At 70.7% G+C, this 227,848-nt stretch carries 202 protein-coding genes, 2 tRNA genes, 2 pseudogenes and 2 riboswitches (2 of these 208 cut by a window edge); of the genes and pseudogenes, 88 read left to right on the top strand and 118 right to left on the bottom strand.

Features of this window, described 5'->3' with window-relative positions; all coding sequences use genetic code 11:
• Window positions 1-1,431: the 5' end (the start) of a nitrate- and nitrite sensing domain-containing protein gene (locus ACFYP5_RS00960; protein WP_389030672.1), read on the bottom strand. Its footprint begins 1,506 nt before the window's first position; only the first 1,431 of its 2,937 coding nucleotides appear in the window; the start codon lies at window positions 1,429-1,431; the stop codon falls past the left edge of the window.
• Between the two features lie 364 nt (window positions 1,432-1,795).
• Here ACFYP5_RS00960 and ACFYP5_RS00965 point away from each other — a divergent pair, with 364 nt between their 5' ends.
• Window positions 1,796-2,581 (top strand): hypothetical protein, encoded by a 786-nt coding sequence (locus ACFYP5_RS00965; protein ID WP_389028817.1) that lies wholly within the window; start codon window positions 1,796-1,798, stop codon window positions 2,579-2,581.
• A gap of 129 nt (window positions 2,582-2,710) precedes the next feature.
• Here the strand turns inward: ACFYP5_RS00965 and ACFYP5_RS00970 are convergent, their stop codons facing one another.
• On the bottom strand, window positions 2,711-3,208 hold the full coding sequence (locus tag ACFYP5_RS00970) for a MarR family winged helix-turn-helix transcriptional regulator (protein WP_389028820.1): 498 nt from the start codon (window positions 3,206-3,208) through the stop codon (window positions 2,711-2,713).
• Window positions 3,209-3,433: 225 nt separating this feature from the next.
• On the opposite strand from ACFYP5_RS00970, the gene ACFYP5_RS00975 reads away from it, so the two are divergent.
• Entirely contained in the window at window positions 3,434-4,282 is an 849-nt protein-coding gene (locus ACFYP5_RS00975) for a lysozyme (RefSeq protein WP_389028823.1), read from the top strand.
• 352 nt (window positions 4,283-4,634) lie between these two features.
• On the opposite strand, the gene lon is transcribed toward ACFYP5_RS00975, so the two are convergent.
• On the bottom strand, window positions 4,635-7,055 hold the full coding sequence (lon, locus tag ACFYP5_RS00980) for an endopeptidase La (protein WP_389028826.1): 2,421 nt from the start codon (window positions 7,053-7,055) through the stop codon (window positions 4,635-4,637).
• 653 nt (window positions 7,056-7,708) lie between these two features.
• Here lon and ACFYP5_RS00985 point away from each other — a divergent pair.
• The 4 genes from ACFYP5_RS00985 to ACFYP5_RS01000 all read left to right on the top strand — a co-directional run bounded on the left by ACFYP5_RS00985 (window position 7,709) and on the right by ACFYP5_RS01000 (window position 14,538).
• Window positions 7,709-8,401 (top strand): spermidine synthase, encoded by a 693-nt coding sequence (locus tag ACFYP5_RS00985; protein WP_389028829.1) that lies wholly within the window; start codon window positions 7,709-7,711, stop codon window positions 8,399-8,401.
• A gap of 236 nt (window positions 8,402-8,637) precedes the next feature.
• Entirely contained in the window at window positions 8,638-9,375 is a 738-nt protein-coding gene (locus tag ACFYP5_RS00990; protein ID WP_389028831.1) for a response regulator transcription factor, read from the top strand.
• Complete coding sequence (locus ACFYP5_RS00995) at window positions 9,372-10,448, top strand: ATP-binding protein (RefSeq protein WP_389028834.1); 1,077 nt, start codon at window positions 9,372-9,374, stop codon at window positions 10,446-10,448. Before ACFYP5_RS00990 ends, ACFYP5_RS00995 begins: the two co-directional genes overlap by 4 nt.
• A 259-nt stretch (window positions 10,449-10,707) precedes the next feature.
• Window positions 10,708-14,538, top strand: coding sequence for a multifunctional oxoglutarate decarboxylase/oxoglutarate dehydrogenase thiamine pyrophosphate-binding subunit/dihydrolipoyllysine-residue succinyltransferase subunit (locus ACFYP5_RS01000; protein ID WP_389028837.1), 3,831 nt, complete (start codon window positions 10,708-10,710; stop codon window positions 14,536-14,538).
• Window positions 14,539-14,621: 83 nt separating this feature from the next.
• On the opposite strand, the gene fxsT (ACFYP5_RS01005) is transcribed toward ACFYP5_RS01000, so the two are convergent.
• From fxsT (ACFYP5_RS01005) to ACFYP5_RS01065, 13 genes are all read right to left on the bottom strand, one after another.
• Window positions 14,622-18,128 carry an FxSxx-COOH system tetratricopeptide repeat protein gene (gene fxsT, locus ACFYP5_RS01005; protein ID WP_389028840.1) on the bottom strand — a complete coding sequence of 1,169 codons (3,507 nt, stop codon included), beginning with the start codon at window positions 18,126-18,128 and terminating at the stop codon, window positions 14,622-14,624.
• Complete coding sequence (locus ACFYP5_RS01010; protein WP_389028842.1) at window positions 18,118-19,419, bottom strand: CHAT domain-containing protein; 1,302 nt, start codon at window positions 19,417-19,419, stop codon at window positions 18,118-18,120. Before ACFYP5_RS01010 ends, fxsT (ACFYP5_RS01005) begins: the two co-directional genes overlap by 11 nt.
• Window positions 19,409-21,313, bottom strand: coding sequence for a hypothetical protein (locus tag ACFYP5_RS01015; RefSeq protein ID WP_389028845.1), 1,905 nt, complete (start codon window positions 21,311-21,313; stop codon window positions 19,409-19,411). Before ACFYP5_RS01015 ends, ACFYP5_RS01010 begins: the two co-directional genes overlap by 11 nt.
• Before the next feature lie 7 nt (window positions 21,314-21,320).
• Window positions 21,321-22,283, bottom strand: a complete 963-nt coding sequence (locus ACFYP5_RS01020; protein ID WP_389028848.1) for an AAA family ATPase — start codon at window positions 22,281-22,283, stop codon at window positions 21,321-21,323.
• On the bottom strand, window positions 22,280-22,681 hold the full coding sequence (locus ACFYP5_RS01025) for a CU044_2847 family protein (RefSeq protein WP_389028850.1): 402 nt from the start codon (window positions 22,679-22,681) through the stop codon (window positions 22,280-22,282). Before ACFYP5_RS01025 ends, ACFYP5_RS01020 begins: the two co-directional genes overlap by 4 nt.
• A gap of 97 nt (window positions 22,682-22,778) precedes the next feature.
• The gene (fxsT, locus tag ACFYP5_RS01030; RefSeq protein WP_389028853.1) at window positions 22,779-25,772 is read right to left on the bottom strand and encodes an FxSxx-COOH system tetratricopeptide repeat protein; all 2,994 of its coding nucleotides are present in this window, start codon (window positions 25,770-25,772) and stop codon (window positions 22,779-22,781) included.
• Window positions 25,773-25,864: 92 nt separating this feature from the next.
• On the bottom strand, window positions 25,865-27,253 hold the full coding sequence (locus ACFYP5_RS01035; protein ID WP_389028856.1) for an aKG-HExxH-type peptide beta-hydroxylase: 1,389 nt from the start codon (window positions 27,251-27,253) through the stop codon (window positions 25,865-25,867).
• The gene (locus ACFYP5_RS01040; protein ID WP_389028860.1) at window positions 27,250-28,467 is read right to left on the bottom strand and encodes an FxsB family cyclophane-forming radical SAM/SPASM peptide maturase; all 1,218 of its coding nucleotides are present in this window, start codon (window positions 28,465-28,467) and stop codon (window positions 27,250-27,252) included. The genes ACFYP5_RS01035 and ACFYP5_RS01040 overlap by 4 nt, the downstream gene beginning before the upstream one ends.
• A gap of 169 nt (window positions 28,468-28,636) precedes the next feature.
• The gene (gene fxsA, locus ACFYP5_RS01045) at window positions 28,637-28,870 is read right to left on the bottom strand and encodes an FxSxx-COOH cyclophane-containing RiPP peptide (protein ID WP_389028863.1); all 234 of its coding nucleotides are present in this window, start codon (window positions 28,868-28,870) and stop codon (window positions 28,637-28,639) included.
• Between the two features lie 142 nt (window positions 28,871-29,012).
• A complete protein-coding gene (locus ACFYP5_RS01050) occupies window positions 29,013-32,438 on the bottom strand; it encodes an SAV_2336 N-terminal domain-related protein (protein ID WP_389028865.1) in 3,426 nt (1,141 codons plus the stop codon).
• A 7-nt stretch (window positions 32,439-32,445) separates the two neighbouring features.
• Entirely contained in the window at window positions 32,446-33,492 is a 1,047-nt protein-coding gene (locus tag ACFYP5_RS01055; protein ID WP_389028868.1) for an AAA family ATPase, read from the bottom strand.
• Window positions 33,493-33,607: 115 nt separating this feature from the next.
• Window positions 33,608-35,692, bottom strand: coding sequence for a trypsin-like peptidase domain-containing protein (locus ACFYP5_RS01060; protein WP_389028871.1), 2,085 nt, complete (start codon window positions 35,690-35,692; stop codon window positions 33,608-33,610).
• Window positions 35,689-36,270 (bottom strand): CU044_2847 family protein, encoded by a 582-nt coding sequence (locus ACFYP5_RS01065; RefSeq protein WP_389028874.1) that lies wholly within the window; start codon window positions 36,268-36,270, stop codon window positions 35,689-35,691. Before ACFYP5_RS01065 ends, ACFYP5_RS01060 begins: the two co-directional genes overlap by 4 nt.
• A 164-nt stretch (window positions 36,271-36,434) precedes the next feature.
• On the opposite strand from ACFYP5_RS01065, the gene ACFYP5_RS01070 reads away from it, so the two are divergent.
• On the top strand, window positions 36,435-36,620 hold the full coding sequence (locus ACFYP5_RS01070; RefSeq protein ID WP_007266501.1) for a DUF6104 family protein: 186 nt from the start codon (window positions 36,435-36,437) through the stop codon (window positions 36,618-36,620).
• A 15-nt stretch (window positions 36,621-36,635) separates the two neighbouring features.
• On the opposite strand, the gene ACFYP5_RS01075 is transcribed toward ACFYP5_RS01070, so the two are convergent.
• Complete coding sequence (locus tag ACFYP5_RS01075; RefSeq protein WP_389028877.1) at window positions 36,636-37,481, bottom strand: hypothetical protein; 846 nt, start codon at window positions 37,479-37,481, stop codon at window positions 36,636-36,638.
• Between the two features lie 154 nt (window positions 37,482-37,635).
• On the opposite strand from ACFYP5_RS01075, the gene ACFYP5_RS01080 reads away from it, so the two are divergent.
• Complete coding sequence (locus ACFYP5_RS01080) at window positions 37,636-38,493, top strand: DUF4097 domain-containing protein (protein ID WP_389028880.1); 858 nt, start codon at window positions 37,636-37,638, stop codon at window positions 38,491-38,493.
• Window position 38,494: 1 nt separating this feature from the next.
• Window positions 38,495-39,520 carry a helix-turn-helix transcriptional regulator gene (locus ACFYP5_RS01085; RefSeq protein ID WP_389028883.1) on the top strand — a complete coding sequence of 342 codons (1,026 nt, stop codon included), beginning with the start codon at window positions 38,495-38,497 and terminating at the stop codon, window positions 39,518-39,520.
• An 84-nt stretch (window positions 39,521-39,604) separates the two neighbouring features.
• On the opposite strand, the gene ACFYP5_RS01090 is transcribed toward ACFYP5_RS01085, so the two are convergent.
• From ACFYP5_RS01090 to ACFYP5_RS01105, 4 genes are all read right to left on the bottom strand, one after another.
• Complete coding sequence (locus ACFYP5_RS01090; protein ID WP_389028885.1) at window positions 39,605-40,183, bottom strand: Clp protease N-terminal domain-containing protein; 579 nt, start codon at window positions 40,181-40,183, stop codon at window positions 39,605-39,607.
• A complete protein-coding gene (locus tag ACFYP5_RS01095; RefSeq protein ID WP_030915748.1) occupies window positions 40,183-40,392 on the bottom strand; it encodes a sigma factor-like helix-turn-helix DNA-binding protein in 210 nt (69 codons plus the stop codon). The genes ACFYP5_RS01090 and ACFYP5_RS01095 overlap by 1 nt, the downstream gene beginning before the upstream one ends.
• Before the next feature lie 346 nt (window positions 40,393-40,738).
• Window positions 40,739-41,704, bottom strand: coding sequence for a zinc-binding dehydrogenase (locus ACFYP5_RS01100; protein WP_389028888.1), 966 nt, complete (start codon window positions 41,702-41,704; stop codon window positions 40,739-40,741).
• 202 nt (window positions 41,705-41,906) lie between these two features.
• Window positions 41,907-43,130: an NADP-dependent malic enzyme gene (locus tag ACFYP5_RS01105; RefSeq protein ID WP_389028891.1), complete on the bottom strand. Its 1,224-nt coding sequence runs from the start codon at window positions 43,128-43,130 to the stop codon at window positions 41,907-41,909.
• Window positions 43,131-43,654: 524 nt separating this feature from the next.
• Between ACFYP5_RS01105 and ACFYP5_RS01110 the strand changes: the two genes are divergently transcribed.
• The 3 genes from ACFYP5_RS01110 to ACFYP5_RS01120 are packed head-to-tail and all read left to right on the top strand — an operon-like array spanning window position 43,655 to window position 46,342.
• Window positions 43,655-44,611, top strand: coding sequence for an ABC transporter substrate-binding protein (locus ACFYP5_RS01110; RefSeq protein ID WP_389028894.1), 957 nt, complete (start codon window positions 43,655-43,657; stop codon window positions 44,609-44,611).
• 28 nt (window positions 44,612-44,639) lie between these two features.
• Complete coding sequence (locus tag ACFYP5_RS01115; RefSeq protein WP_389028896.1) at window positions 44,640-45,578, top strand: amino acid ABC transporter permease; 939 nt, start codon at window positions 44,640-44,642, stop codon at window positions 45,576-45,578.
• Window positions 45,579-45,589: 11 nt separating this feature from the next.
• The gene (locus ACFYP5_RS01120; RefSeq protein ID WP_389030674.1) at window positions 45,590-46,342 is read left to right on the top strand and encodes an amino acid ABC transporter ATP-binding protein; all 753 of its coding nucleotides are present in this window, start codon (window positions 45,590-45,592) and stop codon (window positions 46,340-46,342) included.
• 65 nt (window positions 46,343-46,407) lie between these two features.
• Here ACFYP5_RS01120 and ACFYP5_RS01125 read toward each other — a convergent pair whose 3' ends face one another.
• The 3 genes from ACFYP5_RS01125 to ACFYP5_RS01135 all read right to left on the bottom strand — a co-directional run bounded on the left by ACFYP5_RS01125 (window position 46,408) and on the right by ACFYP5_RS01135 (window position 48,570).
• Window positions 46,408-47,178: a hypothetical protein gene (locus ACFYP5_RS01125; protein ID WP_389028899.1), complete on the bottom strand. Its 771-nt coding sequence runs from the start codon at window positions 47,176-47,178 to the stop codon at window positions 46,408-46,410.
• The gene (locus ACFYP5_RS01130) at window positions 47,175-47,663 is read right to left on the bottom strand and encodes a SigE family RNA polymerase sigma factor (protein ID WP_389028902.1); all 489 of its coding nucleotides are present in this window, start codon (window positions 47,661-47,663) and stop codon (window positions 47,175-47,177) included. Before ACFYP5_RS01130 ends, ACFYP5_RS01125 begins: the two co-directional genes overlap by 4 nt.
• Before the next feature lie 145 nt (window positions 47,664-47,808).
• On the bottom strand, window positions 47,809-48,570 hold the full coding sequence (locus tag ACFYP5_RS01135; RefSeq protein WP_389028905.1) for a class I SAM-dependent methyltransferase: 762 nt from the start codon (window positions 48,568-48,570) through the stop codon (window positions 47,809-47,811).
• A gap of 92 nt (window positions 48,571-48,662) precedes the next feature.
• Between ACFYP5_RS01135 and ACFYP5_RS01140 the strand changes: the two genes are divergently transcribed.
• Complete coding sequence (locus ACFYP5_RS01140; protein ID WP_389028908.1) at window positions 48,663-49,292, top strand: CGNR zinc finger domain-containing protein; 630 nt, start codon at window positions 48,663-48,665, stop codon at window positions 49,290-49,292.
• Here the strand turns inward: ACFYP5_RS01140 and sodX are convergent.
• Window positions 49,196-49,642: a nickel-type superoxide dismutase maturation protease gene (gene sodX, locus ACFYP5_RS01145; RefSeq protein WP_389028911.1), complete on the bottom strand. Its 447-nt coding sequence runs from the start codon at window positions 49,640-49,642 to the stop codon at window positions 49,196-49,198. The genes ACFYP5_RS01140 and sodX overlap by 97 nt on opposite strands.
• Before the next feature lie 178 nt (window positions 49,643-49,820).
• On the opposite strand from sodX, the gene sodN reads away from it, so the two are divergent.
• Window positions 49,821-50,216, top strand: a complete 396-nt coding sequence (sodN, locus tag ACFYP5_RS01150; RefSeq protein ID WP_327422083.1) for a superoxide dismutase, Ni — start codon at window positions 49,821-49,823, stop codon at window positions 50,214-50,216.
• A 115-nt stretch (window positions 50,217-50,331) separates the two neighbouring features.
• Here sodN and ACFYP5_RS01155 read toward each other — a convergent pair whose 3' ends face one another.
• Window positions 50,332-51,816, bottom strand: a complete 1,485-nt coding sequence (locus ACFYP5_RS01155; RefSeq protein ID WP_389028913.1) for an MFS transporter — start codon at window positions 51,814-51,816, stop codon at window positions 50,332-50,334.
• A gap of 99 nt (window positions 51,817-51,915) precedes the next feature.
• Between ACFYP5_RS01155 and ACFYP5_RS01160 the strand changes: the two genes are divergently transcribed.
• Window positions 51,916-52,527, top strand: a complete 612-nt coding sequence (locus ACFYP5_RS01160; protein WP_389028916.1) for a TetR/AcrR family transcriptional regulator — start codon at window positions 51,916-51,918, stop codon at window positions 52,525-52,527.
• Between the two features lie 47 nt (window positions 52,528-52,574).
• Here ACFYP5_RS01160 and ACFYP5_RS01165 read toward each other — a convergent pair whose 3' ends face one another.
• The 4 genes from ACFYP5_RS01165 to ACFYP5_RS01180 form a co-directional block, all read right to left on the bottom strand.
• Window positions 52,575-53,192 (bottom strand): nucleotidyltransferase domain-containing protein, encoded by a 618-nt coding sequence (locus ACFYP5_RS01165; RefSeq protein WP_389028919.1) that lies wholly within the window; start codon window positions 53,190-53,192, stop codon window positions 52,575-52,577.
• A gap of 85 nt (window positions 53,193-53,277) precedes the next feature.
• The gene (locus ACFYP5_RS01170; protein WP_389028922.1) at window positions 53,278-54,216 is read right to left on the bottom strand and encodes an NAD(P)H-binding protein; all 939 of its coding nucleotides are present in this window, start codon (window positions 54,214-54,216) and stop codon (window positions 53,278-53,280) included.
• Window positions 54,213-54,578: a DUF952 domain-containing protein gene (locus tag ACFYP5_RS01175; protein ID WP_389028924.1), complete on the bottom strand. Its 366-nt coding sequence runs from the start codon at window positions 54,576-54,578 to the stop codon at window positions 54,213-54,215. The genes ACFYP5_RS01170 and ACFYP5_RS01175 overlap by 4 nt, the downstream gene beginning before the upstream one ends.
• 156 nt (window positions 54,579-54,734) lie before the next feature.
• The gene (locus ACFYP5_RS01180; protein ID WP_389028927.1) at window positions 54,735-55,730 is read right to left on the bottom strand and encodes an NAD-dependent epimerase/dehydratase family protein; all 996 of its coding nucleotides are present in this window, start codon (window positions 55,728-55,730) and stop codon (window positions 54,735-54,737) included.
• Window positions 55,731-55,955: 225 nt separating this feature from the next.
• Here ACFYP5_RS01180 and ACFYP5_RS01185 point away from each other — a divergent pair, with 225 nt between their 5' ends.
• Window positions 55,956-56,411, top strand: coding sequence for a group II truncated hemoglobin (locus tag ACFYP5_RS01185; protein WP_389028929.1), 456 nt, complete (start codon window positions 55,956-55,958; stop codon window positions 56,409-56,411).
• A 130-nt stretch (window positions 56,412-56,541) separates the two neighbouring features.
• Here ACFYP5_RS01185 and ACFYP5_RS01190 read toward each other — a convergent pair whose 3' ends face one another.
• The 4 genes from ACFYP5_RS01190 to ACFYP5_RS01205 form a co-directional block, all read right to left on the bottom strand.
• Window positions 56,542-57,213, bottom strand: a complete 672-nt coding sequence (locus tag ACFYP5_RS01190; RefSeq protein ID WP_389028932.1) for a DUF6304 family protein — start codon at window positions 57,211-57,213, stop codon at window positions 56,542-56,544.
• A gap of 82 nt (window positions 57,214-57,295) precedes the next feature.
• Complete coding sequence (locus ACFYP5_RS01195) at window positions 57,296-57,892, bottom strand: GNAT family N-acetyltransferase (protein WP_389028935.1); 597 nt, start codon at window positions 57,890-57,892, stop codon at window positions 57,296-57,298.
• Window positions 57,893-58,049: 157 nt separating this feature from the next.
• Complete coding sequence (locus ACFYP5_RS01200; RefSeq protein ID WP_389028938.1) at window positions 58,050-59,099, bottom strand: family 2 encapsulin nanocompartment cargo protein polyprenyl transferase; 1,050 nt, start codon at window positions 59,097-59,099, stop codon at window positions 58,050-58,052.
• A gap of 271 nt (window positions 59,100-59,370) precedes the next feature.
• Window positions 59,371-60,777, bottom strand: coding sequence for a family 2B encapsulin nanocompartment shell protein (locus tag ACFYP5_RS01205; RefSeq protein WP_327422096.1), 1,407 nt, complete (start codon window positions 60,775-60,777; stop codon window positions 59,371-59,373).
• 178 nt (window positions 60,778-60,955) lie between these two features.
• Between ACFYP5_RS01205 and ACFYP5_RS01210 the strand changes: the two genes are divergently transcribed.
• From ACFYP5_RS01210 to ACFYP5_RS01225, 4 genes and pseudogenes are all read left to right on the top strand, one after another.
• A complete protein-coding gene (locus ACFYP5_RS01210) occupies window positions 60,956-61,405 on the top strand; it encodes an RrF2 family transcriptional regulator (RefSeq protein ID WP_383365783.1) in 450 nt (149 codons plus the stop codon).
• An 82-nt stretch (window positions 61,406-61,487) separates the two neighbouring features.
• Window positions 61,488-62,684, top strand: coding sequence for a globin domain-containing protein (locus ACFYP5_RS01215; RefSeq protein WP_389028943.1), 1,197 nt, complete (start codon window positions 61,488-61,490; stop codon window positions 62,682-62,684).
• Window positions 62,685-62,811: 127 nt separating this feature from the next.
• Window positions 62,812-62,892, top strand: a pseudogene (locus ACFYP5_RS01220) (N-acetylmuramoyl-L-alanine amidase); the annotation flags it as partial.
• Window positions 62,893-62,958: 66 nt separating this feature from the next.
• Window positions 62,959-63,876: a 1-aminocyclopropane-1-carboxylate deaminase/D-cysteine desulfhydrase gene (locus ACFYP5_RS01225; protein WP_389028946.1), complete on the top strand. Its 918-nt coding sequence runs from the start codon at window positions 62,959-62,961 to the stop codon at window positions 63,874-63,876.
• On the opposite strand, the gene ACFYP5_RS01230 is transcribed toward ACFYP5_RS01225, so the two are convergent.
• Window positions 63,843-65,453, bottom strand: a complete 1,611-nt coding sequence (locus ACFYP5_RS01230) for a Na+/H+ antiporter (protein ID WP_389028949.1) — start codon at window positions 65,451-65,453, stop codon at window positions 63,843-63,845. The two genes, ACFYP5_RS01225 and ACFYP5_RS01230, sit on opposite strands and share 34 nt — an antisense overlap.
• A 35-nt stretch (window positions 65,454-65,488) precedes the next feature.
• Between ACFYP5_RS01230 and ACFYP5_RS01235 the strand changes: the two genes are divergently transcribed.
• From ACFYP5_RS01235 to ACFYP5_RS01245, 3 genes are all read left to right on the top strand, one after another.
• Complete coding sequence (locus tag ACFYP5_RS01235) at window positions 65,489-65,749, top strand: UBP-type zinc finger domain-containing protein (protein WP_389028951.1); 261 nt, start codon at window positions 65,489-65,491, stop codon at window positions 65,747-65,749.
• A gap of 232 nt (window positions 65,750-65,981) precedes the next feature.
• The gene (locus tag ACFYP5_RS01240) at window positions 65,982-66,395 is read left to right on the top strand and encodes an anti-sigma regulatory factor (RefSeq protein ID WP_030915678.1); all 414 of its coding nucleotides are present in this window, start codon (window positions 65,982-65,984) and stop codon (window positions 66,393-66,395) included.
• A complete protein-coding gene (locus tag ACFYP5_RS01245) occupies window positions 66,392-67,342 on the top strand; it encodes an RNA polymerase sigma factor SigF (RefSeq protein ID WP_389028953.1) in 951 nt (316 codons plus the stop codon). The genes ACFYP5_RS01240 and ACFYP5_RS01245 overlap by 4 nt, the downstream gene beginning before the upstream one ends.
• Before the next feature lie 13 nt (window positions 67,343-67,355).
• Here the strand turns inward: ACFYP5_RS01245 and ACFYP5_RS01250 are convergent, their stop codons facing one another.
• Window positions 67,356-67,733, bottom strand: a complete 378-nt coding sequence (locus tag ACFYP5_RS01250; RefSeq protein ID WP_389030676.1) for a hypothetical protein — start codon at window positions 67,731-67,733, stop codon at window positions 67,356-67,358.
• 225 nt (window positions 67,734-67,958) lie between these two features.
• Here ACFYP5_RS01250 and ACFYP5_RS01255 point away from each other — a divergent pair, with 225 nt between their 5' ends.
• Together ACFYP5_RS01255 and ACFYP5_RS01260 are read left to right on the top strand one after the other, a co-directional pair.
• Window positions 67,959-68,927, top strand: coding sequence for a diacylglycerol/lipid kinase family protein (locus ACFYP5_RS01255; RefSeq protein WP_389028956.1), 969 nt, complete (start codon window positions 67,959-67,961; stop codon window positions 68,925-68,927).
• A 319-nt stretch (window positions 68,928-69,246) separates the two neighbouring features.
• The gene (locus tag ACFYP5_RS01260; RefSeq protein ID WP_003953983.1) at window positions 69,247-69,504 is read left to right on the top strand and encodes a WhiB family transcriptional regulator; all 258 of its coding nucleotides are present in this window, start codon (window positions 69,247-69,249) and stop codon (window positions 69,502-69,504) included.
• Between the two features lie 172 nt (window positions 69,505-69,676).
• Here ACFYP5_RS01260 and ACFYP5_RS01265 read toward each other — a convergent pair whose 3' ends face one another.
• Entirely contained in the window at window positions 69,677-71,143 is a 1,467-nt protein-coding gene (locus tag ACFYP5_RS01265) for a PAS domain-containing sensor histidine kinase (protein WP_327129182.1), read from the bottom strand.
• A 342-nt stretch (window positions 71,144-71,485) separates the two neighbouring features.
• Window positions 71,486-72,556 (bottom strand): SIS domain-containing protein, encoded by a 1,071-nt coding sequence (locus ACFYP5_RS01270; protein ID WP_389028959.1) that lies wholly within the window; start codon window positions 72,554-72,556, stop codon window positions 71,486-71,488.
• Window positions 72,557-72,764: 208 nt separating this feature from the next.
• Here ACFYP5_RS01270 and nagB point away from each other — a divergent pair, with 208 nt between their 5' ends.
• Complete coding sequence (gene nagB / locus ACFYP5_RS01275; RefSeq protein WP_389028962.1) at window positions 72,765-73,550, top strand: glucosamine-6-phosphate deaminase; 786 nt, start codon at window positions 72,765-72,767, stop codon at window positions 73,548-73,550.
• 134 nt (window positions 73,551-73,684) lie between these two features.
• On the opposite strand, the gene ACFYP5_RS01280 is transcribed toward nagB, so the two are convergent.
• The 4 genes from ACFYP5_RS01280 to ACFYP5_RS01295 form a co-directional block, all read right to left on the bottom strand.
• Window positions 73,685-75,232, bottom strand: coding sequence for a glycoside hydrolase family 3 protein (locus ACFYP5_RS01280; protein WP_389028965.1), 1,548 nt, complete (start codon window positions 75,230-75,232; stop codon window positions 73,685-73,687).
• A 9-nt stretch (window positions 75,233-75,241) separates the two neighbouring features.
• Entirely contained in the window at window positions 75,242-76,072 is an 831-nt protein-coding gene (locus ACFYP5_RS01285; protein ID WP_326605711.1) for a carbohydrate ABC transporter permease, read from the bottom strand.
• Entirely contained in the window at window positions 76,069-77,055 is a 987-nt protein-coding gene (locus ACFYP5_RS01290; RefSeq protein ID WP_389028968.1) for a carbohydrate ABC transporter permease, read from the bottom strand. Before ACFYP5_RS01290 ends, ACFYP5_RS01285 begins: the two co-directional genes overlap by 4 nt.
• A gap of 83 nt (window positions 77,056-77,138) precedes the next feature.
• The gene (locus ACFYP5_RS01295; RefSeq protein WP_389028971.1) at window positions 77,139-78,422 is read right to left on the bottom strand and encodes an extracellular solute-binding protein; all 1,284 of its coding nucleotides are present in this window, start codon (window positions 78,420-78,422) and stop codon (window positions 77,139-77,141) included.
• A 305-nt stretch (window positions 78,423-78,727) separates the two neighbouring features.
• Between ACFYP5_RS01295 and ACFYP5_RS01300 the strand changes: the two genes are divergently transcribed.
• The 6 genes from ACFYP5_RS01300 to ACFYP5_RS01325 all read left to right on the top strand — a co-directional run bounded on the left by ACFYP5_RS01300 (window position 78,728) and on the right by ACFYP5_RS01325 (window position 86,000).
• The gene (locus ACFYP5_RS01300) at window positions 78,728-79,504 is read left to right on the top strand and encodes a GntR family transcriptional regulator (RefSeq protein WP_030969792.1); all 777 of its coding nucleotides are present in this window, start codon (window positions 78,728-78,730) and stop codon (window positions 79,502-79,504) included.
• A 205-nt stretch (window positions 79,505-79,709) separates the two neighbouring features.
• Entirely contained in the window at window positions 79,710-79,964 is a 255-nt protein-coding gene (locus tag ACFYP5_RS01305; protein WP_389028974.1) for a DUF3311 domain-containing protein, read from the top strand.
• Window positions 79,961-81,616 (top strand): monocarboxylate uptake permease MctP, encoded by a 1,656-nt coding sequence (gene mctP / locus ACFYP5_RS01310; RefSeq protein WP_389028977.1) that lies wholly within the window; start codon window positions 79,961-79,963, stop codon window positions 81,614-81,616. Before ACFYP5_RS01305 ends, mctP begins: the two co-directional genes overlap by 4 nt.
• A gap of 151 nt (window positions 81,617-81,767) precedes the next feature.
• A complete protein-coding gene (locus ACFYP5_RS01315; protein WP_389028980.1) occupies window positions 81,768-82,268 on the top strand; it encodes a GNAT family N-acetyltransferase in 501 nt (166 codons plus the stop codon).
• A gap of 40 nt (window positions 82,269-82,308) precedes the next feature.
• Window positions 82,309-82,447: riboswitch (cobalamin riboswitch) on the top strand.
• 143 nt (window positions 82,448-82,590) lie between these two features.
• Window positions 82,591-84,987, top strand: coding sequence for a ribonucleoside-diphosphate reductase subunit alpha (locus tag ACFYP5_RS01320; protein WP_389028982.1), 2,397 nt, complete (start codon window positions 82,591-82,593; stop codon window positions 84,985-84,987).
• Window positions 84,987-86,000: a ribonucleotide-diphosphate reductase subunit beta gene (locus ACFYP5_RS01325; protein WP_389028984.1), complete on the top strand. Its 1,014-nt coding sequence runs from the start codon at window positions 84,987-84,989 to the stop codon at window positions 85,998-86,000. Before ACFYP5_RS01320 ends, ACFYP5_RS01325 begins: the two co-directional genes overlap by 1 nt.
• On the opposite strand, the gene ACFYP5_RS01330 is transcribed toward ACFYP5_RS01325, so the two are convergent.
• Complete coding sequence (locus ACFYP5_RS01330) at window positions 85,997-86,209, bottom strand: hypothetical protein (RefSeq protein ID WP_389028987.1); 213 nt, start codon at window positions 86,207-86,209, stop codon at window positions 85,997-85,999. The genes ACFYP5_RS01325 and ACFYP5_RS01330 overlap by 4 nt on opposite strands.
• 81 nt (window positions 86,210-86,290) lie before the next feature.
• Here ACFYP5_RS01330 and ACFYP5_RS01335 point away from each other — a divergent pair, with 81 nt between their 5' ends.
• Together ACFYP5_RS01335 and ACFYP5_RS01340 are read left to right on the top strand one after the other, a co-directional pair.
• Window positions 86,291-87,265 (top strand): GlxA family transcriptional regulator, encoded by a 975-nt coding sequence (locus ACFYP5_RS01335; RefSeq protein WP_389028989.1) that lies wholly within the window; start codon window positions 86,291-86,293, stop codon window positions 87,263-87,265.
• A 98-nt stretch (window positions 87,266-87,363) separates the two neighbouring features.
• Window positions 87,364-89,277, top strand: coding sequence for a family 20 glycosylhydrolase (locus ACFYP5_RS01340; protein ID WP_389030679.1), 1,914 nt, complete (start codon window positions 87,364-87,366; stop codon window positions 89,275-89,277).
• A gap of 191 nt (window positions 89,278-89,468) precedes the next feature.
• On the opposite strand, the gene def is transcribed toward ACFYP5_RS01340, so the two are convergent.
• From def to ACFYP5_RS01380, 8 genes are all read right to left on the bottom strand, one after another.
• Window positions 89,469-90,107, bottom strand: coding sequence for a peptide deformylase (def, locus tag ACFYP5_RS01345; RefSeq protein ID WP_389028992.1), 639 nt, complete (start codon window positions 90,105-90,107; stop codon window positions 89,469-89,471).
• A gap of 73 nt (window positions 90,108-90,180) precedes the next feature.
• Entirely contained in the window at window positions 90,181-91,173 is a 993-nt protein-coding gene (locus ACFYP5_RS01350) for a hypothetical protein (protein WP_030969778.1), read from the bottom strand.
• A 92-nt stretch (window positions 91,174-91,265) separates the two neighbouring features.
• On the bottom strand, window positions 91,266-92,531 hold the full coding sequence (locus tag ACFYP5_RS01355; RefSeq protein WP_389028995.1) for an HD-GYP domain-containing protein: 1,266 nt from the start codon (window positions 92,529-92,531) through the stop codon (window positions 91,266-91,268).
• Entirely contained in the window at window positions 92,528-94,030 is a 1,503-nt protein-coding gene (locus ACFYP5_RS01360) for an HD-GYP domain-containing protein (RefSeq protein ID WP_389028998.1), read from the bottom strand. Before ACFYP5_RS01360 ends, ACFYP5_RS01355 begins: the two co-directional genes overlap by 4 nt.
• 256 nt (window positions 94,031-94,286) lie before the next feature.
• Entirely contained in the window at window positions 94,287-94,604 is a 318-nt protein-coding gene (gene rsrA / locus ACFYP5_RS01365) for a mycothiol system anti-sigma-R factor (protein WP_389029001.1), read from the bottom strand.
• Window positions 94,601-95,257, bottom strand: a complete 657-nt coding sequence (locus ACFYP5_RS01370) for a sigma-70 family RNA polymerase sigma factor (protein WP_030915605.1) — start codon at window positions 95,255-95,257, stop codon at window positions 94,601-94,603. Before ACFYP5_RS01370 ends, rsrA begins: the two co-directional genes overlap by 4 nt.
• A gap of 346 nt (window positions 95,258-95,603) precedes the next feature.
• Window positions 95,604-96,257, bottom strand: a complete 654-nt coding sequence (locus ACFYP5_RS01375) for an alpha/beta family hydrolase (protein ID WP_389029004.1) — start codon at window positions 96,255-96,257, stop codon at window positions 95,604-95,606.
• 18 nt (window positions 96,258-96,275) lie between these two features.
• A complete protein-coding gene (locus ACFYP5_RS01380) occupies window positions 96,276-97,091 on the bottom strand; it encodes an SOS response-associated peptidase (RefSeq protein ID WP_389029007.1) in 816 nt (271 codons plus the stop codon).
• 53 nt (window positions 97,092-97,144) lie between these two features.
• Between ACFYP5_RS01380 and ACFYP5_RS01385 the strand changes: the two genes are divergently transcribed.
• The 4 genes from ACFYP5_RS01385 (at window position 97,145) to ACFYP5_RS01400 (ending at window position 100,726) form a co-directional block, all read left to right on the top strand.
• A complete protein-coding gene (locus ACFYP5_RS01385; protein WP_389029009.1) occupies window positions 97,145-97,858 on the top strand; it encodes a M50 family metallopeptidase in 714 nt (237 codons plus the stop codon).
• Between the two features lie 117 nt (window positions 97,859-97,975).
• Window positions 97,976-99,292, top strand: a complete 1,317-nt coding sequence (gene aroA / locus ACFYP5_RS01390; RefSeq protein ID WP_389029012.1) for a 3-phosphoshikimate 1-carboxyvinyltransferase — start codon at window positions 97,976-97,978, stop codon at window positions 99,290-99,292.
• A gap of 3 nt (window positions 99,293-99,295) precedes the next feature.
• Window positions 99,296-100,312: a ribosome small subunit-dependent GTPase A gene (gene rsgA / locus ACFYP5_RS01395; protein ID WP_389029014.1), complete on the top strand. Its 1,017-nt coding sequence runs from the start codon at window positions 99,296-99,298 to the stop codon at window positions 100,310-100,312.
• 90 nt (window positions 100,313-100,402) lie between these two features.
• Entirely contained in the window at window positions 100,403-100,726 is a 324-nt protein-coding gene (locus ACFYP5_RS01400) for a DMT family transporter (RefSeq protein ID WP_389029017.1), read from the top strand.
• A 211-nt stretch (window positions 100,727-100,937) separates the two neighbouring features.
• Here the strand turns inward: ACFYP5_RS01400 and ACFYP5_RS01405 are convergent, their stop codons facing one another.
• Window positions 100,938-101,546: a TetR family transcriptional regulator gene (locus tag ACFYP5_RS01405; RefSeq protein WP_389029020.1), complete on the bottom strand. Its 609-nt coding sequence runs from the start codon at window positions 101,544-101,546 to the stop codon at window positions 100,938-100,940.
• Window positions 101,547-101,666: 120 nt separating this feature from the next.
• On the opposite strand from ACFYP5_RS01405, the gene hisN reads away from it, so the two are divergent.
• Together hisN and ACFYP5_RS01415 are read left to right on the top strand one after the other, a co-directional pair.
• Window positions 101,667-102,467, top strand: coding sequence for a histidinol-phosphatase (gene hisN / locus ACFYP5_RS01410; protein ID WP_313939112.1), 801 nt, complete (start codon window positions 101,667-101,669; stop codon window positions 102,465-102,467).
• Window positions 102,468-102,793: 326 nt separating this feature from the next.
• Entirely contained in the window at window positions 102,794-103,195 is a 402-nt protein-coding gene (locus tag ACFYP5_RS01415) for a cyclic nucleotide-binding/CBS domain-containing protein (protein ID WP_030969738.1), read from the top strand.
• Between the two features lie 81 nt (window positions 103,196-103,276).
• Here ACFYP5_RS01415 and ACFYP5_RS01420 read toward each other — a convergent pair whose 3' ends face one another.
• Window positions 103,277-104,746 carry a catalase gene (locus ACFYP5_RS01420; protein WP_389029022.1) on the bottom strand — a complete coding sequence of 490 codons (1,470 nt, stop codon included), beginning with the start codon at window positions 104,744-104,746 and terminating at the stop codon, window positions 103,277-103,279.
• A 149-nt stretch (window positions 104,747-104,895) separates the two neighbouring features.
• Here ACFYP5_RS01420 and ACFYP5_RS01425 point away from each other — a divergent pair, with 149 nt between their 5' ends.
• From ACFYP5_RS01425 to ACFYP5_RS01440, 4 genes are all read left to right on the top strand, one after another.
• Window positions 104,896-105,315, top strand: a complete 420-nt coding sequence (locus ACFYP5_RS01425) for a Fur family transcriptional regulator (protein WP_327422114.1) — start codon at window positions 104,896-104,898, stop codon at window positions 105,313-105,315.
• A 350-nt stretch (window positions 105,316-105,665) separates the two neighbouring features.
• Entirely contained in the window at window positions 105,666-106,487 is an 822-nt protein-coding gene (locus tag ACFYP5_RS01430) for an ABC transporter ATP-binding protein (RefSeq protein ID WP_389029025.1), read from the top strand.
• Window positions 106,484-107,356, top strand: a complete 873-nt coding sequence (locus ACFYP5_RS01435; RefSeq protein WP_389029028.1) for an ABC transporter permease — start codon at window positions 106,484-106,486, stop codon at window positions 107,354-107,356. The genes ACFYP5_RS01430 and ACFYP5_RS01435 overlap by 4 nt, the downstream gene beginning before the upstream one ends.
• 44 nt (window positions 107,357-107,400) lie before the next feature.
• A complete protein-coding gene (locus tag ACFYP5_RS01440) occupies window positions 107,401-108,543 on the top strand; it encodes an ABC transporter substrate-binding protein (protein ID WP_389029031.1) in 1,143 nt (380 codons plus the stop codon).
• Window positions 108,544-108,644: 101 nt separating this feature from the next.
• Here ACFYP5_RS01440 and ACFYP5_RS01445 read toward each other — a convergent pair.
• The 4 genes from ACFYP5_RS01445 to ACFYP5_RS01460 all read right to left on the bottom strand — a co-directional run bounded on the left by ACFYP5_RS01445 (window position 108,645) and on the right by ACFYP5_RS01460 (window position 114,151).
• Window positions 108,645-108,718 (bottom strand) — tRNA-Met (locus tag ACFYP5_RS01445).
• A gap of 123 nt (window positions 108,719-108,841) precedes the next feature.
• A complete protein-coding gene (locus ACFYP5_RS01450; protein ID WP_389029034.1) occupies window positions 108,842-110,926 on the bottom strand; it encodes a sel1 repeat family protein in 2,085 nt (694 codons plus the stop codon).
• Window positions 110,927-111,139: 213 nt separating this feature from the next.
• Window positions 111,140-111,213, bottom strand: a tRNA-Met gene (locus ACFYP5_RS01455).
• Window positions 111,214-111,277: 64 nt separating this feature from the next.
• The gene (locus ACFYP5_RS01460) at window positions 111,278-114,151 is read right to left on the bottom strand and encodes a UPF0182 family protein (RefSeq protein WP_389030682.1); all 2,874 of its coding nucleotides are present in this window, start codon (window positions 114,149-114,151) and stop codon (window positions 111,278-111,280) included.
• Between the two features lie 127 nt (window positions 114,152-114,278).
• On the opposite strand from ACFYP5_RS01460, the gene ACFYP5_RS01465 reads away from it, so the two are divergent.
• Window positions 114,279-114,848 (top strand): PPA1309 family protein, encoded by a 570-nt coding sequence (locus ACFYP5_RS01465; protein WP_267002082.1) that lies wholly within the window; start codon window positions 114,279-114,281, stop codon window positions 114,846-114,848.
• A gap of 46 nt (window positions 114,849-114,894) precedes the next feature.
• On the opposite strand, the gene ACFYP5_RS01470 is transcribed toward ACFYP5_RS01465, so the two are convergent.
• The 4 genes from ACFYP5_RS01470 to ACFYP5_RS01485 all read right to left on the bottom strand — a co-directional run bounded on the left by ACFYP5_RS01470 (window position 114,895) and on the right by ACFYP5_RS01485 (window position 118,175).
• Entirely contained in the window at window positions 114,895-115,983 is a 1,089-nt protein-coding gene (locus ACFYP5_RS01470) for a PDZ domain-containing protein (RefSeq protein ID WP_389029037.1), read from the bottom strand.
• Between the two features lie 142 nt (window positions 115,984-116,125).
• The gene (locus ACFYP5_RS01475; RefSeq protein ID WP_389029041.1) at window positions 116,126-116,296 is read right to left on the bottom strand and encodes a hypothetical protein; all 171 of its coding nucleotides are present in this window, start codon (window positions 116,294-116,296) and stop codon (window positions 116,126-116,128) included.
• A 127-nt stretch (window positions 116,297-116,423) separates the two neighbouring features.
• Window positions 116,424-116,885 (bottom strand): molybdenum cofactor biosynthesis protein MoaE, encoded by a 462-nt coding sequence (locus ACFYP5_RS01480; RefSeq protein ID WP_389029044.1) that lies wholly within the window; start codon window positions 116,883-116,885, stop codon window positions 116,424-116,426.
• 147 nt (window positions 116,886-117,032) lie between these two features.
• A complete protein-coding gene (locus tag ACFYP5_RS01485) occupies window positions 117,033-118,175 on the bottom strand; it encodes an SDR family oxidoreductase (RefSeq protein WP_389029047.1) in 1,143 nt (380 codons plus the stop codon).
• 189 nt (window positions 118,176-118,364) lie between these two features.
• Here ACFYP5_RS01485 and ACFYP5_RS01490 point away from each other — a divergent pair, with 189 nt between their 5' ends.
• Both ACFYP5_RS01490 and ACFYP5_RS01495 read left to right on the top strand, forming a co-directional pair.
• Entirely contained in the window at window positions 118,365-119,804 is a 1,440-nt protein-coding gene (locus ACFYP5_RS01490; RefSeq protein WP_389029049.1) for a zinc-dependent metalloprotease, read from the top strand.
• A complete protein-coding gene (locus ACFYP5_RS01495) occupies window positions 119,801-120,355 on the top strand; it encodes an NUDIX hydrolase (RefSeq protein WP_389029052.1) in 555 nt (184 codons plus the stop codon). The genes ACFYP5_RS01490 and ACFYP5_RS01495 overlap by 4 nt, the downstream gene beginning before the upstream one ends.
• A 67-nt stretch (window positions 120,356-120,422) precedes the next feature.
• On the opposite strand, the gene ACFYP5_RS01500 is transcribed toward ACFYP5_RS01495, so the two are convergent.
• The 4 genes from ACFYP5_RS01500 to ACFYP5_RS01515 form a co-directional block, all read right to left on the bottom strand.
• Complete coding sequence (locus ACFYP5_RS01500; protein ID WP_030969704.1) at window positions 120,423-121,178, bottom strand: AIM24 family protein; 756 nt, start codon at window positions 121,176-121,178, stop codon at window positions 120,423-120,425.
• Between the two features lie 19 nt (window positions 121,179-121,197).
• On the bottom strand, window positions 121,198-121,878 hold the full coding sequence (locus tag ACFYP5_RS01505; protein WP_030915534.1) for an AIM24 family protein: 681 nt from the start codon (window positions 121,876-121,878) through the stop codon (window positions 121,198-121,200).
• 11 nt (window positions 121,879-121,889) lie between these two features.
• Complete coding sequence (locus tag ACFYP5_RS01510; RefSeq protein WP_389029055.1) at window positions 121,890-123,497, bottom strand: TerD family protein; 1,608 nt, start codon at window positions 123,495-123,497, stop codon at window positions 121,890-121,892.
• Between the two features lie 107 nt (window positions 123,498-123,604).
• Window positions 123,605-124,228, bottom strand: coding sequence for a M48 family metallopeptidase (locus tag ACFYP5_RS01515; RefSeq protein WP_389029058.1), 624 nt, complete (start codon window positions 124,226-124,228; stop codon window positions 123,605-123,607).
• A 280-nt stretch (window positions 124,229-124,508) separates the two neighbouring features.
• Between ACFYP5_RS01515 and ACFYP5_RS01520 the strand changes: the two genes are divergently transcribed.
• Together ACFYP5_RS01520 and ACFYP5_RS01525 are read left to right on the top strand one after the other, a co-directional pair.
• Window positions 124,509-125,681 carry a ThiF family adenylyltransferase gene (locus ACFYP5_RS01520; protein WP_389029061.1) on the top strand — a complete coding sequence of 391 codons (1,173 nt, stop codon included), beginning with the start codon at window positions 124,509-124,511 and terminating at the stop codon, window positions 125,679-125,681.
• 41 nt (window positions 125,682-125,722) lie between these two features.
• Complete coding sequence (locus ACFYP5_RS01525) at window positions 125,723-127,189, top strand: ABC1 kinase family protein (protein ID WP_389029064.1); 1,467 nt, start codon at window positions 125,723-125,725, stop codon at window positions 127,187-127,189.
• Between the two features lie 21 nt (window positions 127,190-127,210).
• On the opposite strand, the gene ACFYP5_RS01530 is transcribed toward ACFYP5_RS01525, so the two are convergent.
• From ACFYP5_RS01530 to ACFYP5_RS01550, 5 genes are all read right to left on the bottom strand, one after another.
• A complete protein-coding gene (locus ACFYP5_RS01530) occupies window positions 127,211-127,414 on the bottom strand; it encodes a hypothetical protein (RefSeq protein WP_389029066.1) in 204 nt (67 codons plus the stop codon).
• A 166-nt stretch (window positions 127,415-127,580) separates the two neighbouring features.
• Window positions 127,581-127,904, bottom strand: a complete 324-nt coding sequence (locus ACFYP5_RS01535; protein ID WP_030915517.1) for a hypothetical protein — start codon at window positions 127,902-127,904, stop codon at window positions 127,581-127,583.
• Between the two features lie 32 nt (window positions 127,905-127,936).
• Window positions 127,937-128,305 carry a WhiB family transcriptional regulator gene (locus ACFYP5_RS01540; RefSeq protein ID WP_389029069.1) on the bottom strand — a complete coding sequence of 123 codons (369 nt, stop codon included), beginning with the start codon at window positions 128,303-128,305 and terminating at the stop codon, window positions 127,937-127,939.
• A gap of 172 nt (window positions 128,306-128,477) precedes the next feature.
• On the bottom strand, window positions 128,478-128,804 hold the full coding sequence (locus ACFYP5_RS01545) for a hypothetical protein (RefSeq protein WP_389029072.1): 327 nt from the start codon (window positions 128,802-128,804) through the stop codon (window positions 128,478-128,480).
• Between the two features lie 166 nt (window positions 128,805-128,970).
• Complete coding sequence (locus ACFYP5_RS01550; protein ID WP_389029075.1) at window positions 128,971-131,175, bottom strand: ATP-dependent DNA helicase UvrD2; 2,205 nt, start codon at window positions 131,173-131,175, stop codon at window positions 128,971-128,973.
• Window positions 131,176-131,379: 204 nt separating this feature from the next.
• Here ACFYP5_RS01550 and ACFYP5_RS01555 point away from each other — a divergent pair, with 204 nt between their 5' ends.
• Complete coding sequence (locus ACFYP5_RS01555; protein WP_030915506.1) at window positions 131,380-131,622, top strand: mycoredoxin; 243 nt, start codon at window positions 131,380-131,382, stop codon at window positions 131,620-131,622.
• 151 nt (window positions 131,623-131,773) lie between these two features.
• Here the strand turns inward: ACFYP5_RS01555 and ACFYP5_RS01560 are convergent, their stop codons facing one another.
• The 6 genes from ACFYP5_RS01560 to ACFYP5_RS01585 form a co-directional block, all read right to left on the bottom strand.
• Entirely contained in the window at window positions 131,774-132,640 is an 867-nt protein-coding gene (locus ACFYP5_RS01560; RefSeq protein WP_389029078.1) for a bifunctional 5,10-methylenetetrahydrofolate dehydrogenase/5,10-methenyltetrahydrofolate cyclohydrolase, read from the bottom strand.
• 39 nt (window positions 132,641-132,679) lie between these two features.
• Window positions 132,680-132,776: riboswitch (ZMP/ZTP riboswitch) on the bottom strand.
• Window positions 132,777-132,875: 99 nt separating this feature from the next.
• Complete coding sequence (nudC, locus tag ACFYP5_RS01565; RefSeq protein ID WP_389029081.1) at window positions 132,876-133,823, bottom strand: NAD(+) diphosphatase; 948 nt, start codon at window positions 133,821-133,823, stop codon at window positions 132,876-132,878.
• Between the two features lie 44 nt (window positions 133,824-133,867).
• Window positions 133,868-135,262 (bottom strand): dipeptidase, encoded by a 1,395-nt coding sequence (locus tag ACFYP5_RS01570; protein ID WP_389029083.1) that lies wholly within the window; start codon window positions 135,260-135,262, stop codon window positions 133,868-133,870.
• A gap of 10 nt (window positions 135,263-135,272) precedes the next feature.
• Window positions 135,273-138,779, bottom strand: coding sequence for an ATP-dependent DNA helicase (locus ACFYP5_RS01575; RefSeq protein ID WP_389029086.1), 3,507 nt, complete (start codon window positions 138,777-138,779; stop codon window positions 135,273-135,275).
• Window positions 138,780-138,862: 83 nt separating this feature from the next.
• Complete coding sequence (locus ACFYP5_RS01580) at window positions 138,863-142,291, bottom strand: ATP-dependent helicase (protein ID WP_389029089.1); 3,429 nt, start codon at window positions 142,289-142,291, stop codon at window positions 138,863-138,865.
• Window positions 142,292-142,548: 257 nt separating this feature from the next.
• The gene (locus ACFYP5_RS01585; RefSeq protein ID WP_389029091.1) at window positions 142,549-142,968 is read right to left on the bottom strand and encodes an MGMT family protein; all 420 of its coding nucleotides are present in this window, start codon (window positions 142,966-142,968) and stop codon (window positions 142,549-142,551) included.
• A 233-nt stretch (window positions 142,969-143,201) separates the two neighbouring features.
• Between ACFYP5_RS01585 and ACFYP5_RS01590 the strand changes: the two genes are divergently transcribed.
• From ACFYP5_RS01590 to ACFYP5_RS01600, 3 genes are all read left to right on the top strand, one after another.
• Complete coding sequence (locus ACFYP5_RS01590; RefSeq protein WP_389029094.1) at window positions 143,202-146,036, top strand: lysylphosphatidylglycerol synthase domain-containing protein; 2,835 nt, start codon at window positions 143,202-143,204, stop codon at window positions 146,034-146,036.
• 99 nt (window positions 146,037-146,135) lie between these two features.
• Window positions 146,136-147,767 (top strand): alpha/beta hydrolase, encoded by a 1,632-nt coding sequence (locus tag ACFYP5_RS01595; RefSeq protein WP_389029097.1) that lies wholly within the window; start codon window positions 146,136-146,138, stop codon window positions 147,765-147,767.
• Between the two features lie 48 nt (window positions 147,768-147,815).
• Complete coding sequence (locus ACFYP5_RS01600; protein WP_389029100.1) at window positions 147,816-149,408, top strand: alpha/beta hydrolase; 1,593 nt, start codon at window positions 147,816-147,818, stop codon at window positions 149,406-149,408.
• A gap of 96 nt (window positions 149,409-149,504) precedes the next feature.
• Here ACFYP5_RS01600 and moeZ read toward each other — a convergent pair whose 3' ends face one another.
• From moeZ to ACFYP5_RS01660, 12 genes are all read right to left on the bottom strand, one after another.
• Entirely contained in the window at window positions 149,505-150,683 is a 1,179-nt protein-coding gene (gene moeZ, locus ACFYP5_RS01605; protein WP_389029103.1) for an adenylyltransferase/sulfurtransferase MoeZ, read from the bottom strand.
• Window positions 150,684-150,767: 84 nt separating this feature from the next.
• Window positions 150,768-151,622, bottom strand: a complete 855-nt coding sequence (locus tag ACFYP5_RS01610) for a spherulation-specific family 4 protein (protein WP_389029105.1) — start codon at window positions 151,620-151,622, stop codon at window positions 150,768-150,770.
• On the bottom strand, window positions 151,610-152,575 hold the full coding sequence (locus ACFYP5_RS01615) for an NAD-dependent epimerase/dehydratase family protein (protein ID WP_389029108.1): 966 nt from the start codon (window positions 152,573-152,575) through the stop codon (window positions 151,610-151,612). Before ACFYP5_RS01615 ends, ACFYP5_RS01610 begins: the two co-directional genes overlap by 13 nt.
• Before the next feature lie 146 nt (window positions 152,576-152,721).
• Window positions 152,722-154,401: a hypothetical protein gene (locus tag ACFYP5_RS01620; protein WP_389029111.1), complete on the bottom strand. Its 1,680-nt coding sequence runs from the start codon at window positions 154,399-154,401 to the stop codon at window positions 152,722-152,724.
• 85 nt (window positions 154,402-154,486) lie between these two features.
• A complete protein-coding gene (locus tag ACFYP5_RS01625; protein WP_389030685.1) occupies window positions 154,487-156,268 on the bottom strand; it encodes a glycosyltransferase in 1,782 nt (593 codons plus the stop codon).
• 190 nt (window positions 156,269-156,458) lie between these two features.
• Entirely contained in the window at window positions 156,459-158,153 is a 1,695-nt protein-coding gene (locus tag ACFYP5_RS01630; protein WP_389029114.1) for a dipeptide ABC transporter ATP-binding protein, read from the bottom strand.
• Window positions 158,150-159,139 (bottom strand): ABC transporter permease, encoded by a 990-nt coding sequence (locus ACFYP5_RS01635; protein ID WP_389029117.1) that lies wholly within the window; start codon window positions 159,137-159,139, stop codon window positions 158,150-158,152. Before ACFYP5_RS01635 ends, ACFYP5_RS01630 begins: the two co-directional genes overlap by 4 nt.
• Window positions 159,136-160,119, bottom strand: a complete 984-nt coding sequence (locus ACFYP5_RS01640; RefSeq protein ID WP_389029120.1) for an ABC transporter permease — start codon at window positions 160,117-160,119, stop codon at window positions 159,136-159,138. The genes ACFYP5_RS01635 and ACFYP5_RS01640 overlap by 4 nt, the downstream gene beginning before the upstream one ends.
• Window positions 160,120-160,121: 2 nt before the next feature.
• Complete coding sequence (locus ACFYP5_RS01645; protein ID WP_389029123.1) at window positions 160,122-161,846, bottom strand: ABC transporter substrate-binding protein; 1,725 nt, start codon at window positions 161,844-161,846, stop codon at window positions 160,122-160,124.
• 229 nt (window positions 161,847-162,075) lie between these two features.
• Window positions 162,076-162,171: an Ms4533A family Cys-rich leader peptide gene (locus tag ACFYP5_RS01650; protein WP_389029126.1), complete on the bottom strand. Its 96-nt coding sequence runs from the start codon at window positions 162,169-162,171 to the stop codon at window positions 162,076-162,078.
• A 167-nt stretch (window positions 162,172-162,338) separates the two neighbouring features.
• Entirely contained in the window at window positions 162,339-163,748 is a 1,410-nt protein-coding gene (locus ACFYP5_RS01655; protein ID WP_389029128.1) for a DUF3152 domain-containing protein, read from the bottom strand.
• Between the two features lie 8 nt (window positions 163,749-163,756).
• Window positions 163,757-164,722, bottom strand: a complete 966-nt coding sequence (locus ACFYP5_RS01660; RefSeq protein WP_389029130.1) for an alpha/beta fold hydrolase — start codon at window positions 164,720-164,722, stop codon at window positions 163,757-163,759.
• A gap of 110 nt (window positions 164,723-164,832) precedes the next feature.
• Here ACFYP5_RS01660 and ACFYP5_RS01665 point away from each other — a divergent pair, with 110 nt between their 5' ends.
• From ACFYP5_RS01665 to ACFYP5_RS01680, 4 genes are all read left to right on the top strand, one after another.
• Window positions 164,833-165,048, top strand: a complete 216-nt coding sequence (locus ACFYP5_RS01665; RefSeq protein ID WP_389029132.1) for a hypothetical protein — start codon at window positions 164,833-164,835, stop codon at window positions 165,046-165,048.
• A gap of 168 nt (window positions 165,049-165,216) precedes the next feature.
• On the top strand, window positions 165,217-165,858 hold the full coding sequence (locus ACFYP5_RS01670; protein WP_030915445.1) for a TetR/AcrR family transcriptional regulator: 642 nt from the start codon (window positions 165,217-165,219) through the stop codon (window positions 165,856-165,858).
• 124 nt (window positions 165,859-165,982) lie between these two features.
• Window positions 165,983-166,210, top strand: a complete 228-nt coding sequence (locus tag ACFYP5_RS01675) for a DUF3107 domain-containing protein (protein WP_030915442.1) — start codon at window positions 165,983-165,985, stop codon at window positions 166,208-166,210.
• A gap of 230 nt (window positions 166,211-166,440) precedes the next feature.
• A complete protein-coding gene (locus tag ACFYP5_RS01680; protein ID WP_389029134.1) occupies window positions 166,441-166,710 on the top strand; it encodes a hypothetical protein in 270 nt (89 codons plus the stop codon).
• A 32-nt stretch (window positions 166,711-166,742) separates the two neighbouring features.
• On the opposite strand, the gene ACFYP5_RS01685 is transcribed toward ACFYP5_RS01680, so the two are convergent.
• Window positions 166,743-167,477 carry a ferritin-like fold-containing protein gene (locus ACFYP5_RS01685; RefSeq protein WP_030915437.1) on the bottom strand — a complete coding sequence of 245 codons (735 nt, stop codon included), beginning with the start codon at window positions 167,475-167,477 and terminating at the stop codon, window positions 166,743-166,745.
• A gap of 474 nt (window positions 167,478-167,951) precedes the next feature.
• Here ACFYP5_RS01685 and ACFYP5_RS01690 point away from each other — a divergent pair, with 474 nt between their 5' ends.
• Both ACFYP5_RS01690 and ACFYP5_RS01695 read left to right on the top strand, forming a co-directional pair.
• Window positions 167,952-169,799: a DEAD/DEAH box helicase gene (locus tag ACFYP5_RS01690; RefSeq protein ID WP_389029136.1), complete on the top strand. Its 1,848-nt coding sequence runs from the start codon at window positions 167,952-167,954 to the stop codon at window positions 169,797-169,799.
• Between the two features lie 139 nt (window positions 169,800-169,938).
• Window positions 169,939-170,787 carry an alpha/beta fold hydrolase gene (locus tag ACFYP5_RS01695; RefSeq protein ID WP_389029138.1) on the top strand — a complete coding sequence of 283 codons (849 nt, stop codon included), beginning with the start codon at window positions 169,939-169,941 and terminating at the stop codon, window positions 170,785-170,787.
• A 1-nt stretch (window position 170,788) separates the two neighbouring features.
• On the opposite strand, the gene ACFYP5_RS01700 is transcribed toward ACFYP5_RS01695, so the two are convergent.
• On the bottom strand, window positions 170,789-171,685 hold the full coding sequence (locus ACFYP5_RS01700; RefSeq protein ID WP_030969626.1) for an NYN domain-containing protein: 897 nt from the start codon (window positions 171,683-171,685) through the stop codon (window positions 170,789-170,791).
• A gap of 210 nt (window positions 171,686-171,895) precedes the next feature.
• Between ACFYP5_RS01700 and ACFYP5_RS01705 the strand changes: the two genes are divergently transcribed.
• Entirely contained in the window at window positions 171,896-172,048 is a 153-nt protein-coding gene (locus ACFYP5_RS01705; protein WP_093772755.1) for a hypothetical protein, read from the top strand.
• 77 nt (window positions 172,049-172,125) lie between these two features.
• On the opposite strand, the gene ACFYP5_RS01710 is transcribed toward ACFYP5_RS01705, so the two are convergent.
• From ACFYP5_RS01710 to ACFYP5_RS01720, 3 genes are all read right to left on the bottom strand, one after another.
• Window positions 172,126-172,731: a MarC family protein gene (locus tag ACFYP5_RS01710; protein ID WP_352301122.1), complete on the bottom strand. Its 606-nt coding sequence runs from the start codon at window positions 172,729-172,731 to the stop codon at window positions 172,126-172,128.
• Window positions 172,732-172,874: 143 nt separating this feature from the next.
• Complete coding sequence (locus ACFYP5_RS01715; RefSeq protein ID WP_389029141.1) at window positions 172,875-173,741, bottom strand: PHP domain-containing protein; 867 nt, start codon at window positions 173,739-173,741, stop codon at window positions 172,875-172,877.
• Between the two features lie 130 nt (window positions 173,742-173,871).
• Window positions 173,872-174,516, bottom strand: coding sequence for a DUF6758 family protein (locus ACFYP5_RS01720; RefSeq protein WP_389029143.1), 645 nt, complete (start codon window positions 174,514-174,516; stop codon window positions 173,872-173,874).
• Between the two features lie 157 nt (window positions 174,517-174,673).
• Between ACFYP5_RS01720 and ACFYP5_RS01725 the strand changes: the two genes are divergently transcribed.
• Window positions 174,674-175,906 (top strand): MFS transporter, encoded by a 1,233-nt coding sequence (locus tag ACFYP5_RS01725; RefSeq protein ID WP_389029145.1) that lies wholly within the window; start codon window positions 174,674-174,676, stop codon window positions 175,904-175,906.
• 88 nt (window positions 175,907-175,994) lie between these two features.
• Here ACFYP5_RS01725 and ACFYP5_RS01730 read toward each other — a convergent pair whose 3' ends face one another.
• Window positions 175,995-176,579, bottom strand: a complete 585-nt coding sequence (locus ACFYP5_RS01730; protein WP_354389728.1) for a suppressor of fused domain protein — start codon at window positions 176,577-176,579, stop codon at window positions 175,995-175,997.
• Between the two features lie 408 nt (window positions 176,580-176,987).
• On the opposite strand from ACFYP5_RS01730, the gene ACFYP5_RS01735 reads away from it, so the two are divergent.
• Together ACFYP5_RS01735 and ACFYP5_RS01740 are read left to right on the top strand one after the other, a co-directional pair.
• Window positions 176,988-178,103 (top strand): magnesium and cobalt transport protein CorA, encoded by a 1,116-nt coding sequence (locus tag ACFYP5_RS01735; protein WP_389029147.1) that lies wholly within the window; start codon window positions 176,988-176,990, stop codon window positions 178,101-178,103.
• Between the two features lie 13 nt (window positions 178,104-178,116).
• The gene (locus ACFYP5_RS01740; RefSeq protein ID WP_389029149.1) at window positions 178,117-178,641 is read left to right on the top strand and encodes a hypothetical protein; all 525 of its coding nucleotides are present in this window, start codon (window positions 178,117-178,119) and stop codon (window positions 178,639-178,641) included.
• Between the two features lie 16 nt (window positions 178,642-178,657).
• On the opposite strand, the gene ACFYP5_RS01745 is transcribed toward ACFYP5_RS01740, so the two are convergent.
• Entirely contained in the window at window positions 178,658-179,428 is a 771-nt protein-coding gene (locus ACFYP5_RS01745) for a hypothetical protein (RefSeq protein WP_389029151.1), read from the bottom strand.
• 201 nt (window positions 179,429-179,629) lie between these two features.
• Between ACFYP5_RS01745 and ACFYP5_RS01750 the strand changes: the two genes are divergently transcribed.
• Genes ACFYP5_RS01750 through ACFYP5_RS01760 form a run of 3 tightly spaced genes read left to right on the top strand, consistent with a single transcriptional unit; the run spans window position 179,630 to window position 182,643 of the window.
• Window positions 179,630-180,904 (top strand): magnesium transporter MgtE N-terminal domain-containing protein, encoded by a 1,275-nt coding sequence (locus tag ACFYP5_RS01750; RefSeq protein ID WP_389029153.1) that lies wholly within the window; start codon window positions 179,630-179,632, stop codon window positions 180,902-180,904.
• A complete protein-coding gene (locus tag ACFYP5_RS01755) occupies window positions 180,894-181,466 on the top strand; it encodes a DUF1003 domain-containing protein (protein WP_389029155.1) in 573 nt (190 codons plus the stop codon). Before ACFYP5_RS01750 ends, ACFYP5_RS01755 begins: the two co-directional genes overlap by 11 nt.
• Before the next feature lie 43 nt (window positions 181,467-181,509).
• Window positions 181,510-182,643 carry an Mrp/NBP35 family ATP-binding protein gene (locus ACFYP5_RS01760; RefSeq protein ID WP_389029157.1) on the top strand — a complete coding sequence of 378 codons (1,134 nt, stop codon included), beginning with the start codon at window positions 181,510-181,512 and terminating at the stop codon, window positions 182,641-182,643.
• A 109-nt stretch (window positions 182,644-182,752) separates the two neighbouring features.
• Here the strand turns inward: ACFYP5_RS01760 and ACFYP5_RS01765 are convergent, their stop codons facing one another.
• The 5 genes from ACFYP5_RS01765 to sigE form a co-directional block, all read right to left on the bottom strand.
• Window positions 182,753-183,412 (bottom strand): hypothetical protein, encoded by a 660-nt coding sequence (locus tag ACFYP5_RS01765; RefSeq protein ID WP_389029159.1) that lies wholly within the window; start codon window positions 183,410-183,412, stop codon window positions 182,753-182,755.
• Between the two features lie 118 nt (window positions 183,413-183,530).
• Entirely contained in the window at window positions 183,531-184,007 is a 477-nt protein-coding gene (locus ACFYP5_RS01770) for a sec-independent translocase (RefSeq protein WP_389029161.1), read from the bottom strand.
• A gap of 106 nt (window positions 184,008-184,113) precedes the next feature.
• Window positions 184,114-185,820, bottom strand: a complete 1,707-nt coding sequence (locus ACFYP5_RS01775) for a S1C family serine protease (protein ID WP_389029164.1) — start codon at window positions 185,818-185,820, stop codon at window positions 184,114-184,116.
• Window positions 185,821-185,930: 110 nt separating this feature from the next.
• Window positions 185,931-186,923: a zf-HC2 domain-containing protein gene (locus tag ACFYP5_RS01780; RefSeq protein WP_389029167.1), complete on the bottom strand. Its 993-nt coding sequence runs from the start codon at window positions 186,921-186,923 to the stop codon at window positions 185,931-185,933.
• The gene (gene sigE / locus ACFYP5_RS01785) at window positions 186,920-187,681 is read right to left on the bottom strand and encodes an RNA polymerase sigma factor SigE (RefSeq protein ID WP_389029170.1); all 762 of its coding nucleotides are present in this window, start codon (window positions 187,679-187,681) and stop codon (window positions 186,920-186,922) included. Before sigE ends, ACFYP5_RS01780 begins: the two co-directional genes overlap by 4 nt.
• A 181-nt stretch (window positions 187,682-187,862) precedes the next feature.
• Between sigE and ACFYP5_RS01790 the strand changes: the two genes are divergently transcribed.
• Window positions 187,863-188,528 (top strand): O-methyltransferase, encoded by a 666-nt coding sequence (locus tag ACFYP5_RS01790; protein WP_030915381.1) that lies wholly within the window; start codon window positions 187,863-187,865, stop codon window positions 188,526-188,528.
• Window positions 188,529-188,637: 109 nt separating this feature from the next.
• Here the strand turns inward: ACFYP5_RS01790 and ACFYP5_RS01795 are convergent, their stop codons facing one another.
• Window positions 188,638-188,805 carry a DUF3117 domain-containing protein gene (locus ACFYP5_RS01795; RefSeq protein WP_003966491.1) on the bottom strand — a complete coding sequence of 56 codons (168 nt, stop codon included), beginning with the start codon at window positions 188,803-188,805 and terminating at the stop codon, window positions 188,638-188,640.
• Between the two features lie 312 nt (window positions 188,806-189,117).
• Between ACFYP5_RS01795 and ACFYP5_RS01800 the strand changes: the two genes are divergently transcribed.
• Window positions 189,118-189,930, top strand: a complete 813-nt coding sequence (locus ACFYP5_RS01800; RefSeq protein WP_389029174.1) for an enoyl-CoA hydratase/isomerase family protein — start codon at window positions 189,118-189,120, stop codon at window positions 189,928-189,930.
• Between the two features lie 7 nt (window positions 189,931-189,937).
• Here ACFYP5_RS01800 and ACFYP5_RS01805 read toward each other — a convergent pair whose 3' ends face one another.
• Window positions 189,938-190,528, bottom strand: coding sequence for a DNA-3-methyladenine glycosylase I (locus tag ACFYP5_RS01805; RefSeq protein WP_389029177.1), 591 nt, complete (start codon window positions 190,526-190,528; stop codon window positions 189,938-189,940).
• A gap of 176 nt (window positions 190,529-190,704) precedes the next feature.
• Window positions 190,705-191,049 (bottom strand): annotated as a pseudogene (locus tag ACFYP5_RS01810) (hypothetical protein); the annotation flags it as partial.
• A gap of 110 nt (window positions 191,050-191,159) precedes the next feature.
• Here ACFYP5_RS01810 and folP point away from each other — a divergent pair.
• Complete coding sequence (folP, locus tag ACFYP5_RS01815) at window positions 191,160-192,032, top strand: dihydropteroate synthase (RefSeq protein ID WP_389029179.1); 873 nt, start codon at window positions 191,160-191,162, stop codon at window positions 192,030-192,032.
• A 117-nt stretch (window positions 192,033-192,149) separates the two neighbouring features.
• On the opposite strand, the gene ACFYP5_RS01820 is transcribed toward folP, so the two are convergent.
• Together ACFYP5_RS01820 and dapE are read right to left on the bottom strand one after the other, a co-directional pair.
• A complete protein-coding gene (locus ACFYP5_RS01820) occupies window positions 192,150-192,899 on the bottom strand; it encodes a TIGR00730 family Rossman fold protein (RefSeq protein WP_389029182.1) in 750 nt (249 codons plus the stop codon).
• A gap of 85 nt (window positions 192,900-192,984) precedes the next feature.
• Complete coding sequence (dapE, locus tag ACFYP5_RS01825; protein WP_389029185.1) at window positions 192,985-194,064, bottom strand: succinyl-diaminopimelate desuccinylase; 1,080 nt, start codon at window positions 194,062-194,064, stop codon at window positions 192,985-192,987.
• Between the two features lie 61 nt (window positions 194,065-194,125).
• Here dapE and ACFYP5_RS01830 point away from each other — a divergent pair, with 61 nt between their 5' ends.
• Both ACFYP5_RS01830 and ACFYP5_RS01835 read left to right on the top strand, forming a co-directional pair.
• On the top strand, window positions 194,126-195,085 hold the full coding sequence (locus tag ACFYP5_RS01830) for a hypothetical protein (protein ID WP_389029188.1): 960 nt from the start codon (window positions 194,126-194,128) through the stop codon (window positions 195,083-195,085).
• Between the two features lie 285 nt (window positions 195,086-195,370).
• Window positions 195,371-195,871, top strand: coding sequence for an ATP-binding protein (locus ACFYP5_RS01835; protein WP_389029191.1), 501 nt, complete (start codon window positions 195,371-195,373; stop codon window positions 195,869-195,871).
• Window positions 195,872-195,993: 122 nt separating this feature from the next.
• Here ACFYP5_RS01835 and dapC read toward each other — a convergent pair whose 3' ends face one another.
• Window positions 195,994-197,091: a succinyldiaminopimelate transaminase gene (dapC, locus tag ACFYP5_RS01840; protein WP_389029193.1), complete on the bottom strand. Its 1,098-nt coding sequence runs from the start codon at window positions 197,089-197,091 to the stop codon at window positions 195,994-195,996.
• A 159-nt stretch (window positions 197,092-197,250) separates the two neighbouring features.
• A complete protein-coding gene (fdxA, locus tag ACFYP5_RS01845; protein ID WP_037688837.1) occupies window positions 197,251-197,571 on the bottom strand; it encodes a ferredoxin in 321 nt (106 codons plus the stop codon).
• Window positions 197,572-197,688: 117 nt separating this feature from the next.
• On the opposite strand from fdxA, the gene ACFYP5_RS01850 reads away from it, so the two are divergent.
• The 12 genes from ACFYP5_RS01850 to ACFYP5_RS01905 all read left to right on the top strand — a co-directional run bounded on the left by ACFYP5_RS01850 (window position 197,689) and on the right by ACFYP5_RS01905 (window position 211,387).
• A complete protein-coding gene (locus ACFYP5_RS01850; protein ID WP_389029196.1) occupies window positions 197,689-198,690 on the top strand; it encodes a GNAT family N-acetyltransferase in 1,002 nt (333 codons plus the stop codon).
• A 26-nt stretch (window positions 198,691-198,716) separates the two neighbouring features.
• On the top strand, window positions 198,717-199,592 hold the full coding sequence (locus tag ACFYP5_RS01855) for a tetratricopeptide repeat protein (RefSeq protein ID WP_389029199.1): 876 nt from the start codon (window positions 198,717-198,719) through the stop codon (window positions 199,590-199,592).
• Window positions 199,593-200,003: 411 nt separating this feature from the next.
• A complete protein-coding gene (locus ACFYP5_RS01860) occupies window positions 200,004-201,344 on the top strand; it encodes an MFS transporter (protein WP_389029202.1) in 1,341 nt (446 codons plus the stop codon).
• Between the two features lie 211 nt (window positions 201,345-201,555).
• Window positions 201,556-202,320 carry a CoA transferase subunit A gene (locus ACFYP5_RS01865; protein WP_389029204.1) on the top strand — a complete coding sequence of 255 codons (765 nt, stop codon included), beginning with the start codon at window positions 201,556-201,558 and terminating at the stop codon, window positions 202,318-202,320.
• Complete coding sequence (locus ACFYP5_RS01870) at window positions 202,320-202,976, top strand: CoA transferase subunit B (protein ID WP_389029207.1); 657 nt, start codon at window positions 202,320-202,322, stop codon at window positions 202,974-202,976. The genes ACFYP5_RS01865 and ACFYP5_RS01870 overlap by 1 nt, the downstream gene beginning before the upstream one ends.
• Window positions 202,973-204,163, top strand: coding sequence for a thiolase family protein (locus ACFYP5_RS01875; protein ID WP_389029210.1), 1,191 nt, complete (start codon window positions 202,973-202,975; stop codon window positions 204,161-204,163). The genes ACFYP5_RS01870 and ACFYP5_RS01875 overlap by 4 nt, the downstream gene beginning before the upstream one ends.
• A 10-nt stretch (window positions 204,164-204,173) precedes the next feature.
• Window positions 204,174-204,944 (top strand): protocatechuate 3,4-dioxygenase subunit beta, encoded by a 771-nt coding sequence (gene pcaH, locus ACFYP5_RS01880; RefSeq protein WP_389029213.1) that lies wholly within the window; start codon window positions 204,174-204,176, stop codon window positions 204,942-204,944.
• Window positions 204,944-205,510: a protocatechuate 3,4-dioxygenase subunit alpha gene (pcaG, locus tag ACFYP5_RS01885; protein WP_389029216.1), complete on the top strand. Its 567-nt coding sequence runs from the start codon at window positions 204,944-204,946 to the stop codon at window positions 205,508-205,510. Before pcaH ends, pcaG begins: the two co-directional genes overlap by 1 nt.
• Window positions 205,497-206,915, top strand: coding sequence for a 3-carboxy-cis,cis-muconate cycloisomerase (gene pcaB, locus ACFYP5_RS01890; protein WP_389029219.1), 1,419 nt, complete (start codon window positions 205,497-205,499; stop codon window positions 206,913-206,915). Before pcaG ends, pcaB begins: the two co-directional genes overlap by 14 nt.
• 220 nt (window positions 206,916-207,135) lie before the next feature.
• On the top strand, window positions 207,136-208,308 hold the full coding sequence (pcaD, locus tag ACFYP5_RS01895) for a 3-oxoadipate enol-lactonase (RefSeq protein WP_389029222.1): 1,173 nt from the start codon (window positions 207,136-207,138) through the stop codon (window positions 208,306-208,308).
• Window positions 208,309-208,313: 5 nt separating this feature from the next.
• Window positions 208,314-209,492, top strand: coding sequence for a 4-hydroxybenzoate 3-monooxygenase (locus ACFYP5_RS01900; RefSeq protein ID WP_389029225.1), 1,179 nt, complete (start codon window positions 208,314-208,316; stop codon window positions 209,490-209,492).
• 200 nt (window positions 209,493-209,692) lie between these two features.
• On the top strand, window positions 209,693-211,387 hold the full coding sequence (locus tag ACFYP5_RS01905) for an IclR family transcriptional regulator C-terminal domain-containing protein (protein ID WP_389029228.1): 1,695 nt from the start codon (window positions 209,693-209,695) through the stop codon (window positions 211,385-211,387).
• Window positions 211,388-211,431: 44 nt separating this feature from the next.
• On the opposite strand, the gene ACFYP5_RS01910 is transcribed toward ACFYP5_RS01905, so the two are convergent.
• Window positions 211,432-213,801: a HelD family protein gene (locus ACFYP5_RS01910; RefSeq protein ID WP_389029231.1), complete on the bottom strand. Its 2,370-nt coding sequence runs from the start codon at window positions 213,799-213,801 to the stop codon at window positions 211,432-211,434.
• 123 nt (window positions 213,802-213,924) lie between these two features.
• Entirely contained in the window at window positions 213,925-215,976 is a 2,052-nt protein-coding gene (locus ACFYP5_RS01915) for a GTP-binding protein (RefSeq protein WP_389029234.1), read from the bottom strand.
• A gap of 581 nt (window positions 215,977-216,557) precedes the next feature.
• Here ACFYP5_RS01915 and ACFYP5_RS01920 point away from each other — a divergent pair.
• Window positions 216,558-217,580, top strand: a complete 1,023-nt coding sequence (locus ACFYP5_RS01920) for a hypothetical protein (RefSeq protein ID WP_389029237.1) — start codon at window positions 216,558-216,560, stop codon at window positions 217,578-217,580.
• Between the two features lie 147 nt (window positions 217,581-217,727).
• Window positions 217,728-218,447, top strand: coding sequence for a class F sortase (locus ACFYP5_RS01925; protein WP_356670810.1), 720 nt, complete (start codon window positions 217,728-217,730; stop codon window positions 218,445-218,447).
• Window position 218,448: 1 nt separating this feature from the next.
• Here the strand turns inward: ACFYP5_RS01925 and ACFYP5_RS01930 are convergent, their stop codons facing one another.
• Window positions 218,449-218,904: a GNAT family N-acetyltransferase gene (locus ACFYP5_RS01930; protein ID WP_389029240.1), complete on the bottom strand. Its 456-nt coding sequence runs from the start codon at window positions 218,902-218,904 to the stop codon at window positions 218,449-218,451.
• 97 nt (window positions 218,905-219,001) lie between these two features.
• Complete coding sequence (gene bla, locus ACFYP5_RS01935) at window positions 219,002-219,976, bottom strand: class A beta-lactamase (protein WP_389029243.1); 975 nt, start codon at window positions 219,974-219,976, stop codon at window positions 219,002-219,004.
• 215 nt (window positions 219,977-220,191) lie between these two features.
• Between bla and ACFYP5_RS01940 the strand changes: the two genes are divergently transcribed.
• On the top strand, window positions 220,192-220,842 hold the full coding sequence (locus ACFYP5_RS01940) for an MOSC domain-containing protein (protein ID WP_389029246.1): 651 nt from the start codon (window positions 220,192-220,194) through the stop codon (window positions 220,840-220,842).
• A gap of 143 nt (window positions 220,843-220,985) precedes the next feature.
• Here ACFYP5_RS01940 and ACFYP5_RS01945 read toward each other — a convergent pair whose 3' ends face one another.
• The gene (locus ACFYP5_RS01945) at window positions 220,986-221,369 is read right to left on the bottom strand and encodes a hypothetical protein (protein ID WP_389029248.1); all 384 of its coding nucleotides are present in this window, start codon (window positions 221,367-221,369) and stop codon (window positions 220,986-220,988) included.
• A 188-nt stretch (window positions 221,370-221,557) separates the two neighbouring features.
• Between ACFYP5_RS01945 and ACFYP5_RS01950 the strand changes: the two genes are divergently transcribed.
• On the top strand, window positions 221,558-222,826 hold the full coding sequence (locus ACFYP5_RS01950) for an XRE family transcriptional regulator (protein ID WP_389029251.1): 1,269 nt from the start codon (window positions 221,558-221,560) through the stop codon (window positions 222,824-222,826).
• Window positions 222,823-223,359 (top strand): N-acetyltransferase, encoded by a 537-nt coding sequence (locus tag ACFYP5_RS01955; protein WP_389029253.1) that lies wholly within the window; start codon window positions 222,823-222,825, stop codon window positions 223,357-223,359. Before ACFYP5_RS01950 ends, ACFYP5_RS01955 begins: the two co-directional genes overlap by 4 nt.
• Before the next feature lie 32 nt (window positions 223,360-223,391).
• On the opposite strand, the gene ACFYP5_RS01960 is transcribed toward ACFYP5_RS01955, so the two are convergent.
• The 6 genes from ACFYP5_RS01960 to ACFYP5_RS01985 form a co-directional block, all read right to left on the bottom strand.
• Entirely contained in the window at window positions 223,392-223,907 is a 516-nt protein-coding gene (locus ACFYP5_RS01960; protein WP_389029256.1) for a DUF664 domain-containing protein, read from the bottom strand.
• Entirely contained in the window at window positions 223,904-224,305 is a 402-nt protein-coding gene (locus tag ACFYP5_RS01965) for a VOC family protein (protein ID WP_389029259.1), read from the bottom strand. The genes ACFYP5_RS01960 and ACFYP5_RS01965 overlap by 4 nt, the downstream gene beginning before the upstream one ends.
• 94 nt (window positions 224,306-224,399) lie before the next feature.
• Window positions 224,400-225,011, bottom strand: coding sequence for a DNA-binding response regulator (locus ACFYP5_RS01970; protein WP_389029262.1), 612 nt, complete (start codon window positions 225,009-225,011; stop codon window positions 224,400-224,402).
• Complete coding sequence (locus ACFYP5_RS01975) at window positions 225,008-226,186, bottom strand: sensor histidine kinase (protein ID WP_389029265.1); 1,179 nt, start codon at window positions 226,184-226,186, stop codon at window positions 225,008-225,010. Before ACFYP5_RS01975 ends, ACFYP5_RS01970 begins: the two co-directional genes overlap by 4 nt.
• A complete protein-coding gene (locus ACFYP5_RS01980; protein ID WP_389029268.1) occupies window positions 226,183-226,938 on the bottom strand; it encodes an ABC transporter permease in 756 nt (251 codons plus the stop codon). The genes ACFYP5_RS01975 and ACFYP5_RS01980 overlap by 4 nt, the downstream gene beginning before the upstream one ends.
• Window positions 226,935-227,848, bottom strand: partial view of an ABC transporter ATP-binding protein gene (locus tag ACFYP5_RS01985; RefSeq protein ID WP_389029271.1) — the 3' portion only. 22 nt of this gene lie beyond the right edge of the window; 914 of the gene's 936 nt are visible here — the last part of the coding sequence; its start codon lies beyond the right edge, outside the window; it ends in the stop codon at window positions 226,935-226,937. The genes ACFYP5_RS01980 and ACFYP5_RS01985 overlap by 4 nt, the downstream gene beginning before the upstream one ends.

The raw sequence follows: 227,848 nt of genomic DNA on the forward strand, positions 1-227,848 counted from the left end.
CTTCAACTGCTCCAGCTGGCCGGCCAGGTCGGCAGTGCGGACCTGGAGTTCGGCGCGCTGGACGGACAGGGCCTCGCGTCCGGCGATCAGCTCGCCGCGCTCCTTCTCCAGGTTCGCGAACCGGCCGTTGAACTCGTGGAGCAGACCCTGCAGCTTGCCGTGCAGAGCGTTGAGGTTCCGTACGACCTGGGCGAACTCGTCGTTGCGGCCGGTGTAGCGGACCGGCTCGGCGGTGCCGGGCTCCGCGGCGAGGCGGGCGGCGCCGATCCGCAGGACGGCGAGCGGCTGGGTGAGCGTGCGGGCCACGGCGGTGGAGACGCCGACGGCGATCAGCAGACAGCCGCCGAGCAGCGCGATGTGCAGTTCGAGCGCGGTGACGTCGTCGTCGCGCAGCTGCTCGAGTCGCTGGATCCGGGCGGTGCCGAGTGCGGACTCGACGCTGCGCATCCGGTCGATACGGGCGGAGAGTGCCGCCTGGACCTTCTGCCGGTTGACCTGCTGGTCGGAGTCCGACAGCTCGGGGCGGTCGGTGAGCGCGGCGAGGTACTTCTCCGCGCTGTTGACCTCGGGCCCGGTGACGGTGGAGGAGAGCTTCTCGCGGGCGGTGGAGCCCGCGGCCTGGTCGAAGTCGGCGAGCGCGGCGAATTCGCGGACCCTGGCCTGCTGGGCGGCGGCGCTCAGCTCGTCACGGTTGCGGTCGTCCTCACTCGGGCCCTCGTCCTGGGGCTGCACGGGCAGCCCGGTGAACGGGTCGATCTGCGGGGTGGTGGGCACTTCGCGGGGCACCGACAGCGCGGCGACCAACAGCCCGCGGGTGGCCGAGGCCTGCTCGGCCGCCTGTCCGAGGGCGAGGGGCGCACGAGTGGCCTCGGATGCCCGCGGCGGGGTCTTCTCGGCCAGTTCGTCCGCGACGTCCTGCAGCTTGGCGATGACCTCGGAGTACGCCTGATGGGCCGCGAGCGCCGAGCCCTTGCCGGTGAGCGCGGTACGGCGCAGCGAGGGGATCGTGGAGAGGTCGCGGCGCAGCGCGGCGGGGGCCGTGCCGCGGATCTCGTCGACCTGCTGGTCGACGCGAGCGCTGCGGCTGCTGGGCCCGTCGGTCTTCGGGCCGGACTTCTCGTCCCGGCCGCTCGCGATGTAGGCGGTGACCTCGTCGCGCTCGTCCGCGAGGGCATGCGCGAGCGCGACCGCCTGCTGATTCAGCTCGGCGAGCGTGACCAACCGCTGGGACTCGTTCAGTTCGGAGGAGGCACCGAGCGCCGCGGGCGCGCCCGCGGCGATGACGGTGATACCGACGACCGCGACGCCGGCGACCAGCCGGCTGCGTACGCGTACGGTGCGCCGGGTGGGCTCACCTTCGGCCGGCGGCAGAGGTGTCGCCCCGGAACCGCTTCGCTTGCTGCCCTTGCTCCGAGGCCGCTTCTTCTGCACCGGTGCTCGCAATCTTGACTCGTCCACCCTTGAAGCAGAGGTGACGCTCGGTCACATGGAACGGCGCCCCGACCGCCTGGTACGGCTTCTGACCATTCCAGTGCTTTTGAGAGGGGGGCGCACATCGACCGCTCCGCCACCTGAACGAGTGAACATCACTCCAGAGTTGACGAACAAGTCTCCCCGCGCGCGTCGCCGCGCACGCCCGGACCGCGGGCTGGAACTTCCGCGCAGGCTTTGGCAAGATGCCCGCCCGCACGCCGCTCGGAGCCATTCCTGCCGCTCAAGAGGTGGGCTGACCTGCTCGTACGGTCCAACGCCGCACTCGTGCAGGGTCGGTGAAGGCGTCGTGCAGACTTGCCGTATGCGTATCGAACTCACCACGATCCCCGGTAGCCCCGAGCGCCCCAACGAGGACTGGGCGGCCACCGCACTTCCCGCCTCCGGCCAGGGCGGGAGGCTGGTCCTGCTCGACGGCGTCACTCCGCCGCAGGGGGACGACGGTTGTGTGCACTCCGTCCCGTGGTTCACCGCTCGACTGGGCGGCTCCCTGGTCGAACTGTCGGGTTCGCGGCGGGATCTGCCTCTCACGGAGGTCCTCGCCGAGTCCATCCGGCGCACCGCCGACGCACACCGCTCCTCCTGTGACCTTTCTCACGTGCGCACGCCGCAGGCGACCGTCGTGATGGCGCGCTGGGACGAACGCGAGATCGAACACCTGGTGCTCTCCGACTCGGTGCTGCTGTTCGAGTCGACGGACGGATCGGTACGCGCACTGCTCGACGACCGGCTCGACCGGCTGCCTCCGGGCTCCCTGGCCACCGAGGCGATCGCCGACGCACAGGTGCGCAACAAGGAAGGCGGCTTCTTCACCGCCGCCGCCGACCCTTCGGTGGCGGCCCGCGCCGTGACCGGGCGGACGCCCCGCGCCGAGGTGCGGGCGCTGGCCGCACTGACGGACGGGGCGAGCCGTTGGACCGAGATGTTCCGCGAAGGGGACTGGACGGCCTGCCTCGGGGTGCTCCACAAGGAGGGCCCACAGGGGCTGATCGACCGGGTCAGGGCTCTGGAGGACGCGGACACCGAGCGCACGCATCTGCGGCACAGCAAGACGCATGACGACGCCACGGCGGTCTACGCGGTGCTGTAGGTCACCCGGACAGGGGCCGGCCCCGGCCAGCGACATGGAGGGCCCCCCGTGGGCGGTTCCCCTGGGGCAGGGGCCGGGAGCACCCGGGAGAACCGGCGCCGCTCCGGTCGGGGCCGGGCCCGGCTCGTGTCATTCCTCGGCGCGGGTGTTCAAGTGGTGCAGCAGCCGGGCCAGTTCCGCCACCTCGGCCCGGTCCCAGTCGGCGAGCTTGCGTACGTACCGCTCGCGGCGGGCGTCGCGGACGCTGCGGTAACGCGCGAGTCCCTCGTCGGTGAGATGGACGAGGAAGGCCCGCCCGTCGGCCGGATCGGGTTCGCGCGCCACCAGTCCGAGGTCCTCCAGGGCGCGCAGTTGACGGCTCATGGTCGCCTTGCCGACCCCGAAGTACGCCGCGAGATCGGTGGCCCGCTGCCGCCCCGCCGACTCCAGTTGCACGAGAAGTCCGTACGCCGCGGCCTCCAGGTCGGGGTGGACCTCGCGCGCCATTTCGCCGGAGCTCGACCGTGCGCGGCGCAGGAAGACGGCCAACTCCCTCTCCAGTGCCAGGAATTCGTGGTCCACACCAGTTGCCCCGGTCGCGCCGGGTTCACTACCGCTTCCGCTCCCGTGCACGTCAACACCCCTCATGAGCTTTCCTGCCGCTGAAAGTTTCTTTCACCGCTGGTCATCGCCGCAGCTCCGCCAGTATTTCGCAGGCGTAGACCAACGGCAGCGCCCAGGCCCCCTTCCGCCGCGCGGGTCTACGTGCGTAGCGTCCTTCCTGACATGTTCACACCATCACATGTCGCAGGGGTGCGCCGAGCCGCTCCCCTGGGTCGGCAGATCCCCCCACCGAGACCTCGGAGGCACGCAATGCCCGTGCACAGATCCGGATCCGGAACGACCCGCCGCTCACGCTTCGCGGCGTTGGGAACTCTTCTCGCAGCACTCTCGCTTCTGCTCACCCTGCCCGGTGCGGCCACCGCGGCCGACTCCCCCACCGCCACCACCAAACCCGCCCGCGGATCGGCCACGATGGGCATGGGCGTCATCGCCCATGACGGTCAGGGCGGCCTGCCGCGTGACACGCGCGCCGTGCAGACCGAAGGTGTGGACGTCAGCAGCCACCAGGGCAACGTCGACTGGGCGACGCTCTGGAACAGCGGTGTCCGGTGGGCCTACACCAAGGCCACCGAAGGCACGTACTACACGAACCCGTACTTCGCCCAGCAGTACAACGGCTCGTACAACGTCGGCATGATCCGGGGCGCGTACCACTTCGCCACCCCGGACACCACGAGCGGTGCCACCCAGGCCAACTACTTCGTGGACCACGGGGGCGGCTGGTCGAAGGACGGCAAGACGCTGCCGGGCGTCCTCGACATCGAGTGGAACCCGTACGGCGACCAGTGCTACGGCAAGACCGCGGCCTCCATGGTCTCCTGGATCCGCGACTTCGTGAACACGTACAAGTCGCGCACCGGCCGCGACGCCGTCATCTACACGGCGACCAGCTGGTGGCAGGCCTGCACCGGCAACAACGCGGGCTTCGCGGCCACCAACCCGCTCTGGGTGGCCCGCTACAACACCACCGTCGGTGAACTCCCGGCCGGCTGGAGCTACTACACCATCTGGCAGTACACGTCGTCCGGTCCGTACGTCGGCGACCACAACCACTTCAACGGCGCCCTCGACCGCGTACAGGCTCTCGCCAACGGCTGAGTCCCCCGCCCCGCAGCGCCCCACCGGGCCCCGGTGACGCACCCCGTCACCGGGGCCACCGGTCGCGTCCACCGCACCGGTAGGGCCCGGCAGCCCGTCCCGACCGGGCAGATCCACAAGAACACCGCATCGACGCACCGAGGAAGGGTGGCCACACCCTTGTGACGGTCCCCCGGCCGCCGGCCCGGTCCGAGCCGGCGCCGGGCACCGCCCCTGAGCACATGCCCGCCACCCGGCTGCCCGGAGACCGTGGACACCCGAGGACATGCGGAACGGCCCGCACCGCCCTCTCGGGGGTACGGGCCGTCCGACCGGCCGCGCACGTCATGCCACGCCCGTCACGCCATGGCGCTCACGCCGCGGCCGGGATCCTCTCCTCCGCCCTGGCCGTAGCCGGGGCGAGAGCGATCTCCAGCACCTGCCGGACATCCGTCACCGGGTGGACCTCCAGCTTGTCGAGGACCTCGGCCGGGACGTCGTCCAGATCGGCCTCGTTCCGCTTCGGGATCACCACGGTGGTGATCCCGGCGCGGTGAGCGGCCAGCAGCTTCTGCTTCAGGCCGCCGATCGGCAGGACCCGTCCGGTCAGCGACACCTCGCCGGTCATCGCCACATCCGTACGGACCAGCCGCCCGGAGAGCAGCGAGGCCAGTGCCGTCGTCATCGTGATACCGGCACTGGGGCCGTCCTTGGGGACCGCACCCGCCGGGAAGTGGATGTGCGCTCCCCGGTCCTTGAGGTCGGCGACCGGCAGTTCCAGTTCGGCGCCGTGCGACCTCAGGAAGCTGAGCGCGATCTGCGCGGACTCCTTCATGACGTCGCCGAGCTGACCGGTCAGGGTCAGTCCGGCGGCACCCGTCTCCGGATCGGCCAGCGACGCCTCCACGAACAGCACGTCGCCGCCGGCACCAGTCACCGCGAGTCCGGTCGCCACGCCCGGCACCGCGGTGCGGCGCTCGGCCGGGTCCTGGGCGGACTCGGGAACGTGGTGCGGTCGTCCGACGAGACCCCGCAGGTCCTCGTCGGTGACGCTGAACGGGAGCTCCCGGTCGCCCAGCTCGTGCTGGGCCGCGACCTTGCGGAGCAGCCGGGCGACGGCCCGCTCCAGGTTGCGTACGCCCGCCTCGCGGGTGTACTCGCCGGCCAGCTTGCGCAGCGCCGACTCCTCGAGGGTCACCTCGCCCTTCTCCAGACCGGCACGCTCCAGCTGACGCGGCAGCAGGTGGTCCCGGGCGATGACGACCTTCTCGTCCTCGGTGTAGCCGTCGAGCCTGACCAGCTCCATGCGGTCGAGCAGAGCCTCCGGGATGGCTTCCAGGACGTTGGCGGTGGCCAGGAAGACCACGTCGCTGAGGTCGAGCTCGACCTCCAGGTAGTGGTCGCGGAAGGTGTGGTTCTGAGCCGGGTCGAGCACTTCGAGGAGCGCCGCGGCCGGGTCACCGCGGAAGTCGGAGCCGACCTTGTCGATCTCGTCGAGCAGGACGACCGGGTTCATGGAACCGGCCTCCTTGACGGCGCGGACGATGCGTCCGGGGAGCGCACCGACGTACGTACGCCGATGGCCGCGGATCTCCGCCTCGTCCCGCACACCGCCGAGCGCGACACGCACGAACTTGCGCCCCATGGCGTGCGCGACGCTCTCGCCGAGGGACGTCTTGCCGACGCCGGGGGGTCCGACGAGGGCCAGCACGGCACCACCGCGGCGCCCGCCGACGACCCCGAGACCGCGGTCGGCACGGCGCTTGCGCACGGCGAGGTACTCGGTGATCCGCTCCTTCACGTCCTCCAGGCCCGCGTGCTCGGCGTCGAGGACGGCCTTGGCGGCGCGGATGTCGTACGCGTCCTCGGTGCGCTCGTTCCACGGCAGTTCGAGGACGGTGTCCAGCCAGGTGCGGATCCAGGAGCCCTCGGGGCTCTGGTCGGACGAGCGTTCCAGCTTGTCGACCTCCTTGAGCGCGGCCTCACGGACGTGCTCGGGAAGGTCGGCGGCTTCGACGCGCGCCCGGTAGTCGTCGGACTCGTCCTCCGGGTCGCCGTTGAGCTCGGACAGCTCCTTGCGTACGGCTTCGAGCTGGCGCCGCAGCAGGAACTCGCGCTGCTGCTTGTCGACACCCTCCTGGACATCCTTCGCGATGGACTCGGCGACGTCCTGCTCGGCGAGGTGTTCGCCGAGCCACTGGATGGCGAGCTTCAGCCGGGCGACCGCGTCGGCGGTCTCCAGGAGCTGCACCTTCTGGGTGGTCGTGAGGAAGGGCGAGTAACCGGAATTGTCGGCGAGCGCAGAGATGTCGTCGATCTGCTGGACCCGGTCCACGACCTGCCAGGCGCCGCGCTTCTTCAGCCAGCTGGTGGCCAGGGCCTTGTACTCCTTGACCAGCTCGGCGGCGGCACCGGGAAGCGGCTCGGGGACGGACACGTCCACGCGTGTCCCCTCCACCCAGAGCGCGGCCCCGGGTCCGGTGGTCCCGGCGCCGATCCTCACCCTGTCACGGCCACGGATGAGCGCACCCGGGTCGCCGTCGGAGAGCCGGCCGACCTGCTCGACGGTACCGAGCACACCCGTGCCGGTGTACGTCCCGTCGATCCGCGGCACGAGCAGCACCTCGGGCTTGCCGCCACCCGGCCGGACGGCTGCCTGCGCGGCCTCCACGGCGGCACGCACATCGGTGTCGGACAGGTCGAGAGGAACCACCATTCCGGGCAGCACGACCTCGTCGTCGAGCGGCAGCACAGGCAGGGTCAGCGGAGTGACCGCGTTGGGCTCATTAGCCATGATCTCCCCTTCGGCATTCAAGTTGAGGTATGCAGGCTCAATGCTTCTGAGCGGCTCAATGTTCCCGGGGCTGTGTTCGCTCTCAGCGATCTCTCCGCCGCCTCGCCGTCACCTGCGAAAACCATTCGCGGCCGCCCTTGCGCACGGGGGAGAGTGCCCGCATGGGCGACACACGCGTGGACGACAGGGGGCCGGCCGACGACGGGACGACCGGACGTGAAGGCTCGCCCCGCCGCGTACCGGCGGCGTTCGCCCCCGTGGTCGAGGCGGCCGCCTTTCGGATCACCGATGCGTCCGACGCCGCGCAACCCGCACAGCGCCTACCTGTACGGCAGCATTCCGCGGGGCGCCGCCATTCCCGGCGCCTCCGGCCCGGACCCGCCGGTCGCCCTGCACGCCGAACCGACCGGGGCAAGTCCGGCCGCCGCCCCGGCCGTCGGGACCGCTCCCGACGCCCCGTCCGCCCAGATCGAAGGCGTCGGCATCCGCCTTCCACCTAACCGCCGGGGTCCGCGCGCCGGTGGGACAGCGGCGGGCAGGCCACCTGCCCTTCGACTCCTCGCGCCCCACCCGGATCCACCGATTCTGACCCCACCCGCACCTTCTGACGAGGATGGTGGGATTCCATCCGCCGCCTACCGGAGACCGAGGACATGCCGACCGCCGACCGCCGCACCGCTCACATCTCCGTCACAGTCGACCGCCGCGAGGGACCGTACGGGGAGGTCGTCCTGCGGGAGCGGGGGGACGACTTCGAGATCATCGCCAATGGGTGCTTTCTGATGGACACCGCGGACGGGCGCTCCGAACGGCTGCTGATCGACGCCGCGCTCGCCGCGCTGCCCGCCGGACGGACGGACCCGGCCGTACTCGTCGGAGGGCTCGGGGTCGGCTTCTCGCTGGCGCATGCCGCCGCCGAGCCGCGCTGGGGGCGAATCGCGGTGGTCGAGCGGGAGCAGGCGATCATCGACTGGCACCTGGACGGGCCGCTGGCCCGGATCTCCGCCGCGGCACTCGCCGATCCGCGGACGGCGATCCTGGCGACGGACCTCGTCACATATCTGCGTACGACTACGGACCGTTACGACGCGTTGTGTCTGGACATCGACAACGGCCCGGACTGGACCGTCACCGAGGACAACGGAAGTCTCTACTCCGCTTCCGGTCTGGCGGACTGCCGGGAACGGCTCGCCCCGGGTGGGGTGCTCGCGGTGTGGTCCGCGCGACCGTCCGCCGCCTTCGAACAGGCTCTGAAGAATGCCGGATTCATCGGGGTACGGACGGAAGAGGTGCGCGTTGCCCAAGGTGTGCCCGACGTGGTTCATCTCGCACTTCGGGACGGCTGAGGTCCCCCCGCCGGGTATCCGGGGCCCCCGGACGCCCGGGGGCCAAGCGGCACAAGACAGACACTCCGCCGCCTGCTTGCGTCCAACCCGTTCCCGTGCCGTTACACCCTGCGTAGCCGGGAGCAGCCTGCTGGCTTTACGCTGCTGAGCGGCAAACGGGATCACCCACGAAATTCACAAGCGAAGACCGTGCGTCCGGGGGAATGACCCCCGCGAGAACGGGCAGGGGCGGGGCGATGGAACAGACACACACCACCCACAACGGTGTCGCGGCCACCCCGGGCGCGCAGCGCCGGGTGCTGGTGGTCGAGGACGACCCGACGATCGTCGACGCCATTTCCGCACGCCTGCGGGCCGAAGGCTTTCTGGTGCAGACCGCGCTCGACGGCCCCGCAGCCGTCGACGCGGCCGAGGCCTGGCAGCCCGACCTGATGGTGCTCGACATCATGCTTCCGGGCTTCGACGGCCTGGAGGTCTGCCGCCGGGTTCAGGCGGCGCGGCCGGTGCCGGTGCTGATGCTGACCGCCCGGGACGACGAGACCGACATGCTGGTCGGCCTCGGTGTCGGAGCCGACGACTACATGACCAAGCCGTTCTCCATGCGTGAACTGGCGGCCCGGGTGCATGTCCTGCTGCGCCGGGTCGAGCGCGCCGCGCTGGCCGCGGTGACGCCGCGCAGCGGCATCCTCCGCCTCGGCGAGCTGGAGATCGATCACGCCCAGCGCCGGGTCCGGGTGCGCGCGGAGGACGTCCACCTGACGCCCACCGAGTTCGACCTGCTGGTCTGCCTGGCCAACACACCGCGCGCGGTGCTCTCCCGGGAGCAGCTGCTGGCGGAGGTCTGGGACTGGGCGGACGCCTCCGGCACCCGTACCGTCGACAGCCACATCAAGGCCCTGCGCCGGAAGATCGGTGCGGAGCGGATCCGTACCGTGCACGGTGTCGGTTACGCCCTGGAGACCCCGGCGCCATGACCCGGCCCGGCTCCGGACTGCGCCCTTTCTCGATCAAGGCCAAGCTGGGCACGCTGGTCGTGGTCTCGGTGTTCATCACGACCGGGCTGCTGATGGTGGCGGTGCGCACCAGGACCGAGCTGCGGTTCATCACGGTGTTCTCGGTGATCGCGACGCTGCTGATCACCCAGTTCGTGGCCCACGGGCTGACGGCGCCGCTGGACGAGATGACGAGAGTCGCCCGGTCGATCTCACAGGGCGACTACACCCGACGGGTGCGGGGCGCGGGCCGGCGGGACGAGCTCGGTGATCTGGCCCAGACGATCAACCTCATGGCGGACGATCTGGAAGCCGTGGACCTGCACCGCAAGGAGCTGGTGGCCAATGTCTCGCATGAGCTGCGCACGCCCATCGCGGCTTTGAGAGCCGTCCTCGAGAACGTCGTGGACGGGGTCTCCGCCGCTGATCCGGAGACCATGCGCACGGCGCTGAAACAGACGGAACGGCTCGGCAGGCTGGTGGAGACGCTGCTGGACCTGTCCCGGCTGGACAACGGGGTGGTCACCCTCAAGGCCCGCCGTTTCGAGGTGTGGCCGTATCTCTCGGGCGTGCTGAAGGAAGCGAACCTCGCCGCCTCGCACCGCCGGCTGTCCTCCGGCTCCGGGAACCACACCCGCACGGACGTACATCTGCATCTGGACGTGTCGCCGCCCGAGCTGACCGCGCACGCGGACGCGGAGCGGCTCCACCAGGTGGTGGCCAATCTGATCGACAACGCGGTCAAGCACAGCCCGCCGCACGGCCGGGTCACGGTGCGGGCACGACGCGGCGCGCTGCCGGAGTCGCTGGATCTCGAGGTCCTGGACGAGGGTCCTGGCATCCCGGAGTCCGAGCGCCACCGGGTCTTCGAGCGTTTCAACCGCGGCAAGGTGGCGTCCCCGCACGGTCCGGGCAGTGACGGCGGTACGGGCCTGGGCCTGGCGATCGCCCGCTGGGCCGTGGATCTGCACGGCGGTCGCATCGGGGTGGCCGAATCGACTCGCGGATGCCGGATCCAGGTCACCCTTCCGGGGATCTCTCAACCACGCAGTTGACGCGGGGCCCGAACCGGAAGGGCACGTTCTACGCATCGTCCCACTAGGGGATATGGTCCACGTGGCCGTAGCCACGGCCACGCGTACCCGGAGTGAAGCGGAACCACGCTTGTTTCCCGCCATTCCCAGCGCCGAAACCCGCTCTTTGATGTGACTTGCACGACGAAGACCGGCCCGGTCTGCATGGAACGGTCAAGGAGGCGTAGCCTTGATTTCCGCTGTCCATCACCTTGTGAAGCGGAAGAGGGCGGTTGCCGCCGTGTCGTCTCAGTCCCCCAGTAACTCGAGCATCTCGACCGACCAAGCCAGCCCGGGTGCGAACCCGGCTGCCGCTTTCGGCCCCAATGAGTGGCTCGTCGACGAGATCTACCAGCAGTACCTCCAGGATCCCAATTCGGTCGATCGCGCCTGGTGGGACTTCTTCGCCGACTACAAGCCGGGTACGTCCGGCACGGCGGACAAGCCCGTTCCCGGCGCCGCAGCCGCGGGGGCTGCGGTAACTCCGGCCCCGGCTGCCACCGCACCGGCGCAGACCGACCACGCCGCTCCTGCGCAGCCCGTGGCCCAGGCTCCGGCTCCGGCCGCCGCACCCGCCGCTCCGGCGGCGCCCGCGGTCGCCGCACCCGCTGCCCCGGCCGCTCCGGCGAAGGCCGCGCCCGCGGCACCCGCCGCGCCGGCCGCGAAGGCCCCTGCCAAGGCGGCCCCGGCCACCGCGGCGGCCGAAGGCCCCGAGTACGTGACGCTGCGCGGTCCGTCCGCCGCCGTTGCGAAGAACATGAACGCCTCGCTGGAGCTGCCGACGGCCACGTCCGTCCGCGCCGTTCCGGTGAAGCTGCTCTTCGACAACCGCATCGTCATCAACAACCACCTCAAGCGCGCCCGCGGCGGGAAGATCTCCTTCACGCACCTCATCGGGTACGCGATGGTGCAGGCCCTCAAGGCCATGCCGTCGATGAACTACTCCTTCGCGGAGAAGGACGGCAAGCCGACGCTGGTCAAGCCGGAGCACGTCAACCTCGGTCTGGCCATCGACCTGGTGAAGCCGAACGGCGACCGCCAGCTGGTCGTCGCGGCCATCAAGAAGGCCGAGACGCTCAACTTCTTCGAGTTCTGGCAGGCGTACGAGGACATCGTCCGCCGCGCCCGCATCGGCAAGCTCGGCATGGACGACTTCACCGGAGTCACCGCCTCGCTGACCAACCCCGGCGGCATCGGCACCGTCCACTCGGTGCCCCGCCTGATGCCCGGTCAGGGCCTCATCATGGGTGTCGGCGCGATGGACTACCCGGCGGAGTTCCAGGGCACCTCCCAGGACACCCTGAACAAGCTGGGCATCTCGAAGGTCATGACCCTGACCTCGACGTACGACCACCGGGTCATCCAGGGCGCCGCCTCCGGCGAGTTCCTGCGGATCCTGGCCCAGCTGCTGCTCGGCGAGAACGAGTTCTACGACGAGATCTTCAAGGCGCTCCGCATCCCCTACGAGCCGGTCCGCTGGCTCAAGGACATCGACGCCTCGCACGACGACGACGTCACCAAGGCCGCGCGGGTCTTCGAGCTGATCCACTCCTACCGGGTCCGCGGTCACGTGATGGCCGACACCGACCCCCTGGAGTACCGCCAGCGCAAGCACCCCGACCTGGACATCACCGAGCACGGCCTCACCCTGTGGGACCTGGAGCGGGACTTCGCGGTCGGCGGTTTCGCCGGCAAGACGCTGATGAAGCTCCGCGACATCCTCGGTGTGCTGCGTGAGTCGTACTGCCGCACCACCGGCATCGAGTTCATGCACATCCAGGACCCGAAGCAGCGCAAGTGGCTCCAGGACCGGGTGGAGCGTCCGCGCCCGAAGCCGGAGCGCGAGGAGCAGCTGCGGATCCTGCGCCGCCTCAACGCCGCCGAGGCGTTCGAGACGTTCCTGCAGACCAAGTACGTCGGCCAGAAGCGGTTCTCGCTGGAGGGCGGCGAGTCCGTCATCCCGCTGCTCGACGCCGTCATCGACTCCGCAGCCGAGGCCCGCCTCGACGAGGTCGTCATCGGCATGGCCCACCGCGGCCGGCTGAACGTCCTGGCGAACATCGTCGGCAAGTCGTACGCGCAGATCTTCCGGGAGTTCGAGGGCAACCTCGACCCGCGGTCGATGCACGGCTCCGGCGACGTGAAGTACCACCTGGGCGCCGAAGGCACCTTCACCGGTCTGGACGGCGAGCAGATCAAGGTCTCGCTGGCCGCCAACCCCTCGCACCTGGAGGCGGTCGACCCGGTCCTGGAGGGCATCGCCCGCGCCAAGCAGGACATCATCAACAAGGGCGGCACGGACTTCACCGTCCTGCCCGTCGCGCTCCACGGCGACGCGGCCTTCGCGGGCCAGGGCGTCGTCGCCGAGACGCTCAACATGTCGCAGCTGCGTGGATACCGCACCGGTGGCACCGTGCACGTGGTGATCAACAACCAGGTCGGCTTCACCGCCGCCCCGGAGTCCTCGCGTTCCTCGATGTACGCCACCGACGTGGCGCGCATGATCGAGGCGCCGATCATCCATGTCAACGGCGACGACCCCGAGGCCGTCGTCCGGGTGGCCCGTCTCGCCTTCGAGTTCCGCCAGGCGTTCAACAAGGACGTCGTGATCGACCTCATCTGCTACCGCCGCCGCGGTCACAACGAGGGCGACAACCCGGAGTTCACCAACCCGCAGATGTACACCCTGATCGACAAGAAGCGCTCGGTGCGCAAGCTGTACACCGAGTCGCTCATCGGTCGCGGCGACATCACGCTGGAAGAGGCCGAGCAGGCGCTCCAGGACTTCCAGGGCCAGCTGGAGAAGGTCTTCGCGGAGGTCCGCGAAGCCACCTCGGCTCCGGCTCAGACCCATGTCCCGGACGCGCGGCCCGAGTTCCCGGTCGCCGTCACCACCGCGGTCTCCCAGGAGGTCGTGAAGCGGATCGCCGAGTCGCAGGTCAACATCCCGGAGCGGATCACGGTCCACCCGCGCCTGATGCCGCAGATGCAGCGCCGTGCCGCCTCGGTGGAGAACGGCACGATCGACTGGGGCATGGGCGAGACCCTGGCCATCGGTTCGCTGCTGATGGAGGGCACTCCGGTCCGGCTCGCCGGCCAGGACACCCGCCGCGGCACCTTCGGTCAGCGTCACGCGGTCCTCGTCGACCAGGTGACCGGCGAGGACTACACCCCGCTGCTCTACCTCTCCGACGACCAGGCCCGTTACAACGTCTACGACTCGCTGCTCTCCGAGTACGCGGCGATGGGCTTCGAGTACGGCTACTCGCTGGCCCGCCCGGAGTCGCTGGTCATCTGGGAGGCCCAGTTCGGTGACTTCGTCAACGGCGCGCAGACCGTCGTCGACGAGTTCATCTCCTCGGCCGAGCAGAAGTGGGGCCAGACCTCCGGCGTCACGCTGCTCCTGCCGCACGGCTACGAGGGCCAGGGCCCGGACCACTCGTCCGCCCGCCCGGAGCGCTTCCTCCAGATGTGCGCGCAGGACAACATGACGGTCGCCATGCCGACGCTCCCGTCGAACTACTTCCACCTCCTGCGGTGGCAGGTGCACAACCCGCACCACAAGCCGCTGATCGTCTTCACCCCGAAGTCGATGCTCCGTCTCAAGGCGGCGGCGTCGAAGGCGGAGGAGTTCACCACCGGCGGCTTCCGCCCGGTGATCGGCGACGACTCGGTCGACCCGAACTCGGTCCGCAAGGTCGTCTTCTGCGCCGGCAAGGTCTACTACGACCTGGAGGCCGAGCGCGAGAAGCGCGGTGTCACGGACACGGCGATCATCCGTCTGGAGCGCCTGTACCCGCTGCCGGGTGCCGAGCTCCAGGCCGAGATCGCCAAGTACCCGAACGCCGAGAAGTACCTGTGGGCCCAGGAGGAGCCGGCCAACCAGGGCGCCTGGCCGTTCATCGCCCTGAACCTGATCGACCACCTGGACCTGGCCGTCGGCGCCGACGTCCCGCACGGTGAGCGCCTGCGCCGCATCTCGCGGCCGCACGGCTCGTCCCCGGCGGTCGGCTCGGCCAAGCGGCACCAGGCGGAGCAGGCTCAGCTGGTCGCCGAGGTCTTCGAGGCCTGATCAGCGGCTGTACGAACCGGAGGGCCCGGCCCCGCGAGTGATCGCGGGACCGGGCCCTCCGGCGTGTGCGGGGTGAGCGGGTCTCAGATGATCATCGGCTCGAAGTCCCAGAACGGGCGGTTCCCGGCACCTGCCGCCGAGTCGCCCGACCGGCAGGCCACGGTCAGCGGGTGGTCCGGGCCGAGGACGGCGGTGGCTCTCGGACCGGTCTCCCGGGCCAGTTCTCGCGCGGCTGTCGCCCGACCGCTCCGCATCCGTACGAGCCGCGCGTTCAGCGAGCACCCGATCGTCCACGGATGGTTCGCCCCGACCGCTTCGGCCATCAGGGTGCGGGCCCGCTCGATCTCGTAGCTCGCGGCCTGCCGGTCGCCGAGGTCCCACCGCATCAGGGCCAGATTGCCCTCCACACCGATGGTGTACGGATGGCTCTCGCCGAGCATCCGCCGGTAGCCCGCCACCACCAGCTCGTGCAGCAGCAGCGCCTGCCGGGGTTCGCCCGCCTGCCGTTCCGCGCAGGCGACGCTCGCGGTGATCAGGAGGGTGAGCGGGTCGTGCTCCCCGAGCAGGCGCAGACAGCGTTCCCTGGTCCCGGTCAGGGACGGCAGAGCCGCCGTGGGTCCCTGCTGGGCGTGCTGACAGAGCGCCAGGTTGAACTGGGCACGCAGCGTCTGCGGGTTGTTGCCGCCCATCCACCGCAGATGGCGCCGGACCGTGGCGTCCAGTGCGGCCCCCGCCTCCCGGTAGCGGCCCAGCAGGCGCAGGTCGATGGCGAGGTTGATCTCCGAGTACATCGTGGCGGACGCGTTCGCCGGCAGTACGGACCGGCGCAGTTCCAGGGTGCGCATGTCCTGCGCCAGGGCCTCCGCGTACCGCCCGAGGAGCCTCAGCGAGACGGCGAGGTTGTTCTCCGCGTTGAGCGTTCGGGGGTCCTCCTGGCCCAGAACCTGACGATCGCGGTCCCTGATGGAGACGGAGAGATCCAGCGCCTCCTGGTAGCGGCCGAGCGCCCGCAGGTCGGCGGCGAGTCCGCCCGCCGCGCGCAGATGCTCCAGGTCCAGTTCGCCGCGCTCGGCCCCCAGGGAGTCGGCGGTCGCGCGCTCCACCTGTTCGCTGGCGCGGTAGTCGCCGGTGGCACGCAGCAGATTGGCGTAGTGATGGCGGAGGTCCCAGATGCGCGGGTGAGCGGGGCCCAGCAGGGCCTGCCAGGAGGCCATGGCCGGTGCAGCGAACCTGACTCCGCTGCCGTACTCTCCCGAAAGGTACATGTAGCGAAGGCAGTTGAGGACCAGCTGCTGCACCAGCGGATCGGTGCTCTCCAGGACCCCCGCCCACTTCAGATGCGGCGTGAGTGCCGCATAGGCGGGCCACAGGCGGGTGTCGGCGGGGAGCCCGGGATCAGCGGTGGCCAGGGCGTGCCGGGCGGCGTCGCGGTAGACCGCCGATGCGTCGTCGGGGATGCCTCCGCGTACCAACTGGTGGACCATGCGGTGGATCTGGAGGGCTTCGCCGTTCCCCGCCCCCTCGGCGGTCGGCGACGGGTCGGTCTCCAGGCGGACGGCCGAGTGACGCAGCAGACGACGCAGCGCACGGTCGCGGCGGTCTTCGTCCGCGAGCGGGCCGGGCATGCTGATGCCGTTCAGCAGGCGTACAGGCAGGGAGCCGGGCGCGAAGAAGGTGCAGAGCCGGAGCAGGTCGATGGCTTCCGGATCCGTCTCGTTGAGCCTGTTCAGCTGGATCGACCAGCCGGTCCAGAAGGCGAGCGGGTAGTCGGCGGAGATCTTGACCGCGTCCTGGTCGGTGCCGCGTTCCAGGAGTTCGATGTACTGGTCGACGGACATGTCGGAGTCGTTGAGCCAGCCCGCCGTCTGGTCGAGCAGCAACGGGAGGTCCTCCAGCACATCGGCCAGCCGGTCGGCCCCGGCGAAGGTCAGCCGGGGTGCCCGGTTCCGTACGAAGGCGAGCGACTCCGCCCGGGTGTAGACCGGGACCTCGACGAGGGCGCTGCCCTGGTCGCGCCACTCCGGGTTGCGCGATGTGATCAGCACATGTCCCGGGCCGGTGGGCACCAGGTCCTGCACCTGGTCGGGTTCGTCGGCACCGTCCAGGACCAGCAGCCAGCGGCTGTACGGGTCGCCGTGCCGCAGCGCGTGCTGCACCGCCCGCAGCCGTTCGCCGTACTCCGGTCCCGTCGAGAGACGCAGCTCCGGCGCGAGCTGTCCGAGCTGCCTCCGGAGCACGGCGCGGCGGTCGGCGGGGACCCACCACACGACGTCGTACTCGGAGCCGAACCGGTATACGTACTCCGCGGCCAGCTGCGTCTTGCCGACGCCGGACATACCGTGCAGAGTCACGACGCCCGCACCGGGGCCGGCACCCCGAAGGGAGCGGTGGGCGCTGCCGAGCAGCTCCTCGCGGCCGGTGAACCGGGTGTTGCGGCGCGGTACGCCACCCCACACCTCGGGGGCGTCGAGCGGGAACCGCGGACCCGCGGCCGTCGCATCGACCTCGGGCAGCGGGTCGGCGGGGAGACCGAGACGGGCGAGCAGCCGCCGTTCGGCCTCGTCGGCGCCGACGTCGGTCAGGTCGGCCGCCCCGAAGACCGACGTGGCAGCGGGCAGTGCGGAGGTGGTGACGGTGACAGCGGCGAAGCGGTCCGGATCGGGGACGACGACCTCGCGCAGCGCCCGGTTCCACTCGTCGTGGCTGCGCGTACCGAGCTGGAAGTACCAGTCGCTGAGGACGACGAGCACCCGGCCACGCGCCGGGGTCAGGTCCCGCAGGCTCTCCTCCAGCGGCACCTCGACCGGTGGGTCCCAGCGCTGCTGGACGACCGTCACTCCGCGCCGCTCCAGTCGGTCCCCGATCCACGCCGCCCAGGCCTGGTTGAAACCGGCGAAGCTGATGGTGACGGCCTCTGCATCGGGTGGGAGCGCCTTGTCCGAAGCGTCCCCGGCCAGAGCGGGGTCCTCCGGTTCCGAGGGCTGCGCGCGAGCACCGCGCTCTTCCGTGCGGCGGCCCAGGCCGGTGTACCTCTCCAGGAACGCGCGCAGCAGTCCGGTCCTGCGGTGCGGCGCGCCCGCTGTGGTGTCGGGCTCGGTCCAGTCCCCCACCGGGAGCTCCCCGGCCCGCCGGGCGACGGGGGCGGGCCCTCCGGGTCCCCCCGGTACGTGTCCGCGGACCGGCCTGGGCGACGCCCCGCCCGGCCCGGCCGATTCCCTGATGCGGCAGGGGAGTTCGGCCTTGCGGACCGGCGTCCCCCATTGGTTGGAAATGGTGAGCCGCAGCGTCGCGGGACCGGTGGCCGCGCCCGCCGTCACGATGAACCGCGCCGGGCCGTACGTACCACCGAATCGGTGCAGTACGACGCCGGGGTCGTCGAGCACCTCACAGACGAAGTACGGGGCACCGTCGAGCGAGACGCTGAAGGCCAGTTCCTCCTCCTCGTACGGCCAGGCCTCGCTGTCCTCCTCGTTCCGGGCGTTGAGCGGGCCACGTAGGTCGACGCTGACGTAATGGACCAGTCCGGCCTCCACCTCACGCAGCCAGCCGACGACCGGCTCGATCAGCAGGGGTCGCTCGTCACTGCTCATGGTGCGCCCCCTCCCACGCGTTCGGGCCGTGCTCGTACCGGCCGGTGAGGCGCAGCGTGCTGAGCGGATGCCCGTAGTACTGGAACATCAGGCTGTAGAGCAGACGCAGGGCACTTTCCTGTCCGCTCCTGTCGAGCCGGCCGTCGTCCCGGACCAGGAGCGGGAGCCCACCGGCGGCGTGGAATTCTTCGAGGGCCCCGGCGCGGAAGGCGCGCAGCGCGCGGGCCACCGGGCGGGTGGGGTCCTCGGTCACCGTCTCGACGAGCTGCCGGATCAGCTCGCGTGCCTCGCTGTCGCCGACCTTTCCCGCGGTGACGATGCAGCCGCCCGCCCCCTTACCGAGGAAGATCTCGGTGAAGCCCCGCAGGTACTGTCTGCCGTCGCCGTCGTAGTCGAGGAAGCGCCCGGAGTGGCAGGCGTTGAGACAGACCAGCGAGCCGTCCCTGCGCAGCAGGGTCATCTCGTGGTCGCTGTACTCGGCCCAGGTCACATCGGCGAGGGTGAGTTTGCTGAGCTGTTCGGCGAAAGTTCCGTGGCAGCCCATGTAGACCAGACCGGTCGGCTCGGCGGTGTGTTCGTTCAGGCTGCGCAGGAAGCCGACGATGCCGGAGTGCGGCCTGTGGTCGTACCCGTGGAAGACCTTCATGTCGGAGCGCATGTCCTGGTGGAAGTAGCCGAGCACACCACCGGTCGGGGCGGCCACCTCCGTCGGGAAGTCGTCCCGGCCCTCGACCACGTCGAGCCAGCGTGTCATGTCGACGAGCGCCCCCAGCAGCCCGCCGGGAAGCCCGGTCTGCGGGGTGGTGGGCAGGGTCAGCGCCTCCCAGGGCAGGTCGAAGCCGGTCTGGTCGAGGATCACCACCTGGAGTTCTTCACCGTGGACTTCCCGGCACCGGTTGATCCAGGTGGTCAGCGGGTTCTGGTTCCGGGACCAGCGGCGGATGGACCGGAGCAGCTCGGACGGCGGTTCCCCGCCCTGGCGGGCGTTGCTGAGGCTGATCGCCTGTGGCCGCCGCTGGCTCTCGCCCGATGTGTACGGGAGCTTCGGAACGCCGGGGCACCATGCCTCGAAGCCGAAGGCCTCCGGCCCGCCGGGCGGCGCGTGGTGACGCCTCACCCTGATGCGTGCGTACGTCGTGGCCGGGGACTGCTTGGCATGCGCCGGCATCGCGCCGAGCCCCAGCGGGTGCCCCGTCCGCGCCCCGTCAGGTACCGGCGTCCGCGGCGCAGGCAGCACCTGCCCCGCCAGCCGGCTGAGGCGCCGGATCGCGCCTGACGGCTCATTGAACACGGATCACCGCCTCGTCCTTCGGCCGCACCGCGACGACGCTTCCGTGGAGGGCGTCGGCGAGGTCCGCAGGCAGTCCCGTGTACGGCTGACGGCCCGGGTCGACGACCACGCAGTGCAGCTGGGTCCGGCCCAAGGAGCCGATCCGGCCGGCGGCGGCCAGCGCGTCCTCGATCCCGGCTCGCCCCACGGCGCCTCCGTCCTGCCGACCGCGGTGGGAGGCGGCCAGCGGCACATTGCCCCGACCGTCGGTGACCACCACCAGCAGCGCTTCGACGAGTCCGGCACGGTGGTGCTGGAATGCGCGGCGCAGGGCGTGTCCGGCCTGGTCGAGGCCGTGGGCGAGAGGGGTTGCGCGGCCGGGCCGTCGGGCCAGTGCGACGGCGATGCGCGGGTCGCGGGTGGAGCGGGCGGCGAAGGAGTCGGCCCGCAGTTCGTGCGCTGCGCCCAGGCCGCCGACTTCAACGATGTGGACGGACGCCCGGGTGACGTAAGCCCACTGCAGGAAGGGGTCGAACACTTCGTGCCAGTCCCAGTCGTCGTGACAGGTGTGGTCGACCACGAGGGTGAGCATCCGTACGGGTTCGGGCGCCCTGGCATAGCCCCGCAGATCCTGGGGGGCTATCACCAACCGGTCCTGTTCGCCGCGTACCGCCCGGTACTTGGCCGCTTCCATCGCCGTACGGACCGGGGCGAGGTCCCAGAGGTCGCGGGCGCGCCGCACCCCGACGACGGCGCCGCGGGCGACCCGGGTCCCGGCGGTGCGCCGGGTGGGGGTGTGCAGAGCGGTGCCTTCAGGCCGCGGGCCGACGGTGTCCTCCGGGTAGGGAAGAGAGCCGGGCGTCCGGTCACCCGTTACCGGGACCGGTCCGATGGGTACGGCGGGGCCCGAATCGTGGACCGGCACCGCCTGCGGACTGTGCCCGCCCTGGGCCGGGTGGTGCCCGGGTGACGGATGGTCCCGCCGAGGCTGCGGAGCATCGGGAACGGCCGGGCCGGGCGCCACCTCGGGCGCGGCAGCCGGGCGATGAACGGTGATGAGGCGGATCAGGCGGGCCGCCCGCTCCACGTGGTTGGCGGTGACCTGGACACCGGAGGCGGCCCCGCGGCCGGCGGTGCCCTCTTCGGCATCGTCCAGCCGGGCAAGGGCGCGGGCGATACGGGCCAGGGCGAGCGGTCTGCGGAGCCCGGTGTCGTCCCGGTCGTCCAGGAGTTCCAGCACCCGCGGGGCGACCTCGGCGCGGAGTCGGGCGGGCGGTCCGGGGGCGGCCCGCCCGAGTACTGCGGCCCAGGAGGCGGGGAGCGGGCCGAGAGGGTCGGTGCCCGGGCGCAGCTGCATGTCCGGGACGGCGAGGCGTACCGGGAAACGGTCCAGGAGATGCGGCGAGATCAGCTCGACGTCCTCGGTACGGCAGACGGCCAGCCAGCGGGCGCGGGGTCGCCATCGGCACCGCAGTCCGGACTGCTCGACCGTGGCCGTGTCGGCTCCGAGGAGCTGAACGGCGGCGCGCATCCCGGGCACGCTGAGCCGAGCCAGATCGGGCACGACGACGAGCGAGGGGCCGGTTCGGGCGTCGACGAGCGGCCCGGGTTCAACGGTGAATTCGATGCCGTGGGCGCCTCGGCGGACTCGGGGCCGTAACCACAGGTCCTCGTCGACGGTGGCCGCGTTGAGCGTCGTGCGGTCCACGCCGGCGCCCGGCGGCTGTCCGGCGGCCCGACCGAGCAGCTCCGAGAACACCGCGGTGACGGCGGTGAGGTGTTCCGGTGCCAGGTCGAAGAGCAGCACACCGGACAATCCCGGTTCGAGCGCGGCACAGACGAGTGCGGTGAGCAGCCTCGCGCTCGGATCGTCGTGGTCCGCGAAGTCCGTGTTCTGCGTCGGCCGGGTGGGCATCGACGCCTCAGGAGAACAGGTCGGTCACGGCGGCGTTCTCGTCCGGCCCCCAGTCGAACGCCGAACCGTGGGCGGGTTCGGGTCTGCGGTGGCGCAGGGCGAGCGGGAGCACCTGGCGCACGTGTTCCGGCGCCACCCGGTCCGCCGCTTCCCTGGCCGCCAGCGCCCGGGCAGCTTTGGCCACGAGGAGGTCGCCGCGCTGTCCTACGGCGCCCGTACGGGTGGCCGCCTCGGCGCAGAGTCTGCTCACGCTCTCGTTCAAGCGGACGCGAGGCAGCCGTTCACGCGCGGCGAGCAGGTGGTCGCGCAGCCGGTCGTTCTCCTCCTCGGCTGCCCGGATCCACGCCGAGTTCTCGGTTTCGAGTTCCTCCTCGAAGGTGAGCACGGCGGTGATCACTCTGTGGCGGTCCTCGATGTCCAGCTCGGCTGCCGTCACCATCAGGCCGAAACGGTCCAGCAGCTGGGCGCGCAGGCTGCCCTCCTCCGGATTCATGGTGCCGACGAGTCCGAAAGAGACATGGGTGGCGGTGTCGATGCCCTCCCGTTGGACGGACAGGACGCCCGTGGAGACCACATCCAGGATGATGTTGACGATGTGGTCGTCGAGAAGATTGACCTCGTCGACGTACAGCAGCCCTTTCTCATGGGCCTCTTCGAGCAGCCCTGCCTGCTTCTTCGCCTCACCGTGCATCAGGGCGTCCAGCTCCCAGCCGCCCAGCACCCGGTCGTCGGTCGCGTTGATCGGCAGGGTGACGGGAAGTTGGCCGCCGGACATCAGCGCGAAGGCCCGTACGACAGTGGACTTGGCCGTGCCACGCTGCCCGGCGATGAGGACGCCGCCGATTCCCGGGGCGATGAAATTGAGCTCCAGGGCGAGCTTCAGCTCGTCCTGCCCGACGATGCGGCTGTACGGGAGGATGGGAACTGGCTCCGACGGGGGCGGGGCGGCGGGTGAGGACGCCCCGCTCATGACGGGCTCACGACCGTGGTGGCCTGCTCCTCGCGGCCCGGCTGCCAGCGGAAGGTGACCTGGATCTGCGCCTCCGCCCCCGCCTTCACCACAGCCGCCATGCCGGCCTCGAAAGTGATGCCGACCTGGAGTTCTACTTCGTCGGGCCGCAGCCCATGCCCCAGGTCCCCCAAGCGACGCATGGCCTGGGCGGCGCAACGGCGCGCGAGGTCGAGGCCCTCCCCGTACAGATCACCGGCTGCGCCGAGAGCACGCCGGGCCGCACCGGCGCCGTCGCGGGTCTCCCGGTCGTCGTACAGCGAGTCGACGTCGTCGGTCGGGGTCCCGGGCCTGGTGTACGCCTCGGCGTCGACGACGACCGGTATCGGACCGTCCTCCCCGGACGCCACAGAACCCACGATGACCACCATTCGCTCCCCCTCCGCGCGGCAATCGGCCTTTCCCGCAAGGCTACTGACGGCATCTCAGCTTCTATGGAACTTTCCGGGAAGCAGATCAAATGATCTGCGGCTCGAAGTCCCAGAACGGACGGGTCCGGGAGCGCGCCGAGACCGTGTGGACGTGCTGTGCTCCCAAGGTCGTCACGAGGTCGCCCAACGCCTCGGTCTCGATCTTCTCGGCCCGCTGCCTGTCCCGGACCCCGCGCAGGTCCGCCGCATGGGCGATGCGGGCCGAGAGTGTCAGCGGGTGGGTGCGGCCGAGGACCTCGGTGGCGCGGCTGATAGTGGCCTCCATCAGCGAGGCGGCGGATTCGGGGTCGCCGACCAGATTGCGCAGTGCCGACGCGTTGACCGCGCAGCCCAGCGTCCAGGGGTGGTTCTCGCCCACGGCCTGGGTCATGTCGGCGAGCGCTTCCTCGATGAGAACGTGGGCGTGTTCCCGCTCGCCCACGTTGCGCAGGATGAGCGCATGGTTGGCGCGGGTGCCCGCCACGTAGGGATGGACCTCGCCGAGCATGTCGGCGTAGCCGCTCACAACTTTCTCGCTTATGTCCCTGGCCTGGTCGATGTCCGCGTGCTCGCGGGCGAAACAGCTCTGGCTGGCCGCGAACATCATCGTCAGGGGATCGCCCTCGCCGAGCACGCGTTCGCTGCGCTCCAGCACACGGGTGAACAGCTCGCGGGCCTTGCTGCGGTCGCCCGACCGGTAGTGGCACAGCGCGAGGTTGTGCTCGGCGCGCAGTGTCTGCGGGTTGTCGGCGCCCAGCACGAGCCGGTGCACGCGGGCGCTCTGTGTCTGGAGCGACTCGGCCTCGGCGTAGCGGCCGAGCAGGCGCAGGTCGGTGGCGTAGTTGATCTCTGAGTACAGCGTCCAGTTGTGACGCGGGCGCAGCAGCTGACGCCTCGACTCCAGGGTGCGCCGGTTCAGTTCGAGGGATTCCTCGTACCGACCGAGCAGCCGCAGCGAGATGGCCAGGTTGTTCTGCGCGCTGAGCGTCCGCGAGTCCTGTTCGCCAAGGAGTTCCCGGTAGGCGGCCAGGATCCAGCCGGAGATCTCCAACGCCTCGTCGTACCGGCCGAGACCCCGCAGGTCGGCGGCGAGACCACCGGCCGCGCGCAGATGTTCCAGGTCCCGTTCGCCGCGCTCGGCGCGCAGATGGTCGACGGCGGCCCGTTCGATGGCCTCCGTGCCCCCGTAGTCACCGACCGCGCGCAGCAGGTTGGCGTAGTTGTAGCTCAGGTCCCAGACCCTGGGGTGGTTCTCGCCGAGGAGTTCGCGCCAGGCCTTCATGGCGCGGGCACCGAGTTTGATCCCGGCCCGGTACTCCCCCGAGAGGTACATGTAACGCAGGCAGTTGAGCACCAGGGTGTGGACCGCCGGATCGGTGCTCAGAAGGACGTCAGCCCATTTCAGGTGAGGCGTGATCTCGGCGTAGGCAGGCCACTGGCGGGTGTCCGTGGGGCGGCCGGGGTCCGCGGCGGCAAGGGCTCGGCGGACCACACCGATGAATTCCTGGCGGTCCCGCTCCGGCATGTCCTTGCTGACGATCTGGTGGACCATGCGGTGCAGGTAGAGAGATTCTCCGGAGGACGGCTCGTCGATGATCGACTCGTGGGACTCCAGGCGGACGACCGAGTACTGCCGGAGCTGGCCGATCGCCTTGTTCCACAGCAGCGGGTCGTTCATCAGGCCGGACAGCTGCTCGGGAAGCTCTCCGGCCGGCATCTCCTTCAGAAGCCGTACGGGGATGGAGCCGGGAGCGAAGAACGTGCACAGGCGCAGCAGGTCGACGGACTCGGGGACGGTGTCCTTGAGTTTGTTCAGCAGTATCGACCAGGCGGTCTGGAAGGCCAGCGGGAAGTCCGCGGAGACCTTGACGACGTCCTGGTCGATGCCGCCTTCGAGGAGCTCGATGTACTCGTCCACGGACATGTCGGAGTCGTTGAGCCACCCCGCCGTCTGGTCGAGCAGCAGGGGGAGGTCCTCCAATGCGTCGGCGAGCAGGTCGGACTCGGTCTGGGTCAGCCGGGGGGCACGGCGGCGGATGAAGGCGACCGATTCCTCGCGGCTGTAGACCGGCACCTCGACGAGGTTGCTGTTGTGCTCGCCCCACTCCGGGTTGCGTGAGGTGATCAGGACGTGTCCGGGGCCGGTGGGCACCAGGTCCCAGATCTGTTCCGGCTCGTCGGCGCCGTCCAGGACCAACAGCCAGTGGGAGTGGGGGGCGCCGCGGCGCAGCGAGTCGCGGACAGCACGCAGCCGCTCGCCGTACTCGGCGCCGGTGGACAGGCCCAGTTCCGGGGCGAGTTCGGCGAGTTTCTGGCGGTAGAGTGCGCGGCGGTCGGCGGGGACCCACCACACGACGTCGTACTCGGAGCCGAACCGGTATACGTACTCCGCGGCCAGCTGCGTCTTGCCGACGCCGGACATGCCGTGCAGGGTGACGACGCCCGCGCCGGAGCCGGCGTCCTGGAGGGCTCGGTAGGCGCTGCTGAGCAGTTCCTCACGGCCGGTGAACCGGGTGTTGCGGCGCGGCACGCCGCCCCATACCTCGGGAGTGTCGGACGGGAACCGCGGTCCCGGCCTGGCCACCGCGGCCTCGGACGGCGGCTCGGCGGGGAGTCCGAGGCGGGCCAGCAGCCGCCGTTCGGCCTCGTCGGCGCCGACGTTGGTCAGGTCGGCCGCCCCGAAGACGGAGGTGGCGCCGGGCAGCGCCGACGTGGTGACGGAGACGGCGACGAAGCGGTCCGGATCGGGGGCGACGACTTCGCGCAGCGCTCTGTTCCACTCGTCGTGGCTGCGCGGGCCGAGTTGGAAGTACCAGTCGCTGAGGATCACCAGCACCAGGCCGCGGGCCAGAGTCAGGTCCCGCAGGCTCTCCTCCAGCGGCACGTCCACCGGTGGGTCCCAGCGCTGCTGGACGACCGTCACTCCGCGCCGCTCCAGACGGTCCCCGATCCACGCCGCCCACGCCCGGTTGAATCCGGCGAAACTGATGGTGACGGTCTGCACCCCGGTTGCTCCAACTTGCTTACGCGTTCCGGGCATTCAACCGTCTCCCTGCCTCGATTCGAGCCTTCTCAACATACACCGGGGCCCCTTTGACGATCAGGTGGTCGCGGCGTCGGTCACGTGCTTGCTCACGCCCGTCGTGAGCCGTTCCTCTGCTGCCATATCACGCGCGCGGTGCTCACATACGCCCGTGCACGCGCCAGATGCCCCGTGGGGGGCGGACAATCGGCCAGACGGTCGTAGAGGGTGATCATCTCGTTGACCAGCACCCTTCCCTCGGTGGTCAGCGCCCCCGAACCAGCCAGTACGGGCAGTACTGCTCCTACTTGTTCCCGGCAGCGGGCGTGTTCGGCCCAGGCGAGATCGCGGTGGGTGACGCGCTCCGCGCCGCGTGCGAAGCGCTGCCAGTAGTCGGAGAGCGCCATGTGCGAGTAGGCGCCCTGGAGCAGCCCGTCGAACGGCCGGGGGTCGGAGCGCCAGGGTGCGAAGTGCCGGGGAGTGGCGTCCTCGTGGTGCAGCCGTACGACGGCGCCGATCGCGGCCAGCTTGGTGTGCTGCAGTTCGTGCACGAGGGTCGAGGCGAAGTACGCAGGAGTGGCCGGCTTGCTGCTGAGGACCGCGCCGAAGGCCTCGCGCCTGGTGCCACTGCAGTGCGCCGCGCCCTGGCCGGTGGGGCCCGATCCGGGCGTCGGGCCAAGTGGCACCAGGCAGCGCAGCAGCACGGCCGCCTCGGTCACGCGGTGTGCGCCGCCGATGCGGAGCAGCGGTTCGACGCCGGACCAGGACTCCGTCCACGCCTTGCGTTCGCTGTCGTCGATGTGGACGGCGCCGCTCAGTCCGTGGCGTTCCAGACCGCTGCCGGCGGTGCGGTACGGGTCGAGATCGTCCAGCGGGACGGGGCCGGCGCCGGGCAGTACGGCGGGCAGGGACAGCGCGGTCAGCCATCGTGGGTCGGGGGAGCTCGTGGTGCCGTCGGCGTGCGCGTGCACGACGAGGGGCTTCTCCGGGCGGTGGCGTAACGTCAACTCGCTGCCGGTGGACGTGATGTCGATCCGGCCGTCGGGCATCCGCACGGCCCCCAGAGCCGGCAGCGACAGCAGTCCGCCGCGCGCGGTGAGCCGGGCCGTGAAAGCCAGCCGTGCGCGGATCGCCGCCGCCGCGGCGAGCGCACCCAGGTGGTCGAGGTCCGCGTGAAGTTGGGGGGTGGGGGCGGTGGCGGTCAGGCCCCGCAGACAGCTCTGCGCCCACGGGCCCACCAGAGGGTGCAGCAGCACCGCGCGCACGGCGGTCCGGTCCGCGCGTTCGGCGGCTTCGAGCAGCGCCCAGTCCTGGTGCAGCCGGGCGAGCCGGTCCGGTGGGCAGACGGTCACGGGGGCCGCCCCGGCTGCGTCGAGGAGGGCCCGCAGCAGGACGAGGCGGCGGGTGTCCTGATCGCGTACGAGCAGGCCGAGGTCGTCGGCGTCGCCTTCGGTACGGCCGAAGGCGCGGAGCGCGCGGTCCGGGAGTGGGGGGCTCATGGGTGGTCTCCTGCGGTTGCGGCGGCAAGTCGGTCCGCCACATGGCGGACGAGCCGGTCGAGGTCGGCGCAGTAGACGGACGGGTTGGTGAAACCGTTCTCTGCGCGGTAGCGGTGGGCATAGTGGCCGCCGCCGCAGACGGCCAGCAGCGGGCAGGCACGGCAGGCGGCGGCGAGTGCGTCGGCACCTGCCTGCCGGGCGGCGACGCCGGGGTGGCGCAGGGCTTCGTCGAAGCTGTGGCGGAAGATGTCGAGTCCGGTGGCGGCAGCCGTGTCGTAGGCGGACTTCAGGGAGTCGACCTGTTCGATCGCGCCGTCGGTCTCGACGACGACGGCGTTGACCGGGTCGAGGCCCAGGGATTCGGTGGCGGCGGGCAGGCCGAGCAGCAGGGCGAGGCACTCCTCGAAGAGCCGAACCCGGGTCTCCCGCCGGCCGGCCGGCCACCAGCGGTCGAAGACGGTGCACAGCCAGTCGCCGTACGGGGTGGGGCGCGCCGGTCCCGGTCCGGCGCCCGGTGTCCCGGGGTCGGCTATGCCCGGCGGCGGAGTGGTCCAGTTGCCGTGCGGCAGCAGGAGGTCCAGGGCCGGTGGGCGAAGGGTGAGCAGCGACTCGTACATCTCGACGGGGTCGGTCCGCGGGTCGACGACGGTGAGGATGCCCGCGTACGCGTCTGGGTGCCGATCGGCGAGGAGCCGGGCACCACGGGAGGCGGCGGGCCAGGAGGGGCGGCCCGCGTGGTCGGTGCGGAGGGTGTTGTGCCGGGCGAGACCGCCGTCGAGGCTGATCCCGATGCGAATGCCGTGCCGGGCGAGGGTGGCGACGCCGGCGTCGGTGAGCAGGGTGGCGTTGGTCTGCACGGTGGTGTGGAGAGTGCAGCCGCCGGCCATCCGCTCGCGCACCCGGTCGGCGAAGGCGCCCAGCCTCCCTGCGCCCGCGAGCAGGGGTTCGCCGCCGTGGAGGACCAGGGCCACGCTACGCAGGGCATGCGTCGTCGCGTGTTCGGCGATCCGGCCCGCGGTACGGTCCAGGACGGCCGGTGCGGCGGCGGCCGGGCGGCCGCGCCACGTCCGGTCGGGGCCCTCGTACAGGTAGCAGTAGCGGCAGGCGAGATTGCAGCGACCGTGGACCTTGACGATGAACTGGCCGAAGGGGACGGCTGGCCGCGCGGCGGCATCCGGGCCTGCGGCCGCGCCTGGCGGCGTCCGTCGGGACACTTCGGCACCCCCGTGCTGTCCGTCTGCCGAGTCGTCCCCCGCTGTCGGGAACGCTCCCTCCACCGGTCCGGGGCGCGTCTCCGCGGCCTGCCGCCCGGGCAGACCCGTCCCGGGCCGTGCCGCTCCGTTCACCCGGACCACGGACCGCGTCCGCGCGGTCCACCGCGCCTCAGAAGGCGTTGGTGAAACCCCACAACATCTCCCGCGGCTGCTCGGCCCTGTCCCGGAGATCCGCGACCACCGCGGAGAGGACCGGGTGGTCCAGCGTCCGCAGCGCCTCCAGATCGAGTCCCAGCAGGTCCGGCAGCGCGCCGGGCTCGTGGCCGGTCCCTGCGCCGGGTACCTCCGGCGCGCGCGCCCCGGCCCCGTGTGCCGACTCACCCGGCTCGCTCAACTCGCCCATCAATCCTCCCCGTTGACTGCGCGGCGGGTCTGCGGTCGCGCGCTCGCCGTCGAGCGCACACCGTCGATCCCGTGTCCCTGGCCCTCGTACCACTACACCTCGGCGCACGCCGTGCACCCGCTGAGCGCACGCCGTCGTGTGCTCAGCGCTCCAGCTCGGCCAGCCGCTCGGCGGTCGACTCGGCCGCCGCGCCACCGCCGTTCGGCAGTTTGCGCCATTCGAGGCCGGCCGCCCGGTACGCCTCGCGCGCGGCCCGGGGACGCCCCGCCTTCTCATACGTCATACCCCGCCAGTGGTTGGCCATAGCACCCAACTCCACCGCCTCTTCCCACTGTTGTGGACTCTCCAGCTCCGCTTCCGCCGTACGGGCGGAGTCGGCCGCGTCCCGGAACGCCTCGGCCGCATCGTCGAGCCTGGCCGGCCGCTGCAGCACCCGCGAGGCGTCGAGATGGGACCGGCCGAGCGCCAGCCAGCAGCGCGCCGCGGTCAGGGGGTCGCAGGCCTCCTGCGCGGCGAGTCCGAAGAGATACTCGGCCTCTCGCAGATCGACCCGGTCCTCGGTGGCCCGGTGCCGCAGCATCAGGGCCCGGCCGAGCATCAGCAGCCGCTCGGCCTGGCGCGCACTGCCGGACGGCGTCTCCGTACGGCAGTCGCGAAGCACCCGCACCGCCGCGCCGATGTATTCGCGCCCGTCCGGCAGTTCAGCGCGTCGCAACAGGGTCCCGCCCCATTCGGCGAGCAGATCCGCATGGACCTGGGAGTCGCGCGGGACGCCGCGGGAGGCGCGGGCGAACCAACCGGCAGCCGAGACGAGTTCGTCCGGCTCGTCCAGCTGTTCGTAGCGGGCGACCCGGATCCGGGCCGCCCTGGTCTGCAGCGCGGCGCGCTGACGCTGTTCCCGTACGGTCTCCAGCGCCTGGTCGATCAGGGTCGCCGCCTCGTCCGGTTCGCCGCCGGCAGCCAGCAGGGCGTCCACCAGGTCCAGCAGGATCCGCACCTCGGTGCCCAGTGTGTGCCGACCGCCACCCTCCCCGAACGCGGTGCGCAGCGAGCGGGCCGCCTGCTCCGCGTACACCCGTGCCTGTTCGGTGTCGACGGTCGCCCCGGCCAGTTTGAGCAGCGTCCGGCCGTGCGCCAGCGGCAGCGTGGCCGGACGGTTCTCCTGGTCGGGCCAGACGTCGGCGAACGCCTCCAGCATTCCTGCTGCGGCCTGCAGCAGTGCGCTGTCGCCGCCGAGGCGCCACTGCGCCTCCAGGGCCCGCACCCGCTCCAAGGTGAGCCGCAGCGCCTCGCCGGGGTCCAGGCCGGGCGCCGCGCAGGCGACCGTGTACTCGCGGTCGGCACGTCTGAGCAGGGCCAGTGCGCCGCGCCGGTCGCCGCGCCGCCGCCGGTCGTCGGCCGCAGCGTGCAGCACCTTGGCCAGCACCGCGCGTTCGCGTACCGCTCCGGGATGCGCGACGGCCCGTTCCGCAGCGCCCTGAGCCTCGCTCAGGAGGTCGTCGCCGCCCTGGACCTCCCACAACCGCAGCACGCACCGGGCGTACTCGGCCCACAGTTCGGCGTCGGCGCCCGGGTATCGCTCGCGCTCTGTAGCGCCCCGGAGCAGCTGCACGGCATCGATCAGGTACTGCACCATGCTGTCCGAGTCGAACTGGCGCAGGAGTGCACGAGCGCTCTCCACCGCCGCGTGTGTCGTCCGGCCCGGGGCGTCACGGCCGCCCCGATCGCTGTAGAGCGCGAACTGTTCGGGCAGGGGCATGAAGCGCTCCAGTACGCGGGCCGCGACCTCGGCGAAGGGATGGGGAACGCGCGACCCGCCGCTTCCGTCGCTCTCCGCGCTCTCGTCACTCTCGTCGCTCTGCGCGCGGCGGCCGAGGTCGGTGGCGTACGACGACCCGCGCGGTCCGTCCCCGAGCTGCGCGTACGCCAGCGCGGGAAAGTTCGGCCCGCCCTTGCCGAACCGCTGCTCTATGTACTCCGAGCAGTGCTTGAGCACGAGCAGCGCCTCATCCCGCCCCAGGGGTCCGAGCAGCGCCTCCTGGACGCCGGGCGCGAACTCGTACCAGTGCCCGTCGCCAGCACCGTCGCCCTTGCTCCGCGAGATCAGTCCGCTGAGCAGCACCTCGGCGAGTTCGGAGGGGCCGGAGTCGGGCAGCATCGTCCGCTGCACCAGCTGCATCACCGGCAGACAGAGCGGTGCCGCGGCGAGGTAGACCGCGAGCTGCCCGGCGGCAGGGGAGGCCGCCGAGCGGAAGCGGCTGACCAGCTGGAGCGAGGACGGCCGGTCCCCGGGACGCGGTGCGGGCGCGGCCGGCTGGTCGGCCCTGACCCAGCCGACCGCCCCGGAGATCCGGCCGGCGCCGGTGCCGGAGAGCAGTCGCGCCCAGGCGGCGAGCGCGCCCGCCACCGGCGGCAGTACGGGGACGGCGAGGGCGCCGGGACGGGTGGTGGGCGTGCCACCGGCCTCCTCGGTGACTTTCAGCACGGCGGCGCCGGAGCGCCCTTCACCGCGGGAGAGCACACCGTAGGTCACCGGCAGCCGGGTACGGTTCCACATCCGCTGCGGCAGTGGCTGCAGTACGGCGGTCGGGGCCTGCCGGGCCAGCTGATGCAGCAGCCGGTGGGCGCGCCCGCTGTGCCAGAGCGGTCCGGCGCAGTCACTGACCAGGACGGTGACCCGGCGGCCGGTCGGATCGCTGAGCCGGTCAGCCGAGTTCAGTGGCGCGGCCGCCGGGTCGGGGCTGCGGCTGACCGCGCAGGAACCGTCGGGGCCACGATGCAGATAGCGCACCTGTACATCTCGGAATGCTCCCAACTGAGCGAAGATCTGCTGGAGTTCGCCGAACATCAGGTCCCAGACACGCATCGACGAGGAGGCGTCCATGACGAACTGCAGCAGCGCGTCGGCGCGGGACACCCCTCGGAACACCGGGATGATCAGTCCTCCAGCGCGGGCACTCAGTTCAGCCGTGGCCGCCTCGTCCAGGGTGCGGCGCAGTGGGGGCACGGCGGGGCGATAGCGCTGCAACGGGCGTAAGGCCCGCTGGATTTCGAGAGGTGCGGGCAGGGCGGGGGCGGCGGGCACGCCGAGGGTGAGAGTGGTGGCTTCGCGGCGCCCACGACCGTGCGGTCCGCCGCCCGCACGCCGCCCGTCGCGGAGCGGGGCGGCGTCCGCGGGCGGTACCGGATACAGGGCTATGCGGCGGTCCGTGGCCGCGGGATCCCCCTGCTCCACGGGCTCGTCCTCGTCCGGAACGGCGTCCGTGCCGCGGGCACGCCCGGCCGGGGTGCGGGCGGACGGCGTGGCCGGTCCCCCGCCGGTAGGTTCGGCGCGTGACGACGGTACTGCGCGGCCACCCTGCTCCTCCGCCCCTTCCGGCGTCTCGGCACGGCGGGTCCACCGTGCGAGCCAGAGGGCGTCGCAGAGCTGCTCGGCGTCGGGGTCGAGCCCCGCCTCGCGCAACCGGGCGACGAATGCGGGCAGCAGGCCTCCGTCGTGGGGCCCCGGCTCCGCACGGCGCCTTCCCGCTGCACCGTCAGGGCCGTGCCGTGCCGTGGCGTCGGGCATCAGCTCATCACCTCGGCCGGTCGAGTCGCTGGATGAGCAGGTCGGCGAGCCGGTCCCGGCCGGCCGGGGCGGCCGCGTCGGTGAGATAGATGGCGTTCAACAGCTGGTCGGTGGCGAGGAGTTCGCTGCGCGACCGCTCCAGGAAGTGGCCGATGAGATCGTCTCCGGAACGTGCCGCCTCGTCGCCGAGATGGGCGCGGACGAACGTGGCGAGCCGCTGGTGGTCGGGGCGGCCCAGCTCCAGATGGATGCAGCGGCGCATCAGCGGGGCCGGGAAGTCGCGCTCGCCGTTGCTGGTGAGCACGACGAACGGGAACGCCCCGCACTGCACGCGGCCGCCCTTGACCGTCACCTTCGTGCCGTCGTCGGTCAGCACCTCGGCCTCCCCGTCGGGCAGCCGGTCGGCGATCCGTTCCAGCTCCGGAATGCCGAACTCGCCCTCCTCCAGCACATTGAGGAGGTCGTTCGGCAGATCGATGTCGCTCTTGTCGAGTTCGTCGATGAGCAGCACGCGAGGCCGGTCTGAGGGCAGCAGTGCGGTGCCGAGCGGGCCGAGCCGGATGTAGCTGCCGACGTTCTCCGACGCGTCGTGGCCCGCCGTCCCGGCCGCTGCGCCGTGCGCGGCGATCTGGACGTCCTGCAGCCTGGCGATCGCGTCGTAGTGGTAAAGGCCGTCCAGGAGCGTGGACCGGCTGACTATGGGCCAGCGCAGGACCCGGCCGAGCCTGAGTTCATGGGCGACGGAGTGGGCCAGGGTGCTCTTTCCGGCTCCGGGGCTCCCGGTGACCAGCAGTGGGCGCCGCAGGTACAGCGCCGCGTTGATCATTTCGAGTTCTTCGGCGCCTGGCCGGTGGAGTTCGGCGATGTGCCGGTGGCCGCCGAGACGCCGGGTGGCGGACCCGTCCGTCCGGTCGCCCCGGGCCCCGTCGTCGCCGGGGTCGGGGGCCTCGCGGGCCGCGAAGTCCCGCCAGGGCGGCGGGGACGGCAGTTGTTCGATGCCGTCGTGCGGTTCACCGGCCCCTCGGTAGATGAGCCACTCGCTGGGTTCACTCATAGCGTGTTCCTCGTCGTCACTCGTCCGCCTGGTCCGGTGTGAGGGGTAGCAGCCACCGAACGTGCTTCACGGTATCGATCCGTGAACTCCTCGGTAAGAGGCCTGCGTTCGCTGTTCACGGCGCTTCCAGGAGCTGCCCGGAACCGGGCAGCACATGGTGCGGATCGTCATAGAACAGGACGATTCCGTAGGACCAGAACGCATCGGCACGTTCCGCCTTCACGTCCCTTCTCAGGCTGTGGATCCTCTGCGGCAGCCGGTCGGCCGTGCGGGCCTCCGCGACGGTGTTGAGGGCACGCCGATGGAATTCCGAGCAGACCCCGTCGGGTTCACCGGTCCGCCGCCACAGGGCCACCCCGAAGCCGCCGTCGAGGATCCGCACCAGTCCGGCCGTGCTCCCGGGATCAGGCCGGCCGCCGTACCGGCAGAGGACCGGCACGGTCTCGTACGCCAGGAAGTGCAGCCTCGCCACCTCCGGTACGCGTACCCCCATTCCGTCCTCGCAGTCGACGACTTCGGCCCGCATCGAGGAGTTCCGGATGCTGTGCCAGCGGACTCTGCGCCGTCTCTCCACTTCGTCGTCCGGCGGCTGCCCCCGCTCCGCGCGGCGCACGACCACCGGGCGTACGACACCGAGCGGCGGCCCGTCGGGGGTCAGCTGCCAGTTGTCGACGTCCAGGCCGAGCAGCGCCGGTACGACCGCGACCTGGAGCACGGCGGGGCTGTCCGGTTCGTCGCACCGCCGGAATGCCTCGGCGAGCGGGGCGGCGAGCCGCTCCGGCAGGGCGCCGAGCCCCGTGCCCTGGCTGTCCTCGGCGACGGGCAGGACCTCCCCGGTGGGGCGGGCTACGCCGATCCGCCAGTCGTACAGGTCCCGTTCCCAGCCGCGCGGCTCCAGCTCCAGCAGGACGAAGGCGCGTTCGCCGTAGCGGGCCGGCTCGTTCACCGGGGCTGGGGTCCGTTGGTGCTCCTGGTCCCGGCGCTGCCGGACGGCGCGCCAGTGCAGCACGAGTTCCTGCCGGAAATCCCGGGAGAGATCCTCGTCGGCGACCCGTTTCACCCATTCCCAGAGGGACTTCGTGGCGGTCCGGGTGGAGGGCGCGTCGAAGGGGCGGTCGGCGGCGAGGACGCCCATGCAGTAGCGCAGGATGAGTTCGAGCGCGGCGTCACGGTCGCGGACGCGTGCGTCGTACAGCGAGCCGAGGCCGTCGCGCCAGCCGCGCGGGGCCGGGCGGAGGTCACGCGCGTGGACGTTCGGCAGACCGTCGAGGAGCGCCAGCAGATTGCGGGTGCTGACCGGGGGCGGGAACTCGGCGAGCCTGCCCAGCAGGTCGATCCGCCGCTTGGGACCGAGCACCCGGCCGGGCGGCCCGGGCAGATCGCTCTGCACATCGGCCCAGGTCCGCTCGGTGGAGGCGGGGCTGTTGTGCCGGTCGGCGTGGTAGCGGTCGTGGGCATGGAAGACGGCCTGGTACGTATCGTCCGCCTCGGTCTCGACGGGCCCGGCGGGGACCGTCAGGGAGCGCAGCCGCTCGATGCCGACGGCGGTGCCGCCCTGGTGGTCGTCGAGCCGTGACTTGATCACGCCGACGACCTCGCCCCGGGCCACGTCCACGACCGGGCCGCCGGACATTCCGGACTCCAGCCAGTCCCCGTCGAGCCGGATCTGCTGGTCGGCGTCGGCCCAGCCGCCATATGTGCCCTTCACCTCGCAGTCACCGCTGAGCGTCGTCAGTCCGCCGCCCGGCGAGGGCGCCCAGCCCACGCAGCGGACCTTGCGGCCGCGGAGCATGGCCTCCGAGCGCTCGGTGACGTACACACAGGTGTGTTCGACGGGCCGGCGGAGCTGGATGAGCGCGAGGTCGGGAGCGGGCCAGCCGGCGACCCCGGCCGGCCGGGTCTCGGGCAGCGCGGCGAGCACCAGACCGGGGACCTCGGTCAGCTCGGCGCTGTACGGATCGGCCCTGAACAACACGTTCACCTCGCGCCCCTCCCCCCGCATGGCCACGTGCGCGCACGTGAGAACCCAGCTCGGGGCGATGAAGAAGCCGCTTCCCAGGAAGCCCTGGCCGGGTCCGTCAGTGGCATACCCGGCACCCGGGCGATGGATGCGTACGGTGGCGTCCCGCACGAGGTCCATGAGCGCAGCCTCCGCCTGGCCCGGACCCCCCTCCGCGCCCCCGCCGGTCTCCTGCGTCATGACCCGCCGCCGTCAGCGGCCGCGGCCGCGTCGGGATGCGCCGGTGCGCCGGCGGGTGCCCCGGCGGACGGCGACGGGGGTGCGGGATCCGGTTGTACGGGGTGAGCCGCGGGCGCCGGGGGTGTCCGGGCTTCAGGTGGCGCGGACGGGACCGGGGGCGTGGCCGGCGCGGCCGCCTGCGCGGGCACCTGGGGCGTGATCGGCGGACCGACGGGGGGTCCGCCGCCGTTCCAGGTGAGTGTGACCTTGATGGCGCCCTTGGCCTCCCCGTCCGCGAGGAGCCCGACGACCTTGCCCGCCTTGGCGGTGAGCTCGATGCCGAATTCGACGCTGACCTCGTCCGGCTGCACGGCCCTCAGCGGCTCGGCGAGCGACCGCGCGACGCCGGTCACCACCCCCTGCAGGCTCTCCACCCGCGCCTGCACCTGGTCGGCGAAGTCCGAGAAGCCGGTGTCCGTGTAGGACAGGCCGCTCCCGGCCGGCGTTCGCCGGAGTTCCTCGGCCCCGGAGATGCGCGCCCAGACCGGCGTACCGTCCGGCAGCTCGATGCGCGTGATACGGGCCCCGCTGTCGCTCATGGCACCCCCCGTTCCCTGAACTCCCCGCAGGCTAACGGCAGTACGTGACCGATGCGAGGCACATCGGTCATGACACCGGGTCGGGGTGCGCCGGTTCCGGGGGTCGTCCGCATCGCCCCGCGGGGCCCGGTCGGGTGCGCTCACCAGGCATTAAACTTGCCGCCATGTACTTCACGGACCGTGGCATCGAGGAGCTGGAGAAGCGACGTGGCGAGGAGGAGGTCACCTTCGAGTGGCTCGCCGAGCAGCTGCGTACCTTCGTCGACCTCAACCCCGACTTCGAGGTGCCCGTCGAGCGCCTCGCCACCTGGCTCGCCCGGCTCGACGACGAGGACGAGGACGACGAGTAGGGCGACGCCGGGGAGCTAGGATCCGCCGTCCCGGATCCGGTCGTACGCGAGGCCGGCCGTCCCGTGCGCGAGCAGCAGCGCCCCCGCGAAGGCCCACCCTCCGCTGCGGCGCCCGATCCCCCAGGCGACGAGCGGGAGACCCGCGGCGAGCTGGGCTGCGGCGAGCGCGCGGGCCCTGGGGCCGCGCATCCACGGGCCGAGGCCGCTGTTCTCGACCGCGTCGAGTTGCAGGTTCACCGCATCGCGCCAGCCCACCCACGCGATCCTTTGCGTTTCGGGCCGGCCGCCGGCCGCGGTGTGCAGCCGGCCGGCGGGTTCGCCGGGTTCGAGGCCCGGCGGGAGCGTCACGCCGATGCGGGCGAGGACGGCGAGCAGCCCGCGCAGCCGGGTACGGGCGTCCGCTCCGGGGTCGGGGCGGGTCAGAGCTTCGAGTTGCTGGATGTCCAGCACGGGATCGAGGCCGAGCCGCGCGGCGAACGTACGCATCGCCTCGTCCTCCCCGGCCGGGGTGCCGTCCGTCAGCCAGACGTAGCCGACGGGCCGCCGGAAACCGGACGCGAGTGTGTACCCCGCCCGCTCGCCGTCCCACCACAGCGCGAGGACCGGCCAGGTCGAACCGACCGCGAGTGCGGTGGCCCAGCCGGCCAGCACACTGTCGACCGGCTGCTCCCCCTCCGTCTCCGCCACGCTCCGCATTTCCTGCCTGTCCTGCCAGGGCGTGCCCTCCGGGACGAGGACGCTCCACTCGCGCCCGGCGGGTGCGAGCAGCATCCGCTCGCGCAGCAGATGGGCCACCGGCCGCACGGATCCGGGCTCGGCCCGGCACAGCAGCAGCGCGCCCACGGATGATGTCGCGTTCATGCCCCACACCGTAGGGCAATTTGCCCACATGTGGCGCTATTTGATCGATCCATGGCTTCTCGCACCCGCTTGACTTCCCCGATCCACGATATATCGTGTTCTGCATGAGACGCGATATGTTGCGTCGCGCCGCGTTCCCCGGGAGGTCAGATCCATGCCTGTGTCGACGTGGGCCATCACCGAGCCGCAGAAGCTGACCTTCGACGAACCGGTGACGTCGCTCAATGTGCGCATCGTCAACGGCACGGTCAATGTCGTGGGCACCGAGGAGCCGACCGCCAGGCTGGAGGTCTCCGGGATCGAGGGCCCACCGCTGATCGTGACGCAGGAGGACGGCACCCTCTCCGTCGCCTACGAGGACCTGCCCTGGCACGGCTTCCTCAAGTGGTTCGACCGCAAGGGGTGGCACCGCAGCGCGGTCGTCTCGCTCGCCGTGCCGGCCGGGTCGACGGTGGAGGTCGGCGTGGTGGGAGCCGGAGCGTTCGTGTCCGGCATCCGGGGGCGTACGGACGTGCGGGGCGTCAGCGGAGACACCACGCTCGCCGGCCTGGCCGGCTCGGTCCGGGCGGACACGGTCTCGGGCAATGTGGAGGCCCAGGCCGTCACCGGTGACCTCCGCTTCAAGTCGGTCTCCGGCGATCTGACGGTCGTCGAGGGCGCCGGGGCCTCCGTACGGGCCGATTCGGTCAGCGGCGACATGGTGCTGGACCTGGACCCGACCGGGAAGCCCACGGACATCCGGCTGACGACAGTCTCCGGCGAGGTGGCGATCCGGCTGCCGCACCCGGCGGACGCGAGGGTCGAGGCGAGCACGGCGAGCGGCGCCGTCTCCAACGGCTTCGAAGATCTGCTGGTCAGCGGCCAGTGGGGGGCGAAGAAGATCACCGGCACGCTCGGCGCCGGTACGGGAACGCTGAAGGCCACGACCGTCTCGGGATCGATCGCCGTCCTCCGCCGCCCACCGGCCGAGGAAGATCCGTACGAGGCCGAGCCGACCGGAAAGGTGCTCTGACATGCCCCCCGTATTCGCCCATGGGCGCCTGCGCCTCTACCTGCTGAAGCTCCTGGACGAGGCCCCTCGCCACGGCTACGAGGTGATCCGACTCCTGGAGGAACGCTTCCAGGGTCTGTACGCGCCATCGGCCGGCACGGTCTACCCGCGGCTGGCCAAACTGGAGGCCGAAGGCCTGGTCACGCATGCCACCGAGGGCGGCCGCAAGGTCTACTCGATCACCGACGCGGGCCGCGCCGAACTGGCGGGCCGCACCGGCGAACTGGCCGATCTGGAGCTGGAGATCCGCGAATCGGTCTCCGAACTGGCCGCCGAGATGCGGGACGACGTGCGCGGCGCGGCGGGCAAGCTGCGCAGCGAGATGCGGGCCGCGGCCGGCGAGACCCGGCACACGTCCGCCACCGGGACCGGCGCGAAGGGCGACCGGGGATCCCCGTTCGGCGACTTCGGCGACTTCGGCGACTTCGGCGACAGCGAGGCGTGGCGCGCCGCAAAGGAGGAGCTGCGCAAGGCCAAGCAGGAGTGGAAGGAGCAGGCCCGCCGGGCGAAGGACGAGTCTCGCCGCGCCCGCGAGGAGGCCCAGCAGGCCCGCCGCCAGGCCAAGGAGGCCCAGGACCGGGCGCGCGAGCAGATGCAGAACGCGGCCCGGCAGGTCCAGGAGCACTTCGCCCGGGGCGACTGGCCCACCGGCGTACGGGAAGGCCTGGCGGAGATCACCGGCCGCCTCGGCGGCTTCGCCGCGACGGGCAGCCGGCCCCCGTACACCAAGCCGGATCCCGCCGACGCGGATCCCGAATGGGGCAAGGACACGGCCGGTACGGGCGACCCGGCCCGCGACCTGGACCGCCTGCTGGACCGCTTCCGTGACGACATCCGCGACGCGGCCCGGGACCGCGGCGTCACGGAGGCCCAGCTGACGGAGGCCCGCCGCCATCTGTCGACGGCAGCGGCCCACATCGGCGCACTGCTGCGGAAGGACACCGGCACCAAGGGGACCGGCGCGGAGAGTCCGGACGCCTCCCGGTGAGCGGGACGAGGTGGCAGGCCGCACGGTCATGCCACCTCGTGGTCACCCGCACCGGCCGGAGGAAGCCCCAGGCCCTCCCGCCCCTCAGCTCGCCTTGGCCTGCCCCTCCGCTCCCCCGTCCCCGTAGAGCGCACGCGTCACCGTCCGGTGCGTCGCCCCGTGCTCGGCCAGCACATCGGCGACCACACCGGGGATGACGGTGAACGCCAGCAGGATGTGTTCCTCGCCGATGAACCGGTCGCCGCGTCCGAGTGCGATCCGCAGGGACTTCTCCAGGACGGTCTTCGCGCCACGGCTGAAGGACGGTCGCCCCGACCGCCCCCGGCGGTCCTTACGGTCACCCACCAGCGCACCCTCGCCGTGGGCACCCTCGATCCGGGCGACGACCTCCGTCACGTCGATGCCGATACCGGCGAGTGCGTCCGTATCGGCCTTGGTCAGGCCGCCACGGCGGGCAGCGTCGGCGAGCGCCGCCTCCACCGATGCGCGACGGTCGGCGAGACCGAGCGCGGTGACGGCGAAGGAGGACCGGCTGCTGCCAGGCCGATCCAGCAGGGCGAGCAGCATGTGCTCCTCGGTGACGGAGCGGGAGCCCGCCCTTCGCGCCTGGTCCACAGCTCCGGCCACGACGGCGCGGGCATCGGCAGTGAATCGCTCGAACATCAATTCCTCCCGTACTTCTTGTGCACGGCCTGTCGGCTGACGCCCAGTTCGGCGGCGATCTCCTGCCACGACCAGCCCTGGACGCGGGCACTTCTGACTTGGACGGCTTCGAGCTGCTCCAGCAGCCGCCGCAACGCGACGACGGCCCGCAGCCCGACGCGCGGGTCACGATCGCCCGCACGTGCGGCGAGATCCGTTGCTTCGGTCATGATGTCAACTTACGTTGACAACCCCTCCTTGTCAACCGCGGTTGACAAGGAGGGGTTGTCGCCCCGGAAGGCGGCGGGGCGGCGAATTCGGACCCCCGTGGCGTGCGGATCGAGGAGGCGTTTCCGGGAGACGGCGAGCGAGGGTCCGGCTGTGGTGTCGTTCAGCTGCGGAATGCCGGGCGGCCTCGGAGCACCGGCGGGGACACGTGTGGGCGGCGGGGGGAGTGCCCCCGCCGCCCACACGGTCGAAGTGAAAATTGTCGCGGGTGCGCCGCCCGTACGCACGGCGCAGACCTCGCAGCAGGACCGACGCGCCATCAACGGCGCGTCGGGAGAGCGGACGGCCTCAGGAGGCGTTGAGCACGATCTTCCCGAACTGGTCGCCCGCGGCAAGTCGTTCGAACCCCTCACGGGCCCGGTCCAACGGCAGCACCTCGTCGATGACGGGCCGCACGCCGGTCGTCGCACAGAACGCCAGCAGGTCCTCCAGCTCGTCCTTGGACCCCATCGTCGATCCGACGACCTTCAGTTCCAGGAAGAAGATCCGGGTCAGCTCGGCGTGCGAGGGCCGGTCGCCACTGGTCGCACCGGAGATGACCAGCGTGCCGCCGGGGCGCAGCGACTTCACCGAGTGCGACCAGGTCGCGGCGCCGACGGTCTCGATGACGGCGTCGACACGCTGAGGCAGCCGCGCGCCCGGCTCGTACGCCTCGATCGCACCGAGCTGGACGGCCCGCTTGCGCTTGGCTTCATCGCGACTGGTCGCGTAGACCCGCAGGCCTGCGGCGCGACCGAGGACGATCGCGGCGGTCGCGACACCGCCACCCGCGCCCTGCACGAGCACCGAATCCCCGGGCCGTACCCCGGCATTGGTGAACAGCATCCGGTACGCGGTGAGCCAGGCGGTCGGCAGACAGGCGGCCTGCTCGAAGGTGAGCTCCTTCGGCTTGGGCAGCACGTTCCAGCTGGGGACGGTGACCTGCTCGGCGAAGGTGCCCTGGTAGCGCTCGGTGAGGATGGAGCGGGGCTCCTTGGGGCCGACACCGTGCCCGGTCTGGCCGATGACGGAGTGCAGGACGACCTCGTTGCCGTCCTCGTCGATGCCGGCGGCGTCACAGCCGAGGATCATCGGCAGCTTGTCCTCGGCGAGGCCGACACCACGCAGCGACCAGAGGTCGTGATGGTTCAGGGAGGCGGCGCGGACGTTGACGGTGGTCCAGCCGGGACGCGCCTCGGGGGCGGGGCGCTCGCCCAGCTCAAGGCCGTTGAGGGGCTGGTCGCGGTCGATGCGGGATGCGTAGGCGGCGAACATGGCCTTGACGATAGGCCGGGGAGACGCGCCGACGTAACCGATCACGGGTGTGACGCGCACCGCGCGTGCGGGTCGCCCGCGGCGGACCTACCGGGTCGGCGATCCGGCCCCGCGGCGTCCGTGGCGGCGCGCCCCGGTGAGGGAAATGGGCGAGGTCGGGGGACGGGCCCCACAAGCGCCCGCCCCCGCCCCGCCCCGGACCTCAGCGTCGAGCCACGCCCTCCGCCCGCGCCGCCGCGGCAACCGCCGCGGTGACGGCCGGAGCGACCCGCTCGTCGAACGGCGACGGAATCACGTAGTCCGCGGCCAGCTCGTCACCCACGACATCCGCCAGCGCGTTCGCGGCGGCGATCTTCATGCCTTCCGTGATCCGGGACGCCCGCACCTGCAGTGCCCCCGCGAAGATGCCCGGGAACGCCAGCACGTTGTTGATCTGGTTCGGGTAGTCGGAGCGCCCCGTCGCCACCACGGCCGCGTACTTGTGCGCGATGTCGGGGTGGACCTCAGGGTCCGGATTGGCCATGGCGAAGACGAACGCACCGGGCGCCATCGACGCGACCGCCGACTCCGGCACCGTACCGCCGGACACACCGATGAAGACGTCCGCGCCGACCAGGGCGGTCTCCAGCGGGCCGGAGATACCGGCCCTGTTGGTGAGCTCCGCGAGCTCGCGCTTGACGTCCGTCAGGTCCTCGCGGTCGCGGCTGACGACGCCCTTGCGGTCGGCCACGGCGACGTCCCCGAGCCCCGCCTCCAGCAGGAACTTCGCGATGGCCACCCCGGCCGCACCCGCGCCGGAGATGACACCGCGCAGGTCGCCGAGGGTCCGCCCGGACAGCTTGGCGGCGTTCCGCAGGGCCGCCAGCGTCACGACGGCGGTGCCGTGCTGGTCGTCGTGGAAGACCGGGATGTCGAGCCGCTCCTTGAGCTTGCGCTCGATCTCGAAGCAGCGGGGCGCCGAGATGTCCTCCAGGTTCACCCCTCCGAAGGACGGCGCGAGGCGGACGACCGTCTCGACGATCTCGTCCGCGTCGGTGGTCGCGAGCGCGATCGGCACGGCGTCGACACCGCCGAACTGCTTGAAGAGGATCGCCTTGCCCTCCATCACCGGGAGGGACGCCTCGGGGCCGATGTCGCCCAGTCCGAGCACCGCGGTGCCGTCCGTCACGACGGCGACGACCTGCGACTTCCAGGTGTAGTCGTGGACCAGCTCGGGGTTCTCGGCGATGGCGCTGCAGACCTTGGCGACGCCGGGCGTGTACGCGAGGGACAGGTCGTCCTTGTCCCGGATGGGGACCGTGGCCTGCACGGCCATCTTCCCGCCGCGGTGAAGCGCGAAGGCCGGATCGAACGGCTCGTCCGTGGCGCCGTCGGTGCTGTTGTCGGTGTTGCTGTCGCTGCGAGGATTGACGATCTCCGCTGCCATGGTGTTGACCCCTTAAGTCTTCAAGGTTTGAGGGTGGCCACTCCTGATTGAGGAGGGGTGGGCGGGCACCGCGTACGTTCCCTGCGCCGGGCGGTTGGCCCGCCCCGGCAGGGGGAGGTACGTACGCGCGGGCGCGCCGCACACGCGCCCTGGGCCCCGGATGAGGGGTGTAAACGTCTTTCTTACCGGACGGACCGCTTCACGGACGAGTCCATACCGGCGCGGTGACGTGCCTCATATTCGAATATCTGGACAAGTCCGCCAACACACGAAATATGGGCCAGCATGTGAGACACGCCGTAGATTCTCCGGCCGCAAGAACGAAACCCCTTAGAAGGTCCTGCCTTGATGTACCGGCCTCTTGGGGTTCGGGGATCGCCCGTTACCCGATTTTGACATGACTGGCACCCTGAATGGGCTAGTCCGAATGGCAAGATGCCCCTAATCGCACGAGGCGGCGACATCCGACGATGTGTGCCATACCGCCTGGCAACTCCACCCTTACCTGCCGGAGGAACCCGATCATGACCGCACGCACCACTCGTCGCACGACCGCAAAGTCCCGGATTGCCGCGGTCGGCGCCATCGCGGTCGCCGGCACGATGCTGCTGACCGCCTGTGGCGACCAGACCAACTCGGACAGCACGAAGTCGGACACCGGCACCAAGAGCGCCGGTCCCCTCTTCGACAAGCTGCCGGCGGACATCCAGAAGGCCGGTGTCATCAAGGTCGGCACGGACGCCACGTACGCTCCGATGGAGTTCAAGCAGGGCGAGAAGATCGTCGGTGTCGACCCCGACGTCGCCGCGGCCCTCGGCAAGCAGCTCGGCGTGAAGATCGAGTTCACCTCGGGCACCTTCGACACCCTGCTCGGCGCGCTGCCCACCGGCCGCTACGACGCCGTCATGTCCGCCATGAGCGACACCAAGGCCCGCCAGGAGGGTCTGGACGACAAGGGCAAGAAGACCGGCACCGGCGTCGACTTCGTCGACTACTTCACCGCCAGCACCGGCATCCTGGTGAAGAAGGGCAACCCGGAGGGCATCAAGTCGGTCGACGACCTCTGCGGCAAGAAGCTCGCCGTCCAGCGCGGCACGACGTACGAGCAGGCCGCCAAGGACCTGTCGGCCAAGTGCGCCAAGGACGGCAAGAAGAAGGTCTCCATCGAGGCCTTCTCCACCGACGCCGAGGCCCAGACCCGCGTCAAGTCCGGCGGCGCCGTCGCCGACCTGAACGACTCCCCGGTCGCCGCCTACATCGCCAAGACCGCGGGCGGTGGCAACGACTTCGAGGCCGTCGCCAACAAGTCGGACGCCGGACCGTTCGGTATCGCCGTGGACAAGAAGAACACGCAGCTCCGCGACGCCCTCAAGACCGCTCTGGACGCGATCATCGCCGATGGGACCTACAAGGCCGCCCTCGACAAGTGGGGTGCTGCCGACGGTGCCATCACGGCACCTGCCGTCAACGGCGGCAAGTGAACCGCGCACCGACTGAAGGGCAGTCGTGGTGAACGACAAGATCGACAAGGTTCCGTCCGGGGTGGCCCCCACCCCGGACCGGACCCCTCCCGCCGCCATCAAGGCGATCCCGGTCCGGCATTACGGGCGCTGGATCAGCGCACTGGTCGTGGTCGCCGTCCTCGCAGGCCTCGGGTACGCCTTCTCGCAGGGCAATGTGCGCTGGGCGACCGTGCCGGAGAAGCTGTTCGACTCCAGCATCCTCACCGGCCTGTGGCACACCGTCCTGATCAGCGTGGCCTCCATGGTCCTGGGCCTGGTGCTCGGCGTGGTCTTCGCCGTGATGCGCCTGTCCAGGAACCCGGTGACCGGCTGGGTTGCCTGGCTGTACATCTGGTTCTTCCGCGGCACGCCGGTCTATGTGCAGCTGCTGATCTGGTTCAACCTCGCCCTGATCTTCCCGATCTTCGACATCGGGTTCTACCGGGACGAGATGACCGATGTCATGACCCCCTTCCTGGCCGCCCTGCTGGGGCTCGGCCTCAATGAGGGCGCGTACATGGCGGAGATCGTCCGGGCCGGCATCCAGTCGGTCGACGAGGGCCAGACCGAGGCGTCCCATGCACTGGGCATGACGCAGGCGAAGACCATGCGGCGAGTAGTGCTCCCGCAGGCGATGCGAGTGATCATCCCGCCGACCGGCAACGAGTTCATCAACATGCTCAAGACCTCGTCGCTGGTCGTGGCCGTGCAGTACCAGGATCTGCTGCGCAGCGCGCAGGACATCGCGTCCACCTCGTTCGCGGTGATGGAGATGCTCTTTGTCGCCTCGATCTGGTATCTGGCCCTGACCAGTGTGTTCAGCGTCGGCCAGTATTACCTGGAGCGCCGTTACGCCCGCGGGGCACTGCGCTCCCTGCCGCCCACCCCGCTGCAGCGTCTGCGGGCCAACCTGAACATGCTCCGCCGTTCGGAGGTGGCCAAGTGACCACGCACGCCATGGTGAAGGCCGAGGGCGTCCACAAGTCCTTCGGCGCCGCGCACATTCTCAAGGGCATCGACCTGGAGGTCGCCCCGCGGGAGGTCTTCTGCCTGATCGGCCCGTCCGGTTCCGGCAAGTCGACGTTCCTGCGGTGCATCAACCACCTGGAGCAGATCAACGCCGGGCGGCTGTACGTCGACGGGCATCTCGTGGGCTACCGCCAGAAGGGCGACAAGCTCTACGAGCTCAAGGACAGTGAGGTCGCCCTGAAGCGCCGGGACATCGGCATGGTCTTCCAGCGCTTCAACCTCTTCCCGCACATGACGGCCATCGAGAACGTCATGGAGGCACCCGTCCAGGTCAAGGGTGAGACGAAGGCCGTCGCCCGGGCCCGCGCGGAGCGGCTCCTGGACCGGGTCGGCCTCGGCGACAAGGCGAAGAACTACCCGTCGCAGCTCTCCGGCGGCCAGCAGCAGCGGGTGGCCATCGCCCGGGCCCTGGCCATGGAGCCGAAGCTGATGCTCTTCGACGAGCCGACGTCGGCGCTCGACCCTGAGCTGGTCGGCGACGTCCTGGACGTCATGCGCGGTCTCGCGGAGGACGGCATGACGATGATCGTCGTGACCCACGAGATGGGCTTCGCCCGGGAGGTCGGCGATGCGCTGGTCTTCATGGACGACGGTGTGGTGGTCGAGTCGGGCCACCCGCGCGACGTACTGACCAACCCGCAGCACGACCGGACGAAGTCGTTCCTGTCGAAGGTGCTTTAGCGGTACGGGCATGACGAGAGGGCGGTACGGACCACGGTCCGTGCCGCCCTCTTCCGTGTCGGCGGCTACTGCTTCGCCAGCAGCTCCGGGCTGAGCATCAGCGTGCGCAGCTGCGCGCGGGTGAGCGGCGGGGACTTGAGAAGCGGGCCCTGCGCCTGCTCACTCTTGAGACCGGTGCTGTCGCGGACGGACAGCAGCCCGCCGTCCTTCAGAGTGAGCCGGGCGACGAGCTCGGGCCCCCACAGAGGCGTGCCCCCGTAGTTCATCGGGTCGCTCCAGATGGTCAGGATCCGCCCGTCCGGGAGCACTTCGCGTACGCACTGCGCCGGGCGGGGCTCCCCGTTGGTGGGCTCGCAGAGGTTCGCGGCGGGGTCGACTCCGCCGGACTTCTGCCGGACCTGCCTGCCCGTCCTGACGTCGACGACGAGGTATCCGACGCCGCCGTCCCTGCGAACGGAGTACTGCCCGTCCAGCGGCCCCACCGGATGCTCCTTCGCCTGCGCGACGGTGGCGTGTTTGATGATCACGGCGAGCGAGACCTGCTCGACCGAGCCGACGTCCTTGGGCAACAGCTCGACCAGCTGCTTCGTCCGGCCACTGTTGCCGGCCGCCTCGGCGGGGGCCCCCACCGAGGCGGCCTGCCCCTGCTTCGTCTGCGACGCGAGTCCAGGGACCGCGACCGCTCCGGCCGCGACGACGGCGAATGCGGCCGCGGCAACCGTGGCCCGGCGCTGCCGGCGCACCCTGGCGGCCCTGGCGTACACCACCTCGGTGCTGATGACCGGATGCCCCGCGTGCTCGGCGGCCCGCCCCAGCAGCTCCCTGACGTCGTTCATACGAGTTCCTCCGCCATCTCGGCGCGCAGCGCCGCCAACCCCCGAGCCGTATGGCTCTTGACCGTGTTCTCCCGCATCCCGAGCAGCTCGGCCGTGGCCTCGACGCTCAGGTCCTCCCAGTAGCGCAGCACCAGCACGGCACGCTGCTTGGCCGTGAGCCGCGCGAGGGCCGCCCGCACCGCAAGGCCGGTGTCCGTGTCGGGCGAGTCGCCCGCGCGGTCGGGCAGTTCGCCGTACGCCTGCTCGCGCCGCCAGAACCGGCGACGGGCGGCGATGAAGGTGTTGACCAGCGTCTTGCGCGCGTACGCCTCGATGTTGTCGAGCCGTCCGTACCGCCGTCCGCCGAGGACGACCTTCACGAGTGTCGACTGGACCAGGTCCTCGGCCTCGTGCCGGTCGCCGCAGAGCAGATAGGCGCTACGGAACAGCGCCGTACGCCTGCCTTCGACGAAGGCGTGCAGCGCGGCATCGTCAGCGATCCGCATCGTCGGCGCCCCTTCCCGGGTCCGCGGATGCGGACCGTCTCACCCTTCCAGTGCGCCGGGGTGCGCGGCGGGTTGCAGCGGCCGGACAGAAAATCGGGGCGGTACGGACCGGAGTCCGTACCGCCCCGACTTGGGCATGCTGCCGCTACTTCACGGCGAGTACCAGGGCATCGGAGGGCGAGGCCCAGACGGCCCGTGCCTCGCCGAAACCCGCGGCGCGCAGCGTCTCCGCGTGCCACTGGGCGGACGGCATGTCGCCGTCCGCGTGCTCGCCGTAGATCTTGTACCGTTCGGCGGTCGGTGCGGCGAGGACCGGGTCCTCGGCGGCGAGGCCCCACCAGTCCGCCCAGTCGAGGGCGCCCGCGGCCTTGGCGCGGTCCATGGCGGCGTGCCGGTGGGCGCGTTCGGCCGCGTTGATCCGAGGGGTCGCGGTGTCGATCATGCGGTCGGCGTTCATGAACACCCCGCCGTCCCGGACGAGCCCGGCGAGCTGCCCATAGAGCGTGGTGAGCGGTTCGCTGTGCAGCCAGTGCAGGGCGGTGGCGGTGAGGACGGCGTCGTACGTGTGGTGCGGCAGCCGCTCCACCCACTCCGGGTCCTTGAGATCGGCGGTCACGAAGGTGGCGCGGTCGTCACCGGCGAAGGAACCGCGGGCGATGGCGAGCAGCGCGGGATCGAGGTCCACGCCGGTACTGGTGGCCTCGGGGAAACGCTTGAGCAGCCGGTCCGTAATACTTCCCGTACCGCACGCGAGGTCGAGCACCCGTGGTTCGGGTCCCGCCACGGCCTCGACCATGTCCAGCATCACCCGGAACCGCTCCTCGCGGTCGGGCATGTACCACTCCTGCTGCCGGTCCCAGCTCTGCTGCCAGGCCTGCCAGTCGGTGCCCGCTGCTGTCTCCGTCACGAGAATCCCTCCAATGTAATACCCTGAAACTGCAAACGCCTATTACCCGATCGCCGCACGACGACCTTAGACCGACCAGGTAAGGACTACAAGTGGAACTGGCCTATTACTCGGACTATGCGGTGCGCCTGGTAAACACCGAGGAGCCGGCCCGAAACAAGGACGTCCTCACCTCCGTCGAGGCGGTCCGCGAGCTGTTCGGCGTCAACGCGCAGGCCGCGAGGCGCGCCACCGATGCGGATGTGACCCGCTTCCGTTCGGTACGGGCACGGCTTCGCGCCGTCTTCGAAGCGGCCGACAGCGGCGACGAGACGCTCGCGGTCGACCTGCTGAACTCGCTGCTGCTGGAGTTCCCCGTCAGCCCGCAGATCTCCGGGCACGACACCCGTGACGAGGACGGCAAACCGGACTGGCACATGCACCTGGCCGACCACCCGTCGAACGCCACGGCCGGATACGCGGCCATCGCGGCGATGGGACTCGCCTTCCATCTCACGTCGTACGGCGTGGACCGGCTCGGCCTGTGCGAGGCGGCGCCGTGCCGCAACGCATATCTCGACACCTCGACCAACCGGTCCCGGCGCTACTGCTCGGACCGCTGCGCGACCCGCGCCAATGTGGCCGCCTACCGGGCCCGCAAACGTCTGGAGGCGGAGCGCACGGCCGACACCGGCCGCAGCGTGGTCAGCGCCCAGCCCAGCACCCCGAGCACCGACCTCTGATCCTTCCTCAGCGGCCGGTAGCGGACCTGGACCCTGGCCAGCACCAGCTCCTCGGGCACCGTCCCGTAATCCGTGCTGTCCCCGCCCGCGAACGTGTTGTCGCCCAGCACCCACCAGCCGCCCGCGCGGCGCTCGACGGCCCGCTTGACGACCAACAGGTCCTGCTGGAACGGATGGCGCAGAATCACCACGTCACCCGGGCGCACCGGCGCCCCGTACTGCACAAGCAGCCAGTCCCCGTGGTGGAGCGTGGGCACCATCGAAGGCCCCGTCACCTCCACCACCTGGAACGGCACTCGCGCCGCCAACCCGCGCGCGGGCTCCTGTGTCAGCTCCTGCCCCTCCGGCATTTCCGGCACCTCCCCGGTCCGTTCAGTACACCGTCCCGCATACCGTTCCGCACATTCGGCCACTGGTCCCATCCTCACCCCGGACTTTTGGCCTAAGCCCATGGGGGCACCCGCAAAAACGAGTCCCTCACGGAGTAATGTCCCACCTGAGAAGACGATCACGAGGAAGGACAGCTCAATGCTTTCCCGCCTGTTTGCCCCCAAGGTGAAGGTCAGCGCCCACTGCGACCTGCCCTGCGGCGTGTACGACCCGGCCCAGGCCCGCATCGAGGCGGAGTCCGTCAAGGCCGTCCAGGAAAAGTTCCAGGCCAACGAGGACCCGCACTTCCGGGCCCGCGCGGTGGTCATCAAGGAGCAGCGCGCCGAGCTCGCGAAGCACCACGTCTCGGTGCTGTGGAGCGACTACTTCAAGCCCCCGCACTTCGAGAAGTACCCGGAGCTGCACCAGCTGGTCAACGACGCCCTGAAGGCGCTGTCGGCCGCGAAGGCCTCCACCGACCCGGCGACGGGCCAGAAGGCGCTGGACTACATCGCCCAGATCGACAAGATCTTCTGGGAGACCAAGAAGGCCTGATCGCCGTTTCCGAGCGATTCGACCTGCCACGCAGGCCGAGGCAGCGAACAGAAGGGCCCAACCGGTCTTGCCGGTGGGGCCCTTCTGCAGTGCGGAGACCGCTCGGGAGACAGGATCAGGGGGTGCGCCCCGCTCTCCCGAGGAAGGCCCCCGCGAGCAGCGAACCAGCCAGGACGAGCGCGGAGTTGACCAGGATCGCGACGGTGACCCCGGACAGGACTCCGTGGGAGCCGGTGTCGCCGAGTGCGGTCATCCGGGCGGCCGCGATCGCGCTCATGACCGGGATGCCCATGGTGATTCCGACCTGCTGGGTCATCGTGGCGAGCCCGGTGGCCAGGCCCTGTTCGGCGTCGGGGAGGCCGGAGGTGGCTGTGACCATGAACCCGACGATCATCAGCATGTTGCCGATGCCGCCGACGAACGTGGCCGCGAGCAGCAGCCAGATCCAGGCCCCCGACGTGCCGAGCGCGACCAGGGCGAGGGTGGCGGCAGCCTGGACGGCACCGCCGGTGACGATGGTCGTCCGGTTGCCGTAGCGGCCGACCGCTCGTCCGGCGAGCGCGCCGCCGATCACGGTGCCGATACCCAGGACGCCGAAGGCGAGACCTGTGCTGAGGGGCGTGTAGCCGAGCACTTCCTGCAGGTAGAGGGTTAGCAGGAAGACCAGCGACGTCTCGGTGACGAACGCGATCAGTCCGGCGGCGTTGCCCCAGATGACGCTGCGCCGCTTCAGGATCCGTACGGGCACGAGCGGGGTTGCGGCCCGCTTCTCGACCGACCAGAAGGCGACGAGGAGGGCGACGCCCGCCAGAAGTGCTCCCAGGGTGGTGGGTGTGGTCCAGCCGGTCTCGCCCGCCTGGGTGAGCCCGAAGACCAGTGCGAGCAGGCCGCCGGTGACGGTCACAGCGCCGGGAATGTCCAGCTTCGACCGCCCGGTGGGGCGTGAGTCGGTAATGACGGACGGAGCGAGGACGAGGACCAGGAAGGCGACGGGGGCGTTGATGAAGAAGGCCCAGCGCCAGGAGAGCAGGTCGGTGAGCAGCCCGCCGAGGATGGCCCCGGTGGTGAACCCGGCGGACATCAAGGCGCCGTTGAGGCCGAGGGCGCGTTCGCGCAGCGGGCCTTCCTTGAAGGCGGTCGTCAGCAGGGCGAGTCCAGCCGGGGTGACGGCCGCGGTGGCAAGACCCTGCAGCACCCGTGCCGACAGAAGGACTTCGGGCGAGGTGGCGAGTCCGCCGAGGAGGGAGGCGGCACCGAGCACGGCCATACCGCCCAGGAACAGCCGCTTGCGGCCGACGATGTCGGCCACGCGGCCGAAGAGGAGCGTGAAGCCTGCGGCGGCGAGCGCGAAGGCGGTGGCGATCCACTGGAGGTTCGTGAGGGCGAAGCCGAGCCCCTCTCCGACGGCCGGCAGCGCGACATTCAGGATCGAGAAGTCCACCGCGATCATGAACTGGGCCCCGAGGAGCAGTGCGAGGACGAGCTTCTGCCGCCCGGTCATGCCGGCCTCGGACTGCGGGAAGTCGGCGTCGGCAGCCCGGGTGGTGGCAGTGTCACCCTCGGCGACAGCCGGTGAGGGGGTCGTGCTGGGTACGGACATGAGCGTCCTTCCTCAGGCAGGTTTTAACGGTCCCGTGGTTCCGTTAAGATGGCGTCACCGTAACAGAGGAACTCCCTCTAATGAAACTGGAGACCCGTTATGACTTCCGAGGGTGTGGAACCAGGCACCGTCAGGCCCGGTGGCCGTACCGCCCGGGTACGGGAGTCCGTCCTGCGGGCGGCGGGGGACGCCCTGGCCGAACACGGCTTCGACGGCCTCGACCTCGCCGATGTCGCCCGTCGCGCAGGGGTCGGCAAGACGACCGTCTACCGGCGCTGGTCCACCACCACCGGCCTGGTCGCCGACCTGCTCGACGACATGGCCGAGCAGTCCACCCCGCGTACGGACACGGGTTCGCTCATCGAGGACCTCAAGGCCAATGCGCGGCTCGTCGCGAAGACCCTGTCCGATCCGCGCCAGGGCGCCCTGTTCAAGTCGGTGATCGCCGCGGCGACATGCGACGCGCGCACGGCCGAGTCACTGAACCGCTTCTACGCGATCCGCGTCGAGGAATGGGCGGCCTGCGTCACCCAGGCCCTGGAACGCGGGGAGCTGCCCGCTGGCACGGACCCCGGCGAAGTGATCCGCGCCGTCTCGGCACCGCTCTACTACCGCCTGCTGACCGGCGGCGGCCCGCTCGACACAGCGGCGGCCGACCGCGCGGCCGAGGCGGCGGCCGCGGCGGCACGGGCAGGGGTGTACGTGAGGTGAGGCACCGCATGACGCGGTGCACGGTGCGCGTCCGCCAGGGACCACCGTCACCGGTACCTGCGCAGACGTGCCACCCAGGGATGGTCGGCGGCGTACGCCAGGGTGATGGTCTCGGTCAGCCAGGCACGTTGGTCGGCGGTCAGGACCCGCAGCGCCGTCGTGAAGTCCTCCTCGTCCTTGGGGCGCCGCGACTTCGCCTTGTACAGGAGCTGCACATGCAGGGCCAGGTACGGGATGCCGTCCCCCGAGACCCGGCCCAGCCGGTCGAGCGGGAGGCGGATGCGGGTGTCGCGGCGGAAGGCCCAGTCGGTGCCGTCCGCCTCGTCGAGCATGAGCTGGATGCGCCAGGGCTCGTCGGGGCCCGGCCGGCACCAGATGTCGTGGACCCCGTGCGGGAGGATCTCGCCGGGGAGCCACGGGCGCAGGGTGCCGGGCGGGTCGGCCGCCCACCACTCCCAGCCGGCGAGCACCTGCTGGGCGGTCAGCTGGTCGCGGCGCAGCAGCGTGACGTCGATGTCGGCATGGTCGCGGAAGGCGTGGCCGACCGCCAGCTCGACCGCGTAGCCGCCCGCGATCCACCAGGGGGCGCGCAGCGAGGCGAAGCGGCGGGCGACCTCGGCGAGCGGGGCCGGGTCCCAGGGGCCCCAGGGGGTTTCCGTGCGCATGGCTGTCGTTCCGTCCCTTCGTTCCGGTCGGACACCCGGCCCGTTCGCCGCCGGCTCCCCGGTCGTCGGTCGTGCCGTCGGAGGGTCAGGGGGCCTTCAGCAAGTGCCGGTAGCTGTCCGGATTCTCGCTCAGGTATGTGGCGAGGCTCTTCGCCGGGCGGCCGGTGAGGCGCGTCACCGCGTCCGAGACCGTGGACATCTCGTCGGCGGCGATGGCCTCGTACGACGTCACCCAGCCGGCGACCTCCCACTCCTCGGCCCCGTACCGCTCCCGTGAGGCGTAGGCCTCCTCCCGGGTCTCCGGGTGATAGGTGACGGTGCGTCCGGAGGCCCGGCTCAGTCCTTCGGCCGCTTCGGCGAGGGTGAACGCCTCGGGTCCGGTGAGCTCGTACGTCACCCCGTCGTGGCGGGTGTCCTCGCTCTCGGTGTCGGCGAGCAGGACGGCGGTCGCCGCGTCCGCGATGTCCTCGTGTGCAACCGCCGCGACCCGGCCGTCACCGGCCGGGCCGCGCAGCACCCCGTCGGCTCCGGTCATGGCAGGGATACCCGCGAGGTACCAGCTGTCGCGCAGGAAGGTGTGGCGCACACCGGAGACACGGATGTGGGCCTCGGTGTGCCAGTGGTCGCGGGCGAAGGTGAACGTGGCGTTCGGCGCGGCACCCAGGAAGGACACGTAGACGATGCGTTCGACATGGGCGGCGACCGCCGCGTCCACGGCGGTGGTGTGTTCGAGCACCCGGTTCGGGCTCTCGTGCGCCGAGACGAGGAACAGGGTGTGCGCGCCCGCAAGGGCCTGGCGCATCGCCTCCCCGTCACCGTAAGCGGCGGGCGGTGCGGCGACCGCCCCGGGCAGCTCCGGCAGCCGGGACGGGTCGCGGCCGAGGAGCCGTACGGGGACACCGGCGCGCGCGAGCCGCTGTGCGACACGGCCGCCGACCGCGCCGCTCGCACCGGTCACCGCGATGATCGGGGCATCCCTGACGGCGGTGCTGCCGCCGGGTTCCATGGGGCGTGTGGTGTTCATGCGGGGCTGCCTTCCTTGCGCAGCCAAGGACGCACTTCCACGACCGCGTCCACCGGGACGGGTCCGTAGATGTGCGGGAACTCCTCGCCGCCGGGCGCGAGGGCCTCGTACCGCACGGGTACCGGGAGCCGCGCGGGATCGATGACGAGTACCACCAGGTCCACCGGAACCCCGGCACCGGCCGGGACCTCGGAGCCGTACAGCATCTCGGCCACGCCCGGGAGCTGGTGGGGCGACGAGCAGTGGATGAAGCCCTCTTCGTGCAGAGTGCGGCCGCGGGTGGACATCTCGTACGTCCCGGTCCCGCGGGCCGCCTCCCACAGGGGGCGTTCGGTGAGGTGGAGCAGCAGTTCTTCGGCCATGGGGCCCAAACTAGCTGCGCAGGCGGCTCCTTCGGGCCATCGGCGTGGCCGCCGATCCGGCCGTCGGCAGCGGGGCGGTCCCGCCGGCGAGGTGCCGCACCGGATGGGCCGGACGGCGCGCGCCGCCTGCCCGACAGCCGGCGTCCCTCGCCCCTGTCACTTCAGCAGTTCCGCCTCGGTCTCGGGGTCCAGCCCCACCACAGGGCGGTCCGGCCGCTGCGGTGCCGTGCCGCCCAGCTCGCACAGCCAGTTCCAGGTGTCGGTGACCGTCTCCCCCACCGGCCGGCAGTGCAGCCCTGCCGCGTACGCCTTGCTGACATCGCCGCGGTGCAGGGTGTCGTGCAGCTCACCCGGCGGCAGCCAGACCGGCAGGTCGGTCCATGGCTCCACGCCCGCCGCGAGGATCTTTTCGGCGGCCGTCCAGCGCAGCACGGCGTCGGAACCGGTGGCGCGTACACAGGCGTCCAGCAGCTCGCCCATGGTGGTGTGACCCGGGCGGCTGACCAGGTTGTACGGTCCGTGCAGGCCGCGCTCCGCCGCGTCCAGCAGCCAGTTCGCGAGGTCGCGGACGTCGATGTACTGGAGCGGGGTGTCCGGGGTGCCCGGCGCCACCACGGGCCCACCGCGGGCGATCCGTCGCAGCCACCACGGCAGCCTGCCGATGTTCTCCCACGGGCCGAGGATCAGTCCGGCGCGGGCCAGCAGGGCGCGGTCGCCGAAGGCGTCGAGCGCGGCCAGTTCGCCACCGCGTTTGGCCAATGCGTACGAGACCTCCGCCCCGTCGTCCGGCGAGGCGCCGGTCACCAGCGGTCCGTCCTCGGGCAGTCCGGCCGGGGTCGGGTACGCGTACACCGAACGGCTGGAGACGTACACGTGGCGCCCGGCCCGGTCCGTGAGCAGCCGGGCCGCGTCCCGCACCGCCGAGGGCGCGCCGCTCCAGGTGTCGACGACCAGGTCCCAGCCGCCCTCCTCCGCGGCGGCGAGCGCCGCGAGGCCGTCGTCGGTGGTGCGGTCACCGAACAGTTCGGTGGTGCCCGGCGGGGGTGAGTGATGGCCGCGGTGGAACACCGTGACCTGCCAGTCCCGCGCGAGCGCCGCCTCGGTCACGGCGCGCCCGACGAATTCCGTACCGCCCAGGATCAGAAGCCTCATGGGCCGACTCTGCCCTTGGGCAAGGCGGTTGGGAACAGTTCCTCGCTCTGGGCGGAATCGGGCAGGCCGGTGGCCTCTGATGCCACGGCTGACCACGGCGGGACAGCTGAACCTGTGCCCCCGCTTGATCCGCCGGCAGCGAACGGCCCCGGCGGGCCACGCCCCCTGATGGATGCTGGGCCCAGCGGCCCGGGGCGGACCGGGTCCGGCCATGGAGGTAGGCGCGTGAGCGAGCGTCCGGAAACGCTGTACGAGGCCATCGGCGGTGTCGACGTACTGCGTCGGCTGAGCAACACCTTCTACGACGAGACGCTGGCGGATCCGCTGCTCGCCCCCGTTTTCGCGGACTTCACTCCGACCCATGTCGAACATGTCGCCGTGTGGCTGGCCGAGATCTTCGACGGTCCTGCCGACTTCACCGGGAGGCTCGGGGGCCATCAGTCCCTGTTGCGCTCCCATCTCGGGTTGTCGATCACCGAGCCGCAGCGGCTGCGCTGGATGGAACTGATGACAGCCGCGGTCGACAAGGAGCTGCCGGACGACGAGCTGCTGCGCCGCCGTGTACTGGAGTACTTCGACTGGGGCACCAGGATCGCGCGCGATGTCTCGGCGTCCCCGGCCGGTGCGGATCTCGGCGATCCGGGGCCGACGCCACGCTGGGGCTGGGAGGGCCTGCGCTGACGGCCGGCGCTCCCACCACCGGCGCACGCCGACGCCCGGCGCGTACGACCGCTGACCGCCAGGCACGGCCGAGTCCGGTACGGACCGGGTGCAGCAGTTCTTCCCGGGTGCCTTCCGGTCTTCGGGGCTCTCAGGCGAGTTCGAGCGGGAACGCGCCCCTGTGACCTGTACCCGCACCCTCTGCCGGGCGGGCCTCGAACTCGCGGCAGCTCCAGATCTCCTGGACGAAACCGGTCCGCCGGTCCCACAGATCGAGCACATCGTCCTCGCCCGCCGCGCCGCGGTACGCGTCCTTCGCACCCCGGAAACAGGCAAGTCCGCCGGAGAGTCCACGGTCGGTCGTCGCCGGGAAGTAGTCCGAGAACGCACAGGCGATGCACGACTGCAGGCGGACTCCGGGCGGGAGGGAGCGCTGGATCATGGCGAGCGCGGTGGCGAAGTCGCACTCGGCCCGGCGCGACCCGTAGACCGCGCCGCCGAAGTGCAGCTCCAGATGGAGATCGGCGTCGGGGCGGCGCAGCGACAACAGGCAGCCGAGCGTGGCCTGGTGGACCGTGCCGTCCGCGACGACCGGAAGCGGCAGGTCCCACTCCAGCACACAATCGGTGAGTGCGCCGTCCGCCAGGGCGAACATTCCGCTCTCCGGCGGCATGCCGGCCACCGGAGCGAGGTCGTCGAAGCTTTCGCCCTCGAAGTCGACGCCCCTGACCCGGATGCGGAGTTGCTGTCCATCGGTGGTGAGGATGAAGGCCTCGGAACCTTGCCGGTCCCGGTACCACCCTGCCCATGACTCATCTGTCATGGGCACGGACTGTAGCCCGTGCCCATCGCCGTCGTCCGGCCGCCCTCCACTTCGCCGTCGCGGGCGCCGCAGGCCCGTGACCTCAGCCGACCTGCGGCTCCCGCCACATGGGCCACATCGACGGACCGTCCGGGAGTTCGACGGTCGCGCCCATGAAGGTGAAGCCCAGCCGTTCGTAGAGCCGGCGGCTGCGCGCGTTGCTCGCCTCCAGGTAGGCGGGGACGCCGTCGCGGTCGCAGCGCTCCAGCACCTCGGCGATCAGGGCCGCACCGATCCCCTCCCCCTGGCGGTCCGGGGACACCCCGATCATGAGCAGATACTCGTGGGCCCGGTGGTGCGGGTGGATCGCGCCCGTGAGCCTTCCCACCAGCTCGGCCCGCTCGTTGTCGGGGTCCGCGGTCGCCCGCATCACGGCGGGGGTGGTGTCCTCCTCCATGGGTACGCCCGCGGGCACGGGCAGCCACAGGGCCACGGCCGTACCGTCCTCCAGCAGGTCGATACGGCCTTCGGCGAGCGTGACGTCGACGAAGACGCCGAGGAACTTTCCGTGCACGGCCCGGCGGTGCGTCTCGTCCGGGAAGACCCAGCCGCTGACCGGGTCGTGGTGGAACGCCTCGTCCAGGAGCCGCACCACCTGTTCGCGGTCTTCCGCTTCCGCCTGCCGTATCCGTACGCCCATGTCCGGCTCCCGCTCTCGCTCGTACCACCTCAACCGACGCACAGGATCTTAGAGTTGATGCCGTACAGGTCGGGCGGGAGACGGCCGGTCCGCTGCCCCCTCTCCTGGCCGGCGCGACCGGCGCGTGACGACCGCTTCCTCCTTCTTCTTTCCTCCGTCAGTGGGTCCGGCGGGTGACGAACTCCGCCAGGGCGAGCAGATCGCCCGCCGCCGCCAGGTCAGGCACCGCCCGGGACAGATGGTGAACCGCGCGGGCCATCCGGTCCGCCGCGCTGACCTGCGCCCAGTCCCGGCCGCCGGCCCGTTCGACCGCGTCGGCGGCTCGGTTCACCTCGCCGGGTGTGCGCATGGAACCCCGGTAGAGCGCGGCCAGTTCGGCCGCCGCCGGGGTGTGGGAGGTCAGCGCGGCGACCACCGGCAGGGACTTCTTGTGGGCGGCCAGGTCCGCCCCGACCGGCTTCCCGGTCTGCACCGGGTCCCCCCAGATGCCGATCAGATCGTCGATGAGCTGGAAGGCGAGTCCCGCCTCGCGGCCGAAGCCGTCCATCGCGCCGACCGCCCGCTCCGCCACCCCGGCGTACAGCGCACCGAGTGCGCAGGCGCAGCCGAGGAGGGCACCGGTCTTGGCGGTGGCCATGGCGAGACACTCGTCGAGCGAGACCTCCTCGGGGCCGCGCTCCTCGAAGGAGCAGTCGGCCTGCTGTCCCGCGCACAGCTCGATGACGCAGTTCGCGAGTCGCGCCGAGGCGCGTGCCGACGCCGGGCGGGTGTCGTCGGCGAGCAGCCGGTGGGCCAGCGCGAGTATGGCGTCGCCCGCGATGACGGCGGCCGGGATGCCGAACACCGTCCAGGCCGTGGGGCGGTGCCTTCTGGTCCGGTCCTCGTCGATGACGTCGTCGTGCAGGAGGCTGAAGTTGTGGACCAGTTCCACCGCCACGGCTGCCCGCACCGCCTGCTCCGCGTCGCCGCCCACCGCCCGGGCCGCGGCGAGGACGAGTGCGGGCCTGATCGCCTTGCCGGCCTGCCCGGCGACGTTCGGAGCGCCGTCGGCCTGCTCCCAGCCGAAGTGGTACATCGCGACACGCCGGATGGATCCGGGCAGCGACTCGACCGCGGCCCGAAGTTGCGGATCGACGAGACTCCGGGTGCGCTCCAGGAGCGTCAGGGCCGCGTGCCCCTCGGTGGTGGCGGTGTCCGTACTGATCATGGTCACAGTGGCTCCCTCAGGTCACCCGGGCCGGAGCGAACCGGCCGGGGGCGTGGGTGGTGCGGTGGGTCGGTGTTTTCCACCGGGGCAGCGCCACAGGCCGCTGGGCCCGTAGGTCACCCCGTCGGAGCGAAACCAGGCCCGTCCCAGCGAACCCGGCTCGGGACGCCGGTCCGGGGCCGGGGCGAACCGGCCCGGGGCACCGCGGATCGACGGCCTCCGGCCCGGGGAGGGCGTGGGACCCGGACGGGCGGTCCGGGTCCCGCGGCCCTCAGCGCCAGCGGCTGACCTCGACGTTCTCCAGGACCCCGAGGGCATCCGGCACCAGCACGGCCGCCGAGTAGTAGGCCGTCACCAGGTAGGAGATGATCGCCTGCTCGTCGATGCCCATGAAGCGGACCGAGAGGCTCGGCTCGATCTCGTCGGGGATGCCGGTCTGCTGGAGCCCGATGACCCCTTGCTCGGCCTCGCCGGTTCGCATGCAGATGATCGATGTGGTGCGGGCGTCGGTGACCGGGATCTTGTTGGACGGGAAGATCGGCACACCGCGCCAGGCGGGCACATGGTGGCCGCCGATCTCCACGCTCTCCGGCACCAGCCCGCGCCTGCTGCACTCGCGGCCGAACGCGGCGATGGCCCTCGGGTGGGCGAGGAACAGCTTCGATCCGCGGCGGCGCGAAAGCAGTTCGTCCATGTCGTCGGGGCTGGGCACCCCGTCGTGCGGCTGGAGGCGCTGGTCGTAGTCGCAGTTGTTGAGCAGCCCGAACTCCCGGTTGTTGATGAGCTCGTGCTCCTGGCGCTCACGGAGCGCCTCGACCGTCAGCCGCAGCTGCTGCTCGGTCTGGTTCATCGGTTGGTTGTACAGGTCGGCGACCCTGCTGTGGACCTTCAGCACGGTCTGGGCGACGCTCAACTCGTACTCGCGCGGCGCCGATTCGTAGTCGACGAACGTGTGCGGGACGACGGCCTCGCCCACATGACCGGCGGAGAGGTCGATCTCCGCCTCGCCGTACTTGTTGGTCCGCTGGTGCGGGATGTTGAGCAGCCCGGCAAGATGTGCGCGGAGCGAGTCAGCCCGCTCGGCCAGGTTGAGCACATCCGCCCGCCTCAGCGTGAGCACCGTGCACGCGGTGACCGCGCGGGCCGTGTACTCCCAGACCGCGTCGCCCTCGATCAAGGAGTGGTCGCCGAAGTACGCCCCGTCGGCGTGCACGCCGAGCACCGCCTCGTCGCCGTAGGGGCCGGTGCCGACCTTCTCGACCTTGCCGTGCGCCAGCAGGAAGACCCGGTCCGCGGACTCCCCGGAGGCCGCGATCACCTGCCCCGCGGCGATCTCGCGCTGCTCGCACCGCCGGGCCAGCTCGGCGAGCACCTCCTCGTCACCGAAGTCCCGCAGGGCGGGCAGCTCACCGAGCTCCGCGGGGATCACCGTGACCCGGTCACCGGTCTGCACGAACGTCACCCGGCCGTCTCCGACCGAGTAGCTCAGCCGGCGGTTCACCCGGTAGGTGCCGCCCTGCACCTGCACCCATGGAAGCATGCGCAGCAGCCACCGCGAGGTGATCTCCTGCATCTGTGGAGCGGACTTGGTGGTCGTCGCGAGGTTCCGCGCAGCCGCCGTGCCCAGACTCTGCTGCGGCGATGCCTGCGCGTTCTGAACCTCTTCACCAACGGACATCTGACGTCCTCTCGATCATCGGCTGACCTGCGAGAAGAAGCCTTTCAGCGTGAAGACGCAGCACGCTATTACACAAAAGAGTGTGACTAATCGGTCTTTGGGCTGGGCACGACGCCGAGCGATGTCCACACGCCGTCTTAATTTGCATCCCCAATGCAAGTTATCTACCCTGACGACCATGCGGCTGACGAGATTCACCGACGTGGCACTGCGCGTACTGATGCGCCTTGCCGTCGTGGAGAACGAGGATCCGCCGACCACCCGGGAGGTGGCGGCGACCATGCAGGTGCCGTACACCCACACCGCGAAGGTGGTCGCCCGGCTGCAGCACCTCGGCCTGATCGAGGCGCGGCGGGGTCGGGGCGGCGGACTCACGCTCACCGGAGCCGGCCGGTCCGCCTCGATCGGCGGACTCGTCCGCGAGCTCGAAGGGCCCGGCGATGTCGTCGAGTGCGAGGGCAGCACCCCCTGCCCCCTGCGCTCGGCCTGCCGGCTGCGCGGCGCCCTGCGCCGGGCGGAGGAGGCCTTCTACGCCTCGCTCGACCCGATCACCGTCGCCGAACTCGTCACCTCCCCCACCGGCCCCCTGCTGATCGGCATCAGCAGCGGGCGCCCGGCCGCCGACTGAACCACCGCACCCCTACCGCGCGGTCTTCGCCGCCCAAAAATACGCATCTCAGATGCCAATTCAACCCTGAGGAGTCAGCCCGATGCTCTCCGAGCCGTCGACCGCCACCGTCCGTGCCACCCTCCCCGCCGTCGGCGCGGCCATCGGCGACATCGCCGATCTCTTCTACCGGAAGCTGTTCGACGCCCACCCCGAGCTGCTGCGTGACCTCTTCAACCGCGGCAACCAGGCGTCCGGTACCCAGCGCCAGGCCCTCGCGGGTTCCATCGCCGCCTTCGCGACCCAGCTGGTCGAGCACCCGGACACCCGCCCCGACGTGATGCTCGGCCGGATCGCCCACAAGCACGCCTCGCTCGGCGTGACCGCCGCACAGTACGACGTCGTGCACACCCATCTCTTCGCCGCCATCGCCGAGGTGCTCGGCGATGCGGTCACCCCGGAGGTCGCGGCCGCCTGGGACGAGGTGTACTGGCTGATGGCCAACGCCCTGATCGCCATCGAGGACCGGCTGTACGCCGAGCAGGGTGTGGCCGCCGGTGACGTCTGGCGCGCGTGGGAGGTGACCGCCCGGATCGAGGAGACCGCGGATGTCACCACCTTCCAGCTCCGTCCGGCCGACGGCGCCCCCGCCCCCGCCTTCCGTCCCGGCCAGTACGTCTCCGTTCAGGTGGAACTCCCCGACGGGGCCCGTCAGATCCGCCAGTACAGCCTGTCCTCGGCCCCCGACTCTCCGGTCCGGTCGATCACCGTCAAGCGGGTGCACGGCGACGGCTCGCCCGACGGCGAGGTCTCGGCGCACCTGCACGCCCACACCCGGGCGGGCGACCGGCTGCGTGTCTCCGCCCCCTACGGCGATCTCGTCCTCGACGCCGTCGACGCGCCGCTGCTGCTGGCCTCCGCGGGTATCGGCTGCACCCCGATGCTGTCGATGCTGGACCACCTCGCGGCCAACGGCCACCACGCCCCGGTCACCGTCGTGCACGGCGACCGCTCCCCCGTCGATCACGCCCTGCGCACCGACCACGAGCGGCTCACCGGCAAACTCCCCGACGCCGCAGCGCACTTCTGGTACGAGAACCCGGAGCCCGGCCACCCGGCCGACCGCACCGGTCTGGTCGATCTGAGCGGCCTGACGGTCCCGGCCGGCACGCACGCGTACCTCTGCGGCCCACTGCCCTTCATGCGGGCCGTCCGCACCCAGTTGCTGGCCAAGGGCGTCCCGGCGGCCGACATCCACTACGAGGTGTTCGGCCCCGATCTGTGGCTCGCCCAGGACTGAACTCACCGGACGCTCGCGGAATTGACCGGATCTGCTCGCACACCGGACGAACAACGCTCCGGGGGATGGCCCGGAACACGGCGTTCCGGTACAAGCGGTGTACGGAGTCACTCCCCCACGCCCCGAGGAGTGGCAGCCCGGGAAGGTCGATCACCGTGGCTTCACGATGGAATCCATGCGTACCCGGATACACGACCGTCTGAAGTAGCCGCACGCCCGCACCCGCACCACCAGGGCGCCGGGGGCGGCCGACGGACCGGGCGACAATGGGCGCATGCCCTGCGATCCACTCGACCTCTCCCGGCTGCAGCCGGTGCTCCCGTCACCTCTGCAACCGGTCGAGGACGAGCGCTTCGGCCGGCACGGCATACGACTGCTGCTCAAGCGCGACGACCTGATCCACCCGGATCTGCCGGGCAACAAATGGCGCAAACTCGCACCCAACCTGGCGGCCGCCGCCGGGCGCACCGTGCTGACCTTCGGCGGCGCCTACTCCAATCATCTGCGCGCCACCGCCGCCGCCGGCCGGCTGCTGGGCTTCCCCACCGTCGGCGTCGTACGCGGCGACGAACTGGCCGGCCGGCCGCTCAACCCGTCCCTGGCGCAGTGCGCGAGGGACGGCATGCGGCTGCGCTTCGTGGACCGCGCGACGTACCGCGCGAAGACCGATCCGGCGGTCCTGGAGGGGCTGCTGAGCGCCTACGGGGCGTGCAGCGTCGTCCCGGAGGGCGGCAGCAATGCCCTGGCCGCACAGGGCTGCACAGCGCTCGGGCGGGAGCTGCACGGCCTGGCCGATGTGGTCGCGGTGGCCTGCGGCACGGGCGGCACTCTCGCCGGTCTTGCCGCCGGCCTCGCCCCGGGGCAGCGGGCACTCGGCGTCCCGGTGCTGCGCGGCGGCTTTCTGGGCGACGCGGTACGGCAGCTGCAGCGGGAGGCGTTCGCCGGGCCCGCCGGAGCATGGTCCCTGGACGAACGTTTCACCTTCGGCGGCTACGCCCGTACGACTCCGGAGCTGCACGCCTTCGCCGACGACTTCGAGGACCGGCACGGTCTGCCCGTCGAACGGCTCTACGTCGCCAAACTGCTGTACGGGCTGACCGTGCTGGCCCAGGAGGGCGCGTTCGCCCCGGGGGCGAGGCTCGTGGCGGTCGTCACCGGTCAGCCCTGGGGCGCGTCGGACTCCTCCCGGTAGGCCGCCGCCTCCTCCAGATCCAGCCGTCGCAGCAGGGTCCGCATCATCTCGTCGTCGATCCGCCGCTCGTCCCGCAGCCGCACGAAGACCGTCCGCTCGGCGTCGATCATTTCCCTGGCCAGCCGCCGGTAGGTGTCGTCGGCCGACTCCCCGGTCACCGGGTTGGCCGCGCCGAGCCGCTCCCACACGGCGTTGCGGCGGCGCTCCAGGACCGTGCGCAGCCGGTCGGTGAGCGGTTCGGGCAGACAGTTGCGCGGATCGGTGAGCAACTCCTCCAGGCGCCTATCGGCAGCCGCGGACGCCTCGCTCTGGGCCTGCGCCTCGGCGAGGGTCTCCGCCTGCTTGTCACGCCCCGGGAGCTTCAGGATCCGCACCAGGAGCGGCAGGGTGAGCCCTTGGACGACCAAGGTGCCGATGACGGTCGTGAAGGTCAGGAAGAGCACCAGGTTGCGGGCCGGGAAGGCCTGGCCGTTGTTCATCGCCACCGGGATGGAGAAAGCGATGGCGAGCGAGACGACGCCGCGCATCCCGGCCCAGCCGACGATCAGGGGTGAGGTCCAGTTGGTCTCCGTCTCGCGCTCCCTGATCCGCCTGGACAGCCACCTCGGCAGATATGCGGCCGGGTAGACCCAGATGAAGCGGACCACGACGACGGCGAGGAACACGGCCAACGCGTACCGGAGGGACTCCGCGACGGCATAGGCGCCGAGCCCTTTCAGCACGAACGGCAGCTGCAGTCCGATCAAGGCGAAGACCGCCGACTCCAGGATGAACGCGACCATCCTCCACACGGCCGCTTCCTGGAGCCGGGTCGCGAAGTCGACCTGCCAGGAGCGGTGCCCCAGATACAGCGCCACGACGACCACGGCCAGCACTCCGGAGGCATGCACCCGTTCCGCCGCCGCGTACGCCACGAAGGGGATCAGCAGCGACAGGGTGTTCTGCAGCAGGGCTTCCTTGAGGTGCGTGCGGAGCCAGTGCAGCGGAACCATGAGCACCAGACCGACCCCGACACCGCCGCCCGCCGCGAGCAGGAACTCGCCGATCCCGGCGCCCCAGCTGACGCCTTCACCGACGGCGGCGGCCAGCACCACCTTGTAGGCGGTGATCGCCGTCGCGTCGTTCACCAGGGACTCGCCCTGCAGGATCGTCGTGACCCGGCTCGGCAGCCCGACCCGGCGGGCGATGGCGGCCGCCGTGACGGCGTCCGGCGGCGCGACCACGGCGCCCAGCACGAGTGCGGCCGTCAGCGGCAGGTCGGGCACCAGCCAATACGCCAGCCAGCCGACGGCGAAGGTGGCGAAGAGGACGTAGCCGACGGAGAGCAGGGCGATCGGCCGGGCGTTGGCACGCAGATCGAGGTACGAGCTGTCGACCGCGGCCGTGTAGAGCAACGGCGGCAGCAGCAGCGGCAGCACGATGTGGGCGTCGAGGGTGTACGACGGCACGCCCGGCAGATAGGAGGCGAGCAGCCCGGCGGCGACCAGCAGCAGCGGGGCCGGCACCGGGGTGCGGCGGGCGGCCCCCGCAATGGCCGCACTGGCCGCGACGAGTGCCACCAGCGGCAATGCGTCCATCTCACCGTCCTCGTATCCGTCGTAACCTGACAATCATGAGTGAGTGCCTGCACGTTCTCGAACTGCCGCGCCCCGAGCCCGCCCCGCTCGGCGCCACATGTCCCGAATGTCTTGCCGCGGGCACCCACCCCGTGCAACTGCGGCTCTGCCTGGTCTGCGGCCATGTCGGCTGCTGCGATTCGTCGCCTCTGCAGCACGCCACGGATCACTTCAAGCAGACCGGCCATCCGGTCATGCGGAGCTACGAGGCGGGCGAGAGCTGGCGTTGGTGCTTCGAGGACGGTTCGATCGTCTGACGTCTGGGTACGTCAAACCGGCGCCTGTTGTTCGTAATTGAGCGCCGCAGACCTCTAGCCACTGTGTGTGCTCATGGGTTTACCATGAGTGACAGTCGTGGGTCGGGGTCCCGGCGACACGGCATCATGGATCGCGATAGCGTCGCCGGACCAAGAACCGAAGACGTACCGCATGGCTCCGGGGCGCCCTTCCCGGAACCTCGAAAGAGTTTGTGCCACCTTGGAGGTGAGGGTGTCCCAGATCGCAGGCGAGCCCGGGAATCAGGACTTCGTGGAAGTCCGGCTGCCCGCTGCGGGTGCCTACCTGTCGGTGCTGCGTACGGCCACGGCCGGTCTCGCAGCGCGCTTGGACTTCACACTCGACGAGATCGAGGATCTTCGCATCGCGGTCGACGAGGCCTGCGCGATTCTGCTCCAGCAGGCCGTGCCCGGCTCCGTCCTCAGCTGCGTCTTCCGACTGGTCGACGATTCTCTCGAGGTGACGGTAGCGGCCCCGACGACGGACGGCCGGGCCCCCGAGCGAGACACATTCGCCTGGACGGTGCTCTCCGCACTGGCCGGCAAGGTCGACTCCACGGTCGCCGACGACCGTACGGTCAGTATCAGCCTGTACAAACAGCGCGGCGCGGGACCCGGGCCGGCGTGAGCAACGGGAACGGGGACGGTCCTGTGCGGGACGAGACGATCCGACCAGGGGTGGTGCGACCAGCAGGCATCCCGGAGCAGCAGGCGGCCCTGCCCCATCCGGAGGACGGGGCGGACGGGCCGGTGGTCCGTACGGTCGCGGTGGAGCAGGCGGAGCGAGCAGGCCAGATGAGCGAGCACGGACACCACGATCCCCATGACCGCAGTGGGGCGCGGGCACTCTTCATCGAGCTCCGGGAACTCCCTGACGGCTCGCCGGAGAAGGCCGAACTGCGCAACCGGCTGGTGCGGATGCATCTGCCGCTCGTGGAGCACCTGGCCCGCCGGTTCCGTAACCGCGGCGAGCCGCTGGACGATCTGACGCAGGTCGCCACGATCGGCCTGATCAAGTCGGTGGACCGGTTCGATCCGGACCGCGGCGTCGAGTTCTCCACGTACGCGACACCGACCGTCGTGGGCGAGATCAAGCGCCACTTCCGCGACAAGGGCTGGGCGGTCCGGGTGCCGCGGCGACTGCAGGAGCTGCGGCTCTCGCTCACCACGGCCACCGCGGAGCTCTCCCAGCAGCACGGCCGGTCACCCACGGTCCATGAGCTGGCGGAGCGGCTGGGCATCTCCGAGGAAGAGGTCCTGGAGGGCCTGGAATCGGCCAATGCCTACAGCACACTCTCACTGGACGTCCCGGACTCGGACGACGAGTCCCCGGCGGTCGCGGACACGCTGGGCTCCGAGGACGAGGCGCTGGAGGGCGTCGAGTACCGGGAGTCCTTGAAGCCCCTGCTGGAGGACCTGCCGCCCCGGGAGAAGCGCATCCTGCTGCTCCGGTTCTTCGGCAACATGACGCAGTCGCAGATCGCACAGGAGGTCGGCATCTCCCAGATGCATGTCTCACGCCTGCTGGCCCGCACGCTGGCACAGCTGCGCGAACGACTGCTGGTCGAGGAGTAGCGGGCGTCGCGCGTCACGCCTCCGGCGTCGCGCGCGGACCCCGGATACCCAGTGCTTCCCTCGTCACCGGCCTGAACAGCTGCACCAGCGCGGTCAGCGCCACCGCGGCGAGGACGATCCCCGCCGGGATCAGCGCACCGTGGGAGCGCAGCAGCGTCCAGGCCACCGGCAGCGCCATGAGCTGCGTGATGAGCGCCGGGCCCCGGCTCCAGCTGCGCCGCAGCAGCAGTCCTCGCGCGGCGAGGAGCGGAATCAGGCCGAGCACGATCAGTGTGAGGCCGCCCATCTCCGCCTGCTCCGGGCTGTCCGGCCGGCCGAGCAGACCCATGACCAGCATGTAGACCCCGCCGAGTGCGAGCGCCGCCCCCTCGAGGGCGTTGAGTGCGGCCACGAGGGCGATCCTGGCCGGCTTCGTCGGCTGGGCCATGGGCGACGAGGGCGGCGTGTTCTGCTGAGTACTCACCCTTGCAGGTTGGCATCCCGGCGCCGCGAAAGTGAAGCCGGGGTCCGGATCGGAGCGCCGCGGACCAGCCCACCGCACCCGGTCCGTCACTGAGCGTGAAGGCAACGGGTGAGGACTTCAGACCGATACCACGCGGTAGGTAGTCTGGCCGTCATGCGCGCACTCCTTGTGGTCAATCCAGCTGCTACCACCACCAGTGCGCGGACCCGTGACGTGCTCATCCATGCGCTGGCCAGCGAGATGAAGCTGGAGGCGGTGACCACGGAGTACCGCGGGCACGCCCGGGACCTGGGGCGGCGGGCCGCCGACTCCGACGACATCGATCTCGTCGTGGCCCTCGGCGGTGACGGCACGGTCAACGAAGTCGTGAACGGTCTGCTCCACAAAGGTCCCGACATCGACAACCTGCCCAGCCTCGCCGTGGTACCCGGCGGCTCCACCAATGTCTTCGCTCGCGCCCTGGGTCTGCCCAACGACGCGGTGGAGGCGACCGGTGCGATCCTCGACGCGCTGGCCAACCGGACCGAACGCACGGTCGGCCTGGGACTGGCGGCCGGCACGCCGGGCACCGAGGACGAGTCGGTCCCCGAGCGCTGGTTCACTTTCTGTGCCGGTCTCGGTTTCGACGCGGGCGTGGTCGGTCGGGTCGAACAGAAGCGCGAACGCGGCAAGCGGTCGACGCATGCGCTGTACGTACGTCAGGTGGTCCGGCAGTTCCTGGACGAACCGCACCGGCGGCACGGAACGATCACGCTGGAAGCCCCCGGCGCGGACCCGGTCACCGATCTCGCGCTGTCCATAATCTCGAACACGGCCCCCTGGACCTACCTGGGGAATCGTCCGATGTACGCATCCCCGAAGGCCTCGTTCGACACCGCCCTGGACGTCCTCGGACTGAAGCGCCTCTCCACCCCCGCGGTCGCCCGGTACGGCACCCAGCTGCTCACTTCGAGCCCGGAGAAGGGTCCGCACGGCAAGCACGCTGTTTCACTTCACGACCTCACGGACTTCACCTTGCATTCAAAGGTTCCGCTGCCGTTCCAGATGGATGGTGACCACCTGGGCCTGCGTACCAGTGTGGCGTTCACAGGCGTACGCCGTGCACTGCGTGTGATTGTGTGAGTGGAAGGACCCAAAGTCCTTTAACTCGAACGTTTGGACTGGCCTCCACCCCATAGAAGTACGGCTGTGACCTAGCCGACACCGAGGAATCAAAAAAAAGTTTCCGGAAGGGGTTGTATCCGCCGCCGAGGTTTGCGAATCTCTACATGGCGATCGGGACGGCCCGCAACAACGGCCTCCACTGAGAGCCAGAACCCCTCCTCACTGCACAGGACCACAACCAGTTCATCTGGGCGTCGGCCCGTCATCTGTGGGGGGATTCGTGAAAGCGTTCACATTCACAAGCAACAGTATGCAATACCAAGGAGAGGTAGCAGCCATGGACTGGCGTCACAACGCCGTTTGTCGTGAGGAAGACCCCGAGCTGTTCTTCCCCATCGGCAACACCGGTCCTGCGCTGCTGCAGATCGAGGAAGCCAAGGCCGTCTGCCGTCGCTGCCCCGTCATGGAGCAGTGCCTGCAGTGGGCGCTCGAGTCCGGCCAGGACTCCGGCGTCTGGGGTGGCCTCAGCGAGGACGAGCGCCGCGCAATGAAGCGCCGCGCCGCTCGCAACCGGGCGCGTAACGCCAGCGCCTGATCCGACGCCACCGCTACGAGCCTCAGTCAGGCGGCGCGTACAGAGCGTACGCACCAACCCGCCCCCCGAGTCGCAGCGCGCAGTACCCCCGAAGCGCACGCATGACCAGTGAGCCCGGACCGTCAACAACGGCCCGGGCTCACTGCTGTTCCCCCGAGGGGAACAGCTGCGGCTACTTCTCCGCGCTGACCGGGATGTCGAGGACCACCTGGGTGCCTCGCCCGGGAGCCGGGACCATGCCGAACGATCCGCTCAACTCGCCCTCCACCAGCGTCCTTACGATCTGCAGCCCCAGGTTGCCGGCGCGCTGCGGGTCGAACCCCTCGGGCAGCCCGCACCCGTCGTCCTGGACGGTGATCAGCAACCGGCCCTCGGCCGGGGAGCCGCCGCGCACCGCGGAGACCTCCACCGTGCCGGTCTGGGCGACGGTGAACGCGTGCTCCAGCGCGTTCTGCAGCACCTCGGTGAGCACCATGGCCAGCGGAGTGGCCACTTCCGCGTCGAGGATGCCGAAACGGCCCGTGCGACGGCAGGTGACCTTGCCCGGCGAGATCTCCGCCACCATCGCGATGACCCGGTCGGCGATCTCGTCGAACTCGACCCGCTCGTCCAGATTCTGGGACAGCGTCTCATGGACGATGGCGATCGAACCGACGCGCCGTACCGCCTCGTTGAGGGCCTCGCGGCCCTGCTCGGAATCCATCCGCCGGGCCTGCAGACGCAACAGGGCGGCCACGGTCTGGAGGTTGTTCTTCACCCGGTGGTGGATCTCCCGGATGGTGGCGTCCTTCGTGATCAACTCACGCTCGCGGCGGCGCAGTTCGGTCACGTCGCGGAGCAGGACCAGGGAGCCGATACGGACGCCCTTGGGCTTCAGCGGGATCGCCCGGAGCTGGATCACGCCGCCCGCGCACTCGACCTCGAACTCGCGGGGCGCGTAGCCACTGGCCACCTTGACCAGGGCCTCGTCCACCGGGCCGCGGGACGGGGCGAGTTCGGCGGTGGTCTTGCCGAGGTGGTGTCCGACCAGGTCGGAGGCGAGACCGAGACGGTGGTACGCGGAGAGGCCGTTGGGGCTGGCGTACTGGACGACGCCGTCGGCATCGAGCCTGATCAGCCCGTCGCCGACGCGCGGCGACGCGTCCATGTCGACCTGCTGGCCGGGGAACGGGAAGGATCCGGCAGCGATCATCTGGGCCAGGTCCGAGGCCGACTGGAGGTAGGTGAGCTCCAGTCGGGACGGGGTGCGGACGGTCAGGAGGTTGGTGTTCCGGGCGATCACGCCGAGGACCCTGCCCTCACGGCGCACGGGGATGGACTCGACCCGTACCGGCACCTCCTCGCGCCACTCCGGGTCGCCCTCGCGCACGATCCGGCCCTCGTCCAGCGCCGCGTCCAGCAGCGGACGGCGGCCGCGCGGCACCAGGTGGCCCACCATGTCGTCCTGGTAGGAGGTGGGACCGGTGTTGGGCCGCATCTGGGCGACCGACACATAGCGGGTTCCGTCGCGGGTGGGGACCCACAGGACCAGGTCGGCGAAGGACAGGTCGGAGAGCAGCTGCCACTCCGAGACCAGCAGATGCAGCCACTCGAGGTCGGTGTCGCTCAGGGCTGTGTGCTGGCGGACGAGGTCGTTCATGGAGGGCACGTCTGCGAGCGTACCTGTGGATACGCACTGGTTCCGAACCGAACGACCGGCCTGTGCGTGCAAGGGGGAAGGGGCCGGAAATTGCCGCGCTCCGACGGATGGACACAGGTGAATGGTCTAGTCCACAATGCTGAAGACAGAGCTTCCGCTCTCCCCGCACAGGAGAGCGGATCGAGGTGGCCGCGCTCTCTGCCCTGACTGCGACGGCACCTCTCCCCGGCCGGGGGCACCGCACACCGCCGGCCGAGCAACTCCGGGCTGCGGTGCCGGACGGGCTGAGGGTCCCGTCCTGGCGCCGCGGCCCGCGGGTGTTTCTGCGGGCCGCCCCCTGTTTCAGCGGGTCTCGGTGACCTTGGCCAGTGCGCGGGGCGCGTCCGGGTCCTGGCCGCGGGCGATCGTCACCTCGTACGCCAGCAACTGCAGCGGCAGGATCTCCAGGATCGGCTGAACCTCCTCGGCGACCCCTGCCGTCGGCAGCACGAAGCCCGCGGACGCCGCCTCCACCTGGGCTTTCGGACCGACCACGAAGAGGTCCGCACCACGGCCGCGCAGTCGGTCCAGGACCGGCTGGAGGGCCTCGCCGCCCCGGCCGTCGGTGACCACGGCGATCACCGGGGAGATGTTGTCGACCATGGCGAGCGGGCCGTGCAGCAGATCGGCGCCGGAATAGGAGAGCGCGGGGATGTAGCTCGTCTCCATCAGCTTCAGTGCGGCTTCCTTGGCCGTGGGGTAGCCGTATCCGCGCGAGGTGATGACCATGCGCTCGGCGAAGCGGTAACGCGACGCCAGGGCCTTGATCTCGTCCTTGCGGGCCAGAACCGCTTCGGCCAGCTCCGGCAGGATCGCGGCGGCGGCACCGTCCCCGCCGCGCAGTCCTTCGACGAAGAGATAGAGGGACAGCAGGGAGGCGGTGTACGTCTTGGTCGCCGGGAGGGCCTTCTCCGGGCCCGCCAGGATGTCGATGTGGTGCTCGGAGACGGCGGCGAGCGGTGAGTCCGGGTTGTTGGTGACGGCCAGGGTGATCGCGCCGGCCTCACGGGCCGCCCGGGTGGAGGCCACCAGGTCGGGCGAGCCGCCGGACTGGCTGACGGTGATGACGAGGACGTCCCGCAGGTCCGGCTCGGCGCCGTACGCCGTGGTGGTCGACATCGACGCCAGACCGCAGGGCAGACCGAGCCGGATCTCCAGCAGGTACTTGGCGTACAGCGCCGCGTTGTCCGACGTACCGCGGGCGGTGAGGAGGACGAAGCGCGGGTTCTTCGCCGCGATCTCGGCGGCCACCGCCCGGATCTCCGGGGCTCCGCGGTCGAGGATGCGCCGCAGCACCTCGGGCTGCTCGGCCATCTCGCCGGACATGATGCGGCCCGGCCGCTCGCCCTCTTCGGCCGGAAACATGGCGGACATGTCGGGTGCCTCCCAGAGGGTCTCGGTGCGTCCGGAGCGGCGGTCCGACCAAGTCGACCACGGGAAAGCCGGGGGCCGCCAGCGGGCCGCCGCAGGACAGCGCACGAACGGCATCCGGACGTCACCGCAGGGTGGTCCGGCTCTGCTAGATTAGACCTCGATTGGTCTATACCACATGTCATCACCTCCTCAGATCGGCAGGCCCCGCGTGGAAGTTGTCATCGTCCCGGACGCCAAGGCAGGCGGCGAGCTCATCGCGGGGGCCATCGGCTCCCTGCTCAGCCGCAAGCCCGACGCACTTCTCGGCGTTGCCACCGGTTCGACCCCGCTGCCCATCTACCAGGCACTGACCGCCAAGGTCCGCTCCGGCGAGGTGGACGCCTCGCGCGCCCGCATCTGCCAGCTCGACGAGTACGTCGGACTCCCGGCCGGCCACCCCGAGTCGTACCGCTCGGTGGTGCTGCGCGAGGTCGTCGAACCGCTCGGCCTGTCCGAGGCGTCCTTCATGGGCCCCGACGGCTCCGCCGAGGACGTGCAGGCCGCCTGCGAGGCGTACGACAAGGCGCTCGCCGCAGCCGGCGGGGTGGACCTGCAGCTGCTCGGCATCGGCACCGACGGCCACATCGGCTTCAACGAGCCGTGCTCCTCGCTCGCGTCCCGCACCCGGATCAAGACGCTGACCGAGCAGACCCGGATCGACAACGCGCGCTTCTTCGACAACGACATCAGCCAGGTGCCGCACCACGTCATCACCCAGGGCATCGGCACCATTCTGGAATCCCGCCACCCGATCCTGCTGGCCACGGGCGAGGGCAAGGCCGAGGCGGTGGCACTGACCGTCGAGGGACCGGTGGCGTCGTTCGTCCCGGCGTCGGCGCTGCAGCTGCATCCGCATGCGACGGTGGTGGTGGACGAGGCGGCGGCGTCGAAGCTGAAGCTGGCGGACTACTTCCGCGCCACGTACGCGGCGAAGCCGCGGTGGCAGGGGATCTAGGTTCTTTCGTCCGGATCAGGCCGCGAACCCGGCAGGATCCGGACGAGAAGCCTCAGGTCTCCGGACACGGAAGGGCCGGGACACCGTGGCGGTGTCCCGGCCCTTCCGTCCGCTCGAACCCGGACGTGCTCGGCTCAGTCGCCGGACACGGTGGGGTCGGGTGCTCCCGTGATGGCTTCCGCTGCTGCGACTCCGCAGACCCGTGCGGCTCCGTGGGTCGCTATGTACAGCGCCCCCCGCGGCTCCGCCTGCGGTACGCCCATCTCGACCACCACCGTGTCGGGGCGCTCCGCCAGCAGCGCGGTGAGTGCCTCGCGCATCCACGCGTGCCGGTGGGCGTCACGGACGACCGCGACGATGCGCCGGTCTCCCGCGGCCCGCATCACCGAGGCCGCCGGCTCCTCGGTCTCGCCGCTGTACGTCTCGGTCGTGGTTCCGGGCAGGACCCGGGCCAGTTCGGCCGCGACGCCCCACGGGGTCTCGTCACCGACCGCTATGTTCGCGACGGGGGTGAACGCGGCCACGTACGCCGGCTCGGTGATCGGATCGGCGGCGCCGGTCAGCTGCAGCGCGCGACGCGCGGCGACCAGGCCGATGTCGGACGCGATACCGGTGCCGGGCGCGGTCCCCTCCTGCGTTGCCGCGCCCGGCTCCGGGACAGCCCCCCGGGCCCGCCGCGTCCAGGACGCGAGGGCACGTACCCGTGCCGCCGCGTCGGCCAGCCGCTCCTCGGGCAGTTCGCCGGTCCGTACCGCCGCGACCAGCGCGTCGCGCAGCCGCAGCACGGTGGCTTCGTCCTCCAGCCCGCCGCCGACACAGATCGCGTCGGCGCCCGCGGCGATCGCGAGGACGGAGCCGCGTTCGATTCCGTAGGTCGCGGAGATGGCCTGCATCTCCATGCCGTCGGTGACGATCAGGCCGTCGTAGCCCAACTCGTTGCGCAGCAGACCCGTGAGGATCTGCGGGCTCAGGGTCGCCGGGCGGTCCGGGTCGAGCGCGGGCAGCAGGATATGCGCGCTCATCACCGATTTGGAACCCGCTGCGATCGCCGCCCGGAAAGGCACCAGCTCACGGGCGTGCAGGGTGTCGAGATCCACATCGATGCGGGGCAGCGCATGGTGCGAGTCGACGGCGGTGTCGCCATGTCCCGGGAAGTGCTTGGTGCAGGCGGCGACCCCGGCGGCCTGGAGACCCTCGATGTACGCGGCGGTGTGCCGGGCGACGAGGTGCGGGTCCGCTCCGAAGGACCGTACGCCGATGACCGGGTTGTCCGGGTTCGAGTTGACGTCGGCGGACGGCGCCCAGTTGAGGTTGACGCCGCACTCGGCGAGCCGGCGGCCCAGCTCCTGAGCGACAGCGCGGGTCAGCTCCGGGTCGTCGACGGCCCCGAGGGCGAGGTTGCCGGGGAAGGACGAGCCATGACGCACCTCCAGTCGGGTGACATCACCGCCCTCCTCGTCGATCGCGACGAGCACGTCGTCCCGCTCGGCCCTGAGCTGGGCGGTGAGCGCGGCGAGCTGTTCCGGCGTCTCGATGTTGCGGCCGAACAGGCCGACGGAGGAGAGGCCTTCACCGACGCGGCGCAGCAGCCAGTCAGGGGCGGTGGTACCGCTGAACCCGGGCTGCAGGACGGCGAGAGCGTCGCGCGTGATGGTGTCCGTGGTGGAGGTGAAGGTGGTCATGGGCCGGCGTTATCCCTTCACTGCGCCGTCGGTAAGACCGCTGACGGCCTTGCGCTGCAAGTAGATGAAGAGGATCAGGATCGGTACGGCGAAGAGCGAGGAGGCGGCCATGGTCGCCCCCCAGTCGTCACCGAACGCGGTCTGGAACTGGGAGAGCCAGAGCGGCAGGGTCTGCGACTCGATGTCCTTGTTGAGGATGAGGACGAGCGGGAATTCGTTCCAGGCGGTGATGAAGCCGAAGAGCGAGGTCGCCATCAGGCCGGGGCCGAGCAGCGGCAGGATCACCTTCATGAAGGCCTGCGGGCGGGTGCAGCCGTCGACCATCGCGGACTCCTCCAGCTCCCTCGGCACCGAGGCCACGTAGCCGCGCAGCGTCAGGATGGTGAAGGGCAGGACCATCATCATGTAGAAGATCGTCAGCGGGACCAGGCTGTTCAGCATGTCCGCGTCGCGGACCAGCATGTAGATCGCGATGACCATGACTTCCCACGGTGCCATCTGCGCGATCATGAAGGTCAGCAGGATGCCGCGCCGGCCCTTGAAACGCATGCGCGCCATCGCGAAGGACGCCAGCAGCGCGATCAGCAGCGAGGCGGCCACGGAGAGCACGGTGACGGTGAACGAGTTGCGGACCAGGGTCCAGAAGTGGTCGGCCGCGACGGCCTTCTCGAAGTGGTCGAAGGTGATGTCGGTGGGGAACCACACCGGGGTGTCGGTGATGATGTCGCCGGTCGGCTTGAAGGCCGTACTGAACATCCAGTAGACGGGGAAGGCGAAGCCTATGAAGAGGACGACTGCTGTCGCGTTGGGCCAGATCCGGCCGATCAGTGAGCGCCTCACAGCTCGTCCTCCTCTTGCTTGAGTACGGTGCGCAGGTAGTAGCCGGTCATCGCCAGCAGGACGATGATCGTCAGGAACGAGATGGCCGAACCCTTGCCGAAGTGCTGGTTGCCGACACCTTCGACGAAGGCGTAGACGGGCAGGGTCTCGGTGAGCCGGTCCGGGCCGCCGCCGTTGATCGCGAAGAGCTGGGCGAAGGACTTGAAGACCCAGATGACTTCGAGGAACGTGGTGGCCATCAGGAACGGCTTGAGGAACGGGAGCGTCACCGAGGTGAAGCTCTTCCACGCTCCGGCGCCGTCGAGCGACGCGGCCTCGTACAGCTCCTTGGGGATCGTCGTCGACGCGGCGTACAGGTTGATCGCCACGAACGGGATGGACATCCAGACGATCACCAGGGTGACCAGCGAGAAGGTGGAGAACTGGGTACTCGTCCAGTTGTAGTCGGCCATGGAGTGCCAGCCGAGGCTGTCGAGCACGTAGTTGACGACACCGAAGCGCTGGGCGAACAGCCACTGGTAGACCGTGGTCGCGGCGATGAGCGGCATGGCCCAGGCGAGCACGAGGCCCAGCATGAGCAGCAGCCGCATCTTCTTGCCGAGGCGCGCGAGCAGCAGGCCGATCAGGGTACCGAGCACCATGATCAGGACAACGTTGGCGGCGGTGAAGAAGATCGAACGCTCGACGACCTTCCAGAACTCCGAACTGCCGAGGACTTCGCTGTAGTTGTCGAAGCCGTTCCACTCCGTCAGGTGGAGGATCAGCTGGCGCGGGTTGAGGTTCTGGAACGACAGCATGCCGTTCTTGACCAGCGGATAGCCCAGGAGCACCGCTGTGGCGAGCAGTGCGGGCAGGAGGAGCAGGTACGGGGCCGGGCCACCGACCCGCTTCTTGCTCGATGCGGCAGGGCCGCCGGGAGGCGCGTCATCCTTGCGGACGCCGGCTGCCGGGACCGAGTCCACTTGTTCGGTCTGCACTGACATGCTCGCCATCTCTTCTCGGGCCGTACGTCGAGTCACGCGGGAGCGCCGGGGGGCGGCCGTTGGCCGCCCCCCGGCGCGTGCGGTCAGCTCGTCTGCGAGAGACGCTTGTTGATCTCCGACTCGACGGCCTTGGCGGCGTCGGCCGGGGACTTGCCGTTCAGAACCGCCGTCATGTAGCTCTTGATCGGGTTCGGCGCGTTCTCGACTGCGGCCCACTCGGGGATGAGCGGGGTGGTGCCACCGCCGACGGCGGCCGGGGCCGCGGCCTCGGCGGCGCCGTTGCCGGTCAGGTTGGAGTTGAGCGACTCCTTGTTCGGGATGACGCCGTTCTCCTTGGCCAGCTGGCCCTCGAACTGGTCGGACAGGGCGAGCTTCAGGAACTCCTTGGCGAGGTCCTGCTTCTTGCTGCCCGCGGCGACCGCGAAGTTGGAGCCACCGAGGAAGACGCCCTCGGGCTTCTCGGCGGTCTCACCCGGGATGGTGAAGTAGCCGATGTCGCCCTCGATCTTCTTGTTTGCCGCGACGGCCGTGCCGGCCTCCCAGCCCATGCCGATGAAGGCACCGACGTTGCCCTTGGCGAAGACCTCGGCCTGCTGCGGGGTCGCCTCGTCCTTGTCCTTGGGGGCCTTGGAGTAGGACTGGTACTTCTTGTAGAGCTCCATGGCCGCGGCGACCTTGGGGTCGGAGAGGTTGGAGACGTACTTGTCGCCTTCCTTCTTCACGAGGTCCGCGCCCTGACCGATGGTCAGACCGTCGAAGAAGTACCAGTTCTGGCCGGGCATGTAGATCGGCTCGGCCTTGCCCTTCTTCTTGATGGCGTCGAGGTCCTTGAAGAAGTCGTCGCGCGTCTTCGGGGTGTCCTTGATGCCGGCGTCGGCCCAGACCTTCTTGTTGTAGATGACGACGCGGTTGGCGAAGTACCACGGGGCGGCGTACTGCTTGCCGTCGAAGACCGAGGACTTGTTGAGCGCGTCGACCCAGTCGCCGCCGATCTCCTGCTTGAGGTCGCTCAGGTCGGCGAGGCCACCGGTGGCCGCGTACGCGGGGGTCTGGGTGTTGCCGACCTCGATGACGTCCGGCGGGGTCGACTCGGAGAGGGCCGTCGTGATCTTCTGCTGGATGCCGTCCCACTTCTGGGTCTGGAACTTCAGCGTGGCGCCGGTCTTCTTCTTGAAGGCCGCGGTCAGGTCCTTGGTCCAGCCGGGAGGCGTGGAGCCGTCCATGGCCCAGACGGTCAGCGTCTGGCCCTTGTAGCTGTCGGGGCCGGTCTTCTTGCCACTGTCGCCCTTGCCGTCGTCCGAGCCACAGGCAGTGGCACCGGCCATGAGAGCTACGACACCAATGGCCGCGATGAGTCCGCGCTTCACGACACCCTCCTCAGGGATGCAAGAGAATTCCCCCCACCACCCGAGAACGCCCTCCGCCGCACAACCGCATACGACGGGTACTGCCCGTGGGGCTGGGACCTGGTCTTTAATGGTTTAGACCAGTACCGGGAGCTTGGCCTAGACCTTTAGGGGTGTCAAGGGTGTATAAGAAGTGCACTCGCGTCCGTTATAGGACCGACACCTGAGGGAGGGCGACGAGCCGTGACCGGACCGTGCCACCATGTGAGCCGCGACAGATGGAGGAGCCGGTGACGGCAGCAGCGCAGCAGTCGGGAAGGCGGGCGATGGGTGCCGACGGGGGCAGTTCGGAGAACGAGACGGGCGCGGGCACCGGTGCGGCCACGCGTACCGCCCGCGTGCCGAAGTACTACCGCCTCAAGCGCCATCTCCTCGACATGACGGACACCATGCCGCCCGGCACCCCCGTGCCGCCGGAGCGGACCCTGGCCGCCGAGTTCGACACCTCGCGCACGACCGTGCGCCAAGCGCTCCAGGAACTGGTCGTCGAGGGCCGGCTGGAACGCATCCAGGGCAAGGGCACGTTCGTGGCCAAGCCGAAGGTCTCGCAGGCCCTTCAACTGACCTCGTACACGGAGGACATGCGCGCCCAGGGGCTGGAGCCGACGTCGCAGCTGCTGGACATCGGCTACGTCACGGCCGACGACACCCTCGCCGGGCTGCTCGACATCACCACCGGCGGCCGGGTGCTGCGGATCGAGCGGCTGCGCCTGGCCAGCGGCGAGCCGATGGCGATCGAGACCACCCATCTGTCGGCGAAACGCTTCCCCGCACTGCGCCGTTCACTCGTGAAGTACACCTCGCTGTACACAGCGCTGGCCGAGGTGTACGACGTCCGGCTGGCCGAGGCCGAGGAGACCATCGAGACCTCGCTCGCCACCCCGCGAGAGGCCGGACTGCTCGGTACGGACGTGGGCCTGCCGATGCTGATGCTGTCGCGTCACTCCCTGGACGGACAGGGCGAACCGGTGGAGTGGGTGCGGTCGGTGTACCGCGGCGACCGTTACAAATTCGTGGCGCGTCTGAAGCGGCCGACCGACTGAGACGACGGGTCCCGCCTCCTGACCGGCCGACCGCCCGAATGCGGACGGAATATCAGGAATGAGCCCCTTGAGCGGCATCCTCTTCCCCGGCCCCGGCACACCGTTGCCGGACCGAAATGCGGACAGGGGGTGACGCTGGCCGGAACTCTCCCCTAGATTTCCTGCGCATTACAACAGGTGGTCAGCGAGGGGACGGAGTCGCCATATGCCAGAAGAAACAGATACGAAACCACCAACGGTCACACCTATGAGGGTGGTCATCGCCCTCTGTCTCATCGCGCCGTTCGTGGCGATGCTCTGGGTGGGTTCGTACGCGAAGGTGGACCCGGCCTTCATCGGCATTCCGTTCTTCTACTGGTACCAGATGCTCTGGGTCCTGATCTCCACCGCGCTCACGATGGTCGCGTACAAGCTGTGGCAGCGTGACCAGCGCTCCCGCAAGGGGGGTGCTTCCGCATGAAGGACGGCGTGAACGGCGTCGCGCTCGGCGTCTTCATCTTCTTCTTCCTGGCCGTCACGGTCATCGGTTTCATGGCCGCGCGCTGGCGCAAGGCCGAGAACGAGGCCAGCCTCGACGAATGGGGGCTGGGCGGACGGTCGTTCGGCACCTGGGTCACCTGGTTCCTGCTCGGCGGCGACCTGTACACCGCGTACACCTTCGTCGCCGTCCCTGCCGCGATCTACGCGGCGGGCGCGGCGGGCTTCTTCGCGGTCCCCTACACCATCCTCGTGTACCCGCTGATCTTCACCTTCCTGCCGCGGCTGTGGTCGGTGTCGCACAAGCACGGGTACGTCACCACCTCGGACTTCGTCCGCGGCCGCTTCGGATCGAAGGGGCTCTCGCTGGCGGTCGCCGTCACCGGCATCCTCGCCACGATGCCGTACATCGCGCTCCAGCTCGTCGGTATCCAGGCGGTGCTGGACGTGATGGGGGTCGGCGGCGGCGAGACCACGCACTGGTTCGTCAAGGACCTGCCGCTGCTGATCGCGTTCGCGGTGCTCGCCGCGTACACGTACTCCTCCGGGCTGCGGGCCCCCGCGCTGATCGCGTTCGTCAAGGACGGCCTGATCTACCTGGTCATCGCGGTGGCGATCATCTACATCCCGATCAAGCTGGGCGGTTTCGACGACATCTTCGCCAAGGCCGGCGAGGCGTTCTCGCAGAAGAACCCGGCAACCGGCGCCCCACGCGGAGCGCTCGCACCGGGCGAGGCGGGCCAATGGGGCTACGCCACTCTGGCCCTGGGTTCGGCGCTCGCGCTCTTCATGTACCCGCACTCGATCACGGCGACGCTCTCCAGCCGCAGCCGTGACGTGATCCGGCGCAACACCACGATCCTGCCGCTGTACTCGCTGATGCTGGGCCTGCTGGCGCTGCTCGGCTTCATGGCGATCGCCGCCGGGGTCAAGGTGCAGAACGGGCAGCTGGCGATCCCGCAGCTGTTCGAGAACATGTTCCCCGACTGGTTCGCCGGGGTGGCGTTCGCCGCGATCGGTATCGGCGCACTGGTGCCCGCCGCGATCATGTCGATCGCCGCCGCCAACCTCTTCACCCGGAACATCTACAAGGACTTCCTGAAGCCCGACGCGACGCCGGCCCAGGAGACGAAGGTCTCCAAGCTGGTGTCGCTGCTGGTGAAGGTCGGTGCGCTCGTCTTCGTCCTCACGATGGACAAGACGGTCGCGATCAACTTCCAGCTCCTGGGCGGGATCTGGATCCTGCAGACGTTCCCGGCACTGGTCGGCGGCCTGTTCACCCGGTGGTTCCACCGCTGGGCGCTGCTCGCCGGCTGGGCGGTCGGCATGCTCTACGGCACGCTCGCCGCGTACGGTGTGGCGAGCCCGACCCAGGCGCACTTCGGCGGCTCATCGAAGGAGATCCCGGGGATCGGCGAGATCGGCTACATCGGCCTGACCGCGTTCGTGCTGAACGTGGTGGTGACGGTGGTGCTGACGTTCGTCCTGAACGCGGTGAAGGCCCCGGCCGGAATCGACGAGACGTCACCGGCCGACTACACGGCGGACGCGGGCGACCCGGGCGTGAAGGTCGAACTCCCGTTGGCCAGGCCTGAGCCGGCCTCCTCCCCCGACACGAGCCCGTCGACCAACTAGGCCTGCACGCCGGTCGAAAATGTGGCCCGGCCGGCGACGGAGGAAAGATCCGTCGCCGGCCGGGCCACACAGGTTTCTGACAGGGGCGGCACCCTGGCCCACCGGGGGCAGCTGCCCCCGGGGCCCCGCCCCCGTACGGCACACTGCCGCCATGGACATAGCGATCAGGCCCGTCGACCCCACCGAACACCACCTCCTCGGCGAGATCACCGCGTACGCGTACCTCGACGAAGGCCTGCTCGACCTCGGTGCCGACGACCCGTATCTCGGGCAACTCCGCGACGTGCCGCGCCGTGCCGCCGAGGCCGACGTGCTCGTCGCGGTCGGCGCCGACGGCCGGGTACTGGGCGGCGTGACATACGCACCGCCCGGCAACCCGTGGGCCGACATCGCCGGCCCCGGCGAGGCCGAATTCCGGATGCTCGCCGTCGCGCGGGAGGCGCGTGGCCTCGGGGCGGGCGAGGCGCTCGTACGGGCCTGTATCGACCGCGCACGGGGTACCGACGGCGTCGTGAGGCTCGTCCTGTCGACGCAGTCGACCATGCTCGCCGCCCACCGGATCTACGGGCGCCTGGGCTTCGTACGGACTCCGGAGCGCGACTGGTATCCCGTTCCAGGTCTCCAGCTGCTCACTTACAGCCTCACCCTGTGAACCCCGAACGACACAACATGTGGGGGCTGCCTCAACGGGCGGCCCCCACATGTATGCTCGTGCTCGCTGTCGCCGCAGGGAAATCCGGTGGGAATCCGGAACTGTCCCGCAACGGTGTGATCGGTGTACTTTTGCGCACCCTGTAAGTCCGAGGACCTGCCGACAGCGCGTCCGGCTCGACCGATCCGGACGCCCAGACGTCCGGGCCTCGCGGATGGGCCGGTGGACGCCGCACGGAGTGCTGTCCCCTTTCCCGGGCACGCCTCTGCCCGGCTGCCCCCGCTCCCCGCCCGGCCCCGAGCCGAGCGAGGGAGAGCACCACATGACCATCGCGCCAGCCGATCCGGCTTCAGTCGCCGAGTCCACGGGAACCACGAACGACGGGCCCGGGACCGCACTGCTGCGGACCCTGACCGACCTCACCGTCGATCTGCCCGACACCGACCCCGGTCGCGTCGCCGCCGCCGCACTGCGCGGCCGCAACGCCCGGTCGGACGAAGCAGAGCTCCGTTCGCTGGCCACCGAGGCCGCCGCGGGTCTGATCTCCGAGGACCCCGCGTACTCCCGGCTCGCCGCCCGCCTCCTCACCCGCACCATCGCGGACGAGGCGGCCGGTCAGGGCGCGGTGTCCTTCTCCGCCTCGGTCGCCGTCGGCCACCACGAGGGTCTGATCGCGGACCGCACGGCCGCGTTCGTCGCGCTCCACGCGGCCCGGCTCGACGCGCTGGTCGAGCAGTCGCTCGCCGACGGCGCCGACGACCGGTTCGGCTACTTCGGGCTGCGGACGCTGCACAGCCGCTATCTGCTGCGCCACCCGCACACCCGTCAGGTCATCGAGACGCCCCAGCACTTCATGCTGCGGGTCGCGGCCGGTCTCGCCGAGAACGACTCGGCGCGCGCACTGGACGAGGTCGCCTCGCTGTACGGCCTGATGAGCCGCCTCGACTACCTCCCTTCCTCCCCCACGCTCTTCAACTCCGGCACCCGGCACCCGCAGATGTCCTCCTGCTATCTGCTGGACTCGCCGCTGGACGAGCTCGACTCGATCTACGACCGCTACCACCAGGTGGCACGGCTCTCCAAGCACGCGGGCGGCATCGGCCTCTCGTACTCCCGGATCCGCGCCCGCGGTTCACTGATCCGCGGCACCAACGGGCACTCCAACGGCATCGTGCCGTTCCTCAAGACACTCGACGCCTCGGTCGCCGCGGTGAACCAGGGCGGCCGCCGCAAGGGCGCCGCCGCCGTCTACCTGGAGACGTGGCACGCGGACATCGAGGAGTTCCTGGAGCTGCGCGACAACACGGGTGAGGACCAGCGGCGTACGCACAACCTCAACCTGGCGCACTGGATCCCGGACGAGTTCATGCGCCGCGTCGACACGGACGGCGACTGGTCGCTGTTCTCGCCCGCCGACGTGCCCGAGCTGGTCGATCTGTGGGGCGACGAGTTCGACGCCGCGTACCGGGCCGCCGAGGCCAAGGGCCTGGCCCGCAAGTCGATGCCCGCGCGTGAGCTGTACGGCCGGATGATGCGGACCCTCGCGCAGACCGGCCAGGGCTGGATGACCTTCAAGGACGCCTCCAACCGGACCGCGAACCAGACCGCCGAGCCGGGCCGCGTCGTCCACTCGTCGAACCTGTGCACCGAGATCCTCGAAGTCACCGACGACGGCGAGACGGCCGTCTGCAACCTCGGTTCGGTCAATCTCGGGGCGTTCGTGGCCGACGGTGAGATCGACTGGGAGCGGCTGGACTCCACCGTCCGTACCGCCGTGACCTTCCTCGACCGGGTCGTCGACATCAACTTCTACCCGACCGAGCAGGCCGGCCGGTCCAACGCCCGCTGGCGCCCGGTGGGTCTGGGCGCGATGGGGCTCCAGGACGTCTTCTTCCGGCTGCGGCTGCCGTTCGACTCCCCAGAGGCCCGCGCGCTCTCCACGAAGATCTCCGAGCGGATCATGCTCGCCGCGTACGAGGCGTCCTGCGACCTCGCCGAGCGGTCCGGTCCGCTGCCCGCCTGGTCCGAGACGCGCGCCGCCCGCGGTGTGCTGCACCCCGACCACTACACCACCGAGCTGACCTGGCCGGAGCGCTGGGACGCGCTGCGCGCCCGGATCGCGAAGACCGGTATGCGCAACTCGCTGCTGCTGGCCATCGCGCCGACGGCCACGATCGCCTCGATCGCCGGGGTGTACGAGTGCATCGAACCGCAGGTCTCCAACCTCTTCAAGCGCGAGACGCTCAGCGGTGAGTTCCTCCAGGTCAACGCGTATCTGGTGGACGAGCTGAAGAAGCTCGGCGTGTGGGACGCGCGGACCCGTGAGGCGCTGCGCGAGGCGAGCGGCTCGGTGCAGGGGTTCGCCTGGATCCCGGAGGACGTGAGGGCGTTGTACCGCACGGCGTGGGAGATCCCGCAGCGCGGACTGATCGACATGGCGGCGGCGCGTACGCCGTTCCTCGACCAGAGCCAGTCGCTGAACCTGTTCCTGGAGACGCCGACGATCGGCAAGCTCTCCTCGATGTACGCGTACGCCTGGAAGCAGGGGCTGAAGACGACGTACTACCTGCGCTCGCGCCCGGCGACCCGGATCGCCCGCGCGGCATCCGGCCAGGCCGCGGCCGCCGCCCCCATTCCCGTGCAGCAGGCAGCGGCTCCCGACGCGGACGCGATCGCCTGCTCCCTCGAAAACCCTGAGTCCTGCGAGGCCTGCCAGTAATGAGCACCACCGAGAAGAACCTGCTCGACCCGGGCTTCGAACTGACCCTGCGGCCCATGCGCTACCCGGACTTCTACGAGCGCTACCGCGATGCGATCAAGAACACCTGGACGGTCGAGGAGGTCGACCTCCACTCCGACGTGGCCGACCTCGCCAAGCTGTCCCCCGGCGAGCAGCACATGATCGGCCGGCTCGTCGCATTCTTCGCGACCGGCGACTCGATCGTGTCGAACAACCTCGTCCTGACGCTGTACAAGCACATCAACTCCCCCGAGGCGCGGCTGTATCTGTCGCGGCAGCTCTTCGAGGAGGCCGTGCACGTCCAGTTCTATCTGACTCTGCTCGACACGTATCTGCCCGACCCGGACGACCGCGCGGCAGCGTTCGACGCGGTCGAGGAGATCCCGTCCATCCGCGAGAAGGCGCAGTTCTGCTTCAAGTGGATGGACTCGGTGGAGAAGATCGAGCGGCTGGAGACGAAGGCCGACCGCCGTCGCTTCCTGCTCAACCTCATCTGCTTCGCGGCGTGCATCGAGGGGCTGTTCTTCTACGGCGCGTTCGCGTACGTCTACTGGTTCCGCTCGCGCGGCCTGCTGCACGGTCTCGCCACGGGGACCAACTGGGTCTTCCGTGACGAAACGATGCACATGAACTTCGCGTTCGAGGTCGTGGACACCGTCCGCAAGGAGGAGCCGGACCTCTTCGACGACGAACTCCAGCAGCAGGTCACCGACATGCTGAAGGAGGCCGTCGACGCGGAGCTGCAGTTCGGCCGGGACCTGTGCGGCGACGGACTGCCCGGCATGAACACCGAGTCGATGCGCGAGTACCTGCAGTGCGTGGCCGACCAGCGGCTCGCCCGGCTCGGCTTCCCGACGGTCTACGGCTCCGAGAACCCGTTCTCGTTCATGGAGTTGCAGGGTGTTCAGGAGCTGACGAACTTCTTCGAGCGCCGCCCGTCGGCGTACCAGGTGGCGGTGGAGGGCTCGGTCGCCTTCGACGACGACTTCTAGACCCTGGCCCCCACCCTGGGGTACGGGCGCCGCGTGGCCGTGACCGGCTGCGCGGCGCCTGCCGTTTCCGGGGGCTCCGCCCGCCGTTCGTGCTCTGCGGCGCGCAGCTCACGGTCGATCCGGCGCTCCCGCGCGAGCCCGATGAGCGCGGGCAGCAGGACGAGAGCGAAAAGTACCACTACGGCCAGGAAGTTCATGAATGTGTTCATGCCTCTACTGTCGTCCGCGCGGCCATATTTCGGCAGTGGCAGGACTGCCACACAGCATCGAATTGCTGCCACACTGACGGCATGCTGAAGAATGTCGCCGCTCTCCTGCTCGACGAGGTCCACCCCTTCGAACTCGGCGTGCTGTGCGAGGTGTTCGGCCTCGACCGCAGCGACGAGGGTCTGCCGGTCCACGATTTCGCGGTGGTCTCCGCGGAAGGCCCGGTGCTGCAGACCCATGCCGGATTCACCATCAGCACACCGCACGGACTCGACCGGCTGGAGGAGGCCGACCTCGTCGCCGTACCGGCCGGCAGCCACTTCATGGACCGGGAGTACCCCGAGGAGGTCCTGGACGCACTGCGCCGCGCGGTGGACCGCGGCGCGCGCGTGCTGAGCGTCTGCTCCGGTGCGTACGTCCTCGGCGCGGCCGGACTGCTGGACGGCCGTCGCTGCACCACCCACTGGCGCCACGCCGCCGAGCTGGCCCGCCGCTTCCCGCGAGCCGTCGTCGAGCCGGACGTGCTGTACGTGGACGAGGGGCCGGTCATCACCTCGGCGGGCACCGCCGCCGGGATCGATGCCTGTCTGCACCTGGTCCGTCAGGCCCACGGCCCCGATGTCGCCAACGCCATCGCCCGCCGCATGGTGGTGCCGCCGCACCGGGACGGCGGCCAGGCGCAGTACATCAAGCGCCCGCTGCCCCGCACCGCGTGCGACACGGTCGGCGGGACGCTCGCCTGGATGGAGCGTCATCTCGATCAGGAGATGACCGTCGAGCAGCTCGCCGCGCAGGCGCACATGTCACCGCGCACCTTCGCGCGCCGCTTCCAGCAGGAGACGGGCACCACCCCGTACCGCTGGCTGCTACGACAACGAGTCCTGCTGGCACAGCACTTGCTGGAGACCTCCGATGAAACGATGGATGCGATCGCAAGCTGGACCGGTTTCGGGAACGCCGCCGCGTTGCGCCATCAGTTCGTCAAGTCCCTCGGAACCACTCCGAATTCATACCGTCGCACGTTCCGTGGCCCGATGTCCGTCTCCGACGCCGCCTGATCCACATCGGGCCTGACCTCCGACCATTCGTCCAACCATTTTCCGCATCAGTCCATGGACCACGGACCCCACCACCCGCAAGGGTCGGGCGCATGGACATGCGGATGGCAAGACGAAGGACCATCGGAGCCGTGGTGACGGCGCTCGCCGCCGCGCTGCTGCCCTGGCAGAGCGCGGCGGCCGAGGGCGGCTCGGCCGCCGCTCCCCCGCCCGAGGTGCTGCCCGCGCTCCGCGAATGGCAAGGCGGTCAAGGCGAGTTCACGCTCACCGATCGTGCCAGGATCGTGCTGGACGGGGTGCGGGACAGTCGTACGGCCGCAGACGCAGGCCGATTCGCCGGCGAACTGAACGGCAAGGCGTCGGTGTCGCGGAGCCGCGCGGCCCACTCCGGGGACATCGTCCTGCGCCAGGACCCCTCCGAGAAGGGCGCGTTGGGCGCGGAAGGTTACCGGCTCACGGTCGGCTCCCGCATCACTGTCACCGCCGCGACCCCCACCGGCGTGTTCTACGGCACCCGCACCGTTCTCCAGCTGCTGAACGACGACGGCCGTGCCGCGCGTGGTTCGGCCACCGATGTACCCGCGTACCGCGAGCGCGGAGTGGGGGTCTGCGCCTGCTACATCAACATATCGACACAGTGGTTCGAGCGGCTGATGAAGGACATGGCGTCGCAGAAGCTCAACCAGCTCTGGATCGAGGCCAAGGTCAGGAGCGACACCGACCCGGCGTCGGCGTTCTGGGGCTACTACACCAAGCCGCAGGTCCGCACGCTGGTCGCGATGGCCAGGAAATACCACATCGAGCTCGTGCCGGAGATCAACTCCCCCGGCCACATGGACACCTACCTGGAGAACCACCCGGAGCTCCAGCTCAAGGACCGGAACGGCGTCGCCTCCCCGCCCCGGCTCGACATCTCCCGACCCGAGGCGCTGGCGTACTACACCTCGATGGTCGACGAGGCGCTGAAGGTCTGGGACAGCCGCTACTGGCACATGGGCGCCGACGAGTACATGATCGGCTCCTCCTACCCGGACTACCCCCAGCTGCAGGCCGCGGCACGCACGAAGTTCGGTGCGTCGGCCACCCCCGACGATCTCTTCACCGACTTCATCAACCAGGTCAACGCGCATGTGAAGGCGGACGGCAGGTCGCTGCGGATCTGGAACGACGGGCTCGTCGGCAAGAACGCCGTCGTCCCGCTGGACCGTGACATCACCGTCGAGCACTGGCTGGGCGGCGGCTCCATCCAGCAGCCGTCCTCACTGCTCGCCGAGGGCCCCCCGGTCATGAACTCCGCCTACTCCCTCTACCTGGTGCGCGGCGGCTTCACGATGCAGACCCAGAAGCTGTACGAGAGCGACTGGACGCCGTTGAGCTTCGAGGGTCAGACGCTGCCCCAGGGAGCGGCGAACCTCACCGGCGCGAAGATCAGCCTGTGGCCGGACAGTGCGGCGGCCGAGACGGAGAACGAGGTGGAGGCGAAGGTCTTCATGCCGCTGCGCTTCGTGGCGCAGGCAACCTGGGGCGGCCCGAAGCCAAGCCCGACGTACGCCGGTTTCGAGGCGCTCGCCCGGAAGATCGGTCACGCGCCGGGCTGGGAGAACACCGACCGCACACCGCTCGCCGACGGTACCTACCGGCTGACCACGGGCGCGAAGGCGCTGGCCCCGGCGGCGGACGCGGGCGTGTCCCTGGTCAAGGACAGCGCGGCCTCCTGGGCGCTGACGGCGACCGCCGACGGGTACTACACGGTGCGGTCCACGGAGAACGGTCAGTGCCTGGACGCGGTGCGCGGCAAGAAGTATCTGGGCGCGCCGCTGGAGGTGGGGGCGGAGCTGTCGCTCGCGAACTGCTCGACGACGGCACGTACGCAGCGCTGGCAGCTGGACACCGGGGCGGGTGCGCTGACGCTGCGCAACGCGATCTCGCAGCTGCATCTGACCGAGCGGGCGTCGGACGGCGCCGCGGTGCAGACGACGGGAGCGACCCGGCTGACGGCGCGCGCCGCCTGACGAGGTCCGGCTGAAGGCACCGTCCGCCCGATGCGACCCGGCTGACGGTGCAACCCACCCGACGCCGCACCGAACGGGGCCCCGCCCGCCGGATCATCCGATCGCCGGCGCGTGGGGCCCTTCCACGTCTATGACCGGATACCGCAGTTGGGCCCCGACCGGACCGGGCCTGCCCTGCGGATTCCGGAACGTCAGTCGTTCGGCACGGTCTCGTAGCGCGGCGTGTTCTCCGCCATCTGCTTCAGCGCGTCCTTGCGGTCGCGCTTCGAGAGCCGGTCGATGTACAGGTACCCGTACAGGTGGTCCGTCTCGTGCTGAAGGCAGCGCGCGAAGTAACCGTCGCCGCGGACCTTGATCGGATTTCCCTTGGCGTCCTGTCCGCGCACCACCGCGTAGTCCGGGCGGGCCAGCGAGGCGTACGCCGTCGGGACCGAGAGGCAGCCCTCGTTGGAGTCGTCGAGGACACGTTCCTCGGGCGGCAGCTCGTCCAGCACCGGGTTGCAGACGACGCCCACGTGCCGCACACCGTCGTCGTCCGGGCAGTCGTAGACGAAGACCTTGAGGTCCACGCCGATCTGGTTGGCGGCCAGGCCCACGCCCTCAGCCGTCCTCTGGCTGGCGAACATGTCGTCGATCAGCTGGGCCAGCTCGTCGCCGAACTCGGTGACGTCCTGGCACTCCTTGTGGAGCACCGGGTTGCCCACGACCGTGATCGGCCGAGAGGTGCCACGCTCTCGGTACGCCGCCTCACGCGCCTCACAGTCCTCGGTGTCCACGACGAATCCTTCGTCGTCGACGCTGATCTGCTCGTCCGTCTCCTGCTGCGCCATGTCCGCCGCACGCCTTCCTCAAAACCCGAATCGATGCCGGTACAGCGTAACGGCCGGGCCGCGGACGCACGGCTCAGCAGACTTCTTCCAGATCCCGCCACTCACGGCTGTCCGGGCTGTCCGCCACCCAGCCGTCCAGCAGTCCGCGCACCAGCCCCGCCGGCGCCGCTATCCCGCACTCGCGCTCGGGCACCCACAGCTCACCGGCGGTCCGGTGGCCCAGCGGGCCCGGATGGCCGGGCTCACTGTGGTCGTGCGGGTCGAGGTGCTCACCGTCGCCCTCGTCGCTCTCCATCCGGCTCTCCGAACAGGCCCGGCAGAGCAGCCGTACGGACGACGACCAGTCCTCGGCGGCGAACCCGGCATCGGAAGCCAGCTGCTCCAGGGCGTCCCGGTCGTCCTCCGTGGCGGCTTCGAGAAGCACCACCCAGGTGGGTACGGGGGACGGCGCCCACAGCTCGATCTCGTCGAAGACGGGATACGAGGGGCCGGCCGCGGTCACCCGCTCGCCGTGCGGCACCCCGTCGTGCAGGACGACCTCGCCCCAGCGCCGCCCGGAGGACGGCAGCGGGATCGACAGCACCTCCATCCGCGCCGGGTCCAGCCTGCGGCCCCAGACGACCTCGGCCTCGCCCTCGGGCGACAGCCGTACGGCCGCGCTGCCGAGCTCCATGCCGGCCGGCTCGCTGTTGGCCGCCGCGGTGTGCTGGCCGCTGCCGGGTACCTTCAGGCCGTAGGCCTGCCAGGCGCGACGGGCCAGTGGCCAGTCCTGCAGCGCGGTGGCGGCGATCCCGACGTTCCACCAGTCCGGGGCGCCGGACTCCTTGTCGAGCAGCGCCACGGCCCGTAGGCCGGCCGCCCTCGCCTGCTCCCAGTCGTGCCGGAACTTGTGCAGCAGCGCCAGGTTGAACCACGACTCGGAGAGCCAGGGCTCCAGGTCCGCCGCCCTTGTCAGCAGTGCACCAGCGTCCTCGTACCGGCCGTCGCCGATCAGCGTGAACGCGCGGTCCGTGGCCTGCCGCCAAGAGGCGGAGGGCCGATGCCGTACCTTCCCGAAGATCTTCACGATTCCCGCCTGTCCCGACTCGGACACCCTCGTTTTCCGGTCTTCTTCGCATCCAACCATGCCCGGCCGGACGCCCGCTCATTACCCATGGGTTACCCAGGCAGGACGGGGGTCAGACCGCCCCTGGCCAGCACGCGCGCGAGCGATTCCACGACCTCCGGCTGATAGTCGTGGCCGGTGCCGAGCCTGAGCTGTTCCAGTGCGTCGAGCGGCCCGCTGAGACCTTCCCCGCACAGGTCGTCGTATGCGTTGACCGCCCGGACGATCCGGGCGGGCAGCGGCTGCTCGCGATACGGGTCGGCCTGCCGCTCCACCACGACGGCGATCTCGGTGTCCACCCCGGTCTGCCGGACGACGGCCCCGCCCAGCAGCGCGATCCGGCGCTGCTCGGCGGCCGGCAGCGGGGCGGTCGCCCCGTCGGGCACCGGATCGACGAGGGAGAGCTGTCCGATGTCGTGCATCAGGGCCGCGTACTCCAGCACGGTCAGCTCGGCCCCGGAGAGCCCCAGCTCGCGGCCGACGGCCGTGCAGAGCATCGCCACCCTGCGTGCATGCCCGTGGGGTGTGTAGCCGGCGATCTCGGTGGACCGGGCGAGCGAGGTGATGGTCTGCCGGTAGGTGGTGCGCACCGCGACGAACCGGCGGAACGACACCTGCGTCAGCAGCAGCGGTACGCAGAGCACGGGCAGCGCCCACAGGCCGGCGACAGAGACCCCCAGGGCCATCACCGCCCCGGTGGCGCAGACCGCCGAACCGATGCCCAGCAGGGCGCGCAGCTCGTCACGGAGCAGCGGCCCGTACGGGAAGGGAGTACCGGACCGCAGCAGCAGGGCGCCGAGCACGGCGTCGCACAGGGCGGTGAGCACGAGCAGTACGAGCAGGAAGAGCGCGAAGTACGGACCGTCGCCGAACCAGACGGCGGACCGGCCGGAGTTGTGGAGCGGCTGGAAGCAGACGGCGGCGAAGGAGACGATGACGATCCGCCGGGCGGCCTGATCGGCGGTGGGCCCGCTGCCTCGGGCCACATGGGGCACGGCGGCAACGAGCTGCGCCGCGACGAGAACGGCGATGACCTGCAGAGCTCCGTGACTGGTGGGCTCGCCGCCGTTGCGGCCGAGAAGCGCGTACGCGAGCGCTCCGGCGGCGCCGATCGGCGCGGGCTCCCGCTCACCGGGCAGCGCACCCCAGCGGGCCAGCTCACCGACGGTGATGAGTACCCCGAAGGCGAGGGCGAGCCCGGGTTCGTGGAGACCGTGCCAGAGGGTGTGGGCGAGCCCGGCGACGGCGAGCGCACCGGCGGCGCATCGGACGGCCAGGACAGCGGGGGGCAGCCGCGTCCGGCCCCGACCGCGACTCAACGGGTCCGGTCCACGGACGACTGCGCGCCAGGGGCGAGCCCGGACCCGTCCGCGGCCACGGTTCGGCCGCCGGCCACGTCAAGCCCGTCACCGGGCACCGCACGGCCCGCACCGGGTTCGAGCCCGTCAGGCGATCGCGGGGGGACCGGCCTCCGGACGGCCCCCGTCCCCTCGCCGCCACCCACCCTCGGCACCGACACCGTCTCGTCGGCCGTCGACGCCGTCGACCACCCGTGCCGGTCCAGGCCCCGCGCCAGCGCCCGCACCATCTGCGGATCGAACTGTGTGCCCGCGCACCGCTTCAGCTCCTCCACCGCCGCCGGCACCGGCCGCCCTCTCCGGTACGACCGTGTCGACGTCATCGCGTCGAACGCGTCGGCCACCGCGACGACCCTCGCGAACTCGGGGATCTCCCGCCCGCTGAGCCCGTACGGGTAGCCGCTGCCGTCGAGCCGCTCGTGGTGGTGCAGGATCGCCGCACGCGCCTCGCCCAGGAAGCCGATGCCCCTGACGATCTCGTGCCCGTACTCCGGATGCAGTTCGATCACGCGCCGTTCCTCCGGGGTGAGCGGCCCGTCCTTGCGCAGCACCCGGGTCGGGACGCAGAGCTTGCCGACGTCGTGCAGGATCCCGGCAAAACGGAGCGCTTCGAGACGGTCCTCCGCCATGCCGAGTTCCCTGGCGATCAGCGTGGAGGCCCGCCCCACACGCTCGCTGTGCCCGCGGGTGTACGTGTCCTTGATGTCGACGGCCTGCACCAGCGCTCTGATGGTGGCGCGGTGCGCGGCGTGCTCGCGGTGGTACTGGGAGAAGATCCAGCAGGAGATGTACATCGGCAGCAGGACGAAGAGCGCGGACACCGGTCCGTACGAGCTGCGCCACAGCACGGCCATCATCAGCCCGGCCAGACCGTGCACCAGGTGCGGTCCGAGCGAGCGCGGCAGGAGCCCGCTCCAGGCGTGTCGCAGCGGCAGCCGTTCGGCCGTGGCCAGGATCGAACCGTCCAGGGCGGTCAGGACGAGGCTGAAGGCCAGCGCGGCGGCGCAGGCAGGCAGCAGCGCGTACGGGAAGTCGGGCAGCCGTTCGGGACCCGGTCCGCCGAGCGTGGCGCCACCGCCGAGCAGACCGTGGACGCGCGACGCCGCCCAGACGGTGAGGGAGAGCTGGGCCGCACGCCAGATGCGGCGGGCCGTGGCCGGCGCGTGCTCGACCCGGCCGACGAGCGAGCCGGGGATCGCGACCAGCGCGGCGGCTGCCGGAGGCAGCAGGAACGCGGCGGCGAGCAGCAGCGGGAAGAACGATCCGGCACTGATCGGCACGGAGCTGCCGATGAAGCGGCAGCGGCCCGGAAGCTCGCAGGCCAGATAGAGCGCCGTGAGCAGTCCGACGGTGGTCCACGCGATCGCCGCACCGGGACGCAATGCGGGCAGCACACAGAGAGTGGCACAGACCACTGCGGCCAGAATGTGCGCGCGCGCCGCTAACGGTGTGGCTCTCACCAGCCCCACCCGCCCCCCAACGATGGTCAATGGAGGCGCCAGGCTAGCGAGTTGGGCGCTTGATCGAGCGCCGATGAGCCCGATTAGCACATTCGGGTGAGTTCGAGTGATGTGTACGCCGTACCGGTGATACGTGTGGGGCGCGCCGCGACAGTCGCGGCGCGCCCCACACGTACAGAGGAAAGAAGGGAGCTACGGGGCGTGCCGCTGCTCAGCGGCTGCCGCCCGTCGCTCTCCGGCCCTCACCTGCCGGCCGTCACTCGCTGGCGGCGCTCGGCAGCTGGGACTCGGCCACCACGTCCTGATCCGGCACGGCCTGCCCCGAGCGGATCAGGTCGATCCGGCCCATCACCTTGGAGCGCAGATCACTCGGCACGTCGTCGTGACCGCAGCAGCGCTTCACCAGCTTCTTCACAGCCTGCTCCAGGCCGTACTTCTCCAGGCACGGGGAGCACTCCTCGAAGTGCACCTCGAACTTGGTGCAGTCGCTGTCGGGCATCTCATGGTCGAGAAACTCGTAGAGATGATCGAGGACCTCTGAGCAGTCTGTCTCGTGCGGCTCTCCGCAGCTCATGAGCCCGAGCCTTTCCGATCGTCCGACTCTCCGGCACCGGCCGGGACGAGCCCGCGGTCACGGGCGTAGTCCTCCAGCATGCCGCGCAGTTGGCGGCGGCCCCGGTGCAGTCGGGACATCACCGTACCGATGGGAGTCCCCATGATGTCCGCGATCTCCTTGTAGGCAAAGCCCTCTACATCCGCAAGATAAACCGCGATGCGGAACTCTTCGGGGATCGCCTGCAGTGCGGACTTCACATCCGAGTCCGGAAGGTGGTCGAGAGCCTGCGACTCGGCGGAGCGCAGACCTGTCGACATGTGCGACTCGGCGCGCGCCAGCTGCCAGTCCTCGATCTCCTCGGCAGCACTGCGCTGAGGTTCGCGCTGCTTCTTGCGGTACGAATTGATGAAGGTGTTCGTGAGGATGCGGTACATCCATGCCTTGAGGTTCGTACCCTCGCGGAACTGGTGGAAGGAGCCGTACGCCTTCGCATACGTCTCCTGGACCAGGTCCTCGGCGTCTGCGGGGTTGCGCGTCATGCGCAGCGCGGCCGAGTACATCTGGTCGAGGAAACCGAGGGCGTCCCGCTCGAAGCGCGCGTTGCGCTCGGCGGTCGTCTCCTCTGCGCGGCCGTCGTCGGTCCCTGTGTCGGTACCGGTGACCGGACCCACCTCCTCCAACGCTGTGGCGGATCCGAAACCGGACCCGCTCGAATCGGAGAATAGTCGACCTTGCTTCGACGCGGGCTGTCGATCCGATCCGCTCAGTGCCCGCTCGGGAGTGGTCTTCGCCGCGTGCAGCACCGTCCACTCCAGGTCAGCGGCGTTCGAGCGGCGCGGGCAGATGGTCGAACCCATGCGACGGACTCCCTCTCCACATACGACGTTGATGTACCGATGTCACCGACAACAGTGGCCCCCCACTCAACATTCCCGGGGCTGTGGCCGGCCTCCGCGAGGGTGAGCCGATCCACTCGAAAGGGGGTGTGCCCGGTGTGCGAGGAAGACGGGCCGGGCGTTACGGGAGTCGGTCCAGCCAGGCGGTGACTGCGGCGGTGAGGATCTCCATCGCCTGATCCTGGGTCAGGTCGGACTTCTTCGGTACGGCGAACCCGTGGTCCCCGTACGGCACCTCGGCGATCTCGTACTCCCCCGGCGGGAATTCGGCGGGCCGTCCGAACGGGTCGTGGCCGCCCTGCACGACGAGCGTGGGCACGCCCGAGCCGAGCAGTTCGTCCTTGCGGGACTTCTCCGGCCTGCCCGGCGGATGCAGCGGGAAGCTGAGCGCGAGGACCGCGTGGGCGCCGAGCTCGGTCGCCGTCCGGCAGGCCACCCGGGCGCCGGCGCTGCGTCCTGCGGCGACGACCGGGAGCCCCGGGGCGGTGAGCGCGGGCCACAGGCCGCGCCAGCCGGTGTCCAGGGTCTTCGGGGCGGGTGCGAGCTTCTTCCCGGCGACCCGCCACGGCTGCTCCACCAGGGCGACGCTCACTCCCTGGGCGGGCAGCGCGGCGGCCAGGGCCTGGAGGTCGCGGGCCTCGATCCCGCCACCGGCGCCGTGACCGGCGGCGAGCACCAGGCGCGGCTTCGTCGCGGCCAGCCAGGTGATCCGGGCCGGCCCGGCGTCGGTGTCGACCGTCTCGGTCCTCGTACGAACTGTCTCTGTCGGACTCACGTACCTCATCCTGCCCGGTCAGAAGAGTGTGCCGACCTCCGGCGCGGACAGCTCCTCCAGCAGTTCGGGTCCGTTGTTGCGGACATTGCTGACGGCGGTGGCCACCGGGTAGGCCCGCATCAGTCCGCCGGGTGGTGGTGCGAGCAGCGCCCGCAGTTCCTCGACGTCCGTGTGCGACGGGTCCAGCCAGGCGTCCCAGCGGTCCGGGGTGAGCATGAGCGGCATCCGGGGGTGGATGTCGGCGAGCACCGACGGGCCCTCGGCGGGGGCGACGGCGAGCGGGGTGGTCTCCGCCTCCGTGGTGATCACGGAGCAGGTCACCCACCACGCCTGCGGGTGGTCGTCGGGCAGGGTGCGGTCGCGCCAGAACTCGTACAGTCCGGCCATCGCGAAGACCGATCCGTCCGCGGGCGTCACGAAGTACGGCTGCTTGCGGGGGCGCTTCTTCCTCCCCTGCTCCTCCAGCTGCCGCTCGTCGGTACCGGTGACCCACTCGTAGTAGCCGTCCGCGGGCAGGATGCAGCGCCGGGAGACGAAAGGGCGGCGGAACGACGGCTTCTCGTGGACCGTCTCCGCCCGGGCGTTGATCATCCGGGCGCCGCCCTCCGGCGACTTGGCCCAGGAGGGCACGAGTCCCCATTTCAGTGCGCGCAACTGGCGAACCGGACGTTGATCATCCGCGTCTTTCACCGGGCGTTCCAGTACGGCGTAGACCTCCTTGGTCGGCGCCACGTTGTAGTCGGGCTCCAGCGCCTCCGCCGGTTCCCACTTCTCGACGCCGAAGAGTCCGGTCAGATCCTCGGGCCGCCGACTCGCTGCATACCGTCCGCACATAAGTGCCAGACTGCCACGACCCACCGGCACGACCGCAAGGAGCCGCCCGCACCATGGACAGCACCGATCTGGGCGATCTGTGGGATCGCATATTCGGCACCCAGCCCGCACCCGAGCAGTGGCTGGTGGTCGTCACGGCCACGGTCGCGCTCGTCGCCGTCGTGCCGAACGTCCTGTGGCGGGTCTCCCGCAACACGATCACCATCGCGCACGAGGGCGGCCACGGGCTGATCGCGCTGGTCACCGGGCGCAGGCTGCAGGGCATACGGCTGCACTCGGACACCAGCGGGCTGACCGTCAGCCGTGGCAGGCCCACCGGTATCGGCATGATCCTCACCGCGGCGGCGGGCTACACCGCGCCGCCGCTGCTGGGACTGGGCGGCGCGTGGCTGCTCAGCAGCGGCAGGATCACGCTGTTGCTGTGGGTGGCGACCGCGCTGCTCGCCGTGATGCTGGTGATGATCCGCAATGTGTACGGGGCGCTCACGGTGATCTGCACCGGCGCGGCCTTCCTGCTGGTGTCGTGGCTCGCCTCGCCCGACGTGCAGTCGCTGTTCGCATACACCGCGGTGTGGTTCCTGCTGCTCGGCGGCGTACGTCCGGTGTTCGAGCTCCAGTCGAAGCGGCGCCGCGGCGGCGCACCGGACTCGGACGCGGATCAGCTGTCCCGGCTCACGGACGTCCCGGCCGTGCTGTGGCTCTTCCTCTTTCATGCGGTGTCGCTCTGCTCATTGATCGGCGGAGGCCGCTGGCTGCTCGGCCTGTGAGGGGCGGCGGCGCCCGGCCCCGGGCTCGTTGCGGTCGGTACCACGCTTGTATTACGCCCCGGTTTCCGCCTGTTTGATCAAGATCTGGGTTTGCGGTGAGCCACTAAAGTGTTGGCCATGACCGAAAGTTCCGTGCACCCTGCCCTCTGGCCCGCCCCCCATGCGAGCGGGGCCGTCGACGCCACCGTCACCGTGCCCGGATCGAAATCGGTCACCAACCGGGCGCTGGTCCTCGCCGCCCTCGCCGCCGAACCGGGCTGGTTGCGCCGCCCGCTGCGCTCCCGCGACACGCTGCTGATGGCGCAGGCGCTGCGCGCGATGGGCGTCGGTATCGAGGAGGGTGTCGGCCCGGACGGCTCCGGGGAGGCGTGGCGGGTCATCCCGGCCGGGCTGCACGGCCCCACCACGATCGACGTCGGCAACGCCGGAACGGTCATGCGCTTCCTGCCGCCGGTCGCCGCCCTCGCCGACGGGCCGATCCACTTCGACGGCGACCCGCGTTCGTACGAGCGGCCGCTGAACGGCGTGATCGACGCGCTGCGGGTGCTCGGCGCCAGGATCGACGACGACGGGCGCGGCTCGCTGCCGATGAGCGTGCACGGAAGCGGTGCGCTGGACGGCGGCCCGGTGGCGATCGACGCGTCCTCGTCCTCCCAGTTCGTCTCGGCGCTGCTGCTGTCGGCGCCGCGTTTCAACCAGGGCGTGGAGGTGCGCCACACCGGCTCCCGGCTCCCGTCGATGCCGCACATCCGGATGACGGTCGACATGCTGCGGGTCGTCGGCGCCCAGGTCGACGAGCCCGAGACGGGCGGCGAGCCGAACGTCTGGCGGGTATCCCCGTCGGCGCTGCTCGGCCGGGATCTGACGGTCGAGCCGGACCTCTCCAACGCGCAGCCGTTCCTGGCCGCGGCCCTGGTCACCGGTGGCCGGGTCACGATCCCCGACTGGCCGCTGCGCACCACCCAGCCCGGTGACGCGCTGCGCGAGATCTTCACCACGATGGGCGGCAGCTGCGAGCTGACCGAGCGCGGTCTCACGTTCACCGGTTCGGGTCGCATCCACGGCATCGATGTCGACCTCGGCGAGGTCGGCGAGCTCACCCCGGGCATCGCGGCGGTCGCGGCCCTCGCCGACTCCCCTTCCACGCTCAGCGGTGTCGCCCATCTGCGGCTGCACGAGACGGACCGGCTGGCCGCGCTCACCAAGGAGATCAACGAGCTCGGCGGCCGGGTCACCGAGACCGCGGACGGGCTGCACATCGAGCCGCGCCCGCTGCACGGCGGTACCTTCCATACGTATGACGACCACCGGATGGCCACCGCGGGGTCGATCATCGGCCTTGCAGTCCCCGGAGTGGAGATCGAGAACGTGGCGACAACCGCCAAGACCCTGCCGGATTTCCCGCAGATGTGGACCCGAATGCTCGGGGTCTGAGTCATGCGTCGCTACGGCAAGAACCCCGACGAGGACGACATCCGGTTCCGCCCCAACCCGAAGGGCAACCGGCCTCGTACGCATACCCGTCCGAAGCACGAGGACGCCGAGGACGGCATGGTTCTCACCGTCGACCGCGGCCGGCTGACCTGCCTCGTCGAAGGCCGCACGGTCGTGGCGATGAAGGCGCGCGAACTCGGCCGCAAGGCTGCGGTGGTGGGCGACACCGTCTCCCTCGTCGGCGACCTGTCCGGGGACAAGGACACCCTGGCCCGCATCGTCCGCATCGGTGAGCGCCGCTCGGTGCTGCGACGGACGGCGGACGACGACGATCCGTACGAGCGGGTGGTCGTCGCCAACGCCGACCAGCTGGCGATCGTCACCGCACTGGCCGATCCGGAACCGCGTCCGCGGATGATCGACCGCTGTCTGGTGGCGGCGTACGACGGCGGGCTCAGCCCGCTCCTGGTCCTCACCAAGTCCGACCTGGCGTCCCCGGACAAGCTCCTGGAGGCGTACACCCCGCTGGGTGTCCCCTACATCGTCACCAGCCGCCAGGAACTGGAGAACGGCGACGCGGCGGACCAGGTGCGCGAGCAGCTGAACGACCGGGTCACAGCGTTCGTCGGGCACTCCGGCGTCGGGAAGACCACGCTGGTCAACGCCCTGGTGCCGAAGGACCGGCGGCGTACGACGGGTGTCGTCAACGCGGTCACCGGACGCGGCCGGCACACCACCACCTCGGCCTTGGCGCTGCCTCTGCCGGACGGGCGCGGCTGGGTGGTCGACACCCCCGGTGTGCGCTCCTTCGGGCTGAACCACATCGACCCTTCGCGGGTCATCCACGCCTTCCCCGACCTGGAGCCCGGAACCGAGGACTGCCCTCGCGGCTGCACCCATGACGCCGTCCAACCGGAATGCGCTCTGGGCGCCTGGGTGGTGGCGGGGCACGCCGATCCGGCCCGGCTGGACTCGCTGCACCGGCTCCTGGCCACCCGGGAGCGACGCGAAGGCGACTGACCCAGGCACGTTTGCGACCTGCCGCTACCGGTAAGTGCATAATCGCACGCAGCGGGACAGGGCAGTCACCGACGTGGGAGGGCACCGACGATGGCGTGGCTGCTGGTCGTGGTCGCAGGGCTTCTGGAGACCGGCTTCGCTGTCTGTCTGAAACTGTCGCACGGCTTCACCCGGCTCTGGCCGACCATCGCCTTCTGCATCTTCGCGCTCGGCAGCTTCGGTCTGCTGACCCTGTCCCTGAAGAAGCTCGACGTGGGGCCCGCCTATGCGGTGTGGACGGGCATCGGCGCGGCGGGCACCGCGGTCTACGGCATGGTCTTCCTCGACGATCTGGTCTCCACACTCAAGCTGATCTCGATCTCCCTGGTGATCCTGGGTGTGATCGGACTGCAGCTGTCGGGCTCGTCCCGCTGACCGCCAGGGGGCGCGCGGGGAAGTGACAGGCGCCGCTGTCGAGGGCCGTGGTCGGCTCATCGGCGGTGATCACGCAGGGTCACTGGCGACGGCGATCGCGACGGCGATGGCCCGACGCCAAGCGGGCGCCGCGGTGCCGAGGGTCTGGCCTCCATCGACTACACCGAGGCCGGCCGGCTGAAGAAGTAGCGCGCCAGCGGTGGCCCGCCCGTCACCCGGCCGGCCACCGCTCCACCACCTCGCGCACCAGCGGCGCGGCGTCCGTGGGGACGGAGGACGCGGCAACCGCGTACGACAGTGCGAGGCGCAACGCGATCTCGCAGGTCACGGCCAGCGCCGCCGGGTCGTGCGGCGGGCGCCCCTCGTCCAGGACGGCCACCGCGCGGTCGCGCACCAGGCCGAGGAGCTCGGCCGGGGTCGGCGGCCCGGCATCGGCCCGCCGCTGCGCCGGTACGGGCGAGGAAGGCGGCCCCGCGAGACGGGCGGGGCGGGGTAACCGCTCCCCCCAGCAACCCGTGAGCAACGCCCTGACCAGGCTGTTCGTGCGAGTGGCCCGGACCGTCCAGGCTGCGGTGGCGGCCAGTCTGTCCCTTGTGCCGCCGGGCGATTGCAATGCCCGTTCGACACCGGCGAGGTAGCCAGCGGCAGCACGCCGGACGAGAGCCCGGGCCAGACCGTCCTTGCTGCCGAACTCGTTGTAGAGGGTCTGCCGGGAGACTCCTGCGGCGGACGCGACGTCGACCATCCGCACCGTCGTCCAGGGCAGGGTGCTGAGCGCCGAGAGGGCGGCGTCCAGCAATGCTTCTCGCGCTGCAGGCATCGTCGCCTCCCACGCCAGGGGTCTGCCGTTCAGAGTTGACGCGCTCTCCCGCACTGTCAAGAGATCCCGCACCCCCAGGGTCCTGTGGCTCTGTACACCTGCGGTCGATACTGTGACGACATGCCCGACTACCACGATGATCTGCGCCTCGCCCATGTACTGGCGGACGCCGCCGACGCGACGACGATGGACCGGTTCAAGGCTCTCGACCTCAAGGTCGAGACCAAGCCGGACATGACGCCGGTGAGCGAGGCCGACAAGGCCGCCGAGGAGCTGATCCGCGGTCACCTCCATCGGGCTCGCCCGCGCGACGCGATCCTCGGCGAGGAGTACGGGATCGAGGGCACCGGCCCGCGCCGCTGGGTCGTCGACCCGATCGACGGCACCAAGAACTACGTGCGCGGTGTGCCGGTCTGGGCGACGCTGATCTCGCTGATGGAGGCGGGTGAGAACGGCTTCCAGCCGGTGGTGGGCGTGGTGTCGGCCCCCGCGCTGGGCCGCCGCTGGTGGGCGGCGAAGGGCGCAGGGGCGTTCTCCGGGCGCAGCCTCACCTCCGCGACCCGGCTGCACGTCTCGAAGGTCGAGCGGATCCCGGACGCCTCGTTCGCGTACGCGTCGATGACCGGCTGGGAGGAGCAGGGCCGGCTCGACGGCTTCATGGATCTGACCCGGGCCTGCTGGCGTACGCGCGGGTACGGGGACTTCTGGCCGTACATGATGGTCGCCGAGGGTTCCGTGGACATCTGCGCGGAGCCGGAGCTCTCGCTCTGGGACATGGCGGCGAACGCGATCATCGTCCAGGAGGCGGGCGGCCGGTTCACCAGCCTGGACGGGGTGCCCGGTCCGGGCGGCGGGAACGCTGCGGCCTCGAACGGCCTGCTCCACCACGAGCTGCTGGGATATCTGAACCAGCGCTACTGAGACAGCTGGCGGCTTGACCTGCGCACTTTCCCTTCCCTCACGTTCCCTGGTCCGTCGTGGGGCCGTCATCGCTCTTCGGGCCGTCCCCGAACGCGCGGCTGACGGCCTCCCGCGTAGCCGCCGGGCCAAGGTCACGGATGGCGCGACGGCGCCGCTGCGAGGCGTACGGCACCCGAGGGGCGTGCGGTCCATTTCCGTGCGCCCCTCGAATGATCTCTACGTACCCCTTGTTGGAGTCCCCCAAGGATGCAACGCTGAGAGTCCCCCCACTTGTGAACTTGTGAATCGGCTCACGTGGTCGCTTCACGAAGGAGGTGGCTCCCTTCATGCTCGTCCGTGACGCCATGAGCACGATGGTCCTCACCATCGGCCCTACCCACACCCTCCGCCAGGCGGCCCAGCTGATGTCGGCACGCCGCATCGGCGCAGCTGTCGTCCTCGACCGGGACACCAGCGGACTCGGCATCCTCACCGAGCGCGACATCCTCAACGCGGTCGGCGCCGGCCAGAACCCCGACACCGAGACCGCATCCACCCACACCACCACCGATGTGGTCTTCGCCGCGCCCGGCTGGACCCTGGAGGAAGCCGCGGAGGCCATGACGCACGGCGGCTTCCGGCATCTGATCGTGCTGGACGACCACGGGCCCGTCGGTATCGTCTCGGTCCGCGACATCATCCGCTGCTGGACGCCCACAAGGCGCCACCCGGTGGAACTGGTCGGCTGACACCCCTGCGCACGTACGGCCGGTGGGCCGACCCCCTCGACGCGGAGGGGACCGGCCCACCGGCACCGGCAGCCGTCCGTACTAACCGCGAAGGGCCTGGACCGCGGCTTCGAGCCGCTTGCCGAAGTCGCCGTCCGCCTGGCGGAAGTTGTTGATCGCGCGCTCGGCGATGTCGTCGCGCGAGACCTTGGCGATGAACCCGGCGAGGTTGTCGATCAGCCGGACCTTCTCGTCCTCGGAGAGGAGCCGGTACAGGTCCCCGGCCTGCACGAAGTCGTTGTCCTCGGCGTGGCGCGGGGCCTCGTGCGTACCGGTCCCACCCGTGACGGTGGTGGGCTCCCACAGCGGACGGTCGGTCTGGACCGGACCGCCGAAGCTGTTGGGCTCGTAGTTCTTCGCACCCTTGTGGCGGCCGTCGTACAGGTAGCCGTCCCGGCTGTTCGTCCGCGCCTCGGTGGCGTGCGGACGGTTCACCGGCAAGTGGTCGGCGTTGATCCCGACGCGGTAGCGGTGGGCGTCGCCGTAGGCGAAGAGGCGGCCCTGCAGCATCTTGTCCGGGGACGGGCCGATGCCCGGCACGAAGTGCGCGGGGCTGAAGATCGACTGCTCGGTCTCCGCGAAGATGTTCTCGGGGTTGCGGTTGAGCTCCAGCTTCCCGATCTCGATCGGCGGGTAGTCCTCGTGCGGCCACACCTTCGTGAGGTCGAACGGGTTGAAGCGGTACGTGGCCGCCTCGGACGCGGGCATGATCTGGACCTGCACCGTCCAGGACGGGAAGTCGCCGCGCTCGATCGCCTCGCGCAGATCGCGCTGGTGGCTGTCCGGGTCCTCGCCGGCGAGCTTGTTGGCCTCTGCCTGCGTGAGGTTCTTGATGCCCTGGTCGGTCTTGAAGTGGTACTTGACCCAGAAGACCTCGCCGGCCTCGTTGTTCCACTGGTACGTGTGCGAGCCGTACCCGTTCATGTGACGCAGCGTGGCCGGGATGCCGCGGTCACCGAAGAGCCAGGTCACCTGATGGGTGGACTCGGGCGACAGACCCCAGAAGTCCCAGACGTTGTCCGCCTCCTGCGAGCCGGTGTACGGATCGCGCTTCTGGGTGTGGATGAAGTCCGGGAACTTGATGGCGTCCTTGATGAAGAACACCGGGGTGTTGTTGCCGACGAGGTCGTAGTTGCCCTCTTCGGTGTAGAACTTCAGCGCGAAACCGCGGGGGTCACGCACCGCGTCCGCGGAGCCGAGGTTGCCCGCGACGGTGGAGAAGCGCAGGAACGTCTCGGTCTGCTTGCCGACCTCGGAGAGGAACTTTGCACGTGTCCACTGCGAGACATCGCGGGTCAGCGTGAAGGTGCCGTACGCGCCGGCGCCGCGGGCGTGCACGATGCGCTCCGGAATGCGCTCACGGTTGAAGTGCGCGAGCTTCTCCAGCAGCGACTGGTCCTGCACCAGGACCGGACCACCGACGCCTGCGGTCTGGCTGTTCTGGTTGTCGGCGACCGGCGCGCCGGCCTCCGTGGTGAGCGGTCCCTGCGTCACGTGCGCCTCCTGCGTCATTCCTGCACTTCCGTCATGTCCTGATGTCCGCGCAGCCTGTCCTCTGCCTATATCGATCTCGATCCTACAATGGACTAAATCCAAGTCAAGGAGAGGTCCAAAGTCACACCCGTTCGGAACCAGGGCCCCTCGCTGTTAGGCTTGCTCTCATGAGTGACCTGTTGGAACGACTCCGCGGACGCGGCTGGCGTATGACCGCGCAGCGGCGTGTCGTGGCCGAGGTCCTCGACGGGGACCATGTGCACCTGACGGCCGACGAGGTCCACGCCCGGGCCGTCGCCAAGCTGCCGGAGATCTCCCGCGCCACCGTCTACAACACGCTCGGTGAGATGGTGTCGCTCGGCGAGGTCATCGAGGTGGCCACCGACCACCGCGCGAAGCGCTACGACCCGAACGCGCACCGCCCCCACCAGCACCTGGTCTGCGCCAGGTGCGGCGCCATCCGTGACGTGCACCCGGCGGGCGACCCACTGGCGGACCTGCCCACGGACGAGCGGTTCGGTTTCACGGTCTCCGATGTCGAGGTGACGTACCGCGGCATCTGCCCGAACTGCGCCGCGACCGCCTGAGACGCGACGAGGGGCCCGGTGCGAGTGTCACTCGCACCGGGCCCTTCGGCATTCCACCCGACCGGGACCGGCGGCCCGCACACCTCACCGGCCGCTGCGGCGCGGGACCACTTCGACGGGCGGCCGCGGGGCCCTGCCGGAGATGCGCGCGGCCGACCGCGTGCTTCTCCGCCACCGGACGCGACCGAGCGGTGCAGCCGGGCAAGCCGCTGAGGCCCCAGTTCGGCGTCGGCCGCAGCCATCCACCCCGCGCGCACCCCCTTCCCGAATCTGACGGGTCGTCATATCGTCGGCGTCGATCGCGTCCGCCCCGCGGCGGATCCACACCTCGACCGTGCGAGGAGAGACCCGTGGGAGATCCGCACCCGACCACACCGTCACCCACCCCGACACCCACGCCCACCGCCCCCACGCTCCGGGCCCAGGCACTCACCCGCACGTTCGGGCGCGGCGCCACGGCGCTCACCGCCCTCGGCCCGGTCGATCTCGACATCGCGCCCGGCGAGTTCACCTGCATCGTCGGCCCGTCCGGCTGCGGCAAGTCCACCCTGCTGCGGATCGCCGCCGGGCTGCTCCGCCCCAGCACCGGTGAGCTGTCCATCCGTACGGCATCGCCCCGCCCGGCCGCGATGATCTTCCAGGACTACGGCATCTACGACTGGAAGACCGTTCTCGCCAATGTCCGGTTCGGCCTCGACATCCAGCGCGTACCGCGCAAGGCGGCCGACGCCAGGGCACGTGACTGGCTCGCCCGGATGGGGCTCTCCGAGTTCGCCGGCGCCTACCCGGCCGCTCTCTCCGGCGGGATGCGGCAACGCGTCGCGATCGCCCGCGCCCTCGCCGTCGAACCCGAAATCCTGCTGATGGACGAGCCGTTCGCGGCGCTCGACGCGCAATTGCGGACGATCCTCCAGGACGAGCTGCTCGACCTCACCCAGACCACCCGTACCACCACGCTCTTCATCACCCACAGCCTGGAAGAGGCGATCGTGCTCGGCGACCGGGTACTGGTGATGTCCGCCAGGCCGGGCCGGATCATCGCCGAACACCGGCCGCCGTTCGCCCGGCCGCGCACCGGTCACGTTCGTTCGGAACCCGAATTCACAACGCTGAAGAGCGAGTTGTGGGAGCTGCTGCGCGGCGAGGTCCGCAGGGAGGTGATCCCGGCATGAGCACCGCCGTGAAAGAAGCGCCCCAGGAGGGTGAAACCGTCCTGGTGCGCAGGCCGGGCCCGCAGGAGCTGCATCCCCTACGCACCCATCGCAGGCGCCGCACCCTGGAGCTGGCGCTCGCCGTCGCCGTGCCGCTGGTTCTCGTCCTGCTCTGGCAGCTGGCCGCCGCCCGGTCCTGGATCGACGACCGCGTCTACCCTGCCCCGTCCACCATCCTGGCGGACGGCTGGGACCGCGCGGCCGACGGCGATCTGTGGCCGGATGTGTGGGCCACGCTCAAGCGGGTCCTCTGCGGCTACGCGATCGGCACCGTCACCGGATACGCGCTCGGCCTGCTGATGGGGTCGCTCTCGCTCGTACGCGCGGCGCTGGAGCCGTTGCTCGATGCCCTGTACGTCGTACCGAAGCTGGCCCTGCTGCCGGTCTTCCTCAACATGTTCGGCCTCGGCGAAGGGCCGCAGATCGCTCTGGTCGCCGCCACGGTCTTCTTCTTCGTCTGGATCTCCACCATGGCGGCCGTCCTCGCCGTCCCGATCGGTCACCGCGACGCCGGTCAGGTCTTCGGCGCCTCGCCCTGGCAGATGTTCCGACACGTACTGCTGCCCGCCTCGCTGCCCGCCGTACTCGTCGGCGCACGGATCGCGGCGGGCGTGGCCGTCCTGGTCATCGTGGCGTCCGAGCAGATCGCGGCGGCCGACGGGCTGGGCCATCTGATCTTCGACTCCCGGGCGCTGTTCCGGAACGACGTGATGTTCGTCGGCATCGTCTGCGTGGCGGTGCTCGGCGTCGTCTTCTCCGAAGTGGTGCGGATCGCCGGACGGCTGCTCACCCCGTGGGCCCCGCGCGACCGCGGCCGCAGCCAGTCGTGAACGGCACCTCATCTGCTCCACCGAGCTCTTCGTACGGAGGCACTGTGCGCACGACCTTTCTCACCTGCACCGTCGCGCTCGTCGCGGCATCGCTGCTTGCCGCGACGGGCTGCGCCAAGAACGATTCCGGCAGCGACGGCGCCGCTGCCGCGCCGCGCACCGCCAAGCCCGTCGCCGGTTGCGGCGCGGGCAGCTGGACCGACCCGGCCGATCTGACGGCCGGCCGCCGACCGGCCCGCTGCGACAAGGGCGCGCCCGCCCCTCAACCGTTGGCGAAGAAGCGGAAGATCACCGTCGCCACCGGCACACTCAGTGCGGAGTACGTCGCCCCGCTCCAGGTCGCGGTCGCGAAGGGCGAGTTCGCCAAGGAGGGCCTGGACGTCGAACTGAAGGTGCTTCCCACCCCGGACGCCCTGCCACTGCTCGCCAAGGGCGATGTCGACGCCCAGTGGGCAGCCCCCGAGGCAGCCGTGATGAACGGCATCAACGGCGGCTTCGACATCAAGTGGGTGGCAGGGAACTTCTCCCCCGATCCCACCTCCAAGAGCGGCCTCTGGGTGCGCCTCAAGGAAGGCGAGAGCGCCGGACACGTCGACATGGCTGGCCGGAGGATGGGCACGATGATCGGCAAGGGCTCGGTCATCGCGTATCCGATGGACACCTCGCTGAAGAAGCACGGCGGCGGCCTCGACAAGATCAGTTTCCAGCAGCTCGGCTCCGCCGACGTACTGACCGCCCTGCAGAACGGCGGCGTGGACTCCGCCTGGCTCCTCGACCCGGTCTGGCGCAAGGTGGACGGCGACAAGCGGTACGCGTTCCTGGGCGGCCAGCCGGTCGGCGAACCGCTCGGCGGTCTGCTCTTCGGCCCGACGCTGCTGACCGAGGACCCGGACGCGGGTGTCGCCTTTCTTCGCGCCTACATCCGGACGGTGAACACCTACTTCGCCGGGGAGTACAAGTCCGATCCCGCGTTCGTGACGGAGCTGGCGAAGCTGATGAAGATCGACGAGGCGACGCTGCGATCGACGCCGTCCATGCGGATGGACTGGGAGATCCGGAAGGGCACGACGGACCGGCTGCAGCAGGCGTACAGCGACGCAGGCGTCTCGGAGGGCAGGCCGCCGGTGCCGGAGGAGAAGGCCGTCGACCGGGCGATGTACGCGGAGGCCGTGGGCCACAGGCTCTGACGCGGCGCCCCTACGGCATGCACGGAAGTCTGTGCATGCGCAGAAGGCGCGGCATGCACAGAAGGCCGGATCCTCGAAAGGATCCGGCCTTCTGTCTTCAGTAGCGGGGACAGGATTTGAACCTGCGACCTCTGGGTTATGAGCCCAGCGAGCTACCGAGCTGCTCCACCCCGCGTCGGTGAACACAACATTACGTGACGCCCCGGACCAGCGCAAATCCGTTCCTGCCTGCTGCGGGAAGCGCGGCGTCACGGGGCTCCGCCGCCCCTGTGACGCCCGTGTCGCACCCTGCACACCGCTATGCGGTCAGCTCTTGGTGCAGGGCCTCGCGGAGCCTGGCGGCCCGCTCCGCGACCTCCGCCGGGCCCAGCTCGACCGCACGTGCGCACCAGCGCTGCCCCTCGGTGAGCTCGCCGCGGCGGGCGGCGAGCAGGGCCAGCCGCAGTGCGGCCCGGCCATGGCCGTCGTTCGCGGCGCGGCTCCACCACAGGGCGGCCTCGCGCTCGCTGCCCTCGCGGGCCAGGAGCAGCCCCAGATTGAAGGCACCGTTGCGGCTGCCCGACTCGGCGGCCTCGCGGTACCAGCGCGCGGCGCTCTCCAGGTCACCGCGGGAGGCGGCGAGCATGCCGACGCGCACCTGGGCGCGGCGGTGCCCCTGCTCGGCGGCCCGCTCGTACCATGCCTCGCACTCGCTCTTCTCCGGCATCGGCTCACCGAGCCCCGGCGGTCCCGGCGGCGGCTGGCGCGAGTCCAGCACCCCGGCCAGCCGGAAGGCCGCCTCGGCGCTGCCGCCGCCCGCGGCGCAGCGCAGATGGCGTTCGGCCTCCTGCTCCTCGCCGTGGTGCAGCAGGGCCATGCCGACCTGAAGTGCGGCCTCCGTGTGCCCGGCGGCCGCGGCTCTCTCGTACCAGGTCAGAGCCACCCGGTCCTCGTCACGCCCGGCGTGCAGAATGCCGAGGTTGAAGGCGGCGTCCACACTGCCCGCCTCGGCGGCCTTGGAGAACCAGGGCTGCGCACCGGTCGCGTCGCCCGCCTGGAGCAGCAGCACGGCCAGCGCGTTGGCGGCCTCGCGGTGACCTGCGTAGGCGGCACGGCGATACCACTGCTCGGCCTGCGGCGTACGGTCCTGGGCCGCACAGAGCAGCCCCAGGTTGTACGCGCCGTTGACGTCGCCCGCGTCCATGGCCGCGCGGTACCAGCGCTCGGCGGTCTGCTGCTCGCCGCGGGCGGCGTGCAGGGCGCCCAGCGCATTGGCAGCGTTGCCGTCGCCCTCCTGGGCGGCGCGCAGCCACCACACGGCCGCGCTCTCCTCGTCGCCCGCGTCGCGCAGCAGGAAGCCGAGCGCGCAGGCCGCCCGGGCCTCGCCGCTCTTGGCGGAGGTGAGGTACCAGCGGCCGGCCTCCTTGAGCTCGCCGCGCTGTTCCAGAATGGCGCCGAGATGCAGGGCGGCACGTCGGTGACCGCGCGCGGCGGCCTGCCGGTACCACTGCTCGGCCTCACCGATGCGCCCGGTGGCGGGGCCCGCCACGGGTCCGTCGTCCTTGCGCCCGTCCGCACGGCCCGCCTCGCGCGCACCGCTCCCGGTCCCGGTTCCGGTGCCGTCGGCGGCGCCACTGCGCGCAGGCAGCCCCGCCCCCGGCCCGGCGTCCGCCCCAGGGCGGCCGAACGCGTCGTGCGGGTCGTCGGCGGCCTTGCTCTCCAGGGTCCGTGCCAGCCGGTAGGCGGCCTCTCGGTGCCCCTGTTCGGCGGCAGCGCGCAGCCAGCGCTCGGCGCCGACGTCGCTGCGGTGCTCCAGCAGGTCGGCGAGGGCGTACGCGCCCAGCGCATGGCCCTGCTCGGCGGACTGGCGCAGCCAGTACTCGGCGCCCGGTTCGTCGCCACGCTCGCGGTAGTGGCGGCCCAGCGCGTGGGCCGCGGCGGCGGAACCGGCGACGGCGGCGATACGCCACCAGCCGGCCGCCTCGTCGGCGTAGCCGCGCTGGTGGAGGAGGACGCCCAGGTTGTTGGCGGCGGCCCGGTCGCCGTCGGCGGTGGCCGCACGCAGATACGGCTCGGCGCCGTTGAGGTCGCCTCGGCGCAGCAGCAGCGCACCGAGGACGCTCATCGACGCGGTGTCTCCGGCGTCGGCGGCGCGACGGTGCCGTGCCTCACTCTCGGCGGTCTCCGTGCTCTCGGTGTTCTCGATGCCCTGAGTGCTCTCGGCGCTGTGCGACGGTTCCGTGCCCCCGGCGGTCCCACCGTTCTCGAAAGCCTGGACAGCCTCGGCGTCGTCCGCAGCATGGACGGCAAAAGCCGCATCTGCCACGTTTTCCATCTCATGGACGCGCCGCTGCACAAACCGCCCTGTCTCCAACAGAGTTGCCCTGTCCCCCATAAATACCATCGTCCCACCACCTGCAACCCGCGTACACCTGGTATATCGCGGCCAGTGAGGTCACTTCAGCGTTTTGTCGACATGCCCACAGAGAGATAAGTCAAACACGTTCGGAGCCAACACGTGCCCCGCGAACCGCACTTCAGACCCTTCGAGCGAGAAAGTCTCCGCGACACGACGAAGGCCCGGATCCTCGAAAGGATCCGGGCCTTCGTCTTTCAGTAGCGGGGACAGGATTTGAACCTGCGACCTCTGGGTTATGAGCCCAGCGAGCTACCGAGCTGCTCCACCCCGCGTCGTTGTGTTCAAACCGTACCACGACGCGAAGGTGGTGCTTCACCCGTTTCTACCGGCCGCCGCTCAGCTGCCCTTCTCCGTCTTGGGCTGGGCCGCAGCCGCACGCCGCAGCGCGTCCTCCAGATCCGCCTGGGCCTTGCCGTAGGCGGTCCAGTCCTGCTTCTTCAGGGCTGCCTCGCCTTCGGTGTAGGCCTTCTGCGCATCCGCGATCGCCTGCTTCAGCGCGGCGTCACCGGTGGCAGGTGGCTTCGTGCCCGGTGGCCGGGTGGTCTCCGCCGGCGGCTGGCTGGTGCCGGTGTCCTCCACTCCGAAGACCGCGTTGAGCGCCTCCCCGAGGCTGTTCTCGAAGACGGTCTTCGAACCGTACGAGGCGGCGACCTTGCGCAGCAGCGGATAGTTCTGCGTGCCACCGCGCGTGTACACCGGCTCGACGTACAGGAAGCCGCCGTCGAGCGGCACGGTCAGCAGGTTGCCGTACTCGATGTCGGAGTCGGTGCCCTTGAGGTTCCTCACGAACTCGGCGACATCGTCGTTGCCGTTGAGCTCGCTCTGTACCTGGCCGGGTCCCTTCACCGTCGTGGTGACTCTCAACAGCCTTATCGTTCCGTAGTCATTGCTGGCCGCATCCGCGTCCACTGCCATGAACGCCCCGAGGTCGGGCCGCCCCTTCGGAGTGAAGGTGGTGGTCAGCGAGAACTTCTGGGCCGTCTGGTCCGGCATCTTTATGCTCAGGTAGTACGGCGGGACGGCGCCGGACTCCTTGTTGGTCGGGTCGTCCGGGACCTGCCACGCGTCACTGCCGCTGTAGAACTGTGCGGGGTTGGTGACGTGGTAGCGGGTGAGCAGCTCGCGCTGCACCTTGAACAGGTCCTGCGGGTACCGCAGGTGGTCCATCAGGTCCTTGGGGATGTCGGACCGCGGCTCCACCGTCCCCGGGAACGCCTTTCGCCAGGTCTTGAGGACCGGGTCCTTGGTGTCCCACTCGTACAGCTTGACCTTGCCGTCGTACGCGTCGACGGTGGCCTTCACCGAGTTGCGGATGTAGTTGACCTGGTTCTGCTGGGCGACGACCGCACGCTGGTTGGTGGTGAGCGAGTCGGCCGTGGTGTCACCGAGCGTCGTACGCGAGGCGTACGGGTACCCGTTGGTGGTGGTGTACGCGTCGACGACCCACTGGATGCGGTGGTTCACCACGGCCGGATAGGCGTCACCGTCGATGGTCAGCCACGGGGCGACCGCCTCGACGCGCTCCTTCGGCGTGCGGTTGTACAGAATCCGCGAGCCGTTGCCGATGGCCCCCGAGTAGAGGATCTGCGGCTCGCTGAACGACACCGCGTACGCGGCGCGGTTGAAGGCGCTGCCGAGACTGACCCCGCTGTTGCCCTCGTAGCTGGTGGTCTTCTCGCCGTCCTCCTCGTAGTCGAGCTCCTTCTGGGGCCCGCCGACGATGGAGTACTGCTCCGTCTTCTCGCCGTAGTAGATCTGCTGCTCGTACTTGCCGAGTTCGCCGGTGGTCGGCAGACCGGACTCGGTGAAGTCCGGGGAGCCCTTCGGGTTCTTGCCCGTCGTGGTACCCCGGGCGGCGATGGCGCCGTAGCCGTGGGTGTACGTGAAGTGGTCGTTGATCCAGTTGCGCTTGGGGATGCCGTCCAGATTGAGCTCGCGCAGACCGATGACCGTGTCCTGGTCCTTGCCGGCGGCGTCCTTGTAGCGGTCGACGTCCAGCGTCTTGGGGAACTGGTAGTAGTTCCTCTTCTGCTGGAGCTGCTGGAATGCCGGGGAGACGACGTTGGGGTCCATCACCCGGTAGCTCGCCGCTTCGTCCGCACTGGCCCGGAGCTTCGCGTCGTCGGTCGTGGTGCTCTTGCCCGTGTAGTCGTCCACCTGTGCGTCATCGATGTCGTACGCGTCACGCGTCGCCTCGATGTTCTTCCGGATGAACGGGGCTTCCTTGGCCTGCTCGTTCGGCTGGACCTGGAACTTCTGCACGATCGCCGGGTACAGCCCGCCGATAAGGATCGCCGAGAGCACCATCAGGCCGAAACCGATCACCGGGAGCTGCCAGGTGCGGCGCCACAGCGTCGCGAAGAACAGCACGGCGCAGATCGCGGCGATGCAGAACAGGATCGTCTTCGCCGGCAGGTACGCGTTGGCGTCGACGTACCGCAGGCCCGTCCAGTTGTCCGTCGCCTTGAAGTCACTGGACTTCACGGCGAGACCGTACCGGTCGAGCCAGTACGCCACGGCCTTCAGCGAGACGAAGACGCCGAGCAGCACCGAGAGGTGGCCGGTGGCCGCGCCGGTCGCCCGCGCGCCGGGACTGGTGATGCGGAGCCCGCCGTACAGGTAGTGGGTCAGGGCGGCGGCGATCAGCGAGAGCACCGTGGCCGCGAAGCCGAAGCCCAGCAGGAAGCGGTACCACGGCAGGTCGAAGGCGTAGAAGGACACGTCCAGGTGGAACTGGGGATCCTTCTGCCCGAACGACACGCCGTTCACATACATCAGCCACGTACGCCACTGGCCTGAGGCGGACGCTCCGGCGATCAGCCCGACGAGCGCGGTGATCGCCAGCAGCACCCACCTCTTGTACGGGGCGAGACTCATCCGGTAGCGGTCCAGGCTCTGCTGCTCCAGCGACATCGCGCTCAGCGGCGGCCGGAGCCGGTGCGCGAGCCAGATGTTCACGCCGACGGCGATCGCCATCAGCAGCCCGAAGACGAGGAACAGCCCGATCTTGGTCCACAGGGTGGTGGTGAAGACGGACGAATACGCGACCGACCGATACCAGAGCCAGTCCGTCCAGAACCCGGAGAACATGACGAACACCATGGCGAGAATCGCCAGGACGCCCAGTGTCATGAGCAAGGTACGGGCGCGCCGGGACGGGCGGCCGACTCTGATCCGTGGCCCGGTCGGGCCCCCGCCGCGGTCCGGCATCTGGAAAGCCAACGTGCGCCCCTCGAAGTTCGCGGTCGTGTGAAGCGGGCCCAGCGATCGTAGGGCCCACCTATGCAACTTACTGAGGCTTTACCTAGTTCCCGTTCCCGGGGCAGAAGGAGGGAGGATGTTGAGCATGTCCAACGTTTCCCCCTCAGGCCCTCCAATGGCCGCGAGCCCCCTCACTGTCGCCGTGCTCGAGATCGACGAGTACGCCTCCGGCCTCGGCTGGGACCAGCCGGCCCGGCTCTTCGCGCTCGTCGACACCGCCAAGCTGCGGGTCCAGGAGCCCGGCCTCGCCGCCCAGCTCGGTCTCGACAGCTCCGATTCGACGACCGCCGCACTCACCCCCATCGAGCAGGAGGAGCTTCCCCCCGGAAAGGCGCTGGACGAGTTCCTCGCCACGATCGCCTGGCCCGACGCGGTCGCAGGCTGCGCCATGACGGTGGAGCGCCTGATGCTGCCGCCGTCCGCCGAGTCCTCCGTACCGGAGGGTCTCAGCGACGCCCAGCTGACCAAGTGGGTCGCCAAGCACCCTGACCGGCAGGAGGTGCGCATGACCGTGGCCGTCCTGCGCAACGGTGCGCGGGAGTCGGCCGTACGGCTCCGGGAGAAGGACTCCCCGACCGAGGTGCTGACCGGCGCCGGCCTGGTGCCGGGGCTGGCCGAGGCGCTGGCCGCCACGTTCGAGTCCTGACCGCAGCGGGCGGGAACCGCCCGCTCCCCCGCCAGGGGCGGCGCGGTCAGCCTGCCGAGCAGCTCGGCAGGCCGGCCGTGTCGCCCGCGCGGATCTTCTCCAGCGACTTCTTCGCGTCGTCGATCGTCTTCACCTTGACCAGGGTGAGCCCACCGGGGGTGTCGGAGGCGGCGGCCTTGCAGTTGTCGCCCGGCGTCAGGAAGTACCTGGCGCCCGCGTTGCGCGCGCCGACCAGCTTCATGTTGATGCCGCCGATCGGGCCGACCTTGCCCTGGTCGTCGATGGTGCCGGTGCCCGCGATGAACTTGCCGCCGGTCAGCTGACCGGGCGTGAGCTTGTCGACGATGCCGAGGGAGAACATCAGGCCCGCGCTCGGGCCGCCGACATCGGCGAGCTTGATGTCGATCTCGAACGGGAACGTGTGGTCCGTCCCGGCCTGGATTCCGACGATCGCCCGGTTCTCCTTGGGTGCCTTCTTCGTCGTCATGGTGATCTTCTCGGTGCCCTCGGGCTGCTTGCCGGCCTTCTCGGCCGCTGCCGCCGCCTTGGCAGGGATCACCGTGAAGGTGACGTCCTCCCCCGGCTTGTGCTTGGTGACGAGCTTCGCGACGTCCTCGGGCTGCTTGACCACCGTGCCGTCGACCGCCTTGATCACATCACCGGCGTGCAGCTTGCCCTGCGCTGGGCTGTCCTTGATCACCGTGGAGACCACGACCCGCGACGTCACCGGGATGCCCAGTTCGGTCAGCGCGGCGACCTTGGCGCTCTCCTGGGACTGGCTGAACTCCTCGGCGTTCTCCTGCGTCGACTGCTCCTCGGTCTTGCCGCCCGGGTACAGCGTGTCGTGCGGAACGACCACGCTGTCGTGGGCCAGCCAGCCGTAGACGGCCTCGACAAGGTTCATGTTGTAGTCGGCGCCGGTCACCCTGACCGTCGTCATGTTGAGGTTGCCGGACGTCTTGTACGTCCGATGCCCGGAGACCTGCAGGACCGGTTCGCCGCCGACCTTGCCGAGTGTGTTCACCGTCGGCCCGGGAGACATCTCCGAATACGGCACTGGGATCAGCACGCCTGCGCAGAGCAGCGCGATGAGGATCAGCGTGGAGGCGAGCATCGTCGCGGTGCGGCGTGGCATGGAACGACAGTACGGGAAGGGTCTGTCAGTGCACCGCCGGGGCCGGTCCGTACGGGGCGGAAGGCCGGGCGTCGTGCTGTGCCGAGTGGCGGGCAGTCGGTGCCGGGATACGGATTGGCGACTGCGTACGTTCGGTGCTGCGTCAGGCAGCGTCGGAACCGGAGTCGGATCTCTCCATCGCTTCACGGAACCGGGCATATCCGGCGAGTTCGGTGACATCACCGGTCGTGCGATTACGGGCGGCCCAGCTTCCCCATATCGCAGCACCGAAAGCAGCGAAAAACGGAATCAGCAACCAGGCGAGTGCTGCCATCACTACCTCCCCACGCCATGAGCGACCGCAACTGACCGATGAACAGATTAGTCTTCTGCAGATCCAACGCTCGGGGCAGGGGTGCGGTTACGCAAATCGGGGCGGATGTCGCCGGTCCGGTTTGCGCTCAGCAAGCACCTACCCACTCCTCCGTACCGTCGGAGAACCGCTGGTGCTTCCAGATCGGAACCTCGTGCTTGAGGTCGTCGATGAGCTTGCGACACGCCGCGAACGCCTCAGCACGGTGCGGGCAGGAGACGGCGACGACCACGGCCAGGTCTCCGACCTCCAGTTCACCCACACGGTGGACAGCGGCGAGTGCCCGGACCGGGAACTCGGCGACGACCTTCTCGGCCACCCGGCGCATCTCGTCCTGCGCCGACGGATGGCAGGAGTAGCCGAGCGCGCCGACGTCCTGGCCGCCGTCGTGATTACGCACCGTACCGACGAAGAGCGCCGTGCCCCCCGCGGCGTCGTCCCCGGCGGCGCGGAAGATCTCGTCGACGGACAGCGGGGTGTCCCGGATCTCCAGCAGCCGGATCGGGTCCTGCGCCGCCTGCTCACCGGGGTGGTCAAGGATGGGTGCCATGCCGCCCATGGTGCCGCACGGCACCGACATCGCGGAATAGCGCTTTCCACCGGCGGGCCGCCGGCCGCCTTGGAGCCTTCTACAGCCCCGGGACGCCCTGGCCCGGTCCTGCCCGGTCCTGCCCGACACACCGCGGGCGGGTACCTCTCAGATGCGGCGGCGGGCCTTGCGGGCGCGGCGGACCAGGGCGGCGGTGCCGAGCAGCGCCACGGTCGCACCGGCGGCACCGGCGGCGGTGGCGTCCTTGCGGCCGAGCCTGCGCCCCGCGACGGTGTGGCGGCCCTCGACCTCTTCGAGGAGGGCGGCGAGCACTTCCTCGTTGGTCCACCCGGGACGCCAGCCGGCGTCGTGCAGACGGCTCACGCTGACCACCCAGGGGTGCATGGTGTACGCGAGGTCTCCGGCCGGGGACGGGGTGAGGCCGATCCGGTGCAACCGGGCGGCGGCGCCGAGGGCGACCGCGGAGGGCAGTTCCATCCGGCGGACGCCACTGAGCTCCTCGACCTCCTCCTGTTCCAGCCAGCCGTCGCAGCCGACCGCGAACTCTCCGTCGATCTTCTCCAGCGCGGCGTACTCCAGGGCGGTGACCAGGTCGTCGACGTGGCAGAACTGCCAGGTGGGGCGCGATCCGGCGACGACCAGGAGGCGCGGCGACTCGAAGTAGCGGGTCAGCGCCGTGTCCGTACCGCCGACCAGGACAGTGGGGCGGACCACGGTCACATTGAGGCCGGGATGGGCTCGGGGTGCTCGTCGCCCGAGCCGTTCGATCTCCAGGAGGTCGCCGACACCGGTGGCCTCCGCCGTGGCACGCAGTTCGGCGTCCTCGGCGAGCGGGATGTCGTTGTCGGGAAGCGCCCCGTAGACCATCGCCGAGGTGCAGAGCACGACCCGGTGGACCCCGACGGCCGCGGCGGCCGTCAGCACGGTCTGGGTGCCGCGGACGTTGTACGCGGTACGGGCGGCCGGATCGGTCTCCAGGTCGAGATCGAGTGCCAGATGGACGACGACGTCCGCGCCGCGCAGCTTCTCGGCGATGGCGGGGTCCCGCACGTCGAGGATGTGCCAGATCGCCTCGGAGACCTCGCCGCGGCGCTCGTCGATGGCGATGACCTGCTTGATCTCCTCGGAAGCCGCGAGGCGCGCGGTGAGCAGCTCACCGACGCCGGTCGCGGCACCGGTGACCGCGACGACGGGGCCGCGGCTCTTGGAGCGGCTCGTCGAGGGTTTGCTCTCGGGCGAAGGGTCGGCCAGGTTTCGCGCTGCGCGAACCTGAGGATCTGGGGAACTCACCGGGCGTCTCCAGCGGTTGTCTTCAGTACGTACCCGAATGACGCGTACGTACCAGGTGGCGTCCATCCTGCCGCAGGCCGGGAGTCGGCGGAGCACTGAGGCCCCGAGCGGGCTTGTGTCTACGCTGGATGGTGATGTCGGGCAGTCGCCGTCGGTTCGAGCCGGCGGCCCTACGAGCCGAGGAAACCCGTGAGTGACACCCCATTCGGATTCGGCCTTCCGCCGGAGGAGCCGGAAGACGGCGACGAGGGCAAGAAGAAGGACCCCGCCGGAGGTGGGCAGGGTTCGGGCGGGCCTGCGAACCCGTTCGGCTTCGGGCCGGGCGCGGGCGGGGACAACCCGTTCGCGGCGATGTTCGGCACGATGAACCCGAACGACCTGGGAGCCGCCTTCCAGCAGCTCGGCCAGATGCTGAGCTACGAGGGCGGTCCCGTGAACTGGGACATGGCCAAGCAGATCGCCCGCCAGACGGTCGCCCAGGGCACCCCGGACGGCACGAAGGACGCGAGCGTCGGACCTTCGGAGCGGGCCGCGGTCGACGAGGCACTGCGGCTGGCCGATCTCTGGCTGGACGGGGTGACGTCGCTGCCGTCGGGTTCCGTCTCCACCGTGGCGTGGAGCCGTGCGGAGTGGGTCGAGGCGTCCCTCCCCGCCTGGCAGAAACTGGTCGACCCGGTGGCTGAGCGCGTCGGCCTCGCCATGGGCGATGTACTGCCCGAGGAGATGCAGGCCATGGCCGGCCCGCTGATCGGCATGATGCGGTCGATGGGCGGCGCGATGTTCGGCCAGCAGATCGGGCAGGCCGTGGGTGTGCTGGCCGGCGAGGTCGTCGGCTCGACCGATATCGGGCTGCCGCTGGGCCCGGCCGGAAAGGCCGCGCTGCTGCCGTTGAACGTCGAGAGATTCGGCAAGGACCTGAGCGTGCCGCAGGAGGAGGTGCGGCTGTATCTCGCCCTGCGTGAGGCCGCCCACCAGCGGCTCTTCGCCCATGTGCCGTGGCTGCGCTCGCACCTGTTCGGCGCGGTCGAGGGATACGCGCGCGGCATCAAGGTCGACACCAGCAAGCTGGAGGACGTGGTCGGCCAGTTCGACCCGTCGCAGCCCGAGCAGCTGCAGGACGCCCTTCAGCAGGGCATGTTCCAGCCGGAGGACACACCGGAGCAGAAAGCCGCTCTGGCCCGGCTGGAGACGGCGCTCGCGCTGGTCGAGGGCTGGGTCGACGCGGTGGTGCACGAGGCCGCGAAGGCCCGGCTGACGTCGGCCGACGCACTGCGCGAGACGATGCGCAGGCGGCGCGCCTCCGGCGGTCCGGCCGAGCAGACCTTCGCCACGCTGATCGGCCTCCAGCTGCGGCCGCGGCGGCTGCGGGACGCCTCGCGGCTGTGGGCGTCGCTCACGGACGCACGCGGTCTCGACGGCCGCGACGCGCTCTGGGCGCACCCGGACATGCTGCCGACCGCCGGTGACCTGGACGACCCGGACGGGTTCGTGCACCACGAGCACCTGGACTTCTCCGAGCTGGACAAGATGCTCGGCGATGCCGCGAAGGGTACCCAGACGCCCGCGGACGACCAGGGCGACGTGGACGGCAAGAGCGGCAGCGACGGCAAGGACGACACCGACCAGTGAGCCTGTACGACGACGCAGTCCTCGTACTGAAGAGGTACGAGTCATCGGCCGACCCCGACCAGGAGCAGCTGCGCCAGGTCTATCTGGACCATCTGTCGCGGCACCCGGACGGCATGTGGAAGGCCTGCGGAGCCGGGCATCTGACAGCCAGCGCGCTGGTCGTCGATCCGGAGGGCGGCCGGGTTCTGCTGACGCTTCACCGGAAGCTGCAGATGTGGTTGCAGATGGGCGGGCACTGCGAGCCGGAGGACGACACGCTGGCTGCCGCGGCGCTGCGTGAAGCCACCGAGGAATCCGGCATCAGCGGTCTGACGCTGCTGTCGGGCGGCCCGGTGGTGCTGGACCGGCATGCGATCCCGGCGCCGTGCCACTGGCATCTGGATGTGCAGTACGTGGCCCTGGCTCCGTCGGGCGCCACGGCGCAGATCAGCGACGAGTCGCTGGATCTGCACTGGTTCCCGTACGACGAGGTGGCCGAGGTGGCCGATGCCTCGGTCGTACACCTGGTCGCACGCGCACGCGCGGCCCTGGAGGTCGGCCGGCAGCCGTAACGGACCGCAACGGGTGAGGGGCGGCCTCCCAGGAGGCCGCCCCTCACCCGTGTCCGTGCGGTGCGGCTCAGTTCCAGGCGTTGTTCTGGTTCTGGGCGTGCGCCCCCTGCTGGCCCATGCCGTACTGGGCGCGCAGCCCCTGGCCGATCTGGGCGCTCTGCGGGGGCAGCACCTCGCTGGGCTGGACGAGGGCGAAGCCCTGTCCGAGGAAGCTCAGCTCCCAGCCCTCGCCGGTGTTGCCGCGCCGCCGCCAGACCCCGGAGGAGTGCGTCTGGGCCTGCATCTGCACCCGCAGCGAGCTGGACCAGGCGACGATCGCATCGGCGTCGACGTTGACGTACTTGTCGGGCGTGACCTGCATCATGAGCGGCTGGCCGGAGGTCATCAGAGCGACCTTGCCGGTGCCGGAGATGTTGAGCTGGTACTTGCCGGTGCCCGAGATGCCGTACTGGCTGTCCACGGCGATGACCTCGGTGTGCAGCGACGAGTCGAGCGCCAGGACGTAGGCGCTGTCCACCGTCATGCCGTCATGGTCCACGTCCACGACATGGACGTACTGCGCCAGGTTGGCGAGGTAGACGGTGCCCTGACCGGAGCAGCGCATCAGGTCGAGGCCCTCACCGGTGGTCGCGCGGGCTCGGCGCTGCCCGTGCGACTGGTACTCCCCGTCGAACTCCATCAGCCCCTGGTAGGCGACCATGGCGCCCTTGCGGGCGAGGACGTCGTCGCGACCGGTCAGCGAGACCCGCAGGAGCTGCGGGTTCTGCACGGTGTACCGCTCCTGGGACTGCTGTTCCGTGTAGCTGAAAAGCGGACTCTGCATGGTGTGTTCTCCCTCCCCCTCAGTTCCGGATCCGCAGGCGGTCCGTACTGTCCTCGCTCGGCTGGACGACGACGATGCCCTGACCGGAGAACGCCATCTGGTACGCCTCGCCGCTTCCGCGCCCGATGAGCGACGAGGCCTTGAAGCTGCGCTTGCCCTTCACCTTGAGGTTCGGGGACCACGCCACGAGGGCGTCCGGATCGACGTAGGTCTCGTCGTCACCGCGTCCGCAGTCCACGACGATCGGCGTGCCGCGGGAGGTGATGGCGACCCAGCCGGTGCCGGCGATGCAGACGTTCCACAGGCCCTGGCCGGCGAACTTGGCCAGCCCCTTGACCCGCTCGACGCCCCAGGTGAGATGGCCGTCGAAAGCCAGGACGTTGGTGCCGTTGACCGAGAGCGAGTCGTTGTTGAGATTGATGACGACCACATCGGCGCCGTAGTCGGCGAGGTAGAGCAGCCCGTCACCGGCGCACTTCATCAGAGGTGCGCCCTCGCCGGTGATCCACTGGGAGGCGATCTGACGGACGGCGGGCGGGTTCGGTTCGTACTGGATGAAGCCCTCGTACGACACCATCGAGCCGGTACGCGCGAACAGGTCCTGTCCTGTGGCCATGGCGACCTTGAGCATCGTGCGGCCGTGGTTCTCCATCCGGGCCGTGACAGGGGTCGGGGCGAAGCCCGCGAGTTGCTGGTTCATTACGGGCTCCCTCAGACCTCGTAGGGCTGGACGACGATGAAGTTGCCGGGGGCTCCCCGGAACTGCAGGTTCACAGTCTCTCCGCTGTGCCCGGGGTACGCGTTGCGGCGCAGTCGGACCTGGCTGGAGATGATCACCTGGGACGCCGACGACCAGGCCACGATGGCGTTGCAGTCGGCGAACGTGGTCGGCGTGACAGGCAGGACGACGGGTACGCCGTGGGTCTTGACGATGACCGTCCCGGTGCCCTGGAACTGCATGGTGAACAGGGCGCCACCGGGGATGCCGTGGCCCTCGATCCTGCGCACCTCGTGCTGCAGCGACTCGTCGAAGGCGAGAACGCTCTCCGCCGAGACGCAGATGCCGTCGCCCTGCAGCTCGATGGCATGCAGATGGGAGCCGTCCTCGGCGAGGAAGACCTGTCCCCGGCCGGTACAGCGCATCAGCTGCATCTCCTGGCCGGTGGCGTTGCCGACGATGCGGCCGGCGAAACCGGCGCCCTTGTAGCTGAAGTCGACCTTGCCCTGGTACATCACCATGGAGCCTTGGCGGGCGAGCACCGGTGTACCGCCCATGGTGAGGTCGACCCGCATGAGCTGCTGGTTCTGCGGGGTCCAACGCTGGCCGGTGGCTGTCTCCTTGTACGGCTGGAGCGCGGCCTGCAGACCGGCGCCGGCCTGCGGCACCCCTTGCGGTACGCCCTGGGGCACGCCGGGAGGCTGCTGCCCGTACGGAGCCGGAGCCGGCTGCCCGTAGGGAGCGGCTGGCACGGGCTGGCCGGGGACCTGACCGAACTGCGGCTGCTGCGGCGGCTGGCCCGGCTGCCCGTACGGAGCCGGGGCGGGCGCGGGCTGCGGCACGGTGCCACCCATCGGCGCCATCGGCGCCGCGATCGTCGGTGCGGCATGCATCTGCTGCTGCGGGGTGGGGGCCGGGGCCTGCGCGGCCGGGGCCCCGAAGGACGGGGCGGGCTGCGGGACTTGAGGGGCCTGTGGGGCAGCCGGAGCGCCGAAGGACGGCGCCGGGGCGGTCGCCTGCGGTGGCGGGGCGAACGACGGGGCGACTGCCTGCTGCGGCGCGGCGGGCGCCTCCTCGGCGACCTCACCGCCGAAGTTCTTCAGCAGCGCGTCGAGGCCACCGTCGAATCCCTGGCCGACTGCCGCGAACCGCCAGACGTCCTTCAGATAGAAGTCGCCCAGCATCACCGCACGCTCGGTGGTGAACTCGGAGCCGGTGAAGGCATACCTGACGACTTCCTCGCCACCCGCGACGATCCGGATGTACCCCGGACCGACCTGCGACATCTGGCCCGCGCCGTCGATGGTCGCGGTGAACGACAGCTTGTGGATGATCGCCGGAATGCGGTCCAGCGTGACGCGGAACGACTCGGTGTCACCGGCCTGGGCACCAAGGAGCTGAATGGACTCCTCGGGCGATTTCGGCTGGTTGAAGAAGATGAAATACCGGTCGTCGGAGAGCTGCTCATTGGCATCGAGGCCGAAGCAGCTGATGTCAAAGGTCAGTCCCGGGCCGGAGATCTGCACACCTACGTACAGGTCCGTCCCCGGCGTGAGATCGCTGATCTTGGCCTTGTGGCCGCGTTGGAATTCCCTTGCCATGCGTAACGACCGTCCCCCATCCCGAATGTGAACACGTCGCGCCAGGCTAGCCGCAAACTCCGACATTGAGCTGAGTCGGTACACACCCGGTACAGAATCACCGGACGTCACTCGCTCCGGGCGGCCGGGAGATGCGGCAACCGGTCGGCCGCCACCACTCCTTCGAGGTAACCGCGCGCCCGCTCGGTCCGCGGGTACGCCTCCAGCAGCCGCCAGAACCGCGGACCATGACCGGGGACCAGGAGATGCGCGAGCTCATGGACGAGCACGTAGTCGACGACGTACTCCGGCATACCCTGCAACCGGTGCGACAGACGGATGCTGCCCTCCGCCGGTGTGCAGGACCCCCATCGGGTGTTCTGATTGGTCACCCACCGCACCGACACGGGCCTGGCCCGGCCGTCGAAATACAGGTCGGACAACCGCTCGGCGCGCTCGGCGAGTTCGCTGTCGCCGAGGATGCGCTTGCTCTCCTGGGCGGCGAGCTTGTCGAGCATCACGGTCACCCAGCGCTGCTCCTCCGCCTCCGACATCCGGGCGGGGATCAGCACGATGGTGCGGTCGCCCTCCCGGTACGCGGAGACCGTTCTGCTGCGGCGGCTGCTCCTGCGGACCTCGACCGCGCTCGTCGCCGAGACGCGGGGCGGATGGCTGGCCGCGCTGCGCTGATGATGTCCGGCGCTGCGCGCGGAGGTCTCGCCGGCGAAGCCGGGTGACGGGTCGGCGGGCACGGCACGACGTTACCCGCTGTCAGTGGGGGAAGTCCCGCCCCCGGGGCGGTTGGCGCTTGATCCACTCCACGGCATGCACCATTTGAACGACTAATACCCCCCGCCTGTGGATAACTTTCTGCACGTTTCGACGCCTGCCCGCATTCTGACAACGGATCTCGCGAAGCTCCGGCCACGCCTCGTGCACAGAGATCGCAGAGCGACCGCAGAGCGATCACCGGAGATCGCGCACAGACCGCACCGCCACCGGACAGCACGACGGACAGAGAACGGGGAAACCATGCATCCGATGTTGAAGCCCGCACTGCGCCGCGCCTGGCGCGGCAGGAACACCGTGCAATTCGGAGTGACACGCGCTCACGCGGTGAAGCTCGGCCCGGTGGATATCGCCACCGGAAGTTTGCTGGAACTGCTCGACGGAACGCGCGGCCTGCCGCTGCTGCGCGAGGAGGCACGGGCCCTGGACCTGGCGGACCATCAAGTGGACACACTGGTGAGGCGCTTGGTGAACGCGGGACTGATCGACGATGTACGGGCCGGCGGCCCGGAAGCCACAGCGTTACGGAACCGGGCCGACGTCCTGGAGCGGCAGCGCCCCGACCTCGCGTCACTCTCGGTCATCCACCCCGAACCGGGCGGCGGGATGCGCAGACTGGCGGCCCGCCGCGCGATGCGGGTCCAGGTGAGAGGCGCCGGCCGGGTCGGTGCGACGATCGCCGCGGTGCTGTCCGGGTCCGGAGTGGGCCGGGTCGAGGTCCTGGACGGCGGGGTCACCGAACCCTCGGACATCGCGCCGGGCGGGCTTCCGGCGGCGGCGGTCGGAGAGCGCAGGGACACTGCAGCCCGGCAGTTGGTCCGCCGCTCGGCCGTCGGCTCCACTCCGCGGGCGGCAGGCACGGCAGACGCCGCGGCGGGTGGCACGTCAGGTGGCCCATCTGCGAGTGGCGGTCCCGGGCTGTCGTTGGTCGTGGTCGCCCCTCGGGACGGTCTCGCCGTCTACGCCCCCGACCCCCGCGCCGCCGAACCGTGGATCGCGTCGGGCATTCCTCATCTCTATGCCGGGGTGATCGAGGCCACCGGTGTGGTCGGCCCCTTGGTCCTGCCCGGCGGTACGGCCTGCGCGGGATGCCTGGCGCTGACCCGCACGGACCGGGACCCGCAGTGGCCAAGGATGCTGACGCAATGGCGGTCCGGGCGGCGCAATGCGGTGCAGGCGTGCGACCTGGGGCTCGCGACGGCGGTGGCAGGTCTCGCCGCGGCCCATGCACTGGCCTTTCTGGACGGCGAACTTCCCGCCAGCACAGGGGCCAGGTGGGAGGCTGCTCTGCCGCTGTTGGACTGGCGGTCGGAGCAGGTCAGGGCGCACCTCGACTGTTCCTGCGGGGCGGGTGGGCACACTGTGGGGGAGCGCACCTCTGGGCTCGGCACGACGCAGGACACAATGGCCGGGTAACCGCCGCACGCGGCACGGCAGTCTGGGATTTGGAGGGGCGTATGTCTGATCTACCCCGGAAAGCGGTCACCCGTACCGCGAAGTTGGCCGCGCTGCCACTCGGCTTCGCCGGCCGGGCCACGTGGGGTCTGGGCAAGCGGATCGGCGGCAGGTCCGCGGAGATAGTCGCCCGCGAGCTCCAGCAGCGGACGGCGGACCAGCTGTTCAAGACATTGGGGGAGCTGAAGGGGGGTGCCATGAAACTCGGTCAGGCCCTCTCCGTCTTCGAGTCGGCGCTCCCAGAGGAGGTTGCCGGGCCGTACCGGGCGGCGCTCACCAAACTGCAGGAAGCCGCGCCCCCCATGCCGACGCGCACCGTCCACGCGGTGCTGGAGGAGCGGCTCGGTGAGGACTGGCCGGAGCTGTTCCTCGAATTCGAGGACAAGCCGTCGGCCGCCGCCTCGATCGGACAGGTGCACCGGGCTGTCTGGCACGACGGCCGCGAGGTCGCGGTGAAGGTGCAGTACCCGGGCGCCGGGGAGGCCCTGCTCTCGGATCTCACCCAACTCAGTCGTTTCGCCCGCCTGCTCGGCCCGCTGATCCCCGGGATGGACATCAAACCGCTCATCGCGGAGCTGCGTGACCGCGTGTCGGAGGAGCTGGACTACGAACTGGAGGCGCGGTCCCAGCAGGAGCACGCCGAGGAGTTCGCGGACGATCCCGATGTGGTGATCCCCGGTGTGGTGCACCAGTCGGACCAGGTGCTCGTGACGGAGTGGATCGACGGTGTGCCGCTCTCCGAGGTGATCACGGACGGCACACAGGAGCAGCGGGACCGGGCGGGCCAGCTGCTGGCCCGATTCCTTTTCTCGGGCCCGGCGCGCACGGGTCTGCTGCACGCGGACCCGCATCCGGGCAACTTCCGGCTGCTGCCTGCGGAGACGAAGGACGGCGAGGCCGGGCAGTGGCGGCTCGGGGTGCTGGACTTCGGCACGGTGGACCGGCTGCCGGGCGGTCTGCCGCAGCCCATCGGCGACTCGTTGCGGCTCACGCTGGCAGGTGACGCGGAAGCGGTGTACGAGCTGCTGCGCGAGGAAGGCTTCGTCAAGGAGTCGATCGACCTCGACCCGAATGCGGTGCTCGACTATCTGCTGCCGATCATCGAGCCGGCGCAGGTGGAGGAGTTCACCTTCACCCGGAGCTGGATGCGCAATCAGGCGGCACGGATAGCGGATCTGCGTTCCCCCGCCCATCAGCTGGGGAAGCAGCTGAACCTGCCGCCCGCCTATCTGCTCATACACCGGGTGACGCTGAGCACGATCGGGGTGCTGTGTCAGCTCGGTGCGACAGTGCGGCTGCGGGACGAACTGGAGTCCTGGGTCCCTGGGTTCCTGCCGAGCGAGGACCTGCCCGTGGAGGACCTGCCCGTGGAGGACCTGCCCGTGGAGGACCTGCCCGTGGAGGATGTGGCGATCGCGGACCTGCCTGAACAGGAGCAGCGGGTGGGCGACGCGGCAGCCGGGGCATAGGCCCGGGCCGGAACGGGCCAGTCACCACCAGGGCGAGTCGAGGCGGCCTTCGATCGCCCTGATGTGGCTGCGGGCACAGTTGTCGCAGAAGTACTGGCGTCTGCCGTTCTCCACGGAGCAGACCCAGGTCGGCGGCGCGTACTCGCTGTCGGCGGCGGTGTCGCACCGGGAGCACACCACGACATGGCCGCCCGGTTGTGCGGGGTGACGAGTCTCCTCTTTCACCTCGTGACGATAACTCCGTCCCCGCCGCGCGGCACGTCACCACACAGCACGACCGCGGGGCCGGTCCGTCCGGACCGGCCCCGCGGAAGGGGTACTGACAAGAGGTACTGATCGCTGCCGGGCAGAGCGGCTGTCCGGCAGCGGGTGGAGCGGTTATTCGGCCTGACTAGTGCATGACCGCCATGGCCAGCGCGCGGCGGGCGCGCATCGAAGCGCGCTCCGCCCGGCGCTGCATCCGCCGGGCGGAGACCAGGCGCACGGCCTGGCGCTCCGCATCGGCTTCCCTCAGGCGGTCGTGCATATGCGCACGAGCCAGAGCTTCTGGGATGAGTTGCATTTCACGGGTCCTGTTCTGACGCGAGTCGTTCGCGCCGATGCTTGTGACGTTCGGTGTTGCGGAGCCGACGGGCTCATTCGTGGGGACGGACATTGGTGCCTGATTTCGGGGATCGTGGGTTCGGGGACGATCGATGGTTCCGATGCGCTTCATGGGTTTGGGGGCCGTGACCCCAAGGTCGGCGATCACGCCGCGACCGGGTTCTTGCGCGGACGGCCACGCGGCCGCTTGCGAGCGACGACGACGCCCTGGATGAAGAGCTCGCCACCCCAGACACCCCACGGCTCGCGGCGCTCCTTGGCGCCGGCGAGGCAGGCCTCGACGAGCGGGCAGGTGCGGCAGAGGGACTTGGCGTACTCGACATCGGCCGGCGACTCGGCGAAGAAGACCTCCGGGTCGTAGGAACGGCAGGGGACGGGCACGCCGAGGTTCTCGATGGCGTCGTCGAGCGCGGTGAGCGCAGTGAGGGGGATCAAGGTGGTGTCCTCCGTGAGGCCGGGCGGGGGGATCGTTTCGGAAGGCGGTACGGACGGGGCGTGCGCTTCGAGTTGCACGGTGGTGGTGTCCTCGTCTGGTCGTTCCGGCCGGTCGGCCGGGTGGCTGCTGGTACCGGGTGCTGCTTGTCCCGAGGCGCCTTCTCGCTGTGTCGTCCGTTTGGACAAAACAAAAGGGCCGCGGATCCCGAGTGGGGTTCCGCGGCCCTGAAGGCGCCGGCCTGATGGTCCATCAGGCTGGATCACTCCAGGGTTCAGGCCCACGGAAGGCCCACATCTTGTGGTGGTGCGTCGTCTGCTGCTCGGCTCCGGCACCGACTGCCGCAAAGGCATAGGCCGCCTTGGCCCGTCCCTTCGCTACTGCTGCCGTCGGTGCCTGGGTCGGTCGCTCATTGCGCTCCCGCACGGGAAGGCTCGCCAGGGACAGCGGGCTGACGGCGGAAATGCCGGACAGACCGGTGCCACGCAGCGAAGATTCCGAAGAGCAGGCGAGGCCGAGCGAGCAGGCGGAGACGACCGACGGATCGGTCATTTTGTTGGTCTTGATGATGCTGATCACGACAATCGCCTCCTCTCGGCGTCTCGGGGGGACCGGTCTCGCCGGTCCTGCGTATTCGGATAAGTACAGCACGGGGTGAGGGCTTCAGAGAAGTCGCTGTTCCCGTGGTTAAGAACCTATGGTGATGACTGGGGCGGGCGCAAACTATTTTTTCGACGAGTTTTTCTCACGCCTCCTCGTCATCTCCTCCGAGCCCCTCGTCTGGGTACTGGCCTGCACATATGGCCAGCACGGGGGCGCCGAACCGGTCCAGCTTCCGGACTCCGACCCCAGCGATTCTGGCCAGTTCACCGTCGCTGGCCGGGACCGCCTCCGCGATCGCCATCAGCGTCTTGTCGGTGAACACGCAGTAGGCCGGCTGGCCGATCTCCTTGGCCTGTTCCGCACGCCAGTCGCGCAGCCGCTCGTACAGCCCCTCGTCCATGTCGGAGGGGCAGTCCTCACAGCGCATCAGCTTCATCTCACCCGCGTCGGTGAGGGTCTTGCCGCAGACCCGGCACAGGGCGGGGCCACGGTGCCTGCGCTTGGCCACCGCCGGCCGCTCGATGCCTCCCCCGCCGCTTCCCCCGGTGCCGGCCGCGCCACGGCCGCCGCCGAGCGCCGCCGAGCCGGGGCGCAGCCCGTTGAGGAAGCGGCTCGGGCGCCGTCCGCCGCGGCTGCCGGGCGACCGGGACAGCGACCAGGACAACGAGAGGTGGAAGCGTGCCCGGGTGACGCCGACGTACAGCAGTCGGCGCTCCTCCTCGATCTGCTCGTCGGTCTTGGCGTACGTGATCGGCATCATGCCCTCGGTCAGCCCGACCAGGAACACGGCGTCCCACTCCAGGCCCTTCGCCGAGTGCAGTGACGCCAGCGTGACTCCCTGGACCGTGGGGGCGTGCTGGGCGGCCGCCCGCTCGTCCAGCTCCGCCACCAGGTCGGAGAGCGTCGCCCCCGGTTCGGCCTGTTCGAAGTCCTCGGCCAGCCGGACCAGGGCGGCCAGGGACTCCCACCGGTCGCGCACCGCCCCCGAGCCGGCGGGCGGCTCCGTGGTCCAGCCCTTGGTGGAGAGCACCGCCCGCACCTGCGAGGGCAGCCCCTCCGCGTCGTCGAGCAACGAGTCGTTACCCCCGGCGCGGGCGGCGCCGCGCAGGGCGACGCCCGCCTCCCGTACCTCCGCGCGCTCGAAGAAGCGCTCCGCTCCCCTCAGCTGGTACGGCACGCCCGCGTCGGACAGGGCCTGCTCGTAGACCTCGGACTGGGAGTTGACCCGGTAGAGCACGGCGATCTCGCCGGCCGGGACTCCCGCGGCGATCAGATCGCGGATCCGGCGGGCGGTGTCCTCGGCCTCGGCGGGCTCGTCCGCGTACTCCGTATAGGCCGGCTCCGGCCCCCGCTCGCGCTGCGAGACCAGTTCGAGCCGGTGCTCGGCGGCGCGGCCACGGGCCTGGCCGAGCACCCCGTTGGCGAGATGGACGACCTGGGGCGTGGAGCGGTAGTCCCGCACCAGCTTGACCACGGTCGCGTTCGGGTGGCGGGTGCGGAAATTCAGCAGGTGGTCGGGGGTGGCGCCGGTGAACGAGTAGATCGTCTGGCCGGCGTCCCCGACGACGCACAGGTTGTCCCGGTCGCCGAGCCAGAGGTCGAGGAGTCGCTGCTGGAGCGGGCTGACGTCCTGGTACTCATCGACCACGAAGTGCTGGTACTGGCGGCGGACATGGTCGGCGATGTCATGGCGGTCCTGGAGGATCGCCACGGTGAGGAGCAGCACATCCTCGAAGTCGATCACCGAGCGGTCGCGCTTCAGCTGCTCGTACATCGCGTAGATCTGAGAGATCTCGGCCGGGTCGCGCGGGGCGTCCCGCTGGGTCTTGGCGACCACTGCCGGATAGTCGGCGGGCACGGTCTGGGTGACCTTCGCCCACTCGATCTCGCTGGTGACGTCCCGCAGCTCGTTGCGGTCGAGCCGGATGCGGCAGCGGGCGGCGGCTTCGGCGACCAGCTGGACCTTGCGCTCCACCAGCCGCGGCAGATCACCACCGACTGCTTTCGGCCAGAAGTACTGGAGCTGCCGCAGGGCGGCGGAGTGGAACGTGCGCGCCTGCACCCCGGCCGCGCCGAGCTGGCGCAGCCTGCCCCGCATCTCGCCCGCGGCCCGGTTGGTGAACGTGACAGCCAGCACACTCGTCGGCTGGAGTATCCCGGCACGCACCCCGTACGCGATGCGGTGCGTGATCGCACGCGTCTTGCCCGTACCGGCTCCGGCCAGCACACACACCGGGCCGTGCAGGGCCAGGGCGACCTCGCGCTGCTCGGGGTCCAGCCCGTCGAGCACGGCGTCCGCCGACTCGGGGACCCGGGGGAAGAGAGAGGAATGCGTTGCTGATGTCACTCCGCCATGCTGCCAGGTCGGGAGAGGCCGACGCGGAAGTTGTCCACAGGGGAGCGGTATCCGTCGTACTAATGCAGGGGCGGCTACGGGAATGGCTGCCAGGTCACGTACGTTCCACTCCCTGCGGGGGGCACCTTTCCAGCTTTTCCGCGAGACGCGGCAACGCAGCGTGACGAGACGAACGAGACAGAGGAGCGGGAAAACATGCCGGGCACTGTGACGATGTACAGCACCACGTGGTGCGGTTACTGCCGTCGGCTCAAGGGCCAGATGGACCGCGAGGGCATCACGTACAACGAGATCAACATCGAGCAGGACCCGGAGTCCGCGGCCTTCGTCGAGAAGGCCAACGGGGGGAACCAGACCGTTCCGACCGTGCTCTTCTCGGACGGTTCGACGCTGACGAACCCTTCGCTGGCCCAGGTGAAGCAGAAGATCGGCGTCTGATCGCGCGCTTGCGCTCCTCGCGCCGGCGCAAGGTGCCAGGGCGAAGAGCCCGCACGAAGAGCCGGCACCAAGAGCCCGCGTGAACGCCCGCTGCCCTCCGGTCGCCCCGGAGGACGGCGGGCGTTCGCGTACCCGGGAGCCTGGCTACCGGTCACGCCGCCGCGACGCCGAGCTGCCGGGCCGCCGCCGCGACCGTCTGCTCGAGAAGGACCGCGATGGTCATCGGTCCGACACCGCCCGGGACCGGGGTGATCAGCCGCGCCCGCTCGGCGGCTGTCCCGAAGTCGACGTCGCCGACGTTGCCTTCGTTGTAGCCGGCGTCGATCACCACCGCACCCGGCTTGATGTCCGCACCGGCGATGAAGCGCGGCTTGCCGACCGCGGCCAGCAGGACGTCCGCCTCCCGCACGATCGACGAGAGCTCGGCCGTGCGGGAGTGGCAGTACGTCACGGTGGCGTCCCGGCCGAGCAGAAGCATTCCGGCGGGCTTGCCGAGGATGGCGCTGCGCCCCACGACGACCGCCTGTTTTCCCGCGAGGCCGACGTCGTACTCGTCCAGCAGGCGCATGATGCCGCCGGGCGTGCAGGAGACGAATCCGGGCAGGCCGAAACTCATCGAAGCGAACGAGTGCATGGTGACCCCGTCGACGTCCTTGCCCGGATCGATCGCCTCGAACGCGGCGCGTTCGTCGATGTGCGGTCCCACAGGGTGCTGGAGCAGGATGCCGTGGACACCGGGGTCGGCCGACAGCGTGGTGACCGCGTCGACCACATCCTGTGTGGTGGAGGTGGCGGGAAGAGCCACGTGCCGCGACTCGATGCCTGCGCTCTCGCACCGGCGGCGCTTCATCCGCACGTAGGTCACCGAGGCCGGGTCTTCCCCGACCAGTACCGTCGCCAGGCACGGTGCCGTCCCGGTGCGCAGCCGCAGTTCCGCTGCCGTCGCCGAGCTGGCTCCGATGATCCTGCGGGCAAGGGCGGTGCCGTCCATCGGACGGGCTGTCTGAGGTTGGGCCACGTTTCGCTCCCGGGTGTCACGAGGATCGCGAGGATCACGGTGTGTCGCCCAGGCGCACGGCATCGACGGCTGTCGAGAGTTCCGTCGGACCGCTCCCCGGTGGTGCTCCACCTCAGCGCCAGTCACGGCCCGGGGCCAGATTAGTGCGCGATCGTCTCTTCGGGGGAGAAACCGGCGCGGTCCTGAAGGTGCGACCGGGCCACGCCCTCCTCGGTCGCACGCCGAGCAGCGCGCGTCAGCCGACGCTGCCCGGCCTCGGGAGCGGCTTGCCGTACCAGAGTTCGATCAGACGTGCCGCGATCGAGATGCCGAACGGCGGCAGGACCTCGCCCGACTCGAAGGCCGCCGTCAGGTCCTCGCGGGAGAACCAGCGGGCCTCCTCGATCTCCTCGCCGTCCACATTGATCTCCGACGACGTGGCCCGGGCCATGAAGCCGAGCATCAGGCTCGACGGGAACGGCCAGGGCTGGCTGGCGATGTATTCGACCTCGCCGACCGTGATGCCCGCCTCCTCGAGCACCTCGCGGGCCACGGACTGCTCGATCGACTCCCCCGGCTCGACGAAACCCGCGAGCGTCGAGAAGCGGCCTTCCGGCCAGTGCACCTGACGGCCCAGCAGAGCACGGTCCTGGTCGTCCGTGACCAGCATGATCACCGCGGGGTCGGTGCGCGGGTAGTGCTCGGCGCCGCAGGCCGGGCAGCGACGGATGTGGCCGGCCGCCGCGATGACCGTACGTTCGCCGCAGCGGGAGCAGAAGCGGTGCAGCCGCTGCCAGTTCTCCAGCGCCACCGCGTGCACCATCAGCCCCGCGTCGCGGGGGCCGAGCAGCAGTCCGGCCTCGCGCAGGCCGGCCGGGCGGGCCGGCTGATCCATGCGGCCGGGCAGGGAGTCCTTCTGGAGCGCGAAGTAGCTGACGCCGTCCTCGTCGGTTCCGAGGAAGTAGCGGTGGGTCTCGGTGACCGGGGCCTCGAAGGCCGGGGTCATGACGATCTCCGTACCGCCGTCGGCCGTGTCGTCGATCAGCACCTGGCCGCCCGAGACCACGAAGACTCGGGTGGTCGGGTGGCTCCAGGCGGCGGAGAGCCATGCCTCGTCGAGGCGGTGGTGCGCGGCGCGGTCGATACCGCTGGGCGCGGTGAGACCGATGGGCCGGTCTGTCGTGGCGTTGTCGAAGGTGCTCACAGGTGCTTCCTACTCCCCCGGGACGGTTCGGGTGTTCAGAGGATTCAGCGGAGTGCGGCCGCCAGCTCGCCCCACAGGTGGGCGGTGGTCTCCACGCCCTTGAGCAGGAGGTCGAGTTCGACCTTCTCGTTCGGGGCGTGCCAGCCGTCGGACGGTACGGAGATGCCCAGGAAGAGGACGGGTGCGCCGAGCACGTCCTGCAGGTCGGCGGCGGGTCCCGAGCCTCCTTCGCGGGTGAAGAGGATCTTCTGGCCGAAGGCCCGTCCCATGGCTCGGGCCACGGCCTGCAGGGCGGGGTGGTCCAGCGGGGTCAGGCAGGGGCGGGTGGCGGGGGCGAAGGTGATCCGGTGGCGGATGCCGGCCGGGAACTGCGCCTCGGCCCAGGCGCGGACGGCCTGCTGGACGTGGTCGGGGTCCTGGCCGGCGACCAGCCGGAAGCTGATCTTCACGAGGGCGGAGGACGGAATGATGGTCTTGCTTCCGGCGCCCTGGTAGCCGCCGCCGATGCCGTTGACCTCGGCGGTGGGGCGGGCCCAGATGCGTTCCAGCGTGGAGTAGCCGGCCTCACCCGTCGTCGCCTGTGACTTGGCGGTGCGCAGCCAGGTGTCCTCGTCGAAGGGGAGCTCGGCGAAGAGGGCGCGCTCGGTGTCGGTGAGTTCCGTCACGCCGTCGTAGAAGCCGGGGATCGTGACCCGCCCGTCCGCGTCGTGCAGCGCGGCGACGAGGCGGGCCACGGCGGTCGCCGGATTGGGGACGGCGCCGCCGAACGATCCGGAGTGGATGTCCTGCTCGGGGCCGTACAGCTCGATCTCGCACTCGGCGAGGCCGCGCATGCCCGTGCAGACCGTCGGGGTCGTCTCGTCCCACATCCCGGTGTCCGAGACGATCACGGCGTCCGCGGCGAGACGCGCCGCCTGCTGCTCGACCAGGGTGCGGAAGTGCGGGGAGCCGGACTCCTCCTCGCCCTCGACGAGGAGCTTGAGGTGTACGGCGGGGTTGGTGCGACCGGTGGTGGCGAGGTGGGCCCGGACGCCGAGGGTGTGGAAGAACACCTGGCCCTTGTCGTCGGCCGCGCCGCGCCCGTACATCCGGCCGTCCCGGATCACCGGTTCGAACGGATCGGTTTCCCAGCCGTCCTCCCGCGCTGCGGGCTGCACGTCGTGGTGCCCGTAGACGAGGACGGTCGGAGCGTCCGGGTCGTCGGACGGCCACTCGGCGAAGACCGCGGGCGCACCTGCGGTCTCCCAGATCTCCGTGACCGGGAAGCCGGTCTCCTTGAGCTTGGCGGACAGCCAGTCGGCGCTGCGTCGTACGTCTCCGTCGTGTTCCGGCTGGGCGGAGACGGAGGGGATCCGCAGCCACTCGGCGAGGTCGTCGAGGAAGGCTGTGCGGTGCTGCTCGGTGTACGTACGGACGGCGCTGTCCGGGGTGTCGCTCATGGTCTTGAGCCTATCGGCCCGTCGGAGGTGGCTCGTCCAGGAGGAGCTGCTCCAGCTCGGCACGGCCCGGCAGGTGGCCGGGGTGGACTGCCTCCCCGCTGCGGACGAACAGGAATGTGGTCGTGACGGAGTCGAGCGGTACGTCGTGCAGTTCGGCCCAGGCGAGTCGGTAGACCGCGAGCTGGAGCGGGTCGGCGGCCGGGGTGCCCGAGATGCCTTCGCGGCTGCTGGGCACGTTGCGGGTCGTCTTCCAGTCGACGATCTCGTACGTGTACCCGTCGGGGCCCTCGTTGCGGTACACGGCGTCGATCCGGCCGCGGATCACCCGGCCCGCCAGGGTGATCCGGAACGGTGTCTCGACGCGGTACGGCGTGCGGTGGGCGTACGGGGTGCGCTCGAAGGCCTCCTTGAGCGCAGCGAGGTCGCGCTCGTCCGCGATGTCGGCGTCGCTCTCGTCGCCGCCGGGCAGCTCGTCGGGGCCGAGCATGGGCAGCGGCAGCTCCTCGAAGCGGGCCTCCACCCAGGCGTGGAACCGGGTGCCGCGGCGGGCTGCCGGAGCGGGCGGGCGGGGCATGGGGCGGGCCAGCTCCTGGGCGAAGCCGTCGGGGTCGTCGGCGAGACGCAGCAGCTGCGTGGCGGAGAGCGAGGCGGGCACGAGGACCTCGCGCACGGTGGCGCGGGCGCGGCGCAGCTCACCGGCGAGAGCGTCGAGGTCCCGGTCCCAGGAGGCGAGGGTGCGGGCCTCCTCCGGGGTGAGCCGTGAGGGGGTCCGGGCCGCGGGGACGTGGGGGTCGGGGGTGTGTGGTGCGGGGGCCGGGGCCGGTCCCTGGGCCGCGGGGGGTTCGGTCGACCAGGTGTCCCAGTCCGCGGCCTCGTCCGGGTACGGGTCCTCGTCCGCGTACGCGTCGTCGGCGTACGCGTCGTCGTCCGGGAAGGGGAACGGGAACACGTCGTCGTCCGGTGCGGCGGGATAGGCCCCCGGCACCGAGTCTCCCGTCGCGGCCGGCTTCTCCAGATGAGCCAGCACCGTGTCCGCGGCCGCCCGGCGGCGGGCGAGTGCCGTGTCGTCCAGCGGGAGCGGCCAGGCATGGTCGGCGGCCGCGGTGGCCGCCAGCGCCGGGTTCTCCTCGTCCTCGGCCGGCTCGTCCGCCCAGGCCTCGATCTCGCCGTGCCCGGCCGCGCAGTGCTCGTACAGGGCCTGCAGAAAGTCGGACGGGCCGCGCGGCTTCTTCTGGGACGGGCCCCACCAGTGGCCGGAGCCGAGCAGCAGGGTGCGCGGCCGGGTGAAGGTGACGTATCCGAGGCGCAGCTCCTCGGTGTGCTGGTGCTCCTTCATCTCCGATTTGAAGCCCCTGAGCCCCTGGGCGTCCCAGCTGTGGACGACGGGGAGCGTGGCCGCGTCGCCGCGCAGGGCGTGCGGGAGAACCTTCGACTGCGAGGTCCAGGCGTCGCGGGACTGGCCGCTGGGGAACTGGCCGGCGACCAGGCCGGGCACGGCGACGACGTCCCACTCCAGGCCCTTGGACTTGTGGGCGGTGAGGACCTTGACGGTGTTCTCGCCGCCGGGCAGCGCGTTGTCCAGGCCCTTCTCGTACTGGACGGCGGTGCGCAGAAAGCCGAGGAAGGCCAGGAGCGTGGCCTCGCTGTCGACGGCGGCGAAGCGGGCCGCCACGTCCAGGAAGTTGGCGAGGGTCTCCCGGCGGCGGGCGGCCAGGGCCTGCGGCGACGCGGAGAGTTCGACTTCGAGGCCGGTGGTGGCGAGGACGCGGTGCAGGACGTCCATGAGGGGGTCGGCCAGCGAGCGGCGCAGGTCGCGCAGCTCGGTGGCGATGCGGGCGAAGCGGATGCGGGCATCGGTGGAGAACGGCAGCCCGTCGTCCTCCGTACCGCTCGATTCGAGGAACGTGTCGAGGGCGTCGGCGAGCGAGATGACTTCGGCCGGGTCGATGCCTTCGACGGCTTCGGCGAGCCGGCGGTCGGGGTCGAAGTCGTCGTCGGCATGGGTGGCGTGGTGGACGAGGAGGCGGGCGCGGCGGCCGAGGAGGGCCAGGTCGCGCGGGCCGATCCGCCAGCGGGGGCCGGTGAGCAGCCGGACCAGGGAGACGTTCGCGCCGGGGTCCTGGAGGACTTCGCAGACCGCGACGAGGTCGGCGACCTCGGGCAGGTGCAGCAGCCCGGAGAGGCCGACGACCTCGACCGGGATGTCGCGGGAGACGAGCGCGGCCTGGATCTCCGGGAAGTCGCCGGCGGTACGGCACAGGACGGCGATCTCGCCGGGTGCCTTCCCGGTCCGTACGAGATGGGCGATCGAGTCGGCGAGCCAGTCGATCTCTTCGGTGTGGGTACGCAGGAGGGCGCAGCGGACGATGCCGTCGCGCTCGGCGCCCGGGGCGGGGCGCAGTGCCTCGACACCCTCGTGCATGGCGCGCAGCGGCTCGGCGAGCCCGTTGGCCAGGTGCAGCAGTCGGCCGCCGCTGCGACGGTTCTCGCCGAGGGAGTACCGGGTGGCGGGGGTGCCGTCGGCGTGCGGGAAGTGGCGCGGGAAGTCGTCGAGATTGGCGACGGAGGCGCCGCGCCAGCCGTAGATCGCCTGGCAGGGATCACCGACGGCGGTGACGGCGTGCCCGGAGGCGGTGCGGTCGGGGCCGCTGCCGAAGAGGGCGGAGAGCAGCAGCCGCTGGGCGACGGAGGTGTCCTGGTACTCGTCGAGCAGGACCACCCGGTATTCGTCGCGCAGGATCGCGCCGACCTCGGGGCGGGTGAGGGCGAGCTCGGCGGAGAGCGCGATCTGGTCGCCGAAGTCGAGGAGGTCGCGGCTGCGCTTGGCGTCCCGGTAGCGCCGGGTCAGCGAGAGGAGCTCGAGGCGGGCCTCGGCGGTCTCGGGGATCTTGCGCAGCTCGGCGTTGGTGAGCCGGGCCGATGCGAGCGTACGGAGGAGCTCGGTGTCGTACTCCGCGAGCTGTTCGGGGCGGACGAGATGCTCGGCGAGCTCGGCGTCGAGTGCCAGCAGATCACTGACCAGGGTGGGGAACGACCTGGTCAGGGCCGGGTAGGGGCCGGGGGCCTCGCGCAGCACTCGGGCGGCCAGCTGGTAGCGGGTGGCGTCGGCGAGGAGGCGGGTGGTGGGTTCGAGTCCTATCCGCAGTCCGTGCTCGGTGAGGAGCCGTCCGGCGAAGGCGTGGTACGTGGAGATGCTGGGCTCGCCCGGGGGGTTGTCCGGGTCGATGACGTCCGGATCGGTGACCCCGGCGGCGACGAGGGCCTTGCGGACGCGCTCGGAGAGTTCGCCTGCCGCCTTGTTCGTGAACGTGAGCCCGAGGACCTGCTCGGGGGCGACCTGTCCGGTTCCGACCAGCCACACCACGCGCGCCGCCATCACCGTGGTCTTTCCGGACCCGGCTCCGGCCACGACCACCTGCGGGGCGGGCGGCGCCGTGATGCAGGCCGTCTGCTCCGGGGTGAAGGGGATCCCGAGGAGCTCCTTGAGCTGCTCGGGACCGGTGATACGTGAGGACACTCCACAGAGGCTAACCGGGCGGACCGACAGTGTGCGGGGCACCGTGGCGCGCAAGGGCCGACCGTCCACCGCCGGTACCCGCGTCACTCCAGGATGTGGCGGCCCTCCGGCTGCGCGCTGCAGGACGCCCGGAACGTGCAGTGGGTGCAGTGCTGGCCGGTCGTGGGGGTGAAGCGTTCGTCCAGGACGCGGCCCGCGGCCGTGGCCAGCAGATCGGAGACCCACTCGGTGGTGGGCGGCTCCTGGGCCTGCACCTTGGGCAGGGTGTCGCCGCCCTCCTTCTTCGGGGCGGGCTGCCTCAGCTGTACGAGTTCGGCGCCACCGGGGGCGGGACGGTGGCCGTCGAAGATCTCGTCGACCGCCCCTTCCCGGACGGCCAGCTGATACACGGCGAGCTGGGGGTGACGGGCGACCTCGTCCTTCGTCGGAGCCTGCTTTCCGGTCTTGAAGTCGACGACGTACGCCCGGCCGTCGGCGTCCCGTTCGACGCGGTCCATGGAGCCGCGGATGCGTACCTCGTACTCCCCCGCTTCGAGCGTCACGTCGAAGTCGTGCTCGCTCGCGGCGGGGGTGCGGCCGGTGCGGTCCATGACATGCCAGCGAAGGAAGCGCTCGAGGGCGACCCGCGCCTGGTCCTTCTCCTGCTGCGACTTCCAGGGGGCGTCGAAGACCAGTCCGTCCCAGACGGAGTCGAGGCGTTCCATCAGGACCGCCAGATCGGCTGGGGTGCGGCCGGAGGCGACCTCGTCGGCGAGTACGTGCACGACGTTGCCGAAGCCCTGCGCGGCCGTCGCCGGGGCGTCCGCCTTCACCTCACGGCCGAGGAACCACTGCAGGGCGCAGGTGTTGGCGAGCTGGTCGAGCGCGCTGCCGGAGAGAGCCACGGGGTGGTCCCGGTCGCGGAGCGGAACGGCCGAGCGGGTCGGCTCGTACAGGCCCCACCAGCCGTACGGATGGGCCGACGGTACGAGCGGCTGGCCCTCGTCGTCCGTGAGTGCGGCCAGCCGGGCCAGCCGGTGGGCCGCCTCGTCGCGAAGGGCGTCGGAGGCATCCGGGTCGACGGTGGTGGCGCGCAGCTCGGCGACGAGCGCGGCGACGGCGAGGGGGCGGCGGGGGCGGCCGGTGACGTCGCGCGGTTCGACGCCGAGCTCGGTGAGGAAGCGGGACGGCTGGTCGCCGTCGTCGGCGGGGGCCTTCACCGCGGTGACGACCAGGCGTTCTCGGGCGCGGGTCGCTGCGACGTAGAAGAGGCGGCGTTCCTCTGCCAGCAGCGCGCCCGGGGTGAGCGGTTCGGCGAGTCCGTCGCGGCCGATCCGGTCCGCTTCGAGGAGTGAACCGCGACGGCGCAGGTCCGGCCAGAGGCCCTCCTGCACCCCTGCGACGACGACCAGCCGCCACTCCAGCCCCTTCGACCGGTGCGCGGTCATCAGGCGCACGGCGTCGGGGCGTACGACGCGCTTGGAGAGGGTGTCGGCGGCGATGTCCTGGGCGTCGACCTCTTCGAGGAAGTTGAGCGCGCCGCGGCCGCCGGTGCGTTCCTCGGCCCGGGCCGCGGTGTCGAAGAGCGCGCAGACGGCGTCGAGGTCGCGGTCGGCGTTGCGGCCGCCCGCGCCACCACGCAGCGCGGCCCTCTCGAGCCGTCCCGGCCACGGGGTACCGGCCCACAGCTCCCACAGGGCCTCTTCGGCGGTGCCGCCGCCTTCGAGGAGCTCACGGGCCTTGCGCAGGAGCGCGCCGAGACGCTGGGCACCACGGGCGTACGCGGGGTCGTGCGCGACAAGGCGCTCGGGCTCGGCGAGTGCGCGGGCCAGCAGTTCCCCGGAGGGCGCCGGTACGCGATTCCCGGCGGCCCGCTCCTCGTCGCGCAGCGCCCGCCCGAGCCGGCGCAGATCGGCGGCGTCCATCGAGCCGAGAGGCGAGGCGAGGAGGGTGAGAGCGGTCTCGGTGTCGAGCCAGGGCACAGGGGGCTCGTCGGAGACAGGATCCAGGGAGGGATCCGGGGCGGGATCCGCGACCGCGTCCGCTCCCGCTGTCTTCTTCGTAGTCGTCGTGCGGTGCAGCGCCGCCGTGGCGACCACGCGCAGCGCCGTGAGGAGCGGGGCCACCGCCGGTTCGTGGCGCAGCGGGAGGTCGTCGCCGTCGACCTCCAGAGGCACGCCCGCCGAGGTGAGTGCGCGGCGCACCGCGGGGATCGTGCGGCCGCCGGCGCGTACCAGCACCGCCATCTCGTTCCACGGCACGCCGTCCTCCAGATGGGCGCGGCGCAGCAGGTCGGCGATGTTGTCGAGCTCGGTGGACGCGGTCGGGTAGGTGTACGTCTCCACCCGGCCGCCCTCGCGCACCGCGGCGAGCTCACGGTGGGCGCGCACCTTCGCCGACGGCAGGCGGGTCAGCGGCATCCGGCGGGTGAGCAGCCGGGTGGCGGCCAGCAGCTGTTCGCCGGAGCGGCGCGAGGTGGTGAGGACGCCGACCGGGGCCGGGGCGCCGTCCGCTCGCCGGAACGTCTCGGGGAAGTCGAGGATGCCGTTCACATCGGCGCCCCGGAAGGCGTAGATCGACTGGTCCGGGTCGCCGAACGCGATCAGGTCCCGGCCGCCGCCGGCCCCCGGCGCACCACCCCGGTTGCCGGCCAGCGCGTGGAGCAGCCGCACCTGCGCCGGGTCGGTGTCCTGGTACTCGTCGACGAAGACCGCGTCGTACTCGCCGGCGAGCAGCGCCGACACCTCGGGGCGCTCGGCGAGGAGCACCGCCCGGTGGACCAGCTCCGCGTAGTCCAGTACCCCCTGCGCGTCCAGCACGTCCAGGTACTCGGCGAGGAATTCGGCGGCCGCACCCCAGTCCGGGCGGCCGGTGCGGCGCGCGAAGTCGGCGAGGGCGTTCGGGCCGAGGCCCAGCTCGCGGCTGCGGGCGAGCACCGCGCGTACCTCGTCGGCGAAGCCTCGCGTGGTCAGACAGGCCCGCAGCTCGTCGGGCCAGCGGATGTGCGCGAGGCCCTCCTGCTCCAGTTCGAGCTGGCCGGCCAGCAGATCCCGGACGGTGACGTCCTGCTCCGGTCCGGAGAGCAGCCGCAGCGGTTCGGCGAAGAGGTCGGCGTCCTGGTGGGCGCGGACCAGTGCGTAGCAGAAGGAGTGGAACGTGGTGGCCTGCGGGCCGCGGGCGGCGCCGAGCCGGGCGGCCATCCGGTCGCGCAGCTCCACCGCCGCCTTGCGGCTGAAGGTGAGCACGAGGATGCGGGCCGGGTCGCCGCCCCTGGCGACGCGGGCGGCGACCGCCTCGACGAGCGTGGTGGTCTTGCCGGTGCCCGGCCCGGCCAGGACCAGCAGCGGACCGCCGGGGTGATCAACCACCGCCTGCTGCGCCGCGTCCAGGAGAGGGGGGTCCACGGAACCCGGCCGGGTACGGACCAGCCGGTACGCGCCCGTGGTGTTCCCCCTACGCCCCTGCGGGCGTGGGGGGACCCCCTGCCGTGCCTGACGGCCCGGACTGTTCCGGGTGAAGGAGGAGGAGCTCACGTGGATCGCCGGTCCTGGTGGGTGTGCTGGTGGTGAGGGGGCGGGGGTACGCGCCGCGAACTGTCGACGCTACGCCAGCGAAGGGGTCGGATGCGGCGAGTCCGCTGCGGCGATCGTCACGTTCCGCGTCGCACCGCAGGCCTCCCGGAAACTTGTGCGGAGAGTCTCGGAGCAGGTCGGGCAGCAGGTGGGACCGCACTTCTCGCACGTCCTGCGGTCCCGGCTGCTCCCGTCGTGGGACCGAATGGCGGAAGCTGTCAGATGTGAGCTCCGCCGTCCACGCCCTCGGCCCCGCCGTGACCACCGGTCACGCCGTCCCACCGTGCGCGCTTCATGTCGAGGCGCGGTATGTGACCCTCCGCGCTGCGCGACGCCTCGCGCAGCGGGGTGCTCTCCTCGCGGTAGTGGTCCAGCGCCCGCAGTTCGTGGCCGGGCAGCAGCGCGCCGTCGGAGCGCACCACACGCCACCACGGCGCCGCACCGCCGTACAGCGCCATGACCCGGCCGACCTGGCGAGGACCGCCCTCGCCCAGCCACTCCGCGATATCGCCGTACGTCATGACACGGCCGGGTGGGATCAGGTCGGCGACATCGAGCACGCGCTCCGCGTACTCGGGCAGCTCGTCGGGTGCCCGTTCGTCCCTCGCGCCGTCGTCGCCCGTCCGGTGTTCGCTCATCCGACCCATGGTGCCGTACGCCACCGACAGCCCGGACCGGACCGTGAGCGACCGCTGCGTATGCATCCGTTCACCGAGTGTGCACGAAGGAGCAAAGGAGCGTATCTTGCCCATCGCGCGACCGTGCAATGCACCCTGATGCCCCCCTCTGTCTCCAGGCCGTGCCACCATCATGCGGGCGGTGACCGGTGATACGAGAACACGAAGACCAATCAGAGGCGAAGGAGCAGGGCGTGCAGCCACCGAAGGCGGCGGACGCCTCTGATGCCGAGCCGCGACCGGAAGTGGGCCAGGACCGCGCTCAGACACCGGCGCAGAAGTCGGCACCGGAGCAGAAGCCGTCGTCCGGGACGGAGGGCGAGCTGAAGCAGGGGCGCGAGCCGGAGACTGCGCAGCAGGCCCGCCCGCACCATCTGGTCGGCTCCACCCTCTCCACCGTCCGCGCGGCCGAAGAGGCCGACCGTGTCTCCGGGGACGAACCGCTGCTCCCTGCGCGCGTGCACCGCCCCTCCGACCTCATGCGGCTCCTCGTCGGCGTTCTGGCGATCGCCGTCCTGTTCTCCATCGCCGCGTTCGCCCACGGCACGACCACCGGTCTCGAGAACGACATCAACAAGGGCACGGACCAGGCGCCCGACGTCCTCATCAAGATCGCCGGTCTGGTCTCCAGCATCGCCGTGCTGCTCGTACCCGTCGCCTTCGCCATCGAGCGGCTGATCAAACGCGACGGACTACGGATCGCGGACGGGGTTCTTGCCGCCGTGCTCGCGCACGGGGTGACGCTCGCCACCGACCTGTGGGTCGCCAAGTCCGCCTCCGGCACGATCCAGGACGCCCTCACCCAGCCGCAGCCCGGTGCTGCGCTCACCGATCCCGTCCACGGCTATCTCGCGCCGGTCATCGCCTACATGACGGCGGTCGGCATGGCGAGACGGCCGCGCTGGCGGGTCGTGCTGTGGGTGGTGCTGCTGCTCGACGCCTTCGCCATGCTGGTCGGCGGCTATACGACACCGTTCTCGATCATCCTGACCGTGCTGATCGGCTGGACCGTGGCCTACGGCACGCTGTACGCGGTCGGCTCCCCGAACGTCCGGCCGACCGGTCAGCATCTGATGGCCGGTCTGCGCCACGTCGGCTTCCGCCCGGTCACCGCGATGCGCGCCGACGACGCACTCGACTCCGGCGACCAGAGCGACCGGGGACGCCGCTATCTGGCCTCGCTCGAGGACGGCCCACCGCTGGACGTGACGGTCGTCGACCGGGAACAGCAGGCACAGGGCTTCTTCTACCGGGTATGGCGAAGACTCACCCTGCGGGCCATCACCCAGCGCCGCTCCATCCAGTCGCTGCGCCAGGCCCTGGAGCAGGAGGCGCTCCTCGCGTACGCGGCGATCGCCGCCGGGGCCAACGCCCCCAAACTGATCGCCACCTCCGAGCTCGGTCCCGACGCCGTGATGCTGGTGTACGAGCACATCGACGGACGCTCCCTCGACGCGCTCGAGGACGTGGAGATCACCGACGATCTGGTGCGCGGTGCCTGGCGGCAGGTGAAGGCGCTCCAGTCGCGGCGGATCGCGCACCGCCGGCTCACCGGCGACGCGATCCTGGTGGAGCCGTCCGGCACGGTGTTCGTCACCGATCTGCGCGGCGGGGAGATCGCGGCCGGTGATCTGGTGCTGCGGATGGACATCGCCCAGCTGCTCACCACCACCGGTCTGCGGGTGGGCGCCGAGCGGGCCGTCGCGGTCGCGCTCGACGTACTCGGTCCCGACGCCGTCGCCGACTGTCTGCCGCTGCTCCAGCCGATCGCGCTCAGCCGCTCCACACGGGCGGCGCTGCGCAGGCTCGCCCGGGAGCGCTCTCAGCGCGAGCGGGAGGCGGTGCTCGAGGCGTCGGACGCCGCCAAGCGCGCCAAGGCCCAGGAGTCCGAGGTGTCGGAGGCGGAAGGGGTCCCCTCGGTCCCCGCCGACCGCAAGGCGCTCCGGAATGAGAAGCAGGCGGAGAAGCGCGCCGAGAAGCGGGCGATAGACGATGCGCTGGACGAGGCCCGCGAGGAGGATCTGCTGACCCAGATCCGCCGCCAGGTGCTGCTGATCCGACCGCAGGCGCCCGTCGAGCCGGTTCGGCTGGAGCGGATCAAGCCGCGCACGCTGCTCAGCTTCATCGCCGGCGCCATCGCCGCGTACTTCCTGATCTCCCAGGTCACGGAGGCCGACTTCGGTGCGGTCGTCGAGCAGGCGGAGTGGGGCTGGGTGGCGGCGGCGCTCGGGTTCTCGGCGCTGAGTTACATCGCGGCCGCGATGAGCCTGCTGGGGTTCGTGCCGGAGCGGGTGCCGTTCGGCAAGACCGTGCTGGCGCAGGTGGCCGGCTCGTTCGTGAAGATCGTCGCGCCGCCCGCGGTCGGTGGGGTGGCGCTGAACACGCGCTTCCTGCAGCGTTCCGGGGTGCGCCCGGGCCTGGCCGTCGCGAGTGTCGGCGCCTCGCAGCTGTTCGGGCTCGGCTGCCATGTGCTGCTGCTGGGCGCGTTCGGCTATCTGACCGGTACCGAGAAGACCCCGTCGTCCCTCACCCCGTCCAGGACGGTGATCGCCGGACTGCTGACCGTCGCGGTGCTCGTGCTGGTGGTGACCGCCATCCCGTTCCTGCGGAAGTTCGTGGTGACGCGGGTACGGTCGCTGTTCGCCGGAGTGGTACCGCGCATGCTCGACGTCGTGCAGCGGCCGCAGAAGCTGCTCACCGGCATCGGCGGCATGCTGCTGCTGACCGGCCTGTTCGTGATGTGTCTGGATGCGTCGATCCGGGCGTTCAGCGGTCCCGACGTACCGCAGCTCAGCTATGCGAGCATCGCGGTGGTCTTCCTGGCCGGCAACGCCCTGGGGTCGGCTGCGCCGACGCCGGGCGGCATGGGGGCGGTCGAGGGTGCGCTGACGCTGGGGCTGATCGCGGTCGGTCTGCCCAAGGAGGTCGCGGCGCCCGCCGTGCTGCTGTTCCGGCTGATGACGCTGTGGCTGCCGGTCCTTCCCGGCTGGCTCTGCTTCAACCACCTCACCCGCAAGGACGCTCTCTAAGGGCTGTCCCGGCTCACCGGCCCGGTCTCCGGACCTCGCCGCCACCCGCTTGGACCGGCGTCCCGCGCGCGGTCCCGCACCCCATCGCACGATGGAGCAATGAGGACCCCCCCTGACCTGCGCGCCGCAGCCCTTGCCGCAACCGTGACCGTTCTGCTGCCCCTCACCGCCTGTTCGGACAGCGGCGACGGTGCGGCCGGCACGGACCGCACCCGGAACTCTCCGCACGCGGCGAACGCCGCCGAGACGTCGGTGCCGGCCGGCCTGACTTCCCAGAAGCTGGAGTGGAAGCCCTGTCCCGCCCCTTCCGCGGCACAGGGCGGCGGCACCGCCCCCACCCCCCTCCCAGGTGGCACCACCTGGGAGTGCTCCTCCATAAAGGTCCCGCTCGACTACGCGAAGCCGGACGGCAACACGATCGAACTGGCGCTCGTCCGCGCCAAGGCCATCAACCGGAACAAACGGATCGGCTCACTCATCCTCAACTTCGGCGGCCCCGGCGCCTCCGGCGTCGCCACGCTGCCCGAGTTCGGCACCACGTACGACAAGCTCCGGAGCCGCTACGACCTGGTGAGCTTCGATCCACGAGGGGTCGGCCGCAGCGAGGGCGTGAAGTGCGAGAACGACAAGCAGCTCGACGCGCGCTTCCAGAGCGACCTCACCCCGGACGACGCCGCCGAGGTGCAGGCCTACGCCGACGAGCAGAAGAGGTACGTGGCGGCCTGCGAGAAGAACTCCGGGGCCGAACTCCCCTACGTCGGCACCACCAACGCCGCACGTGACATGAATCTGATGCACCAGGTGCTCGGCGACGAGAAGCTTCACTACCTCGGTTTCTCCTACGGCACCGAACTGGGTGGCGTCTACGCCCACTTGTTCCCGAAGAGCGTCGGCAGGATGGTGCTCGACGCGGTCGTCGACCCGACCGAGGACACCGAACAGTCCTCCCTCGGCCAGGCCCAGGGTTTCCAGCTGGCCCTGGAGAACTTCACCAAGGACTGCGTGAAGCGCGGCGCCGCCTGCAAACTCCCCGGTTCCACCGGGAAGGAGGTCGAGCTGTGGATCGCCGATCTTCTCCAGCGGTTGGAGAAGACGCCGGTCACGGGGCTCGGCACGCGGCAGCTGACGCAGTCCCAGGCCATTACCGGGATCGCGGACGCCCTCTACTCCCGGGAGACCTGGCCGCTGCTGGAAGAGGGACTCGACGAAGCGGACGGCGGCAACGGCGCGCTGCTCCTGGCCTTCGCCGACTCGCTGAACGGCCGCTCCGACGACGGTCGTTACGACAACTTGACGGCCGCCAACACGGCCATCAACTGCGTCGACACCAAGCAGCGGTTCAGCGTCGACGAGACGAAGGCGAAGCTTCCGGAGTTCCGGAAGGCGTCGCCGATCTTCGGTGAGTATCTGGGCTGGGGTCTGCTGGCATGCACCGGCTGGCCGGTGAGGGGCGCCTGGGACACCCCGAACGTCAGTGCTCCCGGAGCGCCCCCCATCCTCGTCATCGGCAACACGGGAGACCCGGCGACCCCGTACAAGGGTGCGAAGGCGATGGTCGACGCCCTGGGCAAGGGCGTCGGGGTGGAGGTGACGTACGAGGGCCAGGGGCACGGCGCGTACAACACCGGCGACGCCTGTGTGCAGAAGACAGTGGGCGACTATCTGTTGGACGGCAAAGTTCCGGCGGCCGGTACTGTCTGTCGATTAGAGGCTGACGGCAGCGACAAGTAGCACGCGTCGCACGCCGTCCGTACAGGCACGACGGGGAGGGACGTACAGGTGGTTCACCATGCTCGCGCCGGGGCGCTGGCCGCTGCCGCACTGCTGCTGACGGGGGTGCTCGCGGGCTGTGACGGGGGCGCGGACGCGAAGGCGGACGGCAAGGCGGGCCGCAGTGCGGCCCCCTCGTCCGGGGCGTCCGGTGCCGCGTCCGACGGATCGGACGGGAAGCCGGGTGCGCTGCCCGCTCTGCCCGCGGCCCTGACCTCCCAGCGTCCGGTCTGGAACCGGTGCAAGGCAGTCGGGGGCGAGAGCGCACCGGCGTCCGGCTGGAGGTGTGCGACGGTCAAGGTGCCGTTGAACTACGCCGAGCCGGCCGGCGACACGATCGGGATCGCGCTGATCCGCAAGGAGGCCCGGGACAAGGGCCGTCGGCTCGGCACGATGCTGTTCAACTTCGGCGGCCCCGGTGGCTCGGGCGTCTCGATACTGCCGCGCGCCGCCGGATCGTACGGAAAGCTCAACACCCGCTACGACCTGGTGAGTTTCGATCCGCGCGGGGTCGCGCAGAGCTCCGGGGTGAAGTGCCGCACCGACCGGGAGCAGGAGGACGCCAACCGGAAGATCGACCTGACTCCGGACACGGCCGCCGAGGAGGCGGCGTTCATGAAGGACGGCGCGGCCTTCGGTGCCGGCTGCGAGCGCAGCTCGGGCAAGGTCCTCCCGTACGTCGGTACGACGAACGCCGCGCGGGACATGGATCTGATCCGCGAGGTGCTCGGCGACAAGAAGCTCACGTACTTCGGCATCTCGTACGGCACGGAGCTCGGCGGTACGTACGCGCATCTGTACCCGAAGAACGTGGGGCGCACGGTCCTCGACGCGGTCGTCGACCCGACCGCCGACACGATCGGGCACGCCCGCAACCAGGCGACCGGCTTCCAGCGGGCGCTGGAGAACTACCTCAAGGACCGTGGCCAGGACCCGAAGGCGGGCACCCGGCGCATCGCCCGGCTGCTGGAGCGGATCGACGGGAAGCCGCTGCCGACCGGCTCGGGCCGCAAGCTCAACGAGACGCTGGCGATCACCGGCATCGTGACGCCGCTCTACTCCAAGAGCAGTTGGCCCGTTCTGACGCAGGCGCTGGACGAGGCCGAGAACCAGGGCACCGGCAATCTTCTCCTCCGGCTCGCCGACTCCTACAACGGCCGTGACGCGAACGGGCACTACGACACCCAGAGCCACTCGCAGCGCGCCATCTCCTGCGCGGACAGCAAGCTCCGGCCGACGGCGGACGACGCGAAGGCGCTGCTGCCCGAGTTCCGGAAGCTGTCCCCGGTCTTCGGCCCGTTCCTGGCGTGGGACACGGCCGGCTGGTGTGCCGACTGGCCGGTGAAGGGTGAGCACGACACCCCGGAGGCGAGTGCCCCGGGCGCCGGTCCGATCCTGGTCGTCGGGACGACCGGTGACCCGGCGACGCCCTACGAGGGTGCCCAGAAGATGGCGGACGAGCTGGGCAAAGGCGTCGGCATCATGCTCACCAACAAGGGCGAGGGACACGGCGCATACGGCGAGAGCGCGTGTGTGACGTCGACCGTGGACGCGTACTTCCTGGACGGGAAGGTGCCGGCCAACGGCAGGACCTGCTCGTAGAACAGGTCGACGGATACGCCGAAGGGGCCGGCCCGCGCAGTGCGGACCGGCCCCTTCGAAGCTTTCAGCCCCCTTACGGAGGCTCGGCACAGCGGCTCAGTACACCGGCTTCTCGGGCTCGATCTGGTTGACCCAGCCGATCACGCCGCCGCCGACGTGCACCGCGTCGGCGAAGCCCGCCGACTTGAGGACCGCGAGGACCTCGGCGCTGCGGACACCGGTCTTGCAGTGCAGGACGATGCGCTTGTCCTGCGGGAGGTCCTGCAGGGCGCTGCCCATCAGGAACTCGTTCTTCGGGATCAGCTTCGCGCCGGGGATCGAGACGATCTCGTACTCGTTGGGCTCGCGGACGTCGATGATCTCGATCTTCTCGTCGGCGTCGATCCACTCCTTGAGCTGCTTCGGAGTGATCGTGGAGCCGAGCGCCGCCTCCTGGGCCTCCTCGGACACGACACCGCAGAAGGCCTCGTAGTCGATGAGCTCGGTGACAGTCGGGTTCTCGCCGCAGACCGCGCAGTCGGGGTCCTTGCGGACCTTGACCTGGCGGTACTGCATCTCCAGCGCGTCGTAGATCATCAGCCGGCCGACCAGCGGGTCACCGATGCCGGCGAGCAGCTTGATGGCCTCGTTGACCTGGATGGAGCCGACGGATGCGCAGAGCACGCCCAGCACGCCGCCCTCGGCGCAGGACGGGACCATGCCGGGGGGCGGCGGCTCCGGGTAGAGGCAGCGGTAGCAGGGACCGTGCTCCGACCAGAAGACGGACGCCTGGCCGTCGAAGCGGTAGATCGAACCCCACACGTACGGCTTGTTCAGCAGCACCGCGGCGTCGTTGACGAGATAGCGGGTGGCGAAGTTGTCCGTGCCGTCCACGATCAGGTCGTACTGGGCGAAGATCTCCATCACGTTCTCGGCTTCGAGCCGCTCTTCGTGAAGGACGACGTTCACATACGGGTTGATGCCCAGGACCGAGTCCTTGGCGGACTGGGCCTTGGAACGGCCGATGTCGGCCTGGCTGTGGATGATCTGGCGCTGCAGGTTCGACTCGTCGACCTCGTCGAACTCCACGATGCCGAGCGTGCCGACACCGGCCGCGGCCAGGTACATCAGGGCCGGCGAGCCGAGACCGCCGGCGCCCACACAGAGCACCTTCGCGTTCTTCAGCCGCTTCTGTCCGTCCATCCCGACATCCGGGATGATCAGGTGGCGGGAGTACCTGCGGACCTCGTCGACGGTGAGCTCAGCAGCTGGCTCGACCAGGGGTGGCAGCGACACAGGAACCTCAACAATGCAGGTGGTCGGTTTCTACGTACTTCATCTACGTACGGTTGTTCTCCCGTAACACTGCCACGCCACTCCTCATTCCGAGATACCAGGTCCGATCCGCGAGACGATTTCGTCCCAGTACCCGGGCAGCGCCGCGAATGGGTCGATTTGTCCACCATGATCGGTGCGGATCGTGCGGTCGGTGAAGAAGATCGTCCCGGCCCCCTGCCAGCGGGCGATCCGCATCGCCTCGTCGAGGTGGGTGCGCGGGACGCCGTGCACGAAGTGCGCGAAACGTTCCGGCGGGTAGTCCGCGGTCCACTCCGCCACCTGCGACCAGCGGTAGTCGGTCCACGGCCCGGAGAAGGTGACCAGCTGGTCGGCCGTCTCGGCGTAGCCGGGATACGGGTGGGTGCCGTGCCCCAGCACCAGCAGCCCGCTGCCGGCCTCTTCGTCCCCGCTGTCCTTGCCTTCCTCGCGCTCCTCCAGGAGCGCGGCGAGGGTGCTGGTGAGGCGGCGGACCGCCGGAAGGTCGGCGCGCTCGGCCGGACACCGGTCGAGGTAGAAGCCGTCGACACGGTACCAGTCGAGGTAGGACTGCGCGTCGGCGATCAGCTCGCCGAACGGCCGGTTGCCGAAGGTCAGATCGAGATGGCCCAGCAGCAGGCCGCCGCTCGCCCGGACGGCGTCCTGCGCAGCCCTGTCGTGCACGGCCCGTTCGCGGGCGTTGCGGAGCCGGCCCGCGGCCTCCAGACAGTGCGGGTCGGGCCGGGCGCCGGGGCCGTTGTCGATGTTGAGGACCGCCCAGTGCAGCGGGGTGCCGGAGCGGGTCAGCTCGGCCCACTCGGTGGGCGCGAGCAGCGGGTGCGCGTACCCCGGGACGCCGAAGCCGAGCTGCTCGGCGCCACTGGTCCGGCGGGCGGTACCGGCGCTGGTCAGATGCGGCATGCCGCCTCCATCCAGATGTCGGCGAGGGACTCCTCCAGATTGATCCGGGGCCGCCAGCCGAGCCGGTCGCGAGCGGTGCGGACGTCCGCCTGCTGCCAGGCCCCGCAGCCGTCCGGGTACGGGGACGGGGTCGCCGAGAGGTGTTCGATGACGGACTCGGCCGGGGTACGCGGGGCGCCGATGGGGAGCCGGGCGGGAGGGGTGTCGAGCTCGTGCAGAGCGCCCGGGTAACCCGCGACCTTGGCGAGCACGGCGGCCGCGTCGCGCAGCCGCACGGCCCGGCCGGTACCGATGTTGATGACGCCCTGCGCGGCGGAGAGCGACGCGGCGTGCACGGCGCGGGCGACATCCCGTACGTCGACGAAGTCGCGCTGCACACCGAGGCCACTGAGTTTCAGCTCGCCGTCGCCCGACTGCATGGCACGGCGCATCGCCTCGGCGAGCCGGCCCAGCGGTGAGCCGGCCGGGGTGCCGGGGCCGACCGGCGAGAAGACCCGCAGCACGACCGCGTCGAGGCCTGAGCCGAGGACGAGTTCGGTGGCGGCGAGCTTGGAGACGCCGTACGGGCCGCCGGGGCGCGGCACGGCGTCCTCCGCCGTCGAGGAGCCGGGCTGCGAGGGCCCGTACTCCGAGGAGCAGCCGACCTGGACGAGACGGGCGCTGCAGCCGCTGCGGCGCATCGCCTCGCAGACGGTGGCGACGGCGACAGTGTTGTGCCGGGTCAGATCACGGGCGCCGCCGCGGGTGGCGCCCGCGCAGTTGACGACGACCCCGGGGTGGACGGCGTCCAGGAAGCGGGTGAGTGCTCCTGGGCTGCCACCGGCCAGGTCGAACCGTACGTCGGCGTCGTCGCCGCGGCCGAGCGCGGTCAGGTGCACGGCGGGGTCGGCGAGCAGACGGTCGGCCACGAACCGGCCGAGGAATCCATTGGCTCCGAGCAGCAGAACCCTCATCGTGTGCCCCCTTCGTGCCGACGGCGGGCTGCCGGTGCGGGGGATTGGGGGGTCATGTCCGGTGTCTCCTTGGGGAGGTTGCGAGCGTTACGGGACAGGCACCCGCGGCGTCGGCTCCGCGGGGTTAGTGCGGGGTCGTACGGGGCTTACGCGCGGGTGTGGGCGGAGGCCCTGGAGAGAGCGACGGTGGCGTGGATCAGCAGCCCGAGCGCGGCTGCGCCGCAGGCGATGGCGGGTACGGCTCCGGTGCCGGCCGCCGCTACGACGGTGTAGACGGGCTGGGCGACGAAGTGCAGGCCGGGCAGCCGCCCGGCCAGGACCAGGGCGGGCGCGACCGCTTCGACGGCGCAGGCTGCGGCGAGTCCGGTGGTGGCGGGCTCGGGGAAGCCGTGGACGGTCAGCAGCCGGGACAGCAGGAGCAGGACGCCGACGGCGGCGGCCGCGACGGGGTCGCCACCGCCTCCGTATCCGAGGTCGGCGAGGTGGAGCAGCCCGGTGAGGACGCACAGGAAGAGCGCGACGGTCCCGAAGAGCAGGGGACGCACACCTGCTGCGAACTCCTCCAGCGCGCGGCTGCCGGCGAGTTTGCGCTGTGCGTGCACGGAGAAGAGGTGCGCGCACCAGGCCGCCGGGGCGACGGCGAGCGCGAGCCCCAGGAGGGGTGCGGGGGTGATGGCCCAGGGCCCTTCGGGGCCACCGCTGAGGACCTGGTCGATCAGGGCTTCGCCGTACAGGACGTACCCGAGAAGCCAGTACCCGTAGGCTCCGGCGGCAGCCGACGAGCGTCCGTCGGCTGCGTGCAGGGGGCCGCTCCGCAGGCACAGACCGAGGCCGAGGAGCGCGACCAGCGCCCCGATGAGGGCCACGGTGAGCCGCCCCCCGCCACCGAGCACCCCGTCGGTGAGCTTCAGGACGACAGCGGTCGCGGTGCAGGCGGCGCCGGGCAGCAGCGCGCGGAGCGACCAGGCGGCGCGTGTCTCGATGTCACGCATCGGCGCGGGCGTCGCGCGACCGGGCTCGCCCGCGACGGCGGGCACGCGCGCGTAGAGCTCCTCGGCCAGCGAGAAGACGTCACGGTGCCGGTAGCGGGCGGCGGTACGGTCGGTGACCCCGTGGGCTTCGAGCCCGGCGGCGATCTCCAGGGGGTCGACGGCGCGTTCGCAGAGCTCGCGGTGCCGGTGCATGAGCGTCTTCACGGGGTCGATGGGCCCGCGCCGGGCCGCGCTGGGTTTGCGCGCGGAGACGGCGGGGGTGTGTGCGATCTCGGGTGCGCGGGCGATGGGGGCGGCGTCGGCCGCGGCCTTGGCTCCGGCCCCCTCCGGCTCCTCGGTGGCGCGGCGGTGCCGGGCGACGCTCTCCTTCGGCGGGTGGACCGGGCCGGTGGGCAGGGGTCGGTGCGGGTCGGGGGCCCGATCCAGGGCCGGGGCCCCGTGCAGGTCTGCGGCGGGATCCGGCTCCGCGGTCGGCGGCTGGTCCGCTTCCGGGCCTCCGGCCGCGTCCGGCGCCTTTGGCGTGGCCGGGTCCGTCTCCGGGGCGTGTGGGCCTTCGCCCCGGTCGGAGCTCCCGTCCCGCCTCATGAAATGCCCCATGACCGACGCCGGCCACCCCTTTCCGGTGAGACCGGGCAGCACCGGCGTGCGACCCTTCCCGGTGAGGCCCGGCAGCACCGGTGCCCGCCCCGGCCCGGATGCGGGCAGGCCCCAAGCCGGTGCGGAGATCTCCGCGACCCGTGTCTCGGAGACCGGTGCCTCCGAGCGGGAGTCCCAGCTCGCGTCGGGCATCGGTGTGCCCGAGGCACCAGGTGCCTCGGTCGGGCGGCCGCCCATGGGGGTTCCTCCGTGTTCTTCGCCAAGTCCGTGGGACCGGCCGGCGGGTGCGTCCCGCCGGCCCGCCCTCGTGTCCGTCTCTCGCTCACACATCGCCGTCCCCCGTTCGCCGCGCGCCCGCGCACACGCCCTCGGCGGCCCAGCTCGGGGTGCGCCCGGCCGTGAGCGGAACGGGGGCCGACCAGCCGCCCAGCACATGGGCCTCCGGCGGTGTCGCGAACGGGCGTGGGGCACCGTCCGCGTTCAGCGCATGCGTGTCTCTGCGCACCGGGGAGTGCGAGATCAGCTCCAGGTAAATGCCGCGAAATGCCGCGAGGTTCTGTTCGACGGTGAAGAGCTCGAGCGCACGGGCGCGGGCCGCCGCGCCGAGGCGCGCACGGCGCTCGGGGTCGCGCAGCAGCGTGATGCAGGCGTCGGCGAGCGCCCGGGGGTTGCGCGGGGGCACCACCAGCCCCGTACCGCCGATGACTTCGACCACGGCGCCGACGTCCGTCGACACCGTGGCACGTCCGCAGAACATCGCCTCGACCAGGCTGATCGGGAAGCCTTCGACGACGCTGGAGAGGACCACGATCCCGCCGGCCGCATACGCCTCCGCCAGGTCGGGCAGTTCGGCGTCACCGATGTCCTCGAAGGAGACCGGGTTGTCACCGATGGCGTGCGCGTCGGCGGCCTCGTCGGGAAAGAGCTGGGCGGCAAGCGCCCGGCATTGGGCGAGGTATGCGGCACCTTCCGCGCACGGTGCCGGTGCGCCGATGATGCGCAGCCGCGCGTCCGGTTCGGCCTTCCGCACCTCGGCGAATGCGTGCAGCAGCGCGATCAGGTCCTTGGAGGGTTCGATCCTGCCGACCCAGACCAGCGTGTCGGGTCCACCGTCGTCGCCGCTCTCCCCGAGCGCGGCGAAGCGGGCCGCCTCCATGCCGGGGTAGACGGTGCGCACCTTGGCCCGGTCGGCCCCGCACCGCTCCTGCCAGCGGCGGGCGTGCGTATTGCCCGGGGTGATGAGCGCGGCCTGCCGGTACACCTCGGTGGCGAGCCGTCCGAGGAAGTTGGCGAGGAGGGCGCGTACCGGCGCACTGAGTGGCGTGCCGGTCGCCGCGAGGTAGTGCGCCCGCAGCTGCACACCGTGCTCGGTGACCAGCAGCGGCACCCCGAAGAAGCGTTTGGCCAGCAGCCCCGGCAGAGCGGCGGCTCCGCCGGACGTGGCGTGGCAGAGGTCGACCGTGCCGAGGCTCTCCTCGTCGTACCAGTCGAGGGAGAGCGGACGCAGGACGCGGTCCAGCTCCGCGGCGAAGGCGAGGAGGTCGGGGACGGTCGCGGTCTGGACGGTGCGGCCGGTGCCGGGGGCGCGACAAGCGGCTTCGAGCACGCGGACGGCGGTTTCGGAGCGGAGCGCCGCGGGTAGTCCGCCGTGTTCGCGGGCCAGTTCGGCGAGTCCGTACAGCCCGTCCGTGAACTGCGCGTCGGCGGTGTCGCAGGCACCCGTACGACGTACGCCGTCCGCTTCGTCGCGCGTCACCTCCGTCGTACAGATGGATGTCGCGAGCGCCGTGAAGTGCGCTGTGAAGCGACGCCGTTCGCGACGTCCGTACGACCGCCCGCCCCCGCCGGTCAGCAGCCGGGCGAGCAGCCCCTTGGGGGCGTGGCCGCCCAGGGTCTCCTCGTCGGTCATCCACAGCGGCGCCGTCCGCACCCGGCTGACCTGGGGCGGGAGCTGTACCCAGCCCTGCGCCTCCTGCTCGGCGGAGCGGCTGAGCGCGTAGAGATCGAACTCGTGCGTCAGTCCGCGCACCAGACGGTCGCACCAGAGTCTGGACTCACCGGTCGCATACGGATAACCACCGTCGGTGAGGAGTCCGATCCGCACGAGCACACCCCCGATCTCCCTTGTGGGCGGCCGCCGTTGAATTGGCGACTCGCAGCGGGACGACCGTAAGCGGATACGCCGGTGGCGCGACGGACGGTTGTCCATCGCGCCACCGAAAGGGGTGAACCGTCGTAACTTTCCCGCCCCGGTAGCGTTCCGTCGCGCTATGAGGCAGATCGGTTACGCAGGGTCAGGCTGCGGCCAGCTCCTTGCGGGCTGTGCGGCGCACCGCCGCGAGCGCCGGATCGAGGGCGGGCACGGCGGCCAGCAGCTGCCTGGTGTACGGATCCTGGGGCGCCCCGTACACCTCGTCGACACTGCCCTGTTCGACGATCCTGCCCTGCCGCATCACCGCGACCCGGTCGCTGACCTGCCGAACGACCGCGAGGTCATGGGCGATGAAGACCAGTCCGAGGCCGAGTTCGCGCTGGAGCTCGGCGAGGAGTGCGGTGACCTGGGCCTGGGTGGTGACGTCGAGCGCGGAGACCGGTTCGTCGCAGACGATCAGCTTGGGATCGGCGGCGAGCGCGCGGGCGATGCCGACGCGCTGGCGCTGTCCCCCGCTGAACTCGTGCGGGTACCGGTCGTACCGGTCGGGGTCGAGGCCGACGCGTTCCAGCAGTTCCTGGACGCGGGCCCGGATCCGGGTGTCGTCGAGTGCGCCCGCCGCGCGCAGCGGATCGGCGACGGATTCACCGATCGAGCGGCGCGGGTTGAGCGAGGCGACAGGGTCCTGGAAGACCATCTGGAGCTCGCGCCGGTGCGGGCGCAGCGCCTTGTCCGACAGCGATCCGATCTCCGTGCCCCGGTAGTGGAGCCGGCCCGCGGTCGGGTCGAGGAGGCGGACGAGCATCCGGCCGAGCGTCGTCTTGCCGCTGCCGCTCTCGCCGACGATGCCGAGTGTCTCGCCGGGGTGGACGGTGAGCGATACCCCGTCCACGGCGGTGATCCGGCTGCGGCCCCGTCCGAATTCGCGGCGCAGGTCGATGGCCTCGAGCAGCGGCTCGCCCGCCTGCGTGACGCGGGACACGGCGCCGTCGGGCCCCGGCTCGCCGGCGTCCGCGACGCGAGCCGCCGGAACCGGCACCGCCTCCGGGCGCTTCGCGTCCACCCGCGGTACGGCGGCCAGCAGTTCACGCGTGTACGGCTGCCGGGGCGCGCCGAGCACCTCGGCGACCGGGCCGCGCTCCACCTCCCGGCCCGACTGCATGACCAGTACCTCGTCGACGCTCTCCGCCGCGACGCCCACATCGTGGGTGACCAGCAGGAGCCCCATGCCGGTCTCCCGGCGCAGCGAGTGCAGCAGGTCCAGGATCTGGGCCTGGACGGTGACGTCCAGCGCGGTCGTCGGTTCGTCGGCGATCAGCAGCCGCGGCTCGCAGGCCAGCGCCATCGCGATCAGCGCGCGCTGCCGCATCCCGCCGGAGAACTCGTGCGGCCGGGACCGCGACCGCCGCGCCGCGTCGGGGATCCCGACCCGGTCGAGCACGTCGACGGCCCGCGCCCGCGCCGCCCGCCCGGAGGCGCGCGTGTGGACCCGGTACACCTCGGCGATCTGGTCACCGACCGCGTAGTACGGGTCCAGCGAGGACAGCGGGTCCTGGAAGACCATCGCGGCCTTCGCCCCGCGCAGCGCCCGCAGTTCCGCGTCCGCCGCCGCCTGTACGTCCACGCCGGCGACCCGGATCGAGCCGCCTACCGTGGCGCCTGTCCCCCGGTGCAGCCCGAGCAGCGCGTACGCCGACGCGCTCTTGCCGGAGCCGGACTCGCCGACGACACCGAGCGCGCCGCCCTCCTCCAGCGTGAAGGACAGGCCGTCCACGGCCCTTGCACCGTCCGCGCCGTCGAAGGAGATGGTCAGATCGGAGACCTCGACCAGACTCATGCCAGCACCACCCGACGGTCGGCCATCGCCTGCAGGATGTCCGCGACGGCATTGGCAAGGACGACGAAGAAGCCGGTGACGAGCACCAGGCCGACGACGACCGGCAGGTCGACGTTCTTCACGGCGTCGACGAGTTCGCGTCCGACGCCGGGGATGTTGAAGAGCGACTCGGTGAGGACGGCGCCGCCGAACATCGAGCCGATGTCCAGTGCGCCGAGCGCGATCACGGGGCCGAGCGCGCCGCGCAGCGCGTGCCGCCCGACGAGCTTCCGCTCGCTCACCCCGTACGCCCGGAAGGTGCGCACATGGTCCTCGGCGAGGGTCTCCAGCATCGACGCCCGGGTCATCCGGGCGTACGGAGCGGCGGAGACCAGGGCCAGTGACACCCAGGGCAGCAGCAGGTTCCAGGCCCACTGTTCCGGGTTCTCGGTGAGCGGTACGTAGTCGGGGAACGGCAGCAGCTGCAGCGCCGAGCAGAAGACGATGATCAGCAGCAGGCCGACCACGAAGACGGGCGTGGCCATGCCGGCCAGGGTCAGTCCGGTGAGAAGCCGCTCGGTCGCGCGGCCGCGCCGCCAGACCGAGAGCAGCCCGGTGCCGACGCCGAGCACGATCCACAGCACGAAGGCGCCGATGGCGAGCGAGGCGGTGGCCGGGAGCTTGGTGAGGATCATCCGGGTGACCTGCTCGTCGTTCTGGTAGGAGCGTCCGAGGCAAGGTGCCTGGCAGTGCAGGATTCCGGTGCCGGTCGAGTAGTCGCGGCCGGCGAAGATCCCCTGGAGGAAGTGCGCGTACTGCAGGTACAGCGGGTCGCCGAGCCGCAGTTGGTCGCTGACCTGTGCCACCTGGGCGGGCGAGCAGCGCGGACCGCAGGCGATCTGTGCGACGTTGCCCGGGGCGACGTAGAAGGCGGCGTAGACGACGACGCTGAGGGCGAGGAGCACGAAGAGCGCCCCGCCGATGCGCCGCAGCAGGAACCGGCTCATGCTCCGGCCTCCTTCTTGCGTCCGGTGCCGATCCGCAGCCGGGAGGCGACGCGCGGGTCGAGCGCGTTGCGTACGCCTTCACCGAGGACGGTCAGCGCCAGCACGGTGATGAAGATCAGCAGGGCGGGGATCAGCAGATAGGTGGGCGCCGCCTGGTACCAGGTGTCGGCGTCGCTGAGCATCTGCCCCCAGGACGGCGTGGGTGGTTTGATGCCGACGCCGAGGAAGGACAGCGCCGCTTCGACGACGATGTTGCCGGGGAAGAGCAGCACGGCGTAGGTGATGACGGGTGCGGCGAGCGCGGGCAGCAGCTCACGCCGGGCGATCCGCCAACCGCCCCAGCCGCTGAGCCGGGCGGCCGCCACGTGGTCGAGCGACTTCAGCGCGAGGGTCTGGGCGCGCACGATCTTGGAGATGCCGGACCAGCCGACCAGGCCGACGATCGCGGCGATCAGCACCGGACGCGGGAAGTCGGCGGGGACGACGGCGAGCGCGCCGAGCGCGATCACCATGACGGGCAGGGCGACGACGACATCGGTGACACGACTGAGCGCCTGGTCGACGAAGCGGTTGCCGAGTCCGGCAGCCAGCCCGACGACCACGCCGATGATCACCTGGAGCAGGGTCGCGGCCAGCGCGACGCCGAGCGAGACCCGGGCCCCGTACACGACGCGGGCGAAGAGATCGCGGCCGGTGAGCGGTTCGACGCCGAGCCAGTGGTCGGCGCTGATCCCGCCGAACGAGCCCAGCGGTACACCGCCGGTCGCGGAGTCGACGAGGTTCGCGTGGTAGGTGGTGGGGTCCTGGCCCTCGATGCCCGCCAGCAGTGGGGCGGCGAGCGCGACCAGGACCAGCAGGGCGACGATCACGGCCGCCACGGCGGCGGAGCGCCGTGCGCGCAGCCGCCGCCAGAACGAGGAGGCCCCGGAGGCGGGGGCCTGCACGGCCCCCGCCTCCTTGACCAGCAGAGCTTCAGCCATGGTTACTTGACCGCGACCTGCGAGATGTCGAGTACACCGGTCCAGTCGCTGATGACGACGTTCTTGATGGACTCGCCGTACAGGCGCTTGTAGACGGGGTGGAACAGCGGCACGGTCACCGCCTGCTCACCGATCTTCTTGTCGAGTGCGCCCCAGCGCTTCGCGGCCGCACTCAGGTCGGTCAGCTTGTTGATCTCGTCGATCTCCTTGTTGACGGAGGCGTCGTCGAGCTGGGAGGCGTTGAAGTTGTAGCCGTCCTTGACGATCTGGCGTCCGTCGAAGATCGGTGCGAGGAACGGACCGCCGGACGGCCAGTCGGCGCCCCAGCCGGTGAGGAAGAAGCCGGGCTCGCTCTTCACGTTGTAGATCTTGTCCGAGTACGCGTTGGACTCCAGGCCCTGGAGCTTGACCGTGATCCCGGCCTTCTTCAGCGCCTCCTGGATCGCGGTGGCGATCTCCGGGCTGGTGGCGAAGTTCTTGTCGTTGGAGTGCGTGAGGGTGATGGTCAGGCCCTTGGCGTAACCGGCCTCCTTCAGCAGCTCCTTGGCCTTGGCCGCGTCGCCCGTCCTGCCGGCCGGGAAGGCGTCGTACGCGTTGTAGCCGAAGGAGGCCTGCTCCGGCAGGAAGGTGGTGGCGGGCTCGGCGAGCGAGGAACCGCCGTCCGCGTTGACGACCGAGGTGCGGTCGACGGCGTACGAGATCGCCTGGCGCACCTTCGGGTCGTCGAACGGCTTCACCTTCGGGTTGAAGGCGATGTAGTTCGTGTAGCCGAAGTGGCCGGTGCCGACACGGGCGGCGAGCTTCTTGTCGCCGGTGACCTTGGCGAGCTCGGCGGGGCCGAGGTTGGTGTCGGTGGTGACTGCGGCGGCGTCGGCGCCGCGGGAGGCGGACAGCCGCTGGTTGATGACGGCCGAGTCGAGCCCGGAGCGCACGTCGATCCGGTCCGGGTACGCCTTGCGCTCCTCGTCGGTCGCGGCCGACCAGAACTTGTTGCGTTCCAGGACGAGGCGCTCGCCGTCGCCCTCGTTCTTGACGACCTTGTACGGACCCGAGGAGATGGGGTGGTTCTCGTACTTCGTGCCGGTGTCCTTGGCCTTCGGTACGGGGGTCGTCTGGGTCTGCGTCGCCAGGTAGGGGAACTCGCCCTCCGGCTTGTTGAGGTGGAAGACGATCGTCTTCGCGTCGGGCGTCTCGATCGAGGCGAGGCCCTTCTTGTCCTTGTACGGACCCCGGTAGTCGGCGCCGCCGATCAGCCAGTCGCGCAGATAGGGCGCACCGCCGGAGAGCTCGGCGGCGAAGGAGCGCTCGATGCCGTACTTGATGTCGGCGCTCGTGATCGCGGTGCCGTCCTCGTACTTCAGGCCGTCCTTGAGCGTGTACGTCCAGACGGTGGCGTTCTTGCTGGGTGTGCCCAGGTCGGTCGCCAGGTCGGGGACGACCTTCGCGCCGGCCGCGCCGGCCTCCCGGTTGCGGGTGGTCAGCGTACGGAAGACCAGGGACGGGACGTTGCCGCCGCCGGAGGTGTAGAGCCGTGCGGGGTCGAAGTCCTCCTGCGTGGCCCTGTTGAGGACGGTGAGCGTGCCGCCCTTGGCGGGCTTGCCCGCTGCGCCGGAGCCGGCGTCGCCGCCCTTGCTGTCCTGGGGCCCGCACGCGGCGGCGCCCGAACCCACGACGAGAACCACGACGGCCGCTGCCACGCGGCGCGATATGACGGACGGTTGACGCATCGGAAGATGACCTCTCGGAGTGCTGCTTGCGGTGAAAATCGGATGGTGGGTCCGTGCAGGCTGCAGCGAGGGTGGGGTGGAACGACCGGCCGGAAAGCGAAAAGGGGACCGGAACACCGAAACTGCCGCGCCTGCGGACGTGAGAACGCCGGGGCGCGACAGTCGGGAAGGGTCGTTCGGACCGAGACCAGGGCTCGGAGAAGAGGGCCGACGCGCGCTCAGGCAGGTGTCAGCAACAGTGAATGTCGGCGACGCTGTGCCCGGTCACGCCGATGAGCACCAGCACGATGGCGGCGCATTCGGAAGTGACAAGGCTGCGTGACATGCCGAGAAATATGCGGGACCGCATCGGCGATGTCAACGTCGGACGAGACGCCGGTCTCAGATACTGGACAGCGTTTCGGACAGCTGTCCTCCCGGCCCGGGCACAGACCTCAGCGCGGGCCGATCAAGGAGTGGCCGGGCAGAACCGGACCGACGTCCCGCCACGGCTCAACCGGCCGGGTAGACCCAGGGGTTGGGGCGGCACTTGATCCCATCGATGTCCAGGGACTTGGTCTGCTGCTGCATCACCGGGGCCGGCGCACCCGGCGTGCGGCACGTCACATGGTCGTGCCCCAGCCGGTGGCCGACCTCATGGTTGATCAGCATCTGGCGGTAGGCGAAGAGCTTCCCGGGGCCGAACGTCGACGACCCCTGCGCCCAGCGATAGGCGTTGATCATCACGCGCTCGGTCGCCGCGGAATCGCACGAGACATTGTCCTCGGTCGTGTCGAGGCCCGACTTCTTGCACCAGTCGCCGGTGGTCCCCGGGCTGGCCAGCGTGATCACGAAGTCGGGGTCACCCGAAGAGATCCGCTCGAAAGTCATGGCACCGTCGTGTGCCCAACTCCGGTCGTCATTGAGGGTTTTCTGAACGGCGTCGGCAAACAGTCCGGCATCGAGGCCGAGACCCTTCTCGACATCGATCCGATAGCGGTACTTGTGCCCGCGGCCCGGCGCCTTCGCTCCGCCCGGGACCACCTCGAAATGCCCGGAACCTCGGAGGTCCGGGGCGAGCGGATAGCCCTTGGCCATCTTCTGCCCGTACGAAAGGGCCTTGACCGCGGCCGGTGCGGGCGTCGGCCGGTCGTCCGAGCGGGAGGAGACGTCGTGGCCACCGTCCCGGTCCACACCCGTCGGCGCGGCGGCACCGGCACGCACCCCACCGCCGTCATGGGCGACCTGCCCCGCGACGACGACCGCGAGCACGGTGGTCACCGCGGCGGCCGCAATGCCGGTGAAGGTACGGCCCTTGGTGCCCTTGCCGTCCTTGGGGTCCGGGGCGGCGCCCGGCGCCGCATCCCTGTCCCCGCCGGGGGGCCGCTCGTCCCACTCGACGACCGGGCCGAACGGATCGGCCGGCGGGGCGGACGGAGAACGCGGTGCGGGTGGCGTGAGCGATGCGGGTGACACGTCGAAGGCGTCGACGAACTCCCGTCGCGGCCCCGGTATCAGCGGCCGCTCACCGGCCGTCCGCTGCTGGGAAATCGGCTGAGGACGCTGTGGCATCGGCGTCCGCTGAACCGTGGACTGCTGCGGGGAGACCGGCCGAGGCACCTCCGGTCGTCGCCCCTGGCCACCGGCATCGGTCCGGGCCGGGATCTGCCAGTCGCCGTACCGCTGCCTCGTTCCCGCCCCCCAGCCACCACCCGGTTCACGCAGTTCGGGATGGCCGCCGCGCACCTGCGGGACCCCCTGGAACGGGGTGTGCCCGTCCGTACCGGGCGGCGTGTCGGCCGCTCTTCTGCGCCGTCCGTTGCCGGGCTCCGGCCGTACCCCCTCACGACCGCCCACCGCCTTCGCGGCGGCGTCGCTCTCGGGTCCCTTGGGTGAAGGGCCCTTTCGGCTATGTCGTCCCACGCCCCGGATCAGCTCCCGCCGCGTTCGTCGAGCAACTCCCGGAACGCCTGGGCGACCGCCTCCGGGTACTCCATCATCGCCACGTGCCCGGCATCGGGCAGTGTCAGCAGCCGCGAATCGCGGAAGGCCGCGGACGCCCTGCGTGCCATCCGGTACGAGACGAGCTGGTCCCGTCCGCCGTACACGAGCTGGGTCGGGGCGAGCACACGCTCGGCCTGGCGCCACAGCCCGTGCTGACCGCCCAGCGTGTAGGCATCGACAATGCCACGTGCCGAGCGCGTCATCGCGTCCCAGAAGTACGGCAGCTCCAGCCGTCGCTCCATTTCGGCCACCGCATCGCGGAAGCCTTCCTCGGAGACACGTGCCGGATCGCCGTAACAGAGTGCCATGACTCCGCGGGTGCGTTCTTCCGCGGTCCAGTCCTTGCTGAGCCGGGAGAACAGGGAAGCGACACCCGGAACTGCGAGCAGAGCGGTCGGTACGGCGGGCCACTGCACCCGGATCTCGGGCAATGCGGGCGAGACCAGGGTGAGCGTGCGCACCAGATCCGGCCGGACGGCCGCGACCCGGGTGGCCACTGCACCACCGAGTGAATTGCCGAAGAGATGAACGGGCCCGCTCTCCCCCGCGTCGAGCAGCCGGATCACCGCGCGGGCGTGCCCGGTGACCGAGTAGTTGCCGTCGTCCGGCGGCGGGGAGTCCCCGAAGCCCGGCAGGTCGACCGCCTCGCCGTCCACCACGTCCTGGAGCAACGCCATCAGCGCCGACCAGTTCTGCGAGGAGCCGCCGAGCCCGTGCACATAGAGCGCGGGCGGCAGTCCGGACCGCTCCGGCGGGCGGGCGCGGACGTTCAGCGTCAGTCCGGGCAGCGCGACGGAGCGCAGCTTCTCCCCTTCCGCGACCCGGACGGGGCTCACCGTGGGGGCCACCGCGGCGGCGGCGGCGCGGGCTCCCGGCAGCTCGGTCGAAGACATGCGCCAATGTTACGAGACGATCACACCGTGGTTCGTGTGTTCGCCGTCACAGATCGCATAGCGCCATGAAGGGGTAGCTCCTACGCTCGAAGCTAAGGAAGGGAGTCACCATGACGGTCGACCCCAGCGACCCGGAGACCTTCGAAGACGTTCAGCCGGACGAACCGGACCAGGAGACGCCCGAGGCGGATGCCGTCGAGCAGCACGCCGACCTCCAGCCGAAGAGCGACGATCCGTTGACCGACATCGACCGGGCCACCGCAAATGAGGCAGATGCTGCCGAGCAGCACCGTGTTGTCGCGCAGGACGAAGACGATTACCGCTGATACATCCCTATTTTCGGTGCGGTTCCAAGAATCTGTGGCTACCGCAGCGGTCCGGTCCGTGAAATTCTGCGTCCGCGCCGCGCGCACCCGGGTTACTCAAAAGTACGATGGGCGAACGGCGCAGCGCGTACGCAACGGCTGCGTTCGATCACAAATTTGGGAGGCGGCGTGACAGCCATCGAGCAGACAGAGGCGGCACGCCCACGGGGCACTCGCCTGCCTCGCCGCGCCCGACGCAACCAGCTGCTGGGCGCCGCGCAGGAGGTCTTCGTCGCGCAGGGCTACCACTCCGCCGCGATGGACGACATCGCGGAGCGGGCCGGTGTCAGCAAGCCGGTGCTCTACCAGCACTTCCCGGGCAAGCTGGAGCTCTATCTGGCACTGCTCGACCAGCACTGCGAGTCGCTGCTGCAGGCGGTCCGTACGGCGCTGGCGTCCACGACGGACAACAAGCTGCGTGTCGCCGCGACGATGGACGCCTACTTCGCGTACGTCGAGGACGAGGGCGGCGCCTTCCGACTGGTCTTCGAGTCGGACCTGACGAACGAGCCCGCGGTACGCGAGCGGGTCGACCGGGTCTCGCTGCAGTGCGCCGAGGCGATCTCCGACGTCATCGCGGGTGATACGGGGCTGTCCAAGGACGAGTCGATGCTGCTCGCGGTGGGTCTGGGCGGTGTCTCCCAGGTGGTCGCCCGGTACTGGCTGTCCAGCCAGTCGGCGATCCCGCGCGACACGGCGGTGCAGCTCCTCACCTCGCTGGCCTGGCGCGGCATCGCCGGGTTCCCGCTGCACGGCATCGATCAGCACTGACCGTCCGGCCTTGTTCGCTGCGGGCGTGGCCCGCCGACCCCTGACAGCTCCCCTCACCGGGCTAATGTGTGGTTCGTACGGCGCGGCTCACGCGCAGAGGACTGACCGTCGGAGGGACATAGCCGTGGAGGTCAAGATCGGCGTGCAGCACGCACCCCGGGAGATCGTTCTGGAGAGCGGGCTTTCCGCCGAGGAGGTCGAGAGCGCGGTCGCCGAGGCTCTCACCGGCAAGGCGCAGCTGCTCAGCCTCACGGACGACAAGGGCCGCAAGGTCCTGGTGCCGGCCGACCGGGTCGCCTACGTGGAGATCGGCGAGCCGAGCACGCGGCGGGTCGGGTTCGGCGCGCTGTAGGAGCACGCTCGACGCAAGGCGGTGAGAAGCGGCCCGGCGGGGATTCCCGCCGGGCCGCTTCGTCGTTTCCCGCTGCTCACGGCCCCTGGCACCTGTGCGACACCTGTGCGAAAAATCTCGCAGGAGGGTTGCATTCCGCGGCCCACGGGTAGGACCGCCTACGACCGATTTGCCCCCACAGCTCCACGAGCAGGGGATATCCCCCTCCGCAACCCGCGAGGTGAACGTCTGTGATCTGGGAATCCCTCGGTTCCGTCGTGCTCGGACTCGCCCTCTCCTGGGCGGCGCTCCGTTCGCTGCCGGCTCGGCTCCCGTCCCGCCGTACCGTCTTCGCCACCGGCGCTCTGGGTGCCTTGTTCGGCGCGTATCTGACACATTCGGTGCTCGGGCCGGACCATGTCCTGGCCACCCTGATCGGCGCGGTGCTGATCGGGGCGGTGACGCTCTCCCTGCTGCTCCGTCCGGGCAGCCGCCGCCTGAGCCGATCAGCGGCGGCCTGACCTCGTACGGGACCGGCCGGCAGCGGCCGGGATCAGGCAGCCAGTCCGAGCGCGGCCATCCGCTTGGTGTGCGCCTCGGTGATCCGCGAGAACATCCGGCCGACCTCCGCCAGGTCGAATCCGTCGGCCACCCCGCCGACCAGCATCGTCGACAGCGCGTCACGGTCGGCGACCACCCGCTGGGCCTGCGACAGCGCCTCGCCCATCAGACGGCGGGCCCACAGTGCGAGCCGGCCGCCGACACGCGGGTCGGCCTCGATCGCGGCACGCACCTTCTCGACGGCGAAGTTGCCGTGGCCCGTGTCGTCGAGCACAGCGAGGACGAGCGAGCGGGTGTCCGAGTCGAGGCGGGCGGCCACCTCGCGGTAGAAGTCACTCGCGATCGAGTCGCCGACGTACGCCTTGACCAGGCCCTCGAGCCAGTCCGACGGGGCGGTCTGCCGATGGAAGTCGTCGAGCGCCTTCGCGAAAGGCTCCATCGCGGCGGTCGGCTCCGTGTCGATCGCCGTCAGCCGGTCCGTCAACCGCTCGAAGTGATGGAATTCGGCCGACGCCATCTTCGCCAGCTCCGCCTTGTCGGCCAGCGTCGGCGCGAGTTTGGCGTCCTCGGCGAGCCGCTCGAAGGCCGCCAGCTCTCCGTATGCGAGCGCCCCCAGCAGATCCACGACCGCGGCGCGGTACTGCGGTTCCGCCGATGCGGTGGCCCAGTCCTGGGCGGCGATTCCGGTGGGTGCGGGGGCTTCAGTGGCGTTGTCAGGCGTCTCCATGAAGCGCAGAATAGCCCGCCCGACAGAGGGTGGAAGGGCCTGGTCAGCCACCGACATCACACCGTTCCGATGAATTCGCCCAACACACATGCGCGAATCCGGGGTACAGTGATATTGCGCCGAGAGAGCATTTTGTATGTGCCGGTGGCGCGAAATGAATGAGGATGCCCGGTCGGTGGCCCGATCGGCTCCGACCCGACAGCCCTCCACGCGGGGCGTACGACACGTGCGACCGCAGATGAGGGGCCCCCTCAGCGGCACGAGCGCTCGAGCGACGGCAGTGGTCCCGCGCCACCCGGCCCATCCACGGCCGGATGACCAACCCCGGCACGGTACGACCCTCAGCGTTCGCCTCGGACCGCGTCTCACAGAAGAGGCAGCACCCTGACTACGTTCCGAGACCTCGGGATTCTTCCCGAGACGGCCGAGGCCCTTGAGGCCGTCGGCATTGTGTCCCCGTTCCCCATCCAGGAGATGACGCTCCCCGTCGCACTCTCCGGCTCCGACGTGATCGGACAGGCCAAGACCGGTACCGGCAAGACGCTCGGTTTCGGTCTTCCGCTGCTGGAGCGCGTCACCGTCCCCGCGGACGTCGAGGCAGGCCGGGCCCAGCCCGAGCAGCTGACCGAGGCTCCGCAGGCACTGGTCGTCGTCCCCACCCGTGAGCTCTGCCAGCAGGTCACCAACGACCTGCTGACGGCCGGCAAGGTGCGTAACGTCCGCGTTCTCGCCATCTACGGCGGCCGTGCGTACGAACCCCAGGTCGAAGCCCTGAAGAAGGGCGTCGACGTGATTGTCGGCACCCCGGGGCGACTGCTCGACCTGGCAGGACAGCGCAAGCTCGACCTGTCGCACGTGCGCTCGCTCGTTCTCGACGAGGCCGACGAGATGCTCGACCTGGGCTTCCTGCCCGACGTCGAGAAGATCATCACGATGCTTCCGCCCAAGCGCCAGACCATGCTGTTCTCGGCGACCATGCCGGGTGCGGTCATCGGCCTCGCGCGGCGTTACATGTCGCAGCCGACGCACATCCGTGCCACCTCGCCCGACGGCGAGGGCGCGACCGTCGCGAACATCTCGCAGCACGTCTTCCGGGCCCACTCGATGGACAAGCCCGAGATGGTCGCGCGCATCCTGCAGGCCAACGGCCGCGGACTCGCGATGATCTTCTGCCGTACGAAGCGGACGGCCGCCGACATCGCCGAGCAGCTGGAGAAGCGCGGTTTCGCGTCCGGCGCGGTCCATGGCGACCTCGGCCAGGGCGCCCGTGAGCAGGCGCTGCGCGCGTTCCGCAACGGCAAGGTGGACGTGCTGGTCTGCACCGATGTCGCAGCCCGCGGTATCGACGTCGAAGGCGTCACGCACGTCATCAACTACCAGTCGCCGGAGGACGAGAAGACGTACCTCCACCGCATCGGCCGGACCGGCCGTGCCGGTGCCAAGGGCATCGCGATCACGCTGGTCGACTGGGACGACATCCCGCGCTGGCAGCTGATCAACAAGGCACTGGACCTGAAGTTCCCCGACCCGGTCGAGACGTACTCCACGTCGCCGCACCTCTTCGAGGAGCTCGACATCCCGGCCGGCACCAAGGGTGTGCTGCCGCGCACCGAGCGGACCCGTGCGGGTCTTCGGGCCGAGGAGATCGAGGACCTGGGCGAGACGGGCGGCCGTGGCCGCAAGTCGTCCGCCGCGTCCTCCGCGTCCTCGGCGCCTGCGGCAACCGAGGAGCGGGCCCCGCGTACACCGCGTCAGCGTCGTCGTACCCGGGGCGGGTCCTCGGTCGCGGACGGCGCCGCCGCTGTGGTGCCGGCGCCGGCCTCGGAGGCCGTGTCGGTTGCTGACGCGCCGGCCGAGCCGCGTACGCCGCGTCGCCGTCGTCGTACCCGTGTCGGGGCCCCGGATGTCGCGGCCGAGGCCGCGGTCACCGTGACGGAGGCTCCGGCCGCCGTTGTCGAGGCACCCGTGAAGGTCGAGGCGGAGCCGGTGGCCGAGGCCAAGCCGCGTCGTCGCCGGGCTCGCGTCGTCGCCAAGCCGGCGGACGAGGTCGACTTCCAGATCGCGCCGATCGCCGAACCGATGCCGGAGGTCAAGGCGGTCACCAAGCCGCGTCGTCGCGCCCGGGTCGTCGCCAAGCCGGCGGCGGACGAGGTCGACTTCCAGATCGCGCCGATCGCCGAACCGGTACCGGAGAGCAAGCCGCGCCGGCGGACGCGGGCTGCGGCGAAGCCGAAGGCGGAGACCGTGGTGGAGGCTCCGGTCGCCGAGGGCGAGGCGAAGCCGCGGCGTCGCCGGGCGCGGGCGGCCACCACCGAGGGCTGATCGCACCAGGTCGGTCGATCCGGGGCTCCGCCCCGGACGCTTGAACTGCCGGACGGGCTTGAGGGCAACCTCAAGCCCGTCCGGCGTTTGAGTGCACCCGATTCAGCCCGTGCGGCGTTCGAGGACATAGCCTCTTTCCATGAGTCGGCCGCACACCTTCACCCCGCCTCCCTGCGCCCGCGTCCACCCGCTGCGTACCGCGCGCGGGGACTTTGCCGTGCTGGAAGCCCTGCCACCCGCCGAACCGCGCGGCACCGCCCTCCTGTTGCCCGGTTACATGGGCAGCAAGGAGGACTTCATCGCGCTCCTCGAACCGCTCGCCACCGCCGGGTACCGCATCGTCGCCGTCGACGGGCGCGGACAGTACGAGACCGAGGGCACGGACCGTCAGGAGACTTACGTTCAGGGCGAGTTGGCTCGCGACGTACTCGCACAGGCCGCGGCGCTCGAAGTCGGCGGTGACGGCGCCGTGCATCTGCTCGGGCATTCGCTCGGCGGCCAGATCGCCCGCGCCGCCGTGCTGCTCGACGCCTCGCCGTTCCGTTCGCTGACGCTGATGTCCTCGGGTCCTGCCCAGGTCACGGAGGCCCAGCAGCTCAAGGTGAAGATGCTCAGCGACGCGCTCGCGACGCTGAGCATGGCCGACGTGTGGGAAGCGATGTGTGCCCTCGACCCGCCGGAGGACGCGGCCACGGACGGCGAGGGCCTGCGCCGGCGCTGGCTGCGGCACCGGGCCGCCCAGCTGATCGCCACCGGGCGGCAGCTGGTGACCGAGCCGGACCGGGTGGCCGAACTCGCCGCCGTACCGCTGCCCGTCCATGTGCTGTCCGGTGAGCGCGACGACACCTGGCCGGTGCCCCTGCTCGACACGATGGCGCAGCGCCTCGGCGCGCACCGCACCCGGATCGCGGGCGCCGAACACTCCCCCAACACGGACCGCCCGGAGCAGACCGCTGCCGCGCTCGCCGCCTTCTGGGACGGCGCGTAGCTCAGTACTGCGCCTGCAGGTGCTGCCAGAAGCCGTCGCGCAGCGCCCGCCGCAGGTGGGCGTGGCCGCGCAGCGAGTGCTGGAGGAGCCGTTCGGCCTCGACCAGCAGGTCCTGGTCGACGGAGCCCGGCAGGTAGGGGTGTCCTGGCAGCAGATCGGCGAGGGACTCACGACCGCGGGCGGCGAGCCAGGCCGCGGCGATCTGCGCACCGACGAAGCGGACGTCGTCGCGCGAGGGGGCCGGAGTGTCGTCCTCGTACGTGGTGACGGGGCGTCTGGTGACGTACGGCCGGCAGAAGTCGAGGTCGAAGGTGCGCTGGCTGTCCACCTCCCAGAGCAGCGGCTCGGCCTGGTTGCGGCCTTCTCCGGCCTCGATGCCCCACAGGTGGACCCGGGCCCCGTACCCCTGCGCCGCCTCGACCGCCGACACCAGGTCCTCGTCGCCGCCGACGAGCGCCGCGTCACTGATGGCGCGGTGCCGGGCGAGCGATTCGAGGTCGGTGCGGATGAGTGAGTCGACGCCCTTCTGCTGGTTGTTGGCGTTGAGGTTGCCGAGTCTGACCTTGACGTCGGGAAGTTCGGCGATGGACTGCTGCTCGACGGTGTGGATCCGGCGCCTGGCCCCGTCGTACCAGTACACGCGCAGGAGTCTGCTGTCCGCGAAGATCGTGCGGGCCTTGTCGATGAACGCCTCGATCAGCCCTTCCGCGTCGAGGTCGAAGGAGCGCCGGTCCTCGGTGCCGGTGACGAGCAGCCCGGCCGCCGCGTACACATAGCCCGCGTCCACGAAGATCGCGTGGGTCGAAGGGGTCTTCGACACCTCGGCGAGCATGCGTTTGAGCAGCTCGTTGGTGCGGTCCAGGCGCTCGCCGATCTCTGCGATCTCTGCCTCGCTCATACGGACCTCATCGTCCGCGCACGACCCGTTACCCACTGGTACTTAGACATCCAAAAAATTTCCTTAGCGTAGGGAATGTTTGCAGAGAGCATGCCGTTGTACACCATGTGGAGCACGAGACACCGATGTCTGGTGCTCCACATCCTTGCGGACGGACCATCCGTCCTCCCAGTAGTTCTCCAGCAGGAGGATCAGACGAAGGGAAGCCATATGCGCTTCGAGATCATGCGACTCGACGATGTCGACGGTACCGCCGTGGACAGCACCGTCGTGGACGCCGCCTCCGTCAACCGGATCGTGCAGCAGGCCGCCGCGACAGGCCAGCGCATCTACATCCGCCCGGCCGAGACCTCGGCTTCGTAACACCTGACGACGCACAAAGACGAAGCGCCCCCGTACGGACTGTCCGTACGGGGGCGCTGTGGCATGTGCGGGCGCCGTCAGGAGCCCTGGATGACCTGGGTGATCCCGTTGATGATCTGCTGGACGGCGATGGCGGAGAGCATCATGCCGGCAAGCCTCGTCACCAGCACGACACCGCCGTCCTTGATCACACGGATGATCAGCAGCGAATAGCGCATGGCCAGCCAGAGCACGACATGCATGGCGACGATCGCCGTCCAGACCGAGATCTGCGTGGCGAAGCTGTCGGCGTGCTGCACCGCCAGGATCACCGACACGATCGCCCCGGGTCCGGCGAGCAGCGGCATGCCCAGCGGTACGAGCGCCACGTTGACGTCCTTCGTCTGCGTCGGCTCGTCGGTCTTGCCGGTCAGCAGATCGAGCGCGATCAGCAGCAGAAGCAGTCCGCCCGCGATCATCAGGGCGGGGACGGAGACATGCAGGTAGTCGAGGATCTGCTGGCCGAGCACGCCGAAGACGGCGATCACGCCGAAGGCGACCGCAACCGCCTGGAACGCCATCCGGCGCTGGATCTTGGCGGGCCGTCCGGCGGTCAGGGCGAGAAATATCGGGGTGATCCCGGGCGGATCCATGATCACAAAAAGCGTGAGAAAAAGGGATCCGAAGACAGCGACGTCGAACACAGTGAAGCCTTGCGAGAAGAGAGCGGGTCGAAACAGGACATACGCAGCCCAGGGCCAGGTCCGGCCGGGCACGCGAAGAGAGGGGGGTGACGTACGCGACGTACGCGGGAAGCAGTGAAGTGCGCGAGCGCGCGGGCGGGAAGCTACGCGGGGCGGGGTCCGCCGGCACCCGGCACCGGGAAGGCTCCCGTGGCGCGCCGGGTGATCTCGCCGTAGATCTCCGGGTCGGTGGTGTATTCGCCGAGCCGTACGGTCTTCCGGCTGCCGTGGTAGTCGCTGGAACCGGTGGCCAGCAGCCCCAGTTCCTTGGCGAGCCCACGCAGCCGGGCCCTGGTCGGCTCGTCATGGTCCATGTGGTCGACCTCGATGCCGTCGAGGCCTGCCGCGGCGAACCGGGCTATCGATGCCTCGGGCACCACCTCACCGCGCTTGACGGCGAGCGGGTGGGCGAAGACGGTGACGCCGCCGGCGGCCTTGACCAGCCGGATCGCGTCGAAGGGGTCGAGTTCGTGCTTCTCTGCGTACGCGCGTCCACCGTTGGCGAGCCACTCGGGGGTGAAGGCGTCGGAGACGGTCTCGACGACACCGAGCTCGACGAGCGCGGTGGCGATGTGCGGCCTGCCGACCGATCCGTCGCCGGCGATCCGGGCGACCTGCTCCCACTCGACGGGAACGCCGAGCGCCTGGAGCTTGCGCACCATCGTCTGCGCGCGCGGCACCCGGTCGTCGCGGACCAGCTCGCGTTCGCGCGCCAGTTCGGGCTCGTCGGGGTCGAAGAGGTACGCGAGCATGTGCAGGCCCACGCCGTCGATCCGGCAGGAGAGCTCGGCACCGGTGACGAGAGTCAGGCCCTCGGGGAGCGCGGCGATCGCCTCGGCGTGGCCGCGGACGGTGTCGTGGTCGGTGAGAGCGACGACATCGAGCCCTGCCGCGGCGGCGTTCCGCATCAGCCCGGCAGGGGTGTCCGTGCCGTCCGACGCGGTGGAGTGGGTGTGCAGGTCGATGTGCACGACGCGTACTCCAGTGCTCTCAGCCGGACAGGGGGGACGCCCAAGGATAACCGGCATTCGAACACCGCCCGGTCACGACGGCAGGACAGCGGGCAGCGCAGCAGTGCGGCCGGGACCGTGCGCCGCGGCCTCAGGGCCGGCTGAGCAGTCGAGGGCTGAGCGCCCCGCAGGGCACCAGGTCGACCTCTCCCCCGGCGTCTCGCAGATCGGTCAGTATCAGCTCGTCGTACATGAGCAGCGCGGACTGCTCGGGCCAGACGACCGCCCACAGCCAGAGCCCGCAGGCCTCGCCCGCGAAGACCGCCCGGTCCTCGGGGGCGCTCTTGACCTGCCAGAGCGGGGTGGGCCGTCCGGCGGCCAGCACCTTGGCATTGGGCGGGCCGTCGACATGAAGGTACGGACCCGGGTCGGGGCCGTCGATCCCGGCGTAACGCGCGCCGAGGCCGACCCCGAGCTCCTCGGCGACGAGCAGCATCTCGCCCACCCCGCCGAGCGGACCGGGTCCCGAGCAGGCGACGACGGTGGCGCGGCCGCCGCTGCGGTCGTCCCCCGCGTACGCCACGCCGGTGAACAGCCAGCCGACCGGCAGCGGCCAGGGCATCCACACCGGTACCCGGGCACGGTGCACCACCACGCCGAGCGCCTCGACGCTGGGTGGGATCACCGGCTGCAACGGATACACGGCGCCGTGCACGGCGCACTGCCAGGTGTCGGCGAAAAGACCGGGCGCCCTGACCCGGCCACCGCACTTCGGGCAACTGGGTTCGCCCCTCATAGCGCCCAACGGTCCTCCCCGGCCGTCGCCGCGTCAAGGACGATCACCCGTCCGCAGCGTGGCTCCCACCAGGATAAGTAGATGTAACTTGCATTCATTAGGTTCTCTAACTTATTCTGTGTACACCGCATCGATCTATCGGAGAGCGAGAACCCACATGCCGGCAGAGGATCCATTCGATCAGGGAACCGGCAGCATCCTGCGCCAGCCCAAGGCCGTCTGGGCCACCGCGGGCGCCTCTGTCGTCGCGTTCATGGGGATCGGGCTCGTCGACCCGATCCTGCCGTCCATCGCCAAGGGACTCGATGCCACACCCAGCCAGGTCTCCCTGCTCTTCACCTCGTACTTCCTGATCACCGCGGTCGCGATGCTGGTCACCGGTTTCGTCTCCAGCCGGATCGGCGGCCGCAAGACACTCCTGGCCGGACTCGCGCTCGTCGTCGTCTTCGCCGGGCTCTCCGGCACTTCGTCGTCCGTCGCGGAACTCGTCGGCTTCCGGGCCGGCTGGGGGCTCGGCAACGCGCTCTTCGTCTCCACGGCGCTCGCCGTGATCGTCGGTGCGGCGGCCGGTGGCAGCTCGGCTGCGATCCTGCTGTACGAGTCGGCACTCGGCCTCGGCATGGCCTGCGGACCGCTGCTCGGCGCGCTGCTCGGTGACGCCAGTTGGCGCTACCCGTTCTTCGGCACCGCGGCGCTGATGGCGATCGGCTTCATCTGCATCACGGCGTTCCTGAAGGAACAGCCGAAGCCGGCCCGCAGGACCTCACTGCTCGATCCGCTCAGGGCGCTGGGTCACGGCGGACTCGCCTCGGTCGCGGCCTCGGCGTTCTTCTACAACTACGCGTTCTTCACGATCCTGGCGTTCACCCCGTTCGTGCTGAACATGACGCCGTACAGGTCGGGCGCGGTCTTCTTCGCCTGGGGCCTGCTGCTCGCCGTCTTCTCGGTACTCGTCGCACCCCGCCTGCAGAAGCGTTTCGGCTCGCTCAAGGTGCTCGGCGGCTCGCTGGTCCTGCTCGCCGTCGACCTGCTGATCCTCGGCTACGGCAGTCACACCGCGGCGATCGTCTGCACGATCGTCTCCGGCGCCTTCATCGGCATGAACAACACCGTCTACACGGAGCTGGCGCTCGGCGTCTCGGACGCGCCGCGCCCGGTGGCGAGCGCGGGCTACAACTTCGTCCGCTGGTTCGCCGCGGCTGCCGCCCCGTATCTCGCCCCGAAGATCGAGGAGTGGAGCGACATCCACGTCCCGTTCGTGGTCGCCGCGCTCGCGGCAGTGGCCGGCGCGCTCGTCGTCCGGATCCGGCGTACCGCCCTGACCCATGAGGCGGAGGAGCTGGAGCCGAAGCACGCCACCGAGGACGGCGTCACGGTCTTCGCCAACTGACCTCCGGGTCACCCCTGTTCCGCCCCGCCCGCAGCTCTCCCTCCTGGCCGCGCGGCGGGGCTTGCCCGCATCCCGTATGACGAACGTCTCAGTCCAGGGCTACGGAGGTACGCAGCGGATCACGCAGATCCGTCCCGTGCGACAGCCACCGCTCCTGCAGCTCCTGCGCCCCGCGGACCCGCTTCCACGCCGCCTCGTTGTGCGTCATCGGCAGCAGCGGCAGGAACCGCACCGGCTCCATCGGCTCGTCCAGTTCGAGGTCCTCGACCAGGCCGCCCGACTCGGCGACCAGCACGGAGCTGAACGGCGCCCCGGGCCACAGCGGTTCACCGAGGTCCAGGGAGGCGCCGGGCGCCACGATCAACCCCTCGACCTGCGGCGAGGCGGCCAGCACCGCCAGCCCGCGGAGGACCTTGTCGGTGTCGGCGAGACCGGCCCGCACGGAGAGGACCAGCTCGGCGCGCGGCCCCTTCACCGGGTCCGCGAGGGCAGCGGTCGGGTCGGCCATCGGCTGGGCGGACATGCCGAGCGTCGCGTAGCGCACCACATCGCCGTCGACGAAACGGAGCACCTCGATCCGGTCCGTACCGAGGAACGTCACCGCGGCGCGTGCGTCCGGTTCACCGAGAGCCGTCCGGAGACGGGCCTCGACCAGAGCAAGAATTTCTCCCATGTGGCGAGCATAGAACGCGTATCGAACGGGCAAAGTAAGGGATTGGCCCTGTGTCGGCTGATAGTCTTGGCCGCTGGTCGGACAGCACGCAGAAGCGTCGCTCTCAGTTCCGACGACACGTCATCCCCCACGGGGGACCGGCTGGAGGAGGTGGGGCTGCAATGGATCGAAGTCGATCGTGCAGTACCGATCGCTCTTCCGCCCGACACCTTTCTTCGGTGATCTGAAGCCTTCTCGGTCAAGGCCCGGGGCATTGCGCACGACGGAAGAGCACTCCTTTTTTGCCTGTCTGTAGCGAACGCCGTCATCGTGCCGCCGCGGTGCCGCCCGCTTTGCGGATGTGAGCACACGTCCCCATTCCGGGCTGTTCCACGCGCCCGACGACGGCCCTCCGTGAAGGAGCCAGCCATGTCGATGATCCGTGACCTGCGCGCCGCCGTGCGCCCGTCCCTGCGCAAGACCACCGTCCTGCACAGCAATTACGACGCCACCCGTGACCCGTCCGCCTCCAGCGCGGTCGTCGACTGCGCGGTCTACCGTGACGGGCGGCGCCAGGAGAGCGGAAACTGCCTGACACCGCACGAGGCGATGCTCCGGGTACGGGAGAAGGGCGGCTTCGCCTGGATCGGTCTCCACGAGCCGACCGAGGCCGAATTCGCCGGGATCGCCCGGGAGTTCGGTCTCCACCCGCTCGCCGTCGAGGACGCCGTCCACGCCCACCAGCGGCCGAAGCTGGAACGGTACGACGACACGCTGTTCACCGTCTTCAAGACCATCCACTACGTCGAGCACACCGAGCTCACCGCGACCAGCGAGGTGGTCGAGACCGGTGAGGTGATGTGCTTCACCGGCCGGGACTTCGTCATCACCGTCCGGCACGGCGGGCACGGCTCGCTGCGTGCGCTGCGGCACCGGCTGCAGGACGACCCCGATCTGCTCGCCAAAGGGCCGTCGGCCGTTCTGCACTCCATCGCCGACCATGTCGTGGACGGCTACATCGCGGTGGCGGGCGCCGTCCAGGACGACATCGACGAGGTGGAGATCGAGGTCTTCTCCACCCCCGCGAAGGGCAGCCCGCGCGGTTCGGACGCCGGCCGGATCTACCAGCTGAAGCGTGAGGTGCTGGAGTTCAAGCGGGCCGTCTCGCCGCTGCTACGGCCGATGCAGCTGCTCAGCGAGCGGCCGATGCGGCTGGTCGACCCGGACATCCAGAAGTACTTCCGGGACGTGGCCGACCACCTGGCGCGGGTGCACGAAGAGGTCATCGGCTTCGACGAACTGCTGAACTCGATCCTGCAGGCCAACCTGGCGCAGGCGACCGTCGCCCAGAACGAGGACATGCGCAAGATCACGTCCTGGGCGGCCATCATCGCCGTGCCGACCATGATCTGCGGCGTCTACGGCATGAACTTCGACCACATGCCGGAACTACGGTGGACGTACGGCTACCCGATGGTGATGGGCGTCATCGGGGTCGTCTGCTTCTCCATCCACCGCTCGCTCAAGCGCAACGGGTGGCTCTAATAGAGTTCGGCCCATGACTGCTGCTGCCGCTGACTCGCTGCTCGGACCGGCCCTCGTCGAGGAGGCCACCAAGAAGTCCGGCCTCATCTGGGTGCGCGGCACCGGTCCCGCCCGGGCGCTGTGGCACACCTGGCACGAGGGAGCGGCCCATCTCGTCGGGGACGGCCCCGGCGAACAGCCGCTGCCGGCCGGTCTCACCGACGGGTCCACCGCCGAGGTGACCGTACGCAGCAAGGACAAGGGCGGTCGGCTGGTCGCCTGGACGGCCGCCGTGACGGAGCTCGCGCCGCACTCGGAGGAGTGGGAGGCGGCGGTCGCCGAGCTCAAGGGCAAGCGGCTGAACGCGCCGGACGCCGAGCAGATGACCGAGCGGTGGGCGCGCGAGTGCCGGGTGCTGCGGCTGACGCCCGGCGACTCCCGTACAGACCTGCCGGACACCTCGCACGCGGCGCCGCCGCTGCCGACCCCGGCGACCACCCGCCGCCCCGTGCCCGACGCGCTCCCGCGGCTGCTGCTGAAGCGCCGCCGCAAGAGCTGACGGCGGGCGGGCGGCGCTACGAGGTGGACTTGGGGAGCTGCTGCCCGTAGTCGACCGTGTCGCCCTTGGCCGGGGCCTTCAGCTCGAAGTCCAGGCCCCAGTCGGCGAGTGTGAGAATGCCTCCGCCACCGCCACGGGCGAACCGCAGCGGATACGGCGTGCCCTTCAGCGAGACGTCGAGCGCACCGCCCTCGCCCTTCCCGCCGAGGATCTGGACGGTACGGACGGAGCCCACCTTGCCGTGGTCGCCCTTGTTGACCTTGCCGTGCAGGGTGAGCATCCCGTCGAGCAGGGTCTTCATGTCCGTGAAGCCGCGCAGCTGCTTGTACGTGGGGTCGTCCTGGGGGACCTTCACGTACTTGTTCTGGAGCTTGTCCCCGGCCGCGGCACCTGCGTCACCCTTGCTGTCCGCGCCGCCCTTCCCGTCGTGGCTCCAGAAGCCGGAGTCGGCCTTCAGGTAGACCTCGTCACCGATCCGCAGCAGCTCGAATGTGCTGTTCTTCGAGGTGAGCGAGCCCGTGCCGCCGTCCTCCTTGAGCCGCATGTCGATCTTGTACGTGCCGCCCTTGCTGACCAGCGTGCCGGCCAGCCGTACCGCGTCCGCCGAGTCCGCCGCCTTCTGCGCCCGCTGCTCGATCTCCGTCGCCGAGAGTCTGCCGACGCCGTTGGTCCCCTTGTCCGGATCCTCGCTGCCGCACGCCGTCAGGGCTGCGGTCAGGCCCGCACAGAGCAGGACGGCGACAGCGGTCCGGCGGCGGGGAGCGACGGACGGGACAAAAGAGGTCACGGGCGCACTGCCTCTCATCTGCGTGTGGGGGTGGCTGACGGCAGCGTACCGGTGCCGGGTACGCCATCCGGCGCAGAGCCGTACGGACGGCTCCACCGGGCCGACCGGGAGCGGTACGGGCTAGCCTGATCCCGTCATAACAGCGCATAACCGGCTTGACGGACCGGTCCCTCCTCGACGGGACGGAAGGAGGCACACAGCATGGCCGCAGGCGCCTCCCGGGTCTTCGTCTCGCATCTCTCCGGTGTGCCCGTCTTCGACCCCAACGGCGACCAGGTGGGCCGCGTCCGCGATCTCGTCGCGATGCTGCGGGTCGGCGGGCGTCCGCCACGGCTGCTCGGCTTCGTCGTCGAGGTGGTCAGCCGGCGCCGGATCTTCCTTCCGATGACCCGGGTGACGGGCATCGACTCGGGTCAGGTCATCACCACCGGCGTGGTGAACATGCGGCGCTTCGAGCAGCGCCCCACCGAGCGCCTGGTCCTCGGCGAGTTCCTGGACCGCCGGGTCCGGCTGGTGGAGACGGACGAGGAGGTCACCATCCTCGACGTCGCGATCCAGCAGCTCCCGGCCCGCCGCGACTGGGAGATCGTCAAGTACTTCGTGCGCAAGGGCAGGGGCGGAGCGCTGCGCCGCAAGGGCGAGACCCTGACGGTGGACTGGTCTGCGGTGAGCGGCTTCTCGCTGGAGGAGCACGGGCAGGGCGCCGAGTCGCTCGTCGCCACGTTCGAGCGGCTGCGCCCGACCGATGTGGCCAACGCGCTGCACCATCTGTCGCCCAAGCGGCGCGCCGAGGTGGCCGCCGCGCTCGACGACGACCGGCTCGCCGACGTGCTGGAGGAGCTGCCCGAGGACGACCAGGTGGAGATCATCGGCAAGCTCAAGGAGGAGCGTGCCGCCGACGTCCTGGAGGCGATGGACCCGGACGACGCGGCCGACCTGCTCTCCGAACTGCCCGAGGAGGACAAGGAGCGGCTGCTGACACTGATGCGGCCGGACGACGCGGCGGACGTCCGACGGCTGATGTCGTACGAGGAGCGGACCGCGGGCGGTCTGATGACCACCGAGCCGATCGTGCTGCGGCCGGACGCCACGGTCGCCGACGCGCTCGCCCGGGTCCGCCGCTCCGACCTGTCCCCGGCGCTCGCCGCGCAGGTGTACGTGTGCCGGCCGCCGGACGAGACGCCGACCGGCAAGTACCTGGGCGCGGTGCACTTCCAGCGGCTGCTGCGCGACCCGCCGTTCACCCTGGTCAGCTCGATCGTCGACAGCGACCTCGTGCCGCTGACCCCCGACACCCCGCTGTCGGTGGTGACCAGTTACCTGGCGGCGTACAACCTGGTCTCGGTACCCGTCGTGGACGAGAGCGGGTCGCTGCTCGGTGCGGTCACCGTCGACGACGTGCTCGACCATCTGCTGCCCGACGACTGGCGGGAGACCGACTTCCACGGCGAGGAGTGGGTGGCCCATGGCGGGTGAGGACCGCTCCCGGGCGTCGGGACCCGGGCCGTCGTCGACGGGGTCGTCGGCGATGACGCGCACCGTCAGGGGCCGGCTGGATCAGCCGAAGGACCTTCGGCCGCGGCTGCTGCCGGAGTACGACCCGGAGGCGTTCGGCCGGTTCTCCGAGCGGATCGCCCGCTTCCTGGGGACCGGGCGGTTCATCGTCTGGATGACGCTGATCATCATCGTCTGGGTGCTGTGGAACATCTTCGCCCCGGTGAACCTGCGCTTCGACGAGTACCCGTTCATCTTCCTGACGCTGATGCTGTCGCTCCAGGCCTCGTACGCGGCCCCGCTGATCCTGCTCGCGCAGAACCGGCAGGACGACCGCGACCGGGTCACCCACGAGCAGGACCGCAAGCAGAACGAGCGCTCCATCGCGGACACCGAGTACCTCACCCGGGAGATCGCGTCCCTGCGGATGGGGCTCGGCGAGGTCGCCACCCGGGACTGGATCCGCTCGGAACTCCAGGACATGGTGAAGGACATGGACGGCCGGCGCGCACTATTTCCTGCCGAGAGTGACGAAGACCGCTGACGGCCCATCCCGGCGGGGGGCACGGGCGCCGTAACATCGTCGTATGGCTACCGAAGACGCGGTGCGCGAAGCACTGGCGACAGTGAACGACCCGGAGATCCACCGACCGATCACCGAACTCGGCATGGTCAAGTCGGTCGAGATCGCCGCTGACGGTGCGGTCGCTGTCACGGTGTATCTCACGGTGTCCGGCTGCCCGATGCGCGAGACCATCACCAAGAACGTGACCGACGCGGTCGCGAAGGTCGAAGGCGTCACGCGCGTCGACGTGACGCTCGACGTGATGAGCGACGAACAGCGCAAGGAGCTCACGGCGTCGCTGCGCGGCGGTACGGCGGAGCGCGAGGTGCCGTTCGCCAAGCCCGGCTCGCTGACGCGGGTGTACGCGGTGGCGTCCGGTAAGGGCGGCGTCGGCAAATCCTCCGTGACGGTGAACCTGGCGGCGGCGATGGCCGCCGACGGCCTCAAGGTCGGCGTCGTGGACGCTGACATCTACGGGCACAGCGTGCCGCGGATGCTCGGCGCGGACGGCAAGCCGACCCAGGTCGAGAACATGATCATGCCGCCGTCGGCGTACGGCGTGAAGGTCATCTCCATCGGCATGTTCACCCCGGGCAACGCCCCGGTGGTGTGGCGTGGCCCGATGCTGCACCGAGCGCTGCAGCAGTTCCTCGCCGATGTCTACTGGGGCGACCTCGACGTCCTGCTGCTCGACCTGCCGCCGGGCACCGGTGACATCGCGATCTCCGTGGCACAGCTCGTGCCGAACGCGGAGATCCTGGTCGTCACGACCCCGCAGCAGGCCGCGGCCGAGGTGGCCGAGCGGGCGGGCTCGATCGCGGTGCAGACCCACCAGAAGATCGTCGGCGTCGTCGAGAACATGTCGGGCATGCCGTGCCCGCACTGCGACGAGATGGTCGACGTGTTCGGCACCGGCGGCGGCCAGAAGGTGGCCGAGGGCCTGACGAGGACAGTCGGCGCGGAGGTGCCGGTGCTCGGCTCCATCCCGATCGACGTGCGTCTGCGCGAGGGCGGCGACGAGGGCAAGCCCGTGGTCCTCTCGGACCCCGACTCCCCGGCCGGCAAGGCGCTGCGCAAGATCGCGGAGCGGCTGGGCGGCCGTCAGCGGGGTCTGTCGGGCATGTCTCTGGGGATCACCCCGCGCAACAAGTTCTGACACCGGCCCGAGTCCCCGATCGCCGCGACGGAAGAAGCCCGTCCGGCGATCGGGGAAAACGCGGCGAACCGGACGCGTCCGGTCACGGCTCACCGCACCGATCGAGCCGCTACGCGTATGTGGCGATGTCTGCGATCACCGAGAACCCGAGTCCGTACGCGCTCATCCCGCGCCCGTACGCCCCGATGTGCACCCCGTCGCGCGCCGACCCCGCCAGCACCCAGCCGTACTCGGACTCGCGGTAGTGGAACGGCACCGGAACCCCGTCCACCGGCAGGGACAGCACCGACCACGCGGGACCGTCCAGATCGTCGGCGAGTTCGAACGCCGTCTCCGTCTGCTGGTCCAGCCAGTCGTCGCGCAGTGTGTGGTCCAGCTGCGCGGGCCAGGTGAACGACAGCAGGCCCGAGCCCGCCAGCCAGGCGGCAGACGACACCGTGGTCGCGTCCAGGACTCCTGTACCGTCGCCGCTGCGCCGCACGGGACTGCTCCCCACGGTCACCACGACCGCGAACCGCTGCTTCTCACCGCCCGAGTCGCCCCGGACCACCGGCTCGTCACCGTGCCCGGTCGATCCGTGCTGCACCGTGCCGTCCGCCGCCGTGCCGACCTGCATCAGCCAGCGCGGACCGGTGAATGCCTCGTCCAGTCCGTACCAGGGGAACGACGCCTGCAGATAGCCGTCGACCGTACGCCGGGCCGCCGGCACCTCCTCCTCGGTGACTGCGCTGGACGCACCTTCCGCGCCTGCCCGACTTGTCGTCTCCATCTGCCCGGCCGCCTCCTCGATCCCTAAGGTCCGGAGTGGCCCGCCCCCCTCGGGCAGCCTCGCAACCGGACAGATGGAGAATAGCCATACCGTCCGGACGAGTCGGGATTGACCGGTGTCAGGTGGCGTCGGCGTCGAACGGCGGGCGGTCGTCCTTCGCGGGCTGTTCACGCTTCTTGAGCAGGTCGGGAGCGCCCGGGGAGCCGTTCGCCGCGGTGATCGCCGCGCTGCCCGACACGCCGCCCGCGGACTCCACAGCAGTGGTCTCGCGCCCGTTCACCGCGTCGGTGACCTCCGCCATCTCCTTGCGGAGGTCAAAGCTCTCGCGGATCTCCTTCAGCCCGAGATCGTCGTTGCCGTCCATGAGCTGCTTGCGGACGAACGTCTTCGGGTTGAGATCCTCGAACTCGAAGTCCTTGAACTCCGGGCCGAGCTCCGTGCGGATGTCTTCCTTGGCGCTCTCGGAGAACTCGCGGACCTTCCGGATGAAGCGCGAGGCGTCCTGGATGACCTTGGGCAGCTTGTCCGGGCCGAAGACGAGCACGCCGAGGATCACCAGCGTCACCAGCTCGAGTGCGCCTATGTCATTGAACACCTGGTTGCTCCTCGTGTTCTCCGAGACCATGGACCAGGTCGGATGAGGTCCGGCCCCGGCCCACGGTACCCGGCGAAACTGTCCGGGCGGTAGCGTGCCGGTGCCGTCACGTGCCCGTTGCGGACCCGAGGGTCAAAGTCATGGACAGGTCTTTACCACCGCGGGTCAGGCCGAGGTCCAAACGGTCGCCCGGGCGGTGTGCGCGGATCTTCACTATCAGCTCCTCGCCACTGTGTACCCGCCGGCCGTCCACCTCGGTGATGATGTCGCCCGGCTTGATGCCGGCCTTCGCACCGGGACCGCCCGGTGTCACCGCGGGCTTGCCCTCGGCGCCCTTCGCGCCGACCTTGGCGCCGTCACCGGTGTACTTCATGTCCAATGTGACGCCGATCACCGGATGGGTGGCCTTCCCGGTGTTGATCAGTTCCTCGGCCACCCGCTTGCCCTGGTTGATCGGGATGGCGAAGCCGAGGCCGATGGAACCCGCCTGGCCGCCCTCGGTCGTCGAACCGTTGTCGGCGGCGCGGATGGCGCTGTTGATGCCTATGACGTGGGCGTCGGTGTCGACCAGCGGACCGCCGGAGTTGCCCGGGTTGATGGGGGCGTCGGTCTGCAGCGCGTCCACGTAGCTGATGTCGCTGCCGTCGCCCTTCTCGCCGCCCGCGGTGATCGGCCGGTCCTTGGCGCTGATGATGCCGGAGGTGACGGTGTTGGACAGGTCGAACGGGGCACCGATGGCCACGACCGGGTCGCCGACCTGCACGTTGTCCGAGTTGCCCAGCGGCAGCGGCTTGAGCCCGGAGACGCCCTTGACCTTGACCACGGCGAGGTCGTAGCCGCTGTCCTTGCCGACGATCTCGGCGCTCGCGGTCTCGCCGCCGCTGAACGTCACCGTGATGTCACCGGAGGGGCCGGCCGGGGCGACCACATGGTTGTTGGTGAGGATGTGGCCCTCGTTGTCGAGGACGAAGCCGGTGCCGGTGCCCGATTCGGTGGTGCCGCTGACGTGGAGGGTGACCACGCTGGGCAGGGCACTGGCGGCGATGCCCGCGACGCTGTCGGGGGCGCGGCCGCCACTGTTCTTCGCGGCCTGCGGGAGCTCGACCGTGGTCAGGCCGCCGTTGCGCTCGACGTAGGCCCCGATGCCACCGCCGATGCCGCCCGCCACCAGGGCGAGCAGCAGCGCGCCGACGAGCAGCGAGCCGCGCCGGTTCTTTCCCCGTCCGCCGTCGGAGCCGAGCGGCTGACCGGGCTGGGTCAGTGGCTGCCGGTACCCACCCCAGGGGTCGTACTGCAGCCAGTGCGTGGACTGGGGCGGCTGGGGCGGAGGCGTGAAGGCCGCGGCGGGGACAGGGCCCGGCGTGGGGACGGGGCCCGGCGTGGGAGGGGGCCCGGCGGTTATGTTCGCGCCGTTCGTGCCCGCGTACGGCGGGGGTACCGGAGGCACCGGGGTGCCGTGGGCCGGTGTCGGGACCGGGCGCTGTACAGGGGGTGCGGGCGCCCAGGGCCCGGGGCCGCCGTACGGCGGGGTGCTGTACTCATCGGGCTCGTGCAGTGGCTTCACCGCCGGTGCGGGGGCCGGGACTGCGGCAGGCGGGGCCGGGGCTACGGGCGTCTGTGCCACGGGCTCGGGTGCTGCGGACTGCGCGGGCGCCACCGGCTCGGGATGTGCGGGCGCGTCCGCGGCCCACGCGTCCTCGACCGGTGCATCCACCGCGGCGGCTGCACTCTCCGGCGCCGAGGTGGTGGTGTGCCCCGACGTGGGACGGCTCCACCACTTCGCCTTCGGCCCGGTGGGCTTTCCGTCGTCCATGTTCTCCCCGCAACTGCCGCAACTGGCCCTCTGCACGCCCGCGAGGGACGTCCCTCCGGGAATTCCTCCCGGGATTCAACCAGGTTTGCGAATGGCTGCGCCGACCCCGGTCAGCGCCGGGGAGAAAGCGGCAGGCCGTGATCGGCGGAGCTCGGCAGGGCCGAGGCCGATGTGGGCGTCCAGGACGAGGTCGGCGAGGGCGCGGGGGACGTGGGGGTCAGTCCGCCGCCGAGCGCCCGGGTGAACAGGGGGCTGGTAGCAGTCGGACGTATCAGCGGCGGCGCGGACACATTGGTCAGCACCGGGACCATGAAGGGGTTGGGCGTGACGAGACCCGTGCCCAACAGTGCGGGTACACGGCCGCCCGGCTGCTGGAAAGGCGTGGCGGCGGCGACGGTGCGGCTGCTGTGGGGCACGGCGGACGTGCCGATGCCACCACCACGGCGGCTGGTCACGCCGCCGCGCTCGGCGCGTGCGTCGGCGTCGAGGGGCGTCACATTGTTGCCGGCGCCCTCGGCACGGACCGGGGTGTCGGGAGCGGCGTCCGTCGGCAGGGCACCCCCGAGCGCGATGGCCGCCATCGAGACGGCGCTGGCCGCCGCGAAAGCGAACCTGCGGCCGCGCCACGGCGAGCGGTCCGCGTCCCGGCCCACCTCATGAATGGGGAAACCGGAGCGTGACGCGGCACCCGGAAGCACCGCGGCCGAGCCGTGCGGTGTCGGGAGATAGCCGAAGCGGTCGAGCGGCGAACTCATCGAGGGCGGATCGGTGCGGCTGCCGGAAGGCTGGACCTCGGGGAAGAGCCCGTCGGTGAAGCGCCCGGAGCCGCCGAATGGTCTTCCTTGGCTGTCGTCGTCACCACCAGGTCCCCCGGGAAGGCCCTGCAGCCGGGCGAGGAACCCCTCGGACGGCGAAGGCGGGGCGGACTGCGCGAAGACGCTCTTCAGCCGCCGCTGAGCGGCAGCCTCGGCCTTGCACTTGGCGCAGGTCGCGAGATGGGCGAGCACCCGGTCACGGACGTCATGTTTGAGCTCACCGTCGACAAGCGCGGCAAGCCGGTCCCCCAGATGCTGTTCCGCGGGGGTCGGACCCGTGCCACTCACGCCGATCCGACCTCCCCCGTCACCATCGCGCCCGCCAGCGAGCGCTGCTCGGCGCGGGCCTCGGGAGAGCGGTGCTGCAGCGCCTTGCGCAGGTGCGAGCGTCCGCGGTGGATGCGGCTGCGCACGGTGCCGAGCTTCACGCCGAGTGTCGCGGCGATCTCCTCGTACGAGAGTCCCTCGATGTCACAGAGCACGACCGCGGCCCGGAACTCGGGCGCAAGGGTGTCCAGCGCCTGCTGCACGTCCGCGTCGAAGTGGGTGTCGTTGAAAACCTGCTGCGGGGACGGCTCACGGCTCGGCAGCCGCTCGGCGGCGTCGTCGCCGAGGGAGTCGAAACGGATCCGCTGCTTACGACGGACCATGTCCAGGAACAGGTTGGTCGTGATGCGGTGCAGCCAGCCCTCGAAGGTGCCGGGCGTATAGGTCGACAGCGAACGGAACACCCGGACGAAGACCTCCTGGGTGAGGTCCTCGGCATCGTGCTGGTTGCCCGTCAGTCGGTAGGCAAGGCGGTAGACACGACCGCTGTGCGTGCTGACGATCTCTTCCCATGAGGGCGGCATCCAAGCCTGGGAGTCCGCATCTGAGGCGAAGGTCGCGGTTGGTGCGGAGTCGCTGGAAGAACGGTCAGCAAAGTTGGTCACGGATTTCGGCTCACCCGCCGACCTGAGCAAGCGCCGCAGCACTCCTCTCCGATCCACAGGCGCAGCCGCACCTCCCCTGTCGGCTCTGGTGGTGTCCAGTGGAGCCCCTACCATAGCCACCTCGCCCGTTAGCTCCGGATAAGCCTTTTTCCTGCTGGGGCCGGGGACGCCCCCGGAACCGCCGGCCGCGGATTCCTGGGCCCGATCTGCGGGCCCTGTCCACGCGCTTTCCCCTGCCCCTTGATAACGCCTGGTCCCATCTGCGGGTTCCCGGGTACAGCGGATACAGTCACCGTTGCGCCAACTACGGGGACAGGAGAGGGTCATCACCGCCAACCGGCAGACGAGCTGGGCGTTCGCCGACGCCTTTGTCGCCGAGGACGAAGCACTGCGCTGGGCCCGGGACCGGGCCCGGGACGCAGGTCTCCGCTCGGTGTCACCAGGCACCGGCGCAGCGCTGCGCCTGCTCGCCGCCACCACGGACGCCAAGGCGGTGGCCGAGATCGGCACCGGAACCGGCGTCTCCGGCATCTATCTGCTGCACGGGATGCGACCCGACGGCGTGCTGACCACGGTCGATCCGGAGCCGGAGCGTCAGCAGTTCGCCCGCGAGGCGTTCCGGGCCGCGGGGTTCGCCGCCAATCGGGCCCGGTTCATCCCGGGACGCGCCCTCGACGTACTTCCGCGGCTCGCGGACGGCGGATACGACCTGGTGTTCTGCGACGGCGACCGGCTGGAGAGCCTGGACTGCCTCGCTGAATCGTTGCGCCTGCTGCGACCTGGTGGTCTGGTCTGCTTCGAGGGCGTCTTCGCGGACGGCCGCACGGTCGACTCGGCGGCGCAGCCCGCAGAGGTGCTGAGGCTGCGGGAGCTGTTGCGGGCGGTGCGGGAGAGCCAGGAGCTGATGGCAACGCTGCTGCCGGTGGGCGACGGGCTGCTGTGCGCGGTCCGGCGCGGCTGACCCTCCACCGGTCCTCGCCCCGCACCCGGGCTGCGAACCGTTCCGGACGCACCACTGCCCCGGCACGGGCTCCGTGGCGGGGCAGTGGTGAAGTGTGGGCGCCTCCGCGTCAGCCGACGACCTTCTTGAGGGCGTCGCCGAGCGCATCGGCCTCGTCCGGCGTCAGCTCCACGACAAGCCGACCGCCGCCTTCGAGCGGAACGCGCATGACGATGCCCCGCCCCTCCTTTGTCACCTCGAGCGGGCCGTCGCCCGTCCGCGGCTTCATGGCCGCCATGCTCGTTCCCCTTCCTGAAACCAGCTCATATCAACCGGCGGCCCCATGACAGGCGCTGTGTCACCGGCATCGAACACATTGCTTCCAGGCCATTATCCCGCATCACAGACCCCGATGACCAACATCGCTCTGCATCGCTTGCGCAACGCGCTCTCTCAAAACCACTCAATTCGGCGATCCGACTGCGATACTCCGTCGCCTTCACCCCTGCATCGGGGCGCAATTGTTAGACGCAGGTCACATGTTCGCCCTCCGTGATGTCGGCCATGCTTGGCTCGACAGGCATTGCCCGAGGCGCAAAGGGGACAGCAAATGGCGGACAACGTGGCCGACACGGTGCTCTACGAAGTGACTGAAGGTCTCGCGACGATCACGATCAACCGGCCCGACGCGATGAACGCCATGAACACGGCGGCCAAGGTCGCGCTCCGTGACGCACTGCGGTCGGCGGCCGCCGACACCGCCGTACGGGCCGTTCTGCTCACCGCCACCGGGCGCGCCTTCTGTGTCGGCCAGGACCTCAAGGAACACGTCGCCACGCTTGCCGCCACCCGCGAGTCCGGCACGGGCAATGCGCTGAGCACCGTGCAGGAGCACTACAACCCGGTCGTACGGGCGATCACCGAGATGGAGAAGCCGGTCGTCGCCGGGGTCAACGGTGTCGCGGCCGGTGCGGGCTTCGGGTTCGCGCTCGCGTGCGACTACCGGGTGGTGGCCGACAGCGCGTCCTTCAACACCTCGTTCGCCGGGGTCGCCCTGACCGCCGACTCGGGCGTCTCGTGGACGCTGCCCCGGCTGATCGGTCAGAGCCGCGCGGCGGATCTGCTGCTCTTCCCGCGTTCGATCTCCGCGCAGGACGCCTACGAACTGGGCATCGCGAACAAGGTGGTGCCCACCGGCGACCTCGCCGCGGAGGCCCTGGCGGTGGCCCGCCGGCTGGCGGACGGTCCGACGGTGGCGTACGCCGCGCTCAAGGCGTCCCTGGCGTACGGCGCCGGCCACACGCTGAGCGAGACGCTGGAGAAGGAGGACGAGCTCCAGACGAAGGCGGGCGCGTCGGAGGACCACACGATCGCGGTGCAGGCCTTCCTGGACAAGGCGAAGCCGAAGTACCTGGGGAAGTAGCTCTCCGCTACGCCGCGGTACCCCGGGCCACGCAGTCGGCCAGGTGGTCGTCGACCAGGCCGCACGCCTGCATCAGGGCGTAGGCCGTCGTGGGGCCGATGAAGCGCAGGCCGCGCTTCTTGAGGTCCTTGGCGAGAGCCGTGGACTCCGGGGTGACCGCCGGGACGTCGCCGAGGGTGCGCGGGGCGGGGCGGGTCGCCGGGTCGGGGGCGTACGACCAGATCAGCGCGTCCAGCTCGCCGTCCGGCCAGTCGGCCAGCGCCTTGGCGTTGGCAAGGGTCGCCTCGATCTTCGCGCGGTTGCGGATGATCCCGGCGTCGGCGAGGAGACGTTCCTTGTCGGCGTCGGTGAACTCGGCGACCGCGTGGATCTTGAATCCGGCGAAGGCGCTGCGGAACCCTTCCCGGCGGCGCAGGATCGTCAGCCAGGACAGTCCGGACTGGAACGCCTCCAGGCAGAGCCGTTCGAAGAGGGCGTCGTCGCCGTGGACGGGGCGGCCCCATTCGGTGTCGTGGTAGACGAGGTAGTCGTCGGTGGACAGTGCCCAGGAGCAGCGCAGCCGGCCGTCGGCCGCGGCTTCGGCGCCGGCGGCGCTCATCGCTGCGGCTCCTCGCCGGACCGGGGCCCGGACTGCGGACCGGAAGGTCCGGGCGGGGGGCCGGGCGGCGACGACGGGTGGTGCGGCGGTGCCCACGGGGACCGCTCGGGGTGCGGCGGTTGCGACCGCTCGGAGCGCGGAGGGTGCGGCGGTTCCCACGGGGACCGTTCCAGGCGCGGCCGGTTCTGCGGCTCCTTGAAGAGCCCCTCGCCGCCCACCGCCGTCGCCTGCGCGCCCGCGAGCGCCGACTCCAGATCGGCGATCCGCGCGTCCCGTTCGGCGAGCTCGGCGCCGAGCCGGCCGAGGGCGTCGTCGACGTCCGTCATCCGGTAGCCGCGGGCCACCACGGGCAGTCGCATCGCTTCTATGTCCGCGCGGCCGACCGGCCGGTGCGCGGGCAGCGGGTCGGTCGGCTGCTCGGGCGCCACGTCCTGCAGGACGGCGCTCTTCCCTCCGCCGACCACCGCGAGGGTGACCGCGGCCACGACCACCACCATCGCCAGCAGCAAGAACCAGAACACGCGCATCTCCCCGGGAGCGAAAACCTGTCCGGCTCCGATCGTGCCATGCGGTGCCGACAGTTAGGGTCGCAGGCGACCCATGGGGCGATCTACCAGAGGAGAAACACGGGATGCGAAGCGGTGCGCTCAGGCTGGGGCGGCGCGAATTCGGGGCGCACGAGCCGGTGATCATGGCGATCGTGAACCGTACTCCGGACTCCTTCTACGACCAGGGCGCGACCTTCCGCGACGAGCCCGCGCTCGCCCGGGTCGAGCAGGCCGTCGCGGACGGCGCCGCGATCATCGACATCGGCGGGGTGAAGGCGGGTCCCGGCGAGGAGGTGACGGCCCAGGAGGAGGCCCGCCGCACGGTCGGGTTCGTCGCCGAGGTGCGGCGCCGCCACCCGGACGTCGTCATCAGCGTCGACACCTGGCGCCACGACGTCGGCGAGGCGGTCTGCGAGGCCGGTGCGGACGTGCTGAACGACGCGTGGGGCGGGGTCGACCCGAAGCTCGCGGAGGTCGCCGCACGGTACGGGGCGGGGCTGGTGTGCACGCACGCGGGCGGCGCCGAACCGCGGACCCGGCCGCACCGGGTCACGTACGACGACGTGATGGCGGACATCCTGCGGGTGACGGAGGGGCTGGCCGAACGGGCCGTGGAGCTCGGGGTCAGGCCGGACGGCATCATGATCGACCCCGGTCATGACTTCGGGAAGAACACCCGGCATTCGCTGGAGGCGACGCGTCGGCTCGGTGAGATGACGGAGACCGGCTGGCCCGTCCTCGTATCGCTGTCCAACAAGGACTTCGTCGGGGAGACGCTCGACCGGCCCGTGAAGGAACGGCTGGTCGGGACGCTGGCGACGACCGCGGTGTCGGCCTGGCTGGGGGCGCGGGTGTACCGGGTGCACGAGGTGGCGGAGACGCGGCAGGTGCTGGACATGGTGGCGTCGATCGCCGGGCATCGGGCGCCGGCGGTGGCGCGGAGGGGGCTGGCGTAACCGGGGCGGGGGGCTGCGGCGGGCCTTGTCCCCTGCCCCTCCCTTCCCGGAAACGGGGACCCCGCACCTCGACGCCGCGGGAGCCTGAGCAAGCCCGTCCCGCGCCCACCTGCCGTCCTACCGGCCGACTTCCTTCGTCACCAGGGTGACTGCCTCTTCCACGCTGTCCGTGACGTGGAAGAGCAGCAGATCCCGCTCGGACGCCTTCCCCTGCGCCACCACCGTGTCCCGCAGCCAGTCGACGAGCCCGGACCAGTAGGCGGTGCCGAAGAGCACGATCGGGAAGCGTGTCACCTTGCCCGTCTGGACGAGGGTGAGCGCCTCGAAGAGTTCGTCCAGGGTGCCGAGGCCGCCGGGCAGGACGACGAAGCCCTGCGCGTACTTCACGAACATCGTCTTGCGGACGAAGAAGTAGCGGAAGTTGACGCCGATGTCGACGTGCGGGTTGAGGCCGGACTCGAAGGGCAGCTCGATGCCGAGGCCGACCGAGACGCCCTTCGCCTCCCGTGCCCCCTTGTTCGCCGCCTCCATCGCTCCGGGCCCGCCGCCGGTGATCACCGCGAAGCCCGCCTCGACCAGCGCCTTGCCGATCTGTACGCCCGCCTCGTAGTCCGCTCCGCCGACCGGGCTACGGGCCGAGCCGAAGACGCTGATGGCGCTGGGCAGCTCGGCGAGGGCGCCGAATCCTTCGACGAACTCCGACTGGATGCGCATCACCCGCCATGGGTCGGTGTGCACCCACTCGGAGTCGCCCTCGGTGTCCAGCAGCCGCTGATCGGTGGTGCCGGGCTGTACCTGTTCCCTGCGGCGCAGTACCGGTCCGAGCCGCTGCTCCTCGGGGACGTGCGCTTCCTCGGGGTTGCCCATGACCTGCTCCCTCCGACGACATGCCGACGTTGTGTATCAGGTCAGGGTAGATCTACGGAGGTTACGCACAGGGGAATGCTGTGGGTCAGCCGGTGAGCCAGGAGCGGAGCCGCTCCTCGCAGTGAGTGATCCGGTCGACGGCCACGTGCTCGTTGCGCTTGTGCGCGAGGAGCGCGTCGCCGGGTCCGTAGTTCACCGCGGGGACGCCGAGAGCGCCGAAGCGGGAGACGTCCGTCCACCCGAACTTGGGCTGGGCGGTGCCACCGACCGCCGCCATGAACGCCTCGGCCGCCGGGTGGGAGAGGCCGGGCATCGCCGCGCCGGAATGGTCGTCGACGGTGAACTCGACGACGCCGCAGTCCGCGAAGACCTCGTGGACGTGGGCCAGGGCCTCTTCGGCGCTGCGGTCGGGGGCGTACCGGTAGTTGACGACGACGGTGCAGGCGTCCGGGATGACGTTGTTGGCGACGCCGGCCTCGATCCGTACGGCGTTGAGGCCCTCGCGGTACTCCAGTCCGTCGATGACCGGCCGGCGCGGTTCGTACGCGGCGAGGCGGCCGAGGATCGGGGCGGCGGCGTGGATGGCGTTGGACCCCATCCAGCTGCGTGCCGAGTGCGCGCGCTCCCCTTCCGTACGGAGAAAGACCCGCAGGGTGCCCTGGCAACCGCCCTCGACCTGACCGTCGGACGGTTCAAGGAGGACGGCGAAGTCGCCCTCCAGCCAGTCCGGGTGGGCGTCGGCGACATGGCCGAGCCCGTTGAGGTGTGCGGCGACCTCTTCGTTGTCGTAGAAGACGAAGGTCAGGTCGCGGTTGGGCTCGGGCACGGTGGCCGCGATCCGCAGCTGGACGGCGACGCCGGACTTCATGTCGGAGGTGCCGCATCCCCAGAGCACGCCGTTCTCGTCGAGCCGGGACGGAACGTTGTCGGCGATCGGGACGGTGTCGATGTGTCCGGCGAGCACCACGCGTTCGGTGCGGCCGAGCCGTGTCCTGGCGACGACGTTGTTGCCGTACCGGTCCACGGCCAGGTGCGGGAGGGCGCGCAGAGCCGTCTCGATCGCGTCGGCCAGCTCCTTCTCGTCCCCGCTGACCGACGGGAAGTCGACGAGCCGGGCGGTGAGCGCGGGGCCGTCCAGGGTGAGGTCAAGCGTGCTTTCGGGCATGGAGCCGACCCTAAGGGACTTCGGTCTCGGGCCCGCCCGGCCCCTCCAGTACGGTGGGGCCGTGCCCCGGACCGCCTCCTCCACCCGCCGACACACCCGCCGCAGCCGCCCCTTGCGGATCGCGGCCGCCCTCACCGTGCTTCTCGCCGTGGCCGGCTACCTGACCGTGCAGTACGTCACCGGCAACAGGGGCGGCGAGCGGTGCACGGTGGAGTCCGCCGACGGTTCGGAGGGCCAAGGGCGTACGTACCGGATGAGCCCGGAGCAGGCCGCGAACGCCGCGACCATCTCCGCGGTCGGCACCTCCCGCGGGATGCCGGAGCGTGCGGTGACGATCGCACTGGCGACGGCGTTGCAGGAGTCCGGGCTGCGCAACATCCAGCACGGCGACCGTGACTCGCTCGGGCTGTTCCAGCAGCGCCCCTCGCAGGGCTGGGGCACCGAGAAGCAGATCCTCGACCCGGTCTACTCGGCCGGCGAGTTCTATCAGCATCTGGCCGAGGTCCCCGGCTACTCGCGGCTGCCGCTGACCGTCGCCGCACAGCGCGTGCAGCGCAGTGGCTACCCGCAGGCGTACGCCAAGCACGAGCCGGATGCCGCGCTGCTGGCCGCCGCGCTGACCGGCCGTACACCCACGGCGCTGAACTGCACGCCGACGCGGACGGCGGTCGCGGCGGCCGACGCGACGAAGGTGCGCGCGGCGCTGGTGCGGACCTTCGGCAAGGGTGTGCTGCCGGCCGCGGGCGAGGCGAAGGACGGGGAGTCGGCGGGCGGGACGCACGGCGGGGCGTCGGCGGCGGGCACGGTCTCGGTGCCGGTGAAGAAGTCCGCCCGGACCGCCGGGGACGGTGGCACGGCACAGCGCGGCTGGGAGTTGGCGCACTGGGCGGTGGCGCAGGCCGAGGCACTGGACATCGACGAGGTCGCGTATGCGGGCCGGGTGTGGACAGCCGGGTCCGGCTGGCGGACGGAGCGTGCGGAATCGGGCACCGCAGAGGTCCGTATACGGCTCGTTCGCTAGTACGGGAGGTCCCCCGTAGGGGCCATCCAGCCTTTCCCGAACCGGCGGTCACCACACCCTATGGACGCCACTCCGTGCGTTGCCTGAATCCCTTGGGAACAAAGAGAAGTGACGGTTCATCGAACACTCGGCGAATGCACTGTTCGCCCGGGTTGCTCCATTGCCGATTATGTGACGCATTACCGACTCTTTACTTCGGCACACCGCAACCTCTCCCTCCCCCACGACGGTTGTCACTGCGTCCGGTCAACGGACAGACAGAATCCACACCGTCGAAGGAGCATCATGTCCCTCCCCCTGACCCGTCGGATCGCCCGTGCCGCGCTGCTGATCGCGGCGGGTGCAGCCCCCGTGGTCGGTGCGGCCGGCGCCGCAGGTGCCGCGGAGCTCCCGCAGACCCCCGAGCTCAGCGGTCTGACCACGGTCGACGGCGCAGGCCTCGGCAAGGCCGTCGACGGCGCGTCCCAGCAGGGCACCAAGGCCTCGCGCGCCACCGGCGGCAAGATCGTCGGGACGACGCTTCCGGCCGCGGGCAAGACCGTCGTCGAGACGGGCGGCACGGCCGCCCCCGCCGTGCAGAAGGCCGCCGGTGAGGCCGCGGGCAGCGCCGGTGAGCTGGTCGCCGGGGCTGCCGGTGCCACGTCCAAGGGTGCTCTGCCCACCGACAGCCTCACCGGCGGACTGCCGACGCACGGACTGCCGACGCGCGGACTGCCCACCCAGGGCCTGCCCACCCACGGGCTGCCGACGCAGGGCCTGCCCACCCAGGGTCTGCCGATCGGCTGATCCAGTCGGCACTGCACATGCGAGAGGGCCTCGGGGGTGCGCCCTCCCGAGGCCCTCTCGCGTGTCGTCAGATCATGTGGTGCGTGCGGTGCCGCTCATCGGTGCCGGTCCTGTCGTCCGGTTCAGGACAGCCTCTTGACCGCTGCCTCGACACGCTCGTCCGTCGCCGTGAACGCCACGCGAACGAAGCGCTCGCCCGCCGGTCCGTAGAAGTCGCCCGGCGCCACCAGGATGCCGAGCTCCGCGAGGTACGCCACGGTCTCCCAGCACGGTTCGTCGCGCGTCGCCCACAGGTAGAGGCTCGCCTCGCTGTGCTCGATCCGGAAGCCGTGGGCCTCCAGCGCCGCTCGCAGTGCCGCGCGCCTGTCCGCGTACCGGGTCCGCTGCTCGGCGACGTGCGTGTCGTCCCCGAGCGCCGCGATGGTGGCCGCCTGGACGGGGGCGGGCGTCATCATTCCGCCGTGCTTGCGGATCAGCAGCAGCTCGCCGAGGACGTCCGCGTCGCCCGCGATGAAGGCCGCGCGGTACCCGGCGAGGTTGGAGCGCTTGGAGAGCGAGTGGACGGCGACGACGCCCTCGTACGTACCGCCGCAGACGTCGGGGTGGAGCACGGAGACCGGTTCGGCCTCCCAGCCCAGCTCGAGGTAGCACTCGTCGCTGAAGACCAGTACGTCGTGCTCGCGCGCCCAGGCGACGATCCGGGTCAGTTCGTCCTTGGACAGGACGCGGCCGGTCGGGTTGGACGGCGAATTGAGCCAGATCAGCTTGAGGCCGGCCGGGTCGAGCTCGGTCGGGTCGTCGTACACGACGGGCTCGGCGCCACAGAGCCGGGCGCCCACCTCGTACGTCGGGTAGGCGAGCCGCGGGTACGCCACCTTGTCGCCCGCGCCGAGGCCGAGCTGGGTCGGCAGCCAGGCCACGAGCTCCTTGGAGCCGACGACCGGCAGCACGTTCTCGTGCGCCACGGAGATCGCGCCGAGGCGCCGTTCCACCCAGCCGGTGAGGGCGTCGCGGAGTTCGGCCGTTCCCCACACCGTCGGATAGCCCGGGCTGTCCGCGGCGGCGACGAGCGCCTGCTGGATCAGATCGGGCACGGGGTCGACGGGGGTGCCGACGGACAGGTCGACGATGCCGTCCGGGTGGGCCGCAGCGGTCGACTTGTAGGGCGCGAGCTTGTCCCAGGGAAAGACCGGGAGGCGGGAGGAGACTGCTGCGGACACGGATCTCTGCTTTCTCGTACGAGGGTTACGAGGGTGATACGGGTGGTTCGGATGATGCGGGTGGTACGGGGACTGCCGGTGGCCCGGGCCGGAAAACACCTCGGCCCCGCACGGTGACGAGCCGTACGGGACCGAGGCGGCGCACGTGCCGGTCGCTGCTTACTGGTTCTGCGGCGGCAGTGCTGCGATGAACGGGTGGTCGCGCTCGATCAGGCCCAGCTTGGAGGCACCACCGGGCGACCCGAGGTCGTCGAAGAACTCGACATTCGCCTTGTAGTAGTCCTTCCACTCCTCCGGGGTGTCGTCCTCGTAGAAGATCGCCTCGACCGGGCACACCGGCTCACAGGCTCCACAGTCGACGCATTCGTCCGGGTGGATGTACAAGGACCGCTGGCCCTCGTAGATGCAGTCGACGGGGCACTCTTCGATGCAGGCCTTGTCCTTTACGTCGACACAAGGCTGCGCGATGACGTAGGTCACGCTGTCGTTCCTCCTCGGTAGGGCGTTGGCTCTCGCGCGGGAGCGCGGCGTCGTCGATGCCCACGCCTAGTATCTCCGTTCCTGGGCACGAACCGAACAGGAGGGGCGGACAGAGCTGTGGAATTCACCATCGGCGGACGGCTTGAGGTCCGAATTACACCCGCTGACGTGGGCAAACGGGTATCAGTCCGACGCCGCTGCGAGGGCGACGCGGCGGGGTCGAAGTTCACCGACACGGTAGGTGTTCTCACATCATGGGACGCCGGTGTGCTCTCGATCACACCGAAGAGCGGTGAGTCCGTCCATGTCCCGCAATCGTCGCTGGTGGCGGGCAAGGTAGTGCCGTCCGCACCGGCCCGGCGCCGGGGCCCGGCGGCCACGTTCGCGGAGCTCGCCCCCGTCTGCGCCCGCGCCTGGCAGCCCGTGGAGAGCGAACCGCTCGGCGACTGGCTGCTGCGCTCCGCCGCCGGCTTCACCCGGCGCGCCAACTCCGCGCTGCCGCTCGGCGACCCGGGAATCCCGCTCGACGAGGCGCTCGCACGGGTGAAGCGGTGGTACGGCGACCGGGGCCTGCCTGCGTACATCCAGACCGCGACCGGCGCCGAGGGCGCGCAGGAGGAGCTGTGCGCGGAGCTGGAGCGCCACGGGTGGCGACGCGAGGTGACGGCGCAGGTACGGATCGCGGCGCTGGCCCCGATCGGCGACCTGGAGGCGGACGTCGCGCGGGTGCGGCTGAGCCGGGAGATCGTCGAGGGGTGGCTCTCGCGCTATCAGCGGTTCGACACCCCCGGCCCTCATGTACTGAAGGTGCTGGGCAGCGGGCCCTCGGTGTGGTTCGCGACCGTGCCGGGCGACGCGGAGGGCGAGGCACCCGCCGCGATCGGGCGGTGCGTGGTGGACGGCCGCTGGGCGGGCTTCATGGCCGTCGAGGTCGGTGCCGCGTACCGGCGCCGGGGTCTCGCCACCGCCGTGATGACCGCCCTGGCCCGCCAGGCGCTGGACGAGGGCGCGTCGGCGGCCTGGCTGCAGGTGGAGGAGGACAACGAGGGGGCGCGTGCGCTCTACGACCGGATGGGGTTCGAGACGCATCACCTTTATCACCACTTCCGGTCGGCGTAACCGGGGAAGGTACATACGTGTCCCCCATGAACCCCCCGAACCCGCCGGATCCGCCGGACCCCGAGAACCCGTCGGGCTCCGGGCGGGACGAGCTCCGACGGCAGTTCGCCGAGGAGGCGCGCGCCGAACGGCCCGACCTGGCGCTGCTCTGCCTGCTGCTGGCCGCGGAGGCCGACCCGGCGCTCGACGCGAACGGGATCGACGCGGCGCAGATCGAGCTGGACCGGCTGGCGGGCCTGCTTCCGTACGGGGTACGGGGCGGGCACGCCTGGGCCTCGGCGCTGGCCGAACTGCTCGGTGAGCGGTGCGGCTTCGCGGGCTCCTCGGCGGACTACCAGCGGCTGGAGTCGTCGATGCTGCACCACGTGCTGCGGCGCCGGCGCGGACTGCCGATCCTGCTGTCGGTGGTGTGGATCGAGGTGGCACGGCGGGCGGGCGCCCCGGTGTACGGGGTGGCGCTGCCCGGCCATTTCGTCGTCGGGTTCGGCGATCCGGCCGAACAGGTGCTGGCCGACCCGTTCGCCGGCGGCCGGCCGATGACCGGGCAGGACGCGGAGCTGCTGGTGACGGGGGCGACCGGAGCGCCGCTGGAACCGTCGATGCTGGTACCGGCCCGCCCGCTGGAGATCGTGCTGCGGATCCTCAACAACGTCAGGGCGTGGGCGGCGGTCCGCCCGGAGAGCACGCGGGTGGCGCTCTGGGCGGTTGAACTGTCCCTGCTGCTGCCGTCCCATCCGGCGAGACTGCGCTACGAGCGGGCTCAACTGCTCGTGCAGATCGGTGAGTTCCTCCGCGGAGCGGCCGAGATGGAGGAGTACGCGGAGTTGGTCGGGATGGTGGAACCGACAGCCGCGGAGGCGATCAGAGGGCGGGCACGCGCGGCGAGGGCGTTGCTGAACTAGCCGTAGAGGCGCGTCGGCGTCGGACCGTCCCGACTGCGGCGAGCAGGGACCAGGACTCGCCGTACGCAGGCCGTCGTATGCACCACCGGCTTCCGGCAGACCGAAGTAGCCCCGGGCTCGCCGCCGGGTGCGCGCCGCCGGACGGCGTACGAGCGCGGCGGCCTTCCCCCTGGTACCGGAGGATCCCCTCCGGGCTTCTCGCGCTCCCTCATTCGGCCCGGCACATTCGGCGTCCGAACCATTGACAAGGCCGTTGATTTTACCGAAACTCACGTCACCTCGCGAACCATTGTTCACTCAGCGAACATGAGACTCCAGGGGCCCGCTCCGGCCTCAGCGACAGGGAGGCTGCGCCGCCTCCTTTCGGCGTGCAGCGCAGGTACCGCGACGACGTGAGAGAAGTGAGTATCAGTGACTACCCGCTCCGCCCCACCTGAGCGCTCGTTCCGCACCGTCGGCGCCGTCATGGCCCTGTGCTGGCTGGCCGTGTTCTTCGACGGCATGGACGTCAACATCTACGGCGCTGTGATGCCACACCTGCTCGACGACTCCTCCCTCGGTTTCACCACTTCGACCGCCGGGACCGTCGGCAGCTGGACCACCTTCGGCATGCTGATCGGCGCCCTGACCGCAGGCACACTCACCGACTGGCTCGGCCGCCGGCCCGTCGTGGTCTGGAGCGTCTCGCTGTTCTCCGTCGGCTCCGCGCTGTGCGCGCTCGCGCCGTCCGTGACCGTCTTCGGCGCCGGGCGGTTCCTGGCCGGCCTGGGCCTGGGCGGACTGATGCCGATCGCCCTGGCAGTCGTCACCGAGTTCGCCCCGCCGCGCCGCGCCGCGCTCTCCATCGGGCTGATGATGACCTCGTACCACGCCGGAGGCATGGTGGCCACCGGCCTCGGCCTCGGCCTCGCACCGGACTTCGGCTGGCGCGCCGTCTTCTGGGCCGGTGTGCTGCCCGCCCTGATCGCGGTCCCGCTGGTACTGAAGTGGCTGCCCGAATCGCCGGGGGTGCTGCTCGCCAAGGGGCGCGCCTCCGAGGCCGAGGCGGTCGCCACCCGTTACGGCCTGCCCTCGCCGACCGCGGCCGAGGCACCCGAGGCCGGGGCCAGGGGGCGTTTCGCCGCAGTCGCGTCGCTGTTCGCACCCGGTTCGCGGATCGCGACCCCGCTGCTGTGGGTCGCCTCCTTCGCAGGTCTGCTGCTCGTCTACGGCGTCTCCACCTGGCTGCCCCAGCTGATGCGGGCCTCCGGCTACTCCCTCTCCTCCTCCGTCACCTTCCTGATGATCATCAACGCGGGCGGCATCGTCGGCATGCTCGTGGCCGGCCGCGCCGCCGACCGCTTCGGCGCCGTGCGCATCTCCGCGATCTGGTTCGTCCTGACCGCTTGCGGCACCTTCCTGCTCAGGGCCCACCTGCCGCTCGGCGTCGCGTACACGGTCGTCTTCATCACCGGCATCTGGCTCTTCAGCGCCCAGGCCATGGTGTATTCGGCCACCTCGACCGTGTACGCGCCCACCCAGCGGGCCACCGGCCTGGGCTGGGTCACCGGCATCGGCCGAACCGGTGCGGTCGTCGGCCCCTGGCTCGGCGGCGCCGTCATCGAGGGCGGCAACGTCGGCCTCGGTTTCACCACCTTCGCCGCCGCCGCCGTGCTGGGCGCGGCCGCGATCTGCCTGGTGCCGCTGGCTCGCGGCGGCCGGCGCGGGGCGCCCGCGCAGCAGACCTCGGCACTGGCCGGTGCGACCGACTGACGCCCTGCCCCGCCCCGCGAGTGACGTGATCGGACGCGCCCGCGGAACCCCGGCCGACGCCGGGCGTTCCGCGGGCGCGTCCGTTCGATGCGGCGGGTGCGCCCGGAAACCCTGCCGCCCCGAGCCGTTGACGAACCGGGTGCCGGGGGAACAGAATCAGGGGCGATGTGAACTTAAGTTCATCTGGCGAACACGATGGATAGGCGGGCGCATGGACAAGGTGGTCGCCTCGGCCGCAGAGGCCGTGGCAGATGTCCACGACGGTGCGTCGTTCGCGGTCGGTGGCTTCGGCCTCAGCGGCGTACCGAACACGCTGATCCAGGCGGTGTACGACACCGGTGTCCGCGGAGTGGGTGTGGTCTCCAACAACTGCGGCGCGATGGACTCCGGTCTCGCGGTCCTGCTCTCGGCGGGCCGGATCGCCCGGGTCACGGGCAGCTACATCGGCGCGAACAAGGAGTTCGCCCGGCAGTACCTCGCCGGCGAGCTGGAGGTGGAGCTCATCCCCCAGGGCACCCTGGCCGAGCGGCTGCGCGCCGGCGGTTGCGGCATCCCCGCCTTCTTCACACCGGCCGGCGTCGGCACCCAGGTCGCCGACGGCGGACTGCCTTGGCGCTACGACGGAGCCGGCGGGGTCTCGGTGGCGTCGCCGCAAAAGGAGACCCGCGAGTTCGACGGTGTCGAGTACGTGCTGGAGCGGGGTATCACCACCGACTTCGCACTGGTCCGGGCCGCCAGGGGGGACCGGCACGGGAACCTGGTCTTCAACAAGTCGTCCCGCAACTTCAATCCGCTGGCAGCCATGGCCGGCCGGATCACCGTCGCCGAGGTCGAGGAACTGGTCGAGCCCGGCGAGATCGACCCGGACCAGGTCCATCTGCCGGGCGTCTTCGTCCAGCGGGTGGTGGCGCTCACTCCCCGGCAGGCCGTGGACAAGAAGATCGAGAAGCGCACGACCAGGAAGGTGTCGGCCTGATGGCCTGGACGCGAGACGAGATGGCCGCCCGCGCGGCCCGCGAGCTGGGCGACGGTGAGTACGTGAACCTCGGCATCGGGCTGCCCACACTGATCCCCAACCACCTCCCCGACGGCGTCCAGGTCGTCCTGGAGTCGGAGAACGGCATCCTCGGCACCGGCCCGTTCCCCCGCGAGGACGAGGTCGACCCGGACCTGATCAACGCCGGCAAGGAGACCGTCACCGTCCTGCCCGGCGCCTCCTTCTTCGACTCGGCGCTCTCCTTCGGCATGATCCGCGGCGGGCACATCGACACCGCCGTGCTGGGCGGCATGCAGGTCTCCGCCCGTGGCGACCTCGCCAACTGGGCCGTTCCCGGCAAGCTGGTCACCGGCATCGGCGGGGCCATGGACCTGGTGCACGGGGCCCGGCGGGTGATCGTGACGATGACTCACACCGCCAAGGACGGCAGCCCGAAGATCGTCGAGGAGTGCACGCTGCCACTCACCGGCCGGACCTGTGTCGACCGCATCATCACCGACCTCGGCGTCCTGGACGTCACCGACGACGGCCTCGTCCTGGTGGAGAGTGCCCCGGGCGTCACCGCCGAGGAGATCCAGCACCTGACCGCCGCCCCGGTCCGGATCGCCGCGGCCGCCGAAGGGAGCACGCGATGACCCGTCAGCTGCGCGATGTCTACATCGTCGACGCCGTCCGCACCCCGGTCGGCAAGTACGGGGGCGCCCTGTCCGGGGTGCGCCCCGACGACCTCGCTGCCGGCGTGCTCCGATCCCTGCTGACCCGTACACCGGAGCTCGACCCGGCTCGGATCGACGACGTCCTCTTCGGCAACGCCAACGGCGCCGGCGAGGAGAACCGCAACGTCGCCCGGATGGCCGTGCTGCTCGCCGGACTGCCCGTCACCGTCCCCGGCAGCACCGTCAACCGGCTGTGCGCCTCCGGTCTCGAAGCCGTCGTCCAGGCCGCCCGCGCCATCGCGGTCGGGGACGCCTCCGTCGCCGTCGCGGGCGGCGTCGAGTCGATGAGCCGCGCCCCCTGGGTGCTGCCCAAACCCTCGCGCGCCTTCCCGGCCGGCAACCAGGAGCTGTTCTCCACCACGATCGGCTGGCGCATGGTCAACGAGCGCCTGGAGCCCCAGTGGACCGTCCCGCTCGGCGAGGGCGCAGAACTGATCGCCGACCGGTACGGCATCACCCGCGAGCAGCAGGACGCCTTCGCCGTGGCAAGCCACGAGAAGGCCGCCCGCGCCTGGCAGAACGGCCTGTACGACGACGAGGTCGTGCCCGTCGAGGGCGTCGGCCTCACCCGCGACGAGACCATCCGGGACAACACCTCGCCCGAGTCGCTGGCCGGTCTGAAGCCGGTCTTCCGCCCGGACGGCACGGTCACCGCCGGCAACGCCTCTCCACTCAACGACGGCGCCGCCGCGCTGCTGCTCGTGGGCGAGGAAGGGCTGAGGGCCACCGGCCGTGAGCCGCTGGCACGCGTCCGCGCCTCGGCCGTCACCGCCGTCGAGCCGCAGTACTTCGGTCTCGGCCCCGTCGAGGCCGTCAGGAAGGCCCTGAGCAGGGCCGGCCGCGGCTTGGGCGACCTGACCACGTTCGAACTCAACGAGGCCTTCGCCGCCCAGTCCCTGGGCTGCCTGGCCGAATGGCCCGGCCTCGACCCCGCGGTCGTCAACCCGCGCGGCGGAGCCATCGCCATCGGTCACCCGCTCGGCGCCTCCGGTGCCCGTATAGCCGGAGCCGTCGCCCACCAGCTCGCCGCCACGGGCTCCGGAACCGGCCTCGCCGGCCTGTGCATCGGCGTCGGACAGGGCCTCGCCCTGGTCCTGGAAAGGTAGGAAAACCCGTATGACCACCCCTCTGACCCAAGCCCGGATCTCCGAGGAGATAGCCGAGCACCGCGACGCCTACGCCAAGGCCGTGGCGGCCGGCGCGCCCACGAGGAGCCACCCCGACCGCGGTTACGCCCCGTACCGCAGCAGCGTCCTGCGCCATCCCGGCAAGCCGCTGGTCGCCCTGCACGACCCCGAGGCCGTGGAGCTCTCCGGCCCGGTCTTCGGCGTCACCGATGTCACCGCCCTCGACCACGACCTGACCCGGCAGCACCGGAGCGAGCCGCTCGGCGAGCGGATCAAGGTCACCGGCCGGGTGCTGGACCGGGACGGCCGCCCGGTGCGCGGCCAGCTGGTCGAGGTCTGGCAGGCCAACGCCTCGGGCCGCTACGCCCACCAGCGCGACGACCATCCCGCCCCGCTCGATCCCAACTTCACCGGTGTGGGCCGCTGCCTGACCGATGACCAGGGCGCGTACGAGTTCGTCACCGTCAAGCCGGGCGCCTACCCCTGGCGCAACCACGTCAACGCCTGGCGTCCTGCCCACATCCACTTCTCGCTCTTCGGCAACGCCTTCACCCAGCGGCTGATCACCCAGATGTACTTCCCGGGGGACCCGCTCTTCGCCTACGACCCCATCCTCCAGTCCGTCACCGACGACTCCGCGCGCCGACGGCTCGTCGCGACGTACGACCACGACCTGTCCACCCCCGAATGGTCGCTCGGCTACCGCTGGGACATCGTCCTCGACGGTCCGGCCGCCACCTGGATCGAGGAGGGCCGCTGATGTCCGCCACACCGTCGCAGACCGTGGGCCCGTTCTACGGTTACGCGCTGCCCTTCGCAAAGGGCGGCGAGATCGCCCCCGCCGGACACCCCGACGCCCTCACCGTCCACGGCTACGTCCACGACGGCGCCGGGGATCCCGTCCCCGACGCCATCATCGAGGTATGGCAGCCAGCGCCCGACGGCTCACGCCGCGGTGCGCCCGGCTCGCTGCGCCGCGACCCCGTCACCGGAGCGGTCATCGGCAGGACCGATGCCGGCTTCACCGGCTTCGGCCGCGTCGGGACCGACGCGGACGGCCAATACGAGCTGCGTACGCTTCCGCCCGGCGGCGTCCCCTACCTCTCGGTGATCGTCTTCGCCCGTGGCCTGCTGCACCATCTGCACACCCGGATCTACCTGCCCGGCCTGACCGACACCGCGGCGGACCCGCTGCTGGCCGGCCTGGAGCCCGAGCGCCGCGCCACGCTCCTCGCCGTCCCGCACGGAGACCGTCTGCACCGCTTCGACATCCGGCTCCAGGGTGACGGTGAGCACGAGGAGACGGTCTTCCTTGCCTTCGACTGACCCCGCCGAGGACCTCGGCCTGCTCTCCCCGGCGCAGGCCGGGTCACCGGTCGAGGCCGCCACGGGCGACGCCGCGTACGTCCGCGCGATGCTGGATGCCGAAGCAGCGCTGACCCGCGCGCAGGCCGCGCTGGGTCTCGCCCCCGCCGCGGCGGCGCAGGCCGTCACAGCGGCGGCCGCCGAGACCGCCCGATACGACGTCCGGGGCCTCGCGCTGCGCGCCCGCTCCGGCGGCAACCCCGTCATCCCGCTCGTCGCCGACCTGACCGCGGCCGTCGCCGAGCGCGACCGGCAGGCCACCGCCCATGTGCACCGCGGCGCCACCAGCCAGGACATCCTGGACACGGCCGCCATGCTGGTCGCCGCCCGCGCCCTGGAACCCGTCCTCGCCGACCTCGGTCGCGCGGCCGCCGCCCTGGCGCGGCTCGCCGCCGAGCACCGCGACACCCCGATCGCCGGACGCACGCTCACCCAGCACGCCGTGCCCACCACCTTCGGCCTCAAGGCCGCCGGCTGGCGCTCGCTGGTGCTCGACGCCCACGAACGCCTCGCGGCCGTCCGGGCAGCGCTGCCCGCACAACTCGGCGGAGCGGCCGGCACCCTGGCTGCCTTCCACGCCTTCGCCGAGGCCGACGGCTCGACCGCCGATCCGGATCCCGGCCCGGACCTGGGGCTGCGGCTGCTCGCCGGCTACGCCGTCGAGACCGGACTGGCCGAGCCCAGGCTGCCCTGGCACACCCTGCGCACCCCCGTCGCCGACCTGGCCGGCGCCCTCGCCTTCACCGCCGGGGCACTCGGCAAACTCGCGGCGGACGTCCTGCTGCTGTCCCGTACGGAGATCGGCGAACTGGGCGAGAGCAGCGGCGGCGGCTCCTCCGCCATGCCGCACAAGGCCAACCCGGTCCGCGCCACACTGATCGCCGCCGCGGCCCGACAGGTCCCCGCCCTCGCGTCCGTGCTCTACGCCGGGCTCGCCGCCGAGGACGAGCGCCCGGCCGGCGCCTGGCACGCCGAGTGGCAGCCCCTGCGCCAGGCCCTGCGCCTGGTCGGCGCAGCCGCCGGCGACGCCGCCGAACTGGCCGAAGGCCTGCGCGTCCACCCGAACCGGATGCGCGACAACCTCGACGCCAGCGACGGCCTGATCGTCAGTGAGCGGCTCGCCGCGGTGCTGGCGGCCCTGATCGGCCGCGGCGAGGCCAGGCAGGCGCTGTCCCGCGCCTCCCGCCGCGCCGTGGAGCAGGGCATGGAACTCGACGAGTCCCTCCGGCAGGAGCCCGGCATCGCCGGCGCCCTCCCGCAGGACCGGCTGCGCGAACTGACCGACCCGACGCAGTACGCGGGCTCCGCGGGCGCCCTCGTGGACCGTGCCCTGCGCCGCACCGGTGCCGCCCGGAAACCGATCTGACGCAACATCGGCTTTGCCGGAACCCGACCTGACGCGGCGTCGGCGCCGCCCAGGACCGGATCTGACGCAACGTCGGCACCGCCCGGGAACCGATCCGATACAGCGTCGGACACCGCCGGCGCCACGCAGGCCCCTGCCCTACCGCACCGGCCGGCGGCCGTCGGCCGTCCGCCCCCACCGCCCGCCGGGCGGCCCCGCACCACCAGCACGAGGAGACCGCATGAGCACTTCTGCCCCCGCGCAGCGTCTGCTGCACCACCGCGTGGACGGCCGGGACTCCGCCCCGCCGCTGATCCTCGGTCCTTCGCTCGGCACCTCGCTGGCCGTGTGGGAGCCCCAGACCCCGTCGCTGGCCCGGACCCACCGGGTGGTGCGCTGGGACCTGCCCGGCCACGGCGGCTCCCCGGCCCGCCTGCTGCCCGACGGTGGCACCGTCGCCGACCTCGGGCAGCTGGTTCTCCGCCTCGCCGACGCACTCGGCATCGAGGAGTTCGGCTACGCCGGCATCTCGCTCGGCGGCGCCGTCGGCACCTGGCTCGCCGTGCACCACCCCGAGCGGGTCACCTCGCTCGCGATCCTCTGCTCCTCGGCCCGCTTCGGCCCGCCGGAGGGCTGGTCCGACCGCGCGGCGCTGGTGCGCGCCGAGGGCACCGGGCCGGTCGCCGCGACCGCCCCCGCCCGCTGGTTCACCCCGTCCTTCGCCTCTTCCCCGGCGGCGCGGGCGATCGTCGACGATCTGTCCGCGACCGATCCCGGGGCCTACGCCGGGCTCTGCGACGCACTCGCCGGCCTCGACCTGCGCGCCGAGCTGTCCCGTATCACCGCGCCGACCCTGGTCGTCGCGGGCCGCGAGGACCTGGCGACGCCCGTCGCGCACGCCCGCGAGCTGGCCGACGGCATCCCCGGCGCGGCCCTGACCGAGGTGGCGCACGCCGCGCACCTCGCCAATGTCGAGCGTCCGGTGCCCGTACTGGCCGCCCTGCTGGGACACTTCGCGGCCGATGCCGCACCGCATGGCGACGACGTCTCCCGGCACGACGCCGGTATGACCGTGCGCCGCGCCGTGCTCGGCGACGAGCACGTCGACCGGGCGATCACCCGCACCACCGACTTCACCGCCGGTTTCCAGGACTTCATCACCCGCTACGCATGGGGTGAGATCTGGACCCGGCCGGGGCTGAGCCGCAGAACCCGCAGCTGCATCACCCTCACCGCGCTGGTCGCCCACGGGCACCACGAGGAACTGGCCATGCATGTGCGGGCCGCGCGGCGCAACGGTCTCACCCCCGAGGAGATCCAGGAAGTCCTGCTCCAGTCGGCCGTCTACTGCGGCGTGCCCGCGGCGAACGCCGCTTTCGCCATCGCGAACCGCATTCTCGAAGAGGAGAACTGACCGCCATGGACCACACCACCGTCGGCATCGTCGGCGGCGGCCCCGCGGGGCTGCTGCTCGCCCGGCTCCTCCACAACTCCGGCATCGACTGCGTCGTTCTGGAGAGCCGGGACCGCACCTATGTCGAGCAGCGCCAGCGCGCCGGCATCCTCGAGCAGAGCACGGTCGACGTGCTGCGGGAGTCCGGTGCGGGCGAGCGGCTGGACCGCGAGGGCATGGTCCACGACGGGATCGAGCTGCGCTGGAACCGCCGGGCACAGCGCATCGACTTCCCGTCGCTCACCGGCGGCCGCAAGGTGTGGGTGTACGCCCAGACCGAGGTCGTCAAGGACCTGATCGCCCTTCAGACGGCGGACGGAGCCCCGCTGCTGTTCGAGGCACAGGTGAATGAGGTCGTCGGAGCCGACACGGACCGGCCCGTCATCCACTACAGCCACCAGGGCCAGGACAGGACACTCGCGTGCGACTACGTCGTGGGCTGCGACGGATTCCACGGCGTGACCCGCAAGGCGGTCCCGGACGGCGTCATGAGCGCCTTCGAGCGGGTCTACCCCTACTCCTGGTTCGGCATCCTGGCCGATGTCCCGCCGTCCTGCGACGAGCTGATCTACGCGCACTCGCCGCGCGGCTTCGCCCTGCACAGCATGCGCTCCGCCACGGTCAGCAGGCTCTATCTGCAGGTCCCGAACGGCACCGACCCGGCCGACTGGCCGGACGACCGGATATGGGACGAGCTCGACGCCCGATTCGCGACCGACGGCGACTGGCGGCTCGAGCGCGGCCCGATCACCTCCAAAGCCGTGCTGCCGATGCGCAGCTTCGTCACCGAGCCCATGCGCTGGGGACGGGTCTTCCTGGCCGGTGACGCCGCGCACATCGTGCCGCCCACCGGTGCCAAGGGGCTCAACCTCGCGGTCTCCGACGTCGTCGTGCTCGCCCGGGCCTTTGCCCACCTGCGGGACAGCGGCTCCACCGAGCTGCTCGACGCGTACTCGGACACCTGTCTGCGCCGGGTGTGGCGCGCCGAGCACTTCTCGTACTTCATGACCACGACCCTGCACACCGACCCGGGCCAGAGCGCATTCGAGACCCGGCTCCAGCTGTCCCAGCTGGACCGCGTGTCGTCGTCCCGGCACGCGGCAGCGGAGCTCGCCGAGAACTACGCGGGCCTGCACATCGGTTGAGCTCCTGCTGACGCAGCGGCGCCGCGGGGCCGAGGAGCGCCGCGGGGCCGAGGAGCGCCGCGCGCCGCAGACGTCGCCCGGTGCGGTTCACCCCGTCGGCGCGGGTGGAGCGGGTGCGCAGGGCCCGGCCGCCCCGCGCGGCCGCAGGGTGCGGCGGGTACGGTTTCCGCACACCCCGGAGGTTCGACGAGGAGGACCGCATGCCGCATGCCGCGACCGCATCCGAGGCGGACGCCGCAGCACCCGGCGGCGAGCCGGTCGGACCGCTGGAGCGTGGTCTGGCCGTGCTGCGCGCCCTGGCCGCCCACCCCGGACCGCGGATGCGCCCCGGCGATCTGGTCCGCGCCACCGGCCTGGCACGCTCCACCGTCGACCGCATCGTCACCACTCTCACCCACCTGGGATATCTGCGCATCGAGGACGACCGCGACGTGCTCCTCGCGCCGCGCCTGATGGAGCTGGGCAATGCCTACCTCACCTGCTGCGGTCTCCCCGACGCCCTGGAACCGCTCGCCGTCGCGCTGGCCGACGAGCTGGACGAGTCGGTCTCCCTCGCGGTGCCGGACGGCGCCGGGGTGCGGTTCATCAGCCAGTCCACCCGGCGGCGCACCATGGCGCTGGCCTTCCAGATCGGTGACCTGCTGCCCGCCGAGCGGTGCGCCCCGGGCGCCCTCTTCGCCTCCGGGTGGAGCCCCGAGCAGCAGGCCGACTGGCGCAGACGGCTGCACGACGACCCCCGTGACACCGGATTCCCCGCCGTTCCTCCCCGCTCGGCGCCACCGGCCCCCGACGAGGTGGAGTCGGCCTTCCTGCAGCGGGTGGCCGACGCCCGTGGCAACGGCTGGGCCGCCGACGACCAGCTGATCGAGCCCGGTCTGGTCGCCGTCGCGGTCCCCGTGCGCGCCCCCGACGGCAGCACGGTGTGCGCGCTCAGCGTGGTCAGTCACACCAGCAGGCACAGTGCCCGGTCGCTGACCGAGCACGCCCTGCCCCGGCTGCGGGAGTACGGGGCGCGGATGGAGGCGGCACTGGACTCCCCCGCACCGGCCGCCACGCCGCCCGTGCCCGGCGGCCCGGACACCTCGCGCGCCGCCAAGGCGGAGCTGGGTCCGGAATTCCTGCAGTCGCTGACCCGGGGGCTGGCCGTGCTCACCGCCCTGGGATCGGCGCCTGGTGGGCTCACCCTGTCCGGCGCGGCGGAGGCCACCGGCCTGGCCCGCGCCACCGCCCGCCGGGCGCTGCTCTCCCTCCAGCAGCTGGGGTACGCGGCCGCTACCGGTGAGGGACGACGTTTCACGCTGCTGCCCACGGTGCTGGAGCTGGGCTATGCCCGGCTCTCCCGGCTGAGCTTCGCGGAGATCGCGCAGCCCCATCTGGCCCGGCTGGTGGAGCAGGTGCACGACTCGGCGTCCGTCGCGGTGCTGGCCGACGACGACATCATGTACGTCGCCCGGGTGCACACCGTACGCATCATGAGTGTCAACATCACGGTCGGCACCCGCTTCCCGGCGTACGCCACCTCCATGGGCCGGGTGCTGCTTGCCGGTCTGCCCGGGCGGGAGGCGGCCGAGCGGCTGGCCCGCGCCCCGGTGCGGCCGCTGACGCCGTTCACCCGGGTCGACGCCGCCGATCTCGCCGAGGCCGTGGCGCAGGCACGACGGGACGGTCACGCCCTGGTGGACCAGGAGCTGGAGGAGGGTCTGCGGTCGATCGCGGTGCCGGTGCGCGACCGCACCGGCCGGGTGGTCGCCGCCGTGAACGTCTCCACCCACGCCAGCCGGGGCACCCTGGACGACGTGCGGCAAGCGGTGCTGCCCGCGCTCACGGCGGCGGCGGCCGCGATCGAGGAGGACCTGGCGGTCGTGACGGAACGGGTCCGGCTCGTGATCCCCTGACGGCACCGCACCACGATCCCTCTTGCAGGGTGTGTCGCCCGCCCTCAGGTGACTTCCGTGACCGTCCCCTCCAGCACCGCTGGGGCCGGGCCCCCGTGGATGATCCCGAGGCGTTGTGTCGCCCGGGTCAGTGCGACGTACAGGTCGTTCAGACCGCGTGTCGACCGGGCCAGGATCTCCGTCGGATCGGCGATGAGCACCGCGTCGAACTCCAGTCCCTTCGCCTGGCGTACCCCCAGCACCACCACGCGGTTCTCCAGGTCGGGCTCGTCCCCGTACACCGCATCCGGGACCGACTCGGCGACCGCTGCGCCCAGTTCGTCACGGCGGGTGTCAGGGACGAGTACCGCGAGCCGACCGTCCTCCAGCGCGGCGGCCTCCTTGGCCGCCAGATCCGCAACAGTGCGCGCCAGCAGGCCGGGCTCGGTGCGCATGCGCCACGGCTCCACCCCTGTCTCCCGTACCGAGCGCGGCAGCTGGAGCCCGGGGCCGAGCGCCGCGAGGACCTCCGTGGTGGATGCCATGATCTCGGCGGGGGTGCGGTAGTTGACCGTGAGGGACACCTGCCGCCACCGGTCGCCGACGTGCGGGGCGAGCGCGGACGCCCACGATGAAGCACCCGCCTCGTCACCGGTCTGGGCGACGTCGCCGACCAGGGTCATGGAGCGGGTCGGGCAGCGCCTCATCAGCAGCCGCCAGGCCATCTGGGACAGTTCCTGCGCCTCGTCGACGATGATGTGCCCGAAGACCCAGCCCCGGTCGGCGAAGGCGCGTTCGGCGACGGTGCGGACCATACGTTCCTCGTGACGGTCGGCGAGCGTCTCGGCGTCGAGCATGCCCGTGAGGCTCTCCTCGTCCTCGCCGTCGCCTGCCGCGAGGTCGAGGACGCCCTGCGCGTACGCGACGCCCTCCGCCCGCTCGGCCGCGGCGGCGGCCTCGGCGGCACGGTTGTCCTGACCGAGCAGTTCGGCGGCCTCGTCGAGCAGCGGCACGTCGGCGACGGTCCAGCCGTCCCCCGGCGCCCGGTACAGCAACTCCCGTTCCGCATGGGTCAGTTCAGGTGCAGTCGAAGCCAGTCGCGCCCGGTCGCCGTACAGGTCGGCCAGCAGTTGCTGTGCGGTGAGCGGCGGCCACAGGGCGTCGAGCGCGGCCCGTACGTCGGTGTCGGTGGCGAGCATCCGCCGTACGTCGGCGATGTCCTGCGCCTCGGTCCGTTCCTGGGCGGCGGCCGAGTCCTCCTCGCCGAGCAGCCCCGGCAGGGCGTCCAGGTCGGCGCGTACGGCACGGTCGAGATCGGCCTCGGCCAGCACCTCGGCGATATCCGCCTCCAGCCGGTCGGCGAGGTGGCGGGTGTCCTCGACGGACCGCCGGGCCAGCGCGGCGACGATCTCGCGCCGGAAGACGGATGCGGCACTGTTGTGCGGCAGCCTGGTTGCGCGGGCGGCGTCGGCGGCGCGTACGCACTCCTCGTGGTCGAGGCGGACGACGTCCCCGTCGAACTCGACCTCCAGCCCGGTGCCCGCCGGCACCTGCCGGTCCCGGACCGCCGCCGCGATCACGGCCGCCATCTCCGTACGCCCCTTGAGCTCGGCGGTCTCCGACGGTTCGGTCCGGTCGGCGCGGACGCCCGGGAACAGCTCGCCGACGGTGGACAGCAGCACGCTGTTCTCGCCGAGACCGGGCAGCACCTGGCCGATGTACCCGATGAAGGTGGGGTTCGGTCCGACGACCAGCACGCCCCGGGAGGCCAGTTGCCGGTGCGTGTAGAGGAGATACGCGGCCCGGTGGAGCGCGACCGCGGTCTTGCCGGTGCCGGGGCCGCCCTGCACCACCAGGACCCCGCGGTGGTCGGAGCGGATGATCGCGTCCTGCTCGGCCTGGAGCGTGGCAACGATGTCGTGCATGCGGCCGGTGCGCCCGGCGTCGAGTGAGGCGAGCAGCGCGGCCTCGCCGGTCAGCTCACCGACCGGCACCCCGTCGCGGTCGAGAACCTCGTCGTCGAGCCGGACGACCCGGTCCCCGCGGGTGGTGATGTGGCGGCGTTTGCGGACGCCGTGCGGGGCGGCGGGCGTGGCGACGTAGAAGGGGCGTGCGGCGGGTGCGCGCCAGTCCAGCAGCAGCGGATCGTCGTCGGCGGACTCGGCGGGCAGTCCGACGCGCCCGATGTAGTGCCGATCGCCGTCCCGCAGATCGAGCCGCCCGAAGCAGAGCCCGTTCTCGGCGGCGTCGTACCGCGCGACCTGCCCGGCGTACCGGGCGGCGGCTGCCTCGCGCTCCAGCCGCCCCTGCCGGGTCCCGCCGGTCTCCCGGAGGACGCCGGTCAGCTGGTTCCGGGCATCGTCGCGGAGGGCCTCCACGCGGGCGCGGAGCATGTCGAGATGGTCCTGCTCGTGTGCGATCTCGGCTGTGGACAACGGTGCACTGACTCCCTGAGCGGTGGTGGGCGGCAGCCAAGGGTGCCCTACATCGGGACGGAAGGGGAGCCGCGCAGGTCCGGGGGTACGCCGGACCCGGATCCCCTTCCGCCCCGGCACCGGCTACCCGGGGTACCCCTGCCCGGCGATCCTGCGCACCGTGTGCAGCAGGTACTCCTTGCGGTTGAGCGGGTTGTGGTCGGTACGCGGACGGTCCGGGACCGTACCGACGACCGCCCGGTACGAGTCGAAGGCCGTCTCCAGGACGCCTTCGCCGCGCGTGAGCGCCGGAAGCTGTTGGTGCAGCTCATGGACCCGGGCCGCCGGAATCTCACCCTGCAGTACACACGACGCACCCTGCACGGCCGGTGTCCGCGGCACGGCGCGCAGACGCGCGAGTACGGGCAGGGCCGGGCCGAGTGTGTCCGCCGGGAGCTCCAGCCGGAACCGGTGCATCGGCTCGTACACCGTGGTACCGGCCTGTTGCAACGCGGCCATCAGGACCAGCGGTGTCAGATTGCGGAAATCCCCGGCCGTGCTCGACATGGATTTGTCGAATACGGCATGCGAATGGCTCTGCCGGGGCCAGTAACCGGAATGCGTCATCGTGACAATGCAATCGGTGACCTGCCAGCCGTGAATTCCCTGCCGCAGCGCCGAACGGACCGTTTCCTCGACCGCCCTCATCAATGAGAACGGCATGGATCCGAGCTCCACCTCCAGCCGGTATTCCACTCCGCTGCCGATCGGGGCCCGATCGACGCGCAGCCCGATGGTCGCCAGGAAGGGATTGTGCTCCGTGTCCCCGACCTCGAAAGCGGATCCGCTGCCCATCGGCCGTTCGACACAGATGGTGGTGGTCTCCCGGAAGGTGACGTCGATCCCGAATTCGTCGGCCAGCGTCGCCTGGATGACTTCCTTCTGCACCTCGCCGTAGAGCGACACGGACACTTCCTTCCGGATGTCGTCCTGGCGCAGATTGATCAGCGGGTCCTGTTCGGCGAGCTGGGCGAGTGCGAGATGAAGTTCACCCCGGCCGGCCGGAGCGCGGGGAACGACGACCGATTCGAGTGTCGGTGGGGCGAAGAAGCGGCCGGTCGTCGCGGTACCCGGCACACCGACCCAATCACCGATCCGAATGTCGCCGAGCCCCCGGAGCTTCCCGATCTGCCCCGCACGGACCGACGCGGCACGGACGGTGGAGCCCTGGTCGAAGACGCTGACGGCGGTGACCTTGCCGTCGTCGCGCCCGCCTCCCCCGCCCGGCACGTCGCTGTCACCGTGTCCGCCGTCCCGCCCGAACGGCAGCCGGTCGCGGGTCCGTACCGTTCCGGAGAACATCCGTACGTACGCGAACTTCTCGCCGCTCGAAGCGCGCTCGACCTTGAAGACGGTTCCCGAGACCGGTCCGTCGACGTCACCCTCGGCCGCGGGCAGCAGTTCTCTGATCCCACCGATCAGCGCGTCCACACCCGCCCCGGTGATGGCCGAGCCGAAGAAGACCGGATGGACGAGTGCCTGCCCGGTCTGCGCGACCAACGAGCTGCGGAGCGTGCTGTACGCGAGCGAAGGGCCACCGTCGACGTACGCGGCGAGAAGGGCGTCGTCGCGGTCGGCGAGCAGCTCGGTCAGCCGGGAGGTGAAGCCGGAGTCGGAGCCCGTGTACGGCGTGCAGCGGGCGCTCCGCGTCCCCAGCCCGTCGACCGCCCCCATCGCGACCACGTCCCGGGTCAGCTTCTCGGAGGCGGACCGCAGGAGGGACGCGTACTGTGCACCGCCGCGGTCGATCTTGTTCACGAAGATGAGCGTGGGAATCCGCAGTCGTTGCAGGGTCCGCATCAGCACGCGGGTCTGCGCCTGCACGCCCTCCACGGCGGACACGACCAGCACCGCGCCGTCGAGCACGCTCAGTACCCGTTCCACCTCGGCGATGAAGTCCGGGTGACCGGGTGTGTCGATCAGATTGACCGTGATGTCATCGATGGGAAATGAGACGACGGCCGACTTGATCGTAATGCCGCGCTGTCGTTCGAGCGCGAGAGAATCGGTCTGGGTGTTCCCGTCGTCGACGCTGCCGATCTCGTCGATGACCCCGGCCGCGTGGAGCAGCCGCTCGGTCAGGCTTGTCTTACCGGCGTCGACATGCGCCAGAATTCCCAGGTTCAGCATGTGCACGGAACTTCATGTCCTCAAGATCGGTGGCAATTTCCGTCTGAATGAACATGAGAGTTCCGCGCATGATCGTCTCCTGGTTCTCGATTGACCGATGGCCGGTCGGCCGATGAAAGGGAGTACAGCAGGAAGCCGCTCCGCCGGACAACTCATTTATGACCGGATTTCCAGCCGGAACCACCGGATGCCCCGATTTTCTGCGCGGATCGCGGGGCCGGAGGCCGGGGCGACGGCCCGACCAGAGGTCGCCCCGTGGTCACGCGGCCTCCAACTCACCCGACAGTCAGGCGAGTTCGAGTTCTTCGTACGGGCCCGCCCGGCTCCCGCCGGACGACCCGTCAGCATGAGGCGCAGTCAGCAAACGAGTGGGCCGGCGAGCCCCAAACCTCGGCGCCGCGTTGCATACAGTCCAATGGGTGATTATTCGCTTTTCGCCACCCGAAGAGACCACGCATTGGCTCCGACGCGGGGCTGCCTAATGGCGCGGAGCCACATTTCGATTGACGGTGGAACACGTCGCCACTGCGTCACACCGAGTCGACAGCCAGTCACTCCCGCAGTTGCGCCGAAAGGAACGTGTTCAGATGCGCTCTGCCCGCACCTTGTTCGCTTCGGCCGCCATCAGTGCGGTCCTGGCGATCACGACACCAGCCGCCTACGCGATGACCGTGGCCGACCGGGACGGCGAGGGCTCCTCCCACAGCAGCCACGACCACGGCCGTAGCGACAACCACGAGGGCCGTAACCACGAGAGCCGTGGCGACAACGGCGACGGCCGTGAAGGCGCCGACGCCGGCCGTAGCGACAACAACGGCGGTGGCCGTGACAGCGAAGACGGCGGCCGCGACAGCGAAGACCAGGGCCGTAGCGACAACGGGGACGGGGCCACGCTCCGCGGCGGCGTCAGCACCGGTGGTGGCGCCTTGGCCATGAAGGCGGACGGCGAAGACGACCACGGCCACAAGTCCGAACACGGCGGGAAGTCCGAACACGGCGAGAAGTCCGAACACGGCGAGAAGGGAGGCCACGGCGAGAAGGAAGGCCACGGCGAGAAGGGAGGCCACGGCGGCGAGAACGGCACTGCCTATGGCGAAGAGGACAGCACTGCCGACGGCGACGAGGACAGCACTGGATTCGTCGACGAGGACAGCAGCGGCTACCTCGACAAGCACGGTGACGAGGCCGTCGACGAGGACGGCAGCGAGGAGAGCAGCGAGGACGGCAGCAGCGGCTACCTCGAGAAGCACGGCGGCGACAAGAAGGGCAGCGGCTACCTCGAGAAGCACGGCGCCAAGGGCAGCCAAGGCAACGGCAGCATGCCCAGCGGTGGCATCCGCACCGGTGGCGGCGCCATGGCCATGGTCGTGTCCGACGAGGAGGGCTTCGGCGCCGAGGAGGGCAGCGGCGACGAGGGCAGCGGCTACCTCGAGAAGCACGGCGGCGGCAACGGCGAGACGCTGCGCGGCGGCGTCAACACCGGTGGTGGCGGAACGGCCACCACCGCCGGCAGCGGTCTGGCCGCCGGTTCGGCACTGCTGATCGGTGGGCTCGGCGTCGGTGCGTACAAGATGCGCCGCCGTCAGGCCACGGGCGGTGCGGTGGTCTGAACGAACTGAACGACCAGCGAGTTGCCCCATCTGTCGCGGTCGCCGTCCCTCGGGGCGGCGGCCGCGGCGGCTGCGTTTCCCGCCTCCACCGGCTGACCGCCCCACTGCCCGACCGACTGATGACGCACGGAAGAAAGGCACGCTCCGATGGCCGCCCCGCAGTCGTCCGATTCGACCCCCTCCGCATCCGGCACCGGCTCTTTCACCTTCGGCCGCACCCTGCTCTGGCCCGCAGCAGCAGCCGGACTGGGCCTGCTCATGATCTTCAACTCGTTCGGCACTGCGGAGGACAACAAGCCGCTGGCCGCCCCGTCGGTGGCACCTCCCGCTCCCGCCGCCGCCCCCGCCGCCCCTCCCGCTCCGTCGGCCGCCGCCTCCCCCAGCCCGACGGGGCTGTTCATGCCGCGTTCCAACCCGACGAAGCTTCAGATCCCGTCGATCGCGGTCAACGCACCCTTCACACCGCTGACCATCGGCGCGGGCGGGCACCTCAACGCCCCGCCGCCGAACGACACCAACCTGGTCGGCTGGTACAAGGGCGGGGTGACGCCCGGTGAGCGCGGCGCGGCGATCGTCGCCGGCCACGTCGACACGACGACCGGACCGGCGGTGTTCCTTCAGCTCCAGTTCGTGAAGCAAGGAGCCACGGTCGACATCACCAGGGCGGACGGCAGCGTCGCCACGTTCAAGGTCGACTCCGTCGAGAAGTTCAGCAAGGCGAACTTCCCCAACGACCTGGTGTACGCCGACACTCCGGACGCGCAGCTGCGACTGATCACCTGCGGCGGCACCTACGACAGGAAGGCCAAGGACTACAAGGACAACGTGGTGGTGTTCGCCCATCTCGACTCGACGAAGCGACCCTGAGCTAGCGGACTGTCTCCGTCCGCCCCAATTCCTTGAAGAAGTGATGACGGGTGTGACCGCCCGGAATCCCTCCGCCGCTGCCGGTCTCCAGATAGCCCTGCCGACGGTAGAAGCCGGGCGCCTGGAAGGACATCGACGAGACGATCATCGATGTGCAGCCGCGCGCCGCAGCCTCGTCCTCGGCGGCGCGCACCAGGCGGGCCCCCCAGCCCTGGTGACGCCGGTCGGCCCGCACCCAGACCTCCGATATCCCGGCACAACCGCCCCAGGTCCAGCCGACCAGCCCGGCCACCAGTTCGCCCGCATCGTCGGTGACCCGAACGGAGAGGCCCCGGTCGTCGTGGGCGCCGGTCGCATCGTTGTTGAATGCGGTCAGCTCTTCGCTCAGCCGGGTGGAGAGCACCGGGTCCTCCGCACCGACGCGCAGGGTCGCGTCCGCGCTGTGTCCAGTCGTCATGACGCATGAGTGTGCCAGCAGCACGGATCACGCGGAACCGAAATCTGTCCTGGTCGGGCCGGTGACAGAGCTGCCTCCCCGGTGCGGTCGTCGGTGGTCAGCCCAGGGCCTCAGCCAGAACGCCGGCCGTCCTGGCGACCAGGGGGTTGTCGGCGGGGGCGTCCCGATCGGGCTTCGTGGTCATCACGGCCAGGACGACCGGCGGGCGGCCGGGGGGCCAGGCGATGCCGGCGTTGTTGTTGCCCCCGTAGCTGCCGCCGGCGGTCTTGTCGGCGACGGTCCAGTCGGCGGGAAGCCCGGCGCGGAAGCGTTCTGCGCTGGTGGTGTTGGCGAGCAGCCAGCCGGTGAGCAGCCGGCGGTCGCGGGGAGCGAGTGCGTCTCCCAGGACGAGGCGCGCGTAGGTGCGTCCGACGGCACGAGGCGTGGTGGTGTCCGTCTCGCGCCATGGCTCCGCCGAGTTCAGCTCGGGCTCCCAGCGGTCGAGGCGGGTGACCGGGTCGCCGATGGAGCGGCAGAAGCGGGTGACGGCGCCGGGGCCGCCCAGTTCTCGGAGGAGGAGGTTGGCCGCGGTGTTGTCGCTGTGCGTGATGGAGTACGCGCACAGGTCGGCGACCGTCATCCCGCGGGAGATGTTCTCGGACCTGCCGGTGATCGGCGAGTTGCCCGAGGCCTCGACGTACTGAGCGGTGTAGCGGATACGGCGGGCCAGGAACTCGCCGTTGCGGTCCAGGTCGCGAAGGACCGCCGCCGCGCCGATGGTCTTGAACAGGGAGCACAGCGGGAAGCGCTCGTCCGGTCGGTACAAGATCGTGCGGCCCGTGGCGGTGTCATGGGCGTAGGCGCCGAGCCGGGCGGAGTGCTCCCGCTCCAGGGCGCGTAACTGACGAGCGGCCCGGGCCGCCGCGCCGGACTCTGTCGAGGAGATGTGCAGGGTTGCGGCGGCGTGCGCGGGAGACGACAGGGACACAGCGGCCAGGGCGGCCCCGGCCCCGGTGGCCAGGACCGTCCGACGGGTCGCACGGGCTCCGATGGATCGCACAGTCGTATGCCTTTCCTTCGTACGGCAGGACATCTGTCAGGACATCACCTCCCACCCCACTGGTTGCGACGACCGCATCAGCCGCCACTCGACACCCATGGCCGTCAACCGTTTGAAGCAGTGCCACTCCGCCGCGGCCGGACCGCCGGGTCCGGCAGGGCGACCGTCCCTCTCCCGTATCGACTCGATTCCGAGCGTGGCGGATAAATGTGTCGCCCCGGCCAGCCGGGGACCGTAGCCTCGCGCGCATGAAGCTGCTCTCCGTCAATGTCGGCAGGCCCCGGCCCAACCCGTGGAAGGGCCTCAGCGCGACAGGGATCGACAAGCGGCCGGTTCATGGTCCCGTCTCCGTCGTCGCCCCCGGCCCGAAGGGCACCGGCGCGGTCGGTCTCGTGGGCGACCGCGTGTATGACGTGAAGCACCACGGTGGTTCGGACCAGGCCGTCTACGCCTATGCCCGCGAGGATCTCGACGGGTGGCAGGCCGAGCTGGGCAGACCGCTTGCCGGCGGCACCTTCGGCGAGAACCTCACGACACTCGGCCTCGACGTCAACGGCGCCCTGATCGGTGAGCGCTGGCGCATCGGGCCGCACGTGGTCCTGGAGGTGTCGTGCGCCCGGATCCCGTGCGCCACGTTCCAGGGCCGGCTGGAGCGCGAGGGCTGGATCAAACGGTTCACGCAGGCCGCGCTGCCGGGCGCGTATCTGCGCGTGATCGAGCCGGGAGAGATCCGCGCCGACGATCCGGTCGAGATCGTGCACCGGCCCGGCCACGATGTGAGCGTGGCACTGTCCTTCCGCGCGATGACGCTCGAACCGGAACTGTTGCCGCGGCTGCTGGTCGCGGACGCGTTGCCGGAGGAGAGCAGAGAACTGATCCGAAGGCGTACGGCCGGGTAGCCGTCCTATGTCGGTGCGCCGCGGCGGAGTTGATCACTCTCGGAACTGCACGCCTCGTCACGGTGGACGATCCGCTGCCGGTCCGCCGCGGCTCACTTCCCGGCGGCCGGCCGTCGGGATCACGTCACGGCGGCCGGACCGGATCAGGGCGCCGGTTCCTCCGGCAGGGCCATGTACAGGTCGCGGAAGGCCGCGGTCAGGCTCGCGATCATCCGCCAGTACGTGAAGGCGACGGCGTCGGACGTGGCGCCGTCCGGCCGTACGGCGGGATCGAGGTTCCGGTAGGCGACACGGAACAGCGCCCGGACGCCGCCACGGCCCTCCTGGTCGTAGCCGTAGTCCTCGACGGCCATCAAGGTCCGCAGATGTCCGATCAGTTCACCGGTCCCCGTGTCGATCACGTCGCGTCGGGGACGTGTCGGGCCTTTCGCCAGCGCATGGTCGACGGCCCCGGCGATCGCGTCGATATCGATGCCGGGTCCGGCGACCGCGTGCTGAGGAGCGGCGTGAGGTTCGGTCCCGGTCACGGGTCCTCCTACCGGCGGCCGGGAGCACACCCGATTGCCTTCAGGTCTCCGAGGAATGGTGTTCCAAGGAGATCCCCATATGAACTTCCGCAGAAGGCAATTCGGAGTGCGGTCCGCTTACGGACGACCGGAAATTTCTGGCGCCCGATCGCCCCACTGCCGGTGCCGGTTGTCGCTACCGTGAGTTCATGACGGGAAAGACCGGCAACGCCGTACTGGCCGATCGTATGAATGCTGCGGGTCTGATGCAGCACGAACTCGCAGCCCGGCTCAATGAGCACATCGAGCGGCTGACCGGCAGGCCCGGAACCCTTCAGGACCGGCATATCCGGAACTACCTGACGGGAAGGACCCGTTGGCCGCACAGCCGTCAACGGCAGGCACTGGAGGCAGAATTCGGCTGCACGGCCGAAGAGCTCGGCTTCGTCCCCCGGCAGAGCTCCTCCCCGGCTGCCGTCCGAGCGACACCGGAGGATTCCGTGGAGCGACGAGCCTTCACCACCAGAGCCGCGGTGGTGGCCGCAGGGGTTGTCCTGCCCGCAGCGCGCAACACCATCGGCTTCAGCGACGTGCGACGCATCGACCAGGCCCTGGACGCTCTGTATCAGGAAGAGAACAAGCTCGGCGGCACCAGTCGTATCGAAGACCAGTTCCTGGGCTGGATGAACCATTCCCTGTCCCTGCTCAACAGCGGCCGCGCCTCGGCCCGCGTACGTTCCCTGCTCTATGCCACGGCCGCCAACGCGGCGAGCACCGCGGCATGGGCCGCTCTCGACTCGCACCACCAGCAGCGGGCCGCGCAGCATCTTGAGCGAGCTGTCACTCTGGCCGGCCTGTCCGGAGATCCGGAAGCCGTTCACCGGGCCTGGAACAATGTCGCCATGCTCGCGGGGCAGCGCGGACGAACCATCGAGGCCCTTCATGCCGCGCAGGCAGCGCGGGACTCGGGCATGGCGCGGCGCGATCCTCTGTACGCGTCCCACGCCCACGTCCGGATCGCCCTGTCCCACGCGCGCATCCGTGACAAACAGCCCGCACTGCGCGCCCTGGGCCACGCGGAGGACGCGCTCGCCCGCACCGATCCGGCCCATCGCCCCACCTGGCTCGCCTACTACGACAGGGCGGAGCTGCACGGTCTGGCCGGGATCGTTCACCAGCGGCTCGGCCGGCCCGAGCAGGCCGAAGCCCGCACCCATCAGGCACTCGCGCGGCTCAGCCCCGAGCTCACCCGGAACCGGGTCTACTACACCGCCCAACTCGCCCTCGCCCAGCTCGATCAGGACGACATCGAGGCGGCGTGCGCGACAGCCGACCGCGCGCTCACCACAGCCGGAACCGCGCCCGGAAGCCACCGCATCAGCAGTCTCCTCGACGACTTCCGCCGTCGGCTGACCGCGCACCCCGCGCCCCTCGCACGGGACTGGCTGCGGCACACGGTGAAGGAGACGGCCGGATGACCCTCGATCTGCGGCACTGCACGGACAGCGAGCTGCCGGGCATCCGACACGTCCTCCTGGACGTGTATGCGGAGGTGTACGCCGGTCAACTGCACGTGCCGTTCACCAGTCTCGAGCGTTTCGATCAACGACTGACGAATCACTCCAGAGGCACCGGCTGGGAAGCGGTGATCGGCTATACCGGAACCGAACCCGTCGGCTACGCCTACGCCGCGCCCTTACCCGAGGACGCCCGCTGGTGGACACACATGACCACCCCCCTGCCCGCAGGTTTCACGGAGGAGACCGGGTCACGCACGCTCGCCCTGTTCGAGTTGATGGTGCGCGAGCCGTGGCGGGACACGGGCGCCGCACACGCCATTCATGAGGAACTGCTCAGCCGCCGCACCGAGCAACGGGTCACGCTGCTGTGCGAGCGGGGGCACTCCAGGGTCAAGGCGCTCTACGAGACGTGGGGATACGTCCACATGGGCGACCAGCGGCCTTTTCCCGACAGCCCGCTGTTCGCCGTCATGGTGCGCGCCCTCCGCTAAGGGCTGTCCCGTGGGCCCGCGTGAGCGGTCGGTCAATGCGGCAGGACCATCCAGCGCCGGCCGTCGAGGAGTTCTCGTGCCGCGTCCAGGTGGCCCGCGTGGCAGGCGGTTTCGGTGATGACGTGCAGCAGAACGTCCCGGAGGTTGTGCAGGTGCGGTTCGCCGAAGAGGTGGTGCGGCCACCAGGCCAGGCCGGTCTCCGCGGCTGTGGCGGCGATGACGGCATCTGCGAGGTCCGTCTCGTGGCGGTACCGTCCGAGGACGTCGGCTGCCGTCAGATCGGGACTCACCTGCCAGGCGTCGTCGCTGTCGTCCAGGGCTCGGATGACGCCCTTCTCACCGGCGACGACGGCGCGGAACCAGAACCGTTCGACGTCCAGCGCAAGGTGCTGCACGAGTCCCAGACAGTTCCATCCCGACGGCAGCACGGCCTGCCGCAGCGCATCCGCGTCCAGCCCGTCGAGGATTCCCACGATGTGGCGTCGCTGCCCGTCCAGTGCTCCGAGCAGCGCCCTGATCTCGCCGTCCGGTGGCGCTCCGGCGGTCACTTCGCGATCTCCCAGATGTGGCCACCGGGGTCGCGGAAGCTGGCGGTCCGGATTCCCCAGGGACGGTCCAGCGGCCCGTTCAGCAGCGTCACGCCTCGTGCGGTCAGTTCCTCGCACATCGCGTCCACGTCGTCCACGGCAAGGGTGAGCTGGAAGCGGGATCCGGCGTCGGGCGACGCGACGCGGGCGGGCTCGATCAGCTCGTGCGCCTCGGTGGTCCTCAGCAGGTTGATGAGGGTGTCCCCGAAGCCGAATACAGCGGAGTTGTCGTCCTCGAAGATCACCGGCAGCGCGAAGACCTCCCGGTAGAAACGCTTTGTGGTGTCCAGGTCCTCGACGAACAGGGTGAGGGCGGCGATGCCCCTGGGCCACGCAGGATCGCTTGTCTTGTCGGTCACGGTTACCGAGGATCTCCGAATCGGGGGGGCCGTGTACAGGGGGCGGCCGGCCCGGGTCGCCCCGTCCCTACCCGCGGGGCCTGATTCGGGGCCGCTACAGCCAGCCCTTCTCGCTCGCGATCCGTACCGCCTCCGCCCTGTTCCGCGCCGCCATCTTCTGGATCGCCGTGGACAGGTAGTTGCGGACCGTGCCCTGCGAGAGATGGAGCGCGGTGGCGATCTCCGCGTTGGTGGAGCCGTCGGCCGCCGTACGCAGGACATCGCGCTCGCGTTCGGTCAGTGGGCTCGCCCCGTCGGCGAGCGCGGCCGCCGCCAGCGTCGGGTCGATGACGCGTTCGCCGGCGAGCACCTTGCGTACCGCTGCCGCGAGTTGGGCGGCGGGGGCGTCCTTCACCAGGAAGGCGTCCGCGCCCGACTCCATCGCGCGGCGCAGATAGCCGGGGCGGCCGAACGTCGTGACGACGACGACCTTCACGGCCGGGAGTTCGCTCCGCAGAAGTGCCGCCGCTTCGATTCCGGTCATGCCCGGCATCTCGATGTCGAGGAGCGCGACGTCGACGGCGTGCTCGCGGGCCGCGGCGAGCACCTCGTCACCGCGGGCGACCTGGGCCACCACCTCGATGTCGGGTTCCAGACCGAGCAGCGCCGCGAGGGCCTCGCGCACCATGGACTGGTCCTCGGCGAGGAGGAGTCTGATCATGCTCATTCCCCGGATCCTAGGCCGGATCCGAGCGGAACACTGAGGGTGAGGGTAAAGCCTTTACCGGATGCGGAGTTGGTGGGGCGGGTGGCCATCGTGCCGTCGACCGTGGCGAGCCGTTCGGTGATGCCGGTGAGGCCGTTGCCCGGCTTCGTACCGGAGCCGCCCCGGCCGTCGTCCGCCACCGTGAGTTCCAGGATCCGACCGCCGAGGGTCTGGCGGGGAGCGAGGGTGACCGTGCAGCGGCGGGCGCCGCTGTGGCGTACGACATTGGTGACGGCTTCCCGCAGCGCCCAGGCGAGGACTTCCTCCGGCTTCTCGGGGAGGTCGTCGGGGGCATCCGTCGGGACGTCGGCGGTGATGCCGGCGGCGGCGAGTGCGGTACGGGCTCCGGCCAGTTCGCCGGGGAGCGTCGGCCGCCGGTAGCCGGTGACAGCACTGCGTACGTCCACAAGGGCCTGCCGGCTGACCTGTTCGATGTCGGCGACCTGTAGCGCCGCCTGGTCGGGGTGGTCGGGGAGCATCCGTCCGGCCAGCTCGCTCTTGAGCGTGATCAGGGAGAGCGAGTGGCCGAGCAGGTCGTGCAGATCGCGGGCGAGCCGCAGCCGCTCCTCGTTGGCGGCGAGCTGGGCGACGGTGGCGCGGGCCTCGCGCAGCTCGATGGTCGTACGGATCATCTGCCGTACGCCGGTCATCGCGAACCCGCCGAGGAGTGCGGGGACGACCAGGGCGGTGATGATCTCGCGCGGGTGGTCGCCGGTCAGGCCGATGCCGACGAGCACGGCGGTGACGGCGGGGATCAGCCAGCCGGCGGTCCGCAGGGGCAGGGTGGCCCCGACGGTGACGGAGACGTACACGAAGAGGACCAGCCACGGGGTGCCCAGCGTCAGGGAGAGGGCGACGGCCAGGGCGCCGAGGAAGGCGATCGTCGTGCCGACCCGGCGACGGTCCAGCGCCTTCGACGTGTGGCGGAAGACGAGGACCAGGTACGTCCCGACGAAGACCACCAGGCCGAGGGCGCCCAGAGCGGTGGCCCACGGCGTATGGTCGCCGTCGAGGAGGTCCTTGACCGGGGCGCTCATGAACGCCAGCCAGATGCCGATCCAGAGCAGCTTGACGCCCACCTGGCGGCGGTTGGTCGGCGGGCGCCCGATCCCTACGAACGTCGCGTCGTCGTTCACGCCTTGAGGGTGTCCTTCCGGTAGAGCCAGGCCGCGCCACCCGCGAAGAGCAGGAAGTAGACGCAGAGGATGCCGACGTCCTTGGCGTGCGGCGAGCCACCCATCTCGACGGCCTGGCCGAGTGAAGCGTACGCGTGGGTGGGCAGCCACTCGGAGATGTTCTGGAGCCACTGCGGGAAGGTCGCGCTGGGCATCCACAGGCCGCCGAGGATCGACAGCGCGAAGTAGATGATCATGGTGATCGGGCGGACCGCGTCGCCGCTGGCGACGTAGCCGATGGCGACCCCGAGCGCGGCGAAGACGAGCGAACCGGCCCAGATGACCCCGACCAGCGCGAACCACTGCCAGGCGTCCATCCGCACGTGCTTGACGGCGGCGGCGACCAGGAAGACGACCACGATGCACGGCAGGGTGACCATCGCGGCGCTGGCGATCTTCGCCAGGACGTAGCCGCGGCTGGGCAGTGCGGTCAGGCGCAGCTGACGGACCCAGCCCTTCTCACGCTCCTTGGCGATGCGCTCGCTGTTGCCCATCAGTACGGCGGTCAGCGCGCCGAACGAGGCCATCGAGACCATGAAGAAGGCCTGCAGCGTCAGGTCGGTGTGCGGGACCTTGTCGGTGGTGTTCTGCGTGCCGGAGATCAGCAGGTAGATCACCGACGGGTAGATGATCGAGAAGAACATGAACTTCTTGTTCCGCAGGGTGCGGGTCACTTCGAGCCTGATCAGTGTCCACGAGAAGAGATTCATCATGCGGTCCTGGCCTCCTCGGCCTCGGTGATGGCGACGAAGGCCTGCTCCAGGCCGAGTCCTGCGACTTCGAGTTCGCGCGGGTAGAGGCCGAGCGCGTAGACCGCGTGGACGGTCGCGTCGGCGTTGTGCGACTGGATACGAACCCTGTTGCCGCTGATGTCGAACGTGGACAGGAACGGCAGGTCACGCAGGGCCGCTTCGTCGATCGGGGCTTCCAGCTCGAAGGAGATCCGGCGGGCCCCGGCCTTCGCCTTGATCGCGGCCGCGGTGCCGTCCGCGAGGAGCCGGCCCTTGTGGAGGACGAGGACGCGGTCCGCGATCGCATCGGCTTCTTCGAGGTAGTGCGTGGCGAACAGGACGGTACGGCCCTGCTCGGCCTGTTCGCGCATGGTGGCCCAGAAGGCCTGGCGGGCGGTGACGTCCATGCCGGTGGTCGGTTCGTCGAGGACGATCAGGTCGTTGGCCCCGGCGGTGGCGAGCGCGAACCGTACGCGCTGCTCCTGGCCGCCGGAGAGCTTGTTGACCATCCGGTCGGCGATCGACGCGATGCCCGCGCGGGCCAGGACGTCGGAGACCGGGTACGGGCGGGGGTGCAGATGGCAGACGAGCCGGACGATCTCCTCGACCGTGACGTCCTCCATCAGGCCGCCGCTCTGCAGCATCGCGCCGACCCGGCCCCGGGCGATCGCCTCCTGCGGGGACGTGCCGAAGAGCCGGACCGTGCCGGAGTCCGCGGTGCGCAGACCGAGGAGCAGATCGAGGGTGGAGGACTTTCCGGCGCCGTTGGGGCCGAGGAGCGCCACGGTCTCGCCGGGGTGCAGGTCGAGGGAGAGTCCGTCGACGGCACGCACGTCCCCGTATGCCTTGCTGACCTGGTCGAAGCTGACCACAGCCGCTTGCGCGGTGGTGG

Origin of the sequence: Streptomyces sp. NPDC005262, assembly GCF_042872425.1 — a bacterium.
Classification (GTDB): Bacteria; Actinomycetota; Actinomycetes; order Streptomycetales; family Streptomycetaceae; genus Streptomyces.

Excerpts from the sequence above, each read along its gene's own strand:
- ACFYP5_RS00965 (WP_389028817.1), top strand. The coding sequence starts at position 1,796 with ATGCGTATCGAACTCACCACGATCCCCGGTAGCCCCGAGCGCCCCAAC.
- ACFYP5_RS00970 (WP_389028820.1), bottom strand. The coding sequence starts at position 3,208 with ATGAGGGGTGTTGACGTGCACGGGAGCGGAAGCGGTAGTGAACCCGGC.
- ACFYP5_RS00975 (WP_389028823.1), top strand. The coding sequence starts at position 3,434 with ATGCCCGTGCACAGATCCGGATCCGGAACGACCCGCCGCTCACGCTTC.
- lon (WP_389028826.1), bottom strand. The coding sequence starts at position 7,055 with ATGGCTAATGAGCCCAACGCGGTCACTCCGCTGACCCTGCCTGTGCTG.
- ACFYP5_RS00985 (WP_389028829.1), top strand. The coding sequence starts at position 7,709 with ATGCCGACCGCCGACCGCCGCACCGCTCACATCTCCGTCACAGTCGAC.
- ACFYP5_RS00990 (WP_389028831.1), top strand. The coding sequence starts at position 8,638 with ATGGAACAGACACACACCACCCACAACGGTGTCGCGGCCACCCCGGGC.
- ACFYP5_RS00995 (WP_389028834.1), top strand. The coding sequence starts at position 9,372 with ATGACCCGGCCCGGCTCCGGACTGCGCCCTTTCTCGATCAAGGCCAAG.
- fxsT (WP_389028840.1), bottom strand. The coding sequence starts at position 18,128 with ATGAGCAGTGACGAGCGACCCCTGCTGATCGAGCCGGTCGTCGGCTGG.
- ACFYP5_RS01015 (WP_389028845.1), bottom strand. The coding sequence starts at position 21,313 with ATGCCCACCCGGCCGACGCAGAACACGGACTTCGCGGACCACGACGAT.
- ACFYP5_RS01020 (WP_389028848.1), bottom strand. The coding sequence starts at position 22,283 with ATGAGCGGGGCGTCCTCACCCGCCGCCCCGCCCCCGTCGGAGCCAGTT.
- fxsT (WP_389028853.1), bottom strand. The coding sequence starts at position 25,772 with ATGCCCGGAACGCGTAAGCAAGTTGGAGCAACCGGGGTGCAGACCGTC.
- ACFYP5_RS01035 (WP_389028856.1), bottom strand. The coding sequence starts at position 27,253 with ATGAGCCCCCCACTCCCGGACCGCGCGCTCCGCGCCTTCGGCCGTACC.
- fxsA (WP_389028863.1), bottom strand. The coding sequence starts at position 28,870 with ATGGGCGAGTTGAGCGAGCCGGGTGAGTCGGCACACGGGGCCGGGGCG.
- ACFYP5_RS01050 (WP_389028865.1), bottom strand. The coding sequence starts at position 32,438 with ATGCCCGACGCCACGGCACGGCACGGCCCTGACGGTGCAGCGGGAAGG.
- ACFYP5_RS01055 (WP_389028868.1), bottom strand. The coding sequence starts at position 33,492 with ATGAGTGAACCCAGCGAGTGGCTCATCTACCGAGGGGCCGGTGAACCG.
- ACFYP5_RS01060 (WP_389028871.1), bottom strand. The coding sequence starts at position 35,692 with ATGACGCAGGAGACCGGCGGGGGCGCGGAGGGGGGTCCGGGCCAGGCG.
- ACFYP5_RS01065 (WP_389028874.1), bottom strand. The coding sequence starts at position 36,270 with ATGAGCGACAGCGGGGCCCGTATCACGCGCATCGAGCTGCCGGACGGT.
- ACFYP5_RS01070 (WP_007266501.1), top strand. The coding sequence starts at position 36,435 with ATGTACTTCACGGACCGTGGCATCGAGGAGCTGGAGAAGCGACGTGGC.
- ACFYP5_RS01075 (WP_389028877.1), bottom strand. The coding sequence starts at position 37,481 with ATGAACGCGACATCATCCGTGGGCGCGCTGCTGCTGTGCCGGGCCGAG.
- ACFYP5_RS01080 (WP_389028880.1), top strand. The coding sequence starts at position 37,636 with ATGCCTGTGTCGACGTGGGCCATCACCGAGCCGCAGAAGCTGACCTTC.
- ACFYP5_RS01085 (WP_389028883.1), top strand. The coding sequence starts at position 38,495 with ATGCCCCCCGTATTCGCCCATGGGCGCCTGCGCCTCTACCTGCTGAAG.
- ACFYP5_RS01090 (WP_389028885.1), bottom strand. The coding sequence starts at position 40,183 with ATGTTCGAGCGATTCACTGCCGATGCCCGCGCCGTCGTGGCCGGAGCT.
- ACFYP5_RS01095 (WP_030915748.1), bottom strand. The coding sequence starts at position 40,392 with ATGACCGAAGCAACGGATCTCGCCGCACGTGCGGGCGATCGTGACCCG.
- ACFYP5_RS01100 (WP_389028888.1), bottom strand. The coding sequence starts at position 41,704 with ATGTTCGCCGCCTACGCATCCCGCATCGACCGCGACCAGCCCCTCAAC.
- ACFYP5_RS01105 (WP_389028891.1), bottom strand. The coding sequence starts at position 43,130 with ATGGCAGCGGAGATCGTCAATCCTCGCAGCGACAGCAACACCGACAAC.
- ACFYP5_RS01110 (WP_389028894.1), top strand. The coding sequence starts at position 43,655 with ATGACCGCACGCACCACTCGTCGCACGACCGCAAAGTCCCGGATTGCC.
- ACFYP5_RS01120 (WP_389030674.1), top strand. The coding sequence starts at position 45,590 with ATGGTGAAGGCCGAGGGCGTCCACAAGTCCTTCGGCGCCGCGCACATT.
- ACFYP5_RS01125 (WP_389028899.1), bottom strand. The coding sequence starts at position 47,178 with ATGAACGACGTCAGGGAGCTGCTGGGGCGGGCCGCCGAGCACGCGGGG.
- ACFYP5_RS01130 (WP_389028902.1), bottom strand. The coding sequence starts at position 47,663 with ATGCGGATCGCTGACGATGCCGCGCTGCACGCCTTCGTCGAAGGCAGG.
- sodX (WP_389028911.1), bottom strand. The coding sequence starts at position 49,642 with ATGCCGGAGGGGCAGGAGCTGACACAGGAGCCCGCGCGCGGGTTGGCG.
- sodN (WP_327422083.1), top strand. The coding sequence starts at position 49,821 with ATGCTTTCCCGCCTGTTTGCCCCCAAGGTGAAGGTCAGCGCCCACTGC.
- ACFYP5_RS01155 (WP_389028913.1), bottom strand. The coding sequence starts at position 51,816 with ATGTCCGTACCCAGCACGACCCCCTCACCGGCTGTCGCCGAGGGTGAC.
- ACFYP5_RS01160 (WP_389028916.1), top strand. The coding sequence starts at position 51,916 with ATGACTTCCGAGGGTGTGGAACCAGGCACCGTCAGGCCCGGTGGCCGT.
- ACFYP5_RS01165 (WP_389028919.1), bottom strand. The coding sequence starts at position 53,192 with ATGCGCACGGAAACCCCCTGGGGCCCCTGGGACCCGGCCCCGCTCGCC.
- ACFYP5_RS01170 (WP_389028922.1), bottom strand. The coding sequence starts at position 54,216 with ATGAACACCACACGCCCCATGGAACCCGGCGGCAGCACCGCCGTCAGG.
- ACFYP5_RS01175 (WP_389028924.1), bottom strand. The coding sequence starts at position 54,578 with ATGGCCGAAGAACTGCTGCTCCACCTCACCGAACGCCCCCTGTGGGAG.
- ACFYP5_RS01180 (WP_389028927.1), bottom strand. The coding sequence starts at position 55,730 with ATGAGGCTTCTGATCCTGGGCGGTACGGAATTCGTCGGGCGCGCCGTG.
- ACFYP5_RS01190 (WP_389028932.1), bottom strand. The coding sequence starts at position 57,213 with ATGACAGATGAGTCATGGGCAGGGTGGTACCGGGACCGGCAAGGTTCC.
- ACFYP5_RS01195 (WP_389028935.1), bottom strand. The coding sequence starts at position 57,892 with ATGGGCGTACGGATACGGCAGGCGGAAGCGGAAGACCGCGAACAGGTG.
- ACFYP5_RS01200 (WP_389028938.1), bottom strand. The coding sequence starts at position 59,099 with ATGATCAGTACGGACACCGCCACCACCGAGGGGCACGCGGCCCTGACG.
- ACFYP5_RS01205 (WP_327422096.1), bottom strand. The coding sequence starts at position 60,777 with ATGTCCGTTGGTGAAGAGGTTCAGAACGCGCAGGCATCGCCGCAGCAG.
- ACFYP5_RS01210 (WP_383365783.1), top strand. The coding sequence starts at position 60,956 with ATGCGGCTGACGAGATTCACCGACGTGGCACTGCGCGTACTGATGCGC.
- ACFYP5_RS01215 (WP_389028943.1), top strand. The coding sequence starts at position 61,488 with ATGCTCTCCGAGCCGTCGACCGCCACCGTCCGTGCCACCCTCCCCGCC.
- ACFYP5_RS01225 (WP_389028946.1), top strand. The coding sequence starts at position 62,959 with ATGCCCTGCGATCCACTCGACCTCTCCCGGCTGCAGCCGGTGCTCCCG.
- ACFYP5_RS01230 (WP_389028949.1), bottom strand. The coding sequence starts at position 65,453 with ATGGACGCATTGCCGCTGGTGGCACTCGTCGCGGCCAGTGCGGCCATT.
- ACFYP5_RS01235 (WP_389028951.1), top strand. The coding sequence starts at position 65,489 with ATGAGTGAGTGCCTGCACGTTCTCGAACTGCCGCGCCCCGAGCCCGCC.
- ACFYP5_RS01255 (WP_389028956.1), top strand. The coding sequence starts at position 67,959 with ATGCGCGCACTCCTTGTGGTCAATCCAGCTGCTACCACCACCAGTGCG.
- ACFYP5_RS01260 (WP_003953983.1), top strand. The coding sequence starts at position 69,247 with ATGGACTGGCGTCACAACGCCGTTTGTCGTGAGGAAGACCCCGAGCTG.
- ACFYP5_RS01265 (WP_327129182.1), bottom strand. The coding sequence starts at position 71,143 with ATGAACGACCTCGTCCGCCAGCACACAGCCCTGAGCGACACCGACCTC.
- ACFYP5_RS01270 (WP_389028959.1), bottom strand. The coding sequence starts at position 72,556 with ATGTCCGCCATGTTTCCGGCCGAAGAGGGCGAGCGGCCGGGCCGCATC.
- ACFYP5_RS01280 (WP_389028965.1), bottom strand. The coding sequence starts at position 75,232 with ATGACCACCTTCACCTCCACCACGGACACCATCACGCGCGACGCTCTC.
- ACFYP5_RS01290 (WP_389028968.1), bottom strand. The coding sequence starts at position 77,055 with ATGTCAGTGCAGACCGAACAAGTGGACTCGGTCCCGGCAGCCGGCGTC.
- ACFYP5_RS01300 (WP_030969792.1), top strand. The coding sequence starts at position 78,728 with ATGGGTGCCGACGGGGGCAGTTCGGAGAACGAGACGGGCGCGGGCACC.
- ACFYP5_RS01305 (WP_389028974.1), top strand. The coding sequence starts at position 79,710 with ATGCCAGAAGAAACAGATACGAAACCACCAACGGTCACACCTATGAGG.
- mctP (WP_389028977.1), top strand. The coding sequence starts at position 79,961 with ATGAAGGACGGCGTGAACGGCGTCGCGCTCGGCGTCTTCATCTTCTTC.
- ACFYP5_RS01315 (WP_389028980.1), top strand. The coding sequence starts at position 81,768 with ATGGACATAGCGATCAGGCCCGTCGACCCCACCGAACACCACCTCCTC.
- ACFYP5_RS01320 (WP_389028982.1), top strand. The coding sequence starts at position 82,591 with ATGACCATCGCGCCAGCCGATCCGGCTTCAGTCGCCGAGTCCACGGGA.
- ACFYP5_RS01325 (WP_389028984.1), top strand. The coding sequence starts at position 84,987 with ATGAGCACCACCGAGAAGAACCTGCTCGACCCGGGCTTCGAACTGACC.
- ACFYP5_RS01330 (WP_389028987.1), bottom strand. The coding sequence starts at position 86,209 with ATGAACACATTCATGAACTTCCTGGCCGTAGTGGTACTTTTCGCTCTC.
- ACFYP5_RS01335 (WP_389028989.1), top strand. The coding sequence starts at position 86,291 with ATGCTGAAGAATGTCGCCGCTCTCCTGCTCGACGAGGTCCACCCCTTC.
- ACFYP5_RS01340 (WP_389030679.1), top strand. The coding sequence starts at position 87,364 with ATGCGGATGGCAAGACGAAGGACCATCGGAGCCGTGGTGACGGCGCTC.
- def (WP_389028992.1), bottom strand. The coding sequence starts at position 90,107 with ATGGCGCAGCAGGAGACGGACGAGCAGATCAGCGTCGACGACGAAGGA.
- rsrA (WP_389029001.1), bottom strand. The coding sequence starts at position 94,604 with ATGAGCTGCGGAGAGCCGCACGAGACAGACTGCTCAGAGGTCCTCGAT.
- ACFYP5_RS01380 (WP_389029007.1), bottom strand. The coding sequence starts at position 97,091 with ATGTGCGGACGGTATGCAGCGAGTCGGCGGCCCGAGGATCTGACCGGA.
- ACFYP5_RS01385 (WP_389029009.1), top strand. The coding sequence starts at position 97,145 with ATGGACAGCACCGATCTGGGCGATCTGTGGGATCGCATATTCGGCACC.
- aroA (WP_389029012.1), top strand. The coding sequence starts at position 97,976 with ATGACCGAAAGTTCCGTGCACCCTGCCCTCTGGCCCGCCCCCCATGCG.
- rsgA (WP_389029014.1), top strand. The coding sequence starts at position 99,296 with ATGCGTCGCTACGGCAAGAACCCCGACGAGGACGACATCCGGTTCCGC.
- ACFYP5_RS01400 (WP_389029017.1), top strand. The coding sequence starts at position 100,403 with ATGGCGTGGCTGCTGGTCGTGGTCGCAGGGCTTCTGGAGACCGGCTTC.
- ACFYP5_RS01405 (WP_389029020.1), bottom strand. The coding sequence starts at position 101,546 with ATGCCTGCAGCGCGAGAAGCATTGCTGGACGCCGCCCTCTCGGCGCTC.
- hisN (WP_313939112.1), top strand. The coding sequence starts at position 101,667 with ATGCCCGACTACCACGATGATCTGCGCCTCGCCCATGTACTGGCGGAC.
- ACFYP5_RS01415 (WP_030969738.1), top strand. The coding sequence starts at position 102,794 with ATGCTCGTCCGTGACGCCATGAGCACGATGGTCCTCACCATCGGCCCT.
- ACFYP5_RS01420 (WP_389029022.1), bottom strand. The coding sequence starts at position 104,746 with ATGACGCAGGAGGCGCACGTGACGCAGGGACCGCTCACCACGGAGGCC.
- ACFYP5_RS01425 (WP_327422114.1), top strand. The coding sequence starts at position 104,896 with ATGAGTGACCTGTTGGAACGACTCCGCGGACGCGGCTGGCGTATGACC.
- ACFYP5_RS01435 (WP_389029028.1), top strand. The coding sequence starts at position 106,484 with ATGAGCACCGCCGTGAAAGAAGCGCCCCAGGAGGGTGAAACCGTCCTG.
- ACFYP5_RS01450 (WP_389029034.1), bottom strand. The coding sequence starts at position 110,926 with ATGGTATTTATGGGGGACAGGGCAACTCTGTTGGAGACAGGGCGGTTT.
- ACFYP5_RS01460 (WP_389030682.1), bottom strand. The coding sequence starts at position 114,151 with ATGCCGGACCGCGGCGGGGGCCCGACCGGGCCACGGATCAGAGTCGGC.
- ACFYP5_RS01465 (WP_267002082.1), top strand. The coding sequence starts at position 114,279 with ATGTTGAGCATGTCCAACGTTTCCCCCTCAGGCCCTCCAATGGCCGCG.
- ACFYP5_RS01470 (WP_389029037.1), bottom strand. The coding sequence starts at position 115,983 with ATGCCACGCCGCACCGCGACGATGCTCGCCTCCACGCTGATCCTCATC.
- ACFYP5_RS01475 (WP_389029041.1), bottom strand. The coding sequence starts at position 116,296 with ATGGCAGCACTCGCCTGGTTGCTGATTCCGTTTTTCGCTGCTTTCGGT.
- ACFYP5_RS01480 (WP_389029044.1), bottom strand. The coding sequence starts at position 116,885 with ATGGCACCCATCCTTGACCACCCCGGTGAGCAGGCGGCGCAGGACCCG.
- ACFYP5_RS01500 (WP_030969704.1), bottom strand. The coding sequence starts at position 121,178 with ATGCAGAGTCCGCTTTTCAGCTACACGGAACAGCAGTCCCAGGAGCGG.
- ACFYP5_RS01505 (WP_030915534.1), bottom strand. The coding sequence starts at position 121,878 with ATGAACCAGCAACTCGCGGGCTTCGCCCCGACCCCTGTCACGGCCCGG.
- ACFYP5_RS01510 (WP_389029055.1), bottom strand. The coding sequence starts at position 123,497 with ATGGCAAGGGAATTCCAACGCGGCCACAAGGCCAAGATCAGCGATCTC.
- ACFYP5_RS01520 (WP_389029061.1), top strand. The coding sequence starts at position 124,509 with ATGCATCCGATGTTGAAGCCCGCACTGCGCCGCGCCTGGCGCGGCAGG.
- ACFYP5_RS01525 (WP_389029064.1), top strand. The coding sequence starts at position 125,723 with ATGTCTGATCTACCCCGGAAAGCGGTCACCCGTACCGCGAAGTTGGCC.
- ACFYP5_RS01535 (WP_030915517.1), bottom strand. The coding sequence starts at position 127,904 with ATGAAGCGCATCGGAACCATCGATCGTCCCCGAACCCACGATCCCCGA.
- ACFYP5_RS01555 (WP_030915506.1), top strand. The coding sequence starts at position 131,380 with ATGCCGGGCACTGTGACGATGTACAGCACCACGTGGTGCGGTTACTGC.
- ACFYP5_RS01570 (WP_389029083.1), bottom strand. The coding sequence starts at position 135,262 with ATGAGCGACACCCCGGACAGCGCCGTCCGTACGTACACCGAGCAGCAC.
- ACFYP5_RS01585 (WP_389029091.1), bottom strand. The coding sequence starts at position 142,968 with ATGAGCGAACACCGGACGGGCGACGACGGCGCGAGGGACGAACGGGCA.
- ACFYP5_RS01595 (WP_389029097.1), top strand. The coding sequence starts at position 146,136 with ATGAGGACCCCCCCTGACCTGCGCGCCGCAGCCCTTGCCGCAACCGTG.
- ACFYP5_RS01610 (WP_389029105.1), bottom strand. The coding sequence starts at position 151,622 with ATGCCGCATCTGACCAGCGCCGGTACCGCCCGCCGGACCAGTGGCGCC.
- ACFYP5_RS01615 (WP_389029108.1), bottom strand. The coding sequence starts at position 152,575 with ATGAGGGTTCTGCTGCTCGGAGCCAATGGATTCCTCGGCCGGTTCGTG.
- ACFYP5_RS01620 (WP_389029111.1), bottom strand. The coding sequence starts at position 154,401 with ATGGGCGGCCGCCCGACCGAGGCACCTGGTGCCTCGGGCACACCGATG.
- ACFYP5_RS01630 (WP_389029114.1), bottom strand. The coding sequence starts at position 158,153 with ATGAGTCTGGTCGAGGTCTCCGATCTGACCATCTCCTTCGACGGCGCG.
- ACFYP5_RS01635 (WP_389029117.1), bottom strand. The coding sequence starts at position 159,139 with ATGAGCCGGTTCCTGCTGCGGCGCATCGGCGGGGCGCTCTTCGTGCTC.
- ACFYP5_RS01640 (WP_389029120.1), bottom strand. The coding sequence starts at position 160,119 with ATGGCTGAAGCTCTGCTGGTCAAGGAGGCGGGGGCCGTGCAGGCCCCC.
- ACFYP5_RS01645 (WP_389029123.1), bottom strand. The coding sequence starts at position 161,846 with ATGCGTCAACCGTCCGTCATATCGCGCCGCGTGGCAGCGGCCGTCGTG.
- ACFYP5_RS01650 (WP_389029126.1), bottom strand. The coding sequence starts at position 162,171 with ATGTCACGCAGCCTTGTCACTTCCGAATGCGCCGCCATCGTGCTGGTG.
- ACFYP5_RS01660 (WP_389029130.1), bottom strand. The coding sequence starts at position 164,722 with ATGTCTTCGACCGAGCTGCCGGGAGCCCGCGCCGCCGCCGCCGCGGTG.
- ACFYP5_RS01665 (WP_389029132.1), top strand. The coding sequence starts at position 164,833 with ATGACGGTCGACCCCAGCGACCCGGAGACCTTCGAAGACGTTCAGCCG.
- ACFYP5_RS01685 (WP_030915437.1), bottom strand. The coding sequence starts at position 167,477 with ATGGAGACGCCTGACAACGCCACTGAAGCCCCCGCACCCACCGGAATC.
- ACFYP5_RS01690 (WP_389029136.1), top strand. The coding sequence starts at position 167,952 with ATGACGCTCCCCGTCGCACTCTCCGGCTCCGACGTGATCGGACAGGCC.
- ACFYP5_RS01695 (WP_389029138.1), top strand. The coding sequence starts at position 169,939 with ATGAGTCGGCCGCACACCTTCACCCCGCCTCCCTGCGCCCGCGTCCAC.
- ACFYP5_RS01700 (WP_030969626.1), bottom strand. The coding sequence starts at position 171,685 with ATGAGCGAGGCAGAGATCGCAGAGATCGGCGAGCGCCTGGACCGCACC.
- ACFYP5_RS01705 (WP_093772755.1), top strand. The coding sequence starts at position 171,896 with ATGCGCTTCGAGATCATGCGACTCGACGATGTCGACGGTACCGCCGTG.
- ACFYP5_RS01720 (WP_389029143.1), bottom strand. The coding sequence starts at position 174,516 with ATGAGGGGCGAACCCAGTTGCCCGAAGTGCGGTGGCCGGGTCAGGGCG.
- ACFYP5_RS01725 (WP_389029145.1), top strand. The coding sequence starts at position 174,674 with ATGCCGGCAGAGGATCCATTCGATCAGGGAACCGGCAGCATCCTGCGC.
- ACFYP5_RS01730 (WP_354389728.1), bottom strand. The coding sequence starts at position 176,579 with ATGGGAGAAATTCTTGCTCTGGTCGAGGCCCGTCTCCGGACGGCTCTC.
- ACFYP5_RS01735 (WP_389029147.1), top strand. The coding sequence starts at position 176,988 with ATGTCGATGATCCGTGACCTGCGCGCCGCCGTGCGCCCGTCCCTGCGC.
- ACFYP5_RS01740 (WP_389029149.1), top strand. The coding sequence starts at position 178,117 with ATGACTGCTGCTGCCGCTGACTCGCTGCTCGGACCGGCCCTCGTCGAG.
- ACFYP5_RS01750 (WP_389029153.1), top strand. The coding sequence starts at position 179,630 with ATGGCCGCAGGCGCCTCCCGGGTCTTCGTCTCGCATCTCTCCGGTGTG.
- ACFYP5_RS01755 (WP_389029155.1), top strand. The coding sequence starts at position 180,894 with ATGGCGGGTGAGGACCGCTCCCGGGCGTCGGGACCCGGGCCGTCGTCG.
- ACFYP5_RS01760 (WP_389029157.1), top strand. The coding sequence starts at position 181,510 with ATGGCTACCGAAGACGCGGTGCGCGAAGCACTGGCGACAGTGAACGAC.
- ACFYP5_RS01765 (WP_389029159.1), bottom strand. The coding sequence starts at position 183,412 with ATGGAGACGACAAGTCGGGCAGGCGCGGAAGGTGCGTCCAGCGCAGTC.
- ACFYP5_RS01775 (WP_389029164.1), bottom strand. The coding sequence starts at position 185,820 with ATGGACGACGGAAAGCCCACCGGGCCGAAGGCGAAGTGGTGGAGCCGT.
- sigE (WP_389029170.1), bottom strand. The coding sequence starts at position 187,681 with ATGGTAGGGGCTCCACTGGACACCACCAGAGCCGACAGGGGAGGTGCG.
- ACFYP5_RS01795 (WP_003966491.1), bottom strand. The coding sequence starts at position 188,805 with ATGGCGGCCATGAAGCCGCGGACGGGCGACGGCCCGCTCGAGGTGACA.
- ACFYP5_RS01800 (WP_389029174.1), top strand. The coding sequence starts at position 189,118 with ATGGCGGACAACGTGGCCGACACGGTGCTCTACGAAGTGACTGAAGGT.
- ACFYP5_RS01805 (WP_389029177.1), bottom strand. The coding sequence starts at position 190,528 with ATGAGCGCCGCCGGCGCCGAAGCCGCGGCCGACGGCCGGCTGCGCTGC.
- folP (WP_389029179.1), top strand. The coding sequence starts at position 191,160 with ATGCGAAGCGGTGCGCTCAGGCTGGGGCGGCGCGAATTCGGGGCGCAC.
- ACFYP5_RS01820 (WP_389029182.1), bottom strand. The coding sequence starts at position 192,899 with ATGGGCAACCCCGAGGAAGCGCACGTCCCCGAGGAGCAGCGGCTCGGA.
- dapE (WP_389029185.1), bottom strand. The coding sequence starts at position 194,064 with ATGCCCGAAAGCACGCTTGACCTCACCCTGGACGGCCCCGCGCTCACC.
- ACFYP5_RS01835 (WP_389029191.1), top strand. The coding sequence starts at position 195,371 with ATGTCCCTCCCCCTGACCCGTCGGATCGCCCGTGCCGCGCTGCTGATC.
- ACFYP5_RS01855 (WP_389029199.1), top strand. The coding sequence starts at position 198,717 with ATGAACCCCCCGAACCCGCCGGATCCGCCGGACCCCGAGAACCCGTCG.
- ACFYP5_RS01865 (WP_389029204.1), top strand. The coding sequence starts at position 201,556 with ATGGACAAGGTGGTCGCCTCGGCCGCAGAGGCCGTGGCAGATGTCCAC.
- ACFYP5_RS01870 (WP_389029207.1), top strand. The coding sequence starts at position 202,320 with ATGGCCTGGACGCGAGACGAGATGGCCGCCCGCGCGGCCCGCGAGCTG.
- ACFYP5_RS01875 (WP_389029210.1), top strand. The coding sequence starts at position 202,973 with ATGACCCGTCAGCTGCGCGATGTCTACATCGTCGACGCCGTCCGCACC.
- pcaH (WP_389029213.1), top strand. The coding sequence starts at position 204,174 with ATGACCACCCCTCTGACCCAAGCCCGGATCTCCGAGGAGATAGCCGAG.
- pcaG (WP_389029216.1), top strand. The coding sequence starts at position 204,944 with ATGTCCGCCACACCGTCGCAGACCGTGGGCCCGTTCTACGGTTACGCG.
- pcaD (WP_389029222.1), top strand. The coding sequence starts at position 207,136 with ATGAGCACTTCTGCCCCCGCGCAGCGTCTGCTGCACCACCGCGTGGAC.
- ACFYP5_RS01900 (WP_389029225.1), top strand. The coding sequence starts at position 208,314 with ATGGACCACACCACCGTCGGCATCGTCGGCGGCGGCCCCGCGGGGCTG.
- ACFYP5_RS01905 (WP_389029228.1), top strand. The coding sequence starts at position 209,693 with ATGCCGCATGCCGCGACCGCATCCGAGGCGGACGCCGCAGCACCCGGC.
- ACFYP5_RS01920 (WP_389029237.1), top strand. The coding sequence starts at position 216,558 with ATGCGCTCTGCCCGCACCTTGTTCGCTTCGGCCGCCATCAGTGCGGTC.
- ACFYP5_RS01925 (WP_356670810.1), top strand. The coding sequence starts at position 217,728 with ATGGCCGCCCCGCAGTCGTCCGATTCGACCCCCTCCGCATCCGGCACC.
- ACFYP5_RS01930 (WP_389029240.1), bottom strand. The coding sequence starts at position 218,904 with ATGACGACTGGACACAGCGCGGACGCGACCCTGCGCGTCGGTGCGGAG.
- bla (WP_389029243.1), bottom strand. The coding sequence starts at position 219,976 with ATGTCCTGCCGTACGAAGGAAAGGCATACGACTGTGCGATCCATCGGA.
- ACFYP5_RS01940 (WP_389029246.1), top strand. The coding sequence starts at position 220,192 with ATGAAGCTGCTCTCCGTCAATGTCGGCAGGCCCCGGCCCAACCCGTGG.
- ACFYP5_RS01950 (WP_389029251.1), top strand. The coding sequence starts at position 221,558 with ATGACGGGAAAGACCGGCAACGCCGTACTGGCCGATCGTATGAATGCT.
- ACFYP5_RS01955 (WP_389029253.1), top strand. The coding sequence starts at position 222,823 with ATGACCCTCGATCTGCGGCACTGCACGGACAGCGAGCTGCCGGGCATC.
- ACFYP5_RS01970 (WP_389029262.1), bottom strand. The coding sequence starts at position 225,011 with ATGAGCATGATCAGACTCCTCCTCGCCGAGGACCAGTCCATGGTGCGC.
- ACFYP5_RS01980 (WP_389029268.1), bottom strand. The coding sequence starts at position 226,938 with ATGATGAATCTCTTCTCGTGGACACTGATCAGGCTCGAAGTGACCCGC.